The 221757-nt window shown below is 64.2% G+C and carries 227 protein-coding genes, 5 tRNA genes, 1 pseudogene and 1 other annotated feature (1 of these 234 only partly in view); of the genes and pseudogenes, 110 read left to right on the top strand and 123 right to left on the bottom strand.

Annotated elements, in window-relative coordinates; translation table 11 throughout:
- Nucleotides 1-2053: the 3' portion of a caspase family protein gene (locus WOC76_RS13120; protein ID WP_341106297.1), read on the top strand. 614 nt of this gene lie to the left of the window's left edge; only the last 2053 of its 2667 coding nucleotides appear in the window; the start codon falls outside the window, past its left edge; its stop codon occupies nt 2051-2053.
- A 21-nt stretch (nt 2054-2074) separates the two neighbouring features.
- Here the strand turns inward: WOC76_RS13120 and WOC76_RS13115 are convergent, their stop codons facing one another.
- The 4 genes from WOC76_RS13115 to WOC76_RS13100 all read right to left on the bottom strand — a co-directional run bounded on the left by WOC76_RS13115 (nt 2075) and on the right by WOC76_RS13100 (nt 7474).
- The gene (locus WOC76_RS13115; RefSeq protein WP_341106299.1) at nt 2075-4183 is read right to left on the bottom strand and encodes a GumC family protein; all 2109 of its coding nucleotides are present in this window, start codon (nt 4181-4183) and stop codon (nt 2075-2077) included.
- Complete coding sequence (locus tag WOC76_RS13110; protein WP_341106301.1) at nt 4180-5172, bottom strand: glycoside hydrolase family 5 protein; 993 nt, start codon at nt 5170-5172, stop codon at nt 4180-4182. The genes WOC76_RS13115 and WOC76_RS13110 overlap by 4 nt, the downstream gene beginning before the upstream one ends.
- Nucleotides 5172-6533: an O-antigen ligase family protein gene (locus WOC76_RS13105; RefSeq protein ID WP_341106303.1), complete on the bottom strand. Its 1362-nt coding sequence runs from the start codon at nt 6531-6533 to the stop codon at nt 5172-5174. Before WOC76_RS13105 ends, WOC76_RS13110 begins: the two co-directional genes overlap by 1 nt.
- Before the next feature lie 128 nt (nt 6534-6661).
- Nucleotides 6662-7474 carry a tetratricopeptide repeat protein gene (locus WOC76_RS13100; protein ID WP_341431441.1) on the bottom strand — a complete coding sequence of 271 codons (813 nt, stop codon included), beginning with the start codon at nt 7472-7474 and terminating at the stop codon, nt 6662-6664.
- 90 nt (nt 7475-7564) lie between these two features.
- On the opposite strand from WOC76_RS13100, the gene WOC76_RS13095 reads away from it, so the two are divergent.
- Genes WOC76_RS13095 through WOC76_RS13085 form a run of 3 tightly spaced genes read left to right on the top strand, consistent with a single transcriptional unit; the run spans nt 7565 to nt 10302 of the window.
- Entirely contained in the window at nt 7565-8959 is a 1395-nt protein-coding gene (locus WOC76_RS13095; protein WP_341106306.1) for a leucyl aminopeptidase family protein, read from the top strand.
- Complete coding sequence (locus WOC76_RS13090; protein WP_341106309.1) at nt 8956-9807, top strand: C40 family peptidase; 852 nt, start codon at nt 8956-8958, stop codon at nt 9805-9807. Before WOC76_RS13095 ends, WOC76_RS13090 begins: the two co-directional genes overlap by 4 nt.
- A 6-nt stretch (nt 9808-9813) precedes the next feature.
- Nucleotides 9814-10302 (top strand): MaoC/PaaZ C-terminal domain-containing protein, encoded by a 489-nt coding sequence (locus WOC76_RS13085; protein ID WP_341106310.1) that lies wholly within the window; start codon nt 9814-9816, stop codon nt 10300-10302.
- On the opposite strand, the gene WOC76_RS13080 is transcribed toward WOC76_RS13085, so the two are convergent.
- From WOC76_RS13080 to WOC76_RS13060, 5 genes are all read right to left on the bottom strand, one after another.
- Entirely contained in the window at nt 10286-11071 is a 786-nt protein-coding gene (locus WOC76_RS13080) for a phosphorylase family protein (protein WP_341106312.1), read from the bottom strand. The genes WOC76_RS13085 and WOC76_RS13080 overlap by 17 nt on opposite strands.
- Nucleotides 11072-11146: 75 nt before the next feature.
- A complete protein-coding gene (locus WOC76_RS13075; RefSeq protein ID WP_341106313.1) occupies nt 11147-12784 on the bottom strand; it encodes an ABC transporter ATP-binding protein in 1638 nt (545 codons plus the stop codon).
- On the bottom strand, nt 12781-13947 hold the full coding sequence (locus WOC76_RS13070) for an ABC transporter permease (protein WP_341106315.1): 1167 nt from the start codon (nt 13945-13947) through the stop codon (nt 12781-12783). Before WOC76_RS13070 ends, WOC76_RS13075 begins: the two co-directional genes overlap by 4 nt.
- A 2-nt stretch (nt 13948-13949) precedes the next feature.
- Complete coding sequence (locus WOC76_RS13065; RefSeq protein WP_341106317.1) at nt 13950-15062, bottom strand: microcin C ABC transporter permease YejB; 1113 nt, start codon at nt 15060-15062, stop codon at nt 13950-13952.
- A 3-nt stretch (nt 15063-15065) separates the two neighbouring features.
- On the bottom strand, nt 15066-16964 hold the full coding sequence (locus WOC76_RS13060) for an extracellular solute-binding protein (protein ID WP_341106318.1): 1899 nt from the start codon (nt 16962-16964) through the stop codon (nt 15066-15068).
- Between the two features lie 370 nt (nt 16965-17334).
- Here WOC76_RS13060 and WOC76_RS13055 point away from each other — a divergent pair, with 370 nt between their 5' ends.
- Nucleotides 17335-18714, top strand: a complete 1380-nt coding sequence (locus WOC76_RS13055; protein WP_341106320.1) for an oligosaccharide flippase family protein — start codon at nt 17335-17337, stop codon at nt 18712-18714.
- A gap of 3 nt (nt 18715-18717) precedes the next feature.
- Here the strand turns inward: WOC76_RS13055 and WOC76_RS13050 are convergent, their stop codons facing one another.
- Complete coding sequence (locus WOC76_RS13050; RefSeq protein ID WP_341106322.1) at nt 18718-20247, bottom strand: glucosamine inositolphosphorylceramide transferase family protein; 1530 nt, start codon at nt 20245-20247, stop codon at nt 18718-18720.
- Nucleotides 20244-21269 (bottom strand): glycosyltransferase family 4 protein, encoded by a 1026-nt coding sequence (locus tag WOC76_RS13045; protein WP_341106323.1) that lies wholly within the window; start codon nt 21267-21269, stop codon nt 20244-20246. The genes WOC76_RS13050 and WOC76_RS13045 overlap by 4 nt, the downstream gene beginning before the upstream one ends.
- Nucleotides 21270-21405: 136 nt before the next feature.
- Here WOC76_RS13045 and WOC76_RS13040 point away from each other — a divergent pair, with 136 nt between their 5' ends.
- A complete protein-coding gene (locus WOC76_RS13040) occupies nt 21406-22854 on the top strand; it encodes an NAD-dependent succinate-semialdehyde dehydrogenase (RefSeq protein ID WP_341106325.1) in 1449 nt (482 codons plus the stop codon).
- Between the two features lie 16 nt (nt 22855-22870).
- Here the strand turns inward: WOC76_RS13040 and WOC76_RS13035 are convergent, their stop codons facing one another.
- The 5 genes from WOC76_RS13035 to WOC76_RS13015 form a co-directional block, all read right to left on the bottom strand.
- Nucleotides 22871-23176 (bottom strand): hypothetical protein, encoded by a 306-nt coding sequence (locus tag WOC76_RS13035; RefSeq protein WP_341431440.1) that lies wholly within the window; start codon nt 23174-23176, stop codon nt 22871-22873.
- A gap of 298 nt (nt 23177-23474) precedes the next feature.
- On the bottom strand, nt 23475-24239 hold the full coding sequence (locus WOC76_RS13030; protein ID WP_341106329.1) for a DUF2076 domain-containing protein: 765 nt from the start codon (nt 24237-24239) through the stop codon (nt 23475-23477).
- A 170-nt stretch (nt 24240-24409) separates the two neighbouring features.
- A complete protein-coding gene (proB, locus tag WOC76_RS13025; RefSeq protein ID WP_341106330.1) occupies nt 24410-25540 on the bottom strand; it encodes a glutamate 5-kinase in 1131 nt (376 codons plus the stop codon).
- A gap of 586 nt (nt 25541-26126) precedes the next feature.
- On the bottom strand, nt 26127-26348 hold the full coding sequence (locus tag WOC76_RS13020; RefSeq protein WP_341106333.1) for a hypothetical protein: 222 nt from the start codon (nt 26346-26348) through the stop codon (nt 26127-26129).
- A 180-nt stretch (nt 26349-26528) separates the two neighbouring features.
- Complete coding sequence (locus WOC76_RS13015) at nt 26529-26996, bottom strand: hypothetical protein (protein WP_341106335.1); 468 nt, start codon at nt 26994-26996, stop codon at nt 26529-26531.
- 445 nt (nt 26997-27441) lie between these two features.
- Here WOC76_RS13015 and WOC76_RS13010 point away from each other — a divergent pair, with 445 nt between their 5' ends.
- Together WOC76_RS13010 and WOC76_RS13005 are read left to right on the top strand one after the other, a co-directional pair.
- The gene (locus WOC76_RS13010; RefSeq protein WP_341106336.1) at nt 27442-27696 is read left to right on the top strand and encodes a hypothetical protein; all 255 of its coding nucleotides are present in this window, start codon (nt 27442-27444) and stop codon (nt 27694-27696) included.
- 108 nt (nt 27697-27804) lie between these two features.
- Nucleotides 27805-28257, top strand: a complete 453-nt coding sequence (locus tag WOC76_RS13005) for a hypothetical protein (RefSeq protein ID WP_341106337.1) — start codon at nt 27805-27807, stop codon at nt 28255-28257.
- Between the two features lie 208 nt (nt 28258-28465).
- Here WOC76_RS13005 and WOC76_RS13000 read toward each other — a convergent pair whose 3' ends face one another.
- The 5 genes from WOC76_RS13000 to pal all read right to left on the bottom strand — a co-directional run bounded on the left by WOC76_RS13000 (nt 28466) and on the right by pal (nt 31680).
- The gene (locus WOC76_RS13000) at nt 28466-29125 is read right to left on the bottom strand and encodes a sensor histidine kinase (protein ID WP_341106338.1); all 660 of its coding nucleotides are present in this window, start codon (nt 29123-29125) and stop codon (nt 28466-28468) included.
- A gap of 376 nt (nt 29126-29501) precedes the next feature.
- Entirely contained in the window at nt 29502-29711 is a 210-nt protein-coding gene (locus WOC76_RS12995; RefSeq protein ID WP_341106339.1) for a TOBE domain-containing protein, read from the bottom strand.
- 648 nt (nt 29712-30359) lie between these two features.
- A complete protein-coding gene (locus WOC76_RS12990; protein ID WP_341106340.1) occupies nt 30360-30488 on the bottom strand; it encodes a hypothetical protein in 129 nt (42 codons plus the stop codon).
- 496 nt (nt 30489-30984) lie between these two features.
- Nucleotides 30985-31060, bottom strand: a tRNA-Trp gene (locus tag WOC76_RS12985).
- Nucleotides 31061-31134: 74 nt separating this feature from the next.
- Entirely contained in the window at nt 31135-31680 is a 546-nt protein-coding gene (pal, locus tag WOC76_RS12980) for a peptidoglycan-associated lipoprotein Pal (RefSeq protein ID WP_341106342.1), read from the bottom strand.
- Between the two features lie 271 nt (nt 31681-31951).
- Between pal and WOC76_RS12975 the strand changes: the two genes are divergently transcribed.
- Entirely contained in the window at nt 31952-32401 is a 450-nt protein-coding gene (locus WOC76_RS12975; protein WP_341106344.1) for a hypothetical protein, read from the top strand.
- Here the strand turns inward: WOC76_RS12975 and xseA are convergent, their stop codons facing one another.
- On the bottom strand, nt 32402-33949 hold the full coding sequence (xseA, locus tag WOC76_RS12970) for an exodeoxyribonuclease VII large subunit (protein ID WP_341106345.1): 1548 nt from the start codon (nt 33947-33949) through the stop codon (nt 32402-32404). It lies immediately after the preceding gene.
- A 230-nt stretch (nt 33950-34179) separates the two neighbouring features.
- Between xseA and infA the strand changes: the two genes are divergently transcribed.
- A complete protein-coding gene (gene infA / locus WOC76_RS12965) occupies nt 34180-34398 on the top strand; it encodes a translation initiation factor IF-1 (protein ID WP_016920926.1) in 219 nt (72 codons plus the stop codon).
- A gap of 24 nt (nt 34399-34422) precedes the next feature.
- The gene (locus WOC76_RS12960; protein ID WP_341106362.1) at nt 34423-35061 is read left to right on the top strand and encodes a Maf-like protein; all 639 of its coding nucleotides are present in this window, start codon (nt 34423-34425) and stop codon (nt 35059-35061) included.
- A gap of 27 nt (nt 35062-35088) precedes the next feature.
- Here WOC76_RS12960 and alr read toward each other — a convergent pair whose 3' ends face one another.
- Complete coding sequence (alr, locus tag WOC76_RS12955) at nt 35089-36237, bottom strand: alanine racemase (RefSeq protein ID WP_341388606.1); 1149 nt, start codon at nt 36235-36237, stop codon at nt 35089-35091.
- 64 nt (nt 36238-36301) lie between these two features.
- Nucleotides 36302-37558 carry an FAD-dependent monooxygenase gene (locus tag WOC76_RS12950; protein WP_341106368.1) on the bottom strand — a complete coding sequence of 419 codons (1257 nt, stop codon included), beginning with the start codon at nt 37556-37558 and terminating at the stop codon, nt 36302-36304.
- A gap of 164 nt (nt 37559-37722) precedes the next feature.
- On the opposite strand from WOC76_RS12950, the gene WOC76_RS12945 reads away from it, so the two are divergent.
- From WOC76_RS12945 to rlmH, 3 genes are all read left to right on the top strand, one after another.
- Nucleotides 37723-38694: a quinone oxidoreductase family protein gene (locus WOC76_RS12945; protein ID WP_341388604.1), complete on the top strand. Its 972-nt coding sequence runs from the start codon at nt 37723-37725 to the stop codon at nt 38692-38694.
- A gap of 435 nt (nt 38695-39129) precedes the next feature.
- The gene (gene rsfS / locus WOC76_RS12940) at nt 39130-39552 is read left to right on the top strand and encodes a ribosome silencing factor (RefSeq protein WP_341106369.1); all 423 of its coding nucleotides are present in this window, start codon (nt 39130-39132) and stop codon (nt 39550-39552) included.
- A gap of 30 nt (nt 39553-39582) precedes the next feature.
- The gene (gene rlmH / locus WOC76_RS12935; RefSeq protein ID WP_341106371.1) at nt 39583-40062 is read left to right on the top strand and encodes a 23S rRNA (pseudouridine(1915)-N(3))-methyltransferase RlmH; all 480 of its coding nucleotides are present in this window, start codon (nt 39583-39585) and stop codon (nt 40060-40062) included.
- Here the strand turns inward: rlmH and WOC76_RS12930 are convergent.
- Nucleotides 40050-40691 (bottom strand): SH3 domain-containing protein, encoded by a 642-nt coding sequence (locus WOC76_RS12930; RefSeq protein ID WP_341388601.1) that lies wholly within the window; start codon nt 40689-40691, stop codon nt 40050-40052. The genes rlmH and WOC76_RS12930 overlap by 13 nt on opposite strands.
- Nucleotides 40692-40838: 147 nt before the next feature.
- The gene (locus WOC76_RS12925) at nt 40839-41306 is read right to left on the bottom strand and encodes a hypothetical protein (protein ID WP_341106376.1); all 468 of its coding nucleotides are present in this window, start codon (nt 41304-41306) and stop codon (nt 40839-40841) included.
- 210 nt (nt 41307-41516) lie between these two features.
- On the opposite strand from WOC76_RS12925, the gene WOC76_RS12920 reads away from it, so the two are divergent.
- Complete coding sequence (locus tag WOC76_RS12920) at nt 41517-42812, top strand: adenylosuccinate synthase (RefSeq protein ID WP_341431439.1); 1296 nt, start codon at nt 41517-41519, stop codon at nt 42810-42812.
- 56 nt (nt 42813-42868) lie between these two features.
- Nucleotides 42869-43060, top strand: a complete 192-nt coding sequence (locus tag WOC76_RS12915) for a DUF6494 family protein (RefSeq protein ID WP_341106378.1) — start codon at nt 42869-42871, stop codon at nt 43058-43060.
- A gap of 8 nt (nt 43061-43068) precedes the next feature.
- On the opposite strand, the gene WOC76_RS12910 is transcribed toward WOC76_RS12915, so the two are convergent.
- On the bottom strand, nt 43069-43530 hold the full coding sequence (locus WOC76_RS12910) for a VOC family protein (RefSeq protein ID WP_341106380.1): 462 nt from the start codon (nt 43528-43530) through the stop codon (nt 43069-43071).
- Between the two features lie 58 nt (nt 43531-43588).
- Between WOC76_RS12910 and WOC76_RS12905 the strand changes: the two genes are divergently transcribed.
- The 6 genes from WOC76_RS12905 to WOC76_RS12880 all read left to right on the top strand — a co-directional run bounded on the left by WOC76_RS12905 (nt 43589) and on the right by WOC76_RS12880 (nt 47538).
- Complete coding sequence (locus tag WOC76_RS12905; RefSeq protein WP_341106382.1) at nt 43589-44029, top strand: MarR family winged helix-turn-helix transcriptional regulator; 441 nt, start codon at nt 43589-43591, stop codon at nt 44027-44029.
- A 20-nt stretch (nt 44030-44049) separates the two neighbouring features.
- A complete protein-coding gene (locus WOC76_RS12900; protein WP_341106383.1) occupies nt 44050-44544 on the top strand; it encodes a VOC family protein in 495 nt (164 codons plus the stop codon).
- Between the two features lie 105 nt (nt 44545-44649).
- The gene (locus WOC76_RS12895) at nt 44650-45135 is read left to right on the top strand and encodes a DUF2948 family protein (RefSeq protein ID WP_341106384.1); all 486 of its coding nucleotides are present in this window, start codon (nt 44650-44652) and stop codon (nt 45133-45135) included.
- Nucleotides 45136-45239: 104 nt separating this feature from the next.
- Entirely contained in the window at nt 45240-46541 is a 1302-nt protein-coding gene (gene hisD / locus WOC76_RS12890) for a histidinol dehydrogenase (RefSeq protein ID WP_341106385.1), read from the top strand.
- Nucleotides 46498-47022: a UPF0262 family protein gene (locus WOC76_RS12885; RefSeq protein WP_341106387.1), complete on the top strand. Its 525-nt coding sequence runs from the start codon at nt 46498-46500 to the stop codon at nt 47020-47022. The genes hisD and WOC76_RS12885 overlap by 44 nt, the downstream gene beginning before the upstream one ends.
- A gap of 75 nt (nt 47023-47097) precedes the next feature.
- Entirely contained in the window at nt 47098-47538 is a 441-nt protein-coding gene (locus WOC76_RS12880) for an arsenate-mycothiol transferase ArsC (RefSeq protein WP_341106390.1), read from the top strand.
- 3 nt (nt 47539-47541) lie between these two features.
- Here WOC76_RS12880 and WOC76_RS12875 read toward each other — a convergent pair whose 3' ends face one another.
- From WOC76_RS12875 to WOC76_RS12855, 5 genes are all read right to left on the bottom strand, one after another.
- Nucleotides 47542-48708 (bottom strand): amidase, encoded by a 1167-nt coding sequence (locus WOC76_RS12875; RefSeq protein ID WP_341106391.1) that lies wholly within the window; start codon nt 48706-48708, stop codon nt 47542-47544.
- A 124-nt stretch (nt 48709-48832) separates the two neighbouring features.
- Nucleotides 48833-49069, bottom strand: coding sequence for a GCG_CRPN prefix-to-repeats domain-containing protein (locus tag WOC76_RS12870; RefSeq protein WP_341106392.1), 237 nt, complete (start codon nt 49067-49069; stop codon nt 48833-48835).
- Nucleotides 49070-49238: 169 nt separating this feature from the next.
- Nucleotides 49239-49315, bottom strand: a tRNA-Pro gene (locus WOC76_RS12865).
- Nucleotides 49316-49416: 101 nt separating this feature from the next.
- The gene (locus tag WOC76_RS12860) at nt 49417-49941 is read right to left on the bottom strand and encodes a dihydrofolate reductase (protein ID WP_341106394.1); all 525 of its coding nucleotides are present in this window, start codon (nt 49939-49941) and stop codon (nt 49417-49419) included.
- A gap of 9 nt (nt 49942-49950) precedes the next feature.
- A complete protein-coding gene (locus WOC76_RS12855) occupies nt 49951-50757 on the bottom strand; it encodes a thymidylate synthase (RefSeq protein WP_341106396.1) in 807 nt (268 codons plus the stop codon).
- Nucleotides 50758-50932: 175 nt separating this feature from the next.
- On the opposite strand from WOC76_RS12855, the gene WOC76_RS12850 reads away from it, so the two are divergent.
- From WOC76_RS12850 to WOC76_RS12840, 3 genes are all read left to right on the top strand, one after another.
- Nucleotides 50933-51949: a Tim44 domain-containing protein gene (locus WOC76_RS12850; RefSeq protein WP_341106398.1), complete on the top strand. Its 1017-nt coding sequence runs from the start codon at nt 50933-50935 to the stop codon at nt 51947-51949.
- A 71-nt stretch (nt 51950-52020) separates the two neighbouring features.
- Nucleotides 52021-54495 (top strand): ATP-dependent helicase HrpB, encoded by a 2475-nt coding sequence (gene hrpB / locus WOC76_RS12845; protein WP_341106400.1) that lies wholly within the window; start codon nt 52021-52023, stop codon nt 54493-54495.
- Nucleotides 54496-54792: 297 nt separating this feature from the next.
- Entirely contained in the window at nt 54793-56292 is a 1500-nt protein-coding gene (locus tag WOC76_RS12840) for a phosphomannomutase/phosphoglucomutase (protein ID WP_341106402.1), read from the top strand.
- Nucleotides 56293-56322: 30 nt separating this feature from the next.
- Here WOC76_RS12840 and WOC76_RS12835 read toward each other — a convergent pair whose 3' ends face one another.
- The 3 genes from WOC76_RS12835 to WOC76_RS12825 form a co-directional block, all read right to left on the bottom strand.
- Nucleotides 56323-56976, bottom strand: a complete 654-nt coding sequence (locus WOC76_RS12835) for a TadE/TadG family type IV pilus assembly protein (RefSeq protein ID WP_341388591.1) — start codon at nt 56974-56976, stop codon at nt 56323-56325.
- Nucleotides 56977-57053: 77 nt separating this feature from the next.
- Nucleotides 57054-57671, bottom strand: coding sequence for a TadE/TadG family type IV pilus assembly protein (locus WOC76_RS12830; protein WP_341388589.1), 618 nt, complete (start codon nt 57669-57671; stop codon nt 57054-57056).
- 141 nt (nt 57672-57812) lie between these two features.
- Nucleotides 57813-58580: a pilus assembly protein N-terminal domain-containing protein gene (locus tag WOC76_RS12825; protein ID WP_341106408.1), complete on the bottom strand. Its 768-nt coding sequence runs from the start codon at nt 58578-58580 to the stop codon at nt 57813-57815.
- Between the two features lie 78 nt (nt 58581-58658).
- Between WOC76_RS12825 and WOC76_RS12820 the strand changes: the two genes are divergently transcribed.
- The 10 genes from WOC76_RS12820 to cobS all read left to right on the top strand — a co-directional run bounded on the left by WOC76_RS12820 (nt 58659) and on the right by cobS (nt 68332).
- Nucleotides 58659-58823: a Flp family type IVb pilin gene (locus WOC76_RS12820; protein ID WP_341106409.1), complete on the top strand. Its 165-nt coding sequence runs from the start codon at nt 58659-58661 to the stop codon at nt 58821-58823.
- A gap of 167 nt (nt 58824-58990) precedes the next feature.
- Nucleotides 58991-59497, top strand: a complete 507-nt coding sequence (locus tag WOC76_RS12815) for an A24 family peptidase (protein WP_341388586.1) — start codon at nt 58991-58993, stop codon at nt 59495-59497.
- 210 nt (nt 59498-59707) lie between these two features.
- A complete protein-coding gene (gene cpaB, locus WOC76_RS12810) occupies nt 59708-60514 on the top strand; it encodes a Flp pilus assembly protein CpaB (protein WP_341106413.1) in 807 nt (268 codons plus the stop codon).
- A gap of 9 nt (nt 60515-60523) precedes the next feature.
- Nucleotides 60524-62026, top strand: a complete 1503-nt coding sequence (locus WOC76_RS12805) for a type II and III secretion system protein family protein (RefSeq protein ID WP_341431438.1) — start codon at nt 60524-60526, stop codon at nt 62024-62026.
- Nucleotides 62027-62053: 27 nt separating this feature from the next.
- Nucleotides 62054-62791, top strand: a complete 738-nt coding sequence (locus tag WOC76_RS12800) for a CpaD family pilus assembly protein (RefSeq protein ID WP_341106418.1) — start codon at nt 62054-62056, stop codon at nt 62789-62791.
- Between the two features lie 70 nt (nt 62792-62861).
- Nucleotides 62862-64049 (top strand): AAA family ATPase, encoded by a 1188-nt coding sequence (locus WOC76_RS12795; protein WP_341388581.1) that lies wholly within the window; start codon nt 62862-62864, stop codon nt 64047-64049.
- Between the two features lie 42 nt (nt 64050-64091).
- Nucleotides 64092-65528 (top strand): CpaF family protein, encoded by a 1437-nt coding sequence (locus WOC76_RS12790; RefSeq protein WP_341431437.1) that lies wholly within the window; start codon nt 64092-64094, stop codon nt 65526-65528.
- Nucleotides 65529-65549: 21 nt separating this feature from the next.
- Nucleotides 65550-66521, top strand: coding sequence for a type II secretion system F family protein (locus WOC76_RS12785; RefSeq protein ID WP_341388579.1), 972 nt, complete (start codon nt 65550-65552; stop codon nt 66519-66521).
- 22 nt (nt 66522-66543) lie between these two features.
- On the top strand, nt 66544-67512 hold the full coding sequence (locus tag WOC76_RS12780; RefSeq protein WP_341106421.1) for a type II secretion system F family protein: 969 nt from the start codon (nt 66544-66546) through the stop codon (nt 67510-67512).
- Nucleotides 67513-67558: 46 nt separating this feature from the next.
- A complete protein-coding gene (gene cobS / locus WOC76_RS12775; RefSeq protein ID WP_341106423.1) occupies nt 67559-68332 on the top strand; it encodes an adenosylcobinamide-GDP ribazoletransferase in 774 nt (257 codons plus the stop codon).
- 7 nt (nt 68333-68339) lie between these two features.
- On the opposite strand, the gene dusA is transcribed toward cobS, so the two are convergent.
- Nucleotides 68340-69353, bottom strand: coding sequence for a tRNA dihydrouridine(20/20a) synthase DusA (gene dusA, locus WOC76_RS12770; protein ID WP_341106425.1), 1014 nt, complete (start codon nt 69351-69353; stop codon nt 68340-68342).
- The gene (locus WOC76_RS12765; RefSeq protein ID WP_341106426.1) at nt 69346-70536 is read right to left on the bottom strand and encodes a glycosyltransferase family 2 protein; all 1191 of its coding nucleotides are present in this window, start codon (nt 70534-70536) and stop codon (nt 69346-69348) included. The genes dusA and WOC76_RS12765 overlap by 8 nt, the downstream gene beginning before the upstream one ends.
- Nucleotides 70537-70730: 194 nt before the next feature.
- On the opposite strand from WOC76_RS12765, the gene WOC76_RS12760 reads away from it, so the two are divergent.
- The gene (locus WOC76_RS12760) at nt 70731-72083 is read left to right on the top strand and encodes a glycosyltransferase family 4 protein (RefSeq protein WP_341106427.1); all 1353 of its coding nucleotides are present in this window, start codon (nt 70731-70733) and stop codon (nt 72081-72083) included.
- Between the two features lie 17 nt (nt 72084-72100).
- Here the strand turns inward: WOC76_RS12760 and WOC76_RS12755 are convergent, their stop codons facing one another.
- The 3 genes from WOC76_RS12755 to ssb all read right to left on the bottom strand — a co-directional run bounded on the left by WOC76_RS12755 (nt 72101) and on the right by ssb (nt 74688).
- Nucleotides 72101-73690, bottom strand: a complete 1590-nt coding sequence (locus WOC76_RS12755; protein ID WP_341106429.1) for a glucan biosynthesis protein — start codon at nt 73688-73690, stop codon at nt 72101-72103.
- A gap of 104 nt (nt 73691-73794) precedes the next feature.
- On the bottom strand, nt 73795-74028 hold the full coding sequence (locus WOC76_RS12750; protein WP_341106431.1) for a hypothetical protein: 234 nt from the start codon (nt 74026-74028) through the stop codon (nt 73795-73797).
- A gap of 132 nt (nt 74029-74160) precedes the next feature.
- Complete coding sequence (gene ssb, locus WOC76_RS12745) at nt 74161-74688, bottom strand: single-stranded DNA-binding protein (RefSeq protein WP_341106432.1); 528 nt, start codon at nt 74686-74688, stop codon at nt 74161-74163.
- A 252-nt stretch (nt 74689-74940) separates the two neighbouring features.
- Between ssb and WOC76_RS12740 the strand changes: the two genes are divergently transcribed.
- Nucleotides 74941-75168 carry a hypothetical protein gene (locus tag WOC76_RS12740; protein ID WP_341106434.1) on the top strand — a complete coding sequence of 76 codons (228 nt, stop codon included), beginning with the start codon at nt 74941-74943 and terminating at the stop codon, nt 75166-75168.
- Here WOC76_RS12740 and WOC76_RS12735 read toward each other — a convergent pair.
- Nucleotides 75165-76022 (bottom strand): sterol desaturase family protein, encoded by an 858-nt coding sequence (locus tag WOC76_RS12735; RefSeq protein ID WP_341106436.1) that lies wholly within the window; start codon nt 76020-76022, stop codon nt 75165-75167. The genes WOC76_RS12740 and WOC76_RS12735 overlap by 4 nt on opposite strands.
- 179 nt (nt 76023-76201) lie before the next feature.
- Between WOC76_RS12735 and WOC76_RS12730 the strand changes: the two genes are divergently transcribed.
- On the top strand, nt 76202-77398 hold the full coding sequence (locus WOC76_RS12730) for an ATP-binding protein (RefSeq protein ID WP_341106438.1): 1197 nt from the start codon (nt 76202-76204) through the stop codon (nt 77396-77398).
- Nucleotides 77399-77410: 12 nt separating this feature from the next.
- On the opposite strand, the gene nagA is transcribed toward WOC76_RS12730, so the two are convergent.
- Both nagA and WOC76_RS12720 read right to left on the bottom strand, forming a co-directional pair.
- Entirely contained in the window at nt 77411-78577 is a 1167-nt protein-coding gene (nagA, locus tag WOC76_RS12725; RefSeq protein ID WP_341106440.1) for an N-acetylglucosamine-6-phosphate deacetylase, read from the bottom strand.
- Nucleotides 78574-79605, bottom strand: coding sequence for an SIS domain-containing protein (locus WOC76_RS12720; protein WP_341106441.1), 1032 nt, complete (start codon nt 79603-79605; stop codon nt 78574-78576). The genes nagA and WOC76_RS12720 overlap by 4 nt, the downstream gene beginning before the upstream one ends.
- A gap of 148 nt (nt 79606-79753) precedes the next feature.
- Here WOC76_RS12720 and WOC76_RS12715 point away from each other — a divergent pair, with 148 nt between their 5' ends.
- Complete coding sequence (locus WOC76_RS12715) at nt 79754-80071, top strand: hypothetical protein (RefSeq protein ID WP_341106442.1); 318 nt, start codon at nt 79754-79756, stop codon at nt 80069-80071.
- 160 nt (nt 80072-80231) lie between these two features.
- Here the strand turns inward: WOC76_RS12715 and WOC76_RS12710 are convergent, their stop codons facing one another.
- The 4 genes from WOC76_RS12710 to WOC76_RS12695 all read right to left on the bottom strand — a co-directional run bounded on the left by WOC76_RS12710 (nt 80232) and on the right by WOC76_RS12695 (nt 81942).
- A complete protein-coding gene (locus WOC76_RS12710) occupies nt 80232-80576 on the bottom strand; it encodes a hypothetical protein (protein WP_341106444.1) in 345 nt (114 codons plus the stop codon).
- A 108-nt stretch (nt 80577-80684) separates the two neighbouring features.
- Nucleotides 80685-80993, bottom strand: a complete 309-nt coding sequence (locus WOC76_RS12705; protein ID WP_341106445.1) for a hypothetical protein — start codon at nt 80991-80993, stop codon at nt 80685-80687.
- Nucleotides 80994-81119: 126 nt separating this feature from the next.
- Nucleotides 81120-81518: a hypothetical protein gene (locus WOC76_RS12700; protein WP_341106446.1), complete on the bottom strand. Its 399-nt coding sequence runs from the start codon at nt 81516-81518 to the stop codon at nt 81120-81122.
- Between the two features lie 124 nt (nt 81519-81642).
- Complete coding sequence (locus tag WOC76_RS12695) at nt 81643-81942, bottom strand: hypothetical protein (protein WP_341106447.1); 300 nt, start codon at nt 81940-81942, stop codon at nt 81643-81645.
- A 410-nt stretch (nt 81943-82352) separates the two neighbouring features.
- Here WOC76_RS12695 and WOC76_RS12690 point away from each other — a divergent pair, with 410 nt between their 5' ends.
- The 9 genes from WOC76_RS12690 to WOC76_RS12650 all read left to right on the top strand — a co-directional run bounded on the left by WOC76_RS12690 (nt 82353) and on the right by WOC76_RS12650 (nt 91151).
- Nucleotides 82353-83306, top strand: coding sequence for an N-acetylmuramic acid 6-phosphate etherase (locus tag WOC76_RS12690; protein WP_341388563.1), 954 nt, complete (start codon nt 82353-82355; stop codon nt 83304-83306).
- A 412-nt stretch (nt 83307-83718) separates the two neighbouring features.
- Nucleotides 83719-84960, top strand: a complete 1242-nt coding sequence (locus tag WOC76_RS12685; protein WP_341431436.1) for a tyrosine-type recombinase/integrase — start codon at nt 83719-83721, stop codon at nt 84958-84960.
- Between the two features lie 36 nt (nt 84961-84996).
- Complete coding sequence (locus WOC76_RS12680) at nt 84997-85566, top strand: hypothetical protein (protein ID WP_341388560.1); 570 nt, start codon at nt 84997-84999, stop codon at nt 85564-85566.
- Nucleotides 85567-85662: 96 nt separating this feature from the next.
- The gene (locus WOC76_RS12675) at nt 85663-85869 is read left to right on the top strand and encodes a helix-turn-helix transcriptional regulator (protein ID WP_341106454.1); all 207 of its coding nucleotides are present in this window, start codon (nt 85663-85665) and stop codon (nt 85867-85869) included.
- Nucleotides 85870-85871: 2 nt separating this feature from the next.
- The gene (locus WOC76_RS12670) at nt 85872-86222 is read left to right on the top strand and encodes a hypothetical protein (protein ID WP_341388558.1); all 351 of its coding nucleotides are present in this window, start codon (nt 85872-85874) and stop codon (nt 86220-86222) included.
- Nucleotides 86219-86629 (top strand): hypothetical protein, encoded by a 411-nt coding sequence (locus tag WOC76_RS12665; protein ID WP_341106456.1) that lies wholly within the window; start codon nt 86219-86221, stop codon nt 86627-86629. Before WOC76_RS12670 ends, WOC76_RS12665 begins: the two co-directional genes overlap by 4 nt.
- Complete coding sequence (locus WOC76_RS12660; protein WP_341106457.1) at nt 86626-88164, top strand: DEAD/DEAH box helicase; 1539 nt, start codon at nt 86626-86628, stop codon at nt 88162-88164. Before WOC76_RS12665 ends, WOC76_RS12660 begins: the two co-directional genes overlap by 4 nt.
- Entirely contained in the window at nt 88157-89014 is an 858-nt protein-coding gene (locus WOC76_RS12655; RefSeq protein ID WP_341431435.1) for a hypothetical protein, read from the top strand. The genes WOC76_RS12660 and WOC76_RS12655 overlap by 8 nt, the downstream gene beginning before the upstream one ends.
- 1561 nt (nt 89015-90575) lie before the next feature.
- A complete protein-coding gene (locus WOC76_RS12650; RefSeq protein WP_341106462.1) occupies nt 90576-91151 on the top strand; it encodes a recombinase family protein in 576 nt (191 codons plus the stop codon).
- On the opposite strand, the gene WOC76_RS12645 is transcribed toward WOC76_RS12650, so the two are convergent.
- Nucleotides 91085-91510, bottom strand: a complete 426-nt coding sequence (locus tag WOC76_RS12645; RefSeq protein WP_341108776.1) for a Rha family transcriptional regulator — start codon at nt 91508-91510, stop codon at nt 91085-91087. The genes WOC76_RS12650 and WOC76_RS12645 overlap by 67 nt on opposite strands.
- Nucleotides 91511-91545: 35 nt before the next feature.
- Between WOC76_RS12645 and WOC76_RS12640 the strand changes: the two genes are divergently transcribed.
- From WOC76_RS12640 to WOC76_RS12615, 6 genes are all read left to right on the top strand, one after another.
- Entirely contained in the window at nt 91546-92070 is a 525-nt protein-coding gene (locus WOC76_RS12640) for a hypothetical protein (RefSeq protein ID WP_341106464.1), read from the top strand.
- Nucleotides 92067-93479: a hypothetical protein gene (locus WOC76_RS12635; RefSeq protein ID WP_341106466.1), complete on the top strand. Its 1413-nt coding sequence runs from the start codon at nt 92067-92069 to the stop codon at nt 93477-93479. The genes WOC76_RS12640 and WOC76_RS12635 overlap by 4 nt, the downstream gene beginning before the upstream one ends.
- Before the next feature lie 9 nt (nt 93480-93488).
- Nucleotides 93489-94112, top strand: coding sequence for a hypothetical protein (locus WOC76_RS12630; RefSeq protein WP_341106468.1), 624 nt, complete (start codon nt 93489-93491; stop codon nt 94110-94112).
- 11 nt (nt 94113-94123) lie between these two features.
- Entirely contained in the window at nt 94124-94414 is a 291-nt protein-coding gene (locus tag WOC76_RS12625) for a hypothetical protein (RefSeq protein WP_341106470.1), read from the top strand.
- A 374-nt stretch (nt 94415-94788) separates the two neighbouring features.
- Entirely contained in the window at nt 94789-95325 is a 537-nt protein-coding gene (locus WOC76_RS12620; RefSeq protein ID WP_341106471.1) for an HK97-gp10 family putative phage morphogenesis protein, read from the top strand.
- Nucleotides 95326-95330: 5 nt separating this feature from the next.
- Nucleotides 95331-95561, top strand: coding sequence for a hypothetical protein (locus WOC76_RS12615; RefSeq protein WP_341106473.1), 231 nt, complete (start codon nt 95331-95333; stop codon nt 95559-95561).
- A 43-nt stretch (nt 95562-95604) separates the two neighbouring features.
- Here WOC76_RS12615 and WOC76_RS12610 read toward each other — a convergent pair whose 3' ends face one another.
- Nucleotides 95605-96096 (bottom strand): hypothetical protein, encoded by a 492-nt coding sequence (locus WOC76_RS12610; protein WP_341106476.1) that lies wholly within the window; start codon nt 96094-96096, stop codon nt 95605-95607.
- A 101-nt stretch (nt 96097-96197) separates the two neighbouring features.
- Entirely contained in the window at nt 96198-96362 is a 165-nt protein-coding gene (locus tag WOC76_RS12605) for a hypothetical protein (RefSeq protein WP_341106477.1), read from the bottom strand.
- A 99-nt stretch (nt 96363-96461) separates the two neighbouring features.
- Here WOC76_RS12605 and WOC76_RS12600 point away from each other — a divergent pair, with 99 nt between their 5' ends.
- Together WOC76_RS12600 and WOC76_RS12595 are read left to right on the top strand one after the other, a co-directional pair.
- The gene (locus WOC76_RS12600) at nt 96462-96746 is read left to right on the top strand and encodes a hypothetical protein (RefSeq protein ID WP_341106479.1); all 285 of its coding nucleotides are present in this window, start codon (nt 96462-96464) and stop codon (nt 96744-96746) included.
- 166 nt (nt 96747-96912) lie between these two features.
- Complete coding sequence (locus WOC76_RS12595; protein WP_341106480.1) at nt 96913-97386, top strand: hypothetical protein; 474 nt, start codon at nt 96913-96915, stop codon at nt 97384-97386.
- A 126-nt stretch (nt 97387-97512) separates the two neighbouring features.
- Here the strand turns inward: WOC76_RS12595 and WOC76_RS24335 are convergent, their stop codons facing one another.
- The 9 genes from WOC76_RS24335 to ubiG form a co-directional block, all read right to left on the bottom strand.
- Nucleotides 97513-97704 (bottom strand): ImmA/IrrE family metallo-endopeptidase, encoded by a 192-nt coding sequence (locus WOC76_RS24335; protein ID WP_445730624.1) that lies wholly within the window; start codon nt 97702-97704, stop codon nt 97513-97515.
- Nucleotides 97705-97830: 126 nt separating this feature from the next.
- Nucleotides 97831-98163: a hypothetical protein gene (locus WOC76_RS12590; RefSeq protein ID WP_341106481.1), complete on the bottom strand. Its 333-nt coding sequence runs from the start codon at nt 98161-98163 to the stop codon at nt 97831-97833.
- A gap of 183 nt (nt 98164-98346) precedes the next feature.
- Nucleotides 98347-98422: transfer RNA gene (locus WOC76_RS12585), tRNA-Thr, on the bottom strand.
- A 42-nt stretch (nt 98423-98464) separates the two neighbouring features.
- Nucleotides 98465-99328, bottom strand: coding sequence for a 23S rRNA (guanosine(2251)-2'-O)-methyltransferase RlmB (rlmB, locus tag WOC76_RS12580; protein ID WP_341388550.1), 864 nt, complete (start codon nt 99326-99328; stop codon nt 98465-98467).
- The gene (locus WOC76_RS12575; protein WP_341431434.1) at nt 99325-100191 is read right to left on the bottom strand and encodes a 4-(cytidine 5'-diphospho)-2-C-methyl-D-erythritol kinase; all 867 of its coding nucleotides are present in this window, start codon (nt 100189-100191) and stop codon (nt 99325-99327) included. Before WOC76_RS12575 ends, rlmB begins: the two co-directional genes overlap by 4 nt.
- A 42-nt stretch (nt 100192-100233) precedes the next feature.
- A tRNA-Gly gene (locus WOC76_RS12570) sits at nt 100234-100308 on the bottom strand.
- Between the two features lie 156 nt (nt 100309-100464).
- The gene (locus WOC76_RS12565) at nt 100465-100632 is read right to left on the bottom strand and encodes a hypothetical protein (RefSeq protein WP_341106483.1); all 168 of its coding nucleotides are present in this window, start codon (nt 100630-100632) and stop codon (nt 100465-100467) included.
- Between the two features lie 529 nt (nt 100633-101161).
- Nucleotides 101162-101911 carry an invasion associated locus B family protein gene (locus tag WOC76_RS12560; RefSeq protein WP_341106484.1) on the bottom strand — a complete coding sequence of 250 codons (750 nt, stop codon included), beginning with the start codon at nt 101909-101911 and terminating at the stop codon, nt 101162-101164.
- Nucleotides 101912-101960: 49 nt separating this feature from the next.
- Nucleotides 101961-102734: a bifunctional 2-polyprenyl-6-hydroxyphenol methylase/3-demethylubiquinol 3-O-methyltransferase UbiG gene (gene ubiG / locus WOC76_RS12555; protein ID WP_341388545.1), complete on the bottom strand. Its 774-nt coding sequence runs from the start codon at nt 102732-102734 to the stop codon at nt 101961-101963.
- Between the two features lie 166 nt (nt 102735-102900).
- On the opposite strand from ubiG, the gene WOC76_RS12550 reads away from it, so the two are divergent.
- Both WOC76_RS12550 and WOC76_RS12545 read left to right on the top strand, forming a co-directional pair.
- The gene (locus WOC76_RS12550; protein WP_341106485.1) at nt 102901-104133 is read left to right on the top strand and encodes an aspartate kinase; all 1233 of its coding nucleotides are present in this window, start codon (nt 102901-102903) and stop codon (nt 104131-104133) included.
- A gap of 64 nt (nt 104134-104197) precedes the next feature.
- A complete protein-coding gene (locus WOC76_RS12545) occupies nt 104198-104650 on the top strand; it encodes a hypothetical protein (protein WP_341106487.1) in 453 nt (150 codons plus the stop codon).
- Between the two features lie 40 nt (nt 104651-104690).
- On the opposite strand, the gene WOC76_RS12540 is transcribed toward WOC76_RS12545, so the two are convergent.
- Nucleotides 104691-105686, bottom strand: coding sequence for a DUF4424 family protein (locus WOC76_RS12540; RefSeq protein ID WP_341106489.1), 996 nt, complete (start codon nt 105684-105686; stop codon nt 104691-104693).
- Nucleotides 105687-105806: 120 nt separating this feature from the next.
- Here WOC76_RS12540 and WOC76_RS12535 point away from each other — a divergent pair, with 120 nt between their 5' ends.
- Entirely contained in the window at nt 105807-106193 is a 387-nt protein-coding gene (locus WOC76_RS12535; protein WP_341106490.1) for a DUF2267 domain-containing protein, read from the top strand.
- A gap of 94 nt (nt 106194-106287) precedes the next feature.
- On the opposite strand, the gene murJ is transcribed toward WOC76_RS12535, so the two are convergent.
- Both murJ and WOC76_RS12525 read right to left on the bottom strand, forming a co-directional pair.
- Nucleotides 106288-107841 carry a murein biosynthesis integral membrane protein MurJ gene (gene murJ / locus WOC76_RS12530; RefSeq protein ID WP_341106492.1) on the bottom strand — a complete coding sequence of 518 codons (1554 nt, stop codon included), beginning with the start codon at nt 107839-107841 and terminating at the stop codon, nt 106288-106290.
- Nucleotides 107842-107941: 100 nt separating this feature from the next.
- Nucleotides 107942-108064, bottom strand: coding sequence for a hypothetical protein (locus WOC76_RS12525; protein WP_341106493.1), 123 nt, complete (start codon nt 108062-108064; stop codon nt 107942-107944).
- Between the two features lie 441 nt (nt 108065-108505).
- Between WOC76_RS12525 and WOC76_RS12520 the strand changes: the two genes are divergently transcribed.
- Nucleotides 108506-108582: transfer RNA gene (locus WOC76_RS12520), tRNA-Arg, on the top strand.
- Between the two features lie 86 nt (nt 108583-108668).
- Here the strand turns inward: WOC76_RS12520 and WOC76_RS12515 are convergent.
- From WOC76_RS12515 to WOC76_RS12500, 4 genes are all read right to left on the bottom strand, one after another.
- A complete protein-coding gene (locus tag WOC76_RS12515; protein WP_341106495.1) occupies nt 108669-109706 on the bottom strand; it encodes a tyrosine-type recombinase/integrase in 1038 nt (345 codons plus the stop codon).
- Between the two features lie 644 nt (nt 109707-110350).
- Nucleotides 110351-110602, bottom strand: a complete 252-nt coding sequence (locus WOC76_RS12510) for a hypothetical protein (RefSeq protein ID WP_341106497.1) — start codon at nt 110600-110602, stop codon at nt 110351-110353.
- A gap of 218 nt (nt 110603-110820) precedes the next feature.
- Nucleotides 110821-111060, bottom strand: a complete 240-nt coding sequence (locus WOC76_RS12505) for a hypothetical protein (RefSeq protein WP_341106498.1) — start codon at nt 111058-111060, stop codon at nt 110821-110823.
- A gap of 801 nt (nt 111061-111861) precedes the next feature.
- Complete coding sequence (locus WOC76_RS12500; protein WP_341106499.1) at nt 111862-112089, bottom strand: hypothetical protein; 228 nt, start codon at nt 112087-112089, stop codon at nt 111862-111864.
- A 264-nt stretch (nt 112090-112353) separates the two neighbouring features.
- Between WOC76_RS12500 and WOC76_RS12495 the strand changes: the two genes are divergently transcribed.
- A complete protein-coding gene (locus WOC76_RS12495; protein ID WP_341106500.1) occupies nt 112354-112608 on the top strand; it encodes a transcriptional regulator in 255 nt (84 codons plus the stop codon).
- Nucleotides 112598-113008 carry a hypothetical protein gene (locus WOC76_RS12490; protein ID WP_341106501.1) on the top strand — a complete coding sequence of 137 codons (411 nt, stop codon included), beginning with the start codon at nt 112598-112600 and terminating at the stop codon, nt 113006-113008. Before WOC76_RS12495 ends, WOC76_RS12490 begins: the two co-directional genes overlap by 11 nt.
- Nucleotides 113009-113539: 531 nt before the next feature.
- Here WOC76_RS12490 and WOC76_RS12485 read toward each other — a convergent pair.
- The 8 genes and pseudogenes from WOC76_RS12485 to WOC76_RS12450 form a co-directional block, all read right to left on the bottom strand.
- Nucleotides 113540-114784, bottom strand: a complete 1245-nt coding sequence (locus WOC76_RS12485; protein ID WP_341389843.1) for a phage major capsid protein — start codon at nt 114782-114784, stop codon at nt 113540-113542.
- A 46-nt stretch (nt 114785-114830) separates the two neighbouring features.
- Entirely contained in the window at nt 114831-115235 is a 405-nt protein-coding gene (locus WOC76_RS12480) for a hypothetical protein (protein ID WP_341106504.1), read from the bottom strand.
- A gap of 110 nt (nt 115236-115345) precedes the next feature.
- Nucleotides 115346-115741 carry a hypothetical protein gene (locus WOC76_RS12475; RefSeq protein WP_341106505.1) on the bottom strand — a complete coding sequence of 132 codons (396 nt, stop codon included), beginning with the start codon at nt 115739-115741 and terminating at the stop codon, nt 115346-115348.
- A 3-nt stretch (nt 115742-115744) separates the two neighbouring features.
- Nucleotides 115745-115987: a hypothetical protein gene (locus WOC76_RS12470; protein ID WP_341431433.1), complete on the bottom strand. Its 243-nt coding sequence runs from the start codon at nt 115985-115987 to the stop codon at nt 115745-115747.
- Nucleotides 115988-116352: 365 nt separating this feature from the next.
- On the bottom strand, nt 116353-116568 hold the full coding sequence (locus WOC76_RS12465) for a hypothetical protein (protein ID WP_341106506.1): 216 nt from the start codon (nt 116566-116568) through the stop codon (nt 116353-116355).
- Nucleotides 116565-116762, bottom strand: coding sequence for a hypothetical protein (locus WOC76_RS12460; protein ID WP_341106507.1), 198 nt, complete (start codon nt 116760-116762; stop codon nt 116565-116567). The genes WOC76_RS12465 and WOC76_RS12460 overlap by 4 nt, the downstream gene beginning before the upstream one ends.
- A gap of 1199 nt (nt 116763-117961) precedes the next feature.
- Nucleotides 117962-119195: pseudogene (locus tag WOC76_RS12455) on the bottom strand (IS3 family transposase).
- Nucleotides 118789-118905, bottom strand: a sequence feature (AL1L pseudoknot). Its footprint overlaps the pseudogene before it by 117 nt.
- Before the next feature lie 558 nt (nt 119196-119753).
- Nucleotides 119754-119942: a hypothetical protein gene (locus tag WOC76_RS12450; RefSeq protein WP_341106509.1), complete on the bottom strand. Its 189-nt coding sequence runs from the start codon at nt 119940-119942 to the stop codon at nt 119754-119756.
- A gap of 259 nt (nt 119943-120201) precedes the next feature.
- Here WOC76_RS12450 and WOC76_RS12445 point away from each other — a divergent pair, with 259 nt between their 5' ends.
- Nucleotides 120202-120471: a hypothetical protein gene (locus WOC76_RS12445; RefSeq protein WP_341431432.1), complete on the top strand. Its 270-nt coding sequence runs from the start codon at nt 120202-120204 to the stop codon at nt 120469-120471.
- Nucleotides 120472-120510: 39 nt separating this feature from the next.
- On the opposite strand, the gene WOC76_RS12440 is transcribed toward WOC76_RS12445, so the two are convergent.
- Nucleotides 120511-120834, bottom strand: coding sequence for a PepSY domain-containing protein (locus WOC76_RS12440; protein WP_341106513.1), 324 nt, complete (start codon nt 120832-120834; stop codon nt 120511-120513).
- 82 nt (nt 120835-120916) lie between these two features.
- Nucleotides 120917-121885 (bottom strand): glycosyltransferase family 2 protein, encoded by a 969-nt coding sequence (locus tag WOC76_RS12435; RefSeq protein WP_341388536.1) that lies wholly within the window; start codon nt 121883-121885, stop codon nt 120917-120919.
- 59 nt (nt 121886-121944) lie between these two features.
- Here WOC76_RS12435 and WOC76_RS12430 point away from each other — a divergent pair, with 59 nt between their 5' ends.
- On the top strand, nt 121945-122799 hold the full coding sequence (locus WOC76_RS12430; protein WP_341388534.1) for a ChbG/HpnK family deacetylase: 855 nt from the start codon (nt 121945-121947) through the stop codon (nt 122797-122799).
- 13 nt (nt 122800-122812) lie between these two features.
- Here the strand turns inward: WOC76_RS12430 and WOC76_RS12425 are convergent, their stop codons facing one another.
- From WOC76_RS12425 to nadA, 5 genes are all read right to left on the bottom strand, one after another.
- The gene (locus WOC76_RS12425) at nt 122813-125170 is read right to left on the bottom strand and encodes a fatty acid cis/trans isomerase (protein ID WP_341388532.1); all 2358 of its coding nucleotides are present in this window, start codon (nt 125168-125170) and stop codon (nt 122813-122815) included.
- A 159-nt stretch (nt 125171-125329) separates the two neighbouring features.
- Nucleotides 125330-126181, bottom strand: a complete 852-nt coding sequence (gene nadC, locus WOC76_RS12420; RefSeq protein ID WP_341388530.1) for a carboxylating nicotinate-nucleotide diphosphorylase — start codon at nt 126179-126181, stop codon at nt 125330-125332.
- A gap of 183 nt (nt 126182-126364) precedes the next feature.
- Nucleotides 126365-127909: an L-aspartate oxidase gene (locus WOC76_RS12415; protein WP_341106521.1), complete on the bottom strand. Its 1545-nt coding sequence runs from the start codon at nt 127907-127909 to the stop codon at nt 126365-126367.
- A 3-nt stretch (nt 127910-127912) separates the two neighbouring features.
- A complete protein-coding gene (locus WOC76_RS12410) occupies nt 127913-128533 on the bottom strand; it encodes a DUF4202 domain-containing protein (RefSeq protein WP_341431431.1) in 621 nt (206 codons plus the stop codon).
- A 128-nt stretch (nt 128534-128661) separates the two neighbouring features.
- A complete protein-coding gene (nadA, locus tag WOC76_RS12405; RefSeq protein WP_341106522.1) occupies nt 128662-129735 on the bottom strand; it encodes a quinolinate synthase NadA in 1074 nt (357 codons plus the stop codon).
- Nucleotides 129736-130061: 326 nt separating this feature from the next.
- Between nadA and WOC76_RS12400 the strand changes: the two genes are divergently transcribed.
- A complete protein-coding gene (locus tag WOC76_RS12400; RefSeq protein ID WP_341106524.1) occupies nt 130062-131006 on the top strand; it encodes an aspartate carbamoyltransferase catalytic subunit in 945 nt (314 codons plus the stop codon).
- Between the two features lie 45 nt (nt 131007-131051).
- Nucleotides 131052-131399, top strand: coding sequence for a hypothetical protein (locus WOC76_RS12395; RefSeq protein ID WP_341106526.1), 348 nt, complete (start codon nt 131052-131054; stop codon nt 131397-131399).
- A 61-nt stretch (nt 131400-131460) separates the two neighbouring features.
- Here WOC76_RS12395 and cysK read toward each other — a convergent pair whose 3' ends face one another.
- Both cysK and WOC76_RS12385 read right to left on the bottom strand, forming a co-directional pair.
- Nucleotides 131461-132441, bottom strand: coding sequence for a cysteine synthase A (gene cysK, locus WOC76_RS12390; RefSeq protein ID WP_341388525.1), 981 nt, complete (start codon nt 132439-132441; stop codon nt 131461-131463).
- A 20-nt stretch (nt 132442-132461) separates the two neighbouring features.
- Entirely contained in the window at nt 132462-133265 is an 804-nt protein-coding gene (locus WOC76_RS12385; RefSeq protein ID WP_341106528.1) for a sulfite exporter TauE/SafE family protein, read from the bottom strand.
- Between the two features lie 267 nt (nt 133266-133532).
- On the opposite strand from WOC76_RS12385, the gene WOC76_RS12380 reads away from it, so the two are divergent.
- The 5 genes from WOC76_RS12380 (at nt 133533) to WOC76_RS12360 (ending at nt 137588) form a co-directional block, all read left to right on the top strand.
- Nucleotides 133533-134018 carry an RrF2 family transcriptional regulator gene (locus tag WOC76_RS12380; protein WP_341106530.1) on the top strand — a complete coding sequence of 162 codons (486 nt, stop codon included), beginning with the start codon at nt 133533-133535 and terminating at the stop codon, nt 134016-134018.
- Between the two features lie 79 nt (nt 134019-134097).
- Complete coding sequence (locus WOC76_RS12375; RefSeq protein ID WP_341106533.1) at nt 134098-134814, top strand: protein-L-isoaspartate O-methyltransferase family protein; 717 nt, start codon at nt 134098-134100, stop codon at nt 134812-134814.
- A gap of 131 nt (nt 134815-134945) precedes the next feature.
- A complete protein-coding gene (locus WOC76_RS12370; protein ID WP_341106535.1) occupies nt 134946-136394 on the top strand; it encodes a TolC family outer membrane protein in 1449 nt (482 codons plus the stop codon).
- Between the two features lie 135 nt (nt 136395-136529).
- On the top strand, nt 136530-137201 hold the full coding sequence (locus tag WOC76_RS12365; protein ID WP_341106536.1) for a PopZ family protein: 672 nt from the start codon (nt 136530-136532) through the stop codon (nt 137199-137201).
- A gap of 126 nt (nt 137202-137327) precedes the next feature.
- A complete protein-coding gene (locus WOC76_RS12360; RefSeq protein WP_341106537.1) occupies nt 137328-137588 on the top strand; it encodes an FtsB family cell division protein in 261 nt (86 codons plus the stop codon).
- Nucleotides 137589-137705: 117 nt separating this feature from the next.
- Here WOC76_RS12360 and WOC76_RS12355 read toward each other — a convergent pair whose 3' ends face one another.
- From WOC76_RS12355 to WOC76_RS12335, 5 genes are all read right to left on the bottom strand, one after another.
- Nucleotides 137706-138587: an MBL fold metallo-hydrolase gene (locus WOC76_RS12355; RefSeq protein ID WP_341106539.1), complete on the bottom strand. Its 882-nt coding sequence runs from the start codon at nt 138585-138587 to the stop codon at nt 137706-137708.
- Nucleotides 138588-138679: 92 nt separating this feature from the next.
- Nucleotides 138680-139162 (bottom strand): SH3 domain-containing protein, encoded by a 483-nt coding sequence (locus WOC76_RS12350; RefSeq protein ID WP_341106540.1) that lies wholly within the window; start codon nt 139160-139162, stop codon nt 138680-138682.
- A 124-nt stretch (nt 139163-139286) separates the two neighbouring features.
- Nucleotides 139287-142643 (bottom strand): error-prone DNA polymerase, encoded by a 3357-nt coding sequence (locus WOC76_RS12345; protein ID WP_341431430.1) that lies wholly within the window; start codon nt 142641-142643, stop codon nt 139287-139289.
- 125 nt (nt 142644-142768) lie between these two features.
- Nucleotides 142769-143284: a hypothetical protein gene (locus WOC76_RS12340; RefSeq protein ID WP_341106542.1), complete on the bottom strand. Its 516-nt coding sequence runs from the start codon at nt 143282-143284 to the stop codon at nt 142769-142771.
- A 174-nt stretch (nt 143285-143458) separates the two neighbouring features.
- Complete coding sequence (locus WOC76_RS12335) at nt 143459-143866, bottom strand: DUF1622 domain-containing protein (protein WP_341106543.1); 408 nt, start codon at nt 143864-143866, stop codon at nt 143459-143461.
- A gap of 126 nt (nt 143867-143992) precedes the next feature.
- On the opposite strand from WOC76_RS12335, the gene WOC76_RS12330 reads away from it, so the two are divergent.
- The 11 genes from WOC76_RS12330 to WOC76_RS12280 all read left to right on the top strand — a co-directional run bounded on the left by WOC76_RS12330 (nt 143993) and on the right by WOC76_RS12280 (nt 152797).
- Nucleotides 143993-144247 carry an EF-hand domain-containing protein gene (locus tag WOC76_RS12330; RefSeq protein WP_341106545.1) on the top strand — a complete coding sequence of 85 codons (255 nt, stop codon included), beginning with the start codon at nt 143993-143995 and terminating at the stop codon, nt 144245-144247.
- Between the two features lie 190 nt (nt 144248-144437).
- Nucleotides 144438-145247 carry a segregation and condensation protein A gene (locus tag WOC76_RS12325; RefSeq protein ID WP_341106547.1) on the top strand — a complete coding sequence of 270 codons (810 nt, stop codon included), beginning with the start codon at nt 144438-144440 and terminating at the stop codon, nt 145245-145247.
- Between the two features lie 18 nt (nt 145248-145265).
- Nucleotides 145266-146021 carry an SMC-Scp complex subunit ScpB gene (scpB, locus tag WOC76_RS12320; RefSeq protein WP_341106549.1) on the top strand — a complete coding sequence of 252 codons (756 nt, stop codon included), beginning with the start codon at nt 145266-145268 and terminating at the stop codon, nt 146019-146021.
- 130 nt (nt 146022-146151) lie between these two features.
- Entirely contained in the window at nt 146152-146379 is a 228-nt protein-coding gene (locus tag WOC76_RS12315; RefSeq protein WP_341106550.1) for a twin-arginine translocase TatA/TatE family subunit, read from the top strand.
- Nucleotides 146380-146465: 86 nt separating this feature from the next.
- On the top strand, nt 146466-146897 hold the full coding sequence (locus WOC76_RS12310; protein ID WP_341106551.1) for a Sec-independent protein translocase subunit TatA/TatB: 432 nt from the start codon (nt 146466-146468) through the stop codon (nt 146895-146897).
- On the top strand, nt 146894-147682 hold the full coding sequence (gene tatC / locus WOC76_RS12305) for a twin-arginine translocase subunit TatC (protein WP_341106553.1): 789 nt from the start codon (nt 146894-146896) through the stop codon (nt 147680-147682). Before WOC76_RS12310 ends, tatC begins: the two co-directional genes overlap by 4 nt.
- 138 nt (nt 147683-147820) lie before the next feature.
- Nucleotides 147821-149155, top strand: a complete 1335-nt coding sequence (gene serS, locus WOC76_RS12300; protein ID WP_341388515.1) for a serine--tRNA ligase — start codon at nt 147821-147823, stop codon at nt 149153-149155.
- An 18-nt stretch (nt 149156-149173) separates the two neighbouring features.
- Complete coding sequence (gene surE / locus WOC76_RS12295) at nt 149174-149947, top strand: 5'/3'-nucleotidase SurE (RefSeq protein ID WP_341106556.1); 774 nt, start codon at nt 149174-149176, stop codon at nt 149945-149947.
- Nucleotides 149944-150615 (top strand): protein-L-isoaspartate O-methyltransferase family protein, encoded by a 672-nt coding sequence (locus tag WOC76_RS12290; protein ID WP_341106558.1) that lies wholly within the window; start codon nt 149944-149946, stop codon nt 150613-150615. The genes surE and WOC76_RS12290 overlap by 4 nt, the downstream gene beginning before the upstream one ends.
- A gap of 126 nt (nt 150616-150741) precedes the next feature.
- A complete protein-coding gene (locus WOC76_RS12285; RefSeq protein WP_341106561.1) occupies nt 150742-152355 on the top strand; it encodes a LysM peptidoglycan-binding domain-containing M23 family metallopeptidase in 1614 nt (537 codons plus the stop codon).
- Nucleotides 152356-152503: 148 nt separating this feature from the next.
- A complete protein-coding gene (locus WOC76_RS12280; protein WP_341106562.1) occupies nt 152504-152797 on the top strand; it encodes a hypothetical protein in 294 nt (97 codons plus the stop codon).
- A 28-nt stretch (nt 152798-152825) separates the two neighbouring features.
- Here the strand turns inward: WOC76_RS12280 and zapE are convergent, their stop codons facing one another.
- Nucleotides 152826-153959, bottom strand: a complete 1134-nt coding sequence (gene zapE, locus WOC76_RS12275; protein ID WP_341106564.1) for a cell division protein ZapE — start codon at nt 153957-153959, stop codon at nt 152826-152828.
- A 1-nt stretch (nt 153960) separates the two neighbouring features.
- On the bottom strand, nt 153961-154458 hold the full coding sequence (locus tag WOC76_RS12270; protein ID WP_341106566.1) for a GNAT family N-acetyltransferase: 498 nt from the start codon (nt 154456-154458) through the stop codon (nt 153961-153963).
- 104 nt (nt 154459-154562) lie between these two features.
- Here WOC76_RS12270 and WOC76_RS12265 point away from each other — a divergent pair, with 104 nt between their 5' ends.
- On the top strand, nt 154563-155120 hold the full coding sequence (locus WOC76_RS12265; RefSeq protein WP_341106567.1) for a GNAT family N-acetyltransferase: 558 nt from the start codon (nt 154563-154565) through the stop codon (nt 155118-155120).
- On the opposite strand, the gene WOC76_RS12260 is transcribed toward WOC76_RS12265, so the two are convergent.
- Complete coding sequence (locus tag WOC76_RS12260) at nt 155101-155595, bottom strand: hypothetical protein (RefSeq protein WP_341106569.1); 495 nt, start codon at nt 155593-155595, stop codon at nt 155101-155103. The genes WOC76_RS12265 and WOC76_RS12260 overlap by 20 nt on opposite strands.
- A 28-nt stretch (nt 155596-155623) precedes the next feature.
- Nucleotides 155624-156025, bottom strand: a complete 402-nt coding sequence (locus tag WOC76_RS12255) for an NUDIX domain-containing protein (RefSeq protein WP_341108779.1) — start codon at nt 156023-156025, stop codon at nt 155624-155626.
- Between the two features lie 180 nt (nt 156026-156205).
- Here WOC76_RS12255 and WOC76_RS12250 point away from each other — a divergent pair, with 180 nt between their 5' ends.
- Entirely contained in the window at nt 156206-157102 is an 897-nt protein-coding gene (locus WOC76_RS12250; RefSeq protein WP_341106570.1) for a metallophosphoesterase family protein, read from the top strand.
- Here WOC76_RS12250 and WOC76_RS12245 read toward each other — a convergent pair.
- Nucleotides 157087-157821: a hypothetical protein gene (locus tag WOC76_RS12245; RefSeq protein ID WP_341108780.1), complete on the bottom strand. Its 735-nt coding sequence runs from the start codon at nt 157819-157821 to the stop codon at nt 157087-157089. The genes WOC76_RS12250 and WOC76_RS12245 overlap by 16 nt on opposite strands.
- Nucleotides 157822-158060: 239 nt before the next feature.
- Here WOC76_RS12245 and WOC76_RS12240 point away from each other — a divergent pair, with 239 nt between their 5' ends.
- A complete protein-coding gene (locus tag WOC76_RS12240; RefSeq protein ID WP_341106571.1) occupies nt 158061-163529 on the top strand; it encodes a GH36-type glycosyl hydrolase domain-containing protein in 5469 nt (1822 codons plus the stop codon).
- Nucleotides 163530-163664: 135 nt separating this feature from the next.
- Here the strand turns inward: WOC76_RS12240 and pqqE are convergent, their stop codons facing one another.
- The 3 genes from pqqE to pqqB form a co-directional block, all read right to left on the bottom strand.
- Nucleotides 163665-165122: a pyrroloquinoline quinone biosynthesis protein PqqE gene (gene pqqE, locus WOC76_RS12235; protein ID WP_341106573.1), complete on the bottom strand. Its 1458-nt coding sequence runs from the start codon at nt 165120-165122 to the stop codon at nt 163665-163667.
- A gap of 65 nt (nt 165123-165187) precedes the next feature.
- Nucleotides 165188-165943, bottom strand: a complete 756-nt coding sequence (gene pqqC / locus WOC76_RS12230; protein WP_341106574.1) for a pyrroloquinoline-quinone synthase PqqC — start codon at nt 165941-165943, stop codon at nt 165188-165190.
- Nucleotides 165940-166869 carry a pyrroloquinoline quinone biosynthesis protein PqqB gene (pqqB, locus tag WOC76_RS12225; RefSeq protein ID WP_341106576.1) on the bottom strand — a complete coding sequence of 310 codons (930 nt, stop codon included), beginning with the start codon at nt 166867-166869 and terminating at the stop codon, nt 165940-165942. Before pqqB ends, pqqC begins: the two co-directional genes overlap by 4 nt.
- A 242-nt stretch (nt 166870-167111) precedes the next feature.
- Here pqqB and WOC76_RS12220 point away from each other — a divergent pair, with 242 nt between their 5' ends.
- Nucleotides 167112-168293: an alpha/beta hydrolase gene (locus tag WOC76_RS12220; protein ID WP_341106577.1), complete on the top strand. Its 1182-nt coding sequence runs from the start codon at nt 167112-167114 to the stop codon at nt 168291-168293.
- Between the two features lie 427 nt (nt 168294-168720).
- Entirely contained in the window at nt 168721-169431 is a 711-nt protein-coding gene (locus WOC76_RS12215; RefSeq protein ID WP_341431555.1) for a L,D-transpeptidase family protein, read from the top strand.
- 53 nt (nt 169432-169484) lie between these two features.
- Here WOC76_RS12215 and pssA read toward each other — a convergent pair whose 3' ends face one another.
- The 9 genes from pssA to ldtR form a co-directional block, all read right to left on the bottom strand.
- Nucleotides 169485-170312, bottom strand: a complete 828-nt coding sequence (gene pssA / locus WOC76_RS12210; RefSeq protein ID WP_341388505.1) for a CDP-diacylglycerol--serine O-phosphatidyltransferase — start codon at nt 170310-170312, stop codon at nt 169485-169487.
- 13 nt (nt 170313-170325) lie between these two features.
- The gene (locus WOC76_RS12205; protein ID WP_341106579.1) at nt 170326-171024 is read right to left on the bottom strand and encodes a phosphatidylserine decarboxylase; all 699 of its coding nucleotides are present in this window, start codon (nt 171022-171024) and stop codon (nt 170326-170328) included.
- A gap of 123 nt (nt 171025-171147) precedes the next feature.
- A complete protein-coding gene (locus WOC76_RS12200) occupies nt 171148-172365 on the bottom strand; it encodes a molybdopterin molybdotransferase MoeA (RefSeq protein WP_341106580.1) in 1218 nt (405 codons plus the stop codon).
- A gap of 44 nt (nt 172366-172409) precedes the next feature.
- The gene (gene moaC / locus WOC76_RS12195) at nt 172410-172892 is read right to left on the bottom strand and encodes a cyclic pyranopterin monophosphate synthase MoaC (protein WP_341106582.1); all 483 of its coding nucleotides are present in this window, start codon (nt 172890-172892) and stop codon (nt 172410-172412) included.
- Nucleotides 172893-172910: 18 nt separating this feature from the next.
- The gene (gene trpC, locus WOC76_RS12190) at nt 172911-173702 is read right to left on the bottom strand and encodes an indole-3-glycerol phosphate synthase TrpC (protein WP_341388504.1); all 792 of its coding nucleotides are present in this window, start codon (nt 173700-173702) and stop codon (nt 172911-172913) included.
- A gap of 107 nt (nt 173703-173809) precedes the next feature.
- A complete protein-coding gene (gene trpD / locus WOC76_RS12185) occupies nt 173810-174823 on the bottom strand; it encodes an anthranilate phosphoribosyltransferase (protein WP_341106584.1) in 1014 nt (337 codons plus the stop codon).
- A gap of 120 nt (nt 174824-174943) precedes the next feature.
- Complete coding sequence (locus WOC76_RS12180) at nt 174944-175558, bottom strand: anthranilate synthase component II (RefSeq protein ID WP_341106586.1); 615 nt, start codon at nt 175556-175558, stop codon at nt 174944-174946.
- Nucleotides 175559-175645: 87 nt separating this feature from the next.
- Entirely contained in the window at nt 175646-176749 is a 1104-nt protein-coding gene (locus WOC76_RS12175; RefSeq protein WP_341106588.1) for a site-2 protease family protein, read from the bottom strand.
- Between the two features lie 156 nt (nt 176750-176905).
- Nucleotides 176906-177412, bottom strand: a complete 507-nt coding sequence (gene ldtR, locus WOC76_RS12170) for a transcriptional regulator LdtR (protein WP_341108781.1) — start codon at nt 177410-177412, stop codon at nt 176906-176908.
- A 288-nt stretch (nt 177413-177700) separates the two neighbouring features.
- Here ldtR and WOC76_RS12165 point away from each other — a divergent pair, with 288 nt between their 5' ends.
- Entirely contained in the window at nt 177701-178708 is a 1008-nt protein-coding gene (locus tag WOC76_RS12165) for a bifunctional nicotinamide-nucleotide adenylyltransferase/Nudix hydroxylase (RefSeq protein WP_341106589.1), read from the top strand.
- A gap of 15 nt (nt 178709-178723) precedes the next feature.
- Here WOC76_RS12165 and WOC76_RS12160 read toward each other — a convergent pair whose 3' ends face one another.
- Genes WOC76_RS12160 through WOC76_RS12150 form a run of 3 tightly spaced genes read right to left on the bottom strand, consistent with a single transcriptional unit; the run spans nt 178724 to nt 182706 of the window.
- Nucleotides 178724-179233 (bottom strand): DUF6163 family protein, encoded by a 510-nt coding sequence (locus tag WOC76_RS12160; RefSeq protein WP_341106590.1) that lies wholly within the window; start codon nt 179231-179233, stop codon nt 178724-178726.
- A gap of 36 nt (nt 179234-179269) precedes the next feature.
- Nucleotides 179270-180805 carry an anthranilate synthase component I gene (gene trpE, locus WOC76_RS12155; RefSeq protein WP_341431429.1) on the bottom strand — a complete coding sequence of 512 codons (1536 nt, stop codon included), beginning with the start codon at nt 180803-180805 and terminating at the stop codon, nt 179270-179272.
- The gene (locus WOC76_RS12150) at nt 180802-182706 is read right to left on the bottom strand and encodes a SurA N-terminal domain-containing protein (protein WP_341106592.1); all 1905 of its coding nucleotides are present in this window, start codon (nt 182704-182706) and stop codon (nt 180802-180804) included. The genes trpE and WOC76_RS12150 overlap by 4 nt, the downstream gene beginning before the upstream one ends.
- 215 nt (nt 182707-182921) lie before the next feature.
- Here WOC76_RS12150 and ppk2 point away from each other — a divergent pair, with 215 nt between their 5' ends.
- Both ppk2 and WOC76_RS12140 read left to right on the top strand, forming a co-directional pair.
- Nucleotides 182922-183938 (top strand): polyphosphate kinase 2, encoded by a 1017-nt coding sequence (gene ppk2 / locus WOC76_RS12145; protein ID WP_341431428.1) that lies wholly within the window; start codon nt 182922-182924, stop codon nt 183936-183938.
- Between the two features lie 289 nt (nt 183939-184227).
- A complete protein-coding gene (locus WOC76_RS12140; RefSeq protein ID WP_341106593.1) occupies nt 184228-184671 on the top strand; it encodes a hypothetical protein in 444 nt (147 codons plus the stop codon).
- Here the strand turns inward: WOC76_RS12140 and arsB are convergent.
- Genes arsB through WOC76_RS12125 form a run of 3 tightly spaced genes read right to left on the bottom strand, consistent with a single transcriptional unit; the run spans nt 184665 to nt 186609 of the window.
- On the bottom strand, nt 184665-185741 hold the full coding sequence (gene arsB, locus WOC76_RS12135) for an ACR3 family arsenite efflux transporter (RefSeq protein WP_341106595.1): 1077 nt from the start codon (nt 185739-185741) through the stop codon (nt 184665-184667). The genes WOC76_RS12140 and arsB overlap by 7 nt on opposite strands.
- A 5-nt stretch (nt 185742-185746) precedes the next feature.
- Entirely contained in the window at nt 185747-186274 is a 528-nt protein-coding gene (locus WOC76_RS12130) for an arsenate reductase ArsC (RefSeq protein WP_341106596.1), read from the bottom strand.
- On the bottom strand, nt 186271-186609 hold the full coding sequence (locus tag WOC76_RS12125; RefSeq protein WP_341106597.1) for an ArsR/SmtB family transcription factor: 339 nt from the start codon (nt 186607-186609) through the stop codon (nt 186271-186273). The genes WOC76_RS12130 and WOC76_RS12125 overlap by 4 nt, the downstream gene beginning before the upstream one ends.
- Nucleotides 186610-186719: 110 nt before the next feature.
- Between WOC76_RS12125 and tpiA the strand changes: the two genes are divergently transcribed.
- On the top strand, nt 186720-187472 hold the full coding sequence (tpiA, locus tag WOC76_RS12120; RefSeq protein WP_341106599.1) for a triose-phosphate isomerase: 753 nt from the start codon (nt 186720-186722) through the stop codon (nt 187470-187472).
- A 108-nt stretch (nt 187473-187580) separates the two neighbouring features.
- The gene (gene ndk / locus WOC76_RS12115) at nt 187581-188003 is read left to right on the top strand and encodes a nucleoside-diphosphate kinase (RefSeq protein WP_341106602.1); all 423 of its coding nucleotides are present in this window, start codon (nt 187581-187583) and stop codon (nt 188001-188003) included.
- A gap of 70 nt (nt 188004-188073) precedes the next feature.
- Here the strand turns inward: ndk and WOC76_RS12110 are convergent, their stop codons facing one another.
- Genes WOC76_RS12110 through purM form a run of 3 tightly spaced genes read right to left on the bottom strand, consistent with a single transcriptional unit; the run spans nt 188074 to nt 190516 of the window.
- Nucleotides 188074-188781 (bottom strand): glutathione S-transferase family protein, encoded by a 708-nt coding sequence (locus tag WOC76_RS12110; RefSeq protein WP_341106604.1) that lies wholly within the window; start codon nt 188779-188781, stop codon nt 188074-188076.
- On the bottom strand, nt 188774-189433 hold the full coding sequence (purN, locus tag WOC76_RS12105; RefSeq protein ID WP_341106605.1) for a phosphoribosylglycinamide formyltransferase: 660 nt from the start codon (nt 189431-189433) through the stop codon (nt 188774-188776). Before purN ends, WOC76_RS12110 begins: the two co-directional genes overlap by 8 nt.
- Before the next feature lie 18 nt (nt 189434-189451).
- Nucleotides 189452-190516: a phosphoribosylformylglycinamidine cyclo-ligase gene (gene purM, locus WOC76_RS12100; RefSeq protein WP_341106606.1), complete on the bottom strand. Its 1065-nt coding sequence runs from the start codon at nt 190514-190516 to the stop codon at nt 189452-189454.
- A gap of 154 nt (nt 190517-190670) precedes the next feature.
- Here purM and WOC76_RS12095 point away from each other — a divergent pair, with 154 nt between their 5' ends.
- The 3 genes from WOC76_RS12095 to WOC76_RS12085 all read left to right on the top strand — a co-directional run bounded on the left by WOC76_RS12095 (nt 190671) and on the right by WOC76_RS12085 (nt 194407).
- Nucleotides 190671-191747: a hypothetical protein gene (locus tag WOC76_RS12095; RefSeq protein WP_341106607.1), complete on the top strand. Its 1077-nt coding sequence runs from the start codon at nt 190671-190673 to the stop codon at nt 191745-191747.
- 187 nt (nt 191748-191934) lie between these two features.
- A complete protein-coding gene (locus WOC76_RS12090) occupies nt 191935-192651 on the top strand; it encodes a DUF1013 domain-containing protein (RefSeq protein ID WP_341106608.1) in 717 nt (238 codons plus the stop codon).
- Between the two features lie 97 nt (nt 192652-192748).
- On the top strand, nt 192749-194407 hold the full coding sequence (locus WOC76_RS12085) for an acyl-CoA synthetase (RefSeq protein WP_341431427.1): 1659 nt from the start codon (nt 192749-192751) through the stop codon (nt 194405-194407).
- A 168-nt stretch (nt 194408-194575) separates the two neighbouring features.
- On the opposite strand, the gene WOC76_RS12080 is transcribed toward WOC76_RS12085, so the two are convergent.
- Nucleotides 194576-194743 (bottom strand): hypothetical protein, encoded by a 168-nt coding sequence (locus WOC76_RS12080; RefSeq protein WP_341106612.1) that lies wholly within the window; start codon nt 194741-194743, stop codon nt 194576-194578.
- A gap of 351 nt (nt 194744-195094) precedes the next feature.
- On the opposite strand from WOC76_RS12080, the gene WOC76_RS12075 reads away from it, so the two are divergent.
- Complete coding sequence (locus tag WOC76_RS12075; protein ID WP_341106613.1) at nt 195095-196918, top strand: ABC transporter transmembrane domain-containing protein; 1824 nt, start codon at nt 195095-195097, stop codon at nt 196916-196918.
- A 690-nt stretch (nt 196919-197608) separates the two neighbouring features.
- Here WOC76_RS12075 and WOC76_RS12070 read toward each other — a convergent pair.
- The 3 genes from WOC76_RS12070 to WOC76_RS12060 are packed head-to-tail and all read right to left on the bottom strand — an operon-like array spanning nt 197609 to nt 201712.
- Nucleotides 197609-200227 (bottom strand): DEAD/DEAH box helicase, encoded by a 2619-nt coding sequence (locus WOC76_RS12070; protein WP_341106615.1) that lies wholly within the window; start codon nt 200225-200227, stop codon nt 197609-197611.
- Nucleotides 200224-201021: a site-specific DNA-methyltransferase gene (locus WOC76_RS12065; RefSeq protein WP_341106617.1), complete on the bottom strand. Its 798-nt coding sequence runs from the start codon at nt 201019-201021 to the stop codon at nt 200224-200226. The genes WOC76_RS12070 and WOC76_RS12065 overlap by 4 nt, the downstream gene beginning before the upstream one ends.
- A gap of 22 nt (nt 201022-201043) precedes the next feature.
- Nucleotides 201044-201712: a site-specific DNA-methyltransferase gene (locus tag WOC76_RS12060; protein WP_341431426.1), complete on the bottom strand. Its 669-nt coding sequence runs from the start codon at nt 201710-201712 to the stop codon at nt 201044-201046.
- Between the two features lie 369 nt (nt 201713-202081).
- Here WOC76_RS12060 and guaB point away from each other — a divergent pair, with 369 nt between their 5' ends.
- Nucleotides 202082-203569 carry an IMP dehydrogenase gene (guaB, locus tag WOC76_RS12055; RefSeq protein ID WP_341106619.1) on the top strand — a complete coding sequence of 496 codons (1488 nt, stop codon included), beginning with the start codon at nt 202082-202084 and terminating at the stop codon, nt 203567-203569.
- A gap of 39 nt (nt 203570-203608) precedes the next feature.
- Here the strand turns inward: guaB and WOC76_RS12050 are convergent, their stop codons facing one another.
- Complete coding sequence (locus tag WOC76_RS12050; RefSeq protein ID WP_341106620.1) at nt 203609-204892, bottom strand: TadE/TadG family type IV pilus assembly protein; 1284 nt, start codon at nt 204890-204892, stop codon at nt 203609-203611.
- 240 nt (nt 204893-205132) lie between these two features.
- On the opposite strand from WOC76_RS12050, the gene WOC76_RS12045 reads away from it, so the two are divergent.
- The 9 genes from WOC76_RS12045 (at nt 205133) to WOC76_RS12005 (ending at nt 215774) form a co-directional block, all read left to right on the top strand.
- Nucleotides 205133-206170: a cytochrome-c peroxidase gene (locus WOC76_RS12045; protein WP_341106621.1), complete on the top strand. Its 1038-nt coding sequence runs from the start codon at nt 205133-205135 to the stop codon at nt 206168-206170.
- A gap of 101 nt (nt 206171-206271) precedes the next feature.
- Complete coding sequence (gene acpA, locus WOC76_RS12040) at nt 206272-207660, top strand: acid phosphatase (protein WP_341108783.1); 1389 nt, start codon at nt 206272-206274, stop codon at nt 207658-207660.
- Between the two features lie 579 nt (nt 207661-208239).
- Nucleotides 208240-209007 (top strand): bacterial ammonia monooxygenase, subunit AmoC, encoded by a 768-nt coding sequence (gene amoC, locus WOC76_RS12035; protein ID WP_341103640.1) that lies wholly within the window; start codon nt 208240-208242, stop codon nt 209005-209007.
- A 323-nt stretch (nt 209008-209330) separates the two neighbouring features.
- Complete coding sequence (gene amoA, locus WOC76_RS12030; protein WP_341431281.1) at nt 209331-210089, top strand: bacterial ammonia monooxygenase, subunit AmoA; 759 nt, start codon at nt 209331-209333, stop codon at nt 210087-210089.
- A gap of 162 nt (nt 210090-210251) precedes the next feature.
- Nucleotides 210252-211511, top strand: a complete 1260-nt coding sequence (gene amoB / locus WOC76_RS12025) for a bacterial ammonia monooxygenase, subunit AmoB (RefSeq protein WP_341103638.1) — start codon at nt 210252-210254, stop codon at nt 211509-211511.
- A gap of 433 nt (nt 211512-211944) precedes the next feature.
- Nucleotides 211945-212562: a hypothetical protein gene (locus tag WOC76_RS12020; RefSeq protein WP_341106624.1), complete on the top strand. Its 618-nt coding sequence runs from the start codon at nt 211945-211947 to the stop codon at nt 212560-212562.
- 76 nt (nt 212563-212638) lie between these two features.
- Nucleotides 212639-213028 carry a copper resistance CopC family protein gene (locus tag WOC76_RS12015; RefSeq protein ID WP_341106627.1) on the top strand — a complete coding sequence of 130 codons (390 nt, stop codon included), beginning with the start codon at nt 212639-212641 and terminating at the stop codon, nt 213026-213028.
- A 153-nt stretch (nt 213029-213181) separates the two neighbouring features.
- Nucleotides 213182-215110, top strand: a complete 1929-nt coding sequence (locus WOC76_RS12010) for a CopD family protein (protein WP_341106629.1) — start codon at nt 213182-213184, stop codon at nt 215108-215110.
- Between the two features lie 52 nt (nt 215111-215162).
- Nucleotides 215163-215774: a copper chaperone PCu(A)C gene (locus tag WOC76_RS12005; protein ID WP_341106630.1), complete on the top strand. Its 612-nt coding sequence runs from the start codon at nt 215163-215165 to the stop codon at nt 215772-215774.
- 92 nt (nt 215775-215866) lie between these two features.
- On the opposite strand, the gene WOC76_RS12000 is transcribed toward WOC76_RS12005, so the two are convergent.
- Together WOC76_RS12000 and WOC76_RS11995 are read right to left on the bottom strand one after the other, a co-directional pair.
- Nucleotides 215867-216094, bottom strand: coding sequence for a hypothetical protein (locus WOC76_RS12000; RefSeq protein ID WP_341388483.1), 228 nt, complete (start codon nt 216092-216094; stop codon nt 215867-215869).
- Between the two features lie 461 nt (nt 216095-216555).
- The gene (locus WOC76_RS11995) at nt 216556-217509 is read right to left on the bottom strand and encodes a phosphatase PAP2 family protein (protein WP_341106633.1); all 954 of its coding nucleotides are present in this window, start codon (nt 217507-217509) and stop codon (nt 216556-216558) included.
- Between the two features lie 257 nt (nt 217510-217766).
- On the opposite strand from WOC76_RS11995, the gene WOC76_RS11990 reads away from it, so the two are divergent.
- From WOC76_RS11990 to WOC76_RS11975, 4 genes are all read left to right on the top strand, one after another.
- Nucleotides 217767-218972 carry a pyridoxal phosphate-dependent aminotransferase gene (locus WOC76_RS11990; protein ID WP_341106634.1) on the top strand — a complete coding sequence of 402 codons (1206 nt, stop codon included), beginning with the start codon at nt 217767-217769 and terminating at the stop codon, nt 218970-218972.
- 32 nt (nt 218973-219004) lie between these two features.
- Nucleotides 219005-219199 (top strand): hypothetical protein, encoded by a 195-nt coding sequence (locus WOC76_RS11985; protein ID WP_341106635.1) that lies wholly within the window; start codon nt 219005-219007, stop codon nt 219197-219199.
- Nucleotides 219200-219368: 169 nt separating this feature from the next.
- Nucleotides 219369-219908 carry an SRPBCC family protein gene (locus tag WOC76_RS11980; protein ID WP_341106636.1) on the top strand — a complete coding sequence of 180 codons (540 nt, stop codon included), beginning with the start codon at nt 219369-219371 and terminating at the stop codon, nt 219906-219908.
- A gap of 47 nt (nt 219909-219955) precedes the next feature.
- Nucleotides 219956-220174, top strand: coding sequence for a hypothetical protein (locus WOC76_RS11975; RefSeq protein ID WP_341106637.1), 219 nt, complete (start codon nt 219956-219958; stop codon nt 220172-220174).
- A gap of 61 nt (nt 220175-220235) precedes the next feature.
- Here WOC76_RS11975 and WOC76_RS11970 read toward each other — a convergent pair whose 3' ends face one another.
- Both WOC76_RS11970 and WOC76_RS11965 read right to left on the bottom strand, forming a co-directional pair.
- Nucleotides 220236-220832 carry a superoxide dismutase gene (locus WOC76_RS11970; protein ID WP_341106638.1) on the bottom strand — a complete coding sequence of 199 codons (597 nt, stop codon included), beginning with the start codon at nt 220830-220832 and terminating at the stop codon, nt 220236-220238.
- Nucleotides 220833-221029: 197 nt separating this feature from the next.
- On the bottom strand, nt 221030-221644 hold the full coding sequence (locus tag WOC76_RS11965) for a hypothetical protein (RefSeq protein ID WP_341106640.1): 615 nt from the start codon (nt 221642-221644) through the stop codon (nt 221030-221032).
- Nucleotides 221645-221757 lie beyond the last annotated feature (113 nt).

Genomic DNA, 221757 nt, shown 5'->3' with positions numbered 1-221757 from the left:
CCATGCGCTCGCGGAGATGATGCGCGATGGCGGGCGGCCGCTGATGGAGGTCTTCGAGAACACGCGTCTGCGCGTTTCCGAGATGACCAAGGGCGCGCAAGTCCCGTGGAATTCGCAGCGCGTCGAGACCGATTTCATCTTCTTCGAGCGCGAGGCGGGCGCGCCACTGCGCAAGGAGGACGTGGCGCGTCTGTCGCAGCCCATTGGCGCGCTCGGTCCCGAGGACGGCTATTCGGCCGCGCTGCGGCGCGACACCTTGCAGGGCTATCAGGACTACGTCGCGAGCTATCCGTCGTCGCCCTATGCGAAACGCGCGCGGGCCATGCTGGCGGCCCGGCGTGAGGCCATGACCTGGCGGCGCTCCCGCATGATCGACACGCCCGACGCCTATTGGTCCTATCTGCGCCGCTATCCCACGGGGCCGCATGCCTGGGACGCCCGCCGCCGCCTCGCCGAGCTGCGTTATGAATTCGAGCCCCCGCCGGACTTCGCCATGGTGGATTACGGCTATCCGCCGCCGCCGCCGGATGAGCTTGTCTTCGTCGATCAGCCGGGGATGTTCTTCGGCGATCCGGTCTGGGGCTTCCCGCCGCCTCCGCCGCCGCCGATCTGGTTCCTTCCGCCGCCGCCGCCGGACTTCATCGTGCTGCCGCCGCCGATCATCGTGGTCGAGCCCTATGTGCTGCCGGCGCCGCCCTATGTGCCGATTCCCGTCTGGCAGCGCCCGCCGGCCTATATCGCGCCGCCGCCGCCCAATCTCATCTACGCCAACGTCCACAACGCCGTGGCGCTGAATCCTGTTGAGAATCAGGTCATCATCCGCAACCCCGCAGGGAGCGTGATTTCCACCGAGGCTCTCACCGCCGCCGGCGCGGGCGCCGCCGCCGTGGGAATTGGCGCGGCGCTTCCGCATTTCATCGCCAAGCGCAGTATCGTTCCCGCAGATGCGCAAGGTTTGGCGCCGGGAGGTTTGGCGCCAGGGATGCCGACGACGCCAGCCGCGACTCCACCCGGCGGAGCCTTCTCCGGCGCAGCGCGTCCAGCCGCGCCGCTGACGCCGCCGTTGGGCGCTCAGGGGCCTGTCGCCGCTCCCGCACAGCTTTTGCCGCATCCGCCCCTCGGGACGCCGCCGGGGGCCGCGCCCGCCGCTCTTGCGCCTGGAACGCCGCTTCCGGCGGCCCTTCCGGGGAAGGACCACGCCCTGCCGACGCCGCCCGCTGGCGCGGGCGGGCTTCTCCCGCCACGCCCCGGCTCTGCGCCTGTGGCCGCGCCGCCGGGCCTCCCGCCCGCGGTGAAGGATCGAGCCCAAAGGGACCGCGCCCTGCCGTCTCCTGCGGGCTTGCCATCGCCGGCGGGCGCCGGGCAGGAGCCTGCTCAGGCGGGCAGGCGGATGGTTCCGTTGCGCGACCGATTGAGGCCGCCGGCGCAGCCCGACCGCATGGCGCCCGGCCTGGGCCGCGGCGACCTCGCGAGCCCCTACAGGGGCGGCGGATATGGGCCGGCGCCGAATCCCATGCGCCCGCCGCGTCCCATTCCCCCGGCGGGTCCCATGCCCCCGGCGGATCTTGGAGGCGGCCCCGCCGGACTCGCGCCGGGCGGCATGGGGGGCCCACGGCTGCCGAGGCAGGTTCGCGAGCCGCCGCCCGGCGCGCCGTTCATGCCGGCCATGCGCGGCATGCCCGATGCTCCGCCCGCCCGCGCCTATCCGCGGCCAGATATGCCGCGAGGGATGGGCGCGCCGCGCGACATCGCGCCGCCTCGTCCGAACGCCATGCCGGAAGCCCGCTATCCCGGACTGCCGCCACAAATGCGCGAGATACAGCCGCGCATGCCCGACATGCCGCCGCCCATGCGGGCGCTGGCGCCGCCCGATATGCGCGGACCCGCCATGAATCGCCCGCCACCTGTCTCCATGCCGACCATGCGCCCGCCGCCGCCTGCGCAGCCGGCCATGCAGGCGCCGCAGCAGGCCCCGCGTCTGGATCAGTGGCCGCGGCCGCGCAGGAGCGGCGCCGAGCCCGGCGTTCCGTCCGGCTTCCCAGGCCTGCGCTGACGCCCTTGCGCGCCGTCGCCATCAGGCGGCGCGCGTCCGGCGTTCGAGTCGGCGGGCCTGATCGGGATCATAGAGGCGCAGGCCCGCGGCGTCGGTCTTGTTGAAGATGACGCCGGCCGGAGCCACGTCGAGACGATCCAGCGCCATCGCGGCGTCGTCGCGATGCGTCTTGTTCCACTCGACGATGAAAAGGAGCCTGTCGGCCTGTGCGGCGAGGAAGGGCGCATGAGGCCCTTCGAGCGCCGGCGGCCCGTCGATGACGACGACATCGAACCACCGGCGCGCGACTTTCAGCAGCGCGCGCAGGGTCGCGCCGCTCATCAGCGCGCCGATATCGGTCCGCTCCGCCGCGCGGGGCCCGCCGTAAGGCAGGAGCGTGTAGCCGTAGGCTGATTGCGGGGTCAGGACGGATTTGAGGTTTTCCTTCGCCGCCAGAATGTCGAGGAGGCCACGGGCCGGCTTTTTCATCTGGTCGGCGTGGTCGGCCTCGATCAGCAGGACGCGGTAGCCGCCGCGCGACAGAAACGCCGCGAGATTGATGGCGACGGTGGAGCGTCCCTCGCCTCGGAGCGATGAGGAAACCAGAATGACCATGCCCTCCTTGCTGGCGCTGGGCGAGGCGAGGCCACGGCAGATTTCTGGCAGCCACGGGGTCAGATCGGGCGCCTCGGCGTCGCCGGGATCGTCCTTCGACGGCGTGGACGCCACCGGGAGATAGGCGAGCGCCTCGACGCCGCCCAGTCTTTCCGCCTGCGCGCCTGTCCTCAGCGTCGGCAGTCGCCACTCTCGAAAAGCCGCTGAAGCGAGGCCGATGGAAAGGCCGATCCCCAGGCTGACGAGCATGAGGACGATCTTGCCGGGCGAAGGGCTCGCCGGCGGTTCGGCGAGGGAGACAATGCGCACGTCGCTCGGTTCAAGGCCGTTGATCTGGGCCAATTCTCTCTGCCGGCTGAGCAGCTCCTCGAAAACCGCACGCTCCGCCTTGGCTTCACGCTCGAGCGCCGTGAGTTTGACCATTTGCGGCCCCAGCTCGCCGCTTTCCGCCTGTGTCGCCTCGAGCTGGCGCCTCAGCTCGGATTCTCGCGCCTCGGCTTCGAGGAAACCACTCTTCGCACCGGAAATCATGCGGCTGACTTCGCTGCTGATCTGCCGCCGCATATTTGCGATCTGGGCGTTCAGGCTGCTGACGTCCGGATGGCGCGGTCCAAGAACCGTCGCCTGATCCGCGGATTGCCGGTAAAGGCGCGCAAATTCGGCGCGCAGCGCCGTGAGGACGCTCGACTGGATTTCCTGCGGCAGGCTTTCGCCGGCATTGGCGCCCGCCTTGCGCAGCAATTCGTAGCGCGCCCGCGCCTCGGCCGTGCGCGCGGCTGCAAGCACCAATTGCTGGTTGAGTTCTGCGAGACGCCGTTCGAGCAGCGTATTGCCCTGTCCGGCGTCGGTTATCCGGATCTTCGTCTTGAATTCCGCGACGGCGCGCTCGGCGTCGTTGACTCTTACGCGCAACTCGGTCAGCCGCTTCTCGATCTCGCGGGCGGTCGTGGCGCTGAGGCCCGAGCGCAGGGTCGCCTGATCGTCGAGAATCCTCTGGGCGACCCCATTGGCCACTCTGGCGCTTTCGGCGGCCGAGGGCGACTTGACGGTAACGTCGATGACATAGGTCGTGCCGCGGCGCGCGACGCTCAGGCGCGACGCAAGTTTCTTGATCGTGGATTGCCGCAGAAGCTCTTCCGTCGCGCCTTTGCCGGCGAAAACGGGATTATGGGTGAGTTCGAGCTGGTCGACGGCGGCGCCGACGAACCCGTCGGATTTCGCGACCTGCACGATGCTTTCGATCGCGTTGAGGTCCGCGCCTATATTGGCGAGCACGCCGGCCTTCTCCGTCACGCGCGCGGCGCGCGGATCGATCATCACCACGGCCGTCGCCGAATATTCCCTCAAGAAGAAGACGGATAATCCGAAGGCGAGGGCGGCGATCGGAAGTCCGGTCGCGATAATCCGGCGGATGTTGCGGCCAGCGAAAAGGAGAAGCGCGCGCGCCAGAGCGCGGGGCGTCGGCGGCCCGGCCGCCCGGCCCGCCCGCGTGTCCGGCCATCCTGTCGAAAATTCCTGCTCTGTCACGGGTTTCACTTGATCAATGCATCGAGGAGAGGCTTGTTCCATTCGCGCGTTACGGCTTCCGTCAAGGAGAAGTCATGGTCGAATTGCCAATAGGCCCAGCCCCATCCCAGGCTTTCGGCGGTGCGGGCCACATGGCGCGTCCAGTCCGCTCTCGAGAGAGGCGGCGCCGTTTCCATCGCGCCGAACTCGCCCAGATAGACCGGTCGGTTTTCCGCCTTGCTCCAGCGCGCGACCACGGCGAAATCGTCTGCAATCTTCTGGCGTGACGCGTCGGCGCCCCAGGCGACGTTGCGCACCTTGGAAAACTCCTCGCTCCAGCTCGCTCCCTGAAAAGTGAAGCGATACGGATCGTAATAATGCACCGTCACGATCAGCCGCCTGTCTCCGGCGGGGAGTGCGAGCTTTCCGACAGCCGCCATATCGCTCGTATTGAGAGCTCCGACGATGACCAGCCGCTCCGGCTCTTTTGCCCGAATAGTGGCGAGCGCCTCGGCGAGGGCGTCATTCCATTGCGCATGGCTCATGGCGCCGCCAGGCTCGTTGAGAATCTCATAGACCAAGCCCGGCCTCTTGCCTTTGTATCGCGCCGAGATTTGTCTCCAGAAGGAGGCGAGACGAGTCTTGCAGCCCTCGGGCTCGATCTGGCAGCCTTCATTGTCATGCTGGTCGAGCACGACCCAGAGACCTTCGGCGTTCGCGTGGTCGAACACGCTGTCCAATATGCCGAGCACGCGCTCGTCGAGCGCGCCTTTCTTGTCGAAGTAGCGGAAGCCGAAGAAATTAACCCGAACGTGGTCGAAGCCCGCCTGACGTATGCGCTTGAAATCCGACATGCGAAACGGATTGTCGGCGCCGCCCTCCCATATGCCGTCGTAACCCAGAATGTTCACGCCTCTTCTCAAATGGGTCACGTCTGGCGAGGGGTCGGAGGCGAGCGCCCAGGCGCCGGCTGCGAAGAGCGAAGGCAGGACGGCGACTGACTTGTAAATCCGGCGCATCAGCCCATCCCTCCGAGCGCCCCCGCGCGCGTGGCCTGGCGGCGTCTCTGGGCGCCGAGGCAGATCGTGGCGTCCGGCGCGGAGGCCTGCGAAGCGGTCGTGGGCCGTGCAAATACAAAGGCCATGACCATGATGATTTGCGTCGCCGCGATGTTCGTCGAGCGCAGGAAATATGTTTCCGTGAAGTCGATGACGAAAACCAGGAACAGGTAGCCGACGCAAAATGAAATCTCGCTCATCGAAACGCGAGGCTTTCGGCTCAGCTCTTCAACGCGGAAAGCAAAGGAAAGATTGGCAAGCAGAAAGAGTGCATAGCCGACGACCCCTGTCTCCATGATGATGGCTATGTAGCCGCTATGATAATTGTCGAGGAACCACTTGTAGCGTTCCGTGAACAGATCTCTGACGACGTCTTGCGTCCAAAAGCCGTTGACGCCGGCTCCAAACCACGGAAAGCGCCCTAAAAAGCTCAATGCGTGATGCCAGATGAACGTTCGTTCGGTGATGTCGAGATTCGAGCCGAAAACCACCAGATAGCGGTTCTGCGTATAAAGCAGATAGGCGATGACGCCAGTTGCCGCGACTCCCATGACGAAAGGCGCAAAAGCCAGGGCGCGCGCGAAGGAGCGCCATTTGCTCATGAGATAGATTGCTGCGATCGCTGTGACGGCCACGACGCCGCCGCCTCGCGAACCCGAGGCGAGCAGGCAGAGAACCGAGACTGCGACGGAAATCCAGCCGTATGGAGCAAATCGCGCCGCGTGCATGAGCTGGAATCCCGAGAAAAAGAGCAGCATTGCGGCGCAAATTCCCAAAGTCTGCTTGGAGGAAAAAAGACCGCTCCACTGCCCGCCATGCATGTAATCGCTCAGCACGCCGATGCTCGGGACGAAGATCGCCGTCGCCGCCGAGAGGGCGCAGATTGCGAAGAGTCCGAGCTGTATGCAGTTCGTGATCTCAGGCCACGGAAATGTGAGTACGAGACGCCACGCGCCGATGAGGATGATGAGTTGCGCGACGGACTTGAGCAAGCTGGTCTGCACCTCTTCCGCCCAAAAGGCCGAGGCCATCGCCAGTCCGAAAAAGGCAAAAACGACGTAAAGCCCGGCGCTCCACTCGATTTCGAGAATCGGCGTCAGGAAGAAGCTGCACGCAAGGATCACGAGCCAAAAGGCGAGGCCCATTGTTTGCTGCGAATTCGGGTCATGGCCGGCGGGGATGAGGTTGGGATGGAAATCGCCGTTGAGGAGAAAAGCGATAAGGACCAGCGACAGCCGCATGAGGAGCGTTGCGCGCGCTTCCATGCGCGCCCGCGAGGACCCGGCGATCAGCATGCGTCTCGAAGACATGGCGTCATTCACGGAAACGCCCTCCACAGCGACTGAAGCGTAGCAATAAGGTGCTATGGCTAACGATCGGTAAAGAAGGGGCGCCGGGGAGCGCGGTCGCTGCTGAACGGAGAGGCGGATTGCAGGAAAGACGGCCCGGCCTATCTTGCCGCGCCGTACTTCTTCCCGGCTCCAGCCTGGATCTCGCGCCAGGCGTCCGATTGCGAGATCATCTCGCGGATGGCGGCGACGTTGCGCGCCGCGTCGGCGGGCGACAGGTCGCGTTGCGACCATTCCTCCGCCTCGGAGAATTTCCCCTGAAGCGCGAGCACCAACGCAAGATTTTGGCGCACGCGCGCATCCGCGGCAGGCTGGCTCACGGCGAGACGCAGCGTCTCTTCGGCGCGCGGCAAGTTCTTCGACAAGGCGTAGGAGAGCCCGAGATTTGACAGGACATGAGGATCGTTCGGGCGAATTTTCAGCGCGGCTTCGTAATATCTTCGGGCGCCGTCGTGGTCGCCGAGTTGATCGGATATCGAGCCCTGGACCGACAGAATGGACCAGTCGGGCCGCTCTGGCGTATGCGCCTTCTCCAGCACTTCGGCCGCCTGGGTCAGCCGGCCTGCATCCGCAAGCGCCTTGCCATAGGCGCCAAGCACCTTCATATCCTCGGGATAGGCGATCGCCAGCCCCTGCATCACGGCGACGGCCTGCGCGTTCTGGTCCAGAGCGTGCAGCGCCCTGGCGTAAGTCATCGCGGTGGTCTTGTCCCGAGGGTTTCTGTCATAGCGACGCCCCCATTCCTCCGCGAAGCGTCGCAGCGCCGTTTCGTCCTGTGGAAGAGTGGCGGAATCTCGGCTGATGGAGCCGGTAATGTCGCCAAGTGAGGGTCTGTTGCAGGCTGAAAGGCAAAGCGATGCGGCGAGCGCCAGAGCGCAGACGACGCGGGACGGGGCGGGGGGCGCCTTTGTCACGGGCGGGGCTGCTCCATAAAAGATACGATGCGTAAGCTCGGCAATAAAGCGTTAACCCTAACGGAAGCTTAACGGAGGCTGTAAACGCCGATGACGACGAAGCTCGAGGACTGGTCCGCCGACGCGATTCCAGTCGATTTCGTGGACAAGGCCCGCTGGCCGGAGGTGAGTGTCGGACTGCCGGCGGCCGTTTTGGCGATGGCCGAGGCCGCGCGCTTCGACGGCAAGCCGGGCAGCCTCCTTCTTGCACCCGCATTCGACGGCGCCGCCGCCCGCGCCTTCTTCGGCGTCGAGGACGCAGAGGCGAAAAAGCGCGACGCCTTTCTGGCCGGCAAGCTCGCGGCGGCGCTGCCGCCGGGGCTCTACCGGCTGGGGGAGGGCGTCGCCGATCCCGAACAGGCGGCGCTCGCCTTTCTTCTCGCAAGCTACGCCTTCACCCGCTATGTCACGCCCAAGGGCGACGCGCCGCGCCTTTGCGCGCCCGAGGGAGTGGACCGCGCGCGTGTGGAACGCATCGCCGCCGCCGCCGCGCTCGGCCGTGATCTCGTGAATACGCCGGCGAACGACATGGGGCCCGAGGCGCTGGCGGAGGCTGCGCTGACGCTCGCCGCGAAACACGGCGCGCAGGCGCGCGCGATCGTCGGCGACGCCCTGCTTGCCGAAAATTTCCCGCTCATCCACGCGGTCGGCCGCGCGGCCGCGCAAGCGCCGCGCCTGGTCGAATTCACGCATGGACCCGAAGACGGGCTGAAGGTGACGCTCGTCGGCAAGGGCGTGTGTTTCGACTCGGGCGGCCTCGACATCAAGCCGTCGTCCGCCATGGCGCTCATGAAGAAGGACATGGGCGGCGCGGCAACGGCGCTGGCGCTGGCCGCAATGCTCATGGACGCCGCCATTCCCGTGCGGCTGCGCGTGCTGCTGCCCATCGTCGAGAATTCGATCTCGTCGAACGCTTTCCGCACGAGCGACATCTACCGCAGCCGCAAGGGGCTCACCGTCGAGATCGGCAACACCGACGCGGAGGGGCGTCTCATTCTCGCCGACGCGCTCGCCTATGCGAGCGAGGATCAGCCAGACCTCCTCTTCGACTTCGCGACGCTCACCGGCGCCGCGCGCGTGGCGCTCGGACCGGAATTGCCGCCCTTCTATACGGGCGACGACGCGCTCGCCGAGGCGATTTCCGCGCACGGCCGCGCGACGAATGATCCCGTCTGGCGCATGCCGCTCTGGGAGAATTACGACAGCGGCCTCGACGGCAAGATCTCCGATGTCGTGAGCGTGACGAGCGGAGGATTCTCGGGCTCCATCGTCGCGGCGCTGTTCCTGCGCCGCTTCGTCGCCGATCCGGCGCGCTGGGCGCATTTCGACGTCTATTGCTGGAACCCCTCGACGAAGCCGGGCCGTCCGGAGGGAGGCGAGGTGCAGAGCGCACGGCTGCTCTATGACCTCATCGAGAAGCGCGCGAAGGAAAGGGCGACGGCATGACGGATGTTTTCGACCGGCGCCTGACCCCCGCCCGCGCCGACCTGGCCGCCGCCTATCTGAAGGGCCGCGTCGCCGCCGACCGCTATGTCGAAGGCGTCGTTATGGAGGTGAAGGAGGGCGTCGTGGACATGCGGCGCGAGCCGCGGCCGGACTCGCCCATCGACACGCAGGCGCTTTATGGGGAGCGCGTGACCGTCTATGACGAGGAGGAGGGCTGGGCCTGGGCCCAGCTTGCGGGCGACGGCTATGTCGGCTGGATCGCCGCCAACGCTTTATGGAGCGAAGTGAGCGCGCCGACGCATCGCGTCTGCGTGCCGCGCACTTTCGTCTATCCTGCCGCCAGCATCAAACAGCCGCCGCTGTTGGCGCTGCCGCTCGCCGCCGAAGTCTCGATCGTCGAGGAGCGCGACTCGTTCCTCGTGACGCGCGACAGGGGCTTTGTCTGGCGCACGCATCTCGCGCCGCTCGACGCCCCGGCCGACGATTTCGTCGCGGTCGCGGAAGGGCTGATCGGCGCGCCCTATCTCTGGGGCGGCAAGTCCTCGATCGGCGTCGATTGCTCGGGGCTCGTGCAGATCGCGCTCGCCGCCGCGGGCCAGAACGCGCCGCGCGACAGCGACATGCAGGAGGCGCAGCTCGGCGCGCCCATTGCGCTCGGCGCGCCCTTGATGCGCGGCGATCTCGTCTTCTGGAAAGGTCACGTCGGCGTCATGCGCGATGAGGCGACGCTCCTTCACGCCAATGGAACCCATATGCTCGTGTCGAGCGAGCCGCTCGAGCGGGTGCGCGCGCGCAATCTCGAGGTCGGCGCCGGCGACATCACCGGCGTTCGGCGACTGTCCCGGTAACGACCCATGAGCAAGACCATCTATTTCGAGGATCTCCACGTGGGGATGCGTTTCGTCTCCGAGCCCGAGGAGATCGGCGAGACGGAAATCATCGCCTTCGCGCGCGAGAACGATCCGCAATATTTTCACACCGATCCGCAGGCCGCGCGCGACAGCATGTTCGGCGGGCTCATCGCGAGCGGCTGGCAAACGGCGGCGTCGACCGTGCGTCACCTGCTTTACCGCTGCGGGGTGACATTCGCGGGCGGCGCCGTCGGCGTGGATACGCGCATTTCGTGGAAGCGGCCCGTGCGGCCTGGAGACCGTCTGCACATCGAGGGCGAGATCACGCATCTGCGCGTGTCGCGCTCGCTGCCCGATCGCGGCCTCGTGTCGTTCGAGGGCCGCACCTGCGACTCCGCCGGGCGGGTGGTGCAGATCATGGAAGCGACGATGCTGGTCTGGCGTGATCCTCGTCGCGCCGGGTCGCCCGAGGCCGTCAGCCACGCATCCTGAGAAAGGCGCGCGCGAGTCGCTTCGCCGCAACGACGCCGGCCGCGGGCGGACCATTGCCGACACAGGCGGGCGGCGGCTCGGTGAGAACTGCGACTGCCGCATAGGCAAGGCCGTAGCGGCGCGCGAGAATAGCCTCCGGCGCGATTGTCCAGCCGACGAGATCGGCCCCGAACTGCCGCGCGACTTTCATTTCTGACGGTGTTTCGAAGCTCGGTCCGGAAAACCACATGAAGACGCCTTCCAGAAGCGAGACGCCGGCGGCGGCGGCGGCCATCTTCATGCGGCGAAGCTGCCGCCGGTCGTAGGCCTCGCTCATGTCGATCATCGCCTTGCCGCCGGCGGCCGCGCCAATCAACGGGTTGAGGCCGGTGAAATTGATATGGTCGGTCACGGCCACGATGCTGCTTACGGGGAGATGGCTATGCGCCGAGCGCGCGAGTCCCGCGCAGAGCACGCTATGCGTCCCGAGAATAGACAGAGTCTCGATAGGCGTCGCCATGAGGCTGGGGTCGCCGGTCTCATAAAAAGTCGTGCAGCCCTTCAGGATCGCCGTCGGCGCGCCATCGACGAGCGAGACGATCAGCTCCCCGTCTTCGACGCCTTCGCAGACCGGAAAGCCGGGGAGGCGCGCATAGGGGATCGCTGCGACGCGATCGCCGATCTCGCTTATGCCGTAAAAGGCGCTGCCGAGGATCAGCGCGTTTTCGATGGGGCCGGAGGCGCCGAGCGAGCGGATCGCGGCGGCTGCCTCCTCGGCGGGCGCTGTCATGTGCTGCTCTTGAACCGCGAAGATCTTGCAGTTGGGGTTTGATGCAGATCGTAGCCGGGCAGCTTTACAATTTGCTTAACCTGCGCCGTTCACAGGCTCGGCCTGATTGCGGAAGGCGGCGGCGAACAGCGCCCGCGTATATTCGTTCTGGGGATGAGCAAACACTTCCTCGGCGGGCCCGGCCTCCACCACTTTTCCGTGCCGCATGACGATGAGCTGGCCTGCGAGCGCCTTCACGACGCGCAGATCGTGACTGATGAAGAGATAAGCGAGCGAGCGGCGCCGTTGCAGGTCGCGCAGCAGGTCGATGATCTGCGCCTGCACGGACATGTCGAGCGCCGAAGTCGGCTCGTCCAGCACGACGAATTTGGGCTCCAGCACCATGGCGCGGGCGATGGCGATGCGCTGGCGCTGACCGCCCGAGAATTCATGCGGATAGCGATCCATCGTCGCCGGATCGAGGCCCGTTTCCTTGAGCGCGCGGGCGACGATCTCGCGCCGTTCGTCGAGCGACAGCTCGGGCCGTTGCACGGTGAGGCCCTCGGCGACGATCTCGGCGACCGACATGCGCGGGGAGAGGGAGCCGTAGGGGTCCTGAAACACGATCTGCATGTCGCGTCGCAGCGGACGCATCTCGGCGACGCTCTTGCCGTCGATGCGCGAGCCGAGGAAGACGATCGGCCCCTCCGAGCGAATGAGCCGCAGCATGGCGAGTGCGAGCGTCGTCTTGCCCGAGCCGGATTCGCCCACGACGCCGACCGTGCCGCCTGAGCGGACCTTCAAAGTCACGCCGTCCACGGCCTTGATGTAATCCACCGTCCGGCGCATGAAGCCGCGCTTGATGGGAAACCAGATGCGCAAATCGTCGGCGGAGATGACGACAGGCGCATTCTCGTCCTCGACGATGGGGTCGCCCTTGGGCTCGGCGGTCAGCAGCGCCCTGGTGTAGGGATGCTGCGGGGCGTTGAAGACCTCGCCCACCTCGCCGCTCTCGACGATGCGGCCCTTTTGCATGACGCAAACCGTATCGGCGAAGCGGCGCACGAGGTTGAGATCGTGCGTGATGAAGAGGATCGCCATGCCGTAGGTCTGTTGCAGGCGCTCCAGCAAGGCGATGATCTGCGCCTGCACCGTCACGTCCAGCGCCGTCGTCGGCTCGTCGGCGATGAGCAGATCGGGCTTGTTGGCGAGCGCCATGGCGATCATCACGCGCTGGCGCTGCCCGCCGGAAAGCTGATGCGGATAGGCGCCGAGCCGCGCCTCGGGATCGGGAATGCCCACCTCGCCGAGAAGCTCGATCACGCGCGGGCGCGTCGCCTCACGGCCGCGCATCCCATGAAGTTCGAGTATCTCGGCGATCTGCTGCTCGATGGTTTGCAGCGGATTGAGCGAAGTCATCGGCTCCTGAAAGACCATGGTGATGCGCGCGCCGCGGATCGCGCGCAACTGCCGCTCGTTGATCGTAAGCATGTCCGCGCCCGCAAAGAGCGCCTTGCCCGTGGCGAGAGCGCCCGGCGGCAGGAGCCGAACGATGGAAAGCGCACTGATCGACTTGCCGGAGCCCGATTCGCCGACGAGCGCGAGCGTCTTCCCGCGTTGGAGCGAGAAGGAGACATTGTCGACCGCAACGGTTTCCGTGCCTCCCTGCAGGAAGGAGACGGAGAGATTTTGTACGTCCAGGAGGGGCGTGGCGTGGGTCTTGTCGTCCGTCACCGGAAATTCTTTCTCGGATCGAAAGCGTCGCGAACGGCCTCGCCGACGAAGACGAGAAGCGACAGCATCAGCGCAATGATGGCGAAGCCTGTCAGCCCCAGCCAGGGCGCCTGGAGGTTGGACTTGCCCTGAAGCAGCAACTCGCCGAGCGATGGCGAGCCCGGCGGCAGACCAAAGCCGAGAAAGTCGAGCGCGGTCAGCGTCGTGATCGACGAGTTGAGGATGAAGGGCAGGAAGGTGAGCGTCGCCACCGTGGCGTTGGGCAGCAGGTGCTTGAGGATGATGCGGAAATTCGTCAGGCCCAGCGCCCGCGCGGCGTTCACATATTCGAAATTGCGGGCGCGCAGGAATTCCGCTCGAACGACGTGAACGAGAGACACCCAGGAAAAGAGCAGCAGAATGCCGAGCAGCACGAAAAAGCCCGGCGTCAGGAAAGATGAAATGATGATGAGCAGATAGAGCTGCGGCAGCGAGGACCACACCTCGATGAAACGCTGGAACACGAGGTCGACGCGCCCGCCGAAATATCCCTGCACCGCGCCTGCCGCGACGCCGACGACCGACGAAATGCTCGCGAGAATGAGGCCGAAAAGGACGGAGATGCGGAAGCCATAAAGAAGGCGCGCGACCACGTCGCGGCCCTGATCGTCCGTGCCGAGCCAGTTCCATTCAATGTCCGCGCAGCCCCGGTTTGGCTCACCGGGCTTGATGAGCTTGGCCGCCGCCGCCTCGCATTGCGCCTTCGTCAGCAGCCATGTCGGCGGCGACGGCGCGGGCGTGGGGAGGTCGAGATTATGCGTGTCGTAAGAGTAGCGGATCGGCGGCCACAGCATCCAGCCATGGGCTCTGATCTCGTTCTCGATCGTCGGATCGCGGTAATCCGTGCGCGCCAGGAAGCCGCCGAACTTCTCCTCCGGATAGGAGACGAAAGCAGGGAAGAGCAGCTCGCCCTTGTACCAGGCGAGAATGGGACGGTCATTGGCGAGGATATTGGACAGAAGCGACATGACGAAGAGCGTCATGAAGATCCAGAAGGACCAGTAGCCGCGCCGGTTGGCCTTGAAATTGGCGAGGCGGCGCTGATCGAGCGGCGACAGGCGCAGGAGCCCGCTGCGGACGATTGGAGGCGCGAGCCGCGCGCCCGCGTCGGTTACGGCGTCCATCTCTAGACCTCGCGCGTTTCGAAATCGATCCGCGGATCGATCCAGGTATAGGTCAGGTCGGACAGAAGATTCACCACCAGGCCCACGAGGGCGAAAATATAGAGATTGGCGAAGACCACCGGATAATCGCGATTGACGATGCTCTCGAATGAGAGATAGCCGAGGCCATCGAGCGAGAAGATGGTTTCGATCAGCACCGAGCCGGTCAGGAAGGCGTGAACGAAGGCGCCCGGAAAGCCCGCGATGACGATGAGCATCGCGTTGCGGAAGACGTGGCCGTAGAGAACCTGATTCTCGGTCAGGCCCTTCATGCGCGCCGTCTGCACATATTGCTTGCGGATCTCATCGAGGAAGGAATTCTTGGTCAGAAAGGTCTGCGTCGCGAAGGCGCCGAGCGTCAGGGCGCTGACGGGCAGAACGATGTGCCAGAGATAATCCTTCACCTTGCCAAACAGCGTGAGCTGGTCGAAATCATCGGAGGTCAGGCCGCGCAGGGGGAAAATCTGCCAGAATGAGCCCCCCGCGAAGAGCACGATCAGCAGCATGGCGAAAAGAAAGCTCGGAATGGCGTAGCCGACGATCACGACATTCGATGTCCACATATCGAAGCGGCTGCCGTCGCGCACGGCCTTGGCGATGCCGAGCGGGATCGAGATCAGATAGGAAAACAGCGTCATCCAAAGGCCGAGCGACATGGAGACGGGAAGCTTCTCTCCGATCAGCTTGATCACGCTCTCGTCACGAAAATAGCTGCGGCCGAAATCGAACATGGCGTAGTTCTTGACCATCAGCAGAAACCGCTCCCAGGCCGGCTTGTCGAAGCCGAACTGCTTTTCGAGTTCTGCGATGAATTTCGGGTCGAGCCCCTGCGCGCCACGATATTTGGAGGCGCTTTCCGCCGCCATGGGCCCGGTCTGCGACGCCGCACCCTGGCCGACGTCGCCACCGCCGCCGGAAAACCGCCCCGTCGCGCCAACGTCGAAGCCCTGAAGCTGCGCGATGATGCGCTCGACCGGTCCACCGGGCGCGAACTGGATGATGACGAAGGAAATGAGCATGATGCCGAGGATCGTCGGGATCATCAGCAGCACCCGGCGGGCAATATAGGCTCCCATGCGTCAGCGCCCCGTGAAGTTGATCTTGCGGGCCTTTTCCTCGTCCCACCACCAGGTCCAGAGCACGCCCGTGTCGAATTTGGGCGGCCGCTCCGGCTGGCCGAAGAGATCCCAATAGGCGTAGCGGTGCACCGGATTGTACCAATGCGGCACCCAGTAACGCTGCGAGCGCAGCGCCCGGTCGAGCGCGCGGCAGCAGGTCACGAGCTCCTCGCGCGAATTCGCCTGTAGCGCCTTGTCCACGAGCGCGTCCACCGCCGGATGCGAAATCCCCGCGAGATTGCGCGAACCGTTCACATTGGCGGTCTGCGAGCTGAAATAGGCGCGAAGCTCCTCGCCGGGATTCCACGCCATCATCATAACGTCGTGAACCACGTCGAAATCGAAATCCTCGAGCCGCTTCTTGTATTGCGCGGCGTCGACGATGCGGATGCGGGCGGTCACGCCGAGAAGCTTGAGGTTCTTGATGAAGGGCTGCGTGTGGCGCTCGAAGACGTTCGAATTGTCGAGGAACTCGAACTCGAGCGGCGTCCCGTCCGGCAGGCGCAGAACGCCATCCTTGCGGGTGCAGCCGGCGGCGATGAAGAGATCGTTCGCCTTTTTGAGCATGGCGCGATCCTGCCCCGAGCCGTCCGAGACGGGCGACGTGAAGGGCTCGCCGAAGACCTCGGCCGGCAGTTGGTCCCGCCAGGGCTCGAGCAGCGCCTTTTCGGCCTCGCTCGGCAGGCCCCGCGCCGCGAGTTCCGAATTCTCGAAATAGGACGAGATGCGCTTGTAGGCGTCATACATCAGATTGCGGCTCGTCCATTCGTAATCGAAGGCGTAGCCAATCGCCTCGCGCACGCGCGGGTCCCTGAAGATTTTCTTGCGCGTGTTGAACATCCAGCCCTGGATGTTGGGGATGTTGTTGTTGGGCATGGTCGCGCGCTTGACGCGTCCGTCCTTGAAGGCCGGAAAATCATAGCCCGTCGACCAGACGCGGGCGATGTTCTCCTCGCGCTCGGTGAAGGCGCCGGCCTTGAACGCCTCGAATGCGACCTGCGAGTCGCCGAAATATTCGAAGCGGACGACATCGAAATTGCCCTGTCCCTTCGCGATCGGCAGGTCCTTCGCCCAATAGTCGGGCACGCGCTGGAAGGCGACGTAGCGGCCCTGTTCGAACTGCCCGACCTTGTAGGGACCGGAGCCGAGCGGCGGCTCGAGCGTCGTCGTCTCGAAGTCCCGGTCCTTGTAATAGGCGCGGGAGAAGATGGGCTGGCTCACGACATTGAGCGGCAAATCGCGCGTGCGGCCGGGCGCGAATTTCACGACGAGGACGTCGTCGGCCTCCGCCGTCGCGCTCTCGAGATCGCGCAGCATCTGGCTGATGACCGGATGCCCCTTGGACTTGAGAATATTGAGCGAGAAGGCCGCGTCATGCGCCGTAAGCGGCGAGCCGTCGTGAAAACGCGCCTCCTTGCGGAGCAGAAACGTGTAGGTGAGCTTGTCGGGGGATATGCGCACCTTCTTCGCGACGAGGCCGTAATAGGCGTCGCGCTCGTCGAGGCTCTGGTTCATCAGCGTGTCGAAGACGAGCGACATGCCTGTCGCGGGATTGCCGCGCAGCACATAGGCGTTGAACGTATCGAAGGTCGGGCTCGCCGGCGAGAGCGCAAGCGTGCCGCCCTTGGGCGCGTTCGGGTTCACATAGCCGAAAAATTTGAAATTCTCCGGCTCGGCCAGATCGCCGAAAGTCGAGAGGCCGTGGCTCTCGGTCTCGCCGGGCGCGGGGGCGACGGCGGTCGCCGCCTTTGCGCCATCCTTGGCCCAGGAGGGCCGTACGAAAGCAGCCGCGGCGCCGAGCGCCCCGACGCGAATCAGGCGGCGGCGGGAGAGCGGATAGACGAAGGGATGTTCAGCCAAAAAAACGACCTCGAGGCAGGGGAGGGCGGCGGTCGCCGCGCAGCCTATGGTTCCCTTAAGATTATGTCGGTTTTTGGCGACTTGCCAGTGGGTTTGCGCAAGGTTCCTAGAGGGCGCTCAGGCTGCGACGCGTCTGGCTGCTCGTCGCTTCCAAGATGCGTCGGGTCAGTTCGCGGGCGGCGCAAGCAATCGTGAGCGGCGACAAGCCGCTCGCGTAAGAGCTGTTCTCGACGAGACGGGCTCGATCGACGCCCGGGTCATGCGCGCCTTGTTGGAGGTCGCTCTCCCCACCGGCTAACCACATTCGCGAATTGCCGTTGCGCGGCACAATGGCGCAGCTTAAGTCTCGCGGACTGGTAGGGATCATCCGATGCACGAGCGCCTCTCGACTTTGACAGGCTGGCTGAAATCACGACCGGCTGCGGCGGCTGTCGGCGGCATGGCGATCAGGGCCGGCGGCGCGCTGATGACGCTCGCTCTTTTCACTCTTGCGGCGCGCGCGATGACCGCCGACGAGTTCGGCCGCCTTGCCATCTGGTTCAACGCCATCGGATTTCTTGCAGTCGCCGCTGTCTTTGGACAAGACACGCTCATCGCGCGCTCATTCGGCGAATATGCTGGCGGAAACGATTATGCGCGGGCGTGGGGCGCCTACCGCTTCGGATGGTTGCTGACGCTGCTCTCGGGCGCCGTTTTCGTCGCAGGCATGATCGTTTTGACCCCGCTTCTTTTTACCGGCGTGTCGCAGACCGCGGTGCTGGCTGGCGCATTTTTCCTGCTCACACAAACGATCCTGCATTATTCGTCTCATTCGACCCGACCCATCGCTGGCTTCGTGGCCTCCGAGATCTCACGCGAGCTGATCTGGCGCGGTCTGCTGCTTCTCGTGATGGTCTGGTCGGTCTTCCATCACGATCTCACGCTCGCCGGGTTTTTCGGCGCCGCCGCCGTGGGTCAAGTTTTCTCCCTGGCTTTCGCGTTGATTTTTGTGCGGCGTGTCTATCGCATGCATGCAGTTCCGGCGACGAGCTGCTCTGACTGGCGCAAATGGCTCGCTCGCAGCTTTCCGATGTGGCAGTCGGCGGTGCTCGAAGCCGCGAGCATGTATTTCGACGTCATGCTGATCGGCTATGTCGCGTCGTCGGCCGCGGCAGGAGACTATTTCGCGGCGGCCCGCATCGCCAATGTCTTCCTCATGGCGATGTCGGGGCTCAACACCGTCACGATGGCGCGAAGCGCCAATCTCTATTTTTCCGGCCAGACATCCAGGCTCCAGGAAATGCTGCGGTCGATCGCGCTGCTGTCGATTGCGATGCTCGCTCCGCTTTGGCTCCTCATTCTCTTTTTTGGCGGAAGTCTGTTGACCGTTTTCGGGGGACGCTATGCGGCCGATTATGTGACTCTCATCATCCTTGCGACCGGGTGCTTCCTGATGTCCGCCTGCGGTTCGGCGCCGGTGGTGTTGCTGACGACAGGCCAGGAAAAGCTCTATTCGCGGGTCATGGGCGTTGCGACCATCGCGCGGGTCGCGCTGACCGCGCTTCTCGCCTGGCTTTTCGGGGCGCCTGGCGCCGCCTTGGGCTGGGCGCTGATCAATGTGCCGCTCTTCGTACTGCTTTCGGTGGTCTGCCGTCGCGAGACCGGCGTCGATCCCTCGATCCTCAGCCTCATCGCGCCCCTGCGCATAAGTTTGCGTGCGGGTTTGCATGGCGTGGCCGGGCCTGCAGGGAGCAATCGCACGCCCGGCTGATCTTCACTTACCCGCCAGCCCGACGCTCGGCACGCGATCGTCAATGCGCCGTCTCACGAGCCGGCGCAGGGGCAGGCTTTTCGGCGCCAGTATCGCGCCATCGATACATTCGAGTCGACCAAAACGGTTGAGCGTATGCAGGCGCCCGCCGGGCCATGGCGCGCCAGGCGCCATTCGGCTTACCGGGGACTGCTGGAAAGTCTCGGGATCGAGACGGTCGATGCGCATGATCGACAGCGCCTTGCCATATCCTTTGGCGCAATCCTGCGCCGGGCGGTAGAGTCCGTGCGGCGTTGTGACGACGGCGCCGGCGGGCCGCGCGAAGCAGGAATCTATGAGAACCGGCGAGAGCGCATGCGGTCGCCACGGACCGAAAAGGCTGCTGGCATGGTGAATGGCCAGCGTATCGGAATAACCGCCATAGCCGTCGCGCACGACCGAGGTCATCCAGTAGCGCCCGCCATGTTGAAAGATCGTGGCGTCCGCGGCCTCGATCGTGTCGAGGAGCCTTGCGACGGGCTCCCAGCGATCCGGGAAACTCACGCAGCGATAGAGCGTGACGGCGCCCGACGCCGAGGCTTCCGGGACCATGTAGAGGACGCCGCCCTCCTCGATGAGAAAGGGGTAGGAAAGATGCCACGGCTCCGACAGTGCGGTTACGGCCTCCCCGGTCGGGCCGTTCGGACCGAAGGGCTGAAAACGGATCGACCCTTTTCCGCTGCGATAGTCCATCGACTCGAAAAAGACGCCCATACTCCCGCGCCAATCGATGGGAAAGGGATCGGCGGCGAAGCCCATGCCACTGTCGTAGAGAGGCGTCCAGGCGGGTCCCGCGAGCGTTCCCGTCTCGAGCGCGCCTGGACCGTCGTTGTAGCGCCACCCGACGCGCCAGTGGGGCGAATGGCAGCACAGGTGAAAAACTGCGCTCGCGGCGTGACGCGCAATCGACTTTGCGAAATAGCGGAACTGCGTCGGCGGACGACGCTGGATCGACGAATGACGCGGCGTCGAGGGGCCAGGATGCGCGATCGCCTGTTCGATCAGGAAGGAGATCCGCGAATAGACGGCGTCCAGACAATTGGTCAGGAAGGGCTCGCATTCGAAGGAGGGGAGGCCTTCCGCGACGATGCCGCCGGCGACCGCGTCCTCGACGGCAAGCGTCGGCGCGGCGCCTGAGAGGATCGCATCGACAGCCGCCTGATCGGTGTCGAATCCATCATAGAGCGGACGCAACGCTCTTGCGGCGCGGGTCACATCCGTCTTGCCTGTCAGGTCGAGGATGATGTCGGCGTCGCCATCGTCGCCTGGATGCGGAGGCGCCGGGAGCCGATCACAAAGAGCCAGTCGGTCGCGCCGCAGAATCAGGCGCTCCAGCGTGAGAAGCTGTGTGATCGAGGCGGGCCCGTCGTCCGCCTGCAGGTCGAACCGGAAAGCGATTTCCGCCTCGGGCCAGCGTTTCGCTAGCCTTTCCCGTAGTCGTTGCTGCCAGCGCATGAATCGCGCCGGCGAGACGACGATGAGAATGCGCGTCATGCCGATTCCATCAGTGCGAGATACTGGTCGATCATTCGATCGAGCGGAAACCGCTGGCAGAGCCGCCGCCCGGCCCCCGTGAGAGAGGCGCTCAAAGCGCCGTCTTTCAGAACGCGCTCGACCGCGTGGGCAAAAGCCCTTGTGTCCCTCGCATCGACGAAGAGTGCGCAACTGGCGTCGTCGATGGAAAGCACGTCGCGCAGAACAGGGAGATCATTGGCGACGACGGGGAGGCCCGCCTGGGCGGCTTCGACCGGCGCGAGGCCGAAGCTCTCGGCGGCGCTCGGAAAAACGAAACAATCAAGCGCTGCGAGGAAAGCGCCCATCCGGCTGGCGTCGAGCTCGCCGAGAAAATGCACGCGGTCGGAGACGCCAAGAGAAAGCGCCACGCCGCGCAGCCGCTCGAGATCGGCGCCCTGACCGGCGAGAGCGAGATGCTGGCCGGCGTTTTCCGCGAGCAGGCCGATGGCGAGATCGAGCTGTTTGAGCGGGTGGAGCCGCGCGGCGCAGCCGAGCAGAACCGCGTCCTGCGGCAGGCCGAGACGGCCGCGCGCCTCGGCCTTGGAGAGGTTCGAGGATTTGTCCAGAAAGCCGTGGTCGATATGCGCCAGGCGCCTGGCGATGCGGGCGACGGCGCGCGGGATGACCTCGGGTGCGGAAAGCTGATTGGCGATGACGGTTTGCACGCCCGATAGTTTTGCGACCGGCGCGGCGATGATGTTCCCGTAATGCTGAAGGGTGACGACGACGGCCGGGTCGGCGCGGCGCAGCTCCGAGTAGAGCGCCGAGAGCAGCTTCAGCACACTGACGGGCGAAGCGGGGCGTTCGCGCGCGCAGAAGAAGACGTTGCTCTCGTCGTCGAAACTGTCGGTGCGGCGGTAGAAGAAAATCTGCCGCGTGCGCCAGCCCCGCTTTTCGAAGCCCGTGGCGAGTTGCCGCGCGATCTCCTGCGCGCCTGCGTTCTCCGCCTGCGTTTGGACGATGGCGACGGTTCTTTCTTTTCTTTCTTTTTTGGACGTCAATCGCCGCTCTTCTATCTGACATGAGGCGGGGCGCCTGGGTTGAACTTGACCGTAAGGCGGAGAGATAAATTCTTCCTGAAACGGCGTAAGGTGAGCTTGCCAGGGCCCTCGGCCGGAAGACCGGATCGCAAACACCATGACCGACGCGCAGCCTTCCTTCATCGAACGCGCCTTCATTGGCGGCGCCTGGGTCGCGGCCGACAACGGCGCAACTTTTCCGGTCCACAATCCCGCGACGGGCGTGACGCTCGGCTTCGCGCCGGACATGGGCGTCGCCGAGACGCGGCGGGCGATCGACGCCGCCAGCAAGGCGTTGCCGTCGTGGTGCGACCGCTCCGCCAGGGAGCGCGCGCAGATCATGCGGCGCTGGTTCGAGCTCGTCATGGCCGATCAGGAGCGCCTCGCGCGGATCATTACGGCCGAGCAGGGGAAACCCCTCGCGGAAGCGCGCGGCGAAATCGCCTATGGCGCCGCCTTCATCGACTGGTTCGCCGAGGAGGGGAGGCGCGTCTATGGCGACGTCATTCCCGGCGCGGTGGATCGCCGGCTGCTGGTGTTCAAGCAGGCGATCGGCGTCGCGGCGGCGATCACGCCGTGGAACTTCCCCTCCGCCATGCTCGCTCGCAAGGCCGCCGCGGCGCTCGGCGCGGGCTGCGCCATCGTCATCAAGCCGGCGGAGCTGACGCCCTTCTCGGCGCTGGCGCTCGCCGAACTCGCCGAGCGCGCGGGCGTGCCGGCCGGCGTCCTCAATGTGGTGACGGCCCTCGATCCGGCTCCCGTCGGGCAGGAGCTGACCCGCAATCCGATCGTGCGCAAGCTCACCTTCACCGGCTCGACCGAAGTCGGCCGCATCCTCCTGCGTCAGGCCGCCGACAATATTCAGAAATGCTCGATGGAACTCGGCGGCAATGCGCCGCTGATCGTCTTCGACGACGCCGATCTCGACCGCGCGGTCGCAGGAGCCGTCGCCACGAAGTATCGCAATTCCGGGCAGACCTGCATCTCCGCCAACCGCTTCCTCGTGCAGCGGAGCATCGCCGAGGCTTTCGCCCGGCGCCTGGCGGAGGCGGCCAGCGCCCTGAAGGTTGGCGAGGGATTGGAGGAGGGCGTCGCCGTCGGCCCGCTCATCGAGGCGGCGGCTCTGGACAAGGTGGAGCGCCATATTTCGGACGCCGTCGCCCATGGCGCGACCATCCTGACAGGAGGCGCGCGGCACCGGCTCGGCGGGCTGTTCTTCGAGCCAACCGTCCTGGCCGACGTGCCCTCGGATGCGCTGATCTTCAAAGAGGAAACATTCGGCCCGGTGGCGCCCGTCTTTCCCTTCGATACGGAGGAGGACGCCATCCGCCTCGCCAATGCGACGCCCTACGGTCTCGCCGCCTATTTCTACAGTCGAGACGTGGGGCGCATCTTCCGCGTGGCCGAAAGGCTGGAATTCGGCATGGTCGGCGTCAACGAGAGCCTCATCTCCACGGAGGTCGCGCCGTTTGGCGGGGTGAAACAATCCGGTCTTGGCCGGGAGGGCTCGCGTTACGGCCTCGACGACTATCTCGAACTCAAATACGTCTGCCTCGGCGGCATGTGATCCACGCCGGCGCGGATCACAGGACATTGCGGCAGACCGTGCGAATCACCGTCCCGCGCACGCCATAGCCTTCGTCCGTCTCGACCGCGACCTCGCGGCAGTCCTGCCGGGCGGCCTCGGCTTTCGTCTCCGGCGCGGAGTCGAGCGCGAGAATGAAGGGCTTCACGCTGGAGACGCTCGTGGCGACCGACGCGGCGTCCGGCTTCGACAGGAGGGCCTTGGCCGCCGCAGCGCCGACATCCGCGCCGAGCCCGACCACGCCGACAATCGCCGCGACGCGCAGGAAGCGGATGGCGGATTTGCTGGAGAAGATGCGGTTCATGGTCGGGCCCCTTCTTTCTGGTCGCGTTCGTCTTGCGAACAAGAAGGGATTTACGCCTCGCGTAGCCGGGAGTTTGTGCGCCGGCGCACAGGAGGCGCGTCGGGACGGAAAGGCGTGGGTGGCCGGGACCAGATCGGCCATGACGGGTTGGAGGCGCCGGTGGCTCTCACACCATCTGCGTGCTCGCCGGCATCCGCCCACTCTCCCGCCGCCGTCATGCCCGCGCTCGTAGCGGGCGCCCACGCCCAAAACAAAACCCGCCGGTTTCCCGGCGGGTCTCTGTCGTCATGGCGTGGCGTCAGACGTCGAAACCGCCGTCACCGCCATCGTCGAAGCCGCCGCCGTCATCGAAACCGCCTCCATCGTCGAAGCCGGGGTCGGTGCTGTAGTCGGCGTCGCTCACGCGCGACTGGTCGTCATAGCCCTGGTCGTAGCCGGCCTCCTGGCCGCCGGCGCCGGGGTCGTCGCCGTAATAGTTGTTCACCACGACCGTCTCGCTCGTCGGGGTGAAGCCCGAGCCGATGCCAAGATTGGACATGCCCCCATAGCCCGAGCCATGGGAGAACAGGCTGCGGATGCCGTCCGCGAGCAGCACGCCGCCCGCGACGCCCGCGGCCGCGCCGAGCGCGCCCTTCAGGAAGCCGCCGCTATCAGGCCCGGCGGGAGCCTGCTGCTGGCCCCAGCCCTGGGGCGCATAGCCGCCCGCGACCGGATTACGGCCGCCCTGCGGCGCGCCGCCCCAGGGGCCTGACGGCGCCGCGGGAGCGGGACGCTGCGGGGGCGGGGCCTGGCGCTGGCCGGCGAACAGCCCCCCGAGAAAACCGCCAGCGGGCTTGGACTGCAAATTCTTCACCTGCGCTTCGAGCTCTTCGATGCGGGCGTTGGCGCCCTGCAAGGCCTGATCCTGCACGATGACGGTCTGCGCCAGAAGGTAAGGCGCGGCCGGCTGCTGCCTGATCTGCTCGTTGATGAAAGTTTCCGCCTCCTGGTCGCGCGGACCGTTGGCGGCGCTCTTCGTGCGCTCGAACAGCCCGACGAGCAGTTGACGTTCTTCCGGTGACATCAGTCTCTCCCCATAGGAACCGGCCCATAAGGCGCGGCGACTGGAAATATGGGGGATATGCGGAATGGCGCCAAGACGGGGCGAAGGCTGCGCCGAGGTTAAAGTTTGGAAATCTGGCGGCAAGGGCGGGCGCGCCGGGCGGGCTGTATCGCGGGCCTCCAGCGACGCGCTTACTCTCCGGCGAGCGCCATGTCGTCCCGGTGGATGACTTCGTCCGGCCCCTTGAAGCCCAGAAGGCTCTCGATGTCCTTGGTCGAGCGGCCGAGGATCTTCGCCGCGTCCACGGCGTCGTAAGTCACGAGGCCCCGGCCGATCTCGCCGCCCCGATGGTCGCGGATCACGATGCAGTCGCCCCGCGCGAAGGCGCCTTCGACGCGGGTGACGCCCGCCGGCAGCAGGCTCGCGCCGGAGGCGAGCGCGCGGGCCGCGCCCTCGTCGATATGCACCGCGCCCTTGGGCTCCAGCGAGCCGGCGATCCATTTCTTGCGCGCCGTCACAGGGTTCGAGGGCGTCAGAAACCAGGTGCAGCGCTCGCCCTTGGCGATGCGCTCGATCGGCGCCTCGGCGCGGCCGTCGGCGATGACCATATGGGCGCCGCCGGTCGTCGCAATCTTCGCCGCCTCGATCTTGGTGCGCATTCCGCCGCGTGAATATTGTGAGGCCGCGCCCCCCGCCATCGCCTCGATCTCCGCCGTGATGCGCGGCACGACGGGGATGTGCCTGGCGCTTGGATCGGAGGCGGGCGGCGCGGTGTAGAGGCCGTCCACATCCGAGAGCAGCACCAGCAGATCGGCGCTCGCCATGGTTGCGACGCGGGCGGCGAGGCGGTCATTGTCGCCATAGCGAATTTCGGCCGTGGCGACCGTGTCGTTTTCGTTGATGACGGGCACGGCGCGCAGCGCGAGAAGGCGGGTGAGGCATTCGCGCGCATAGAGGTAACGGCGCCGCTCCTCCGTATCGCCGAAGGTCACGAGCACCTGGCCGGCGACGAGCCCCCGCGTATGCAGCGCCTCGGCCCAGAGCCGGGCGAGGGCGATCTGGCCGACGGCGGCGGCGGCCTGGCTGTCCTCGAGCTTCAGGGCGCCGTGCGGAAAGCCCAGAACGCTGCGGCCGAGCGCCACGGCGCCCGACGAGACGACGAGCACATCCGCCCCGCCGCGATGAAGCGCCGCAATGTCATCCGCCAGCCTCGTGAGCCAGCTCCGCTTCGCCGACGCTTCCTGCGGATCGACGAGGAGCGAGGAGCCGACCTTGACGACGATGCGGCGGAAAGAGGCGATGGCGGGCGCAGGATGGGTCATGCGGTGTCGGGGGAGCCTGAAAGGTTGCAGGAGGGCGCGGGAGAGTTATCCCAGCGAAGGGGCGACTGCAAATCGCCCGGCGCCGCTTGCGCAAGAGGTGCGCGCGTCGCTTGCCTTCCGGCCCGCCCGCGTCAGCTATCCGTTCTCGAAGAGAAAGGATGAGCCGATGCATCCGCAGGGAGAGATATTGCTCAAGGCCATGGCGGCGGCTTCAGTGACATTTTTCGTCGTAAAAATCGGCGCCGCGCTGCCCGCCCTGATGGCGGCTTTCGCCGGCAATTAGCGCGATTTGCGCGAGGGCGGCGCGCTTTCATGGACCGGGAAGAATGAGGTTCGCATTTTCAGCCCTGGCGGCGGCCCTCGCCGCGTCGTCCACGATCCTGGCCGCAGGCCGGCTCGGCTACCCTGCATGCAAAGACAAAGCCGCCATGTCTCGGGCGCTGGAACTCTCGGACGAGGCTGATCCTCAGGCCGCGAGCGCGCTGATCCAGCGAGGCATGAGGAGCAGAGACTATCAGTTCATACCGGCCGACCAGATCGTCATAGCGCCGGGCCGCCCCGGAGCGGTTTCGCGCCGATCACGCCTTCAGCATTCCCAGACCCAGTCGCCGGTGTAGCTGTTGAAATACCAGCATACGCCGGGGTTCGCCGGATGGCCCGGCCGGCTCCAGTCCCTGTGCTGATAACGCCAGTGGGCGCCATAGGCCTGGATGTCCCCGTCATACGGAAAACGCCCCGAGGTCTGGGCCTGCGCGGATGCGGCCGCCATCAAAAGCGCCACGATCATCGTCGCCTTGATCTTCGACATGTTTCGCCTCCCTGGAGGTTGTTCATATCGGGCGAGCGAGGACAGCTTCCAGACGGGCCGGAAAAAGAAGCGTGGGAGCAAAGGCGGGAGTCGAGGGGCCTAACTCCCACCCCCGGTTTTGGAGATCTGTTGCGCGTGACGGAAAACGCCGGCGAGAGCCGACAGGCCGAGCGTGAGTTTTCAGGCGGGTTTCGCTGCACGCACCATTTTGATTTCGCGGTTGATTTCGTTCATGGACCAAAAGAACGCATATTTTGCATCCCTGTCGGGGAAATAGACAATCGCCTTGTCGCCTCGAAAGGTTGTGATCGCGCATTTTTGAATGCTGGAACTGTCATAAGAATAAATCACATAAATATCCGCGAGATCGAGAGTCCTGCGCAAAGGAACGGGAAGCGGGAAGGATTTGAATAGCCGATAGGGAAAGGTAACGCTTCGAGCTGCAAGGGCTACGCCTCGCACCTCACTGAGAACGCACAAGACGAAGTAAGAAGAAAGCACGAGTACAAGGGTCCTGGCTTCGTGCGAGCGCATGAAAAGCGCCGCAACGATCAGGGCCAGAGCGACACTGGCCGACAGCATGACCCAGGGCCAAATGCAGCTTCGCCGGTAGAAGGTCGCGGTATCCGAGCGGTTAACGGTTGACATTGGGCGGTTCCCGTTGGGGCCATGCAAAGCCTGTTCAAGCGAGGCCCGTATGTCTTGAAAATGCTCGCAATCTTCGCTGTGAAGGCAAGGCCTGGCCGTTTCGAAGACGTTGCGATACGTTAGATTATGTTACTGCCCTAGACGTACTGAAAGGTCAAGGCGCTGAATGAGAGAGTTGGCTGCGGCGCTGTGTCTCGTCGGCCGTCATCCACGCTATGGAACACGCTACAATCCGAGGCTCACACGACCGAATCGAAAAGCCAAGCTCAGAGAAGGGACGGGGGCGGGACCGCGTTCTCAACGATCCGGAGCTTCGCCGTGTTTGGCTGGCCAGCGAAAGCTTGGGATTTCCTTTTGGTCCGATGCTCAAGCTTCTGATTTTGACGGGCGCGCGCCGGGCTGAAGTGCCACCCACGTTTCAAAACATGATTTTGAGGCTCTCGACATGAAACCCTTCGATCAAATGCAGCCAGCCGACCGTATTGCGTCGGCAAAATCTACAATGGAAAAAGTGGTCGACCATTTCCTTTATTCTGTGGAACTCCGCGAGAACAACGCGATTATTGTCTATTCGCCCACACTTACCGATCAAATCCCCGCCTCCCACGCTGCAAGCGCGTTCGCTGTTTTTCAACGTGGATTGCGGCGGATGCGACCGGGATCGGGACGGGCCGCGCCATGCGGGGCGAATGGCATATAGCGATACGAGCAAGCGTTACCCGTTCGCACAGTCAAGCAAGACTGGAAAATGCGTAGTGAAAACTACTTACGCTGGAAAGGAGAATCTCGCAGGCGGGCGGAGTGGAAAATGACTACAATGGATGCGCTTCGCCTAGAAGAACAGGCGCAGGATGAGCGGATGATCCAGAGCCAGCTAGGGAAAGCCATTCATCACTCGCTCAAAACGATCATCCAAGAACCGCTCCCTAACCGGATGGCGCTGCTGCTGCTGCGACTGGCGTTAGCTGAGTCGGCATACCCGGCGGATGGCGAAGAATGGAGGGGCCGTCTCTCAACGTTAATGGACGCACCCGAGACAGAACTCGACAAGGCCACTCGGCATGTCGCCAAGGCGAGGCTAATAGTTAGTCGTCAGCGGGAGCGCATCGCCGAGCTTCAAGCAGAGCATCGCCCGACCGAAGATGCTCTGCGCCTGATGGATACTTTCAGCAAAACGCTTGCGAACCTCGAATACCATCTACGCCTCTTGCGTGAAGAGGCCGAAGGCAAAGGCAAAATTCCCGAATGGATGCGCGCTTAGAGGCCCGCTTTCCACTCGCCTAGGAATCGAACGAGCGCGAAGAATTACATCGCTTACGCCTGCTGCATGCACACAACCACGCGGTGCGGTGCCGCTGAACTGCTGCGCCCTTTCGAGGAAATCCAAGAACTGCATGTCACCGACCGGGACTGGCTTCAGAAGGAGTTGAATGAGCTTAAAGAGTAGCCCCGCCAGTGGCCCATGAAACTCACTGCCCCATCGGAATCAGAATTTCCACCTGTAAGCCTTCTGGTTCGAACCGCAGATCCGCTTCCCCTCCGCAGTTTTTCGCGCTGCTTTCAATGAGGGTCATGCCAAACCCGCGGTGATTGGGTGGCGACACAACGGGGCCTCTCTCTTCCCGCCAATCAATCTGAAGGTTCTGGGGCTTGTCTTCGCCTATGGCGCGCCATCCCAAATGCACAAGTCCTTCTGGGCGCGACAACGCACCATACTTGATCGCGTTGGTCGTCAATTCGTGGAGGATCATGCGAATAGGTCGAACGTGTGCAGAGTCAAGCGGAATCGAGGGGCTGGGTTCCACTACGATCTGACGAGTGTTGGCGGCATGTAGTGCATCGTCCACAACAGCAGATAGGCTAACTTGGGCCTCGGCGGACTGCGCAAAAAGGTCTTTCGCGCTGATGAACGCCTCCAATCGACCTAGAAATGCGTCGCGGTATTCTTTCGCCGATTTCCCTTCAACTCCCGTCTGGATGGCGAGCGCGTGCACGACGGTCAGCACGTTTTTTATTCGATGTTTGGCCTCGGCAAGTAGAAGGTCGTTATCGACGGCGCGCTTACGCGCACTCGTTACGTCGGCGAAAGCAATGACCAAGTTTGGGCTGTTATTATCTTCGCGGACCATGCGACGCGCATGGGAACTTAGGCGGGACGCTTTCAAGCGCAGTAGCGAAACGTCTGGATGAACTTGGCATACGCTACCTTATAGTCTCAGGAGCGCACCTCGCTTCAGACGCCCGCCTTTCTGCCGCGCCGCGATTGGCCAAGCCATTCACGCCAGAGACCTTGAGAGCCGCAGTCGCCCAACATCTTTGCTGAGCGGGCCGATCAGCAAAAGCCAAAGCTAGACTGTCTTGCGCATCTCCGCCGAAGGCGAGCGCCGGGGCATGAGCGACGATGGTTTTTCGGACCGATGGCCAAAACGGAAGCGGCCCCCTATGACAAGCTTCCGCATCCAGCGCCGGGGAAACACCCCGACGCCTGATACATGCGTGGGAGTTTTAATCGACAGCGATCATCACTTCGGAAGATTTGATCACTGCGTAAGCTTTCTTTCCAACCTGAAGGCCAAGCTCCTCCACGGATTCATTGGTAATCGACGCTGTGATGGTGGCACCCTTCACGTCGAGCAGAACGTGCGAAGTGGTCGCGCCTTTTTTAATTTCCTTGATTGTGCCTTCGAGCACGTTGCGGGCTGAAATTTTCTTCATATGCGCCTCCGTTGGAACCCGAAGCGGTTGTGACTTTGGAACGACCCTGAGCTAATCCCCCGAGGAAGAACAGAAAAGGGACAACGGCTGGCGGTTCTGGCGTGGTGGATGATCCAGCGCCATGGCACACTTGCCCATGGACCCGGGCCCCTGCACCATCATCCGGGCGGGTGGTCGAGGCCCCCAACAAGCCCCCCGACGCGCCCATTGCGGAGGGGCCATGGATATGCCTCGCGGGTTGCTCGCGGCGATCCATGGGGCTCGGGCGAGGGATACGGGGCAGTCCGAACGGGGTAAGTTGCTCGCGAATCACGTTTTCCGTCATGCCGGGGAGCCCCGCGAGGATCGCAGATTCGAACAATTCGCGAGCCCCAATCCCTTGGGCTAAGTCTTGACAATCAGTCTTTGCAGGTGCCGGATTTCCGGCGCCTACTGCAAATCGTTGTTTTGCATAGAACTTCAAGGCGCTGGCCACGCTTCCCGCCTGAGATGTGCCCATGCGGGATTTCCCGCATCACGAGCCCTTGCCCAGCTTCCGCCAAAGGTGCAGGAAATCCTACACCTTCGAACCCCCCAGCCCTCGCCCCTCACCTTACCGCCGAGAGCGGGGAGGCGGGGGATGATCCGGGCAGATTAGCTAGGCCCTTTTCAGGCTTCATCCGCGCCGTTGGCAGCGCCGTCCCTGTCACTCGCGCTGTCGAACTCGGCCAGAATTGTGCGCGCCTCATTAATGGCTTCCCGAGTGGTTTCGCAGCTAATGAGCGCGTCGAACAGCACGACAAGAGCGTCCGCGGTAAGTGGCGCACTGTGCGTAAAATTTGCTCTTTGCGACACGGCCTGACCCTTCCGATAGATAGGAAAAGACGGCCCGCCCGGAGGCGTTCTAGGGGGCCGTCAACTCCCATTTGAAAAAAGGCCCTTTCAAACAAGAGGACGGTAGCCGTGCCCGCCATGCTGGCAAAGCGTGGCCGAGCGGCATGAACAATGTCGGGCGAAAACGTCAGGCGGTAGTTGCAAAAGAGCCACAGGCGCACGCGGGCGGCGATCGGAAAACAGCAGAATGATTCGGGGGCGGGGAATCGCGGCTGCTTGGCTGCTGCCTGAGCTTTGCATTTGCTCCGGTAGCCCAGCCCTCTCTGCTTCAACTTACCGCCGCGCACAGCGAGGCGGGGGGGGCGGTCAAATTCGCGCCCAAGAGCCTCAACCGCATACCTTGGCGCTTACCTCGGCCGGGGAGCGATTCTTGGGCTGTTGTGTAACTTCTTGATTTCAATGGCAGGAGTGGAGGGGCTCGAACCCCCAACCCCCGGTTTTGGAGACCGGTGCTCTACCAGTTGAGCTACACTCCTGCGGGCGCCAAACGGCGCGCGCTTCTCATGCCGCAACAGCGCCGCCGACGCAAGGGGCGTTTGTCGATTTCGGGTCAGGAATTTCCGCCGGGCAGCAGAGTGACGGCGCGGCGGTTCTGCGACCAGCAGGAAATATCGTCGCAAACGGCGACCGGGCGCTCCTTGCCGTAGCTCACGGTCCGGATGCGCGAAGCGGCGACGCCGCGCGAAATCAGGTAATTCTTCGTCACCTCGGCGCGGCGGGCGCCCAGCGCGAAATTATATTCGCGCGTGCCGCGCTCGTCGGCGTGCCCCTCGATGGCGAAGCTGTAACGCGCGTAGCGATTCAGCCATTCGGCCTGTTTGTCGAGCGTCGACTGGGCCGCCGCCGTCAAGTCCGTCGAATCGGTCTCGAAGAAAATGCGGTCGCCGACATTGCTGGCGAAGTCCTGCGGGCTGCCGGGCGCGCCGATTCCGCCGCGGGCGATTCCGCCCCGGCCGCCGGGGCCGCCGGGACCGCCCACGCCGCCCGCGAGGTCGGCCGCCTCGTCCGCCGGATTCTTCGCGCAGCCCGCCATGGCCAGTACGGCCGTGAAAGCGAGGGCGAATCTGGCGCAACGGGCGCTCGCGGAAGACAGCATGGGGGAAAACTCCTGTCACGACTCCAAGACTGGGACAGTCCTAGCCGCGGGAAGGTTAAACGAAGGTTCCGTCAACCTTGACGAAGGGTGTGTGGAACCAGTCACATGCGAACGAAATTCGCTTGTCCTTAATAAAAGGTTAAACGGTTAACGAAAGATGAACGGCGACGCCCGCGGCGGCAGGCAGGCGCGGGCCGAGCGTATGGCCAAGCCTTGCGCGCCGCGCGTTCGCCACTATCATTAGGAGGCGGCGCGGGTTTGGAGAAACAAAATGAACGAAGGCATTGCGCCGTTTTTGTCGCCGATCACGCTCTTTCTCGGCGGCGGCCTTCTGGCGATCGGCCTGCTTTCGCTGCTCGATCTTCACTTCTTCAAGACCAAGACGCAGGGCAAGGTGGCGCTGGCCTTGGGCCTCGTCTTCATCGTCGCGACCGAAGCCATGTTCGTCACGAGCGGCGCGAGCGGCCGCTATTTCGAAGGCATGAAGATGGACGTGACGGATTGCGAATATCAGGTCGAGCGCGACTTCCCCGCGGAGCGCCGGGACAATCCGAAGGTGATCGAGCAAAAGATCAGGGCTTGCATGGACACGCTCGGCTACGACTGGTCCGAGACGCATGAACATTGCCAGGAGGCGCGGCTCTCGACCAATGTCTTCTGCTACATTCCCCGCGCGGCCATGCAGCGCAGCATCGTCGCCTTCCAGATGCGCTTCGAATAATCAGAACAGGGAGCCTTGGTTGGTTCCGCCCGCCTTTCGCGGCTTGCGCTTCGGCGCGGAGGGCGAGGAGGGCGGCTGTGGGACCGGCTCGGTCTCGCCAGCCCTCGCGGCGATGAGCCCGTCGGCGAATTCGATGGTGAGCGCCGTCCCGGCGGGCGCCTGCGAGACGCTGCGCAGCAGGTGGCGCTTCTCGTCTCGCACCAGCGCAAACCCCCGCGCCAGCACGGCCTTGTGGCTGAGCGAGTCCTGAAGCCGGGCAAGCCGCGCCAGCTTGTCCTTGCGCTGGCCGATCGAGGTCTCCATGGCGCGGGACATACGCGCGGCAATGGCCTCCAGGCGCTGGCGGTCCCCCCGCATCTGCTGGCGGGCGAGCGCCAGGCGGGCCACGAGCCCCTGTTGCAGCCTTTGGCCGAGCCCCCTGAGGCGCTCGGTCTTGCCCCGCAGCTCCGCCTGCGGGGAATGGCCGGCGAGCGCGTGGGCGAGACGCGACAGCCTAAGCCTGCGCCCGTCCTGTGCGCCCCGCAGGGCGGCGCGCAGCCGCTCGGCCCCGCGGTCGATCCGCTGGCGCGGCGTCTGAAGCAATTGCTCCGGCGTCGGCAGAAGGCGGGCGAAGGTCGCGAGCGTCGCCCGGCGCTGTTCGAGGGCGCGGGATTTCGCCAGAGCGAGGCGCCGCGCGCGCCCCGCGAGATGCTCCAAGAGCTCGGCGCGCACCGGCACGGCCTTTTCGGCGGCGCCGGTCGGCGTCGGCGCACGCAGGTCGGCGACATGGTCGAGCAGCGTGACATCCGTCTCGTGGCCGATCGCCGAGATGAGCGGAATGGCGCTTTCCGCCGCGGCGCGAACGACGACTTCCTCGTTGAAGCTCCACAAATCCTCGAGCGAGCCGCCGCCGCGCGCGACGATCAGCACGTCGGGGCGCGGGATCGGCCCGCCGGGCGGCAGGGCGTTGAACCCCGCGATCGCCGCCGCGACCTCGGCCGCCGAGGTTTCGCCCTGCACGCGCACCGGCCAGAGCAGCACGCGGCGCGGGAAGCGGTCGTTCAGGCGATGCAGAATGTCGCGGATGACCGCGCCCGTGGGCGAGGTCACGACGCCCACCACCTTCGGAAGGAAGGGCAGGGGCCGCTTGCGCGATTCGTCGAACAGCCCCTCGGCGGCGAGTTTCTTGCGCCTCTCGTCGAGCAGCGCCATCAGCGCGCCGACGCCGGCGGGCTCCATCGCCTCGATGACAATCTGGTAGGAGGATTTGCCGGGGAAGGTCGTGATGCGGCCGGTGGCGACGACCTCGAGGCCTTCCTGCGGGCGGGTGCGCAGGCGCAGGAAGGTTCCCTTCCAGATCACGGCGTCGAGCCGCGCGCCCTGATCCTTGAGGCAGAAATAGGCGTGGCCGGAAGCGTGCGGGCCGCGATAATTCGAGATTTCGCCGCGCACGCGCACGCGGCCGAAACGGTCCTCGACCGTGCGCTTGAGCGCATTGGCGAGTTCCGTGACGCTGAGCTCGGGGGCGTTGGTTCCTTGCGGAATTGTGAGGTCGTCTTCGGCCTGCATGGGGCGGACTATGGCGCCTTTCGGCCGGGCGGGCGACTCCGCTTGGCGCCCCTGTCGAGAACCGGCGAGCTTGGCCTTCCGGGCAGGCCGCGCAAACTCTTTGGTTCACAAATGCGACTTTCTCGATTACGTTCCGCGCCGACTCCGCCGCCCGACCGGGCGAGCGGGCTTTTTGCTTTCCCGCGCTATGTGACCCTTTCGGCAGGGCCAGGGCGCTCAAAAGGAACCACATGGCGAAGGAAGAACTGCTCGAATTTCCCGGAATCGTCACTGAACTCTTGCCCAGCGCGATGTTTCGGGTAAAGCTCGAAAACGATCATGAGATCATCGCCCACACGGCGGGCAAGATGCGCAAGAACCGCATTCGCGTGCTCGAGGGCGACAAGGTGCTGGTCGAGATGACGCCCTACGACCTTACCAAAGGCCGAATCACCTATCGTTTCCGGTAACTCCTTTTCGAGGCGGAGACTTTCGTGACTGCCGACCCCGCCGCTCCCAAGACCAAGCTCGTTCTGGCCTCGGCCTCGCCGCGTCGCCTTGCGCTTTTGCAGCAGGCGGGGCTAGAGGCCGACGCTTTGCTTCCCGCCGATATCGACGAAACGCCGCAAAGAGGCGAATCGCCCCGCGCGCTGGCTATCCGCCTTGCGAGCGAGAAGGCCGCCGCCGCCGCCAAGGTGCGCACGGTCCATCCGGATCTGAAGCATTCCTATCTCATCGCCGCCGACACGGTCGTCGCCGTCGGCCGCCGCAGCTTGCCCAAGCCGGACACGACAGAGGAAGCGGAGGAATGCCTCCAGCTTCTCTCCGGCCGCCAGCATCGCGTCTATACGGCGGTGAGCCTTATCAACCCGCGCGGCTACGAGCGCAAACGGCTCGTCGAGGCGCGTCTGCGCTTCAAGCGTCTGAGTTCGCTCGAGGTCGACGCCTATCTCGCCTCGGGGGAATGGCGCGGCAAGGCGGGCGGCTATGCGATTCAGGGTCTCGCGGGAGCCTTTGTCGTGAAGCTCGTCGGCTCCTACTCGGCTGTTGTCGGCCTGCCGCTCTACGAGACCGTTTCCCTGCTGGCGGGCGAGGGCTATCCCGTCCTTCAGCCCTGGTTCGCCAAGGCGTAACGGCGCGCCTTCAAGGATCGTTGGCGGCTAATCGCCGACATACCGACGGGCATAGCGCCGCCCCAGACGCGTGAGCGCCTCATAACCGATGGTGCGGGCGCGGGACGCCAGCTCGTCCACGTCGATCGTATCGCCGAGCAGCTCCACCCAGGCGCCGCGGTGTGCGGCTTGCGCCGGTGCGTCGGTGACGTCGAGCACAATATAGTCCATCGACACCCGGCCAACGAACGGGCAACGCCGGCCGCCGACCACGGCCTCGCCGGCCGCCTTGCCGGGCGCGGCGGTTGCGGAAACCGGCAGGCCGTCGGCATAGCCGGCCCCGATGGTCGCGACCCTGGTCGGGCGCTGCGCCATGAAGACCCCGTCATAGCCGACGGTTTCCCCGGCGGCGAGTTCGCGAACGGAGAGGATTCGAGCGATGAGACTCGCCACGCGTCGCATCGGATTGGCTGCGCCGGGGGTGGGATTGCCGCCGTAGAGCGCATAGCCGGGGCGCACCAGATCGAGATGCGGCCGCTGCGGCAGAAACACGCCGGAGGAGGCGGCGAGGGAGGCGGGAACGCCCGGGAAATACGCCCGCGCCGTCTCGAAGGCGCTGATCTGCTTCGCGTTGACAGGCGCGTCCGGCAATTGCGCGCTGAGGAAATGGCTCATCACCAGCGTGGGCGCAATTCCGGTTGACCGCGCCGCCGCCTCGGCGGCGTCCGACGGCGCAAAGCCAAGCCGGTTCATGCCGGTGTCAAAGTGGATCGCGGCCTCCAGCCTGCGGCCAAGGAGGACGCTCGTCGCAGACCATTCCTCCAGTTCGGCGAAAGAGCCGATACAGGGCCTGAGCGCGGCGGCGGCGAGCCGCGGCGCGCAGCCCGGCGCAACGCCGTCCAGGACATAAATATTCGCGTGGGGCGCGAGCGCCCGCGCGGTCTCGCCCTCTGCGAGATTGGCGACGAAGAAGGTCCTGCACCCCGCCGAGGCGAGCGCGCGCATCACCGCGGCCTGGCCGAGCCCATAGCCATCGGCCTTGACCACGGCGCCGCACTCGGCGCCTCGTGCGGCGGACGAGAGCTGGCGCCAGTTGGCGGCGAGCGCGCCGAGGTCGACGGTCAGCACGCCCGTCTCGATCGGCTCAGATGGATCGATGGCCGCGACAGGGCGCTCGGCGGGCGAAAGGATTCCCATAGACGGACACCATAGGCCGAAAAATCGGCGAGCGCATGGCGGCGCATGTGGGCGCCGCGGCAGGTCAGCCTGCGCGCGCCTCCCGCACGGCGCGGCGCATCAGACGCGGCAGCACGAGATGCGGCAGCACGCCCTCGCGGATCACGGCGCGGCGCAGCGGACCCAGCGCCGCCACGGCGATGAAGCTGGCGCCGCGGAAGAGATCGACCGGCAGATAGGGGATGATCAGCGAGCGGTTGAGCACGTCGACGCCGTGGGTGCGGAATCCGATGTCGGCGCGACGGTGCCGGTCGTAGCGGGCGAGGGCGCGCGAGAGTTCGCGCTCGTTGCGCAGATCGACGCTGGCCAGACAATCTTCGAGATCGGCCACGTCGCGCAGGCTCAGATTGAGGCCCTGCGCGCCGATCGGCGGGAAGATGTGGCAGGTCTCGCCGACCAGCGCCATGCGGCCGGCGGCGTGTTTCGACACCTGCATGCCGCCCATGCGGAACTGGCCGATGTCGCTCTCGATCCGCATCGTCCCGAATTCAGACTTGGCGTAGTCCTCGATCTCATATTCGAGTTCCTCGCGCGGCTTGGCGAGGCGGCGGCGGGCGTCGGCGACGCTCATCAGCCAGACGAGGCTGGAGCGGTGCGGCGCGTCCTCGCGCGGCGGCAGCGGCACGAGCGTGAACGGGCCGGAGCGCGTGTGCCACTCGGTCGACATGTTGTCGTGGGGGAATTCGTGTCGCAGCATCATCGTGAGGGCGACCTGGGGATAGGTCCATTCCTTCACGTCGATGCCCGCGACGGCGCGCGCGCGGCTGTTGCGCCCATCGGCGGCGACGAGGAAATCCGCCTCGAGCCGGCGTCCGTCCGAAAGGATCGCGGCCGCGCTCGCGCCGCTATACTCGTAATCAGTGATGTCCGCGTCGATCAGCTCGATCTCGGGACGCCCGCGGACGAGGTCGAGCAGCACGCCGACGAGGTCGTCGTTCGCGATGTTGACGCCCAGCGCCGGCAGATCGACCTCACTGGCGCGCAGCGTCAGCTCCGGCACCGGAAAGAGCTGATCAGTGTCGTCGATCATGCGGATCGCCTCGACCGGGCAGCCCAGCTCCTTCACGCGCTCGAGCGCGCCCAGGGCGTCGAGAAAGCGGATCGATGCCTCGAAGAGCGCCACGGTGCGGCCCGGCAGCGGCGGCGGAATGCGGCCGACGAGCGCGACCTTCAGCCCCGAGCGGGCGAAGGCCAGCGCGGCGGCGAGGCCCGTGGAGCCCGCCCCGGCAACGAGAATGTCGGTCTTCGTCGTCGCGCCCGTCCGCGCGGAACCCTCGGTCATCACAAAACTCCTGATCCTCACCCCGTTATAGCGGCCCCTGCGGCCGAGGGCGAGACTCTGGCCGCGATGCGGACAGGTTTCAGGCTCATAGCGCGGTTTCCGGCTGTCTTGTCGCAATCCCGTGCTATCTGAACCGTATTGGCGGTTTATTTCTGGAGGTTTTGATGGTCAAGGCGATCCGCGTTCACCGGCCGGGCGGCCCCGAGGCGCTTCTGCTGGAGGAGGTCGACCTCGCGCCGCCGGCGCCGGGCGAGGTGCAGATTCGCCACAAGGCCATCGGGGTGAACTACATCGACATCTACCGCCGCACCGGGGCCTATCCCGCCGAGCATCCCTACGTGCCGGGCCACGAGGGCGCCGGGCAGGTGGTCGCGGTCGGCGAGGGGGTCGAGGATTTCGAGGTCGGCGACCGGGTCGCCTATGTCGGCGCGCTCGGCGGCTATAGCGAGGCGCGCAACATTTCCGCCGATTCGGTCATTCATCTGCCGAAGTCGATCAGCTACGAGCAGGGCGCCGTCATGATGCTCAAGGGCCTGACCGCGCAATATCTGCTGCGCCGGACCTTCCGGGTGAAAAAGGGCCATCGCGTGCTGATTCACGCCGGGGCGGGCGGCGTCGGCCAGTTGCTCTGCGAGTGGGCGCGCGCGCTCGGCGCCAAGGTCATCGCCACCGTCGGCTCGCCGGAGAAGGCGGCCATCGCCGAGAAGGCTGGGGCGCAGCATACGATCCTCTATCGTGAGGAGAATTTCCCCGAGCGGGTGCGCGAGATCACGCGCGGCCGGCTTTGCGACGTGGTCTATGACGGGGTCGGGCGGGCGACCTTCCCGGCCTCGCTCGACTGCCTCGCGCCCCTGGGCATGTTCGTGAGCTTCGGATCGGCTTCCGGTCCGATCGACGCGTTCGACATCAATCTTCTCGCGCAGAAGGGCTCGCTCTATGCGACGCGGCCGTCGCTTTTCACCTATATCGCCAGGCGCAAGGATTACGAGGACATGGCCGAGGACATGCTGCGCGCCATCAAGCGCGGCCATCTGACCATCGAGGAGCCGAAGTCTTTTCCGCTCGCGGACGCCGCAAGCGTTCACGCCGCGCTCGAATCACGCCAAACGGCGGGGTCCATGGTGCTGATCCCCTGAATTCGGCCTCTGGCGGGCGGTGAGCCTGCCATGCCGCGCAATTCGCTCGCGCCTGTGGCTTTCGAGACACGGGCTGCGGGCCGGCTGCGCCTAGCCGTCTGCTAAGTTGCTGAATCGGTGCATGTTTCAAAATCGGACAGCGAGGCGGCCGACGTCCATGAGGACCTGTTTTTGATTGTTATCATATCCGATTCGTCCCTCTGACGGTCCTCGTGACGAAAAAGAAACGAGCAATTCGTCGCAAACTGATCTATATTTCAGTTGTTCCGGCTTTGAGGTTCCTCCCGCCTCTCGATTAGCCCGAACTGCCTAGAGACCCGGCAAACGCGCCGGGTTTTTTTCTGCCTTCGGCGGGTCCAGCGGACCGCTTTCATATTGCAATCGGGACGAAAGGGTTCCATCCTCTGGATGCGGTCAGGCAAGAGGCCGCGAAGTATGAGGATTGCAACGCTGTCGACGAGTGTTCAACCGGGAGCGGGACGCCCCTCCCAGCCGAGGATCGGCGCCAAAGCGCCGCCAGGCGGCTCGATCGTGCAAAATGTTCTCAAGGCTCTGGACGAAACAAAGGCCGAGGACGTCATCTCCATCGATCTGCGCGGAAAGACCGCCCTCGCCGATGAAATGATCATCGCGACCGGGCGCTCGACCGTGCATGTCGGAGCCATCGCCGACAAGGCGGTCCGGGCTCTCAAGGATGCGGGCGTCGTCGCGCGCATCGAGGGCCTGCCCCAGTGCGACTGGGTGCTGATCGACGCCGGCGACGTCATCGTCCACATTTTCCGTCCCGAGGTGCGCCAGTTCTACAACCTCGAGAAGATGTGGGGCGGCGACCGGCCTGTCGAGATTCGGCTCGTTTGACGCCTTAGACCGCGTCGGGCAGGCCGTTTCGTGCGATTGGGGCTCATTTGCGTGGGTCGGCTGAAGGCTGGTCCCGAGCGAGAGATTTACGCGCGCTACGCCGAGCGCATCGCCGCACTGCGGCGCATCGGCCTGGAAGGGCTCGACCTCAGGGAACTGGACGAAAGCAAGGCCAGGAACGCCGCCGAGCGCATGGCGCGGGAGGCGGAAGACATGCTGGCGGTCCTCCCGGCCGACGCCGGGCTCGTCGTCTTCGACGAGCGGGGCAGGGCGGCGGATAGCGCGGCCTTCGCGAACTTCATCGGCCGCGAGCGAGACGCCGGCCGCAAGGCGCTCTGGTTTGCCGTGGGTGGTTCGGAAGGGCTAGACGCCAGTATCCGCGCGCGGGCGACAACGGTCTTTTCGTTCGGGGCGATGACGCTGCCGCATCAACTCGTGCGCATTCTGGCGGCCGAGCAGATTTACCGGGCCATGACAATCCTGTCGGGCCATCCCTATCACCGGGCCTGACCATCGGGCCCTGGCCCCTCCCGCAGATAGCGCCCGTTCACCCAGCCGGCCTGTTTGCGGGCGTCTTCCACGCGGCACCAGCGCTGGCCACCCGTGTTGCGGCAACCAAGATTCCTGAGCGCCGCCCCATTCGGCGCGTCCGCGGCGAGCCTTGCCTTCGGCGAGGGCGTCGCCCGAATCTTGAGCGCGTCCCCGGCCGGAACACCCGTCACCTGCCAGTAATCCGGGCCGCCCGTGAGCCCATCGGCGAAATCAGGGCCTTTTTCCGCCGCTGCTTTCTTTTGTCCGACTTCGATCGCGAGTGTGTAGGGGGAGACCGTGCCCCGGCGCGCCTCATTGCGCATGAGATAGACGCGGGCGGTGTAATCGCCGCTGATGGCCGCCTCGCCTGTGAAGATCGAGCCCGCGATAGAGCCATTGAAGAGCGCCTCCTCCGAGCCCGGCGGGTTCACGTTGAAGAAGGCTTTGCGGCTCGTGAGTCTGATCTTGATCGACTCGCCTGCGCCAGCGGGGAAGACGTAGTCATGCGTGTCGTAGCCCTTCACGGCGCCCCTGACGACGGCGCGTCCGTCCTTGAAAGAGACCCGAAGAACTTGCGACGCGTCCTGCGCTTGGGCGCAGGGCGACAAGGCGCCGAGGGCAAGCGCCGCAGCGAGGGTTAAAAACTGGCGCCTAGGACTTATCCATGGATCAAACCACGGCACTATGCGCCCGTCCCCCGCCGAGGGCCAGAGCATAAAGCGCCGCAGGCGGAGCAGCGCGCCAGTGCGCCGCTTTTACTGCGGCAGATGCTCTTCGCGCGCCGGCCTTTCCGCCCGAACCGCTTGCAGGCGCTCCATGGCGTCCTCCACCTGCCGGAAATCGCCGCGCAAGGCTTTCAGCGCGTAGCGTTCGCGGTCGATTTCGCGCTGGGTGCGGAAGCCCAGGCGCCGGAGAACCGGGAGCGGCGGACACCAGCCCTGAAGGGCGTGTTGCAGCAGGAAGCCCGCGACGAGGACGGGCAGGGCGAGCCACCGGCGATCGACGGCGAAGCCGAGGGTGAGCCCGGCGAGGGCGAAGGTCGAGGCGTTGGCCTCGAGCGCCCGCTCGATGTCCCATTCCCGGTCGAGATGATGGAGCCTTTCCTCGATCCGTTCAGGATGCAGGGCAAAATAGACGAGCCGCTCCAGCATTTGCGCGTGGATCGTGCGGTTGACGGCCTCGTCGGTATGGCGCTGGACCCGGTCCGCGGCGACGGTAGCCATTGTCGTGACCCTCTTGGTCGTGACCCCCTTGAACGCCCCGCGTTTCGGGGCGATCCAACGCCAACCGCGCAGCGGCCGGGATGTTCCTGAAGGGCTGAATCTTGCGCGGTCTTTACGATCCGGCCATCCTGCGGTAAACCCCGCCCGTAACGAGCCCTTCGCGTTACCGCGCGGGGCTTTTTGTCGTTTCGGACAGCGCGAAGAAGCATCATGGCGAATGTAGCGGTGGTCGGCGCCCAGTGGGGCGACGAGGGCAAGGGCAAGATCGTCGACTGGCTCTCGCTGGAGGCGGATGTCGTCGTGCGCTTCCAGGGCGGCCACAACGCGGGCCATACGCTCGTCATCGACAGCACGACCTACAAGCTCGCGCTGCTGCCTTCCGGCATCGTGCGGCCGGGCAAGCTCTCCGTTATCGGCAATGGCGTCGTGGTCGATCCGCATTTTCTCGTCGGCGAGATCGACCGGCTGCGGGGGCAGGGCGTCGAAATTACGCCGCAGAATTTCAAGGTCGCCGAGAACGCGCCGCTGATCCTCTCGCTTCATCGCGAGCTCGACGCCCATCGCGAGGACGCGGCCGGGGGCGGCGCCAAGATCGGCACCACCAAGCGCGGCATCGGTCCGGCTTACGAGGACAAGGTCGGCCGCCGCTCGATCCGCCTGATGGACCTCGCCGAGCCCGATACGCTCGACGACAAGATCGCCCGGGCGCTCGCTCATCACGACCCGCTGCGCCGCGGGCTCGGCCTGCCGCCGGTCGATCCGGCGGCGCTCCGCGAGGAGCTTCTGTCCATCGCGCCGAAAATCCTGCCCTTCATGGACGCGGTCTGGGATCTGCTGGACGAACAGCGTCGCGCCGGCAAGCGCATCCTTTTCGAGGGCGCGCAGGGCGTTCTGCTCGATGTTGACCACGGCACTTATCCCTATGTGACATCCTCCAACACGGTCGCCGCCTCGGCGGCGAGCGGCTCGGGCCTCGGGCCGGGCGCCATCGGCTATGTTCTCGGGATCGCCAAGGCTTACACGACCCGCGTCGGCGGCGGGCCGTTTCCGACGGAACTCCACGACGCCATCGGCGAACTGATCGGCGACAGGGGCCATGAGTTCGGCACCAATACGGGGCGCCGGCGCCGCTGCGGCTGGTTCGACGCCGTGCTCACGCGGCAGGCGGTGAAGACCTCCGGCATCAATGGCATTGCGCTGACGAAGCTCGACATTCTCGACGGCTTCGACGAGATCAAGATCTGCACCCATTACATGCTGGATGGAAAACAGATCGACCGGCTGCCGGCGTCGCAATCCGCGCAGGCGCGGGTGACGCCCGTTTACGAGAGCTTCCCCGGCTGGCAGGAGACAACGAGCGGCGCCCGCAGCTGGGCGGAACTGCCGGCGCAGGCGATCAAATATGTCCGCCGCATCGAGGAGCTGATCGGCGCGCCGGTGGCGCTGCTCTCGACGAGCCCCGAGCGCGACGACACGATCCTGGTTCACAACCCCTTCCAGGACTGACTGTCGCTCTCGCCCTCGCGCGCTAGCTACCCATTCGTGAGAGTGGGAGACGGGCGATGGACGAAGACGCGTTCAACATGGCGGTTCGCAAGTTCCTCAAGGAGGTGGGCGTCACCTCCCAGCGGGAGATCGAGCGCGTCGTGCGCGAGCACAAGGTCAACGGCGGCAAGTTGAAATTGCGCATGACGCTGACCGCCGAGGGAACGCCGCTCGAACATGTGATTGATACGGAAATCGACGTGTCCTGACGCCGCCTTCATCCCTTGAAGGCGGCTTCCAGCCCGGCGATGTCGAGCTTGACCATGCCGAGCATCGCCTGCATTGCGCGCCCGGCGGCGGCGCGGTCCTCCGCCGTCAGCAGGCGCGGCAGGACTTCGGGCACGATCTGCCAGGAGAGGCCGAAACGGTCTTTCAGCCAGCCGCATCGATTCTCGGCGCCGCCGTCAGCGAGCAGCGCCGCCCAAAGCCGGTCGGTTTCTTCCTGATCCTTGGTCATCACCGAGATCGAGACGGCGTCGTTCAGCGTGACGTAATCGCCCATGTTCAGCGCCTGATAGGGCGTACCTGCGAGGGTGAAGAGGGCCGTCAGCGCCGGCTCGCCGGGGTTCGGCCGAAAGACGGTCTCGAGTTCCGAACCGGGCAGGAGCGAGACGTAAAAGCGGGCCGCTTCCTCGGCCTGATCGCGAAAAGCCAGGCAGGTCCGCACTTTTGCATGCATCGGCCGTTTCCTTCCTCTGGACGAAATCCATAAATGTTGATATCAACCTATATACGCCATGTCAAAGTCGCTTCCCCTCGAGGTCGTCCATGAGATTCGAGACGCTTGCCTCTGCCTCGCGACGCAAAGGGCGGCGCGTCAGCTTGCGCGGCGCTTCGACTGGGCCTTTGCGCCGGTCGGACTCACCAATGGGCAGTTTTCGCTGATGATGGCGCTGAACGCCCCGCAGGCGCCGACCGTCGGCAGGCTTGCCGACTTTCTCGCCATGGACCGCACGACGCTGACGGCCGCGCTCAAATCGCTGGAGAGGCGCGGGCTCGTGCGGGTCGCCATCCATGAGAAGGACAAGCGCGCGCGGCGCGTGTCGCTCACCGACGACGGGCGCGCCGCCCTCGAGCAGGCGGTCCCGATCTGGCGCGCGACTCATGCGGCTCTGGAGCAGGAGCTCGCACAAATGGATAGCGACGCGCTTCGCGAATCGCTTCGTAAAATCCGCTGACTTCTACGAAGGAGGACAACATGGGCGAGAAGGTGAAGCCGGTCCCGGAGGGCGCGCATACGCTGACGCCTCACATTGTCTGCGCCGGCGCCGCCGAGGCGATCGAATTCTACAAGAAGGCCTTCGGCGCGACGGAGCTGATGCGTCTGCCGGGGCCGGACGGCCGGCTGATGCACGCGAGCGTCAGGATCGGCGACTCGATGCTCATGTTGGTCGATGAAATGCCGGAGTGGGGCGCGCTCGGCCCCAGGGCGCTCAAGGGGACGCCCGTGACGATCCACGTCGCCGTGCCGAATGTCGATGAGGTTTTCGCGCAGGCTGTGGCGGCTGGCGCCACGGTGAAGATGCCCGTCGCCGACATGTTCTGGGGCGATCGATATGGAATCGTCGTCGATCCCTTCGGCCATGAGTGGTCCATCGCCACGCATGTCCGCGACATGACTCCGGAGGAGATCGCCGCAGCCGGCCGCGAGGCGATGAGCAAAGGCTGCGCGGAGGCGCAGAAGACCGCATGAAGCGCCGGTGAGGCGGCCGTCGTCCCGGCGTGTCTGGCGCCGCGAGACGATGCGCACTTGCGTCGCCTCGCGTCCCTCGCCATATCCGGCGCAGGGAGGATCAGCATGGCCGCCACACCGCTCGATAACAGCGCCTCGACGCCGGCGCTGCGCTTGCATGCGCTCGACAGCGAAGACCTCGCGCTCCTTTCCGCTCATGTGCAGGACGCGCTGGTGCGCGTCGGCGACATCGCCTATTTGCCGGGCAAGCGCCGCTTTGCGCTCGTGGGCTCGCGCTTCGATTGGGCGGCCGAAATGGAAGGGCGGCTCGAACGCTGCCGGGCCGGGCTGCATTTCGAGGGCGTGCAGCGGGTGCGATGCGCGCGCGTCTCCCGCGACGAGCCCGACGCCATTCTCGAGCTTCTCGCCGTCACCTTCGAGCCGGGTCCAGAGGCTCCGGGAGGCGTTGTTCGCCTGACCTTCGCAGGCGGCGCCGCGATCTGCCTCGATGTCGAATGCGTCGAGGCTCAGCTGTGCGACATCGGGCCACGCTGGAAAACGGCGGCCCGACCCACCCACGAACTCAACGTCCGCGAGGCGGGCGCGCCCTGAAGACAGGCTTCCCGCGGGGAGGTCGGACCCCCGGGCTTCATCAAACTTGACGAAGGCGCTTCGGCAAGGTCATGACAACCGGGAAAACCCGGTTGGAGATGGAAATGACCCTGCGTTTGGACGCCGCCGCCCCTGACTTCGAGCAGCAGTTCGTGGCTCTGCTCGCCATGAAGCGGGAGTCGTCCCAGGATGTCGACGCGACCGTTCGCGCCATCATCGAGGATGTTGTCGCGCGCGGCGACGAGGCGCTGATCGATTATTCCAAGCGGTTCGACCGGATCGACCTCGCGCAGACCGGCATCGCCGTCAGCGCAGCCGAGGTGACGTCGGCGGAATCCAAGTGCTCGAAGGAGCAGGTCGCGGCGCTCGATCTCGCGCTCGAGCGCATCACCGCCTTCCACGAGAAGCAGAAGCCGCAGGATCTGCGCTACCGCGACGCGGCGGGCGTCGAACTCGGCTGGCGCTGGTCGCCGCTCGACTCCGTCGGTCTCTACGTGCCGGGCGGCACGGCGGCCTATCCGTCCTCCGTGCTGATGAATGTCGTGCCGGCGAAGGTCGCGGGCGTGAAGCGCATCGTGATGGTCGTGCCGACGCCCGGCGGCCATGTCGAGCCGCTGGTGCTCGCCGCCGCGCGGCGTTCCGGCATCGATGAGATCTACCGCGTCGGCGGGGCGCAGGCCGTGGCGGCTCTGGCCTATGGAACGAAGACGATCGCGCCTGTCGCCAAGATCGTCGGCCCCGGCAACGCCTGGGTCGCGGCCGCCAAGCGCCGCGTCTTCGGCCAGGTCGGCATCGACATGATCGCCGGCCCTTCCGAGGTGCTGGTGCTCGCCGACAAGACCGCGAACCCCGACTGGATCGCCGCCGATCTTCTCGCGCAGGCGGAGCACGACGAGTCGGCGCAATCCATCCTGATCACTGACAGCGCCGAGATCGCCGACGCCACCGTCGCGGCGGTCGAGCGTCACCTTTCGACCCTCTCGCGCCACGAGATCGCCGGCGCCTCCTGGCGTGACTATGGCGCGGTGATTCTCGTCGAGAAACTCTCGGACTCCCTGCCGCTCGCCAATCGCATCGCGGCCGAGCATCTCGAAATCATCAGCGAGGACGCCGAGGAGCTCGCGGCGCGCGTCTCCAACGCCGGCGCGATCTTCATCGGCGCCTATACGCCGGAGGCCGTCGGCGATTATGTCGGCGGCAGCAATCACGTGCTGCCGACCGCGCGCTCGGCGCGCTTCTCCTCCGGCCTGAGCGTACTCGATTTCGTGAAGCGCACCTCCATCCTAAAATGCGACGCCGACTCGCTGCGCGCCATCGGCGCCGCGGCGGTGACGCTGGGCGACGCCGAGGGCCTCCAGGCGCATGCGCGCTCCGTTTCGATCCGGCTCAATTCGCTCGGGGCCTAGGGTGGACGCAGCCGCGCAGAATCGCCTGATTTCGGTCACGCTCGACGAGAATTCGATCGGGCGTGGCTCGGCCGACCAGGAACATGAGCGCGCCATCGCGGTCTACGACCTCATCGAGGACAACAGCTTCGCCCTCGTCGGCCATGAAGCCGGTCCTTACGCGCTGCATATTTCGCTTGTCGACGCGCGGCTCGTCTTCGAGATCAAGGACAGCGCCGGCGTCGTCATCATCACGCATATTTTGTCGCTGACCCCCTTCAGGCGCATTCTGAAGGATTATTTTCTGATCTGCGAAAGCTACTACGCCGCGATACGAACGGCGACGCCGAGCCGCATCGAGGCGATCGACATGGGCCGGCGCGGCCTTCACAACGAGGGGGCCCTGCTTCTTGCCGAGCGTCTCAAGGGCAAGATCGAGACGGACGCCGACACGGCGCGGCGCCTGTTCACACTGATCACGGCGCTGCACTGGAAGGGCTGACCGGCCTTTGTATTTGCGAACTCATGGCCATCTTGACAGCGGGCCAGCCCCCTCGGCGCCAGACAAGCCTCGGCGATGACGCGACCGCAATCAATACTCTTCGCCTGCACGATGAATACGGTGCGCTCGCCCATGGCGGAAGCGATCGCGCGGCATTACTTCGGGCGCGAAATCTACTTTGCTTCCGCCGGGCTGAAACGCGGCGAGCCCGATCCCTTCGCTGTCGCGGCCATGGAGGAGATCGGCGTCGACATGAGCCGGCACCGGCCGCAGACCTTCGAGGATCTCGAAGACTCGAATTTCGACCTCATCATCACGCTGTCGCCAGAAGCGCATCACAAGACGCTCGAATTCACCCGCGCCATGGCCGTCGATGTCGTCTATTGGCCGACGCCCGACGCGACTGTCGCGCAAGGGTCGCGGGACGCCATTCTTTCCGCCTATCGGGACGTGCGGGACAGGCTGACCGCGCGCATCAGAGAGCTTCTCGGGCGCGCGCCCGTCGCCGGCGGCTGAGCCTTACTTTTTCATCCGCGCGCAAAACCGCTGGGCCAACGCGATCAATTGGCGGTCGGTTCCCTTTCGGCCGACGAAGGAGAGGGCGACAGGGGCCTCGCTCGATGGCAATGGCAGGCTGATCTGCGGCAGACCGAAATAGCTCGCAATCAGGAACAGCCGGAACATCTGGTAGCGCCTTGCGTCGAGCTGCTCTTCGCTCTCGGTGAGCAGCGGCGCGCGGAACGGCGTCGTCGGCATCACGAGGAAGCCCGTCTCTCCAAGCAGGGCGTCGATACGGCCGCGCGTCTCCTCACGAAAGGCGAGGGCGGCTTTCTTCTGATCTGCCGTCACCTTGGAGGCGATGGCGAAACGCTCTTCCACGCCCTTGCCGAAGGTCGGATGTTGCGCCGTGATCCAGCCGCCGTGCGAGGCCCAGGCCTCATGCGCCTGGAGATTGCGAAAATGCGCGAGCGCCGTCTTGAAGAACTCCTCGTCGAGGCGCCCCTCGCGCCAGCGCCCGCCCTTGAGCATGTCGACCGCCGGGGCGGCGGTCGTGGCGAAGGCCGTCTCGACGCCGTGGAACGCGTCACTGAGCAGGACGGCTTCGTCATAGCCGCGATCGTCCGCGTCCGGCGGCAGCAGCGCGTCGCCGACGTTTCTCATGCGGTCGAGGTCGCGCGCGAACCAGCCGATCACGTCCAGAGAGGGCGCCAGCGGGATGACGCCCTCCATCGGAATGGCGCCATGGGACGAGCGGAATCCGAAAACGCCGCAAAACGCGGCGGGCGCGCGGCAGGAGCCCGCCGTATCGGTGCCAATGGCGAAATTCACGAGGGCGGCGGCGACAGCCACGGCGGAGCCGGAGGACGAGCCGCCGGGGTGACGGTCCGGGTCCGCCGGATTGATCGGCGTGCCGTAATGTGGATTGGCGCCCATCAGGCTGTAGGCCATCTCGTCCATATGCGCCTTGCCGACGAGGCGCGCGCCGGCGCCGAGCAGCCTGTCGACGACGACGGCGTTGGCGCGCGCTGGCGGATGCGTCGCCGCCCATTGCGGATGGCCGTTCGTCGAGACCTGGCCCGCGACGTCGATATTCTCCTTGACGACAAAGGTCGCCCCCGAGAGGGAGCCGGAGCCGTCCGCGCCTTCGTTCAAAACGACCGAGATCGCGCCCACATCGGCTTTCATCGCGCCAACCTTTGCAGCTCGAGGGCAATTAAGTTGGACGGCCGCCGCGAGTCCCGCGCGGCGCCGTCCGTTCACTATACATAGATTTGCTACGAAGGCGCGAAATCGGCGGGCGGGCGCGAGATTACCAGCGGCGCCAATACGGCCTGCGCCAGCCCCAGCCGCCCCATTGTCCTCCACGCCGGCAGCCGCCCCATGGGCCGCGATGTCCATAAGGGCCGCAGCCGCCCCAAACCTTCTCGATGGGCGCGTCCACGCCGGCGATCTTCTGGAGCGGCATCGCCCGAGCGGCCCCTGGCGCCAAGGCAAGAACGAGCCCGGCGCTCAAAACAGCCGAGGCGACAAGCGTTCTGAAATTCATCTGCACCTCCCAATCGCAGACAGCCGGCCCATTGGGGCCAGGAAGCTGTCGCATAGGGAAATCTACAGCCGGAGCAGGTGGATGCTACGCGAATCGCGAGGCACGGTAAAAAAGCGGGAGGGATCGCGCCGATAAATCTCTCTCGGAGAAGGCGGCTGATCGAAAACTTTGGTCGGAGTGAGAGGATTCGAACCTCCGACCCCCTCGTCCCGAACGAGGTGCGCTACCAGGCTGCGCTACACTCCGAACCGGCGGCCGTGTCGGCCGCTGTTGAGGGGCCTTATAGCCATTGAGAGGCGTCCCCGCAACTGGTCTCTGGTCGATATTTTTATGCCTTGCGCGAGATTTTACGCCTTGCGCAAGTCTCGCCTGAGCAGGGTCACGAACGCAAAGTCGGCTTCGTCTTTTTCCCCGCGCGGCGGGGCGTCGCGGGCGATTTCCTCCCATTCCGCGGGGTGCAGGGCGGGAAAATGGGCGTCGCCGGGAAGGTCGAGGTCGACCTCGGTCAGTTCAATTATCGCGGTCTGGTCGAGTAGCGCCCGGTAAATTTCCGCCCCGCCAGCCACAATGATCTCGTCCGATCCCATCTCCCGAGCGATTCGGCGGGCGAGTTCGAGCGATTCGTCGATGCTGCGCGCCACGTGGGCGCCGGGCGCGGCGAAGTCCGGCCGACGCGTGACGACCACGCTCTCGCGGCCGGGGAGGGGCCGGCCAATCGAGTCCCATGTGCGCCGACCCATGATCATGGGTCGGCCCCAAGTGCGCGCCTTGTAGCGTTTCAGATCGGTCGAGAGCCGCCACGGCAGGCCATTGCCGACCCCGATTACTCCATTCTGCGCGCGCGCCACGACCACCACGAGCTTCGGTTTCATGTGTCTCCTTCAGACAGAGATGGGAGCGGAGATCGCTGGCCAGGGGTCGTAACCCTCGACCGAGATGTCCTCGTAGCGGAAGTCGAAAAGCGAGTTGACGGCCGGGTTTAGCCTCAGTCGGGGCAGGGGCCTCGGCGCGCGGGTCAGTTGCAGCCGCGCCTGCTCCAGGTGATTCAGGTAAAGATGCGCGTCGCCGAAACTGTGGATGAAATCCCCCGCGACGCAGCCTGTCGCCTGCGCCACCATATGGGTGAGGAGGGCGTAGCTTGCGATGTTGAAGGGAACCCCGAGGAAGACATCGGCCGAGCGCTGATAAAGCTGGCAGGACAGGCGTTTTTTTCCATCGACTTCGGCGACGTGGAATTGAAACAGGCAGTGGCACGGCGGGAGCGCCATTCTGTCGATCTCCGCCGGGTTCCAGGCGGTGACGATCAGCCGGCGTGAGAAGGGGTTGCGTCTGATCTCGTCCACGAGCCAGGCGATCTGGTCGATGACCTCGCCGGACGGCGCCGGCCAGGCGCGCCACTGGGCGCCATAGACTGGCCCGAGGTCGCCGTTTCCGTCGGCCCATTCGTCCCAGATCGTGACGCCGTTTTCCCGAAGGTAGGCGATATTTGTTTCGCCCTTGAGAAACCACAGTAATTCGTGGATGACCGATTTTACATGTACCCGCTTTGTCGTCACGAGCGGAAAGCCCGAAGCGAGATCGAAGCGCATCTGATGCCCGAAGATGGAGAGGGCGCCCGTGCCCGTGCGGTCCTCCTTTCGGACGCCCTCGCGCAGAATTTTGTCGAGCAGGTCGAGATAGGGACGCATGGCTTTAGCGGGGCGCCTCTTACGCTGATCAGGAGCGGGTTTCCTAACATCTGGCGAGCGCCCGCGCCAAATCCTCGCCGCTTCCGTCGCGACCCGGTCTTTGCAGCCGGGTCGGGGCGTCCCTATATTCTTTCCTCGATGGGGAGCCTCGCTCCCCGTAAAAGAGGATGTGCAGATGTTGCGGTTTCTTGCGCAAAAGCGCGGATCGCTGATTTCATTGTGTCTTGCGGCTCTGCTCGCGCTGGCGCCGGCCATTGCCGAGGCGCGTATGGGCGGGGGCGGCAGCTTCGGCAGCCGGGGCTCGCGGACGTGGTCCGCGCCGCCGTCGACCCGCACCGCGCCGGGAACGGCCTCGCCCTTCGAACGTAGCGACACGGCGCGGCCGGGCTACGGCATGGGCCAGCAGCAGCCGGGCTGGAACAGCCCCGCCTATGGCGGCTCCTCCTTCGGACGCGGCCTGCTCGGCGGTCTCGCGGGCGGTCTGCTCGGCGCCGGCCTGTTCGGCATGCTGACCGGCAACGGCTTTTTCGGCGGCATCGGCGGCTTCATGTCCGTCATCGGCTTCCTGATGCAGATCGCCCTGATCGTCTTCCTGGCGCGCATGGCCTTCGCCTGGTGGCAGCGGCGCAATGCGCCGGCGGGCGTCGGTCCGCAGGGCTCGACCTTCTCCTTCACGGGCGGCGCGCCCTTTGGCGGCCGCGCGGGCGGGGGCGGCCTCGGCGGAGCGCCGTTCGGCTTCGGCGGCGGCGGTCCGGGCCGGCAGCGCCCGGCGACGACGCCGATCCGCGTCGCGCCCGAGGACTTCAACGCCTTCGAGCGCCTGCTTAGCGAGTCGCAGGCCGCCTACAGCCGCGAGGACATGGGCGCGCTGCGCGCCGTGGCGACGCCGGAGATGGTGCGGCATTTCGATGAGGAGCTGGACGCCAACCGCCGCAAGGGCCTGGTCAACCGAGTCACGGATGTGAAGCTCCTGCAAGGCGATCTCTCGGAGGCCTGGCGCGAGGGCTCGGACGAATACGCCACCGTCGCCATGCGCTTCGCGCTCAACGACGAGATGGTGGACCGCTCGACGGGCAAGCCCGCGCCGGGCTCTCAGGGCCCGTCGGAGGCGACCGAGGTCTGGACCTTCCGCCGCCCGGCGGGCGCCGGCCCTCAGGGCTGGAAGCTCTCGGGGATCCAGCAGGCGGCGTAACGGCTCAAAGGCTGATAATGAGAGGCGCTCCCTCCCCGGAGGGGGCGCCTTTTGCTGTGAAGAGCCCTGAGTTGACACGCCCGCAAGACGCTTTGCCCATCGACGCCGTGCTGCCGGACATTGTGGCGGCGCTGGCGGAATCGCCCAATCTCGTGATCGTCGCGCCGCCCGGCGCCGGCAAGACCACGCGCGCGCCGCTCGCGCTTCTCGACGCGGCCTGGACCAGGGGCCGCAAGCTCATTCTGCTGGAGCCCCGCCGGCTCGCCGCGCGCGCCGCCGCCAGTCGCATGGCGGCGACGCTCGGCGAACAGCTGGGCGAAACCATCGGCCTGCGCATGCGGCTCGAATCCAGGGTCTCGGCGCGCACGCGCATCGAGGTCGTGACCGAGGGCGTCTTCGCCCGCATGATTCTCGACGATCCGGCGCTGGAGGGCGTCGCGGCGGTTCTCTTCGACGAATATCACGAGCGCTCGCTCGACGCCGATCTCGGCCTTGCGCTGGCGCTCGACGCTCAGTCCGGCCTGAGAGACGATCTGCGGCTCGTCGCCATGTCGGCGACGCTCGACGGCGCGCGGGTCGCGGCGCTGATGGGAGGCGCCCGGATGATCGTCAGCGAGGGCCGCGCCTTCGATGTGGAGACCCGCTATCTGGGCCGCGACGCCCATGAGCGCATAGAGGACGCCGTGACCCGCGCCGTCCTGCGCGCGCTGCGCGAGGAGAAAGGCTCGATTCTCGCGTTCCTGCCGGGGCAGGGGGAAATCACGCGCGTCGCCGCGCGCCTCGCCGACGCGCGGCTCGATGGCGTCGACATCGCGCCGCTTTATGGCGCCCTCGAGCGCGGGGAACAGGATCGCGCCATCTCTCCCGCGCCGGCGGGGCGCCGCAAGGTCGTCCTCGCCACCTCCATCGCCGAAACCTCGCTCACCATCGAGGGCGTGCGCATCGTGATCGACTCGGGTCTGTCGCGCGTGCAGCTCTACGAGCCGGACCTCGGCCTCTCCCGGCTGGAGACCGTCCGCGCCGCCCGCGCCAGCGTCGATCAGCGCCGCGGCCGCGCCGGCCGCACCGAGCCCGGCGTCTGCTACCGGCTATGGGACGAGCCCCAGACCGCCGCGCTCCCCGCCTTCGCGGCGCCCGAAATCCTTGCCGCCGACCTTGCCGGCCTCGCGCTCGATCTCGCGGCCTGGGGCGTGAATGATCCCGGCCAGCTCGGATGGCTCGATCCGCCGCCCGCGCCGGCCTGGAAGGAGGCCGTGGCGCTCGACCGCGATCTCGGCGCGCTTGATGCCGACGGACGCCTTACCGATCAGGGCAAGGCGTTGCGCGCCTTGCCGCTGCCGCCGCGTCTCGCCCGCATGATCCTCGAAGCCGCGCGCCACGGCGAGGCCGAGCGGGCCGCGGAACTCGCGATGCTGCTCTCGGAGCGGGGGCTCGCGGGCAATGACGCCGATCTTTCGCACAGGCTCGCGCGCCTGCAAGGCGACGGCTCGAAGCGCGGCCGCGACGCGCGGCGCCTTGCGGGCAATTGGGCGCGGCTGGCCAGATCGGCTGCGCCGTCGACTCAAGGAGGGTCGGAGCTCTCCGACGGCGCGCTCATCGCGCTGGCGTTCCCGGACCGTATCGCCAAGTCGCGCGGCGCCAAAGGCGATTTTCTCATGGCCAACGGCCGCGCCGCGAGCCTGCCGGTCGAGGATCCGCTGTCGCGCGCACCCTTCCTCGCGGTCGCCGAACTCACCGGCCGCGCCGCACAGGCCCGCATTCTCGCCGCCTGCGCGCTTGGCGCCGAGGAGGTGGAGGAGGTCGGCGCCGGCCGGATCGAGACGCGCGACGAGACGGTTTTCGATCCCGGAAGCGCCAGCTTGAGGCGTCGGCGATTTCGCCGCCTCGGCGCGATCCGTCTCGGCGAGCAGAACCTTCCGGTCGAGCCGGACGAGGAGAGCGCGCGGGCGCTGGCGCGCGGAATCGCGCAGCTCGGAATCGCGCGCCTGCCCTGGACGAAGGGGCAGGCGCAGCTGCGTGATCGCGTCGCCTTCCTGCGCCGCGCCGAGGGCGAGGAATGGCCGGACCTCTCCGATGCGGCTTTGGCCTCGGCGGCCGAGGAATGGCTCGCGCCTTTCATCATCGGCCGCGCATCCCTCGACAGCCTAACGCCCGGCGATCTCGACGCCGCGCTCGCCGGCCTCTTGCCCTACGAGCTGACGCGCCGCCTCGACGTCGAGGCGCCTTCGCATTTCGAAACGCCCGCGGGTTCCCGTCACGCGCTCGATTACGCCGCGCCCAATGGCCCGCTCCTCTCGGTGCGCGTGCAGGAGCTTTACGGCCTCGCTCAACATCCGACGCTCGCGCGCGGGCGGGCGCCCTTGACGCTCGAACTTCTCTCGCCCGCGCATCGCCCCATCCAGACGACCCGCGATCTGCCGAGCTTCTGGGCGGGGTCCTGGAACGAGGTGAAAAAGGAGATGAAGGGCCGCTATCCGCGTCACCTCTGGCCGGACGATCCCGCGCGCGCGGCGCCGACCACGCGCGCAAAGCCGCGCTCAGCCTGAGCGCAGTCAACGCAGGGTAGCTTCGCCGTCTTTCGCGCACTTGTACGACATTTGACGACAAGCGTAGGAATTGGACTCACTTCATTAACGGCCACGAAATCATTTGCGCAGAATATCCCTTTGTCTCTGGAGACAGGGGGCGGCGTCGAGGGCAGCGGCGTCGCCCCTTATCCGTCTGCGGCAGTCCTTGGAACAACCAGCGCTTCCCCGTGTTGCCACAACCAGGGATGGCCGTTTTGCCGTGTCCGCCGCGACGGTGTAGATGACAGGCGCCGTTTCGAGCGCCAAGGACATTCCATGCTGCCCAAGCCTGTCTCCGCCCTCACTCCGAATACATTCGAATATGAGCAGAAGCCCCTGGTGAAGCCCACAGGCTTTCGCGAATATGACGCGCGTTGGCTGTTCGGCCCAGAGCTCAATCTGATGGGCGTGCAGGCGCTCGGCATGGGTCTCGGCACGCTGATTCACGAGATGGGCGTCGCGCCCGACCTCGTGACCGGCCACGATTATCGCTCCTATTCCGCCTCCATCAAGCTCGCGCTGATCGCGGGCCTGATGGCCTCCGGCGTGCGCGTGCGGGACATCGGGCTCGCGCTGTCGCCCATGGCCTATTTTGCGCAGTTCGAACTCGACGCGGCCGCCGTGGCGATGGTGACCGCCTCGCACAACGACAATGGCTGGACCGGCGTGAAGATGGGCGCACAGCGCCCGGTGACGTTCGGGCCGGAAGAGATGGGCCGGCTCAAGGAGATTGTGCTCTCCGGCAAGTTCCGGGCCGCAGGCGGCGGCTCCTATCGCTATATCGAGAACTTCAGCGCGCGTTATCTCGATGATCTGACGCGCCGGCCGAACTTCTCACGAAAGCTGAAGGTGGTCGCCGCCTGTGGCAACGGCACCGCGGGCGCCTTCGCGCCGCAGATGCTCGAGCGACTGGGCTGCGAAGTGATCCCGCTCGACGCCGAGCCTGACTACACTTTCCCGCGCTATAATCCCAATCCCGAAGATCTGCACATGCTGCACGCGATTGCGCACAAGGTGCGGGAGACGGGCGCGGATGTGGGCCTTGGATTCGATGGCGACGGCGACCGCTGCGGAGTCGTCGACAATCATGGCGAGGAGATTTTCGCCGACAAGATCGGCGTGATGCTCGCGCGCGACCTCTCGAAAGTCTATCCCGGCGCAAAATTCGTCGTCGATGTGAAATCCACTGGTCTTTTCGCGACAGACCCGGAGCTCATTGGAAGACATGTGCATACGGAATATTGGAAGACCGGCCATTCCTACATCAAGCGACGCGTCAACGATCTCGGCGCCCTCGCGGGATTCGAGAAATCAGGACATTTCTTTTTCAACGCCCCGATCGGTCGCGGATACGACGACGGTCTTCTGACAGCTGTTCATATCCTCGAGATGCTCGACCGCAACCCTGGAAAGAGCATGGCGGATCTTTACGCCGCACTCCCGAAGACCTGGGGATCGCCGACAATGTCGCCGCATTGCGACGACGAGAAGAAATACCAGGTAGTGAAGAGGGTTGTCGCTCACATCGAGGGTATGAAGGCCCGCGGCGAAACGCTCATCGGCCAACCCATACGCAGCGTTGTGACGGTCAACGGAGTACGCGTCACCGTCGAAGACGGAACATGGGGACTGGTGCGAGCCTCGTCGAACAAGCCCGAGCTGGTTGTCGTTGTCGAAAGCCCGGCGTCTCAGGCGCGTATGCGCGAGATGTTCGCCGCGCTGGACGCCATCCTGCGCGAGAATCCTGAGGTGGGCGCTTATAATCAGACCATCTGAGCGATCCGCGGCGCCTTTTCGGCGCCGCGGTCAGAGAAGGGGGAAGATGCAGTTGTTCTGGGTCGTCTGCACGCCGAAATGCTGAATATGCGGCGGATCGTAAGTGTTACGGATCGGCGAATAGAAGGTGCGCCTGAAAGTCCAGGTCGGCGCATTGCGCCACTTGAACATCTCGAAATTGATCCCTGGAGAATATGTGTACGTCACGTCCGCGATGATGATGTAAGTCGGTGGATTGGTCCCGTTCAGATAGGCCGGTTCGATATTGTTTGGGGAAAGGATGGTCGACGGCGTCAGAGCGACGTCGCAGGGACGATGGAGGCCCCTGACCGTTTCTGTCCACTGAACCATCGCCTTGTAGCCGCCGCCCGCTTTCGGCGAAATCTTTACCTCTGAAATCGTCATTCCGAGTTGCCAGAAGGACAGCGGCGCGATCAGCGCATTCCCGGCGCTGAAAAGTTGTCGCCACTCCCATTCCAGTATGGCAGCTTGTCCCGGATTCTGCCCGCCACCGATTTTCTGGGCTGCGAGATCCCCGAGCGTACGAACAATCTGGTCGAGCTTCTGGCTCACGCGCATGCCACGCGACACTTCGACCAGTCCCAGATAGAACATCAGAAAGAGCGGCAGGATCAGTGCAAATTCGACCGCCGCAATGCCGTTCTCATCGCGCGTGAAGCGCATGGCGCGGATCCCGCGCTTGTTTCTCCGCCAGATCGATCGACGGATAAACGGAAGCCGCTGCGTGGGGCGACCTCGTCTCATAGGTCCGGCTCCACGCGGAACGCCGTTACGGCGGTCAACACATAGACATTCTGGCTGCCGAGAAACGCCTGCAATTTGGGTGTGATCTTCTTGATGTCGCCCGCAGCGGTCAAACCAAGCATGCTGATCATCGGGCGAACCGGGTAAAACACTTTCACGACCGCGATTTCGCCAGCGTCAGGCAAGGTCAGGGGTATGGACTGGTTCGGAACCGTCGAATCGTTGATATCGTTCGGGTCCCACCAGTCCGGCGCATCGATGGAGACATAGACCTTGTCGCAGTCGAACATACGACCAAGGGTGCCGGGCTCCACTTTCCCGGTGGACTTCCAGGTGCAGAGTTTCTGTTTAACGAAATTAGAGGGACTGATAGTCCCAACGAGCCTGTTTGTGAGAATGCTGCGACTCGCGGTTTCGACGGCAACCTGCAATTGTGCTGTACGAAAATAGGCCATCCCCATTTCGATTGTTCCGCCGATGAGGCCAAAAAACGGAACCATGATCATTGCGAATTCGACCGCAGTAGCGCCATCCTTGTCGCTAGTGAAGGCTCGGGCTCGCGCCGAAAGCCTTTGAGACAGGGAGAAACGAGCGGGGGGAAGTCTTGAGAGCATTCTATGCGAGTCCCGATCCACACAACCACAAATGCGAGAGCCTGACGCAAGACGTTCAATTATAGTAGGCGGACGAGTGGTTTCAGTCCCGTTATCGTCGTCCTTCAAAACGTTATGACTACGCGTTTACGCGCCACGTCGCTATTTGCGCGTGGATGTTGCACCCTCATAGGCTTTGGCGCCCTCGATTGCATTCCGCATATATTGAACGTCATCGGCAAGATCGATGGCGCGAGCACAGTTCGGTTGACACGAGAGCGACTCGCGATGCGCGCCACGCTGCACGACAACCTTGTCTTCCGCCGGAACGACCGTAATGATTGACTCGCCCACCTGCGAGCCGCTTCGATCGAGGACGACGAGATTGGTCGACCCGAAGCCCTTACCTGTCACCACCATCAGGTGATTGGCTTTCAGCATGGTGACATCCGCGATGAGAGGATTGCCGACCACGAGCGTCTGCGCCCCTTCCGGCACTTTTACGATACGAGCATGGTCCACCTCGACTCGGATTGTTCGCTCGTCGGCGCGAACTGTTGCAACAGAGGACACGAGAAGCGCCGCGAGTGGCGCGACGCGTGTGAAATACGAACGAAAAGACATGCAGGTCACCATGTCGCGCCAACGGGCGCCCGTTTCCCGGAACACGAACAGATGCGCATTGCTCCCACGCATCATTCGCGACGAAAATCCAGCGGACTGAAACAATGAAAGGTGAAAGAAGACTGAAACGAAACTCCAACGCTTGGAGAAAACTAAAATCGCGTTCCCCGGTAATATCTTCCAGGATGTATGCAGATATTTGAGCGGTAATGCGTCTAGAAATTCAATCCTTGATTGCGAAGGAGTTTCGGCTGGCGCGAAAAAGATTCGGAGTCCTGTTTTTATAAACGAGTTTGAAAGATTCAAGGCCTAGCTTTCGCTTGTTCGCGGAACCAAGACCCGCGGAATCGGTTCGGCGAATGTCAACTTATTCGGAGCACAACCATGAAGCACTTCTTTTCCCGTTTCCTGAAGAACGAGTCGGGCGCGACGGCGATCGAGTATGGCCTTATTGCCTCTTTGATCGGCATCGCGATTGTCGCTGCATCCAGGGCTCTCGGGACCAAGCTCTCGTCGACCTTCGCCAATGTGACGGGCAACCTTTCCTGACGCCTTCGAACAGCGTGTGCATTGCGGCCCCGGGAACGGGGCCGCTCGTATTTGTGGAGCCCATAGAGCGGCGCCTGCGCGTTTAATGATAGTGAATGACCAACGGACAGACTGGAATAAGACGCCGGCGCTCATCTGGCCGCTTCAACCTCGAGGATCGACTCGTCATGGAAAATATCGCGCTCGTGCTTTTCCCTGCTCTGATGGTCTTTGCAGCATTTTCCGATCTTCTGACGTTGACGATCCCAAATATGATTTCACTCGTTCTTATCTTGCTTTATTTCGCGCTGTCCGCCTGGATCGGGACACCCTTGTTCGTCATCACGCTTCATGTGTGCTGTGGCCTCGTCGTGCTGGCGATTTCGTTCGTCCTCTTTGAAATGGGGATTATTGGCGGGGGGGATGCGAAGCTCGCCTCCGCGACAGCCCTGTGGCTCGGGTTCGAGAATTTGATGGACTACGCCGTTGCGTTTTCATTCATCGGTGGTGGTCTCGCGATGGCGATCATCTCGCTTCGCTGGCACACTCATGCCGATCAAGGCCAATCCGTAAGCCTGCTCGGACGCCTTGCGGACAAGGCGGTAAATCGAATGCCTTACGGCGTCGCGCTGGGAATCGCAGGGATGCTTCTCTACCCCCACAGCACAATTTGGCATGGTCTTGCGGGCGTCTGAGTTCACTCGAAAATTCCCGCTCTAATTGTGTAGCGATGGGCTCCTCGCGGCGTCAGATAGGTTGCAAAAGAGTCGTCCAAGGCAAAATTCCTATATCAGAAAACAACTTGTTTCTTATCTAAGAGAAGAAAGGAGTAATTAACTGTAATTTGACACATCAATGGTCAAATCCTCTGCAGTTCTCGTTTGCAGAGTGCGGAACGATTCCCGATGAACAGGGCGCAAATTACAATTATCAGCGTCGCCGTTGCTTCAGGCGGCGTCGCATTCATGATGATGAGCGGCGATACGCCATCGGCTCCGGTCGTAACGCCTGCGCCATCTGCGCCAGCTTTGCCGCTTGATCAGGTGCTGGTGGTGACGCGCGACTTGTCCTATGGCGCGGAAGTGAACGCACAGGATATCGCTTGGATCGATTGGCCCAAGGCGTCGGTTCCCGCCGGCGCTATGACGAAAAGCGCCAACCCTGACGCAGAACAGGACGTAAAGTCGTCGTATGTCCGCATACCCCTCTCTGCTGGCGACCCATTGCGCAGAGAGCGTCTCGTCAAGGGAGTAACCGCAGGGGTGATGTCGACGATGCTTCCTGCCGGAAAGCGTGCAGTCGCCATCGACGTGACGTTGAACAGCACTGCGGGTGGCTTCATCCTTCCCAACGACCGTGTTGACGTGATGCGGACCTTCCGGGACGTAGAAGCATCCAAGGAAAGCGGTCATGATGTTTACGGGTCGGAAGTCCTCCTCACCAATGTGCGCGTTCTCGCGATAGGGCAGACCGTGGAAAAGAAGAGCGGGGACGCGGTTGCAGCAGGTCCAACGGCGACGCTCGAACTCGATCCGCGTCAGGCTGAGTTCATCTTGTTGTCTCAGCGTAGCGGCCAGCTGACGCTCATTTTGCGCCCGATCTCGGACGCGCTGCCGCAAGCCAGCGAAGATCCGACGGCTGAGGACGATTTCCAGGATGGGACGATGACGATCGTGAAGAGAGGGGCCGCTGCTAGCCTCCGGATGAAATGAGACGCTGAAATGATTTTCCGCCAGGGAACGCCTCTGATGAGACGTATGCATAAGATAATCACCGGGTTTGCGCTGAGCGCCATGTGCGTGAGCAACGCGTGGTCGGAGGTGGCGGATCGACCGGGTGTGGAATCTGAAAGCAGCGCGATGCTGTCGAAGCGGATTTCGATGGGGGTCGGAAAGTCGATGATCATCGATCTCCCGAGAAATGTTTCCGAGGTGGTTGTCGGTAATCCAAAGGTGGCGGATGCAGTTGTTCGCACGCCGCGCAAAATTTACATCATCGGTGGTGAAACGGGCCAAACAACGATCATCGGCCTGGATTCCGCTGGTCGGCAAGTCGCCAATCTGGAAATAAGCGTGGGGCGGGATGTCGGGGAATTGGCGCCGCTGCTGAAAGCGGCGTTGCCTCGGTCGAACATCGCCGCTCGGACCGTGAACGACATTATTATTCTCACAGGTACGGTGGCGTCGGCCGGAGAGGCTCAACGCGCCGTCGACATCGCGAAGGGCTTTGCTTCTCGTTCGGCGGCGGCGACCGGAGGCGTCGTCTCGGTAGCGCAAGGAGGCGCCCCCGGCGATACGAACAACAGTGGCGTCATCAACGCGCTTGTGATCCGCGGCGAAGATCAGGTCATGCTGAAGGTGACCGTGGCGGAGATCGAGCGAAAGGTTGTCAAGCAGCTCGGCTTCTCGGCGCAGGCCGGCGGAGACACGCTGCTCAACGGGGGGTGGGGAAAATTCACCTCCGAGAACCCATTTGCTGTTAATCCTATTGTTTCGAATACCGCGCTCTCGATCAACGGTCAGAACGACACGAGGGCGACGCTAAAGGCGTTCGAGAGATATGGCGTTACGCGCATCCTTGCGGAACCGACAGTGACGGCGATCTCGGGAGAACAGGCGAAAATGCTCGTCGGCGGGGAAATTGCAGTTCCTTCGTCTGGAACCTGTACGTTTTCCTCAGGTGGGGCGATGCCGGTCTGTACCCCCGGCATCGCGTTCAAATCCTATGGCGTTTCGTTGAATTTCATTCCAACGGTCCTGTCTGAGGGGCGTATTTCTCTTCATCTGGCGACGGAGGTTACGGAAGTAGACGTGCAGGGCAGCTTCACCTACGCCAACGTCACTGTGCCGGGTTTCAAGTCTCGAAAAAGTGAAACGACCGTGGAACTGCCGTCTGGAGCGTCGATCGCGACAGCGGGGCTGCTCCGCCAGACAAGCGCCCAGGCCATCTCGGGGCTTCCTGGACTTTTGAACCTGCCGGTCCTCGGCGCGCTGTTCAGATCCCGCGATTATCAGCGTAACGAGACGGAGCTGCTTGTGGTTGTCACGCCATACATCGCGCGGTCGCTTTCCCCACAGGAGGTTGCCCGTCCGGATGATGGATTTGCTGATGCTTCCGATCCGCAGGGTTGGTTACTTGGTCGCGTCAACCGCATCTATTCGACCCGCAGCAATCCGCAGATGATGCAAAAATTCAGGGGCCGCGTCGGCTTCATTCACGACTAGCAGGCTCCGGCGCGAGGATTCATGCGAATGTGGTTCACACTTGATACGAAGACGCTAGGCGCACGTCGACTCCCTATCCTTGCAGCGATCGGAGCGGTAGCCCTGGGCGGGTGCGCCGCGCCGCGCGCGCTCCCGCCACTGGTGACTCCATATGATTACCGTGACCGTCATCCGGTGGTGCTTACTGATGCGCCCTTTGTGCTCGATCTCTTCCCTTCCGTCGAAAGGGGTCGAGTGGACTCGGAGACGATGGGGCGAATCCGGGAGTTTGCTGCTCATTACAGAGAATTCGGTCATGGTCCGATCAGCCTCTTGACTCCGTCTGGAGGATCGGCGGGAAAGGTCTGGGCAAGTGGAGCCGACGCTGTCCGGCGCGCGCTTGCATCGGTCGGGCTCGGGGGTGAGATCGCGATGGGCTCTTATCCATTGGTCGATGACAAGCTCGCAGCGCCCATTCGCCTGTCATTCCAGGCATTGAAGGCCAAGGTCGCAAATCGCTGTGGCGAGTGGCCTCAGGATCTTGCCTCCGGGAGTAGCGTCAACGGTTGGCAAAACGAAACGTATTGGAATTTCGGTTGTGCGAACCAGGCGACGTTGGCGGCCCAGGTCGCCGATCCACGCGATCTGGCGAACCCCAGGGGCGAGACGGCGTCGTACGTCGAGATGCGGATGCGGGCAATCACCAAATTACGCATGGGCGAAGATCCAAGCACGAATTGGCGTATGAAGCCCAGCTCAATCAGCAGTGTCGGCGGCGGGTCTTAAGGGCGGGTGCGCAGTGCCAAAAACTCGGAACGATTCGAAGACTCATATTGCGCCTATACCTAGAATCTCGGTGCAGGGCTTTCTTGAGTCGAATGACGTCGTGGCGGTGGTCGAAAGCGCTGCGAACGACCGTCGAATGATCAAGGCGCATGTGAAGGTTCATATAGGCGGCGTTCCCGCGGCCGTAGAAGCCTATCGCAATTCGCCAACTCCGAACCTGATTGTCCTTGAATCGTCCGCGGATCGCAGTGTGCTCTTCGAGCAGCTTGCGCTTCTGGCCGAGTGTTGCGACTCTGGCACCAAGGTGATGGTCATCGGTCATGAAAATGACATCCTGCTATATCGGGAGCTAATATATCGTGGCGTGAGCGATTACATCGTCGCGCCGATGAATATCCTGGACTTCATCGGTCATATATCGGCTCTTTACAATGGTGAGAGCAGCGAAACGCTGGGGCGCGTTATCGCAGTCGTGGGCGCTAAGGGCGGGGTAGGGGCGTCGACAGTGTGCCATAACCTCGCATGGTCCATCTCTCGCCAGCTTGCGCTTCAGACGGTGCTCGTCGATCTGGACCTGGCCTTCGGGACCGTAGGTCTCGATTTCAATCAAGATCCGCCCCAGGGGATCGCTGAAGCAATTTTCTCTCCCGAACGGTTGGACGCCAATTTTATCGACAGACTTGCATCGAGATGTAGCGATACGCTGAGCATCCTGCCTGCGCCCGCCACGCTCGATCGATCTTATGATCTTTCTGAACATGCCGTCGACGCAACGCTCGATATTCTCCGCGCGACGACCCCCTGCGTCATTCTGGACGTTCCGCACCAATGGTGCGCGTGGACGCGGCGGGTCTTGGTGGGATGTGACGACGTCGTGATCGTAGCGTCGCCTGACCTGGCGAATCTTCGAAACACGAAAACCTTGATCGATTCTCTCAACGCATCGCGGCTCAACGACCATCCGCCTCGATTGATCCTCAATATGGTTGGGCTGCCGCGCCGCCCCGAGATATCTCTCGGCGAGTTCGCGAAGGCAATGGAAATGGAACCGTTGGGCGTAATCCCTTTTGAGGCCAGATTGTTCGGCGCGGCGGCGAACAATGGCCAGATGCTCGCCGAAGTCGATCCGAGGTCCAAGATCATCGAGACAATTGACGACGCTGGGCAGTTGCTGATGGGGCGCGCCATTGTCCGGCGCGGGAAAAAACCCTTGCTCGCGCCCTTCATCGAGCGACTGAGTCGAATGAAAGCAAGTTGAATTATCCCGCGACAGGCCCGATGGGCGGGGGAATATCCTTAGATGTTTGGAAAGCGTACCAACGTCAACGATACAGGCGCTCGGGGGCAGAAATCCATCGCCTCGGTAAACGGGGTGAGAAGCGCGGGCCCAATGCAAGCGGCTGAGCCGAGAGAGCAGGTCGCAGCTGCGAAGCCGGCAGAACCGGTTAAGTCCGACGAATATTTCGTTACAAAGGGCATAATATTCAACGCTTTGATCGAAGCGATCGATCTGGCTCAACTTTCCAAGCTGGACGTGGAAAATGCGCGGGAGGAAATCCGCGACATCGTCAACGAAATCATATCCATTAAAAATGTGGTGATGTCGATAGCCGAGCAGGAAGATTTGCTCGACGACATATGCAATGACGTTCTCGGTTACGGCCCGCTGGAGCCCTTGTTGGCGCGTGACGACATCGCCGACATAATGGTGAATGGCGCCTATAAAACCTATATCGAAGTGGGTGGGAAAATACAGCTGACGAATGTCCGGTTTAGAGACAATGCGCAGCTGATGAATATCTGTCAAAGAATCGTTTCGCAGGTTGGTCGTCGCGTAGACGATGCCTCTCCAATCTGCGACGCGCGTCTGTTCGATGGTTCGCGCGTCAATGTCATCGCGCCGCCGCTGGCGATTGATGGACCTGCGCTGACAATACGAAAATTCAAAAAAGACAAGCTTACACTAGACCAACTGATCCGTTTCGGGGCCATCTCGATCGAAGGGGGCGAGGTCTTAAAAATAATCGGACGCGTGCGATGCAATGTGCTGATTTCTGGCGGCACGGGGTCGGGAAAGACGACTCTGCTGAACTGTCTCACGAATTACATAGACACTGACGAACGCGTTATTACTTGCGAGGATGCCGCAGAACTTCAGCTCCAACAGCCGCACGTGGTGCGCCTGGAAACGCGCCCGCCAAATCTGGAAGGGCAGGGGGCGATCACCATGCGTGAACTCGTCAAGAACTGCCTTCGCATGCGCCCCGAGCGCATCATCGTAGGCGAGGTGCGTGGCCCGGAAGCTTTCGATCTCTTGCAGGCCATGAACACCGGCCACGATGGGTCGATGGGGACTCTCCATGCAAATTCGCCGCGAGAAGCGCTTGCCCGTCTGGAGTCGATGATCACAATGGGGGGCTTCACCTTACCGGCGAAAACCATTCGTGACATGATCGTATCCTCGGTCGACATCATCATCCAAGCCATGCGTTTGCGCGACGGATCTCGCCGCATCACACATATCACCGAGGTCGTGGGAACGGAGGGGGAGGTGGTCACGATGCAGGACTTATTTGTCTACGATATCCTGGGCGAGGACGCCAACGGCAAGCTGATGGGCCGCCAGCGTTCGACCGGAGTCACGCGCCCGAGGTTTCTCGAGCGCGCGCGTTATTACGGAGAGGAAGATCGGCTCGTCGCGGCATTGGAGGCCGCCCATGTAACCGAAGATATATAAGGCCGAACAGGGGCGCCCGTGATGGATCAAAAGCTCATCGTCGCCATGCTGTTCTCGGTCAGTATCGGAACAGCGCTTTATGGCCTGTTTTATTCGTATGTCGGTGGGGGAGGAACGGCGAAGAGGCGTCAAGCCGCACTGATGACCGGGGTGGTGGATCACAAGGGGGGAGCGGCGGCCGAACAGGTGAGGCGCCGCAAGGTAATTGCCGACAGCCTCAATGAAGTCGGTGGAAAAAACAGGTCTCGATCTCTTCGTCTCGAGGAGAAGCTCGCACAGGCCGGCGTGACGTGGTCGCCGGCGGCATTTTATGCCGGGTCGGCTGGCGCTGGCCTGCTTCTTTCTGTCCTCGGTTATATGGTTGGCGGCGATTTGCTGCTGGCGCTCTGCTTCATTCCGGTCGGCGCTTGGGCTATTCCCCGCTGGGCGATTTCTTTCATGGTGACGCGCCGGGTCAACCAGTTTGTTGACTCATTTCCCGAGGCGCTTGATGTCATCATACGTGGCGTGAGAGCGGGTCTGCCTGTCAGCGATTGCCTGCGCGTCATTGCGAATGAAGGTCAGGAGCCCGTACGATCCGAGTTCAAGGTCATCGTTGACGCCCTGACAATCGGGATGACGGTCGGCGAGGCCGTCGAGCGTTTGGCGGAGAGGGTTCCTGTCGCTGAGGCGTCTTTCTTCGCGATTGTGATCAATATCCAGCAAAAGGCCGGCGGCAACCTCTCCGAGGCTCTTGCAAATCTGTCTCGTGTTCTTCGCGACAGGAAGAAGATGAAAGGCAAGGTAAAGTCCATATCGGCAGAAGCGAAGGCGTCGGCCGGGATCATCGGCTCTCTGCCATTTCTTGTCGGAGCCGCAGTGTCGGTTCTCAATCCGGGCTACATGGCGGTGCTCTACACAACGACCATTGGCGAGATATGCCTCGCTGGCGGCCTGCTATGGATGGGAATTGGCGTTCTCATCATGCGTAAGATGATCCAGTTCGACTTTTGACGGAAAGATGTCCGAGGGCTCAATGCTGGAAGGGATCACGATGAAATTTGGCAATCAGAGTGCGCTGGCCGGCGTGATCGCCTCCCTTTCCATCGTCGTAACTATGGTGACGATCGGGTTTTCGCTGATAGAGAACGGCGGCTTTGCCAAGCGCGTGAAAAGCGTTTCGAACGAGCGCGAGAGAATGAGGCAGCGCGAGCGAGCCAAAAATGCGTCGCCAAGAGGACTGCGGCAAGAGTCAAACGCCTATATGAGAGATATTGTGGAGCGTTACTCGCTCGCCACTTGGCTGAATACCGCGAATGTGAAAGACAGGCTGGCCTGCGCGGGCTATCGTGGCCCGCAAGCGGAAATTGCGTTTCTGTTCTTCAGGGCAGCGTCGCCGATTGTTTTTCTGTTATGCGCGCTCCTATATTTCAACCTGCTCGGGGATTCGGAAACGGATTTGGTGATGGAAGGCGGGATTTCCATTAGCGTCTTATATGCCGGAGTAAAGGCTCCGGAAGTTTTTTTGAGGAATGCGACCGTCAAGCGCCAGCAATCGATGCGGCGGGCTTTCCCCGACGCCCTGGATCTATTGCTCATTTGCGTGGAGTCGGGGATGTCCATCGAAATGGCGTTCCGAAAAGTCGGGCAGGAAATCGGCGTGCAGTCGAGGGCGCTTGCCGAGGAGTTCGCGCTTGCGACGGCTGAGCTCAATTATCTGCCGGATCGGCGGACGGCGTATAATAATCTCGCAACGCGAACGGGCCTTCCGGCCGTGAAACAGGTCGCCACTGTGCTCGTTCAGGCGGAAAAATATGGCACGCCGCTCGGCCAGGCGCTGCGCGTCACCGCACAGGAAAGCCGTGATGCGCGGATGATCGAGGCGGAAAGAATTGCTGCGTCGCTGCCGCCCAAACTCACCGTGCCGATGATTGTGTTCTTTCTGCCTGTGCTGATGCTTGTCGTGATGGCGCCGGCTGGCATTCAGATTTTTCTGATGAACTGAGCGACCGGCGCTCGACAAGGGGGACGCGGTCGATCATGAAGAGGGCATGATTCCAACGATTGGCGACGATATCCGCGCCTGCCTGCGTTTCTATTCGCGCTTGCCCGTTCGGGCGGGTGTGGACGGGCACGCGATGCCCGATTTCTCTCGTGTGAGTTGGGCGACGCCCGTGGCTGGGGCAGCGATTGGAGCGCTGGGCTCCGCTGTCTTGCTCTTGTCGGCGATTGTTCACCTGCCGCCGATTGTCGCGGCGGCAACTGCTGTCGCCGTTCTCTCGCTTTCGACCGGCGCGCTTCATGAAGACGGTCTGGCTGATGTCGCGGATGGCTTCGGCGGCGGGGCTACGCGCGAACAGAAGCTGGCGATCATGCGCGACAGTCGTCTCGGGACCTATGGCACGCTGGCGCTCTGCCTATCGACTCTCGTTCGGGTCGGAGCCATTGGCGCGCTGTGCGAGCGTGGTGCGCTTTCCGCAGCTATCGCCATCGTTGCGGCCTCGGCCCTGTCACGCGCCGTCGGTCTGATCCCTCTCGTGATTTCGTTGCCCGCGCGGGGAGATGGGGCCGGCTCCTCGGCGGCGACGCCGTCTGCGCCGGCCTTGCGGGTCGCACTCTACCTCGGCTGCGCAATCGCTCTGACGCCGGCTCTTGGCCCCGCCTCGCTGGCGCAGACCGTCGTCGCGGTGATGGCGGCTTTCGGCGGGGCGATCGCAATTACGAAAATGGCGCAGCTTCAGATCGGCGGCTATACCGGGGATGTTCTGGGAGCGGCCCAGCAGGTCTCGGAAGTCGCGATGCTCGTAGCTCTATCGGCTGGCTGAACGTTACTTACGCCGCAGCGTCGCGCAGACGTGACATGGCCTCGGTCACTTCGCGCGTTGCGCCGGCGAGAACTTCGACGCCGGCGCCGGATCGCACCGCTTCCAGCGCCAGCCGCCGGCGGAAGCTGCGCGCGCCCGGCAGTCCGGCGAACAGGCCGAGCATATGGCGGGTGATATTGGAAAGCTTTTCACCCTTACTCAGTTCACGCTCAATATAGGGCAGAAACGCCTCGATGGCGGCGAAGCCATCGGCGACAGGCGCCGGCGCGTCGAAGAGTTCAGGATCGACGGAAAGCAGCAGTCCGGGATCGTGGTAGGCGGCGCGACCAACCATGACGCCGTCCATGTTCTCGAGTTGCTCGCGCATCTGCGCGATCGTCGAGATGCCGCCATTGATGGCGATCGGCGTGTCGGGATAGGCGCGCTTGAGCCGATGCACGAGCGGATAGTCGAGCGGGGGAATATCGCGGTTTTCCTTGGGCGAAAGTCCCTTTAGCCACGCCTTGCGCGCGTGGACGAAGAGAGCGTCGGCGCCGGCGTCGATGCATTGCGCCGCCATGTCGAACAGCGCCTGCTCGGGGTCCTGTTCGTCCACGCCGATCCGGCATTTGACTGTTACAGGGAGAGCGACGGCGTCCTTCATCGCTTTGACGCAATCGGCGACGAGCGCTGGCCGCTGCATGAGACAGGCGCCGAAGGCGCCATTTTGAACGCGATCGGACGGGCAACCGACGTTGAGATTGACTTCACAATAGCCGAAGTCTTCCACGACTTTTGCCGCGCGCGCGAGGTCGCCGGGGTCGGAGCCGCCGAGCTGAAAGGCGACCGGCTGCTCGAAGGCTTCGAAGCCCATCAGCCTGTCGCGCTGCCCGTGAATGACGGCGCCTGTCGTCAGCATCTCCGTGTAAAGCCGCGCGCGCCGGGTGAGCATGCGATGGAAGAAGCGGCAATGCCGATCCGTCCAGTCCATCATCGGCGCGACTGAGAAGCGGATGTCGGCTGGCGAGACGAGGCTAGCCATTCGGCGCCTCCGCCAGCGTGAGGGATTCGTCGCGCAGCGTCAGTTCGGGCGGATAGTAAGGATCGTCGATCAGGGCGCGGCCCCAGCGACGCATGAACAGGCTGCGGTCGAGAACCTCGCGCTCGCGCAAGGGACGGGCCTGCCGGGTCGAGCCTTCCTTGTGGACGAGGGTCGGCTCGGCGGCGCAGATTACGGCATAGCCCGCCGCGCCGGCGCGCAGGCAATAATCCACATCGTTGAACTCGACGACGAACTCCTCGTCGAATCCGCCGAGCGCGTCGAAGACGTCGCGACGGGTCAGGAGGCAGGCGCCCGTGACGGCGGAGACGCGCCGCGTCGTCGTCAGCATGGCGTAGGGGCCTGGATCGTCGGCGGCGCGGCCGCACCCCGCGTGAGCGACAAGCCCGCGAATGCCGAGCGCAATGCCCGCGTGCTGCACGGTTCCGTCTTCATGAAGGAGCTTCGCGCCGACAGCGCCGACGCGCGGATCGACGGCAAGCGCCACCAGCGACGCGAGCCAGTCGGGGTTGTCGGTTTCGACGTCATTGTTCAGGAGCGCAAGCACTTCGCCGCGCGATGCGCGAACGCCCTCGTTCACCAGACGCGCGAAGTTGAAGGGTTCGTCCCGGCGCAGGATCGTGACATTGGGCAGGCGCCGGAGCCTGTCGAACAGGGCGAAAGTCTCCGCTTCGACCGATCCGTTGTCGACGACCACCAGCTCCTTGTTCGGCCAGCGCGCCGTTTCAAAAAGCGTTTCCGCGGCGCGCGCGAGCAGGCTGGCGCGGTCGCGCGTCGGGATGACGATGCTGACGAGCGGCGTGGCCGATGACGTGGCTACGCTCTCGGCTTCAAAGGGAACGATTCGCGCCGGATCGGGCCTCGGGGGCGCGGGCTTTCTGCGGAAATTGTCGAGGAAGTGGGAGAGCTTGCGCCTGAGCCGGTATGTCTCGTCGCAGGGCCTCACGCGCACCGAAATGCGCGCGTCGGGCTCGCCGGGGTCGATCTCCACCGAGAGGCGCGGGTCCATCATCACTTCATTGAAATGGGTGACGCGATTCTGTAGCCGGTAGGGGAAGGCCAGGACGCAGGCGCCCTCGGCGTCGAAAAATCGAAAAAACGCCGTGACAGGCCGCTTCGGCGCGTGGCGGATCATCTCGATCTGGCAGGGGATTTCATTCGCCATTCGGTCTGCTTCGGCGGTTGGGGAGGGCGGGCCGGCAAGGCCGTGTTTATGCCTGCGCCGGACGCAAGATAGCCTTTTCGGGCGCAGAGCGGCAAGGCGTGGTTCGGCGCCCGCGGCGACGTTTTCGCTTTCCATCCCGGCGAGGGTTCAATAGTGATGCGGGGATATTGGGCGCCCGGGGAACACGTCGCATCGTGGCCGAAAATCACTCTGCACAGGATAATGGCGACGTTATCCGCGCCTATCTCGACAGGCTTGCGGCGCGCGAGGCTGCCGCGCTGGAGACGAAGGGGCTCGAGAAATTCGTCAGGCTGAAGGCGCAGGAGCTCTACTGGACGGTCTCCCGTCTGTTGCGCACTCTCCGGGTCAAGCTCTTTCCCAGCTCTGTCGCGCGTGGGGGGCCGCCGAAATGGGCGCGCGTCGCGTCACAGGCCGTTCCGGACGTGTTCACAAAGCGTCCGCGCCTGCTTTTCGACATGACGAGTGCGTTGCGGTCCGGCAAGAACACCGGCATTCAGCGCGTCGTGCGCGAAATCGCGCGTCATGGCTGGGAGATGGGTCTTTGCATCCCGGTGGCGATCCACGAGGGCGCCTTGCATCTCTATTACAGCAATCCGGGCGTCGCGGAGACGATCGCCATCGAGGCGGGCGATATGTTCATCATGCTCGACGCGAGCTGGAACCATCTCTACGAATATCCTCCGATCATCGAGGAGGTGAAGGCCAAGGGAGGCGCCACGATCCTGTGCCTCCACGACATTCTGCCGATCCTCTACCCTGCCGCTTTCAGCCCTCCCATTGCCCAGCGGTTTCAGGAATGGATGCCGAAGGTGGTTCTGACGAGCGACGGCGTCATCGCCAATTCCCGCGCCACCGCTGAGAGCCTGCGCGACTATCTCGTCGCGAGCGGGCAGGGGAAGGAGGGCTTCCCGATTGGCTGGTGGCGGCTGGGCGATGATTTTTCGGGCTCGGGAACGGGCGAAGCTTCCGCGCAGGCGCAGCGGATCGCCCATGGCCGACCCTACTTCCTGAGCGTCGGCACCATCGAGCCGCGCAAGGGCCATCCCATCGTTCTGGACGCCATGGAAAAGCTCTGGGCCGAGGGTCTCGACGCCGCCTATGTGATCGTGGGCGGCAAGGGCTGGGGGATGCGACATTTCGAGCGTCGCCTGTCGCGGCATCCGGAATTTGGCAAGAGGCTGTTCTGGCTCGCCAATGCCGGGGACGCCGATTTGGCGTTGCTCTATCGCCATGCGCGCGCGCTGGCGCTCGCCTCGGTGGCCGAAGGCTTCGGCCTCCCAATCGTCGAAGCGGCGCGCTCCGGAACGCCGGTCATTGCGACGGATATTCCCGTGTTCCGGGAGGCGGCGGGGGAAACCGCGACCTATTTCCCGCTTCTGGACAGCGACGCGCTCGCCGCGCGGATGCGGGAGGCGCTGATTGCGCGCCCGCACCCTACGACTGTCGCGCCGATGAGCTGGCGAGACTCGGCGGCGCAGCTTCTTACCATGGCGCGCGACGGCTCCTACCAGATGAGGCTCGGCTAGGGCCTCGGGCGGCGCGGTCAGAACGGATGATACTGGTAGAGCCAGTTCTCGGACAGGATCGTGTCGCCGTTCTTGAGATAGAGCCGCATTTCCACAGGCTCCTTGCCGTCGACGGTGAGGTCGAACTGGGCGCGCCAATGTCCCGGCACGCCATCGAAGACGGCCTCGGTGAAAATATATGAGAAGCTGCCGCGAGAGGCCCAGAGCACTGGCTCGGGTTTCACGCCGAAGGGCAGCTTGGCGAGCGGTTCCCCCAGAAACTCCACCATGAATTTGCGCACGCCCTTGGGGCGCGGCCTTCCCGGCTGACCGCCATTGCCGAGGCGCGTCGCCACGCAGCGGGCGAGCGGCGACGGGAAGGGCTCGTCGGCAAGCCAGTACAGGCGGTAGGAAAGCTCGAAACTGGCGCCGGGCATGGCCGGTTTTTCGGGCACCCACATGGCGACGATGTTGTCGTGAATCTCGTCATCTGTGGGAATCTCGATGAGATGGATGGCCCCGCCGCCCCAATCGCCCTTCGGCTCGACCCACACGCTCGGGCGGCGGTCGTAGAAGACGCCGTCGAGATAGTGGTCGAAATTGCGGTCCCGCTGCATCAGGCCGAAGCCCTTGGGATTTTTATCGCCGAACGCTGAGGCGATCACACGCGGAGGGTTATTCAGCGGCCGCCAGAGCCGCTCGCCTGTTCCCGTCCACATGCTGAGTCCGTCCGAATCGTGGACCTCGGGGCGCCAGTCGACGCCCGTGGGCTTCACCGTCTCGGAGAACCAGTACATCGAGGTCAGCGGGGCGATGCCGAAACGGGTGAATTTGCCCCGCAGATACAGCGAACAGTCGATGTCCATCACGACGCCCTTGCCGCGCGTCATGAGGAACTTATAGGCGCCGACGATGGACGGACCCTCGAGGAGCGCATGCAGAACGACGCCGTCCTGCGTCTCCGGCCCGACGTAGATATGTGTGAAGTCTGGGAATTCCTCCGGCGCGCCGGCCTGCCAGGTGTCGAGCGCGACGCCGCGCGCGGAGAGGCCGTACTGGCGGAGTTCACCGATCGCGCGGAAATAGGAGGCCCCGAGAAAAGCGACCCAGTCGTTCTTCTTCCAGTCGAGCGGGCCGTCCTTGGACTCCTGGATGCGGAAGCCCGCGAAGCCAGCGCCAGGCGGCAGCTGCCGCGCGATGGAATCGTCGGGCATGTTGAAATAGCTGGTATCGTAGAGCACCTCGCGCGCCTCGCCGTTCTCCACGACGTGGATGCGAACGGCCTTTCGAAAGAACATGCCGAGGTGGAAGAACTCGATCGGAAAACGATCTTTGGTGTCGGCGAAGAGCGCGTGATCCGTGTTGTAGGTGATGTGTCCCCACTTCTCGTAGTCGATCTGCGAGGTGATCTCCGGCGAGGGGATGTTGGGATTGCGATAGGGCTCCTTGACGAGCCGCTGCGCCTCCTGCTTCAGCGCCTCGAAGGAGAAGGGCTCGGCTTGGCCGAGCTTCACATTCGTGATTTGGGATGGCCCCGCCGCATTCGCCGGTGGGGCCCCAACGGCGCCGAGCGCGCTCGTGGCGGCCGCTGTCTTGAGGAAGGAACGGCGGTCTTGCTTGTCGATCATTCCCGAATCACCTGCGAAAATGCTTTTGTTACTATAGCCGTGCAATAGGGCGCCCTCGGGGCGGCGCCCCAGGCGTTCCAGACTTCAAGATCGGGTTTCAGCCCTCAACCGCGGACAGGCTCATTGCGGATGGCGGTCTTCATGAAGAAGTAAAGGCCCACAAAGCCCAGAAGCGAGAAGATGACTTCGATCGCGCGGCTGACCATAGGGTCGAGCTGGAAGAGGCCGCCGAGCGCCCAGCCCGCCGCCCATGAAGCGCCCACAAGCTCCGTTCCAACGAGGATCGCCACCGCGATCAACGTGGAGAGATGGACAAGGTTGATCGGCTTCTGGCTCATGGAGCTTTCCCGGCGCTGTGGCGCGCAGTCCTCTGGATCGCGCGGCCGGCCGCGCCTCTGTTTCTGCTATAACAACGGGCGTCCCGAGGCAATACCGGCCCGCATTCGCACCCAGCTCGAGCCGGGTCGTGCTCAGAACGGAATGTCGTCGTCCAGCTGCTCGGACAGGCGCCCGCCGCCGCCACCGGCCGTCGGAGCAGGGCGGCGCTCCGCGGGCGCGCGCTCCATCGGGGAGGAGCGACCGAAAGAGCCCCCGCCGCTTTGGCCATAGCCGCCGCCCTCGAAATCGCCTTCGCCGCGCCCGCCACCCTTGCTGTCGAGAAGGGTCATCTCGCCGCGGAAGCGGGGCACGACGACCTCGGTCACCTTGCGCTGATTGCCGTCCTTGTCGGTATATTCACGGGTTTGAAGCTGGCCCTCGATATAGATGTTTGAGCCTTTCTTGACGTATTGCTCGGCGACTTTCCCGATACGCTCATTGTGGATTTGAATGGAATGCCACTCGACGCGCTCTTTGCGCTCGCCCGAGTTGCGATCCTTCCAAATCTCACTTGTCGCCAGCGAGAAACTCACCACGCGGTCCCCGCTCTGGAATGTGCGCGTCTCAGGATCGCGCCCGACGCGGCCGATCAAAATCACTTTGTTGACGCTACCCGCCATGTCTCTCTCCACGTGGTGACGCGCCGCACTTTAGTGCAACGAGGGTCCCAACTGGCGCACCCGGCCCGCTTGTCCACAGATCTCCGTGGCCGGCTCGCGTTCGATTTTTGTTCTAGCATTCGCAAAATCACGCGGCAAGACCCCCATCGCGATATGGCTGCGCCCGCGCCTCTGCCTTGCAGAGGGGGACTCGCGCCCAACATAAAGGCGAGCATATCGCGAAAGAGGCCGGACGCCGCCGGGGCCTTGCGCATGACTTTCACATTTGACGAGGACATGATCATCCAAGCGCTCGAGGCGAATGGGTGGCGCAATGTGTGGGACATCTACTGGGTGCAGGGCAAAGAGGCTGGCTTCTGCGGCTTGACGACAGAAGACGCGTTCCTCGTCCTGCTTCGAGAAAAGACTCTCCTGCCATCGCTCTGCGCCCCGTCAGAGCGAGAAGATCATTCGAACGAGCGCCCGTTTCCAAGCTCCTAGCTGCGCCGCTCGCGTCGAATAGGCAAGGCGATCGGCGCGGGCCGCAGTTCGTGGCGCCGGTCGGGCCTGGGTAGGAGATGCATCACGCGTGCGAAGTAATGTTCGGTAACGAAAGCCAGGCTGAAAAGCTGGAGGATGTTTCGCGCTTCGACGTTTTCAAGTCCGAATTCCTGCGGCGCAAGAACTTTGCGAGTGCCGAAAAGAATGTCCCAGCAGGCGAGGACGATGCCGTAATTGCTATCGTGTTCGATCCGGCGCGTGGAATGATGCGCGCGGTGCAGGCTGGGCGTGATGACCAGATAGGAGAGCCAGCGCTCGCCCGGCACGGCGACATTGGCGTGGTGGAAGAAAACGAAGAACATGCGGATAATTTCGCAGACGACGACAACATGCGCGGCCACGCCGACGATCATCACCGCGATGCATTTCACGCCGACCTCCAGGAGTTGGTCGAGGACATGAAAGCGCAAGCCAGTCGAAACATGGATGATCTTGTCGCTGTGATGAACCTTGTGGAGACGCCAGAGACGCTCGGAATGATGTCCAAGGAAGTGCCAGCAATAGACGACAAAATCGAAGAACACGAAGCTGAGCGCCAGTTTCATCGGGCCATCGTCGAGGCCGTGCAGCAGCCCGTGCGAACCGTAGCGTTGCGCGACGACGAAAAGGCTCGAGAGCGACAGCGCGTTCATCACGAGATTGTTGAACAAAAAGGCTGACGCGTTCGTCGTGAGGGACTGCCTCAGACTGGACGTTGGCGTCGGCCGGTATGGCCGTCGCTTCTCGGCAATCAGCAGAAGCAGGAACAGCCCGACTGCAAGGACAAGAAGACCGCCTTCGACGCCCGCGCTCATAGTCTTGTCTCTCCGTAGAACCCGCCACAGGCTCTCGAAGCGAAACGTCGTTCGTTTTCGAGAGAAATCAAGTGGCCGATGGGACTGGAACAGAAGCGGGAGACTGGTTCATAGTTGAATATGAGGCGGCCTGTCACCAACTTTCGTTTCAGGCTGGTTGCTTTCCAGGAGGCCCTGCAATGCTCACCTCCAGATCGGCGCGAGTGATTGGCGGCGCCGCATCGATCGTGGTTCATCGCCCGCTCTGCGCGGTATTCGATTTTGCGGGACACGGGTTTTTCACGAACTACACGCGTTGGTCTCCGCAAGTGGTCGAGTTCGAGCCGTTTGCGAAAGGCTCCGCAAAGACAGGGATGAAGGCTCGGCAGACGACGCTCGATCGCGGCATTCGCACGGTGTCGACTTTTGAAATCCAATCTTTTGCGCCGCCGAACGCAATTTGCCTGAAGGGCCTGACGGAACCCTTCACTGCACATTACGAATTCCGCAGGCAGACGGACGAGTCGACGCTTGTCAAATTCGATATAGAAGTGGAGGAGCGTCGGCTGTTCATGCGCCCGTTCCGGCAGATCCTGCGCGAGTCGCTCGACGAAGGCGCAAGGCGGACGGTGGAAAATCTCAAGCAGGCGCTCGAAAGCGACTATGCCGCCGCGACGACCTCGGAGCCGCTTGCCCGCTTCATTTATGTCACCTCGCTCGATCTCCAGGAGCCATTACGCAAGATAGAGGCGTTCTCCGAGCTGCTCGAAAACGCTCTGGCGTCCTCCAACAAGGCGGACATGGCCTACGCACAGGAGTCCGTCCGCGGCTACGCTGCAACCGCGCGAAAGCTCGTCGATGATTTATTGACCTATTCCGGCGCGGTCATGGGCGGCCAACGTCTCGAAATTCTCGACATGCGAGAAGAAATAGACGGGCTGCTTCTTGAACTCGAGGGCACGCACGAGGGACTAGAAATTTGCGTGAAAGTCCCCGCGCTGAGGTTTCAGGCGGACCGGTCCCAGTTCGCTTGTCTCATTCGGAACATTCTCGGCAACGCGGTGAAATATCGAAAAGCGGGCGAGTCTGCGAAAATTCGCATCAGCTCCGAGGCGGTGGAAAATGGCGCCATCCGACTCGAAATTGCCGATAGCGGCGTGGGCTTCAAGGAGGAGTTCGCCCAGGCTGTATTCGAGCCGCTGAAACATATTCCCAACAAGACGGAATATCCCGGAACGGGGATCGAGCTCGCGATTTGCAAGTCGATCGCCGACCGCCATGGTTGGGGCATTGGCGTAAAAGCGAAGCCGGGGGAGGGCGCGGCGTTCTATTTCACCATCCCTGCGCTTCGTGACGATGTTCGGATGACCGAACGGGAAAAATCGGCGGCCGAATGACTCCATAGTCGCCTATGGAGCGCCGAGGCGGTAATCCGATCTTTCCCCCGCGACCCAGGCTGCAAAGACCGAAATGTCTTTGGGGTCGAACGCCGCCATATCGGCGCGGTAGCCCGGCGCAAGACGACCGAGCGACTGGCCGAGACCGAGAAACTCGGCCGGGTTGAGCGAGGCGAACCGCAGTGCTTCCTCCAGTGGAAGGCTAAGAAGCCGGATGCAGTTGCGGATCGCGCTGGCCATTTCGATCAACGATCCCGCGAGCGCGTCGTCCTGTGTGCGGCAACTGCCATCGCGCACCGCGATGCGCCTGCCCATAAGATCGAAATTGTCGCGCATGCCGCCGACGGGCGGCATGGCGTCGCTCACGAGCATGGGGCGCCCGACGCCGCGCAAAGCCAGCCTGAGCATGGCCGGCGCTACATGCTCGCCATCCACGATGAGTCCGTAAGAAGCCTGCGGGGATTCCAGCGCCGCCGCGACAGGACCGGGCTCGCGGGCGGCAAGCGGACGCATGGCGTTGAAGAGATGCGTGAATCCGGTGAGCCCTTCGGCCATCGCGGCGCGCGTTTGTTCATAGGTCGCCATCGAATGGCCGAGCGCGACCTTCGCGCCCAAAGCGACAAGTTCGGCGACGAAGCCGTCGGGCGTTTCCTCGGGCGCAAGCGTCACCAGGAGGACCCCCTTGCGAAACGCGCCAAGCATTTGGCCATGATGCCGCTGCGGGCGGCGGATGAAGTCGCGCCGGTGAACGCCCGGTTTTTCTGGCGATAAAAACGGCCCTTCGAGATGGATGCCGAGAACGCCGGGCTCGCGCGCCATGACGTCGCCCACGGCCTCGAGCGCCGCAGTCATGACCTCGTCGCTGTCGGTGATGATCGTCGGCAGCAGCGCCGTCACGCCGAACTTGCGATGCGCTTCGACAATCTTGACAAGCGCAGCTGGGGTGGGATCGGCGTTGAAAAGAACATCGCCGCCGCCGTTGACCTGAATGTCGATGAAGCCCGGCGCGAGCCATGCGCCGGGGGGCGCGTGATAAACCTCGATCGTGGAGGGAAGGTCCGACCGCCGCGTCAGCGCAGCAATTCGAGACCCCTCGATCACAACGGCGAAATCGTCGCGCCGGCTTTCGCCGTCGAAAACGACATCGGCAGCCACTGCATGTCGGGACATATCGCTCATCGAGTCCGCGTGATCTTGCGCAGATGGCGCGGTTTATCGACATTCGTCCCGCGCATCGCCGCCAGGCGAACAACCATGGCGTAGAAGCTCTGAATGAGGCAGATTGCGTCGGTCTCCGGATGATCATCGGGTAGCGCGGGGAGCCGGTCCGGCGCCGACGCGAGCGTGGACGTGATGAAGGCCGCCGCCCCCTTGGCCCTGAGGTCGGCGGCAAGTTCTGTCATGCCCACGGCGGCGGCGTCCGTCGGCGCGAACATGAGCACGGGATAAGACGGCGCGACCAGCGCAATGGGGCCATGGAGGAATTCGGCAGCGGAAAACGCTTCCGCATGGAGATCGGACGTTTCCTTCAGCTTGAGCGCTGCTTCCCGCGCGATGGCAAGCGTCGGCCCGCGCCCAATCGTTACGAGGCTTTCGGCTGCGGTGAAGCTGTCCAGGAGGCGGCTCCAGTCGAGTTCGCCGGCGGCGGCGAGGCGATCCGGCAATCGTCGCAACGCCTCCGCGAGAGCCTCGTCCTCTGCCCAAGAGGCGACCAATCGTGCGAGCGCCGCGACCGACGCGATGAATGTCTTGGTTGCGGGGATGCTGAGCTCAGGCCCTGCCGCCATCGGCGCCACGAATTCGCAGGCCCGCGCCAGCGCGCTCGCCGGGTCGTTCGTAATGCAGGCGGTCACGGCGCCGCCGGCGCGGGCCGACGCGGCCTGCTCGACGATGTCGCTGCTCTCGCCGGACTGCGAAATTGCGAGGAAGAGCTGATCAGCAAGGCGCAGAGGCTGATGGTAAATCGTCGTCACGCTCGGCGCGGCGGCGGCGACCACAGTGCCGAGATATCGCTCGATCAGGTGCTTCCCGAAGGTCGCCGCATGGGCGGAACTGCCGCGCGCGCAGGTGACGACGAGTTGCGGCGGCTTGCGCCGCAACCGTTCCGCCAGAGCCTGGAAAACTTCTGCGAGAGCCGCCTCCTGCCGCCTCACGGCCTCGGGCGCCGCTCGCATGTCCGAAATCATCTGTGCGTCGGGGAGGGGCATGATGTTTGTCGTTTCGGCTAGCGGTCGATCAATAAAAATTGAGCCGGTTGCGCGGGAAGGCAAGTTGGCCACAAAAACACCAGGTCACGCTGCTATTGCAAGAGGTGAGCGATCTGTCGACTCGAAGCAACGACGAAGGGAGCGGAGGGTGAAGAGGTCCAAAGAGGCGGCGCCATGGCGACAGGAGATGGCCGAGTTCCCGGTCGCCTTCACTTCCGATGAATGGGAGTCGTTGAAGGCGGCCGGGCAAAACTCGACGGCGAGGATGCAGCATGTCCTTCGCGAGGCGCTGTGTTTCTATCTCGCGACCAGCAAGGAGGACTTCGCCAATCTTCCGATCCTGATGCTCGAAAAGACCCTCATGAGCCTCACCGCCCTGCAAAATCAGGCCGAAAACCTGACCGCCCTCAGAAGTGAGGTCGAAAAAGCGATTATCGACAAGGAGCGGCTCAAGCGCCTGGGCTGATGCGATCACCGTCAGAGACATGCGCCCGCGCACTTACGCTCCGAGCGCCTTTGGCTACCGTTGGATAATCGAAAGGATCGAAGAGAACCAAGCAGAGCTGACCATGACGAAGTTGACCAGCCGCCGCGGAAGGTTTCAATAACTTCGATACCCGGGCCTGCTACTGCTTGGATCCATGAATGCTGGAAAAGCGGGGAACGGAGTGCAAATTTTGGAACGGCCTCAGCTTCATGGGCGCGCCGAAATAAGCCCGAACTTCAGGGGGGACGCCCGCAAGCTTCTTGTTGACAAGCGCGACCAGGAACGCGACCCCATCCTGAATGCTCAGCTCAGAGAGATCCAGCCAGCCTGCTCCAAGGCAGCTTGAGAGCAGGTCGAATTCGTCGCGATCGGTTGAATGGTTCGACAATTGGTTCAAAATATCATCCGGCGCAACGTCCAGAGCGCGCGCGAGAGCATCCAGCGGCGACTCTCCTTTGTGCCAGCCTCCGACGTAATAAGCCAAAATCGCATGTTTCGAGGCGCGCCACTGACGGTCGATGCCGGGGGTCTTGTCTGGTCGATCCGCGTATAAAAATGTCATAGCGCTAGACCCGTCCTCGGGAAAATATCTTTATCGGAACAGTCCCAGTTCCTTGGCGTGATTTTGCTGCCATGCTCTGAGAGCGTTCACCTGAGGAGACTGCAATGGCAGCAGGCCGAAGCCATTTATTATTCTGATCGTCGTCCCGTTTTGGCTGTAAGGCAGCGTTACCGGAACGCCATTGACCATGGCGGTCGCGAGACCATTCGTATTGGTCACGCTGAGTGACTGCGTTCCGCCGTTGGAATTGACGCTCGACACGATCAGGGCGTCGGCAAGGGCGGCGCCGGATGAGAGGAGGATGACTAAAACGGGAAGGGTGACGCCGCGCGTTTTCATCGCAAACTCCTTGCAGTCGAGTCGCCCAGGCGGTCGCGCTCAGTGGAAGGCGACTAAGCGCGGCCTAGCCTGGCCAGGCAGACATTGCTTCATTTCTGCGCCCTTTTATCTGGAGCGCCGAAGCGATCAGGGGCCGCCCATTGGCATGAGAGGCGCGGACTGGATATGCTGGCCGAGACCTACATAATTCACCACCCCTTTTTGTTTGACGGTTGTATTGTTGCTGGGGTTTCCGCCCGGCGCGCCGTTGGAGATGGCGATGTTTTGGCCGGCGTAGGCGTTTGCAAATCCTTTTTGGGTGACATTCGTATTGTTACTGGGGCTATTGCCGCCGACGGCGAGGTTTTGAACAGCGTACGCATTGACGAAGCTGTTCTGGTTGGCGGTGTCGCTGTTGGATGGCCCCACCGACACCCCGCCTTTAACGCTCACAATCGGGTTGTTGATGTTGGCGCCGATGAAACTACCCGCGTGGGCCTGGGCGGCTCCAACGCAGACAAGCACAGGAATAAGCCAATATCTCATTTTGCTGCTCCTCGTTTTGCGGCGGGCTCGCCGACGACGATAGGCAGGGACGCAATCGCGTCCGAAGCGAAGTCGCGGCCGATCTCGGCCGCGACCTGTTTCAACTCAACAAGTCTGGTAGATCTTACCAAACGAAGCCGCCGATCGGGACCTGCGCCTGAATAACCGTCGCCCGGTTGATGGCCCTGCTGCCGCCCGTGGTGGTGCCAATCGACTGGTCGACGGTCGCGGTCTGCGAAAGGTCGCCATGCCGCTGGCCAATCGGAACTTGCGCCTGCAAAACGAAAGCGCGGTTCAGGGCGAAGCTGCCGGCCGAGGTGGTGCCGATCGACTGGGTGACGTGAGATGTCTGGCTCAGGTCGAGCGCGAACGCCAGGCTCGTTGAAAAAATGAGAGCGGCAGGAATGAGAAGGAGCTTCTTCATGAGTATTCCTCCATACTACGGGCGAAGCCGCCTTTTTGGCGCTTCGAGTAAGGAAATATGGCCACACAAAGGCACTGACAGGCGCCTTTTAGGATAGGTGTCCGAAGGGGTTAAGTATCTTTACTGACATGCAGTTTCAGTCATGGCGTCGGCTCCGCTCACATCCATTGCCTGCATCGTTGAGGAAGGCGCGCGCGTTTGATTGCTTGGTGTGAACGAGATCGTTTGAGCTGGCGCCTCGCTCACACAGCAATGGAAGTCTGAGCTGCAATGAGGCGGATGAATGCGTCGCATGAGCGCGTTGGCTGACCCTCCGCGCGACTTCCGCACATGCGATACGCCTGGTTTCAAGCTTCGCTTGAACTTCCCCTCACGCTGGCCATATCCGGGTTGTCAGCTGGAATTTCGCCATGTGTCCTATGGAGACTGAACGCCAAAGCCCGCGCTACGCCAAGATCGACCTCTGGGAGCCTGGCGAGATCCTCGAGTCGATCATCGAGGGGCAATTTTCCGCCGTTGCGGCGGTGCGGGCCGCACGGCCTGCGATAGAGCGGGCGGGGCTGGCGATTGAGCGGAGGCTGCGAGGGTCGGGGCGGCTCGTTTATGTGGGGGCCGGCACGTCGGGCCGTCTGGCGGCGCAGGACGGGGCGGAGCTGATGCCGACTTTCGGCTGGCCGTCTGACCGGCTTCTGCTGCTGATCGCGGGCGGACACAAGGCGCTTCTGCACGCTGTTGAAGGCGCCGAGGACGAAGACCAGCAGGCGATTGAACTCGTGGCTCGCCATGAGATCGGCCAGGCTGATGTGGTAATTGCGCTGGCCGCGAGCGGCACGACGCCCTTCACGCTCGCCTGCTTGCGCGAGGCGAAAAGAAGGGGCGCGCTGACGATTGGCGTCGCCAATAACCGGGGTACGCCGCTTCTTCACGAGGCCGATCATCCGATCTTTCTCGAGACGGGCCCGGAGCCGATCGCGGGCTCGACGCGCATGAAGGCGGGCGCCGCCCAGCGGATCACGCTTATCCTGCTTTCGTCCCTCGTGATGATCTTGCTCGGTCGGGTTTATGACGGCCTGATGGTTGACGTGCAGGCCTCGAACAAGAAGCTCGTCCGGCGAAGCGAAAAAATTCTGTCCCGACTAACGGGCCGCAGCGGCGGAGAGATCCATGCGGCTCTGCAACACGCGGGCGGAAGCGTAAAGCTGGCTTTTCTGCTGCTCCAGGGGTACGGGCTCCGCGAGTCGGAGGCGGCGCTGGATGAGGCCGAGGGCCATTTGCGGTGCGCCATGAGCCTGATCGTCGAGCGACGAGACACGGGGGACGCGCGAGAGGTCGCGTCCTTCCGCGAGGATGCGACGCATGACTAGCGCGCCAGCGACCCATTGAGACAGCGGAACGTCGACCGCGCGATCGCATGGTCCGTAAAATCGCGGGCAATTCGGGCAACCAGAAAAACGATCGCACGATTTGGTGCCGGTTGAGGGATTCGAACCCCCGACCTACTGATTACAAATCAGGATTTTTGCCTAGAAAGGCGCGGACAAATCAGGAAGCCGTGCGGTCGCCTCAGCTAAGAAACGCTTGATTTTCCCTCGCATGTCCTGCATTGTCTAGGACACAGGGTAACACTCTAAGAAGCAGGGTAACCGATACCCGGTCGTTACCCGGAACGCAAGCGTTACTGTTTTCGCAGTGTTTTGATTCCATTCAATCGGGCAATCAGTGGCCCGTCGGTGGCCCGTCAGTGGCTCCGGCGAGGGGGCGAGCATGGCGAAAGATTTGACCGTCACCGCAATTGAGAAGCTGAAGCCGGGGCTGGAGCGTCGGGAGGTCCCGGACGGGTTTCTTCGGGGCCTATATTTCGTTCTCCAGCCATCGGGCACCGGAAGCTGGGCATACCGCTACCGCGTCGCCGGCAAGCCTAAAAAACTCACCCTGGGGGCCTATCCTGCCATCGGCCTCAAGGCCGCGCGCGAGCTCGCCAGCGACGCGGCGACGGTCATAGCGAAGGGCGGAGACCCGGCTGCTGAGAAGCAGTCCAAGAAGGCTGCTGCCAGGGCTGAGGAGCGGAAGGAGAGCGACGCCATCGAGCGGGTGGTCGAGACCTTCCTTGAACGCTACGCCCGCCGGAACACACGGGAAGCCACATGGCGCGAGACCGAACGCTTGTTGCGCCGTGAGATCGCCGAGCCATGGAAGGGCAGGGGCCTTTGCGAAATCACCCGCGCGGATCTTCACGCCCGACTGGACGAGATCGCCGACCGCGCGCCGATCGTCGCCAACCGAACGCTTGCAGCCTTCCGTCGCCTTTGCGGGTGGGCGGTCGAGCGCGGGATAATCGGCGAGTCGCCGTGCGAGAAGGTGAGGGCGCCGGCGGCAGAGCAATCCCGCGACCGGGTGCTGTCGGAGGACGAAATCCGCGTTGCGTGGCAGGCCTTCGAGGCCTCCGGCTGGCCATTTGGGCCGCTGGCGAAGCTGCTTTTATTGACCGGGGCCAGGCGAGATGAAGTAGGTGAGATGGCCTGGAGCGAGGTCGACCTCGCCGCGCGCAGTTGGACGGTTCCTAAAGAGCGCTGCAAGAATGGCGTTACGCATGAGATACCCCTCAGCTACGCCGCCGTGCGGATTCTGGAGAGCCTGCCAAGGATCGCGGGCAGCGGGCTCGTTTTCACGACGAACGGCCGCACGCCGGTTTCTGGATTCTCAAGATTCAAGGCCCAAGTCGACCGCGCGATGGCCGCCGGGACAGGGCAAGGGACGGCAATCGAGCCGTGGAAAATTCACGACCTCCGGCGCACCGCTGCGAGTGGAATGGCGGCGATCGGCATCGCCCCGCACATAGTCGAATCCGCTCTCAATCATAAAAGCGGAACGATTAAGGGGGTTGCTGCCGTCTACAATCGGTATAGCTACAGCTCTGAGAAGCGGGCCGCCCTTGACGCGTGGGCCCGTCGCCTCGACGAAATTGTTATCGGCGCCCCGGCGCGGAACGTCGTCAACCTCGCCAGCGCGAGGGTATGATCTATGGCCCCGTCCTTGGACATAGCAGCTCAGGACGTGGCGGACATGCTTGCGGAGGCGGGGGCACCCCGTAAGCCGGAACTCGACGAGCTCACCGCGCTCGTTCACTTCATCCGCGATATTCCTTCGCTTATCGACGATCGTCTATGGCTAGCCGAGCAACTAAAAAAGGAGAACATTTACGAGCGAGCGCAGCAGGCGGCTAATGATCTACGGCGCTATTCGATGATGATCGCTGTGCATGAGGAAGAGACAGCGCGGTTTGTCCACGATGCTGAATCAACCGCAGATGCCGAAGCTCTCGCCGATTGGCTGGCAACAATTCCGGATTTTACAAAGCGACCGATGGCCCCGAAATTCCGTGAAACCTATGATGATCCCTCCTTTTTTTCCCCTTCTAAAATGTGGCAGGGACAAGCTGCTTATTTGTTTGAACTTTATCAGGAAGCGGTAGGGCCAAGCGGCCTGACGAAGCAAGGGCCAGCGGTTCGATTTATAAAATCCGTGTTCGAGCATTGCGACGTTCACGCGCACACTACGCTTGAATCGATTGAAAAGGCAGTCGGAAAAATTCGGAAAAGAATTGCTGCCAATGGCGACACCTGACCACGCCATTTTCAAGGGTAACGGTTTTGGCGTGAGACGACGCGCCAATCGCTGAGCAGTCTTGCCTTTGCTGTTCAATTACAGACAGAGGCGCTCATGCAGTCCGAAAAGAAGCTGAAGCCGAAGCCCGCGGTTGCCCGCGACTTCAACGTAACCCCGCGCTCTATCGACCGCTGGGTTCGTGACCCGCAGCTCGGGTTTCCTCAGCCGGTCAAAATCCACACTCGTTGCTACTTCGACGTCGACGCTTTGGAGGCTTGGAAGGCCTCTCGCATCCGCGCTTCGGTCGGGGAGGCGGCCTGAGAATGAAGGCCCCCAAAACGGACGGGGCCGCCGGCCCGCGCGCTGGCGCGGAAGGCGACCCCGAAGAGATTTCCCTGCCCGGCAATCTCGGCGAGAAAAATACTACGAACGACAACCGCAAGCAAGCTGAGTGGAGCGACGAAGACGACCTTCGGGCGCGCTTCATCATCAGCAAGATGAAATCCGCGGTGGACGCCCTGATCTGCGCACAGATTACATTCCACCTCGACGACGTGGACGAAACCCACGCAGCCATGAAGGCAATCGCGAGCGACATGGATCTGCTCGTCCCAGCGTGGAAAGCCCACCGCCGGCGGGCGATCGCTCGGGCGAAGGACGGGGGTCGGGCATGACGCCGTTCCTGAAAGCCAGACTCGGTAAGCTGATCCCGCTACTCGGCAGCGACAAGGACGGCGAGGTGCTCGCGACCGCGCGCGCGATTGTCACTGCCCTTGCGTCGGAAGGGGCTGACCTTCACGACCTCGCCGCTTCGGTCAACCCGAATGCAAGTTCCAGAATTAAACCGACGCGCAGGGCTTTTTCCGTCCCGCCCGCGTTTGACAGCCTTACGCACTTCGAGCGCCGCGCCTGGCTCGATGTGTTGATTGACGCCGAATGGCTGACTCCTTTCGAACGCGACACTGTTGAGGAGGTCCGTAACCGCGTTCGTCTCGGACAATGCTACGACCCCCATTGGAGAAAGAAGCGTCGGATTGACGAGCTTCTGGCGCGCGCCGCAGCAAAGGGGGTAAGGGCATGAACCTTCCCCTCTTTGCTTCTCACAATCGCCTGCGCGAGCTCTTCCCCGACCAGAAGGAGGCGCTCCGCAAACTTGATGCGGCGCGCCTCGACGGTCACCGGCGGATCATGTTCGAAGCCGCCACCGGCTTCGGGAAGACCTTGACGGCAGCGCACCTGATCGCCGCCTACGTCGCTGCGGGACTGACCGTTTGCTTCACGGTCCCTCGGCTTAGCCTGATAGATAAGACCGTCGTGGATTTCGGCCGGGAAGGTTTGCAGTTCGGGGTCGTTCAAGGCGACCATTTTCTGACCGACCATACCCAGCCGCTCCAGATCGCCAGCGTCCAAACATTGGAGCGCAGAAAGGGCCTCCCTCGCTTCGACGTCTACGTCTTCGATGAAGCGCACATTGTGCATAAGGTCATGATCCGCCTGATGCGCGAAAACCCGAAGGCGCTGTTTCTGGGGTTGAGCGCGACGCCCTGGTCGAAGGGGCTCGGAAAGCTCTATCCGAAGCTCGTCGTCGCCTGCCGCACGGCAGAGCTGATCGCTATGGGCCGGCTGTCCAAGTTCGTGGTCTACGCGCCGACGCCGGAGCCGAACCTGGAGGGCGTTAAGACAACGGCGGGCGATTACAACCAGGCCCAGCTCGCCGAGGCGGTCAATACGAAGCAGCTCGTCGGCGACATCGTTTCAACATGGTTGAAGCTCGGCGAGAACCTGCAGACCATTGCGTTCTGTGTCGACCGCGCGCACGCCAAGCATGTGCAGGAACGTTTCGTCGAGGCGGGCATCGCGTGCGAATACCTGGACTGCTTCACGAGCGATCTTGACCGCCGGGCGATCATCGATCGCTTTCACCGAGGCGAGACGAAGATTATCGCCAATGTCGGCGTTTTGGTTGTCGGCTTCGACTCCGACGTTCGCTGCATTATCGACGCGCATCCGACCCGCAGCGAAATGGTCTACTGCCAATCGATCGGCAGGGGCCTTCGGACGGCGCCCGGAAAAGAGAACTGCATCATTCTCGACCATGCCGGCAACGCCCTGCGCCTCGGGCTCGCGACCGATATTTGGTATGACGAGCTCGACGACGGCGAAAAAGACAACCGCGCGAAGAAGGCAAGGGAGAAGCGCGAGCCGCTCCCCAGACTTTGCACGGAATGCGCCGCAGTCATTCCCCAGCACGTCGACGTGTGCCCTCAATGCGGCGCCCGGAAGCACGCCAAAACCGAGGTCATCGCGCGCGACGGCGAGCTCGTGCGGTTCGGCAGCGGCGAGTCTGGCAGGCCGATCGTTACGATCGACGAAAAGGCCAAGTTCTACGCCGAGGTCAAAGGCTATTGGGCCGAGGAAAACGCCAAGCGCATGGCGCGCGGAAAAGAGCCGCTGAAGCCCGGATGGCCCGCGACTCAATTCAAAAACAAATACGGCCACTGGCCCAACGCCGATCGCCTCGCAACCGCAATGCCGAAGCCGTCGTCCTTACAGACAAGGAACTGGCTTCGCTCGCGCGCGATCGCCTTCGCCAAGGCGCGGCAGGCATATGGCTAAGCTCTGCGGCCTCCCTCCTAAAAGCCTTGCGACCGTCCGGCTCGATGAGCTGGCCCGGGTCGCAGAGGTCATGCGCGCCGGCGGGGAAATCCTGCCGGCTGGACCATGGTTGAAGACGCTCGCCAATATCCTCTCCGCCCTCCCGCCAAAAGCGCAGGAGTCGCGGCGGGGGAGGCGGCCGCCTTCCGTCTATCTCGATTTCAGCGCCGCTACGCTCGCCCACCATGCGTGCCGATGCGGCCTCGAATGCACGCCCGCGCAGATCCGTGCACAGATCGCCGAGACGACGGCCTGGCGCCGCCGCATGTCCGACCGCGCCCGCCGATCTCACCGGCTCATGATCAGTATGGACGCGATCGGCCGCGAGCTCGGAATAACCGAGGCCGTCCGCACCGAGGCAAAGGCGTGGAACCTCGGGACCTATGACGGCTCGCCTGAGGCGCGGGAACGGGCCCGGAGCGAGCGGAAGAAACAGCACAGGACGATCAAGCGCCGCGCGGAAGGGGCGACTCCCCGCGCGGATTATGAGCGCCACAGCCTCTCGCGGACGAAGCCCTGGGAGTCAGAAGGGATCTCGCGACGGACCTGGTATTCGCGGCGCAAGAAGGCGAAGGACAGCGACATGGGCATCGTGATCGACTTTGCGGAGCACCTTGAAAAAAAGCGCACCGAGGCGTCGAGAGACGGGCGGGAAAGAAGCCGCCTCCGGAAGGAGCAGAAGAGCCGGGCCGCAGGCTGCAACCCCCGCGAGAACTACGAGGCTCAGTCGCTCTCGAGGACACGGCCATGGGAGGCCGAGGGCATATCTCGCCGGACATGGGAGAGGCGTCGGAAGCTGTCCCAAGTCTGACCGCGTGACGCTGCACAAGTATGGTCCCGCACAAGTGCGGCCCCACCAATATACTGACGCTGCACAAGTGCGGCCCCACCAATAGACGGATCAGGCTCCGCCGTTCCCGTCGGCACATGCGACAGAGACGCAAGCCACGGTCGCTCGTCTGGACGGGACGGAAAGGGGGAGAGAAGGGCCCCTGAGACTTTCGCCTTCGCGACGCTTTTTTGTCGGGCCTCGGCCTTGGCCATATACCGGCAGCGTTCGCGCTTCGGCGAGGCCTTGGGCATTCGGGCGGACCAAGCCGAGGCGTCGCCCTTCTCCGGCGGGGCTCGGCCGGGCGGGGTGGGCGGTCTCGGGGCGTCACCCACAGAATGCCCTGCTATCTCTCCACAGATAGGGCGCGCCGGGCAGGGAGGAGCGGCATGGCATGGCTTCTCGACGGGCGTGATCGGTATGACCGATCGAAGATCATGCGCTACGCTCACGAACTTCACCAGGACGGCAAACGGCGCCGGCTCAATTATGATCGAACCTTTGGCGAATACCTCAAGATGGTGTGGCGAGAAGCGTGGCTCCAACGGCAGGGGTTAGTGCGGCCACGCCAAGAGTTTGAGCGCTGTCTGTTCGATGTCCAATAACTTTTCCGCGCCTCTGCCTCGGCCATTCGCATGCGGGATGGTGGGGGTGTAGGGGCGGCCCGCCCCATGGCGAAAGCGAGCCGCCCGGCGGCCGAGAGAGGTTGCCACACGCGCCTCGACCGTCGTTCCGAAGATAGAGCGGCGGGTGGTAGCGGCGAGAAGCCGCCGGAGGCTCTGGGAGCTTCGGCAGCTTCTCTTTCCGCCGTGTGGCCACGAGCGGAACCGGACGCATAATTGCCGGGCGGAATCTTTGTCAGTGCGCTGGCGCATTGCGCTCGCCGAAATCGGACCGAGCGATACTGTCGCAACTTGCGACAGTTTCCGCGCCTCGGGCGCGATTCGCTTATCGGCAGCCGCCGTGCGACAGTGCAACGCGAGAGGTCCGTTTGGTGACGATGGGCCGCTCACGCGCGAGTCCGGCCTCAAAGAAGCTTAGCGTTAGAAACTGCCCGCCCGCAGGCGGGCTTTTTCGCGTCAGTGCCTCTCACAGGAAGGAAGGACTTTCGTCGCAAGTTGCGACAAAAGGTCGGTGTAGGGCGCTCCGGCCTTCTTCTGCGTGCTTTTGTAGAGTGCGGAGACCGGCGGCGGCGGATGTGCCGGTTGGGCGCGGCTTCTCCTCAACGTTTATATTATCAACGTTGAGGGGGCGACCCTCCTCATTCTCCTTCGGTAACAACCTTCCGGTCTCAGGGTCGCGGTTAGGGTTATTCGCGCCGCCCGCCCCTCTCTTCGTCGCTTCCTGCCAGAGCGCCTGAATGTCGGACGCCAAAACCGGCGCAAGTTGCGCCAGTATCGAAAAACCCTATCGCTTCGAGCCCCTGTGCCAAACCGATCGTTTGCGCACAGGTAGAAAGCGACCATGTGCGAAAGTAGCTATTGCGCATTTCGCTCATATGTGCGTTAATATCGGGCAGTTTAGCACATATGGGGAAGCAGCTATGAGCAGAACCTTTGCCTATTGCAGGGTCTCGACCGCCGATCAGACCCCCGAAAACCAGATTCGTGAGATCGAGGCGGCCGGCTTCAAGATCGAGCCCTCGCGCGTCATCGCCGAAACCGTCTCCGGCGGCCTCCAGGCGTCGGCGCGCCCCGGCTTCGCGAAGCTGCTCGATCGCCTTGAGGCTGGCGACGTCCTGATTTGCACGAAATTGGACCGACTCGGCAGGAACGTGATCGACGTGCGCCAGACGGTCGATCAGCTCGCCGAGCGCGGCGTCTGCGTTCATTGCCTCGCCCTCGGGGGAGTCGATCTAACATCGGCCGCCGGAAAGATGACCATGGGCGTCATTGCGGCCGTCGCCGAATTTGAACGCGATCTCCTGCGCGAACGGACGGCCGCGGGGATCGAGCGCGCGAAGGCCGAAGGCAAGCAGCCGGGCCGCCCGTCTCGGCTCACCGAAGAGCAACAGGCCGAGATCCGCGCGCGCCTCGCGAAGGGCGAGACCGTCTACTCGCTCGCGAAGGCATTCGACGTCGATCGCCGCTTGATCCAGAGGGCTCGCGACGCCGCCTGAGTCTCCCGCCCGCCGATCCAGCCCGCCGCGCGTATCCTGCGCGAGCGCGGCGCCGCCGCTGTTGCGGAGCTCCGCCTCCAGCGGTTGAAGGCGTCGATATATTTCAGCTTCCAGCGCAGCGCCTTCTCACCGGTGAAGCCCATCGCGAGCAGCGTAAAGCCGTCGCGGGTCATCTCGAAAGAGCGGACGATGCGCTGCGCGCCTTCGTGAAAGGCGCGGACATCACGAAACAGAGCCGCCGAATTTTCGGCAGCTAAAGATTTCAACAAGTTATCGACGGCTTCGAGCACATGCCGGTGTTCTTTCCCGAACGCCTCCGCCACGGTGCGGCTGCTCGTCGGGCTTTCTTTATCTCGAATATGTGGTAATTAGATACCACATAGCGAGGCAAGGCGTGAGCGAGAGCAGACAGCTAGACAATTTGAAGCCGCGAGGGCGCTCGCGCGTCACCAACGCCCGCATTTCCGGCAAGATCAATTCAAGGTCGCTCTTCGCGGGCGAGGTCGACGGGCGGTCGCTCTGGGCGCGCCGCTATCGCGACTTGGTCGCCGGCTATGTCGACGACGCGGGCGGCGTCGGCGCCCTGTCTGAGCTGCGCCTGTCCCTAATCCGACGCGTGGCGGCCCTCACTTGCGAGGCCGAGCGGCTAGAGGTCGATCTGGCCAGCGGCAAGACGATCGACGTCGACCTTCTCGCGCGCCTTTCGAGCCACATTCGCCGCATTGCCGAGACGATCGGGCTCGACCGGAAGGTAAAGACGATCGAGCCGACGCTCGCCGAGATCATCGCGCGACATGCCGAGAAGCCGGCCGCGAAGCCCGCCAAAGCGCGACAGGTTATCGCAGGCACGATCCTGCAGGCGGAGGGCGATCTGCCCGCCGGCGACCGCCCTGGCCGGCATAGCGAGGGCGCAGAATGAAGCCGCTCGTCTCTTTGCGCCGCGCCTTCGAAGATCCGTTGCTCCTGGGCGGGGTCATGGGCGGCGAGTCTCGCGCGCCGATGCGGTCGATCCTCATGGCCAGCCAGGGCGAAGAGCTGACCGACTCGGAGCTTGCCCATTTTCGTCGCCTCACGGGCCGCGAGACGCCGCCTGCGGGGCGCGTGGAAGAGGCGCACGTCATCGGCGGCCGTAGGTCCGGCAAATCCTCGGGAATTGCGGCCCTCGCCGTTTATCAGGCGGCTCTCTGCGACCATTCAGATTGTCTTAGTCCTGGCGAGCGCGGGGTGCTGCTGATCCTCGCCGAAAACCGAGCGCAAGCCAGGGTGATATTGCGCTACATCGACGGCGCATTCCAGCAATCGCCGGCCCTGTCGAAGCTGATCGACGGCCGGACGCAATGGTCACTCACCCTGGCCAACGGCGTCGAAATCGAGGTCCGCGCCGCTGATTTCCGTGGCGTTCGCGGGCTCACCTTGATTGCCGCGCTCTGCGACGAAATCGCGTTCTGGCACAGCGACGACTCCAGCAATCCGGCGGAAGAAATCATCGCGGCCGTCAAGCCGGGGCTGATCACGACGCGCGGGCAACTTATCACGATCGGCTCGCCCTACGCGAAGCGCGGCTTTCAATATACGACGTTTCGACAGCATTTCGGGGAGCAGGGCGACCCCCGCATCCTGGTCGCGAAGGGCGGGACGACGGCTTACAACCCGACGATCGACGAAGAGTTTATCGCTAGGCAGATTGAGCGCGACCCGGCGGCGGCGCGTTCTGAATGGTTGGGCGAGTTCCGAAACGACATCGAAACCTTTGTCTCCCGCGAGGCTGTCGAAGCGTGTATTGCCGTTGACGTCTTCGAGCGCGGCCCGCTCTGGCAGTATAACTACACGGCCTTTGTGGACCCGTCCGGCGGCTCCGTAGACGAAATGACGCTGGCGATTGCGCATCGTGAGGGCGATGTCGGCGTTCTAGATGCGCTGCGCGTGGTGAAGCCTCCATTCTCGCCGTCGGACGTGGTTGCGGACTTTTGCAATCTGCTCCGCTCTTATCGGATCAGCCGCGTTCGTGGCGACCGTTACGCTGGCGAGTGGCCGCGGGAGCAATTTCGCAAGCATGGCGTCGAGTATCTGCCGAGCGAGAAGCCGAAGAGCGACATCTTCCGCGATTTTTTGCCGTTGATAAATGGGCGCCGCGTCGAGTTGCTCGATGACAAAAAGCTTGTTGCGCAGCTCTGCGGCCTTGAGCGTCGGACGGCGCGTTCTGGCAGAGACAGTATCGACCATGCGCCTGGCTCGCATGACGACGCTGCGAATTGTGTAGCTGGCGTTCTTGTGTCGACGATCGGGCAAGCCGGCGCGACGATGAAAGTAACCCCTCTCCGAATTTAGGAAAGCAACATGCCTGCACTGAAACTTTCTCGCTTCCTCGAGCGCCTTCCGAAAAACGCCCCGGCGCATATTTCCGGGGATCTCGCGACCGCCTTCGAGATCGTCGGCAAATTCACCGTGAGGGCGAAGGAAATTCGCTCGGACCCGACGCTGAGCCGCGCAGGCGTTGCGATTGCGATTGAGAAAGTTCTCACGAGTGGAGCGCTCGGCCATATGAAACAGCTCCAGAATCAAGCGCAAAATCGGCTGCTCGATATGAAGGCGCAGCGCGGAGTTCTGCGCGAGCGGGCGCTTAAACACGACCATGCGCCGGAGCTGATGGCTGAGATTCGCGGCTACCTTCGCGGCCTTCCGCAGGCCGATCGCATGAAGGCAGTCGCGTCTGGGGACCCGATGATTAAGGTCGCGGCGCTTTCTGCTCCGGCCTTCCTCAGCGGCCTGCCTGATGACTTTTGGGCAGCGACGGCCGACGCCGTGACGCAGGAGAAATTCGGCCAGGCGCTCGAGGAAATCGACGTGATCGAACGCAGCTATGCCGAGATGCACAGCGCCATTTCACTGGCGACGGATGACCTTCGCCGCGAGAGCGGCATTGAGCCGGGCGATTTCGCAAAAGTCGCCGAAGCGGCGTAAAGGGGGAAATTATGGCTATGACACCGGAAGATCTGAAAAACGCTCGCGCTGCCGCTCGCGCCGAATATGCGGCTGCTCTCGATCGTCTGCGCCAGGCGTATGTCTCACTCAGCGCGATCGATCAGGCCGCGCAGAATGGAAACGTGAGATACTGCGAGTTCATTCGGACGTTCTTTTCGCCTCCGCGCGCCGAGGAGCGCAAGTATTTCACTCACCCTGATTTCGCGCCTGATCCGCTCCACGATTGGGCCGACGAAATCAATGTGCGCCGCGAGGAATTGCTGCGCGCGCTTGGCGCTTAGTGTAAAATAGGATTCCGCGTTGCGGATGAGGGGACGGGGTCGCGTTATTGTCCATGCGCGGCCTCGCCTGTTTCATGGGGGCGATATGTCGATCGAGGTTTTCTCGTCAACTCCCGAGCTTCGCGAGTCCTATCGCGGAATTTACCGGCACGTCGCCGGGACGATCCGGCCGGAGCTGCTCGCCGCGCTTTGCGAGCCTCTCGTCTTCGCGCCGGAAGAGCGCAAGCTCGCCGACATAGCTGCGCAGTCAATCGTCTTGAGAACGAGCTCCTCGCCGCCGGGGCCTCGAAGGCCGCGGCTTTCGCGAAGGCGATCATTTTCGGCGATCTCATCCTCGACACTGTGACCGCGCTCGAGAACAAGCGAGGCGCGTCATGCCGATCACACTGAGCGAGTTCGCCGCGCGGCTTCTCAGCGCCGAAAACGATATTCGCGAGGCGTCGGAAAAGGCCGTCGAGGTCGGCGCCAAGATGGTCGCGAAGAAGGCGAAGCAGCTTATAGGGCATGAGCAGCCGGAGTGGCCGGCGTTGAAGCCTGAGACGATCGAGGAAAAGCGTCGTCTCGGTTATCCGACCCCGGCGCCGTTGCTGCGCGACGGGACGATGCGCGACTCGATTTCAAGCTCTCGGGCCGAGTGGGAAGACGCGCATACCGTCTCCGCTTATGCCGGCTCTACCGATCCGAAATCGGTTTTTCACGAATTGGGGACGTCGAAAATTCCGCCGCGCCCGTTCATTTCGCTCGCGGCGCGCGGGCAGGAGCGTCTCATTGTCGAGAAGATGGGTGCCACCTTCATGAGCCAGATGGCGACAGGCGGAAGCTCCTGTCACTTGTGGAAACACGTGATGCACGATCTTCACAAGGCCTATGAGATCGGCAAGGATATGCTCGAGACGGATGAGGAGGATTGATCCGGATGCGCTTCCCGCTCGCCGTCTTACTGCTCCTGATCGCAGCGCCCGCGGCCGCTGGCGTGTGCCGGAACCAAAACGCCGGCGGCGAGAGCATAACCGTTTGCGACAACGGCTTTGTCGAGATCCGCGATCAGCGCGGCTCGCGGAGCTACGGGATCCGGAACGGCGGCTTTGACCGCTATCCCCGCCGGCCGGTCCCGCCGTATGCGATCGAGCGGCGGGACAGGGACTAACTATGTCCGCCTCGGATGAACAGCACGAAGACTGACTTCCTACTCACATCCACAAAGCAATGAATTGTAAGGCGAAGCCAAGAACCAAAAGAAAAATGCCTCGCTGCCAGTAATAGTATTGTGTCATGTCGGGAGAGGTTTCGCCACTTTCATCGTCAAAATACAAAAAGGCGTCTGGGCTTTCAAAAGCGAACCAGTCTCTGGTTACGTAAGAGGGTGGGCCGTAAGGGTATTTCTCAGTATCTGAGTAAGGCTCAAGCAATCTTTCCCATTCCTCTCTCAGGAACAAGATAAGAGCCCCCACTATGTCGAAGCATAGTCCGGCCGAATTAACTAACTTCGAGCTCCATAAAAGAAATCCCAAAGAAACAAAAATCACTTCTGCCACCATACAAAAAGATGCGACCTGTCGCAGCCTGCGGACAAATCCTAGTTTGTGCTGAAAGAACTTACTGAAGATGATGCCGAAGACTAAATGGTTGGCGATCCTGGGGAGATCATAATAAATTTCTTCCACCTTACTCCACCAAGGCACGCCATCCTCCTATCGCATTTTTGGCCGTATCAGCGCGGCCTTCTTCAAGCACATCCCTGCCTGCCGCCGGCTATTTCAACCGAGCACCTCGTCGAGGGGCGCTACTTGAGCCAGCCGTTCTCTTTCGCCCAATCCGAAAGGACTTTCATGACGAGCGAAGACAGGCTGCGCTGATCGGCCTTGGCCGCTTTTTCGAGAGCCGCTTTTAGTGTCGGATCGAAGCGCATCGTCGTGATAATTGGCTCTTTTTTCTGCTCTTTCGCCATTCTGCCCAGCTTATTGACATACAAATTATATACGAATTACATTCGTTCGCCTCTCGATAACATACACTTGAAATCAAACCAATGAGGACAAGCCACAAAATGAATATCGCCGACGACGCTTGCTTGCCCGAACGCATCACCCTCGCCGACGCGCTCGAGGAGCTCTCCTCCATAAAACGGCACGCGAAAGCCGTAGAAATCTCGATCAATGGCGCCGCGCTCTGCGTTGACGAGCGAAACGCTCTCTGCACGCTCGCGGCCGATGTCCACCGTCGGATCGATAGGCTCGAGGGCCTGATCGACAAGCAGGAGCTTTCCGACATGGCCGACGCTGAAGACCTCGCCGAGCCGGCCGCCATTGCACAGCCTGAAATCGTGAATTAATATGGGAAAGCCTGAGCTACGAGCCGGGCACTCAAAACGCCCCGACCGTGGATGTAACGGCGGGGCGTTTGTCATGCCCTAAATGAAGAATGGCTTGGTAATGCAAGGCTGCCTCGCCAGCGGGATGCCCCGCTAACGGTAGGCCGGGAGTTCGCGGGGGCTTCAGATGGATTACTCCTTCTCGAAAAAATATCACGCCATGATGCGCGTTTATGAAAAGCTGAAAACCATCAGCACAGACAACGGGCCTCATATCGACAACGCTGAGGTAGGTGACCTTGCGGAGGCGTTTTTCAATCAGTGTTATCACCTCAAAGACTGGGTCAAAAAAGACCCGGCGACCGCTTTTATTGATGTGGAGGCCTATATTAACAAGACAGGCCCGTTGCGGATTGTCGCCGACTACTGCAATTCGTTAAAGCACGCCGGGCTCGATAAAAAACCTCGGTCTGAAGGCCAAATCGACAACCTCAATACTCATTTAAAGATCGACTTGACGCCGAAAGGTGTTGTTACTTCGGGGCAGCAAGAAATCACCCTTGGAGGTAAACGCTATAACGCCTACAAGCTCGCTACCGATAGCGTCGCCGCTTGGAAGAGTTTCTTCGCGCTTAACTCAATCAGCACTGATCCGCCGTAACCTGTTTAGGCTACGGCTTGCTCAGGGCCGTGCCCGGCACCCTTCAGGTATTGCCGCCGTAGAGGCTCCTGGCCGCGGTGCTTCCTGTGGAAAATCGCGGTCTTATGGCGCGGCACCACGACGGCATTAAACCTTGCGAGACAACCCGAGGCGGATTCTCATCGCATCCTCTGACACATTGAAGCGCCTAGCCTGTTCCCTAGGATCGGTAATCCCAGCCGCACGCAGGCGCACAATTTGGTTTTGCGGCATTAGCGCGTTTGCAGCGAAGCTGTTTGCTTGGCGCTCGTGCTGTTGGGTTATTGCTGCATTCGGCAAAGGGGGTTTCTTTGCTGAACCTCAACCACAAAAAATACATCATCCGTCTGACAAGCAACCATGCTGGACCCAAGGAACGGCCGCAGGGATGCCCCTTGAGCCGCTAATTGACTTCCCAAGTCTATGCTATGAAGCCGCAGTAAACAACGTGTTTTGGAACGCTATATGCAGTCTCCCTTCCATCCCAGATTCGATGGAGTTGCAAGAAATGGTTACTATTACAAGGCGTCCATAGCCGTAGTATGGAAGCTCCCCTGTCCACATGTTTTCGATGATATCATGCGAGTTATCAGCGCGCACAATCTCGATCCTGATACTTATTTCTGCGCCATCTGGCTTGTCGTAGCCTCTCTTTATTCTTAAATAGACATCTTGCGGAAGATCTATAAGCTCGCGCGTAATCTGATAATTACGAATGCCGGTGTTCGGTATGCTGAAAATCCATTCGATTTGATCCACGTCCGTTCTCCCTAAACAATAGCCGTTAGTTAACTCTGGTCGCATGCCTCCTTTCCGTCCGCAGCTTTGCCCGGAAAATTTTCCGCCGCGCAAAAATCCGCCTGATCGTTACCCTGAACGATACCCGAGAGGGCCGTCGCCTCAATGGCTTGGGGTATGTTCGTCTCAAGTCTTTGATTTCATTGGTGCCGGTTGAGGGATTCGAACCCCCGACCTACTGATTACAAATCAGTTGCTCTACCAGCTGAGCTAAACCGGCATAAGCCTCAATATTACTCTAATCACCCAAGCGGGCTCGAGGTCAATCCTGCGGCGGCCGCAGGTGCATATGGATTGCCGTGAGAGCCGCTGCGCAGGCGTTGGAGACGTTCAGACTCTTGATGGGACCGGGCAGATCGAGCCGAGCGATGGCGTCGCAGCGTTCGCGCGTCAGCCGGCGCAGGCCCTTGCCTTCGGCTCCGAGGATGAGCGCCAGAGGCGCGGCCAGACGTATCGATTCGATCGGCTCCGACCCTTCCGAATCGAGGCCGATCACGCTGTAGCCCCGCTCGCGCAGATCGTCGAGGGCGCGGGAGAGATTGACGACTGTAACGATTGTCACATGCTCCAGCGCCCCGGAGGCCGCCTTGGCCAGCACGCCCGTAAATTCCGGGCTGTGTCGTTCGGTGACAATCAGCGCGTCGACTCCGAAGGCGCAGGCGGTGCGCAGGATTGCGCCGACATTATGGGGGTCGGTGATCTGGTCGAGCGCAAGGACCACCCCGCTCTTCGTCTCGATGTCGGAGAGATCGGCCTCGGGAAGAGGGCGCGCCTCCAGCAGAAGCCCCTGATGCACGGCCTCTTCACCGAGATGGCGCGTCAGCGCGTGCGAATCGGTCGGGCGGGGTTCGAGACCGGCGGCTCTCGCGAGATCCGCGATTCGGGGCAGGGCGCTTTCCGTTGCGTAGAGCGAGAGAAGCTTTCGTCGCCTGCTTGTGAGGGCTTCCCGGACCGCATGCGCGCCATAGAGCGTCACCACCTCAGGCGAGGCGGCTCGGAATGGGCCGCGCACGGCGTCCGCGGGCCGCTCCTGCGCGCGCGGTGGGCGGGAGCTGCGATCGGGGCGCTCGCCTCTCGGCCGTTCCCCGCGGCTGGGGGGCGCTTTTTGCGGAGGTCGCCTTTTCATCGCAGGGCGGCCGTCTTCACCCACCATTCGGGGCGCCGCGTCTTGATGGCGCGCGCCGTCGTGGCGGCGGCTTGGGGGGTGGCGAAAATTGCAAAGCAGGTGGCTCCCGAACCCGACATGCGCGCCAGCTTGCAACCGCGCGCCGCGCGCAGCACAGCCAGCACGTCGACGATGACAGGCGCCTGAAGGCAGGCCGGGTCCTCGAGATCGTTGCGGCCGCGCGCGAGCAGGGCGAGGAGCTCGGCCGCCGACGCCGCCGGCCCGATCTCGGGATGGCTCGCGCCGCCGACGCGTTCCCCGGGCTGCAAGCCGAGCCGCTCGAAAACAGGCCGCGTTTCGACCGGCACGCCGGGATTGATCAGCACCGCCGGCAGAAGCGGCAGGCGCAGGAGCGGCCCCAGCGATTCGCCCGCGCCGCGCATCATCCGCGCCCGGCCGGCAAGACAGACCGGCACGTCGGCGCCCGTAACGCGCGCGGCCTCCTGTAGCCGGGAATCCTGCAAGTCGAGCCCATTGGCGTGAGCCAGCAAGCGAAGCGCCGCCGCCGCGTCGGACGAACCGCCGCCGATTCCCGCCGCGACGGGCAGGCGCTTGGCAAGGCGAAAGGCGCCGAGCTTCAGCCCCTCGATTCGCGCGGCGAGATTGCGGGCGGCGCGCAGCACGAGATTGTCGTCGCCCGCGCCCGCGGCCGCGCCTGTCGGGCCGGCGATCTCCAGCGAGAGGGCAGGGCCGGGCGCAAAAGCGAGCGTATCGCCCGCGCCACTGAAGGCGACGAGGCTCTCGAGTTCGTGATAGCCATCGGCCCGTCGGCCGAGAATGTGAAGCGTGAGATTGATCTTCGCGGGGGCGCGCGTTGAGAGCATCTACCCCGACCTCCGCTTTAGGGTTTTCGCGGAGAGTTTCTTTGGAGCGGGCGAAGGGATTCGAACCCTCGACCCCAACCTTGGCAAGGTTGTGCTCTACCCCTGAGCTACACCCGCATCCGTTTCGCCGGTTTGGCTGGCCACCAGCCGCCGACGAGGCGTCTTATGCATCAATCGATCTGGCATTGCAACAGGCTCGAGCAGGAAAATTTCGAGCGCCGCCAGATCATGGCGTTCCGGGCCAGCAGGAGCCCGGAACGCCGTTCGCTTCTCTTACTGGATCATGCGCGCAGTCGAGCCGGTGTTGCCGGTGATGTTGGCGCTGTCCGGAGAAATCAGCTCCGGAACCCACGTCAGGGCGATAACGACGAAGACGACGAAGCCGCCGATGTAGAGCAGGATTTTTCCGACCTCGGCGCCGCCGTGAACGTTAACAGACATGTTTCCCTCCCATTGTTTTCGTTGAGACGAGGCCTTGTTTCTATCCGATCAAATTGAAGAAGGCAAGATAAAACGCGACAAAAGGACGCATTAATGAAGTAATAAAATTACTGGATATAGTATAGACGTAAAAAATCGCAGAACTGGTCTAATGAGCCAGTTCTGGTCTTGCATGTTGACGGCCGTGTGGGCGCAAAGCCCGGCCACCGCGCAGGCGGCCGGGCTCACAGCATCGACAAGAGAGAGCGATGGCCCAAAACACCCATGGCCTCTAGGCGATCCAGCCATCGCTCGCCAACAAGGCAACAGGGGGAAGCCGTCGTTGACTGGCTCAAAATGACCGACAACGGCTTGGCTAGAAAGGACCACAGGCCGTGGAGTCATTGGTAACTATACTTGGACCTACGAGATTTTGTCTGACTGGACCAAATCTATTCTGTAAATCTGCAGCCCAGGCCAGAAATGAGAACGCCCGCGGCGTGGCCGCGGGCGTTCTCAATCGGCGGATCAGGGAAAAAGGCGGGAAAGGCTATTTGCACTCCTGAGCGACGCGCGCGAGCGCGTCCGAGAGCCCTTTCAGCGCATAGGTGTCGATGGTCGTCGTGCCCTTGGAAGAGGCCGCCTTGACGATCAGCTTGCCGCCGCCGCGCAGGGCCCCGACAAACTCTTTCTCTTTCCCCTGATCCTTCACCCAGGCGTTCGTGCCCTTGGTGATCAGCTCCCAATCCTCGCCATCGATCTGGGCGGTGGCGGCGGAGCCGTCCTTGGTTGCATAACCGAGGTTGATCGCGACCTCGTTGCGAACGCCCTCGCCAGGACGCGAGGAAATGAAGACATATCCGGGCGTGTCCTTCAGCTTGGTCTTTGGCTGGCGGTCTTTCGGCTGGCCAAGAGCGTAGCAGGTCTTGTCACGGCCGCTGACCGCCAGATAGGCACCCCATTCGCCATAGGTTCCCAGTTGTTCCGGTTTGCCGGAGCCGCCGCTGTCGCCCCTATCGCCCGCTTTGTCGGTCTTGTCCGCTTTATCGGGCTTGGCCGATTTGTCCGCCTTGTCGTTCTTGCCGGCTTTCTTGTCCTTCTTGCCGGCGTCCTGGGCGGAGTCTTCTGTCGACTTGGCGTCCTTTTTGTCCTTGGCGTCTTTCGCGGGCGCCGGCTTGTCCCTGGCGAGCGCCGGGATGGGCGCGGCGGCGAAGGCGACCGAAAGGGCGGTCGCGAGCGACAGTCCGACAAGGCGATTCGCGCGCCGGGGGAAGAAGGGGAGCGTTGATTCGTTCAACATCGGCAAAATTCTACTTTCCGCTTCTGGCCCGAACAAGGCGGCGGGCCCGTCAGGGCTCTTTTTTGGCCGCCATCAGATAATTTACATCCGTGTCGTGGCTCTTTCGCCAGCTGCGCGTGAAGGGCTGGAAGCTCATGCCGGCGCGGTCGATTTCGCGCATGCCGGCGCGGCGCAGCCAGGCGGAAAGCTCGTCGGGGCGGATGAATTTGTCGTGGTCGTGCGTTCCCTTGGGCACCCAGCCGAGGACATATTCCGCGCCGAGAATCGCAAAAACATAGCTTTTCATCGTCCGGTCGATGGTGGCGAGAAAGATGAGGCCGCCCGGCTTCACGAGCCGCGAGAGCATGGCGATGAATTCGCGGGGACCCTCGACATGCTCGATGACCTCCAGCGCCGCGACGGCGTCGAATTGCTCGCCGGTCTCGGCCAGGGTCTCTGCGGTGATGTTCCGGTAGTCGATCTCGAGCCCCATTTTCTCGGCGTGGCGGCTGGCGACGGCGATATTGTTGGGGGCCGGGTCGATCCCCGTGACGCTCGCGCCGAGTTCGGCGAGCGATTCGCTCAGGATGCCGCCGCCGCAGCCGATGTCGGCGATTCGCACGCCTTGGAGCGGCCGCTCGGGCGCTTCGTTCAGCGCGCTGTGATCGCCGAGGAGGAAGCGGCGGACGTGGTCGCGGATATAGGTGACGCGGATGGGATTGATGTCGTGCAAAATCCCCATCTTGCCCTTCTTGTCCCACCACAGCTCGCCGAGGCGGTTGAAGCGCGCGACATCCTCGGGGTTGACGCTGGCGGAACGGGGGGTGGTCGCCTCTTCGGACACTTGGAGAACCTCTTCTGGGCCGGGTCTTCGCCGCAATGAATTGGGCGGCCTACGCCGTTGACAGGGGGGCGGGCGCGGTCACATATACGCCCGCTTTGCCGGATTGGCGAATAGGGTCTCTTCGGTCGCTCGCCGCACAGCGGCGCCCGGTTTCGAACGCGGTTCCATGTCACGTCTTGTCATGAAATTCGGCGGCACCTCGGTCGCCAATGTCGAGCGCATACGCAATGTCGCGCGCCATGTGAAACGCGAGGTCGACGCCGGCCACGAGGTTGCGGTGGTGGTCTCCGCCATGTCGGGCAAAACCAATGAGCTCGTCGCCTGGTGCAAGGAGGCCGCGCCTCTCTACGATCTCAAGGAATATGACGCCGTCGTCGCCTCCGGCGAGCAGGTGACGGCCGGCCTTCTCGCCATTGCGCTTCAGGAACTCGGGATCTCGGCCCGCTCCTGGCTCGGCTGGCAGGCGCCGATCTGCACCAATGACGCCCATGGGTCCGCCCGTATCGAGGCGATCGACGGCGAGGGAATCGTGGAGGGTTTCGGACGCGGCGAGGTCGCCGTGGTCGCCGGCTTCCAGGGCGTCCACAAGGAAACCGGCCGCATTACGACGCTCGGCCGCGGCGGCTCGGACACGAGCGCCGTGGCGCTCGCGGCGGCGATTCACGCCGACCGCTGCGACATTTATACGGACGTCGACGGCGTCTATACGACCGATCCGCGCGTCGTTCCCAAGGCGCGCCGCATGCCGCGCGTCGCATTCGAGGAAATGCTGGAGATGGCGTCGCTCGGCGCCAAGGTTTTGCAGGTTCGCTCGGTCGAGGTGGCGATGGTGCACAAGGTGCCGACCTATGTGCGCTCCTCCTTCGACGATCCGGCCAATCCCGGCGAGGGGACACTCATCTGCAACGAGGAGGATATTGTGGAAGCCCAGGTCGTCACAGGCATCGCCTTCTCGCGCGACGAAGCGCAGATCACGCTCCGCCGCGTCGCCGACAAGCCGGGCGTGGCCGCCGCCGTGTTCATGCCGCTGGCCGAAGCGGGCATCAATGTGGACATGATCGTGCAGGTCGTCTCCGAGGATGGCATGACGGACATGACCTTCACCGTCGGCTCCGCGGATTACGAACGCGCCCATGCGTTGCTCTCCAAGATCAAGGATGAGATCGGCTTCGCCAGCATGGCGGGCGAGAAGGACGTGGCCAAGGTTTCGGCGATCGGCATCGGCATGAGGAGTCACGCCGGTGTCGCGGCGCGCGCTTTTCGTGCGCTGTCCGAGCGCGGCGTGAACATTCGCGCGATCACGACCTCGGAAATCAAATTCTCGGTGCTGATCGACGAGGCCTATACGGAGCTCGCGGTCCGTACGCTGCATTCGCTCTACGGTCTCGACGCCGCCTGAAGGGCTTGACGGCCGACGGAGCCGCGACATTTCGCTTCCTGTAATCCCTTAAGGGAGGGATGTCATGGAAGAGTTGTCCAGACGCGTGGTCGAGAAGACCGCGCTCGATCCGGCGATCGCAAAAGCCGCGATCGGTCATGTGCTGATGTTTCTGCGGGACGAAGTTCCCGATGGGCTCGTCGGGGAATTCATCGACAAGATGAAAGGCGCTCGCGAGGCTGTCGCGGCCGCACAGGCCAGAGGCGACGGCGGCGTGACGCAGGCGATCGAGGGCCTGACCAGCCTCATGGGACATGGTCGCGCCGATCTCAACATTCTTATCGGCAAGCTCGCCAATCTCGGGTTGAGCGAGGCGCAAAGCCGGTCGCTGCTCGAAGAAATCCTGGCGCGCGCCGAAATACTGATCGGCTCCGAGGGCGTCGCCAGAATCCGGGCCATGCTGCCGGCCATCGCCGAGCGTTCCGGCATGGCCTCGCCGCCTCAAGCAGAAAAGAGCGAGGCGCGCCCGCGTGCGTGATGGAACGCAGGAGTGACGCGGCGGCGTCGCGTCACATCCTTTACTTGTCCGCTGATCGCAGCCACTCGACGATCAATATTTCCAGATCTTTCCTGGGCGTGAAATTCTTCTGTCTCACCTCGAACTGCGTATCCGAAATTTTCTTTACGCCGTCCGCGCAGAAACTCACGAGCCTGTCGGCGTTGCCCTTGTCGACGACGAGGCGAAATTCACCGATGGGGCCTTTCCAGTTCGCGCCGGTGGTCAGCACATAACCCAGCCAGATTTCCCCATAAGCATCGCCCGCTTCCGTCTTTCCTGCGCGCCGGTCGAAGCTCGCGAGCCAATCCCTTTCGATGCAGTATTTGCGCTGCTTTCCCTTGAACTCGCTTGTTTTCCGCTGGCTTGCGGAAAGATAGCCGGCGAGGCTGCCGCCTGCGAGCGGGGCATATTCATGTTCGACGGAGACAGTCGTCTTCGGCGGGAATGTCTGTCTGCGCGTCACGATCGTGCGCAGCGACCATTGCGGCTCGTAAGAGTGTTGGCCTCCGACGCCTTCATCCTTGAGAAGCCCCTCAGTGATCAGCTTCTTGCGCTCAGCCTGCGGGGCCTCGTTGAGCGCCGCTTCAAATGCCGGATCCCTGTAATTCAAGCGAACCTTCAGCGTCTGGAGGCGGGCCGTGACATCCTTGCCCTTGAAGATTGCTTGCTGGACGATATCGAATGAAACCGGCTTGCCGTCGATGGTCGTACGAAATTTCAGATCGGCCGGATTCGCCCAGTAGGTCTTGTTTTCTTCTGAATAAGGGGGAATGTCGGGCAGCGGAAACGCGACGACGGTCTCGACGACTTCATCCGTGATATTGGTGAAGCGATATTTCACGCGGACGCGTTCGGGCGAAACATAGAGATCCTCGCTATCCATCGAGATGGAATCGGATTGTTTGAGCGCCAGCCCGCCCAGCGCCGTTTCGGCGGCCGTGTCATTGGCGCGGGATGACGACGTCGCCGCAAGTTCGAGGGTCAGCGCCAGAACGGTCGCGAAAAATCGAAACATGCGCCCCTCCGGAAACCAGCGAAGCTTATATTGAGGACGTGGGACGCTCAATGGCGTCCGCAGCTTGCAATCCGAGCCGCGGGCGGCAAGACTTCAGAAAGCCAAAGCGGAGGATTCTCGATGGATGAATTGATTGCGCGCGTTTCGGCTGCGCTCGGGGTCGAGGCCGGGGTCGCGAGAACCGCCATCGGCCACGTGCTCTCCTTCCTCAATAAGGAGCTTCCCGACGGCGCCATGGGCGAGTTTTTCGACAAGGTCGCCGGCGCGCGCGAAGCGGCGGATGAAGCATCGGCGGCGGGAGACGCAAAAGGCATGGGTGGGTTGCTCGGCGGCCTCCTTGGCTCCGGCCTGATGGGCCTCGGCGCCAGGCTCAACGGTCTCGGCCTCGATATGAGCCAGATTCACAAGCTCGGCCATGAAATCTTCGGTTATGCGGAGGGCGTCGTGGGCAAGGAGAAGATGCAGCAGGTCGCCAATGCGATTCCGGGCCTGTCGCAGTTCCTGTAACGCCGCGAAGGTGACGTCGCCAGGCCGGCCATGCCGCGCGGCGCGCAGGGCGGCGGCGCGGCGGCGTGGAGCTCTGCCGATTTTCTCGCGGGCGTCAGGGTTTCCCGCGCCCGCGCAACGTGGCGAGCCTGACGCCGGCGGCGTGGAGTACGCCGGCAAGAAGGGCCGCGTATATCACCGCGCCCACGGCGCCGAGCGTCATCAGGGCGACGAGATTGGCGAACGCTCCGAAGTGGAGGCCGAAGGCGAGGGCGGGCGCCCGCCCGACGATCGCGATGAGCGTGAGGATCGCTGAGGCGATGAAGGTTGCGCCGAGCGCCTTGGCGAAAACGCCATCGAACGCCATAAAGTCCTCGGCGAGGGCGAGCGCGACCAGCGCGGCGAGATTGATCCACAGCCCGACCGAGGTCGCCGTCGCGAGCCCCACCGCGCCGAGCGGGCGGAAAAGGGCCACTTTGAGCGCGACATTCACAGCGAGCGCCGCGAGCGCGATTTTCATCGGCGTTGAGGTGTCTCCGCGCGACTGGAAGCTTGCGCGCGCCGAGGCGATCAGCACCAGCGCCATCAGCCCCGCGCCATAGGCGGCGAGCACGTCTCCGGCGGCGATGGCGTCGCCCGCGGTGAACTTGCCGCGCATGAAGAGCCCCGCCACGATCAATTCCGGCATCGTGTCGAAGGCGACGAAAAAGGGCGCCGCCAGCGCGATGGTGAGCGCCATGGTGCGGCTCTGCGCCTGATGCGCGCCGACCACGTCGCCGGAGGCGATGCGGCGGCTCATCTCGGGGAGCAGCACAGTGCCGGCGGCAATGCCAATGACGCCCACGGGGAGTTGATAGAGGCGCTCGGCGTAGGAGATCGACGACACGCCGCCGTCGGCCAGCATGGAGGACAGGATCGTATCGGCGAAAACGGCGATCTGCGGGCTCGCAGAGCCGATGACCGCCGGTCCGAGCTTGATGAAGAACTCCCGCACCCGCGCCCAATGCGGCCGGCGCAGGCCGCGCAAAACGCCGATTTGCCGCGCGCCCCACATCAGCAGGCCCAATTCCAGCGCGCCCGAGATCGTCACTCCCCAGCTTGCTGCATAGCCGGGATTTGGGAACAGCCGCGGCGCGACGAGCGTGAGCGCCAGCGCCGCCATCACGGTGAGATTCATCAGATTGGGCGCGAAGGCTGGGAGGGCGAAGCGGCCATGGGCGTTGAGCGTGCCCATGTGCTGGGCGAAAAGCGTCATGAACAGGAGATAGGGGAAGGTGATGCGCGTCAGGCTGACGGCGAGGGCGAATTTCTCCGGCCGGTCGTCGAGGCCCGGCGCCAGCAGGCCGACGAATTGCGGCGCGAAAAGCCAGACCAGCATCAGGATGGCGATCTGCGAGACGAGGAGCAGCGTGTAGACCTCGCCGGCGAATTCCTCTGCCGAGTCGTCGCCCTCCTGCTCGAGCGCCTTGGCGTAAGAGGGGATATAGGCGGCGTTGAAGGCGCCCTCGCCGAAAATGGCGCGGAAACTGTTGGGCAGGCGCTGCGCAATGAAAAAGGCGTCCGACACGGCGCCGGCGCCCATGATCGCCGACTGCATCGCAAGCGACATGAACCCCGTCACGCGCGAGAGCAGGGTGAAGCCGCCGACGGAAAGAAGACTGCGAATCATACGGTAGTCCCGAATTATCAATGTGCTATGAGCAAGGCGAGGCGTAAGGACGGCCCAAGCGACTCTGGCGGCGATGGTAGCGCGGCCGGGCAGGGCGGCGCTACTCCGCCCGCACGCCGCGCCGTCTCTTCGCTTCCGGAACCTCTGGCTCGTCACGCAGGGCAGGGCGCGGCTCCCGCGGGCGCCGATCGTCGGCGCGCTCCTCCATGGCGATCTTGATCACGAACTCGGGCGCCGGCTCTCGAGGCCCTGAGCGGCGATCGCAAGGGCCAACATAGCATTCGGCACAGGTCGAAATCGTCGACTATCTCTGACAGGAACCCGCCCATGCCCCGCATCGCCACTCGGGAAATGTCGGGGCGCTTTTGCGCCGACGCATCCGGGTCCAAGACAAGCCAGTCCCGGGCGCGCTGATCGTCTCGCGGACGCCGCGGCTTCCGATATTGCTCGGCGAGCCGATCGTGCGCGAAAGGTTACGCGTGGCGCGACGATAGCGGACAAATTGCGTGGACGGCCTTTCCATTCGGGGGCCGCTCTGTGCGGCCCGGCGGCTATCCGCTTTCATCAAGATAAAGCACAAATTCCCTTCTCTCTCGGCGTGGGGATGAAAATCCCCGGAGTGGCTACGGCCGCGGGGATGAATCGGTTAAAAGGAGTTTCGCTCGGCTCCGTAGCTCAACTGGATAGAGCAACTGCCTTCGAAGCAGAAGGTTGCAGGTTCGAGTCCTGCCGGGGCCGCCATCCACTAAACCAGCGCCTTTGTTTTCAAAGCCTTGCAAAGCCAAACTGTCAAAACTTTCCTGTGTTTGACAATTTTTGTTCATTTTTCACCCCTTTCCGAAGGTTTTTTCTATCTTCGCCATTGCCGCCTCTCCGGCCTTCTCCCGGTTGAAGGCGTCGATGTAACGCTGTGCCTCTTTCAGGCTCTTGTGGCCTAGGATGGCCATAACCTGGGGCGCGGTGCATTCGGCCTCCGCCAAGCGCCGCCCGGCGGCCTTGCGGAAGCCGTGGAGCGTCAAAGGACGCTCAATGCCTGCTTCCCTCACCCAGTCGTGAAAGTCGTTGCCGAGGCCCGCTGCGCTGCGCGACGCGCCCTTCTCTGTCTGTAGGAAAGGGCCGAAGTCCCGGCACGGCGGGGAGGCGAGCGCGGCCATCAGGTCGCCATTGATGGGGATGTGGACGGCGGTTCCCGTCTTCGCCTGTGTGATGTGTATTTTACCGTCGCGGATGTTCTGGCGCCCCATGCGCACGAGGTCGCCGCGCCGTTGTCCTGTGTTCAGCGCTATTTCAAGGACGAGACGGGGAAGGGTGCCGAGCTCCCAATGGGCGCGGAACTGCGCAATCTCTTCCTCGGTCCAAGACAAGAAGCCTTCGCTCTTTGGAAGTTCAACCTCAATGTCGCGCGCCGGGTTGTCTTCACGAAGGCCGGTTCTGATCGCGTGCTTCATGAGAAGCGAAAGAAGGTTGAGCAGGCGCTTGCGCGCGTGCGGCCTCTTCACGCCGTCCACGAGGGCGTTGACATGCTTCGGCTGCATCCCCGCGACTGTCTTGTGGCCGTGCTCCGCTCGGAACCTTTCGAGGATGTTGCGATAGGTCGCAGCCGTTATCGGGCGAAGGGCTTGAAACTTGGCGGACGCGTAGAAGGACGCGATGAGCGCCGACATGCTTCCTGGCGGCGAGCGCGTGGCGCCAACCGCCTTGGGCGCGCCGGCCATCGCAAGGTCATATGCGTGCTTGAAGTCGTCCCCGCCATAAGGGGCGGGCAGGGGAACGCGAGGGAAGCCGGGGCGACGGAAAAAGTAATAGCGCCGCCCGGTCTTCTTATCTGTCCACTCTTGGACGTAGGGAAACCGCTTTCTTGGCATGTTCAATCCCAGTCGGCGGGGGGGGACCGGGTTTGCGGAGCCGCCTTGCCTTCGCCATCGAACGGAAGCGCGCGGAGCGCGGCGTCGAGTTCCTCGCGCAACCAAATGTTGCGGTTTCCATACTTGCGCGGCTTAGGCATCAGGCCGCGCCTCACCATGTCTTGAAAGCTATTCGGAGACACGCTCACATAAGCTGCGGACGTATGCAGCGCGAGACCGGCGGGCATAAGCCTATGCGGGAGAAAGTCTGTTTTTGATGGCATTTGCTCGCTCACACAGATAACGGCCGCTCTTGGGAACGGCCTTTTTTCTGTGACAGTTGCACGAGCAGTTAATCGCTCCGATGGCGCCCTAGTCGCATCGTCCACCCGGCAAGTTTTTATGCCAGCTAACGACGAGGGCCCGCTTCATTAAGCGGCTGTTTGGCCGAACCCGTCGCCAACGTCTAGGTCGGCCGGTCCAAGGCTTGTCACTCCCGGACAAGATAACGCCGCTTATCATCGGGGCGCAAGGGGAGCTAAATGAAAAACGCCCCGCGCGTACATCCGGCGTCGGGGCGTTCCTTGGGGGGCCCCGCAGGAGCGAGGGCTATAGGAAAAATAGCCTAAATCTGGATTTGGCTCAAGTTGAGCAAAATGCGCCACCTATCCCCCGACCTGAGCGCCGAGCGCGGCTGTGATCGCCGCCGCCGTCTCGTCATAGAAGCGCGCTTGCCGGCCAGAATAGCTATCGTCGTCTCGGTCAATCTTCGAAGAGGCCCGAATGTTTGTCGCGCTGCCGGCGAGCCTCCCGGCGAGAGCCGTTAAGGCGTCCGTCTCCCGAAGGTCGAGCATGAGCGAAACGGGCGGATGAGCTTCCAATGACCGCAGCACGTCCTCAAGATAGCGGATTGTCATAGCGCCCGGGCTCTTTCTGGATCTGTCCCGCAAGGCGCGTCTCATGACGGCCCTATGCTCGATGGTTTGCCGAACCGTCTCTGCAAGCCATCCGGCTTCGTCTTCTGAAAGATTGCGTTTGATCTGCTTCATGGTCTGTCCTCAATAGTTGGCTGGCGCGCGTTCGCCATTCATCGGGCCCCGCCGGATCCGGCCGGAGCCGCTCGGCGCAACGGCCCCTAACCCCGCTTTGTCGTGATCGCGTCCATGAAGCGCTCGAACAAATCCCACGCTCTACTGGCGAGCGGAATGTCGACATCGAAGTCCTCGATGCGCGCTATTGCCCGATCGGCAATCGGGATGATTGCTTTTGCTAAGCCGTTCAGCAACCACCAGACGACTAGCGCCAGCGCGACCGAGCCTTGAATAAATCCGATCAGGAGACCGGTGCTTAACCCGTTATGCGAAAAAGGTCTCATTTTCACATCCCATGCTCAAACCGGCGATTTCTACCGCTTTTCACGCTGGCGGCAAGCGGCTCGGAAACCGCCAGCCGTTCCTTCGATCGATAGGCGGCCCACGGCGCCCGTGGGCGCGCCAGTAGGTGGCCCATGCGGCCCATTCCGCCGTTCCTGCCTCGATCCATACGGAGGGCGCTTGCCGCGCGTCCTGAGCCTCCTGTGACGCGGAAAAGGCGCGTGCCGCCTCCACTATCGCCCTAACGGACCGCTTCTCCCCAGCCATGGCCTCAATCATAGCGAGAAGCTCGGCCAAGGCGTCTCCGCGTGTGCGCGCATGATGCGCACGCGTCGCGCACGCGTGTTTTTCTGAAAATTGGGGTTTTGGGAGGTCTAGCTGCATGGTTGGTGCTCGGTTGGTGAGTGCCGAGAGAGGTCATAGGTCGCCAGCCCCCGCCGGAGCGGGGCTGGCCTATGACCCCCGCGTATGTGCTCGGTCGGAGCCGTGCGTCGCGTCGGTCCCGATCGGTGCGAACGGCGCCCGATCGGTCAGCGGCTACTTGCGGCGCGTGCCGTCGCGCCGGTCTCCGAGGTTCCGCCTTTCGGTCTCCTCCGGCCCATGGGAGACGCCCCGCAGTTGGGCCGATGCTTCCCCGCCGCTGCCGTCTACCGTCCAGCGGGGAATTCTCCCAAGTGTGGGGAGAATTTGCTTGTCAGCCGGTCAAGCCGGCAGCGGCTCCGGCTAGTCGGGCTTAGGATCCGGCCCCAACTGGTCCGCGAGCGCGCCCAGCGCCGCGGCGAGGCGCCAGAAAGCGAGCGCGTTCATGGCGTCGCCCTCTTCGCCAGCTCGGCGTCGCCCTGTGCTTCCAGCCGGTCATGCAGCCTCGCAAGTCCCGCCTCGAGCATGTGGGCTGCGTGGGTGAGCCCTTGCTTTTCCTCGCGGCCTATTGAGGTCGCGCCGTCAATGGCCATGGAAAGGACCCGGGCGAGCGCGGTCAGCTCAAAAAGCCGATCTATCGTGTCGATTTGGTCTAAGGGCTCAGCGGCCATGGCGGCGGCCTCCGGCGCGGACAGCGGCAAGGGCGATTGCGGCCTCATAGACCGCAAACGCGGTCCAAAGCCCCGCAAAAGGCGCGAGAAAGCAAAGGGTCGAAACGGTTTTCCAGTCCATCGGGCAAGCCTCCGGCGTGCGCCGGGATTTGCTATTCCCGGCGTCCGAATTGTGGTATGGCAACTAAATTAGATGTGGTGAGCCTAAATGGCTTCCTTGGTCAACGTCAACCAAAAAGTTTGTATCCGTCCAAAAGGTCTGCAATGAGCCTCACGCCCGCCCAATGCCGCGCCGCTCGCGGCCTTCTCGATTGGCCGCAATCCCAACTAGCTGAGAGCGCGAAGGTCGGGCTCAGCACGGTCAAGGGATTTGAGGGCGGGCGCTCTGTCCCCGTCCATCACAACCTCGCCGCCATCCGCGCCGCGCTCGAAGCCGCCGGCGTGATCTTCGTCGATGAGAACGGCGAGGGGCCGGGCGTGCGATTAAGGAAGAAAGGGACTGCGAAACATGGTTCGTGAGCAAACCCCTGCGCACGGCAATACCGTGAAATTAATTTGGCACGCTCTTTTGCTGGCGCTAACGATTTTGCCTAATGCAGAAGCGCGAGCAGACCCCACGACCCTCGCTTGTCGTGGCACCGTTGAAATGATCCAAGAGGGTAAGCAAATCAATCCGAAAGACGAACAAATATCCGTTTCCTTATTGGTCAATCTTGCCCAGAAAATCTTCAGAATAGATGACCGCGAGCCATGGCCCATCGTCGGCGATACGTCGCGAAACGCGATCGTTTCCATGAAGGACAAAGCGGGCTCCGCAACGCTTAATCGAACGACTGGTGCCGTCTCGATCCATTTAATAGAATTAGATGCGTTGATGAAATTCAGCGGCCACTGCCAATCTGCGACGAAACTATTTTGATGCGCCTCGTGGAAATCGAAGCCGCCGGCGTCGAGTTTATCGGCGAGAACGGCGGCGGGCCGGGCGTCAGGCTAAGGAAGGCGAGGCCGTGAGGCCGCTAATCTGCCTCCTGTTACTCGCGGCCCTCGCAAGCTGTGCGTCAACGTCCGCACCTGAGCCTAATGAGCGGGTGGTGGAAGTTCACGGCTTATTCGTGGGCGGAGCCGGCGCAATCAGGCGTTAGGAACCAGTCCGCCCGCCCTGCCGGTTCCAATGCTCGCGCATGTCTTTTTGGCGCTCATCGCAGATGGGCTTTTTCTCTCTCGCTCCCGGCGCTTCTGTGAGCGCCAAACGGATCTGAAAGCCGGAGAATAATAGGGCGGCGGGACGTGAAGTCTGAGGCGCCCCGCCGATCACGCGCGCCCGGGTGAGGCCCGCACGATTTCCGCTGTTTTCTCGACCACCGGCGGCTGGGTCGGCGCAAAGGGGTGAAGACAATCCCCGGCAGCGCGGCCATAGAGCGGCGCGCATGAAGCGCGCCGATCGATCGCATTAGGGCTTGATGCCCACAATCTTGGTGAAGCTCTCAGGATGCGTCAGCACAACGTCGGCACGAAGGTAGGCGAGCAACCCAAGCTGCAAGTTATCCGCAAATCTCTCGCGCAGGACCTGAATTTGAAGCTGCGTGCGCATGCCGATAAGCAATTGCGAAAAGTCGCCCATGATGATGGACGAGCAGTCCGTGCTGATCCCTTGCGTCTGGTTGACGGGGACGCTCGTCGTGACGAGAAACGGAAGGTTGGCGATCGCGGGCGGGCGGACCAGCGTCTCGCCGTCGCCGTCCTTCATTTTATTGATCGTTTTTTCCGTTCGCGGCGCCATGATGGCGGCAGTCGGATCGCCGGCGTTATCGACGTGCATCTCATAGATGCCATCGAGGAAATTGTCGAAGCCGGAAAGGGCCGCGCCGTCCGTCCCGAGCGAGACAGTGTTGATGCCCGTCCAATTCACCACGCCAAGAGGTTCGGCGACGCCATTGCCAAAAAGCGCCGCGCGATCCAATTCGAGCGCAAAAGCCTTCGCCAGCGCATTGCGAAGGGTCGCGTCGAGATTGGCGCTATCCTCAGCAAGCTCGCGAGACAATTTTATCACCGTCGCGAGCGAGCGGGCCGAGAGCGTGACGCGCGCGAAGGCTGGGGAGCTTTCGGAAATCGTCGCGTTCTCCCCGCGCCAAGAAGCGGTCGGGTCGCCATCGAGCTTCGCTAGATAGACAGTTGGGGCGTCCATCGGAACCGTGATCGCGCCCGCGCGGGTGCAAACCGCCTCCGCGCGCAACTTGTCGATAATCTGTGAGCTAAGCGTCTCAGGAACCGTGAAGCCGCCGGCCGTGTCGATCCCCTCGGACAGCGCGGCGCGCACGTCCGGCGTGGCGGTGCCGGGCGCCAACATGGCCCGCACACAATCTCCAAGGGTCACATTCGGATGCGCCGCGCCCTGATACCTAGCGGCAAGGCTTTCGCCCTTCTTTAGCGCGCGGATTTCGTCGCCCGTCTTCGTATCGCGCCAAATTGTGTCCGGGTCGGAACTGCCTTCGGCCCCGCCGCGAGTGCGCAAGTTAGCCTTCTGCGAAAGCTCGCCGTCGAGCTCGTCCACGCGAGCAACGTTTCCGATGCGGGCGCCCAACTCGTCCGCCTCAGCCATGAGGCGATCGAACTCTTTTTGGTCACTCGCGCTCATAGCTCCCTTTTCGGTAAGGGCGCGGGCCTCGTCTAAGATTTCGCCGCGACGGCGGCGCATCTGCTTTGCGTTTGCATTCATGGCGATCATTTGAACGTTTCCTTGCTCAGAAGTGCTCAGCGATTTCGCGAGCGACATGCTCGCGAACCGCCTTAACGTCGATTGTGATGCTGATGCGCGGCGGCGCAGTCGGATCGTCGCCCTCAGAGACGATTGCGCCCTTGCCGTCGTTCTCGAGGGGGAAGGCGTATTTGCCGCCGAAGCCCGGCGCGGCTTCGAGCAGTTCGCGCAACTCGCACGCCATGGGGCCGGCGAAGCGCGGAAGAATTCCAACGCCGAGCAGATCGCCAAAGACCACCAGCGCGACGACGTCGTTTTCCTCGAACAAGCGCGCCGAGCCTTCCGTGGTTTCCGGCGCGCACTCGTAGAAACCGCTGTGGACAATCAAATTGAACTTGATGCGATCAAGCCCCGCGACCCGCAGCGCGATTGAAGTTTTTACCGGAAACATGGGCAGCCCCGATTTGATTTCAAATCGGAAGTTAATCCAGCCGATTAAAATGTCAATCGGTTTGAGACGGGGCTCCGCAACGCGCCCCGCCTATGTGGCGGGGCTTTGTGTTATCTGTCCGCCAGCGCCGCCAGTTCGGATCGGAACGGCTCCGGCCTCCGCGCCGCCCGCTCTGGGGTTTGATCGCAAAGGGAGCAGTAGGCGCCCGGATCGTGCCACCCAAAATCGTCCAATCCGGCGGCTTGCGCCTCTATCTCAACCCTTGAGAACGGCATCCGTCGGCGGCCCTGCTCGGCATCGTCCGCCCATTCCAAGAGCCGGCGGCTGGCGAGCAGCCGGGCTTCTGGCGCGTGCGCTGCGCTCCCGGCGAACTGGAAAAGCGCTGCCGGATCTTCCATCTCGAAAACTTTGTCGATTTCAACCATGACGACGGAACGAATTCGCTGCTCGTCTTGGTAGGCGTGAATTTCACAGCCGCGATAGGTCGCGATGCTCTCAATGCGCATGGGTCACTGCCTCTTTCGCCAGACCAGAATTTTTTCGTCACTCGCCTCTGGCGATGCCACAGGTTCTTCCTTTCGAGCCGCCGCCTTCGCCAGCGCTGCGTTGTGGCGGAGCAAGGCGCGGGCGGCGCTCACGCGCGCCGCCGCCGGAGCCGTCGCGTCGCCGGCGATAGTCTCGAGGACAGCCACAGGGTCGACCGGCTTTTTTCCCGTCCGGCGGCGTTTGGGCTCAGGTGTGGACGTGGTCATGGGTCGGTCCTCCGAAGATAAATCACATATGCGGGCGCGGTGTTGTGCGCGTGGCACTTCGTTCGGTGGCCGCCCTCTAGAGCCTATGGGTCTGCAATCCACCCCTCCCCGGCATGCGTTTGCCGAGCCTGCGGCTTTCGCTGGCGCGTTTTGATCCCTCTCCGCTGTACGCGCGGCTTCCGATCGATCTTCGCGCACGGGCGGGCTTCCTTGTGGGCGCTGCGCCGGAGTTGGCATGAGCCAGCGCGGAAGCGGGTCCATCGACGTTGCCAATACGCTCTGCTCTGGCGTCTCTGGCGTCTCGGGCTCCGGCCGGCGCTCGGGGCGCGGCCGGCGCGTCTTGTGCCGGTATCGTCTTGGGTCTCTCATTTCGTCACAGTCCGGGCTTCGCGCCGCGCGAGGCGGGCGCTGAGCGCCGCCTCGTCGCGCTGCATTTCCTCCGCCTCGTCTTCATAGGTCGCCCTCAATCTTATGGTCACGGTCTGGTCGCTAGCGAGGTTGTGGATTGTGAGCGTCTCCGGCCAGCCGGGAACCGGCGCGGTCCACCATTCCATCAAGTTTCTCGGGGCGTTGTCGTTCATGCGGCAAGCCGCTCTTGCTGGCGCGCGATGCGGGCGAAACGCGCCCGGTCGGCACATTCCTCGGCGCTGAGCCGTTGCACGTCGTCCATCGCTCGGTAAATGTCGTCATCGCTGAAACCAAGGGGCCGAAGTAGCTCGAGCGTCTTGTTCATGCTCACGCCGCACTCCCGGTTGAGCGCCTCGAGGTCGTTCAAATAGGCGTGACACCGGCCGGCGGACTGGAAGGCGATCACGCGGCACAGATGGGCAACTTGGACAGGGAGCCACGCCAAGAGCGCCGAGCGGCCGTTTTCAATTGTGGCGCATGTCGCAGGTGTGACTGTCGCGTGTGTGACAGGATCGGGTGTGGCTGTCGCGTGTGTGACATGCGCGGCGCTTGGGAGCGCCGCTGTCGCGTGCGTGACATTTTCAGGCTGTCGCTGGCGCTGTCTCTCGCGCTGTAGCCGCTTCCGAAGAGCAGCCGGCGAAATGCCAATGTTTCTCGCCTGTTCTGCTAGGGTGTCACGCTTTGTCGCGGGTCTGTCCGCACCACAAGTATTATATATATTGGCTGCGGACACACTCGCGACATCAGGTGTGACATGCGCGGCGCGCCTTACGCGCGCCCGCAGCGTGTCGGGCTTCACACCCAACTTTCGCGCCTGTGACGCCAGACTGTTCGCCTCGTAGTCCTTTCGCTCGGCCATTCCATTTGCCCTTCGCTGTTGCTGCTTCCGTATCCTGTCTTTCGCCCGGCGCTCGGCGGCGCGCGCTATACGGCGCGCGGCTAGGTCGTCCGAGTTCCAGCCTGCCGGCCATATGAGCCACACCCGCAACTTTTCTCGCGTCTCTGGCGTCATGCCGATCGCGCGACCGAGCGAGGATCCATCCGTGAGAAGGTGCGCGCCTACAGCCAGCGCCTCGGCGGCGCCGGCCTCAGCCTCGGAGAGAATGTGCTGAGGAACCTCTGCTAGCGTCGCGAACGGCGCGTTTCTGCCCCAGCACAGCGCCGTTGCTGCATTAGCTCTCGGCCATGTGTGACGGTCGCCGGCGACGAAATGCACGCCATTGGGAATGGCCATCGTCTCGTTTGTGACTGCCCTTGCGAATTTTCGCCAAGGGAAGCTCGGATCGTCGCGCGTGTGGCGCGCGATCTTCTGCAATTGCGCCCGACGAAGGCGCGCGACGGGAAGCCATGTCGCCTGTGCTTCGGATAGGGGCACACTCATCGCGCACCCCCTTGCGCGTCTCCGTCCGCAGCGTTACGTTCCGTCTTGGCGAAGCAAGCCTTTTTTCTATTGGCGCCGTCCCGGTTTCCACCCGGGGCGGCGTTTCTGCGTCCGGGGTCTGGCGGCGGCTTCGTCCCGTTCCCGCGTGAACCGCCCCGGGTTTGCCGGAGGCCGTTTCGTTTGAGTCACGCCGCCATGGCGTGCTCCTCGATTTGCGCATAGTAGCGCGCTTCTGCCTCGGCCGGCGGAATGTTTCCGATCGGCTCCAGCAATCTCTTGTTGTTGAACCAGTCCACCCATTCAAGCGTGGCGAACTCCACCTGCTCGAGGCCGCGCCACGGTCCGCGCCGCCAGATCACCTCGGCCTTGTAGAGCCCGTTGATCGTCTCGGCGAGCGCGTTGTCGTAAGAGTCGCCGACGCTGCCGACTGAGGGTTCGACACCGGCGTCCGCAAGTCGCTCCGTGTATTTGATCGAGACATATTGCACGCCGCGGTCGCTGTGATGAACGAGACCGCCGCGAAGAGGCTGTCGATCGCACAACGCCTGTTCCAGCGCGTCGAGCACGAAGGGCGTCTGCGCCGAACGCGAGACTCGCCACCCGACAATCCGCCGGGCGAAGACGTCGATAACGAAAGCGACATAGACGAAGCCCTGCCAGGTCGCGACATAGGTAAAGTCGGCTACCCACAGCCGGTTTGGCCGATCCGCCGCGAACTGTCGGTTCACCTTGTCTCTCGGACAGGGCGCCTTGCTGTCGCTCACAGTGGTTTTTGCCGGCCGACCGCGCACGACGCCCTGCAAGCCCAGGCGCCGCATGAGCCGCTCCACCGTGCAGCGCGCGACATCCTCCCCTCGCGCCGCAGCTGCCGCCACACTTTTCGAGCGCCGTAGACGGAGAAGTTCTCCGCGAACACGCGGCGGATCTTCTCGCCGAGCGCCCGGTCCCGACGCCCCCGCGTCGACAGCTTCGTCTCATCGCGCCGCTGCGCTGCATGCGAGCGATACGTCGACGGGGCGATCGGCAAAACCTTGCAGATCGGCTCGACCCCGTAGCTCTCCCGGTGCGCGTCGATGAAGGCGATCATGGTTTCGACCGGCGGTCGAGCTCCGCCTGAGCAAAATACGCCGAAGCCTTCCGCAAAATGTCATTGGCCTGCCGGAGTTCGCGGTTCTCCCGCTCCAGCGCCTTCAGCCGCGCCCGTTCGTCCGACGTGACGCCGGCGCGCGAGCCGGCGTCTCGCTCCGCCTGTCGGACCCAGCCGCGAAGCGTCTCGCCCGTGCAGCCGATCTTCCCGGCAATCGAGGCGATCGTCGCCCATTGCGAGGCGTGGTCCCCCTGGTGCTCCAGCACCATCCGAACCGCCCGCTCCCGAACTTCAGGTGAAAATCTGTTCGATGTCTTCTTCTTCGCTTCCATAGCCCCAGTCTCTCAAGAGTTGGGGCCTCCGGCAAACCCGGGGCAGTTCAGCGTTTTGACACTCGCTGGAAAAGCCCTTGCGTTTCAATGCGGGCTGTTTCGATGTTTGACGCTGCAAGCCGCTGATTTTCTTGCTGGCGTGCAACCCTGCCGGGGCCGCCAATGCCTAACTTCCAAGCGATTCTGTGTCGCTCTAAGCGCGGGAAATCGTGATCAGGAGGTAGCACGCGAACAGAAAGAAGAGCAGGGAAGCCCACCCCAGAAGATGCGATAGAATGAGGGTCGCCCGGGTGCGCTTGTTCGCCTCCGTGGCGGATTTGGCCAAGTGGTCTCTCTCGGCTTCGACTCTTCCCTTAAGCTCTTCGTTTCGCGCCGTCTCAGGATGGGTCAGGCGAATGTCTCCGATCTCTCGCGAGCAATCGAAGTTTGCGTTCTTGGCTATTGCGTCGAAATTGTAATAAGTCGCCAAAGCGCACATGAAGGCCGAGAAAAGGCCGGTGGCGAAGGCAAGCCCCGGGCCAAGGATTATTGGGAATTTCTGAGACCACGGCATGTCTCCTATGCCAAAAAGGCCGCGGTCACGGGAAGGGATCCAAGCCCAGCCGCGTTGATCCAGATGAGGTTCGTCAGGATGAGCTTGGAGAAATCGACGGCGCTACGCTGCGCATCGCTGAATTGCTTATGGTAGAGTTCTCTGACCCTCAACTCCAGTTCCTGCCACCGAATGGGGTCGCCAAGATTGGTCATCGCGCCTGGAAAGCTACGCTGGCCGAACTGTTATAGTCAAGCTATCGGCGAGAGATTGCAGTTCGCGTCCGCGCTCGCGGTTACAAGATCGCCTGCGGTCGCCATGCCCTGGCGCGCCGCATTACCGGCGGACTCATCTCCAGCACATCCAGTTGACTGCCTTGGACACAACCATTAAGCTCAAGCACAACTTTAAAGGCCAGAGCTCTGTGGATTTTTAGCAGCCGGCCGATTTATTACTTTGGTTATAGGTTGCGGTATGAGTGACAAGCTCAATGAATTGATCGCCGATCATTTGCTTGCTGTGCGCGCGTTCCGCCATGCCTGTGATCAGCAGCTTGGTCCGAAAATCGAGGATGAAGCCTTCGAGGCTGAGGAACTCGCCATGATGGCGCTGTGCAGCTATCCGCCTGGAAACATCGAGGAGGCCCGTCGCAGGGCTTGTTACCTCCTGCTAACGAGATTCGCCGCTGATCTGACGATGGAGGGCCTGGCTCTCCTGCAATCGTTCACCGCGACGGGCCCGTGATTTGTTCGTTAATTTGGGCGTGGGTCTTTTCAGTCGGAATCAATCTTCCTTTTCCGGCTTGTATTTTTTGACCTCGCGGGAAAGTTCAGCGCCGGTTCGGGCGTCATATTCGATCTCGACCTTCCGATTGTCGGGGGTCAGGATGATAACTTCGTAGATGAGCCTGCCGTGCTCCTGCTCCAGTTCGATCTCCTTGACCGTTCCGGCGACAGAGGCGCGCGCCTGGTCGAGAACGCGCTCCATCGGGAGAACGCCATTGACGTCTGGCGGATAAAATATGTCCTCGAGAGGGCCGGCGGAGGCCGGGGCGATCCCGGGAAGGGCGAGCAGCGCGCACGCCATGAGCAATTTGAGGCTGTTCATGTCTTTTTCCCCGCAAGGCTGAAAACGTGCTCAAGCTTATGCGCGTCGGACCGGGAAAGAAAGAAGAAACGCGGCAACCCCGTCACGCTCGCCCGCCGCCTTCCTTTCCGCCTTCGATCCGTTCAGCCACGAGATAGAGCGGCCGGCCTTTCACTTCGTTGAAAATGCGCGCGATATATTCGCCGAGTACGCCGAGCGAAATGAGTTGCACCCCGGAGAAGAAGGCGATCGACACGACGAGCGTCGGAAAGCCCGGCGTATCCACGCCGAAAAGCATCGTCCGCGCCCAGTAATAGGCGGCCATGGCCAGCGCGAAAAAGGAGATGCCGAGGCCGACATAGGTCCAGACCTTCAGCGGGATGGAGGAAAAGGACATGATTCCGTCGAGCGCGAATCGGATGAGGCGCGGCAGATTGAACTTCGAGGCGCCGCTTGCCCGGCTTTCGACCTCAAAGGGCACGCCGATGGATTTGAAGCCGATCCAGGCGAAAAGGCCCTTGTTGAACCGCGCCCGCTCGCGCATCGACAGCAGCGCGTCCACCGCCTGCCGGTCGAGAAGCCGGAAATCGCCAGCGCCGGGCGGCAGTGAGACATCGCCGAAATGATCGATGAGTCGGTAGAAGAGCCGCGTGAGAACCGCCCGGAGTTTCGGATCCGTAGCGCGGTCCGTGCGCTGGCCATAGACGTTCTTGTAGCCTTCGCGCCAGCGCGCGACGAAGCGCGGGATGACTTCCGGCGGGTGCTGGAGGTCCGAATCCATGATGACCACGGCGCGGCCGCGCGCGTCGTCGAGACCGGCGGCGATGGCGACCTCTTTGCCGAAATTGCGCGAGAAAGAGAGTGCGCGGAAGCGCGGTTCGGCGGCGCAAAGGGCGCGCAGCTCGGGAAGACTGTCGTCGTGCGAGCCGTCGTCGATGAATATGGCTTCGAACGCGAGGCCAGTTCCTTCGAGGGCCGGCACGAGCCGCGCCGCGAGCGGGCGCAAATTCGCGCGCTCGTTGAACACAGGGATGACGACCGATATATCGGGAGTCTGGGGTCTGTCGCTCATGGCGCCGTTTCAAGCAGAAATTCGGGGCGGGGCATAGGCGCAAACGGGAGCTTGAGGCAATGGCGCGGGACCGGATCATCGCCCTGTGCGCGGACGACTACGCCCTGTCCTACGCTGTCAGCGTCGGCATTCTGGAGGCGCTCGACGCCGGACGCTTGACGGCAGTCTCGGCGCTGGTCAATGGGCCGCGCTGGCCCGCCATGGGCCGCGAGTTGCTTCGCCGCTCGGAAAACGCGGATGTCGGCCTGCATTTCAACCTCACGCTCGGCCGTCCGCTCGGCCCAATGCCCAAATTCGCCCCCACGGGAGCCTTCCCACCGATCGCGACGGTGGTGCGGATGGCCATGCGCGGCAAGCTGCCTCTCGACGAGATTCGCGCCGAGATCGACCGGCAATTCGACCGCTTCGAGGCGGTCATGGGGCGCCGGCCCGATTTCGTGGACGGCCACCAGCACGTGCACGGCCTGCCGGGGATTCGCGACGCGCTGATCGAAGCCATGGCGGTTCGAAAGCTCGCCGGCCGCGCCTGGATCAGATACCCCGGCGACGGGCTTCATCGCATTCTGATGCGGCGGGCGCATGTGGGCAAGGCGCTCGCCGTGCGGGGCTTGTCCTCGGGGTTGCGGCGTACGGCAAGACGGCATGGCTTCGCGACAAACGAGGGTTTTTCCGGCTTTTCGGATTTCCACCCCGGGAAGGATTACGCCAAGGCTTTCGAGACCTATCTGCGCGCGCCGGGGCGACGCCATCTGGTCATGTGCCACCCTGGCCATGTCGATGAGGAGCTCGCGGCTCAGGATCCGGTGACGATTACCCGCGAGCAGGAACTCGCCTTCCTGCTGTCGCCGCGCTTGCCCGAGATGCTGGAAAAGCGCCGGCTGAAACTCGCGCGCCTCAGCGCCGTGATGACTTGAGGTCTCGCTCCAGTCAGTAGACCGTATCGAGCAGATCGTAATAGGAAAGGTCGAGATACCCCGCGTCCTCGCCGCGTCGCCTGAAGTTCCAGTCGTTGAACCAGTCGAGCGTAGGCCAGAAATGCGCGCTGTTGCGCAGAACGCCATAGCGGTTCCGAAGCGCCTTCCAGTCGTCGAGGGTCTGGACCGAACGCAACTCTTTCAGGAAGGCGGGCGCCTGGGCGAGATCCAGCTCCATGAAGAGGTTGGGGAATCCCCCGATGATCGTCGGATAGACGCTCATCGTGTATTCGTCGGGCAATGCCTCGCCATTCTGGAAGAAGAGATCGAACTGCGTCTTGTAGACGCGATTGGCGATCAGCGAATAGACGCGGGATTCTCGTCCGTGGTTCAAACGCAGTAATACGACGCTCGGAAGAAAGCGCGGGAACTTATAAGCGGTGGTCTCGGTCAGCAGCGAGACCGCCTTGATCCAGCGCCCGTAGCCGTCAATCGGCTGGTCAAGCGAAATCTTTGGTTTGACGAGGGGATTGAACGCATCGACCGGCCCGCTGATCGCCGGACCCAGGCGCGCCTGAATGCGCGCGACCACGTCGAGCAAGGGGCTCGGCGCGGCTCCTGCGATTCCTCCGGGCAGATTGCTGTCGGGGAAGGGCACGAGAAAGCGCCCGACAGCGCCGAACGCGCCCTGCGACCAATTCCGGCGGATCGGTTCGCGATCTTTCTCGGGGAGCAGGAGCAGAAAATTGTCTTCCATTTCCTGTCGTAGGAAATTGAAGAAGACCAGCGTCTCGAGCTTCCCGAGATCGCCCTCCCAATATTTGTAGCTCGCCACCGTATCGTAATAGAGACGCTCGAAGCCGCTGTAGCCGATCAGCCATTGGCTGCGCGGAACGCCGCCCTGACGGCCCTTCATCACAGAGACATTGGTTTCGTGCCGCAGGACGGTGAGCCAGGCGTTCGGATTCTTTCCGTCGCCGTTCCAGATGGCGTCAATGGTCATGCCCTCGGGCGTCAGCTTCTTCTGCGCCTTCGCATAAGCCTCGACATATTCGGCGTCGCCGATGGGAAAGCGGTCCATCATGGTGGACCAGGTTTCGAGCCCGAGTTCCGGGTCCTGCACGGACGGGTCGTGACGCGGGTCGAGGAAATTGACCCAGAAATGATCCTTGACGGCATAGGTCGCCGTCTGTCCCAGGCACACGGGTCCATAGGTGATCCCGCCGACGATCATTTCCGAATTTTCGAGCAGGAACAGGGAGCGCGCCTCCGCCGGAATCGCCCGGTAGATTCGGAACGGATTGCCGACGCCCCAGGGCGGGTTCATGTCCTGCGTTTTGTCCCAGTCGCGCGCGAAGAAAAGCTGTCCGAGATGCGCGAGCGATCCTTTGTTCAGGCGCCAGACGAAATGGTTTTTCTGTACTCTCGGCGTCGAGACCTTCTGAAGGCGATACCAGAACTGGTCCACCCCCGCGTAAGTGTAAGGATTGTCATAGGGGAGAGGGGTGTCGATGACCTCGACCGGAAGATCGACCGCCGCCTTTCCCTCGGCGTCTGCGCGGCGCGCGGGGGTCTTGGACCGTACGAGACGGAAGAAGTCCCCCGGGCTCTCCTCGAGGACGATGCTGGCCTGATAGACGTGATCGAAGATGTAACGGGCGACCAGCCGATGGCGCGGGTCCGGGTCGTTGAGGAACGCCTCCCAGTCGCCGACAGCCGCCCGGCCGTTGACCGCCCCGGCCCGTTGCAGCGACTCCGGCGTGGGTGCCGGCGAGCCGTTGGCCACCCAGGCCGCGAGTTTTTCGATCTCCGCGCTCGAGAGGGCCGGCAAGCCGAAGGGCATTCCAGCTGCGGGATAGGAGTCGAGATGAGCGTTCAGCGCCTCGGGGGTCGCCGGGCATCGGTGGCTGTAGCGCCTGGCGTAGAGCGGCATGACCGCCGCGCGCGAGAAGCCCGGCTGATTATGCCGAGCGCCGGCGGAAACCATCTTGTAGAGCAGGGACCGGTCGAGCCGGTCCGCGGACGACCCCTCGCGTTCGAGGATCGGATAGAACCCGCGCTGGCGCCACTCCTGCGTCGTCTGCGCGAAGTCCATATCGACGCGCGGGCTGGCCTCGACGTGGCTGCTATAGGGATTGACGCCGAATCCGCCGCGATCGACGCCGCGGAAGGAGTCGAGTTTCACGTTGCAGGGCGAGCCGAGACAGCCGTGACAGGCGATGCAGCGGCGATTGAAGATCGGCTGGATGTCCGTCGTGTAATCGGGCGACGCCGAAGGAGCCGGACCCGTCTGCGCCGCCGCAGGACTCATCCCGTCGCATCCTGACAGGAACAGCAGCACCGCGACGACAGCCTTCAGAAGCCAGGCCAAGCGAAGGGAGGGTCTCGTCGGGTCCATGAAACGTCGCTGTCGCTTTGGGGCGGCAGCAATCGCCCTCGCGCATGCTGTCCGCCGCTCCTGTGGTCAGCGGAGATTAACAAATCAGAACTTGGCCGCAATCGACGCCGGGGGCGTGTCCACCGGAAGATCTCAAGTGATGTCGATATCGAGCCCCAGGTCGAGCACGCGCGCGGAGTGGGTGAGAGCGCCGACCGAGATGAGATCGACGCCGGTTTCGGCAATGGCCGCCACCGTCTCCAGCGTCACGCCGCCCGAGGCTTCGCAGATCATGCGCCCACCGACGAGCGCCACGGCGGCGCGCAGGATTTCGGGCGGCATGTTGTCGAGCAGCACCGCGTCGGCCCCTTCCGCAACGACCTCTCCGAGCTGATCGAGCGTATCCACTTCGATCTCGATCTTCGTCAGATGGCCGACGAAGGCCTTGGCGGCGCGCAGGGCAGGGACGACGCCGCCGGCGACGGCGATGTGATTGTCCTTGATGAGCACGGCGTCATCGAGGCCAAAGCGGTGATTGGCGCCGCCCCCGCAGCGCACGGCGTATTTCTCCAGAGCGCGCATCAGCGGCGTGGTCTTGCGCGTGTCGCAGACGCGCGCCCTCGTGTCGGCGATGCGCGCGGCGTAAAGCGCCGTGAGCGAGGCGACCCCCGACAATCGGCCGAGATAGTTCAGCGCCACGCGCTCCGCCGAAAGAATCGCGCGCGCCGGGCCTTCGATGCGCGCGACGATTGCGCCGGGCTCGATGGCGTCGCCATCCGCCTTCCAGGCTTCGAAGCCGACGGTCGAATCGATCTGCGCGAAAGCCGCCCGGGCGAGCGGCAGGCCGGCGACGACGCCCGCCTCGCGCGCGGCGATCACCGCGCGCGCCGTGACGCTCCTGGGGATGATCGCCTGGGTGGTGACATCCCCGGCGCGGCCGAGGTCCTCCGCCAGCGCGGCGCGAACGGCGTCCTCGACGAGGAAGGGAGGAAGATCAAAATCCATGAGCCTGAGCCCTTGCAATGATGACGGCCTGATTTCCCGCCCCCTTGCGGGCAGGGGCCAGCGGTAGGGAGCGGCGATCTCGATTGAGGATCCAGGGCGCCCCACCCGACCCCGCTTCGCGGGGCCACCCTCCGCGTGAAGGGGAGGGATGGGCGTCGCGCCCGCGGGTTCGCCCCTCCGCGCTCATGCGCCGGCCTCTTCGGCGATCCGCAGGGCCTCAGCCAGCGTCATGCGCGTGCGATGCGCCAAAGCGGGATCGGCGTTGGGAAAATCCGAGCGGAACTGCGCGCCTCTGCTCTCGCGGCGGGCGAAGGCGGAAGCCGCGATCAGCAGCGCGGTGGTCAGCATGTTGGAAATCTCGATGTCGCTCGTGCGCGAGGAAAGGCGTCGGATCGCCTTGAGCGCCCCCGCGAGACCGGCGGCGTCGCGAATGACGCCGACATTCGCCGACATCAGGTCGCGCAACTCCTCCACAATGGCGAAGTCGCGGTCATGGGCGAGCGGCTCGGCGCGATCCGCCATGACGCGCGGGTCGATTTCCGGCAATTCGGCGGCCGCGATGTCGGCGGCGGCCCGCGCGCCGAAGACAACCGCCTCCAGCAGCGAATTTGAGGCGAGCCGGTTGGCGCCATGCACGCCGGTCGAGGCGACCTCGCCGATGGCCCAGAGGCCCGATAGGCTCGTGCGGCCCCGCCTGTCTGTCCAGACGCCGCCCATGTGATAATGCGCGGCTGGCGCGACGGGGATCGGCTGCGTTACCGGGTCGATGCCGGCCGCCGTGCAGCTTGCGTAGACGTTCGGAAAGCGACGCGGGAACTCGGCACCGACGGCGGCCCGCGCGTCCAGAAAGGCGCCGCGCCCGGCCCGAATGCTGGCGAAGACGCCGCGCGCGACGACGTCGCGCGGCGCGAGCTCCCCCGCCGGATCGACGTCGAGCAGGAAGCGCCCGCCGTCGCGGTCTACGATGGTCGCGCCTTCGCCGCGCAGCGCCTCCGTCGCGAGCGGGGCCGGATCGGCGTCAATGTCGATGGCCGTCGGGTGGAATTGCACGAATTCCGCGTCGGCGATGGCGACCCCGGCGCGCGCCGCCATGGCGACGCCGACCCCGCGCGCCTCCACCGGATTGGTCGTGAGACGGTACAAATGGCCGACGCCGCCAGTCGCCAGCACCAGGGCCGAGCAGGGAATGTCGCAGATGCGGCCCGAATCGTGGCGCGCGCGCACGCCGACGATGCGGCCTCCGTGCGTGATGATCTCCTGAGCGGAATAGCCGGCGACAACTGTGACGGAAGGCGTCCGCGCGACCTCTCTCTCCAGCGTCTCCATGATGGCGCGCCCGGCGGCGTCGCCCATCACGCGCACCACGCGGCGATGCGAATGGGCCGCCTCGCGCGAAGGCGCAAAGGCGCCCCCGTCGCGTCTGTCGAAAGGCGCGCCCATTGCGGCGAGATCCTCGACCCGGTCGCGCGCCTCGCGCGCCATGCCGAGCGCAATCTCACGGTCCACGATGCCGGCGCCGGCCGCCACCGTGTCGTCGGCGTGCCGCTCCGGCGTATCGCCTTCCTCGACCGCAGCGGCGATGCCGCCTTGCGCCCAATAAGAGGAGCCGCTCGACCCGACCGGCGTGGGCGCGAGGATGGCCACCGGGTGCGGCGCGAGCTTCAGCGCGCAGAAGACGCCCGCAAGGCCGCCGCCGACGATGACGATGGGAGGGAGCTTGCCCGGCATCGGCTAATCGAGCGAGACGGCGGCGAGCCGTTCGAGCGCCGCCGCCTCTCGCGCCACGGCGGCGGAGACGAGCGCGCGGGCGCGGTCGGGCAGGGGCAGAGCAAGCGCCGCGCCGTGGCCCTTGGGCGACATTTTGCACAGCGTCTTGCCGAGAATGTCGACGATCTTTTCGTCCTCGTAACCTTGGTATTTGGCGAGGAAATCCTCGAAATAATATTCGAGGAAGACGATGGCGGCGACATTCTCCAGTGCCTGCGATTCCGGGTCTTTCTTGAGCTGCTCCTTGCGAATCAAAGCGCCGACATGGGCGATGGCCGCTTCGTCATAGCCGTGGGCGCACATGATGCCGCCGGCGAGACGGGCATGATGATCCCGGCAGGCGCGTCGCCAGTCGTTGTAGCCGCGGCGTCCCTCCGGATAATCGGCGCGTGGGATTTCCCATCGGCGCAGATGCTGGGCGCGGGCGGCGATCTTCAGAAGGTCGGACGCTTCCGGATAGAGGGCCGAAAGGCGGGCGCTCATGCGCTCGGCGTAGAGGCTTTCGTAGGCCCGGCCGTCCGCCTTGCGGGGATCTTCCGCGTTGGCGGCGTCGATGGCGGCGAGTGTCGCTTCGAGGGACGGCATGTCGTCTTTCTACCCCCTCCCCAACCCTCCACCGCTTTCGCGGGAGAGGGAGCAGAGCGTGAATTTTATCGGCGCTGCCGATCGGGAGCGTCCCCTCTCTCGCCCTATGGGACAGGGAGGGGACGTGCTCACCCCAGGTCGATCATCCTCTGCACGCTGCGGCGCGCGCGTGCGGCCGTCGCCGGATCCACGACGACTTCCTCACGAATCTCCAGCAGTGCGTCGAGAATCCTGGGCAGCGTGATGCGCTTCATGTGCGGGCAGAAATTGCAGGGCCGCACGAACTGCGTTCCCGTCGTCTCCGCCGCGATATTGTCAGCCATGGAGCATTCCGTCACGAGCATGACGCGCGCCGGCTTGTTGTTGCGCACATAGTCGATCATCGCCGCGGTGGAGCCGGAAAAGTCCGAGACCTCCACGACTTCGCGCGGGCATTCCGGATGGGCGATCACCTTCAGGCCCGGATGGTCAGCCTTGAAACCGAGAATTTCCTCAGCCGTGAAAAGCTCGTGCACCTCACAGGCGCCGTGCCAGGCGATGATCTTCACCTTGGTCTGCGCGGCGACGTTCTGCGCCAGGAATCGGTCCGGGACCATGATGACGCGGTCGACGCCGAGGCTCTCGACGACCTTCACCGCGTTGGAGGAGGTGCAGCAGATATCTACCTCCGCCTTCACCTCGGCCGAGGTGTTGACATAAGCGACGATCGGCACGCCCGGATATTCGCGGCGCAGCCCGCGAATGTCGGCGGCCGTGATCGAGGCCGCCAGCGAGCAGCCGGCTTCCGCGTCCGGAATCAGCACGGTCTTGTCGGGATTAAGGATCTTCGACGTCTCGGCCATGAAATAGACGCCGCCCTGCACGATGACGTCGGCGTTCGACTGCGCGGCCAGCTTGGCGAGCTGGAGGCTGTCGCCAATGTAGTCGGAAACGCAGTGATAGATTTCTGGCGTCTGGTAATTATGCGCCAGGATCACGGCGTTGCGCGCCGCCTTGAGGTCGTTGATCGCCTTCACATAAGGCGCGTGAAACGGCCATTCGACCGGCGGAATGACCTTGGAGACGCGCTCGTAGAGATGCGCGGTCGCAGCCTCGACCTCAGGCGTCCATTCCAGATTCGGACGTGGCAGCCTGGGGAAACGCCCCTTGGGCTCCAGGCGGGGCGCGGGCGCAAAATCGAGTTCGGCGGTGGGGAAGGTCATGGCTCCCGTGCCCTTCTATCCTGCTCTGTCGTCTTATGCTCAATATGAGTATAAGAGGGTCCTACAAAAACCCCGTAGCGGCAGCCGCCCGGAGCTCCAGTCAGCCGGAACTTAATGACAGGCGACCGCGCCTGCAACCCCAGCCGTGGCGCGCACATATGCTCGGATAGAGTATAAATCAAGGCGGATGAGGATGGGCCGGAGCGATGCAACGCGCCGTGTGCCGGGGATCCTATGGGGAGGGTGGCTTTTTCGCCGCGAGAGTCGTTCTTTTCTCCCCTCTTCACGGGTCGCGGCCCGCACGAAAGCTGCTATAGACCTTCGCCATGCAGGCCGACGCCAGAATTTTTCCGCACCGCCACCTTCTCGGCATCGAGGGGCTCAAGCGCCCGGACATAGAGACGCTGCTCGACATGGCCGAGCAGGCTGTTGAAGTCTCCCGGCAGGTCGAGAAGAAACGCTCGATTCTGCGCGGGCGCACACAGATCAATCTTTTTTACGAGCCCTCCACCCGCACCCAGGCGTCTTTCGAGATCGCGGGCAAGCGGCTCGGCGCCGATGTGATGAACATGTCGGTGGCGCGATCTTCGGAATCGAAGGGCGAAACGCTGCTCGACACGGCGATGACGCTCAACGCCATGCGGCCCGACATCATCGTCGTGCGTCACGCGCAGGCGGGCGCGGCCCATCTGCTCGCGCGCAAGGTCGACTGCTCTGTCGTGAACGCCGGCGACGGCGCGCATGAACATCCGACTCAGGCGCTGCTGGACGCCCTGACCATCCGCCGCAACAAGGGGCGAATCGAGGGGCTCGTCATCGCCATCTGCGGCGATATTCTGCATTCCCGCGTGGCGCGCTCGAACATTGTGCTGCTCTCGGCGCTGGGCGCGCGGCTGCGCGTGGTGGGACCGTCGACGCTCGCGCCCGACAGTATTTCCCGGCTCGGGGTCGAGGTGCATCATGACATGCGCGGCGGCCTCTCGGGCGCGGACATCGTGATGATGCTGCGGTTGCAGCGCGAGCGCATGTCTGGCGCGTTGACGCCGAGCGCGCGGGAATATTTCCACTTCTATGGGCTCGACGAGGAAAAGCTGTCCTATGCCGCGCCGGGCGCTCTCGTGATGCATCCGGGTCCGATGAACCGGGGCGTGGAGATCGACTCCTCCGTGGCCGACAGCGGCCGCTCGCTGATCCGCGAGCAGGTCGAGATGGGCGTCGCCGTCAGAATGGCCGTGCTGGAGGCCCTCGCGCAGCATCTCCCGAATGTGTAAGATCGCCTCAAAACCGGTCCATACGGACCTTCAAAGGGGTGCGAAATGCTCAAACTGCTCCGTTTCATCGGGCTCGTGTCGCAGTCGATCTTCATCCAGTTCGTCCACCTGTTCGGCCTCGTCGCCTTCGCGGCGTCGGCGGCGATCGGCTGGTTCCGCCTGCCCTCGTGGCTGGTGCCCGTCGTGGCGGTGGTCTGCGGCGTGGTCTCGGACAAATTCCTGGATCAAAGCGCGGTGACGACGATCCTCGAAAAGGCGCACAACGCCAATCAGCGCGGCGGCTTCTTGATCGTCGTCTATTTCATCATCTGCGCGGTCGGCTATGTGGCCGGCGCCTATGGCCGCCACTATCTGCGCGACAGGAGCTTCGCGCCGGCGGCGTCCAAGGAGTAATCCTGAGCGCAGGCGGATTAAAGAGAGCTGGGCGGTCGAACCGCCCGGCTCTTTTCTTTTGTCAGAGGCCCTCGAACAGCGCCGTCGACAGATAGCGTTCGGCGAAGGAGGGGATGATCAGCACAATGTTCTTGCCCTCCGCCTCGGGACGGCTCGCGATCTCCAGCGCGGCCGCCACGGCGGCGCCGGACGAGATGCCGACGGGAATCCCCTCGATGCGCGCCAGCAGCCGCGCGGTCTCGAAGGCGGTCTGGTTGCCGATCGTCACGATCTCGTCGATGATCCCCCGGTCGAGAATTGGCGGCACGAAGCCGGCGCCGATTCCCTGAATCTTGTGCGGTCCCGGCGGGCGTCCGGAGAGAACGGCAGAGTCCTCGGGCTCGACAGCCACGACGCGCAAAGACGGATTGCGCTGTTTCAGGACTTGGCCCACGCCCGTGATGGTGCCACCCGTGCCCACGCCCGAGACGAAGTAATCGACGTGGCCGTCGGCGTCGTTCCAGATTTCCTCGGCGGTGGTGACGCGGTGGATTTCCGGATTGGCCGGATTTTCGAACTGCTGCGGAATGACGGATCCGGCCGTCTCCGCTTGAAGCTCGGCAGCCTTGGCGAGCGCGCCCTTCATGCCCTGCGCGGCGGGGGTCAGCACGAGTTCGGCGCCCAGAAGCGCGAGCATCTTGCGCCGCTCGATCGACATGGATTCGGGCATGACGAGAATGAGCCGGTAGCCGCGCGCCGCCGCGACGAAGGCGAGCGCGATACCGGTGTTGCCGGAGGTCGGCTCGATCAGCACCGACTGGCCGGGCGTGATCTTGCCGGCCTTTTCGAGCGCGTCGATCATGGCGACGCCGATGCGGTCCTTGACGCTCGCGATGGGATTGAAGAATTCGAGCTTGGCGAGGAGATTGGCCTTCACGCCTTTTTCCTTGGCCAGCCGGTCCAGCCGGACGAGAGGCGTGTCGCCGATCGTTTGGGTGATCGAGTCGTAAATCCGGCCCCGGCCCGGCTTGGCGGGGGGCGTGAAAGGCTTGTCCTTCGACATGTCCTGCTCCGAGAAAGAAATCAGATCGACAGCTTGACGCCGACCGCCGCCATCATCGTCGCCAGCGCCGGCCTCAGATAATGGTCTGGCACGCGGGCGGCGAGATGGCTCCCGATGGCGATGCCGGGCAGGGAGCCGACGAGCAGCGAAAACAGCAACAGCCAGTCCACGCCGCCCATAAGCCAATGCCCGAAGCCGGCGACGAAGGTCAATGGCACGGCATGGGCAATGTCGGAGCCGACGAGACGCACGGTCGGCGCGCGCGGATAGAGCGCGAGAAGGATCGTCATGCCGAGGGCGCCGGCGCCGACGGAGGAAACCGACACCAGCACGCCGAGAAAGGCGCCCAGCGCCATCGTCAGGCAGGCGACCCGACGGTCTGAGAGATTGTCGAGATGATGGGCGATGTAGTCGAGAATCCAGCGCCGGAAGAGAATGGCGGCGGCCGTCAGCAGCAGCGCGAAGCCCAGCGCCGAGGTGATGAGCCCGTTCGCCGCGTGGCCAGCCGCCTTGCCCAGCCAGGAGAGGGTGAGCAGGGTGATGATGGTCGCGGGGATGGAGCCGCAGGCGAGGCGTCGCGTGATCCGCCAGTCGACGGTCCCGTTGAGCGAATGGACGAGCGTGCCGTTGCTCTTGGTGATGGCGGCGTAGAGCAGATCGGTGCCGACCGCGGTCGTCGGCGCGACGCCGAACAGCAGCACCAGGATCGGCGTCATGAGAGACCCGCCGCCTACGCCCGTGAAGCCGACAAGCGTCCCGACGATGAAGCCGGACACGGAATGGAGCGGGTTGAACGCGTGGAGCGCATCGGCGAAAGCGAACATGGGCGGGCGGCTCCTGCCTATTTACTCAATAATTATGTGCAATTTTCCGAGGCACATAATTCGTTCGTCGAATAAGTGGCGCAAAAGCGGGTCGGCGTCAATCTCTTAGTCTAGTAAAAGAATAAAGAATATCGGCGTCAAGCTCCGGGCGTATATTAAAAAATTCGAATATGTGATTAAGTCACGAAAATACGCTCCTGATCCGGAGTAACGTCCAGGTCGTCCGGCGGTTCGCGCGCGGCGGCCGAATCTGTGGTAAGTTTGGGAATGCTGACGAAAAAAGCGAAATACGGGCTGAAGGCGATGGTTTATCTTGCCGGAGTCGAGCCCGGCCAGACCGCCCTCGTCGCCGATATCGCGTCGGAGAATCAGATCCCGAAGAAGTTTCTCGACGCCATTTTGAGCGAATTGCGCAACGCCGGTTTCGTCCACTCCAAAAAAGGCAAGGGCGGCGGCTATATGCTGGCGAAGGCGCCGGAGGAGATCGCCGTCGGCAACCTGGTGCGCACGCTCGACGGGCCGCTCGCGCCGATCCAGTGCGCGAGCCGGCGTCTCTATCGGAAATGCGACGACTGCGTCGACGAGGCGCATTGTGCGGTGCGGCTTGTGATGCTTGAAGCGCGCGACGCCATTGCACGCGTGCTCGATAACACGACGCTCGATCAGATGCGGGCGCTCGGCGAGGCCGGGCTGAAGCTTCTGGAGAGAAAGCGCAAGAAGGCCGCCGGACCGGCGGCCATGGACATGGCCTGAGCCTGAACCTATAAAGCCCGCGCCGGCGTCAGGCCGGAGAATCTGCGGGAAACAGAGGCCGGCGAACGCCGGGAAGCGAATGTCGGAAGCAGCGGTGGCGACGATTCGTCGGAATGCGGAGCAGGGACAGGCGGCGGCGGAGCTGCGCCGCACCATGGTCGAACGCCAGCTGCGACCCTTCGATGTGACGGACGTGCCGCTGCTCGAGCGTTTCCTCAATGTGCCGCGGGAATTATTCCTGCCCTCCAGCCAGTCGTCCGTGGCCTACTCGGACCTCGCCGTGACGGTGACGGGCGCCGCTGGGCGCCGCCGCACGCTGCTGCCGCCGCTGGTGCTCTCGCGCATGCTGCAGGGCGGAGAGCCGCGACCGTCCGAGAAGGTTCTGGCGATCGGCGGGGCCGGCTATTCCGCGGCGATCCTGTCTGGACTCGTCGGCGACGTCGTGGCGCTCGAGAGCGACCCGGAACTCGCGGATCGCGCCAAGGACGGCCTTGCTGCCATTGGCGCCGGCAATGCGCGCGTCGAGATCGGGCCGATGGAGATGGGCTTCGCCGCGGCTGGCCCCTATGACCTTATCTACGTCGAGGGCCGCGTCGAGAGCGGGCTCGATACGCTTTTCGGCCAGCTCACGCCGAACGGCCGGCTTCTGGCGATCGTGACTCCGGAGCCCGGCGCCGGCCAGCATGTCGTGCGCTACGAGCGCCAGGCTGGCCAGCTCGCGGGGCGCGTGTCGCTGTTCAGCGCCAACGCCCCTGTTCTGGAGGGGTTCGCGAAGGCGCCAGGGTTCACCTTCTGAGCGCCGCCGTTTCGCCCCATTCGCGTTCCTAGCGTTTCCTGTGCCGCGTGTCGCCGCGAATCGGCATGCGCGGAGCGTGCGACCTGTCGTGTCTTCGGCGTTCTGCCGGAAAGTTGAGGGGGAAGGCAGAGATGGACAGTGCGGCGATGAGCCGGCCGCAGGCGGACCTCCGCGGGTTTCTCGCGCGCAGCGCGGCCGCCGCCCTGGCGCTGCTGTCCGTCTGTTCCAGCGAGGCGCGCGCCGAGTCGCTTCTCTCCGCCCTCGCGCGGGCCTATTCCGGCAATCCCGATCTGAACCAGAGCCGCGCGGCCGTCCGGGTGCGCGACGAGGATGCGCCCAAGGCGCTCGCCGGCGCCCGCCCCAAGGCGAACATCCAGGCTTCGGCCGGTCCGCTCTACGGCAATCTGCGCTTTCCTGGCGGCAGAAGCCCGACCACCGGGCAGCGGCAGTTTCTGCTCGAGGAATATACCGGCTATCCGCGCGGCGCGACGCTGAACATGTCGCAGACGGTCTTCGACGCGGGCCGCACCGACAATTCCGTCAAACAGGCCGACTCGAACATCTTCGCGGCGCGGGCGACCATGCGGCTCACCGAGCAGGCGATCCTTCAGAACGGCGCGACCGCCTATATGAACGTGCTGCGCGACACGGCGGTTGTGAACCTGCGCAAGAACAACATCTCGGTGCTCGAGCAGCAGCTCAAGCAGACGCAGGACCGCTTTCAGGTGGGCGAGGTGACGCGCACCGACGTCGCGCAGGCGGAGGCGTCCGTGGCGCAGGCGCGTTCGGAGCTCTACGCCGCGCAGGCGCAGCTCAAGAACAGCATCGCCAACTACCGCCAGATCATTGGCGACGAGCCGAAGAATCTCGAACCGGGCCGCTCCCTCGAGCCTTTGCTGCCGAGTTCGTTGAACGAGGCGATAGAGGTCGCGCTCGTCGAACATCCGGGCGTCGTGGCGGCGCTGCATCAGGTCGACGCCGCGGAACTCGCCGTGAAGGTGGCGGAGAGCGCGCTGGCGCCGACGGTTTCGGTGAATGCGCAGGTGTCGCAGCAATGGGACTCCTTCCTCGGCATTCCGGGATCGCGGCAGTTCTCGGCAGCAGCCTCCGGCCAACTGAACGTGCCCCTCTATCAGGGCGGCGCCGAATACGCCTCGATTCGTCAGGCGAAGGAGCAGTTGGGGCAGGCGCGTCTCAACGCCGATTTGCAGCGCGACAGCGTGCGCGCCAGCGTGGTCTCAAGCTACGGACTGCTCGAGACCGCAAAGGCGTCGATCGTTTCCGGCCAGGCGGCGGTGAAGGCGGCGGAGACGGCGCTCGCGGGCGTGCGGGAGGAGGCGAAGGTTGGCCAGCGCACAACGCTCGACGTGCTGAACGCGCAACAGGCGCTGCTCAACGCGCGCGTCGGCCTTGTCATCTCGCAGCGCGACCGCGTCGTGGCTTCCTATGCGGTTCTCGGCTCGATCGGCCGTCTCTCCGCTCAGGAATTGCGGCTCGACGTGGCCCTTTACGACCCGAGCATCCATTATGATCAGGTCAAGACGAAGTGGTTCGGCGTCGAAACGCCGGATGGGCGGTGAGCCTCGGGTGGTGACAGCGCGCCGCGAAAGGTGTGGAATTCCCTTTCGTCGAGTTGATTCGCGCTGGCCGTGAGGTCACACATCCTGGAGCTTGTCGCGTCGCGGCAAGACGCCAACCACTTCAGAAAGCACTCCATGAGCGCAGCGAACGCGTCCGCCCCGTCGTCGCCTTCTCTTCAGGAAGAGATGCGCGCGCATGAGCCGTCGATGGAGGAGATCCTCGCCTCCATCCGGCGCATCATCGCGGACGATCAGGCGACGCCGCCGAGCCGTCGCGACCGCGAGACGCGCCTTCTTCGGCCCGATGTCGAGCTCCGAGCTGGAGAGACGGCGTCCGCCGCGCAGAGGGCCTATCCCGCTCCGGCGCTCGAGGCCGCCCCGTCGGTAGAAGTCGAGGATTCCGAACCCGCGCCGGAGCCGGAAGAGGTCACGCCGCCGCCGGCCCCCGTGGTCGAAATTCGCCAGCTCCGTCTCCATCGCGCCGCGCCGCCGCCGCTCACGACCGCGGAAGCGCCCAAGGCTGAAGAGCCAATGGAGGACGCGCCCGAAACGCCTTTCGAGCCGGCTGTGAAGGAAGAGATCGTCGAGGAGGCGCTGGTTTCCGCCGACACGGCGTCCTCGGTCGCCTCGCATTTTCAGGCGCTGACGGCGAGCATGTTCCTCAATGACAGCGGCCTGCTCCAGAAATATGCGCAGGACATGATGCGCCCCATGCTCAGGGAGTGGCTGGACGACAATTTGCCCGTGATCGTCGAGCGGCTGGTGCGCGCAGAAATCGAACGGGTCGCGCGCGGCGGCCGCCGGTAAGAGACGACTTCACGGCTCGTTAACGCTCGCTACAGAAGTTGGCGTTAACCTGCGCATATGTTCAGATGGCTCGTTTTCCTCCGTTCCCTCGTGCTTCCCGTCCTGCTGTATTGCGTGGCGGGGACGGTGGCTTCCTATTTCGTCTGGCACGGGGTCCATGGTCAGCGCGGACTGAAGACGGGCGAGGAATATGAGCAAAAGCTCGCGCAACTGAGGCGGGAGCGAGACCTGCTGCGATTCGATCGCATGCAGTGGGAGGCGCGCATCGCCCTGATCAAGGGCGAGAAGATCGACGCCGACGTTCTCGAGGAAGAGACCCGCAAGCGCCTCGGCCGCGTTCACAAGAACGAGGTGGTGATCCTGCTGCCGCAGGAAGGCGAGCGTTAGCGCGCTTTCCGCCGAAGTGGGAACCGGTTCCGCGACAGAAAGCGCGACGGACAAGAAGCTCGAGCCTCGATCCGATTCCATCGGATCGGAAAAGGCTCCAGCGCGTCTCCTGGAGGCTTACTTTCGCGCGTAACGCGCGGTGAGCGTCGGCGGGCCGTCGCTGTGCACGAGCCCGCGCAGAACCAGATCTTCCAGATGAGCGAAGACCGTCATGGCCGCGGCGCCGTGCAGGCGTCTGTCGACGCTTTCGTAGATGCGCGCGACGATGGCGGCGATCGTGTCGTCGCCAGCCGCCAGCCGCTGGAGGATCGCCGCCTCCCGCGCGCGGCGGTGATGCAGCAGCGCGCGCAGATAGCGTCGCGGCTCCTGCACCGGCGCGCCATGGCCGGGCCAATAGATTGCGTCGTCGCGCTGGCGCAGGCGTTCTATCGAGGTCATGTAGTCGGTCATCGAGCCGTCCGGCGGCGCGATCACCGTGGTCGACCAGCCCATGATGTGATCGCCGGTAAAAAGCGCCTTTTCCTCGTGGAGCGCGAAACAGAGATGGTTGGCCGTATGGCCGGGCGTTTCCAGCGCCTCGATCGTCGCGCCGCCGAGATCGAGACGAGCGCCTTCCCCGAGGGTCACATCGGGCGCATAAGCCGTGTCATGCGCGGCGTCGAGGCCGGGGCCAGTCAGCTCGATATCGGGAGGGGCCGCATAGGGGGCGCAGCCGGCGATGGTCGCGCCGGTCGCCTCCTTCAGCGCGCGCGCGGCGGGCGAATGATCCCGATGCGTATGGGTGACGAGAATGTAGCGCAGCCGCTCCCCGCCAATGGCCGCGAGCAAAGCCGCGATGTGACGCGGATCGTCGGGGCCGGGGTCGACGATGGCGACGTCGCCCGCGCCGAGAATGTAGCTGCACGTGCCTTTATAGGTGAAAGGCCCGGCGTTGGGCGCGACGACGCGGCGCACCAGAGGCGAGACGCGCTCCGTGTTGTCCAGACCCGGCGCCGCCATTCACTTCCTCCGCCCCGCGAAAAGGCGAAGATAGAAAATCCGCACGGCCGTTTCAAAGAGGCGCGGGCGAAAGCCGCCCGCGCCGCCGTCCTTTACATGGGGAAAAGCGCGCCCTCGCGCTGGAGAAGGTTCTCCATCATGTAGCCGATGCGTCCGTCGTAATTGACCTGACACCAGCGGGTCTGCCAGCCGCCGACGCAGCCGCCCTGATTCACCCTGGAGCCGCCGGGGACAGCGACGATCACAGGATATCTGGCTCCCGGTCCCTTGTAGAGATTGGCGAGTTCCGTCGTCACGACCGGCGCGACGACGACATTATTGCCGGAGGGCGCGAGCACGCCGGCGGCCACATAGCCCGAAACCTGCCCATAGGAGACCTTGCACCAGTCGCGCTTCCAGCCGCCGCCGCAGTTCAGGACCTGCACATCGGCGCCGGCGGGAATGGTCGCGATGACCGGCCATTTTGCGCTGGGGCCGGAGCGGACGTTCGCGGGGCTCGAGACGGGCGCGGCAAGCGCCCCGGCGGCCATAAGAACGGCCGGGACAAAGGCGAGGTGGAAAAGAGATTTGCGCATGCATTTGCTCCCGTTCAATTTTTTCTGTTTGCGACAAGCCGCAGGTTAACGGCGGGCGACGTCGAATGGTTCCGCCCGTGCGTTGGCAAAGCCGCGTTAGTGCAATCCTCAATGGAAATTGCCCTCAATGGAAATTGCGGGCCTTGGGCATGGCCTCGCCTTTGGCGACCCGCATGGTTTCGAGCAGCTGAAGATCGGCGGAGAGATCGTCGACGCGCTCGGCCACGACATGGATGACTCCCGCCTCCTTCTGCAGCCGGCCGGCGATCGCGACGAAGCGGGCGCCGATGATCTCCGCGCGCTGTCGTTCGAGGAGCTTCGGCCAGACGATGATATTGGCCTGCCCGGTTTCGTCCTCGATCGTCATGAAAACGACGCCCTTGGCTGTGCCGGGCCTTTGCCGGAGCAGGACGAGTCCGGCGACCGTCAGGCGGCGCCCGGCGCCGTCGGGGAATCGCTCCAGCGCCGCGCAGGGCAGGGCGCCGCGCGCCTCGAGCCGGGCGCGCAGAAAGGCGACCGGATGACCCTTCAAAGACAGAGAGAGAAACCGATAGTCTTCGACGATCTCCTCGCCGGGCGGCATGGGCGGCAGATGGGCGTCCGGTTCCAGCGGCGCGAAGGAGAGGCTGCGCAGAAGCGGCAGATCGTCCCTGTCGCCGGCGCGGTTGAGCCCCGCCGCCGCCCAGAGCGCGTCACGGCGAGTCAGGCCCAGAGAGGCGAAAACATCCGCCTCGGCGAGGCGCATGAGCGTCGCCGGCGATAGTTCCGCGCGCAGCCAGACGTCGCGAACGGAATCATAGCCCTTGCCGCGCCGCGCGACGAGGCGGCGCATGTCTTCCTCGCAGACGCCCTTGATCTGGCGGAAACCCAGGCGAATGGCGTGATTGCCGCAAATGTCGCCGGCCATTTCGGTATGGCGGAGGTGGAGCGGCGGGGCGCTCCTGTGCTGACCCCCCCCGACCCCGCTTCGCGGGCCCACCCTCCCCGTGAAGGGGAGGGTGGGGCCTCGCGCCGCAGGTTCCGCGTTTTCGGGAGAAGGGCAATCTGATTCCCCTCCCCCTTGCGGAGAGGGGTCAGGGGTGGGGGGCGACGCTTCCAGATGAGCCTGCGACTCCAGCGTCGCATCCCAGTCCGAGGCGTTGATATCGACCTCGCGCACCTCGATTCCATGTTCGCGGGCGTCGCGCACGATCTGGGCGGGCGCGTAGAAGCCCATGGGCTGGGCGTTCAAAAGCGCGCAGGCGAAAACGTCTGGGTAGCGGCATTTCAGCCAGGAGGAGGCGTAGACGAGAAGCGCGAAGGACGCGGCATGGCTTTCAGGAAAGCCATAGGTGCCGAAGCCCTCGATCTGGCTGAAGCAGCGTTCGGCGAAGTCGCGGGCGTAGCCCTTGCGGGTCATGCCCGTGATCATCTTGTCGCGAAAGCCGCCGATGAGGCCCGCGCGCTTGAAGGTCGCCATGGCGCGACGAAGCTGATCGGCCTCCGAGGGCGTGAAGCCCGCCGCGACGATGGCGATGCGCATGGCCTGCTCCTGAAACAGAGGCACGCCATAGGTTTTTCCCAGCACCTGCTCCAGCTCCTTGGACGGATAGGACACCGGCTCCTTGCCCATGCGGCGGCGCAGATAGGGGTGCACCATGTCTCCCTGGATCGGGCCCGGGCGCACGATCGCCACTTCGATGACCAGGTCGTAGAAGCATTTTGGCTTCAGCCGCGGCAGCATCGACATTTGTGCGCGGCTCTCGATCTGGAAGACGCCCACCGTGTCGGCCCGCGAGATCATGGCGTAGACGCGGGAGTCTTCGGCGGGAATCGTCGAGAGGCGATGCGCGATCCCGTAATGCGCCGCCAGAAGATCGAGGCCCTTGCGCAGGCAGGTGAGCATGCCGAGCGCGAGCACGTCGATCTTGAGCAGGCCGAGCGCGTCGAGGTCGTCCTTGTCCCATTCGATCGTGCTGCGGCCCTCCATCGCGGCCGGCGCGACGGGAACCACTTCGTCGAGCCTGTCGCGAGTGATGACGAAGCCGCCGGAATGCTGGGTCAGATGACGTGGAAAACCCTCGATTTCCTCGGCGAGCGCCAGCGCCATGGCGAAGCGCGGCTCGCTCGCGTCGAGGCCGAGACGCGCAATGTCGCCCGCCCGCGAGCCGCCTTCGCTCCCGCGTCCGAAGGCCGAGGAAGAGAGTCGCCCGAGAAGATCGGCCGAGAGGCCGAACGCCTTGCCGATTTCGCGGATGGCGCTCTTGCCGCGATAGGTCGTGACGGCGGCGGCGAGCCCCGCGCGCGCGCGGCCGAAACGCGCGTAAATATACTGGATCACCTCCTCGCGCCGCTCATGCTCGAAATCGACGTCGATGTCGGGCGGCTCGTTGCGCGCGGCCGAAACGAACCGCTCGAACAGCAGATCGTGTTTCGTCGGATCGACCTCGGTGACGCCGAGACAAAAACAGATGACCGAATTGGCCGCCGAGCCGCGCCCCTGCGCGAGAATCCCCTTGCTGCGCGCGAAGCGCATGATGTCGTGGACGGTGAGAAAATAAGCGGCGTAGCCGAGTTCGCCGACGAGCGTCAGCTCGCGTTCGAGCGTCGCGGAAACGGAGTGGGGAACGCCGTGCGGATAGCGCCGCGCCGCGCCCTCCCGCGAGAGCGCCTCCAACGCCGCCTGCTCGCTCGCGAAGCCCTCGCGCAATTCGCTCGGATATTCATAGGCGAGATCGGTCAGGCGGAAATCGAGCGCCTCGATGAAGCGCGCGCTTTCCTCCACCGCCTGCGGCGCATCCCCGAAGAGCCGGGCCATTTCCCGCCCGCTTTTGAGATGACGCTCGGCGTTGGCGGCAAGCAGAAAGCCCGCCTCGTTCAGCGTCGTCTTTTCGCGGATGCAGGCCAGCGCGTCGGCGAGCGGGCGACGCTCGGGCGCATGCATATGCGCGTCATTGACGGCGACAAGCGGCAGGCCGAGCCTCTCCGAAAGAGCGATGCGCGCCAGAAGGCGTGCGCGCGGGCGCGGGCCGTAAAGGGCCGTCGCGGCGAGCCAGACCCGGCCGACGAGCGCCTCGAGAAGGACCGGGGGCGGCGCTCCATTCTCCATGAGAATGACGTGCTGGCCCGCGCCGAAGTCGATGAGATCCTGGAGAAAGAGCGCGCAGTCGCCCTTCTGCGCGCGCATATTGCCTCGCGTCAGCAACCGGCACAGGCGGCCATAGGCGGCGCGATCCTTCGGGTAGCAGAGAATGTCGGGCGTCTCGTCCCGAAACACGAGACGCGCCCCGACCGCGAGACGGAAATCCCCCGCGCTCTCGCGGTGCGCACGCAGATAGGAGAAGGCGCGCACGACGCCCGCGAGCGAATTGCGATCCGCGATCCCGAGGCCACAATGGCCGAGTTCGAGCGCCGCCGCCGTCATTTCCTCCGGATGCGACGCTCCCTTGAGAAATGAAAAATTGGTGGTCGCCGCAAGTTCGGCGTAGCAGGGCGAGGACATGGACGCTGGCGCGGGTAGGGCGTTCTTCTATTGTTCTGTTTTTCGCGCTCGCGTCAAGCGCCATGAAAAAGAACAGCCGGCGCTCGCAAAAGCGCCGGCTGCGGGAAACGATAGCGGTATGCCGCTTACTGAGCCGCGGGCTCCTCGGCCGGGGCGTCGACGGGCGCCGCCTTGGGCTTGGGCTTGGGCTTCGGCTTGGCCTTCGGCTTTGCCTTGGGCTTGGGAGCCTCGGCTGCGGCGGGTTCAGCCGCAGGAGCGGGCGTTTCCGCAGCCGCCGGAGCCGGAGCCGGAGCCTCCGCCGCAGGAGCGGGGGTCTCGGTCGCCGCGGGGGCGGGGGCGGGAGCCGGAGCGGCAGGCGCCTCGGTGGCCGTAGGCATTTCGGCGGCGGGCGCCTCGGGCGCAGGCGGGGTCTCGGCCTGCGGCGCAGCGGAGACGTCCGGCTCCTTCGGCGCTTCGGATTCAGCCGGGACAGCGGCGGGCTCGGCGGACGTGGCGGGCTCTTCGGTCTTCGGTCCTGTCAGCTTGCCGATCGCCGCCCGAAGGGAGGCGACGCCCTCGCTCGGCGCGACATAGACGCCAACGCCGAAGCCGATCACGCCTGCGACGAGTGCCGTCACAACGGTCGATAAAATACGCGCCATCCGATGCGTTCCTCCAGGATGTTTCTGCTCATGCCCCGGCTGTTCAGCCTGCAATCCAAATACGGATAATCTTGGATCATAGCAATTCTGAGACGAATTGATTGGGCGGCTCGTTTCTAACCCGCGTCGCGCGGAAAGCGCAAGCCGTGCCTCGCGCCCGTGATTTCGAGACAACTACAGCTGCGTTCGCGCATCCGGCCGCGTCGCCTCATCCCGCCGCCAGGGCCAGCGCCCCTCGATTTCGACTTCCAGCGAGAAGCTCAGGAATGTTCGAATCGCGACGATCAGCCCGAGCACGGCGAGGTTCTCCAGCGAGGGTGTCACCGCCACTGTCCCGATGATATCCGCCGCGACGAGGAGTTCGAGCCCGAGCAGAATGCCCCGGCCGAGGTTTGCGCGGTAGCGGCGCAGCGCGCCCTGCCAATCGGCCGAGACCAGGCCGCCATGCAGGAAGGCGATGGTCGCGACGAGCGCGGCGATGACGATCACCGTCACGCCCGCCGCCTCGATCAGAGTCGAGAAATGGGTGAGCGCGGGGTTGATGTCCGCGCGGCTCGGTAGATGAATGGCGAGGAGATCCACGGGCTTAGGACAAGTCCCTTTGACGCATGGCCAAGATTGCGCGAGAGTAGGAAAGCAACCCCAAGGCGCAGGTCGCCCGCGATCTTACAGCAATTCCATCGTGGGTGCGAACAACAGGACAAGGGAATGAAACGACAGATCGGCGCCGCGGCGCTTGTGACCGCCATGGCCATTTTCGGCGCCAGCATGGCGCAGGCGCAATCCGTCGCCCAGATGGAGAGCCGTTTCGCGGCGGCCGACAAGGACGGCGACGGCAAGCTCACGCGGGAAGAAGCCAAGGCGGGAATGCCGCGCGTCTATGCGAACTTCTCCAAGATCGACCGCGACGGCAAGGGCTATGTCACGATCGACGACATCAAGGCCGCCATGGCCGCGATGTAACGGCGCTGCGGGTCGGCGCGCGCAAGGGCGCCGGCCATTCCTTTCGGTCGGCCTGCGATCGGCGCCATTGGTGGGCCTTGCGCTTATCCACCCCTCTATCTTGTGGATGGACCGCGCAAACCCCGCGCCATGCTTGCGGGCGTCCTGCAAAGGGAACAATCTGCCCCGGTAAAAGCGTGGCGGAGAATCGATGGCGCAGGACCTTTCTTTCGATCTCGACGGCGAAGAGCGCGGGGAGGGCGAAGCCTTCCTTGTGGACGTTGACGGATTCGAGGGGCCGCTGGACCTACTGCTGGAGCTGGCCCGGCGCCAGAAGGTCGATCTCGCCCGCATTTCCATCCTCGCACTGGCCGAGCAATATCTCGCCTTCATCGAGGCCGCCCGGCGCGTGCGGCTGGAACTTGCCGCCGATTATCTGGTGATGGCCGCCTGGCTCGCCTTTCTGAAATCGCGCCTGCTGCTGCCGGAGCAGCCCAAGACCAGCGACGAGCCGTCGGCGGCCGAACTCGCGGCGGCGCTCGCGGAGCGCCTGCGGCGGCTCGAGCTGATTCGTCTCGCGGCCGACCGGCTCACCCAACGCGCCCAGCTCGGCCGGGACACGTTTCTGCGCGGCGGGCCGGAGGGGCTCCAGACGGTCTCGCAGGCCAATTATCGGGCGAGCCTCTTCGATCTGCTGTCGGCCTATGCACGGCAACGTCAGAAAACGGCGATCTCCCGCGTCGTGCTGAAGCAGCGCACGGTGTGGTCGCTCGCCGAGGCGCGCGAGGCGCTGGAGCGGCTCGCGGGCGTGGCGGCGGAATGGACCGTACTCGACGATTTCCTGCTGCAATATTGCGTCGATATGCAAACGGCGCGGACAGTTCGCGCTTCTTCTTTCTCCGCCTCTCTGGAAATGGTCCGGGAGGGGCATTTCGACATTCGTCAGGACCGGCCCTTCGCGCCGCTGTGGCTGCGCCGGCGCCCGCCACGGACCGCGCCGTCGGCGGGCGGTCCGATCTAAATCTCAGGAGGACGCGCATTGGCGCAGCCCGCGGAAAAAGTTGAACTCTTCGATATCAACAGCGACGAGGCTCTGGCGCGCAACGAGGTTGCGCTGCGCGAAGCCGAGCGCGTGGTGGAGGCAATGCTCTTCGCCGCCGCAGAGCCCCTGGACGAGTCGGAAATGGCGCGCCGCATCGACGAGGGGGTAAGCCTCGATCAGACGCTCGAGCGGCTGCGCGCCCATTACGCAAACCGTGGGGTGAACCTCACCCGCGTCGGCAGGAAATGGTTCCTTCGCACGGCGCCGGACCTCAACTGGATTCTCGCCCGTGAACAGACGGAGGAGCGCAAGCTCTCCCGCGCGGCGCTGGAGACGCTCGCCATCATCGCCTATCACCAGCCGACGACCCGCGCGGAAATCGAGGAGATTCGCGGCGTCGCCATCTCCAAGGGCACGCTCGACACGCTGCTGGAGACCGGCTGGATTCGCCTGCGCGGCCGCCGCAAGGCGCCGGGGCGGCCGATCACCTATGGCACGACCGACGCCTTTCTGATGCATTTCGGGCTGGAGCAGATCGGCGATTTGCCCGGCCTCGACGAGCTCAAGGCGGCGGGCCTGTTCGACGGCCGCCTTCCCAAGGGCTTCGGCGTGCCCCAGCCCTCGGACGACGTGGGGCTGCGTGAGGACGAGGAGCCGCTCGAAGACGCAGCGCCGCAGTTGCTGGAAATGGAGTTTCCCGAGGAACCGGAAGCGCCCGAACCACCGGAACCGCTCGACGGCGACGATGTCTGAGCGCTTGCAGGGGCGGATCGTTCGAAAACTTCTTCGGTTCGCCCGCCGCCTTGTTTTTGAGAACCGGGCCGCATAGGTTCCCGTCAGTTCAGGGGCCTCACGCCCCTCATCGCATTCGGAGGTTTCCGCCATGGGCGGTCTGTCGATCTGGCACTGGATCATCGTCGGCGGCGTGGTGTTCATCCTGTTCGGCGGCAAATTCAAAATTTCCGACGTGATGGGCGACGTGGCCAAGGGCATAAAGGCGTTCAAGAAAGGCATGGCCGAGGACGACTCGGCCGAGGCCTCGAAGCCTGTCGATCAGACAGTCGAGCGGCGCGCCATCGAGGCGGACAAATCGGCGGATAAACAGGTCTAGCCGAACGGCAGGCTTTCTGTTCCGCTCCAGGATGAAGGCCCCGCCTGCTCCAGGCGGGCCTGATTCGCGTTTTTTCGGATTGGCGCATGTTCGATTTCGACGCCGGCAAACTCATCGTCATCGGCATTGTCGCGCTGATCGCGATTCCGTCGAAAGACCTGCCGCGCGTGCTCCGCACGCTCGGGCAGGCGGCGGGGCGCATGCGGCGCATGGCCGCCGAGTTTCAGGGCCAACTGATGGAGGCCCTGCGCGAGGCCGAGATCGCTGATCTCAAGAAAGAATTCGACGAGACCAATCGCAAGATCATGAACAGCGTGAAGCTCGACGGCGCCTTCGATCCGCTGGCCGAGGCGCGCAAGCAGATCGTGCAAGCGGTGGACGAAGCCGGTAAGCCCCAGCCCAGTGAGGCGCAGAGCGGGGCGCTGCATCAGTCCGAAGGGCCGCAGAGCGCCGCCTCGGAGGACGAGGCGGGTCGCGCCGAAGACTCGGGCGAAGCCGAAACGAAGGGCGCGCCATGAACGAGGCGGACGAAGCGGACATCGAAGCCAGCAAGGCGCCGCTACTCGAACATCTTATGGAACTGCGCGAGCGCCTCATCAAGGCGCTGGTCGCCTTCCTTGTGATGTTCGTCGTCTCCTTTTTCTTCGCCAAGGACATCTACAACATACTGGTGATTCCCTACACGCAGGTGGCGGGGCCGGAAGCGCGGCTGATTTACACCGCGCCGCAGGAATATTTCTTCACCCAGATCAAGGTGGCTCTGTTCGCGGCGGCTTTCCTGTCTTGCCCCGTCGTTTTTTCTCAGATTTACGCGTTCGTCGCGCCGGGACTCTATCGACACGAGCGCGCGGCCTTCCGGCCCTATCTTTTCGCCACGCCGATCTTCTTCGCGATCGGGGCGCTGGTCGTCTATTTCCTCGTCATGCCCAATCTGCTGCATTTCTTCATCGGGATGCAGCAGGCGAACGAGCCGGGGAAGGCGCAGATCGAACTGCTACCGCGCGTCTCGGAATATCTCTCGCTCATCATGACGCTGGTCCTGGCCTTCGGCGTCGTCTTCCAGATGCCGGTGATTCTCACCTTGCTCGGGCAGGTGGGAATTGTGTCGTCGCAGTTTCTGGCCGAGAAGCGCCGTTATGCGATCGTGATCGTCTTCGTCGTCGCCGCGGTACTCACGCCCCCGGATGTTTTCTCCCAGCTCGCGCTCGCCTTGCCGGGGATGCTGCTCTACGAGGCGTCCATCTACTCGGTGAGGCTGGTCGAGAAGAAGCGGGCCCAGGCAGAGGCGGCGGCGCAGGAGTGAGCGTCAACGCGCCGGCTTGACCTGTCCTATCGCAGGCGGGATTTTTCCAGCCATCCGCGCGCGGATGTCAGGCACAAGACCCGACGCCACGCGTTTTACTCGATTTCGTTTCTACTCCCATCGTCCTGGTAGCCCGACATGTACGACATCAAATGGATTCGCGAAAACGCCGAGACCTTCGACAGGGGCCGCGCGCGGCGCGGGCTCGACCCGCTCTCGGCGCAGGTCCTGGCTTTCGACGACGCCCGGCGCGCGGCGATCGCCGAATTGCAGAAGGCGCAGGAGCGCCGCAACGCCGCCTCGAAGGAAATCGGCGCGGCGATGAAGGCGGGCGACAGCGCGACAGCCGAGGCGTTGAAGGCCGAGGTCGCACAGATCAAGGAGAAATGGCCGCAGCTCGAGGAGGCGGAGCGTTACGCCATCGCCGAGCTCGATGCGGCGCTCGCCAGCATTCCCAACACGCCGCTCGACAGCGTGCCCGACGGCAAGGACGAGAACGACAATATCGAGGTTCTGCGCTGGGGAACGCCGCGCGAATTCGACTTCACGCCGAAGGAGCATTTCGAGATCGGCGAGGGCTTGGGCCTCATGGATTTCGAGACCGCCGCCAAGCTCTCCGGCGCGCGTTTCGTCGTCAACAAGGGTCCGCTGGCGCGGCTCGAACGCGCGCTCGCGCAATTCATGCTCGATCTGCATACGACCGATCACGGCTATGTGGAGGTCGCGCCGCCGCTGCTCGTGCGCGACGACGCGATGTTCGGCACGGCGCAACTGCCGAAGTTTCGGGAAGACCAGTTTTCGGTGACCGCCGGCCGGCAGGTTGCGACGGGGCAGGCGGATGCGACCGAGGCGCTCGTGCCGACGGCCGACTACTGGCTCATTCCCACGGCGGAAGTGCCGCTCACCAATCTGGTGCGCGAGTCGATTCTCGATGAAGCGCAGCTTCCCCTGCGCATGACCGCCGGCACCTATTGCTTCCGCGCCGAGGCCGGCGCCGCCGGCAAGGACACGCGCGGGATGATCCGCCAGCATCAGTTCTACAAGGTGGAGCTCGTCTCGATCACGACGCCCGAGCAGTCGCTCGCTGAGCATGAGCGCATGACGGGGTGCGCCGAGAAGGTGCTTCAGGCGCTGGAATTGCCGTATCGGAAGGTCACGCTCTGCACGGGCGACATGGGTTTCGCCTCGCAGAAGACCTATGATCTCGAAGTCTGGTTGCCGGGGCAGGGGAAATATCGCGAAATCTCGTCCTGCTCTGTCTGCGGCGACTTCCAGGCGCGGCGCATGAGCGCGCGCTATCGCGACGCCGACGGCAAGCCGCGTCATGTGCATACGCTCAACGGGTCGGGCGTCGCGGTCGGCCGCGCTTTGGTCGCGGTGCTGGAGAATTATCAGGAGGCCGACGGTTCGGTGACCGTGCCGCTGGCCCTGCGGCCCTACATGAGCGGATTGACGCACATTGCGCGCCGCTGATCGGGAGACACTCGCCTGATGCGCATTCTCCTCACCAATGACGACGGCATCCACGCCGAAGGGCTCGCCGTGGCGGAGAGGATCGCGCGCGCGATTTCGGACGATATCTTCGTCATCGCCCCCGAGTTCGAGCAGTCGGGGGTCGCGCATTCGCTCTCGCTCAACGATCCCTTGCGTCTACGCGAAATCTCGCCACGGCATTTCGCTCTGAAAGGCACGCCCACGGACTGCGTCATCATGGGCGTGCGCAAGCTCATGCTCGATCATCCGCCGGACCTCGTCATCTCCGGCGTCAACAGCGGCCAGAACATCGCGGAGGACGTCACCTATTCAGGGACCGTCGCGGGGGCGATCGAGGCGACCATCCTCGGCATTCCCGCGATTGCGCTGTCGCAGGTCTATGACTTCTTCGCTGGCCGCCGCGTGGTGCGCTGGGAATGTGCCGAGGCCCATGGCGCGGCCGTCGTGCGCCGTCTGCTCGCTGCGGGCATCCCGCGCAATGTGCTGATGAACGTGAATTTCCCCAATTGCGCGCCCCAGGATGTCGAAGGCGTCACCATCACCATGCAGGGCAGGCGCAGCAACGATCTCATGAAGATCGAGGACCGGAAGGACGGGCGCGGCAATCCCTATCACTGGATTTCCTTCCAGCGCGGCAGTTTCACGCCCGGACCGGGGACCGATTTGCAGGCCGTGGACGATCAAAAGATCTCCATCACGCCGCTTCAACTCGACATGACCGATCATCCGACAGTCACGCGGCTCGCGGCGGCGTTCGAGGAGAAGGCATGAGCGCCGCCGCCGGCGCCTTCGAGGAGCGCGCGGCCATGCTTCTCGCGGTGCGCCGCGCCGGCGTGCGGGACATTTCCGTCATGCGGGCGTTCGAGTCCGTACCACGCGAGGAATTCGTTCCCTATCGCTATCGCGATCTCGCCAATCGAAACATCTCCCTGCCGCTCGGCTGCGGGCAGACCATGTCCCGCCCCTCGGAACTCGCCCGGCGGATCGAGGCGCTGCGGGTGGGGCGGGGCCATCGCGTGCTCGAGGTCGGCGCCGGCTCGGGCTATGGGACGGCGATCCTTGCCCGCCTTGCGCGGGAGGTCGTGTCTCTCGAGCGTTTCGCGACGCTCGCCATCGAGGCCGGGCGGCGGCTCGAGGGGCTCGGCGTCGACAATGTGAAAGTGATCCACGCGGACGGCCTCTCGCCCGATCCCGAACTGGGCTCCTTCGACCGCATTCTGTTGCAGGCGGCGTTGACCGCACCGCCCGTGGATCTCCTGCGCCGGCTCGCGCCCGGCGGGGCGCTTGTTTACGTTTTGAGCGAAAAAAAGGCGGGCGAGAAGCGTCCGCGGCAACGGTTGATTAAGGTTGATCTCGCCGAGGACGGCGAATGTCGCGAGACGATTTTGGGCGCGCACAGCCTTGGCGTTGCAGCGTTTGGCGCTGCTAGGGCGCTTTGAACGCGCCGGTGCGCGAATGCCGAAAATGCAAGGAAAAACGCAAGCGTCCGATTCATCTTAAACGCTCCCTTAACCCGCCTGCGCGTAGATGGTCCGTGTTGAAATTGCGTGCGAGTGGGTCGCGTCATGCTTATCGAACGTCATATTGCTTTTTCGCGGGTCGCAGTGCGGCTCATGATGGCCGCCGGAGCGGCCGCGTTGATGGCGGGATGTTCGGACGCCTCGCGCTTTTCCGATCCGTTTTCTGATCCGTTTTCCTCTGGCTCGGCTCCCAAGATCAGCCGCGGCGTCGATCGCGCGCCGACGGGCTCGATCGCTTCCACGGCTCCAGCCCCGGCGCCGGACGCCTCCAACTTGCCGGGCCGCGTCGAGGCCCGCCCGCTGCCGGGAACGACCGCGCCGGTGAATGTGGCGCAGGCCGCGCCGCGCGCCCCGGCTCCGGCCCCTGCGCCCGTCGCCTCGGCCCCCGCCGCCTCGACGGGCGGCGCGGGCGCCTCGCACTGGACCGCCGACGGCGGCACGCCGGTCACTGTCGCCGCGGGCGAGACGCCCGCGGTCCTCGCGACGCGCTATGGCGTGCCCACCGACGCCCTGCTGCGCGCCAATGGCTACAGCAACGCCGCCCAGGTGCAGCCGGGTTCGCGCCTGATCATCCCGGTCTATCGCGCGGGCGCCGTGGCCTCGTCGGCGCCGTCGCCGGCGGCCGCCCCTGTTCGAATGGCCGAGGCGAAAACCGTCGAGGGCAAGGTCGTCGCCACGGCCAAGCCCGCCGCCAAGCCCGATCCGAAGGCCGAGGCCGCCGAGAAGGCGAAGGCCGAGCGCGAAGCGAAGCTCGCCCGCGAGGAGGCCGCCAAGGCGAAGAAGGCCGAGACGCTCACCAGGGAGCAGGAGGCCAAGCGCGCCAGGAAGGCCGAGGCCGACAAGGCCGCCGCCGATAAGGCGGCGGACGCGAAGAATCTCGCCGAGACGAAGCAGGCGGAGGCCAGGAAGGCGGCGGAAGCCAAGGCGGCCGAGGCGAAACTCGCCGCCGAGAAGGCCAAGCTCGCCAAGGTCGAAGCCGCCAAATCGAAGGCCGACGCCACGGCGAAGGCCGAAGCCGCCAAGGCCGTGAAGGAGGCCAAACTCGCCGAGGCCGAGGCCGCCAAGGCGGCCAAGGCCGAGCGTCAGGCCAAGGCTGAGGAAGCCGCCGCCGCTGCGCAGGCTGAAAAGCAGGCCAAGGCGGCCGCTGCGGCCGAGAAGTCCGCGAAGGTCGCCGCCGCCGAGAAGCCGGCCGAGCCCGCCCCCGCCGCGCGCGCCATCGACAAGACAACGACCACGGCCTCCGTGCCGCAGGCCGAGGAGGCGACCAAAGTGTCGACCTCGGACCCGGATCGTCCGGAATTCCGTTGGCCGGCCCGCGGCCGCATCATTCAGGGCTTCTCGACGGGCGGCAACGACGGCATCAACATCGCCGTGCCCGAAGGCACGCCGGTGAAGGCCGCCGAGGGCGGGCAGGTCGCCTATGCCGGCAGCGAGCTGAAGGGCTATGGCAATCTCGTGCTGATCCGCCACCCGAACGGCTATGTCACGGCCTACGCCCACAACGGCGAGCTGGAGGTGAAGCGCGGCGACACGGTCAAGCGCGGCCAGACCATCGCCAAATCGGGCCAGAGCGGCAATGTCGGCTCGCCGCAGCTGCATTTCGAACTGCGCAAGGGCGCGACCCCGGTCGATCCGACGAGCTATCTCGCGGGTCTCTGAGCGGGAAAGGCATTCTCCGGCGTTCGCGAGACACTGACTCCGGAGAAACAAAGGGCGGCGGGTCCCAGGAAAGGCCCGCCGCCTCTTTTTTTGTCCGCGGATGCGCTATAGGAGCCGGCGGGGAAAGAACCAAAAGGGAAAAACGCCCGTGAAGCTCCGTCTCGCCTGCCTTTTCGTCCTTGCCGCCACGCCCGCCTTTGCGGTCGATCCCACCGGCATCCCGCAATGCGACGCGCTGCTGAAACGCTACGAAGCCTGCTCCTCGCTTCTGCCGCCCAAGCAGGTTCATGCGGCGCAGAAGGAGTTGCTCGACGGCTCCATGGGCATGCGCGCCGCCGCCGACGATCCGAAGCTGCGGCCCGATCTCGAACGCTATTGCACGGACACGTTCGAGCGCATGAAAAAGGAAGGCGACATCAAGGAGTGCATGGCGAAGCCGTGATGGGCTTCGCCAGGAGGCGCGGCGCGAGTCACGTCGCCAGGGCTTTTCCTGCGGCGCAGCGTTCGAGATAATAGCGCGAGCGCATTTCCGTGAGGCGCGAGGCGGCGCGCTGGAATTCCCGCGCCTCGGCGCCGTCGGGCGCCTTGTAGAGCCCTTCGGGCTCCGCCGCCGCCGACATGGCGAGCAGCGCGTGCGCTTCGTACAGCACATCGACGAGCATGATGAGGCGGCGCGCCTCGTTGCGCTGCTCGGGGACGAGGACAGGCACGTCGTCGACCACGAAGGCGTCGAAACGATGCGCCAGCGTGAGATAATCGCGCGCAGAGAGCGGCCGGCCGCAGAGGTCGGAAAAGCCCATGCGGGCGACTCGGCCCACCGCCTGCGGGACGAAAATCGTGCGCCGGTTCAGTTCGATCGTCGCGGGCGCGCCATGTTTCATGCCTGTGAGCGAGAGAAACAGCGCGTCCAGATAGGCATAAGCGCGGTCGTCGACGGGCGTGAAATAGACCTCGCCCGCGCAATCCTGCCGCCCGCGATAATCGATGGGCGCGGCGAGGCGCAGCACATCCATGCGCTCCTGCAAGAGCGCGATGAAGGGCAAGAAGAGATCGCGATTGCGCCCGCCGTCATAGAGCCGGGCCGGTTCGACATTTGAGGTCGCGACGACGACGACGCCCTCTGCGAAGAGCGTCGTGAACAGGCGGGCCAGAATGCTGGCGTCGGCGATGTCCGTCACCGCGAATTCATCGAAGCAGAGGAGGCGCGTGTCCTCGGCGATCTCCTTTGCGACGCGCGTCACCGGATCGGCGAGGCCGGAAGCCGCGTGCTTGCGCATCCGGTGCAATCTTTCGTGCACATCGGCCATGAAGCCGTGGAAATGCGCGCGGCGTTTCTTTTCGACGGGGGCCATGTCGAAGAAGAGATTCATCAGCATCGTCTTGCCGCGGCCGACGGGACCCCAGAGATAAAGACCGCGCGGCCGTTCCTCCTGCCAGAAAAAGGCGCGCAACACACGGGGCAGGGGCGCGCTCGGGGGACGGCCCTTGGCCAGCGCGTCGACGAGCGCCTGAAGCTTCTTCACCGCCGCGCGCTGCGAGGCGTCGGGATAGAGGCCGCGTTCGAGCACCAGGGCGTCGTAACGCTCGACGAGAGGACGCTTCATGTCAGGCGCGTCGCATCTGGCCGCTCGCGGCGGCGAAGGCGCCGGGCTGCAATTCGCAGTAAAGGATGCGGTCGGGATCGACCGGGCCCGGCATGGAGATCTTGCCTCGCGGAACGCGGGCGAAGCCGAGGCGCGAATAATAATCGAGATCGCCCACGAGCAGCACTAGCCCATGGCCCGCCGCGCGGGCGGCGTCGAGCGAATGGTTGACGAGCCTCTCGCCCACGCCCTGCGACCGGAAGGCGGGCTCGACGGTGAGCGGCCCGAGCAGCATCGCCGGGGTCGAGCCGACGAGAATGCCGGTCATGCGATTGGCGCCGACGAGCAGCGTGCCGACGCGGGCGACGAAGGAGAGCGACAGATCGGGCGCGACGCCCTCGCGCAGCCGATAGGCCGTGCGGGCGTAGCGGCCCGGACCGAAGGCGCGCTCATCGAGTTTCTCGATTTGCGCCTCGTCCGTGGCCGTCATGGGGAAGAATTTGATAACCAGGTCGATCATGAGCCTGAGCGAGCCCATAACACGCGCCGCGCCGAGGGCAAAACATCGGCGTCGGCGAAGGGCGAGCCATTGACTTCGCCCTGCCGCGCGCCGAGCTTTCGCCCATGACGATCGGCATAAGACGGGCAGGGGTCGAGGACGCGCGGCGGATTGCGGACGTCCATATCGCGAGCTGGCGGGAGACCTATCCGGCCATGATGCCCGCCGACACTCTGGCGGCGCTCGACCTTTCGGAATGGGCGGAACGCTGGCGCGGCTACCTCGGCGAAGACGATCCGGCCTCGGCGACCTTTCTCGCGCTCGATGAAACGGGCGCGGCGGCGGGCTTCGGCTATTGCCGGCGGCAGCGTTCCGAGAAGCTGCTGGAGCTGGGCTTTTCCGGCGAGATCACTTCGCTCTATCTGCTCCGGCGCATCCAGCGGCGCGGCTTGGGGCGCCGGCTCATCGGCGCCATGGCCGGGCATCTTCTCGCGCAGGGCTGCGACAACGCCGGGCTCTGGGTCTTCCGCGACGCGGCCCACGCGAGGCGCTTCTACGAGGCCCATGGCGCAGCGCCGGCGGGCGTCGAGGGCGTGTGGGAAATTTACGGGATGACCCTGGCCGACATGGCCTATGGCTGGCGGGATTTGCGGCCGCTCGCCATCAGTGCAGGCTTTTCATGATCCGCCTCACGAAGGGCGCACGCTTGAACGCCGCGAGGTCCAGCCTCATCGCCTCGCCCGTCCGGCCCTCGCCCGACCGGCCTGCCGCGAGCCCCTTGCGCGCGTCGCCCAGCACGCCGGCGCGGTAGTCGTCGAGGGTCAAGGCGCCCGCGCCGCGGCGATCCCAGCGTTTGAAGATCTCGTATTTGGCGCGGTCATAGGCGTCCGAGCGGCCTTGCGCGGCAGCGAGATCGGCGAGGCCGAAGCTGAATCGCATCCAGTCCTCGGGCTTGATCTCGCCGGTCTTCCTGCCGTCCATTTCGGCGAAGGTTCTCTCGATCACGCGATTGGCCTCGGCCGTCGTGATGAAGCCGTCATGGTCCTCGTCGAAAAGCTGGAAAATGGCGTCGAGCTCGTGCTGGGCGTCGCTTTGCGCCCATGCCGGGCCGCCGGCCAGCGCGAAGGCGAGACCGAGCGCGGCGAGAAAAAGCCTCATAAGTGAACCTCGAAAGACGTTGGCCCCGTCACCAATAAGGCGAGACCGGCTCCCCATCCAGAACCTCGGCGATTCTCGCGCGGGTCGCGGGCGTCGCGTCATGGGGCAGGTCGTCGAGCGGGAAAAAGCCGGCCTCGGCGATTTCGTGGTCCGGCTCGCGCTGGCCGTCGTATCGGAAATGCCGCACGACATACAGCGCCACATGGTCGCGCGGCGAGGCGCGGCGGTTGAGATAGACGCCCTGAAGCGCCGGGGCACTCAGGAGATGGACGCCGCCTTCCTCCTGAAGCTCGCGGGCGAGCGCCTGCATCATGGTCTCGCCGCGCTCGACCCCGCCGCCCGGCAGATAGAAGCCCGGCACATAGGTGTGGCGCACCAGCAGCACGCGGTCCTCCGAGTCGAGCACGAGGCCGCGCACGCCGAGCGTCATGGCGCGGTTGAAGAGGGCGCCGAATGTGATGATTCGGGAGACGATCCTGCCCCGGACGGAATGCGCCGCGCGCGGTTTGTGCAGCGTCGTCGTCACAGAGGGCTCCTCTCTCATGCCCGCGACTATGGCAAATGGCGCGCGAAGGCTCTAGGACTATCTGCACGCAACGAAGGACGATCCTTGAGCTTCCTCCTCGCCCATCTCTCCGACGCCCACATCGGCCCCATTCCGAGGCCCAATCTCGCCGAACTGCTCGGCAAGCGCGTTACCGGCTATGTGAACTGGCTCTACAAGCGGGCAGGGCAACATGACATGGGCGTGCTGGCGCGGCTCGTCTCGGACATGCAGGCGCAGCGGCCCGACCATGTGCTGATGACAGGCGACATCGTCAACATCGGCCTGCCGGCCGAGATCGCGCTCGCCAGGGACTGGCTCGCCACGCTTGGCGGCCCCGAGGCGGTGAGCTTCACCCCCGGCAATCACGACGCCTATGTCGCCGACGCCACGAAACTCGTGCACGAGATCTTCGAGCCCTGGACGACGAGCGAGACGGAGGCGGCGGGCTTTCCCTTCCTGCGCAGGCGCGCCGGAGTGGCGCTGATCGGCCTCGATTCGGGCGTGCCCACGGCGCCGTTCGTCGCCTCCGGCCAGCTCGGCGACGCGCAGCTCGTGGCGCTCGGCAGGATTCTCGATCAGGCCGGCGCCGAGGGGCTGGCGCGGGTCATCTTCCTGCACCACCCGCCGCATGTCGGCGGCGCGCGGGCGCTGCGCGGGCTCGACGACGCCGCCGCCTTCGAGGAGGTCGTCGCCCGACATGGCGCGGAGCTCGTCGTGCATGGCCACAATCACAAGCCAAGCGTCGCCTATATCAAGAGGCCGCAGGGCGAGACGCCGGTCGTCGGCGTGGCCTCCGCCTCGGCGCGTCCCGGTGGGCATTATCCCGCCGCCGAATATAATCTTTACGCCATAGAGCGGGCGGGCGAGAGCCTCCGCATCACGCTACGCCGCCGCGTTCTCGACGAGGCGGGGGAGGTTGTCGAGGCAGGCGCCGAGGAGCTGCTTCAGGCCGGCAGGTAAGTTCGGTAGGCCCACATGGCGATGACCGCCAGCAGCCCGAAGAAGGCGGCCGACCCCACAAATTCAATGAAGAACAAAAAAGCCGCATAGGCCCTTTCCCAGGAAGGGGCGGGTTTTTTCTCAACGCCCGCCTCGCGCACGATCCTGGCGGCGCCGCCGCTGGCGTAGTCGATCGCGAGCGCCTTCTCCCGCTCGATCAGCCGATGCGCGACATAATTGGTCGCGGCGTCGACGATCTCGTCCATGTCGGCGCTCTCGCACAGGGTGATTCTCCCGTGCCGCGTGTCCTGCAGGAAACGATAGGTGCGCCGGTCCCGGTCCATCTCGACGAAGCCGATCTGATCCAGGAAGAGGCGGGGCCTCTCGCCATGGGCGATGGCCACGTCGAAAATATCGACATCCTCGGGCACCTGCGCGAGCACAGGCGCGAGTGCGTCGGCGAGCAGCTCCAGCCTGACGATCTCGGCCGCGCGCAGATCGGCGAGGGCGGCGGAATGTTCGGCGTTCTCGACCCGCGCGCGGCGCAGCGCCACGGCGAGCGTGGCCGTGCGGTGCTCCGGCCGATGCTCCGTCGCCCCCTTGCCCGAATCGATCCGGCCCGAATCGATCCGGCCGGAGACGTCCTCCGCCGCGGCGGCGACGGAAAGCCGCTCGGTCGTGGGCTTCCTGAGCAGGGAGGGGCGGGGGCCATCGGTCTGGGCGGGCAAAGGATCTTCCATGTCGCTCACTCGCTTCGCCCTCGAACGGCGCGCGGACTTAACGCTTTCGATACTATACCGGTACAGGCCCCGGATGCGAAGCTCGGCGGGGAAGAAGGCGGCACGAAGGCGGGCCGGCGTTCGTCGGGGGTCGACTTTTCCCACGCGCCAAGGCTAGGGAATCAGCTAGGCTGCCGGCGATTCCGGCAAATGAACTAAAAATTGGCGCCTGTGGAACGGACGCCCGGAGGACATCAGCCATGGCTGCCAAAGCCGAATCGGACACCGGCGGCGCGCTTTTCGAGCGCATCCTCTTTGGCTTCGTCTTTGCGGCGGTCGCGGCGCTGGAGGCGTCCGGCGGTCCTGAACATATCCTCGTTGCGGGCTTTTTCGCCGGCGCCGCGCTCTATCTGCTGCGCCCGTCGAGCGAGGGCGGCCGGCAGTCCGTCAATTTCGCGGTCGATTTTCTCGCGGTCGGGGCCTTTGCGGCGCTCTGCGACCGGTCATGGATTCTCTGGCGTGCGCCCGAGACCATGGACCAGCTTTTCCGCTTCTCCCCCGTCGGGGCGGGAACGGCGACGCTTCTTTATGTTTTCGGCGTGCTCGTGCTCACGGCGCGCTCGCGGCTGCCCTTGCGCATCGCGCTTTTCCTCATGCCCTTCCTGTTCAGCCTGCTCGTCGCGCTTGGCTCTCCGCCGATCACGCAGATCGGCGCCGCCCTGTTCCTGGGCTTCGAGGTTCCGGTGTTCGTCGCCCAGATCGTCGGGCGCACGCTGGTCCTGTTCCTGCTCAACGAGGCCATCGTCATCGGCGTGCCGCTGGCGCTCGGGCGTTTTCTGCCGCGGCAATGGCGGCCGCACGGCATGCTCTTCTTCTCGGCCTTCGCCGCGACGCTCACGCCCTTCGTCGCCTCCGCCGTCCCGGTCTTCGTCACGCCCTATCTGCCGGGGCCTGTCGCGGCTGTCGTCGCCGCCTTGCTCGCGGCGGTTGCGCAGGCGGGCCTGTGGGGTCAGACCTATCTCGTGACGCAGGCCATTGCCGGCCTCTTCAGGGCGACTCCCTCGCTCTCCGTCGTGGTCTATCACGACTGGAAGTCGGGCGCCGAGAAGGGGGCCGTCTATGGCTTCGTCTTCATGGCGTTGGTGCTGGCGGTCGGCCTCGTGGTCTCCACGCCCTGGGCCGTGTCGTTCATTACGATCTCGTCGCCGCTCAGCGCGGCCATCATCGGGGCGCTCGCCTATCCGCTGGCGCGCAGCATCGTCGAGAGCACGGACTCGACGCCGCCTTTCCGCGGACGCGTCGAGGAAGCCTATGTGCGCCCCGCGAATTATGCGCGCGGCGCGGTCGCGGGCGTCGCGGTCGCCATCGCGCTGATGATCGACCTTCCGGCGGCGACCGGGACGCATCGCTTCGTCTTCGGCGCAATCGCGGGCGCGCTCGCTTACGCGGGCGTCGACCTCGCCTTCGATTTCCATGCGCTGATGCGCGTGCGCCGACAGCATTTCAGGAGCTGGCGCGTCTATACGCTCGGAGCGGTTCTCGGCGCGCTCGTCGCCGGCGCCATCGCCTGGTATTTCGATGCGGACCAGCTCGGCACCGTGGTTCGGAAATTCTTCGCCTATATTTCGCTCGACTATGCCGCCGACGGCAGGCCGATCAGCAACTACATTGTGCGCCCGCTGTTCTCGAAGTGGGGCGCGACCGACCTCGGCGCCGTCGACGGCGGCGTGCGCCTTCTCTACGACGAGTCCTTCTCCGGCGTGATCCAGTGGGTCTTCGCCGCGCCGCTGTTCTCGATCAACCTCTTCTTCCTCACCGCGCTGATCAAGCGCAGCCTCCAGCCGCTGCGCCAGCTCGCGAGCTGGCAAGGGTTGGACATGCTCATCGAGAATGCGGTGCGCGTGCTGCGCTGGGGCCTGTGGATGGCGCCGGTCATCTACTCCTTCCTCAAGGCGACCCCGGACCCGACCTGGTACAACCAGGATGGCCTGATCCGCACCGGCGTCGCGACCTGGATGAGCTACATCCTGCCGGACAACGACTTCCGCGCCTGGAGCCTCGATATTTTCACGGCGCTGCTCGCCTATGACGCGCTGCGGGTCCTGATCTGGTTCGATCACATGGGCCTGCGCGTCGCGACGCTCGTCAATCTTTCCTTCGTCGGCGGCGACGCGGCGGACGAGTCGGCCGCGCGCTTCCTCGGCAAGGAGCAGGTGAGCCGCGCCATTCCCGAGGGCATCCGCCGCTTCGGCACCTGGGCGCCGCTGCTTCTGCCCTTCTACATTCCGCGCGACGCCGAATGGGACAAGGCGTGGAGCGCCGCCGAGCAATTGAGCGTCACGCGGCCCCCGTCCTACACCTATCTCGTCGGCGGCTATCTCGCCTATGCGGGCCTCGTCGCGCTCGGACTCGTGCTCTTCCTGCTCGGCCGTCTGGCGCAGGCGCAGAAAATTCCGATCGAGGGCATCACCGGCGCGGGCGGCGTGCCGGGCTCGCGCCCGCTCAAGCTCACCAACGGCCTCATGACCAGCGAATGGTTTGAGGACGGGCAGGGCGCCATCCGCATCGAGGGCGTGGCGCGCGGCGGACCGGCGATCGATCTCACGCGCCAGCCGCTGGATCACGCCCATCCGCGCGGGCGCTTCCTGTTCCTCTCCGAGGAGGGCGGCGGGCTGTGGTCGGTGGGCGACGCGCCGACCCGCTGCGGCGTCTCCTGCGCCGAGCTGGTCGATGCGGGCGAAAACTGCCTCTTCTACATGGCCGAGCAGAACGGCTTCGCCGTGGAGTCGCGCATCTCCCTCGCGCCGGACGAGGCGGTCGAGATCAAGCATCTGCGGATCGTCAATCTGGAGCCCCGCGCCCGCAAGCTCACGCTCGCCTCGCTGCGCGAGTGGGTGCTCAACGAAACCAGCGTCGAGCTGCGCGATCCGCCCTACAATGCGATCCACGTCGGCACCTGGTATGTGAAGTCGCTCAACGCCATCTTCGCCCAGAACCGCCTGCTCAAGGGCGGCGCGCGCCGGCCCATCGACCGGCGGCTCTCGCCCGAGGTCGGCTTTCACGCCATCGGCGCCGGCGCCGACACCAAAATGACGATCGTCGGCTATGAGGACGTGAAGTCGCGCTTCTACGGGATGGGGCCGACCAATGCGCCGGACAGTCTCAACGGCCTGGGCGAACCGCCGCGCAGCCCGGACGACGAAGGGCTTCTCTACGGCTTCCAACCCTGCGCGAGCCTGCGCGTCGAGGTCGAATTGCCGCCGGACGGCAGCGCGGAGCTCATCATCATCGACGGCTGGGCGCGCGACATGGGGCGCGCCACCGACTCGGTCGCGCGCCACCTCGGCATTCCGCCGGTCGCGCCGGAACTCCTCGACCGCGCCCTGTCACGACGCCGCGCGCTCGTCATGCCGCCCACGCCGAAGGAGCATCGCTACGCCTTCTCGCCCGACGGCCGCAGCCTGACGCTCGCGCCGGGCACGCCGCGGCCTTTCGCCCATGTGATCGCCAATGAGTTGGGCCACGGCTGCGTTCTCACCAATGACGGCGATATTTTCTCTTTCTCCGTCAATTCGCGGCTGAACAGCTTCACGCCCTTCCGGCTGGGGGAAGGCCGCATGGCGCCGGCCGGGCAGATGATCTACGTCTATGATCTCGCCCGCACCGACGCCCACAGCCCGACCTTCGTGCCGCTGCGCCGTCGGGACGCGCGCTACGACGTGACCTATGCGCCGGGCTCGGCGATCTTCCGGGCCGAGCGCGATCACCTCGAACTGGAGATGACGGTCTTCGTCAGCCCGACGGAGCCGATCGAGTTCCGCCTGCTCAAAATTCGCAACAAGACCGTGCACGAGCGTCTGTTGCAGATCGTGCCGGCGATGGAGGTCGTGCTCGCCGAGACGCCGACGGAGAGCCTGGGCGACATACAGTCGGTTATCGACGACGATTTGCAGTCGATCTACTTCCGCAATCCTCGCAACAATTTCGTCAACGGCTGGGCCTTCGTGACGACCTCGATCCATGCGGAGTTCGCGGAGACCTCGCGGCGCCGGTTCCTCGGCCACGAGAGCCGCAATCCCTATCTGCCTTATATGGTCGAGCACGGCCATCCCGACGCCGGGGCGCCTGAGCATCAGCGGAAGGTCGCGGCCTTCTGCGGCTCGATCGACGTGCCGGCGGGCGAGGAGGCGGTGGTGGTCGTCGCGCTCGGCCAGACGACCACGATGGAGGAGGCGAAGCGCCTCGCCAAAATGGCGCGCGACCCCGCTTATGCGCGGCGCCAGCTCGAGGCGAGCGTCGAGGCCTGGAACGAGCAGCTCTCGGTGCTGCGCATCCGGACCAACCGGCCGGACGTCGATCGTCTGGTCAACGACTGGCTGCCGTATCAATTGCTGGCCTCGCGCCTTTGGGGCCGCACCGGCCCGGCGCAGCGCTCCGGCGCCACGGGCTATCGCGACCAGCTTCAGGACGTGATCCCGCTCATTCATCTGGCGCCGGAACGCGCCCGCGCGCAGATCCTGCTCCATGCGCGGCATCAATATCTCGAGGGTGACGCCGCCAAATGGTGGCACCGCTCGGCGAGTGGCGGGACGGGTCTCGCGGACCGGACCCATTCCTCCGATCCGCACCTCTGGCTGCCCTATGTGACGATCCGCTACGTGAAGGGGACGGGCGACGCCGGCATTCTCGACTCGGTCGAAACCTTCCTCGAAGCCAATCCGGTTCCGAAGGATCAGGAGGGCGACGTGACCGTGCCGCTCAAATCGCGCGACAAGGATACGCTGCTCGGTCATTGCGCCCGCGCCATCGATTTCTCGCTCGACCGCTTCGGCGCGCATGGGCTGCCGCTCGTCGGCTCCGGCGACTGGGACGACGGCATGCATCTCGTCGGCGTCGAGGGGCGCGGCGAAAGCGTGTGGCTCGGCTTCTTCCTGCACGGAATCCTCGTTGACATCGCGCCGATCTTCGAGGCGAAGGGCGACAAGGCGCGCGCTGACCGCTATCGCGAGCGGGCGGCCGAGTTGCGCGCGGCGCTCGCCAAATGCTGGCGCGGAGATCGCTATGTGCGCGACTTTGCCGACGACGGCCGCGAGCTGGCGCCGATGAGCGCCATGACCGCGCATTGGCCGACGCTCTCCAATGCGGTGGACCCGGCGCGGGGCCGCGAGGCGATCGAAAAGGCCCTGGACCTGCTCGGCCGCCCCAACCGTGTTCTGCTGGTCACGCCCCCCTTCAACGAGCATTCCGACCCCTATCCCGGCCGCAGCGCCGAATATCCGCCGGGCGTGCGCGAGAATGGCGGGCAATATTCGCACGGCGTGTCCTGGTTCGTGGACGCGCTGGCGAAACTCGGCGCGCAGGCGCAGGCCGAAGGCGACGATCGAGCCGCCGCAGACCTCTTCCGGGAGGCCTTCGAGGTCTGGATCGCCATTTCGCCGATCTCGAAGCTCAGAACGCCCGCGGAGGCGGACATCTACGGCCTGCCGCCGCACCAGCAGCCCGCCGACGTTTACGAAGGCGAAGGCTATGAGGGCCGGGGCGGCTGGGACTGGTACACGGGCGCCGCCGCGCGCATGCTCTCGGCCGCCTACGCCATGCTCGGTCTCGAATTCGAGAACGGCGAACTCAAGCCGCGTCCCGACGCTTTCGATCCCAAGGGCGACCTGCGGCTCGAATGCGTGACTTACCGTGGCAAGAGCTTCACGGCCCAGAACAGGAAGAGAACCTGAGGGGAACAGACGCGAACGGCGTGTTTACAGTCACATGCGGCGATGGAGATGGGTGGCCGGGTCCAGCCCGGCCATGACGCGCCGAAAGGCGCAAACACAGCCGTCCTGCCCGCGCCTGTCGCGGGCGTCGAGCCGTCAGGCCGGCTCTTTCTCCGCGGCGCTTTGCGGCGCGCCGCCGTAACGCCGGTAGATGAATTCCGGCGCTGGCGCCTGCGACTCCGTCTCGGCGTAGGCCGCGAAACGGGCGTGGTCGGGGGAGAGATGGCAGGCGGGGTCGGTCGCCTCGGCGTCGCCCGTCACCGCGAAGGCCTGACAGCGGCAGCCGCCGTAATCGATTTCCTTGCGGTCGCAGGAGCGGCAGGGCTCCTTCATCCAGTCCGTGCCGCGATAGGCGTTGAAGGCCGAGCCGTTGCGCCAGATATCGCCGAGCGGCCGCGTCCGCACGTCGTCGAAGGTCAGGTTCGGCAGCGTCTGCGCCGCGTGGCAGGGCAGGGCTTTGCCCGAGGGCGTCACCGCCATGATCGAGCGGCCCCAGCCGCCCGTGCACTGCTTGGGTCGCGTCGCGTAATGGTCGTGGATGACGAAGTCGAAATTCAGCACGCCGAGCAGCCGCTTCTTCGCCGCCTCGACGACGTCGACCGTCTCCATGAAGGTCTCGCGCGTCGGGATCAGCGCCGCGCGATTGATCTGCGCCCAGGCGTAATACTGAATATGGGCGATCTCGATGCGCTGGGCGTCGACCTCCACCGCGAAATCGATGATCTGCGGCAGATGAGCGATGTTCTGCCGGTGCATGGGCGCGTTGATCGTGAGCCCCATGCCGAGTTCGCGGGTCCAGCGCGCCACGTCGCGCTTTTTGGGCACGCCGCCCTCATAGGCCGAAATGCGGTCGGCGCTCTCGGGGACGATGTCCTGAATTGACACCTGCACGTGATCGAGCCCGATCTCGGCGAGACGCTCGAGCCGCTCGCGGGTCAGCAGCACGGCCGAGGTGACGAGATTGGTGTAGAGGCCGGCCTCGACGGCGGCGGCGAGGATCTCCTCGAGATCGCGCCGCGCGGTCGGCTCGCCGCCGGAAAGATGCAATTGCAAAGCGCCAATCGACGCCGCCTGACGGAAGGTCTCGCCCCATTCGTCGGCAGTCATTTCGACGTTGGATTTCTCCAGCTCCAGCGGATTGGAGCAATAGGGACATTGCAGCGGGCAGCGATGCGTGAGCTCCGCGAGGAGCCCGGCCGGTCCACCCGCGAAGGGCTGGATCGACGAGGCGAAGGCGGAGAGCTTCGGCGCCGTGAAGGGATCGACTCCGTCCCGCAGCAGACGCTTGTCGGCAAGGCCCTGCAGAAGGTTGATGACGTCGCGCGTGATGATTTCCAGCGGCGCCTTGTATTGCTCCGCGAGCCACGCGCAAAGGTCGGCGATGCGCGTTTTGCCGTCGATGGCGGACAGCACGATCAGGCCGATGGCGTCGAGCTCATAGGCGCGTTCAGGGGCGAGAATGACGGTTCGGCCCCGCGCGCGATCCTCGTGCAGGCGGGAATAGCGCGTGAAGCCGGGGCGGGAGTCCGGGCCGATGATGAAGCGTGTGGTCATTTCCTGCCGCTTGGTCTGCAACGCAATCCTTTCGGCCGTCGCTTCGCGCCTCGCACTGGAGGCGGCTACTCCGGTCGCCAGGCGCCGGGCGGGATGAGCCCCGGCGTGACATAGGCGTGATGCAAGGCGTCGAGCTGCGCCCAGAGGACATCGCATTTGAAGCGCACCGCGCCGACGCAGGCCTCCTGCTCCTCGCGCGTCTTGGCGTTGTCGAGGACATAGTTGAGCGCGAATTCCGAATCGCGCGGCGCCTGGCTGAGGCGGCGCTTGAAATAGGCCATCACATGGTCGTCGACGAAGTCGTAGCTCTCGAGCATGCCGACGATGCGCTCGCGATGGATGGACGGCGCGAAGAGCTCGGTGAGCGACGACGCCACCGCCACGACGAGCGGCTCCTCGACGACGAAGCGCACATAGGCCTCCACGGCGAATTTGGTCGCGGGCAGGGCGCCGCGGCGCGAGGCGACATAGTCGCGGGGGAAGCCCAGCGCGTCGGTCAATACGAGCCAGCGCTCGATCCCGCCCGCCTCCTCGCCGAGGCCATCGTGATCGTGGATGCGATGAATCCATTCGCGGCGCAGTTCGCGGTCGTGCACCCGACTCATGAAGGCGGCGTCCTTGCGCGGCACGGCCTCCTGATAGCAATAGCGATTGAGCGCCCAGGCGGCGACCTGATGCTTTTGCAGCTTGCCGCCATGCAGAAGCTTATGGAAGGCGTGCTTGTCGTGATAGCGCTCGGCGCCGACGTTGCGGATCGCCGCTTCGAAATCGGTCCTGGACAGCGGCGCGGCGTCGCGCCAGTCGGTCACGATCTGATTCATAGCGTCACCTCCATGCCGTCCGCGCCGATCTCCCAGCCCGCGGCGCGCACGGCCGCAGTCTGGCTCGAGGCAGCGTCGAGGACCGGATTTGAATTGTTGATGTGCACGTAGATCTTGCGCGCGACGTTGAGCGGCGCGAAAGCCGCCATGGAGCCGTCCTCGCCGCTCATGTTGATGTGACCCATGCGCGAGCCGGTCTTGCCCATGAGGCCCTGCTCGATCATCTCGTTCTCGTGGAAGAGCGTGCCGTCGAAAAAGACGAGGGCCGCATTTTTCAGACGCGCCGCGAGAGGCGCATCCACTTTCGCGCAGCCGGGGACATAGAAGAAGGATTTGCCCGTCTTCGTCTCGATGATTTCGAGTCCGAGCGTGTCGCCGGCGCTTGTGCCGAAATTGGGCGCGTTCCTGTCTTCGAGATAGAGCGCGATCTTGCCCGGCACGGGGAAAGCGCGGATGGCGAGACCGAGATCGACGCCCGCGCCCTTGAGAGGAATGGTCTCGTCCATCGGCAATTCGATGCGCGGCACGAGCGGGGTTTGCAGGATCGTGAAGATCGGATTGGCGCCGAGCGCCTGCAGGACGCGCCCGGCCGCATAGATGTTGAAGGGCTGCGCCTCGCGCAGATTGAGCAGGCCCGCCACATGGTCCACGTCGCCATTGGTCAGCGCGACGGCCTTGATCGGGCTCGCGCGCACCGGATCGCCCTCCGCGGGGGCGAGCTGGGGCGCGGCGGCGATCTGCTCGCGCAAATCGGGCGAGGCGTTGAGCAAAACCCAGTTGCGTCCGTCCGCGCTCACGGCGAGGGACGACTGGGTGCGCGCGCTGAAGCCCGGCGCGCCGGCGCGCACCGCGCGGCAATTGGCGCAATTGCAGTTCCACTGCGGGAAGCCGCCGCCGGCGCCCGAGCCCAAAATTCTGATCCGCATCGCGTTTCCGGCCGCTCGCGACGAGCGCCTTCTCCCCGTTTTTGTTCGGTTCTTGGCGCGCACTATGCACCCTCGGCGCGGCGGCGCAAGTGCGGCAAATTTGCTTGTCGTTAACCTCGGCGGACGACAATCCTGTTGGTCGGCTGGTCCGCGCGCCCCGCTTTCGTCGCTTTCTCGCGTAAGAACGAGTCCCGGCCGAAGCGCCTTCTCCCCAAACTCCTCGGCCGCGCTGGAACTGTTATTTGCGCAAGGTTTCGCTGATCAGGGCTTCGCTGGCGTCGACCGCCGTGCTCGCCGCAACGCTGCTTGCGGGCTGCGCCTCGGAGAGCATGCGCGCAATCGACGGACACATGAACAACGCCGTGTCTTTGGTCTCGGGGCCGCAGGGCGAACCGAGCCGCGTGCCGCTCTTCGTCGCCTCGACGCGGCGCGGGGACGGGGCCGCCGACGACGGCCGCGCGCATTTCTCCCTTACCGCCATCGGCGTGCCGCAGAATCATAGCGCCGGCGCCATCGAGAAACCGAGCTTCGGCGCGCCGGACAAGAACCGGCACTTCTCGGTCCTCTCCAAGCGCGGCATGGACGAAGAGGAATTCTACAGCCAGCTCGCCACCCATGTGTCCGGCCGCGTCGGCAGTTCCCGCGATGTTCTCCTCTATGTACACGGCTTCAATACGAGCCTCGACGAGGCGCGTTTCCGCCTCGCCCAGATTGTCGCCGACGGCGGCTTCTCCGGGGTGCCCGTGCTGTTCACCTGGAATTCGCGCGGCGGGCTCTTCAATTACGAATCCGACAAGGAGGCGGCGACCGTTTCCCGCGATGCGCTTCAAAAAGCGTTGCTCTCGCTCGCGAAAACGCCGGGTCTCGGGCGCGTGCATATTCTCGCCCACTCCATGGGCGCCTGGTTGACGATGGAGACGCTGCGCGACGCGGCCATCTCGGGCCACCCCGATCTCGATGGGCGCCTCGGCGAGGTGATGCTCGCCAATCCGGACATCGACCTCAATGTTTTCCGGCAGCAGCTCGGGCGGATCGATCCGGGGCATGTCTCGATTTTCGTCGCAAGCAACGACCGCGCGCTTTCGCTCTCGTCGCGCATTGCCGGCGCGCGGCCGAGGCTGGGCGCCATGGACCCCGAAAAGCCCGAGGACAAGGCCGAACTCGACCGGCTCGGCGTCGCCGTGCACGACATTTCGTCCTTTTCGACGGACTTCATCGGCCACGGCGCCTTCGCCGAAGCGCCGGACGTGGTGCGCAAGATCGGCGCCCATATCGCCGCGCCGCGCGCGCAGGACGCCGACCAGATGGCTATTCCGGATTTCCGCGGAGACGACGCGGGCGCCGCAACCGCGCCGCAGACGCCGCCGCCGGCCGTAAGCCAGAAGGTAGAGAGTTCGCCCCTGCCGCCAGTGGCGGGCCGGTGAGGCGAGGGAGCGGCAATTCGTCGGACTGGCGCGAAGCCGTGAGGGTATTCGTGGACGAAATTCGATTCTGAGCGCCGCTGACGCGCGTTCTCCATGGGCGTCGCCGGCCAGAATCGCCAGAATTGCCGGTCCGAGCGGGCGTTTGTTTACATTCCCGAAAGCATACCGTCGGTTCTCGGCGTCAGAGTGGCCGGCAACTGAGCCAGACGCCGGCCTGGCCAGCAATGTCTGTTTTTATTGTCGAAATCGGCGCGCAGCGAGGCTGCGGCCGCTTGGATGTCCCCGTCTTCTGCGCATGGCAGGCACGCGGGCCGCCAAGGTCCGAACTTGCCAATTAAGCCGCGTGACGGCAATCTTAGCTTAGCAGAGAGGTTCAGCGGATTTGCGCAAGACTTTTGTCTGGCCGCGCGACAGCAAAATGAGAAATTTGATCATGGACAATGGGATTGCCCATGCCGGCGAAAGAAGCGAGGGAGCTCTGCCAGGGCTCCGTTCGGGGTGTCTCAATCGCCGGTCGTTTTTGTCCGGCTCCGCCGCCAGTCTCGGCGCGCTGGGACTCGGCGGTTGCGTGACGTCTGACGACATGGGCCGCGCCGAGGCGGCGAAGTTTTACGCAGCCGTGCCCAGCGAGAAATTCCCGATTCCGGCGGTAGATATCGGCAAGCTCGATCCGAAATTTTTTCGCCGGACGGTGCGCTACGACACCAAGGAGGCGCCCGGCACGATCATCGTCGATCCCGGCAATTACTTCGTCTACCGCATCGAGGGCGATGGATACGCCACCCGCTATGGCGCGAATGTCAGCCGGCCAGGGTTCCTGTGGAGCGGCGAGGTTTATGTCGGACGCAAGGCCGAATGGCCGACCTGGACGCCCCCCAAGGAGATGATCCAGCGCCAGCCCGAGGCGCGCAAATACGCCAGCGGCATGCCAGGAGGGCTCGAAAATCCGCTCGGCGCGCGCACGCTCTATCTCTACAAGAACGGCGTCTACACGGTCTATACGATCTACAGCACCAGCGATCCCGAGACCATCGGGAGCGGCATCACGAGCGGCTGCACCGGCCTGCTCAGCCAGGACATGATCGACCTCTACTCGCGAACGCCGGTCAAGACGAAGGTGATCATGCTGCCGGCATAGCCAACGGGCCGCGCTGGCGCCGGAGGCGCGGGAGGGGTCCGCTTGGCTTCTCTCTACCCCTCCGCGTCAAATCCCGGCGTTTTCTCGGCCTCTGCCTTCGCCAGCGCGTTGTATCGTTTAACGCTCACCGGGATCGCGGCCAGGAAGGCGAGGCTCACCACGGCGAGCACTTCCATGGGATAGATAGCGAGAAGCAGCGCCGTCACGCCGACGCCGAAGAGCACGGGGATGACGAGATCGCGCGGGATTCTACCCATGCGCTTGCCGGAGAAATGCGGGATGCGGCTCGCCATGAGAAAGGCGATGGCGAGCACATAAACGATATAAAAGGGCGTCAGCGCCTTGGAGGCGGGCAACTCCAGCGCCGAGAAATGCAAATAGAGCGGCAGCAGCACCGTGACGGCGCCGGCGGGGGCGGGCATGCCGACGAAAAATTCCGCCTGCCATGCCGGCTTGCCGGGATCGTCGATCATCACATTGAAGCGGGCGAGACGCAGCGCGCCGGCGATGGCGAAGGCGAGCACGGCGAACCAGCCCAGTCCCTTGATCTCGTGCAGGCTCCACAAATAAAGCAGCAGGCCCGGCGCCACGCCGAAATCCACGAAGTCCGCAAGCGAATCCAGCTCCGCGCCAAAGCGCGATGTGCCCTTGAGGGCGCGCGCGAGGCGGCCGTCGAGGCCGTCGAGCACGGCCGCCGCCATGATGGCGGTGACGGCTTTGACGAAATCTTCCTCGATCGCATAGCGGATCGCGGTCAGGCCCATGCAGAGCGCGAGCAGCGTCACGAGATTGGGCAGAATGACGCGCAGCGGGATGTTGCGGAAGCGCAGTCGCCGCATTTCGGAAGCGGACAGCTCGGAACCCTGCAGATTGTCGCTCATCGCTCTTTTGCCTTTAGCCGGTCTTGAAAGTGAGCGCCGCCGTCTCCGCCGTCATGTCCGCAAGCACGGTCTCGCCGGCGATGGCGCGCGTCCCAACCGCCACCATGGGGCGGGCGGATGACGGCATGTAGACATCGACGCGCGAACCGAAGCGAATGAGGCCGAAGCGGTCGCCGACGCCGAGGCTCTCGCCTTCCTTCACGAAACAGACGATGCGGCGCGCGACGAGGCCCGCGATCTGCACGACGCCGAAGCGGCCGCGCGGCGTCTCGATCACGAGGCCGTTGCGCTCATTGTCCTCGCTGGCCTTGTCGAGATCGGCGTTGACGAAAAGGCCGGGCTTGTAGGCGATTTTCGTGACGCGGCCGGTGACGGGCATGCGGTTCACATGGCAGTCGAAGACGCTCATGAAGACCGAGATGCGCTGGAGCGGCTCGGCGCCCATGCCGAGCTCGGGCGGCGGCAGGAAGAAGCCGATGGAGCAGACGACGCCATCCGCCGGAGAGACGACGAGCCCCTCCCTCAGCGGCGTGACGCGCGGCGGATCACGGAAGAAATAGACGCACCAGGCGGTGGCGATGAAGCCGATCCAGCCGAGCGTCGGCGACACCCAGTCGAGCACGAAGGCCGCGACGGCGAATCCCGCGATGAAGACATAGCCCTCGGGGTGGATGGGCACGAGGACCTTGCGGACGGAATCGATGACGGACATTGCGGCGAAAGCTCCGTGGCGCTTCTGAATGATTCTGGGACAGCGCGTCGTCGGGCCTCTTTGCCATCTTGCGCCGCCAAAGTCACGGCCGGATGGCCCTCCCGGCAAAGGGGAGGGCCGAGATCACCCCGGCAGGCGCATGATCCTGCAGGGCGACCCGGCAGGCGCCGGCGGCTCGCCGGGCTCGCGGATGAGGAGCGCCTGCGACTGCGCAAGCTCAGTCAGGAGGGAGGAATCCTGCATGGGCTGCGGCGTCGCCACGAGACGGCCGGCGGCGTCGCGCGACAGACGCGCGCGCATGTAGTCGCGCCGGCCCTTGTTGGCGGGAAGGTCCGCGCCCGCGACGGCCGTCTCGGTCCGGTCGGCGGCGGCGTCGGGATCGCCCTGAAGCGCGCGCAGCAGCGGCGCCAGGAAGACGAGCGCGCAGACGATGGACGCCACGGGATTTCCGGGGAGACCCAGAATATGCGCCGCGCCGAGCCGGCCGGAGATCAGGGGCTTTCCGGGCCGCATGGCGATTTTCCAGAAATCGAGCGTCATGCCCTGACGCGCCAGCGCCGGGCGCAGCAGGTCGTGGTCGCCGACCGACGCGCCGCCGAGCGTCACGAGCACATCGGCCCGCGCCTCTCGGGCGAGCGCGATTCCCCGCTCGAGCTCGTCGAGATCGTCGCGGAAAATGCCGAGGTCGATCACTTCCGCGCCCGCCTCTTCGGCGATCGCGCCCACGGCGAAACTGTTGCAGGCGATGATCTGCGCGGGGCCGGGCTCCGCGCCCGGCGGCACGAGTTCGTCGCCCGAGGCGATGATCGCGACGCGCGGGCGGCGCGCGACGGGGAGGGCCGCATGGTTCATCGCGGCGGCGAGCGCCAGTTCGGCGGGGCCGAGCTTCGCGCCGGCGAAGAGCCCCGGCGCGCCCGCGCGAAAGTCGAGCCCGGCCGTGCGGATGTGCTGACCCGGCGTCGCGGCTTCCTTCGCCGTCACGAGGCCGTCCGCGACTTCGGCGTCCTCCTGCAACAGAATGGCGTCGGCGCCGTCCGGCGTCGGCGCGCCGGTGAAGATGCGCAGGGCCTCGCCGGGCTCGAGCGCGGCGTCATAGCCATGGCCGGCCGCGCTCTCGCCGACGACCCGCACCGGCCCGGCCGCCAGATCGGAAGAGCGGACGGCGTAGCCGTCCATGGCGGAGACATCGACCGGCGGCTGCGTCCGTTTCGCGACGAGATCGCGCGACAGCCTGCGCCCGCGCGCCCTGGCGAGCGCGACCTCTTCCTCGCCCAACCGCGCCGCGCCCGAAAGCACGCGCGCGAGGGCCTCGTCGACCGAGAGAAGCTTGTTGTCCGCCATTGAGTCTTCCGTTTGAACTGGACCAGCGAGGGGCTCCAGGGGCCTCAGTCGTCGTCTCTGCGCCAGTGGCCGCTCTTGCCGCCCTGTTTCTCGACCAGCTCCACGCCCTCGATGCGCATGGCGCGGTCGGCGGCTTTCAGCATGTCGTAGATCGTCAGGCAGGCCACGGAGACGGCAGTGAGCGCCTCCATCTCCACGCCGGTCTTGCCGGTGACGGCCGCTTCGACCTCCACCTGCAGGCCGGGGAGCGTTTCGTCCGCCGTGATCTCCACGGAGACGCTGGCGAGGGGCAGGGGATGGCAGAGCGGAACGAGGTCGCTCGTCTTTTTGGCCGCCATGATGCCGGCGATGCGCGCGACGCTGAAAACGTCGCCTTTCTTCGCCTGTCCCGAAAGGGCGAGCGCAAGCGTCTCGGGCGCCATCGCCACGCGCCCGCGCGCCCGCGCGACGCGTTTCGTGTCGGCCTTGGCCGAGACGTCGACCATATGTGCGTCGCCCGTCGCGGTGAGATGCGTCAGTTTGGTCATGGGACGGCCGCGCCGATCTCAGCCGTTCAGCAGCTTGCGCGCCGCCGCCTCGACATCGTCCTGCCGCATCAGGCTTTCGCCGACGAGGAAGGTGAAGATGTGGGACTTCTCCAGCCGCAGGCAATCGTCATGGGTCGCAATGCCGCTTTCGGCGACGACGATCTTGTCCCGGGGAATTTTTTCCGCGAGGCGCTCGCTCACCTCGAGAGACACCTTGAAATCGTGGAGATTGCGGTTGTTGACGCCGATGAGCCGCGTCTCGAGAGCGAGCGCGCGATCGAGTTCGCGCTCGTTGTGGATTTCCACCAGCACGTCCATCCGCAGATCATGGGCGGCGGTGTTTAGCGCCTTGGCCTCCTCGTCGCTCACGGCGGCCATGATGATGAGGATGCAGTCGGCGCCGAACGCGCGCGCCTCGAAGACCTGATAGGGATCAAAGAGGAAATCCTTGCGAATCGCGGGGAGATGCGTCGCCTTGCGCGCGGCCTCCAGATCTTCGAGCTTGCCCTTGAAGGACGGGCCGTCGGTCAGGACCGAGAGGCAGGCGGCGCCGGCCTTTTCATAGGCTTTCGCCAGTTTCGGCGGGTCGAAATCTTCGCGGATCAAGCCTTTCGACGGGCTCGCCTTCTTGATTTCAGCGATCAGGGCGATGCGCCGCTGATTGAGTTTCTCCTCGATCGCATGGACAAAGCCGCGCGGCGGATCGTGGTCGCGCACCTTGCGCTCGAGAGTCGCGCGCGGCATGCGCACCTTGGCCTCGGAAATCTCGGTGCGCTTGTAGGCTTCGATTCGGTCGAGAATATCAGTCATGTGTTCAGGCCTGAAGGAGGCGCGCTCGCGCCCGCCGCTGATTCATTACCTGCATAGCCGATCGCGGCCTGCAATCCTATCCCGGAGAAAGTCGCGTCCAGAGCCCTTCAGGCGTTCGAATGCTTGACGAGCGCCTCGAGCGTCGCCGCCGCCGCGCCCGAGTCCAGCGCCGTCGCGGCCAGGGCCGCGCCCTCACGCAGATCGGCGGCGCGCTCGGCGACGACGAGCGCAATGGCGGCGTTGAGGACGGCGATGTCGCGATAGGCGTTCTTCTCGCCGGCGAGGACGGCGCGCAGCGCCCGGGCGTTGTGGGCCGGATCGCCGCCGACCAACGCCTGCGCGGAGGCGCGGGGCAGGCCGGCGTCCTCGGGCGTGATGTCGAAGGCGCGGATGTCGCCATCCGTGAGCGACACGACGTGAGTCACGCCGGTCGTGGTGGCCTCGTCGAGCCCGTCGCAGCCGTGGAGCAACCAGACCCGGCGCGAGCCCAGCTCCCGCAGGACGCGGGCCAGCGGCTCCAGCCAGTCGCGGGAATAGACGCCAAGGGCCTGACGCTCGACCCGCGCCGGATTGCACAAGGGTCCCAACAGGTTGAAGATGGTGCGCACGCCGAGCTCCGCGCGCACGGGTCCCGCGTGGCGCAGCGCGGGGTGATGGGTCGGCCCCGCCATGAAGCAGAGGCCCGCCCTGTGCAGGCACTCGGTGGCGGCGGCGGGTGCAATGCCCACCTTGACGCCGAGCTCGCCGAGAACGTCGCTGGCGCCGGAGCGCGAGGACGACGCCTTTCCGCCATGCTTGGCGACGACGGCCCCGGCTGCGGCGGCGATGATCGCGGCCAGGGTCGAGATGTTGTAGGTGCCGGCGCCGTCGCCGCCCGTGCCGACGATGTCGATCGCGCCGGGCGGCGCCTCGACGGCGCTCATGACGGCGCGCATGGCCTGCGCCGCGCCGATGATCTCCTCGACCGTCTCGCCGCGCATCCGCAGGCCCATCAGAAAAGCGCCGAGCTGCGCCGGCGTCGCCGCGCCCTCGAGGATCAGCGCGAAGGCGGCCCGCGCTTCCTCGCGGGCGAGGGGCTCGCCTTCGGCAAGAGCGGCGATATAGGGTCTGAAATCCTGCATCTTACCCCCTCGCAAACCCTCCGCCGCGCGGGAGCGGGAGAAGGTGCGGATTTTCACCGCGACGTTGCTGTTCGTGAGCGTTCGCTCTCCCGCGAAGCGGGGACGGACGAGGGCGGGGCCTTACGCCACCTTCGCCCGGCCGCGCCGCGCCTCGTTCCACTCCTGCGCCAGATCGAGGAAGTTGCGCAGGATCTTGTGGCCGTGCTGAGAGGTGATGCTCTCGGGGTGGAACTGCACGCCATGGGTCGGCAGGCTGTTGTGCGACAGCGCCATGATCAGCCCGTCCGGCGTCTCGGCGGTAATGCGCAGGCAATCCGGCAGCGTCTCCCGCTTGACGACGAGCGAGTGGTAGCGCGTCGCCTGGAACGGGCCTTCTATGCCGCGAAAAACGGCGTCGCCGTGGTGGAGGATGGTGGCCATCTTGCCGTGAATCGGCATGGGCGCGCGGACGACCTCGCCGCCGAAGACCTCTCCGATCGACTGGTGGCCGAGGCAGACGCCGAAGATCGGGACGGTCTCGGCGGCGGCGGTGATGAGGTCCATGCAGATGCCCGCCTCGTGCGGCGTGCAGGGACCGGGAGACAGAACGATCGCGTCCGGCCCGCCCGCGAGAACCTCCGCGACCGAAACCGCATCGTTCCGATGCACCGTGACATTCGCCCCGAGCTGGCCGAAGTAATGGACCAGATTGAAGGTGAAGCTGTCGTAATTGTCGATCAGCGTGACATTGGACATGTTTCTTCCGGGCGCGTTCGCGGCGTTGCTTTGAAAATCCAATAGGCCGCGGGGCCGCGTTGCGCAACCTTCCGCGCTTCGGGACGGCTAGCGCGACGCCATCTGCCGGCGCGGAATGCGCCAGCCCGGCCGCGCCTCGCGGATCATCATGATCTCGCCCAGCGACTGACGCGTCAGCAGGCCCGCGAGCCGGCCTTCGGCGTCCACCACGCCGACGGGCGCGCCGGCGTTGAGCGAGGGCAGGGCGGCCTCGACATTCTCATGAACGCCGACGGTCGCGAGTTCCTTGCTGGCGAAGGGGGCGACCGGCGCGGCGGGATCGGAGGCGCGCAGGGCCTCGACGATTTCGGCGCGGGACAGCAGCCCGGCGGGCCGGCCGATGGCGTCGACGAGCGGAAAATCATCCTGGGAGGTCGCGAGCAGGATTTCCACGGCCTCGCTGACGGTGGCGCCCCGCCCGATGGCGGCGATGCGGGTCTCCATGGCGTCGACAGCAGGAATGTCGCGCGCAGCCTCCGCCATTGTCGTCATCTGCGCCTCGCCCGCCGCGGCGATATAGACGAAGATCGCGATGAAGAGCAGCATCGGGTTGCCGAAAAGACCCGCGAAACCAAGCAGGAAGGCGAACGCCTGCCCGATATTGGCGGCGATGGTGGTCGCCTTGGCCTGGCCGACCCACATGGCGAGCGCCGCCCGCAGCACCCGCCCGCCATCCATGGGGAAAGCGGGGATCAGGTTGAAAACGGCCAGGAAGATGTTGGTTGCGGCGAGCCGCTCCCAGATACTGACAGAAGGGTTGGCGATCTGCGCCGCCTCGCCGAGATCGAACACGCCGGAAACGGCGAGCAACACCCCCGCAATCACGATATTGACGGCGGGGCCGGCGATGGCGATCAGCAATTCCTGCCAGGGCTTCTGCGGCATGGAGTCCATATTGGCGACGCCGCCGATGGGCAGCAGCGTCACCTCGGTGGACACGATTCCAAACTGCCGTGCGGTCAGAATATGGCCGAACTCGTGCAACACCACGCAGAGGAAAACAGCGGAGATGAACAGCACGCTCTGGCCCGCCGCCTCGCCGCCGCCGCGTTGAAAGGCGGCCATGCCGATCCATGCCAGGAACAGCAGCAGAGTGATGTGAATTCGTACGGCCGTTCCCTTGAAGGCGCCGAGCGTAAAGGACCAGCTCATCAGGAACTCCGCAGCGTAAAGTATTCGTCAAGACATAGGGCGTGGCGAGCCATTACGCCAGCACGGCTGAAGCGGAGCCTTATTAAAGCAAAGGCGCCGGCGAAGCCAAAAGGCCGCGCCGGCGAAGTTTACGACAGGAAAAGGTAAAAGGTAACTTCAGAGACGATAACGGATCTGGTCGGTCCAGAAGCGCTCGAGGCGGGTGAGCGACTGGTTGAGGGTGCGGAACTCTTCGGTGGAGACGCCGCCGATCTGCTCGATCGTGGCGACGTGCTTGTCGTAGAGCTGCGAGACGATGTCGTGAACTTCCTTGCCCTTCGGCGTGAGGCTGATGCGCACCGAGCGGCGGTCGAGGCGCGAGCGGGCGTGATGCAGATAGCCCATGTCGACCAGCTTCTTGACGTTATAGGACACGTTCGAGCCCAGGTAGTAGCCGCGCGTGCGCAGTTCGCTGGCGGTCAACTCCCTGTCGCCGATATTATAGAGCAGCAGCGCCTGCACGGCGTTGACGTCGGTGCGGTCGCGGCGGTCAAACTCGTCCTTGACGACATCGAGGAGGCGGCGGTGAAGACGCTCGACGAGGGTCAGAGCCTCCAGATAGACCGGGCGCACCTCGCTCTCGTGATCCGCTGCGGCTTCGTTTCTGGCCGGCTGGGTCTTCATCACGGCGCTCATCCTCTTCTCCATCGTTATGATGCGTCGCGCATCTCTTGCTTGATAGGTTCAAATTATCTCCTCACGAATGAACTTGAGTTTAAACAACAGCCTGAATCCCGCGTTTACCCAGACTTGCCGGCTTTGGGTGAATGAAAGTTGAATTGAAAGCGAAAGGCGTTCGATCAAATCCGATTGATGAGAGGCGCCGGGGAAGGCTTTGCTAACGAATGGCGCAGGCGCGCCGGGAGGCGCCGCGGCTTTTGTTAAGAGTTGTGGAATTTGAAGGGAAGAAGGATGGCGACATATGATCTCGCGGTTCTCATCGCCCGCTTCGAACCTGTTCATCTCGGGCACTGCGCCGTTCTCGAGCAGGCGCTCAGCCATGCGCCGCGCGCGCTCGCGCTCATCGGCTCCTCCGAAAGGGCGCGCACGCCGCAGCATCCCTGGAGCTTCGAGGAACGCGCTGAGATGATCGCGGCCGCGCTCGGAGCCGACGCCGCGCGCGTAACAATTCTGCCGCTCCGTGATCATCTCTACAATGCGCACCGCTGGACGGCGGAGGCGCAGACGCAGGTCGCGCGCGCCGCAGGCGAGGGGCAATCCATTGCATTGTTCTGTGCGCGCGACGTGGCGCAGGTTTTTCCGCAATGGACGCGTATCGCCGTCGATGCGCCGCAGGCGCCTGCGGCGAAAGAGTTTCGGGATGCGCTTTTCTCCGACGCTCGGGACGCGCTGCGGTTCTTCGAGGAACATGCGCCGGCGCCCGTTTCAGACTTCATCGCGAGGTTTCGACAAACCGAAGCCTTTGCGCGTCTCCTCGAAGAATATCGCGTCACCGAGGCGGATCGCGCCGCATGGTCGTGCGCGCCATTTCCGCCGGTCTTCGTCACGGTCGACGCCGTCGTCGCGCATTCGGGCCATGTGCTGCTCGTCGAACGCAAGCATCATCCAGGGCGGGGGCTGTGGGCGCTGCCGGGCGGTTTTGTGGAGCAGGACGAAACGCTGCGCGACGCGGCCATTCGTGAGCTTCGCGAGGAAACGGCGATCGGGCTCCCGGATGCGACGCTGCTTGCGCATCTGCGCGGTTCCGTCGTGTTCGACGATCCGCAAAGATCTCTGCGCGGGCGCACCATCACCAACGCCTTTTTCTTCGATTTTTCCTCAGGGGAATTGCCGAAGATCCACGGCGGCGACGACGCGGCCCGCGCGCGTTGGGTTCCGTTGCGCGACATCGGCCCCATGCGGGCGCAGATGTTTGAGGATCATTTCTTTATTCTGGAATGTTTCCTCGCGGCGCCGTGAATAACCGCGCCGGAGTTACTTGCGCGGGGCAGGGCGCGCGCGCGCTTCCCGGCGACGGCGGCGCTCGCGCAGGCGCGGCGCGTCCGCATCGCGGCCGGCCTCGAACGTCAGGGCGAAATACATGAGGATCAAAAGCGCATTGACGCCGATCAGCCAATAACCTCCGACGAAAAAGCCCGGCATGCTGAGCGTGAGGAAAATCTGCGCGCTGGCGATGAGCAGCCAGAGCACGCCGCCCCAGGGCGTCGCGAGCCAGAGGCCAACAGCGGCGACGAGATCGAGCACGGCGAAGAAGATGACCGCAAAAGCCGCGTTCTGAGGCATTGTGTCGAAGATTGACTGCTTGGCCATGAGCACGATGCGCCAGTGCATCAGGCCCTGCATGAGCCAGAACAGCGCGACGATCCGCATGAAGCGCGACAGCAGCATGCCCCATTTGGCCGCATCGCCCGCAGGTCCGGGATCGCCGACGCGAATCGGCCGGTAAGGATCGTCGCCGTCATCGTAAATGCTGTGATCGGCCATCAGCGGTCCTTCGGGGGGCGCGTCAGCAACCCCGCGTCATTGTCCCCGGCGCGCGCGGGCGGCGAAGCGAACGGCTTCCTCGGCGGCGCGGAACAGCGCCTTCGCCTTGTTCACGCATTCGCGGTTTTCATATTCCGGCTCGCTGTCATAGACTACGCCGGCGCCCGCCTGCACATGCATTTTGCCGTCCTTGACGATCGCCGTGCGCAGCACGATGCAGGTGTCCATCTGCCCGGCCGAGCCGAAATAGCCGATGCAGCCGCCGTAGATGCCGCGCTTGTCGGTTTCGAGCTCGTCGATGATCTCCATCGCCCGCACCTTGGGCGCGCCCGAGACCGTTCCGGCGGGAAAGCCCGCGGCCAGCGCGTCGATGCAGTCGAAGCGCTCGCCATCCAGCTCGCCCTCGACGTTGGAGACGATGTGCATCACGTGGCTGTAGCGTTCGATCGTGAAGCTGTCGGTGACGCGCACGGTGCCGGTGCGCGCGACGCGGCCGACGTCGTTGCGGCCGAGGTCCAGCAGCATCAAATGCTCGGCGCGCTCCTTCTCGTCCGCGAGCAGTTCGGCGGCGAGACGCTCGTCCTCGGCCTTGTTCTCGCTGCGCCAGCGCGTGCCGGCGATAGGGCGAATCGTGACCTTGCCTTCCGCGACGCGCACGAGAATTTCCGGGCTCGAACAAACGATCTGGAACTGCCCGAAATCGAGGAAGCAGAGGAAGGGCGCCGGATTGACGCGACGCAGGGCGCGATAGAGCGCGAAGGCGGGCAGGGCGAAGGGCGCCGTGAACCGTTGCGACAACACGACCTGAAAAATGTCGCCGGCGCGGATGTATTCCTTGGCCCGCTCCACCATTTCGAGGAAGCGGGGCTTGGGCGTGTTGGAGACGGGCTCCTCCGCGAGAAGCGCCGGATCGCAGCCCGCGTCGCGATGTTCGAGCGGCGCCTCCAGCGTGGCGACCACCCTGTCGAGACGGGCGAGCGCCGCCTCATAGGCCGCTTTCGCCGTCACGCCCGCGTGCGGACGCACGGGCGTGACGATGGAAATTTCGTCCCGCACCGTGTCGAAGACGACCATCACGGTCGGGCGCAGCATCAGCGCGTCGGGCACGCCGATCCTGTCCTCCTTGGCGGGCGCCAGACGCTCCATCTGGCGCACCATGTCATAGCCGAGATAGCCGAAGACGCCCGCCGCCATGGGCGGCAATTGCAGCGTCGAAGCGGGGATGGCGGAGTCGGCGATGAGCTGGCGCAGCGCCAGCAGCGGCGCCGCGCCGCAGGGCACGAAGGCGTCGCGGTCGGCGAGTGCGTCCCGGTTGATCTCCGCCCGGTCGCGGATGACGCGAAAGATCACGTCCGGATCGAGGCCGATCATCGAATAGCGGCCGCGCGCCGCGCCGCCCTCTACCGATTCCAGGAGGAAGCTCGAGCCGGCGCGCTCGCGCGAGAGCTTCAGATAGGCGGAGACCGGAGTCTCCAGATCGCCGACGAGGCGCGTGACGACCAGCCTCGGACGCCCCGCGTCGTAATCGGCGGCGAAGACCCCGAACTCGGGCTCGAATATGGCGCCGGTCACTGTTCTTCCTTGCCCACCCCGACGGCCGCTTCGAGCGCCTTCTGGTTGATCTCGACATTGAGCGACTTTTCGAGGCCGCCGACATATTGCTCGAGCAGATCGTTCTGGACGGCCGGCTTGAGCTGCTCGGCGATGGTCTTCGACTCGATGGAGTTGGCGTCGAAGGGCGGGGTCTGGGCGTCCTTCACGACGAAGATCAGACGGCCCTCGTCCACGGTGGCGGAGCCGGCGCCGCCGGGCGCAACGTCGAAGAACTGCACGATCGTGTTGATGGTGAAATCCGGGCGCTGAGCGCGTTTCACGTCGGTCGCGCGCTTCACCCCGAGATTGAGGGCCTTGGCGGCGTCCTCGATCGGCTGCCCGCCCTTGATCTTGCCCACGATCTCCTCGGCCTTGGCCGAGAGCGCCTTCTGGGCGTTTTCGGCGCGCATGGCCTCGGCGACCTGGTCCTTCACTTCCTCGAAGGTCTTCTGCCGGGCGGGGTCTATTCCGTTCACCTCGAACCAGACATAACCGCCGTCGCGCGTGGCGACGGTCTCGTTGTCGACGCCGACATCGGAAGCGAAGGCGGCCTTGAGCAGATCCGCGCCGGCGGGAACCTCGATGGCCTTGCCGTCCTTGCCGCGTCCGGCGTCGTCCACCGCGTCTATGGCGCGGGTCTGGAGGCCCGCGGCGGCGGCCGCTTCGGCGAGCGGCTTGCCGGCCGCGCGCTGATCCTCGACCGCTTCATGCAGGCGGCGAACTTCCGGTCCCGCGCGCTGGGCCGCGACCTCGGCCTTGAGCTCCGTCTTGGCCTGGTCGAAGCTCTTGGTCGTCACCGCGGGGGAAATCTTCTTGACCACCGAGACGACCGTGCCGAAGGGCGTCGTCACGGGCTCGGCGACGCCCGGCTGGGGCAAAGCGAAGACCGCGTCGCCCACCTTGGCGTCGCCGAAATCACGCTTTTCGACGAGGCCGAGGTCCACGTCTTTCGGATTGCGCTTGAGCTCGGCGGCCAGGGCGTCGACGTCGGCGCCGCCCTTGAGCTTCGCGATGGCGTCCTGCGCCTCCTTCTCGGTCTTGAAGACGATCTGGCGAACCTCGCGCTTCTCGGGCGTCCCGTAGCGTTTCGCCTTGACCTCGTCATAGAGCTTGCGCGCGTCGTCGTCCGAGACGTCGGCGACCTTTGCGACGGTCGAGGGGCTGACTTCGAGCACGGTCAGCTTGCGATATTCCTTCGCGCGGAACGTCTGTTCGCGATCCTCAAAATATTTCTTGAGCTCTTCCTCGGTCGGCTTCGCGGCATCGCCGGCGGCGGAGACCGGGAGCACGAAATAATCGACCGAACGCGACTCGTTGCGGAAGCGGTGTATGGCCTCGATCATCAGCTTCGGCGGCTCGACGCCCGCAATGACGATGTCCGTCAGAGCCTTGCGCAGATAGGCGGCCTTCTGGTCGGCGAGGAGTCCGCGCTCGGTGAAGCCGGCGTCGCGGGCGATGGCCTTGAGCTTCTCGGGATCGAAGACGCCGTTGGTCTGGAACGCCTTCTCGCTGGCGATGATGCGCTGGGTCGTCTCGTCGCTGGAGGCGAGGCCGAGATTGCGCGCCTTCTGGTCGAGAGCCACGTCCGTGATAAGCCGCTCCAGCACCTGGAGGTCCATGCCGGCGCGATGCGCCTCCTCGGCGGTGACGGCGCGGCGCATCCGCTGCTGGATTCGGCGGAGATCGTTCTGGAAGGCGTTGCGGAACTGGTCGACGGTCACCTCGCCGGCGCCGACGCGGGCGAGGCGCTGCGCGGTAAAGCCGCGAAACACGTCTCCGACGCCCCAGATCGCGAAACTGATGACGATGACGCCCATGACGACCGCCATGATGGTGCGGCCGATCCAGTTCTGCGATGCGACGCGCAGGCCCTCGAGCATTTTTCCGGTTCCCTTATTCCAATTCTTGGGGGCGCGCGGCCCCGGTTTGGCGGCGGACTATAGGGAGGGGCGCGGGCTGTGGCAATGAGCCGCGCGAACAACCGCAATTCCGCGTCGATATGCGGCATTGCCAGGCTCGGCCGGGAGCGTCAGTCTCAGTCTTGATGACGACGAAGCGCCCTCTCCGCGCCGCCGCCTTTGCCTGTGGGAACGACATGGACGAGATAAGGAAAAACGAGATTGCCGAAGCCGCCGATGCGCTCCAGGACTATGCGGCCGGCGTGACCCGTGCGGCCGATGCGCAGGAAGCGGCGCCCGCCGTTAGCGCGGAGCCGGCGTCCCGGCACGAAGACATTCGCCGGCTGAGAGCCGATTCGGAGGCGATCCGCCACGCCTTCGAGACTGGCGAGTTCCCCTACAAGACCCGGCTCTCGGAGAAGGTCTATCTCGAGCATATGGCGTCGTTGCAGGTCGAACTGCTCAAGGCCCAGAACTGGGTCAAGGAGACCGGCCAGCGGATCGTGGTGCTGTTCGAGGGGCGCGACGCCGCCGGCAAGGGCGGCACGATCAAGCGATTCATGGAGCACATGAACCCGCGCGGCGCCCGCGTCGTGGCGCTGGAAAAGCCGACCGAGCGCGAACGCGGCCAATGGTATTTCCAGCGATATATCCATCATTTGCCGGCGGGCGGCGAAGTCGTCTTCTTCGACCGTAGCTGGTACAATCGCGCCGGCGTCGAGCGCGTGATGAACTTCTGCACGCCGAACGAATATCTCGACTTCATGCGCCAGTGCCCGGATCTCGAGCGCATGTTCGTCCATTCGGGGATCAGGCTCTACAAATACTGGTTCTCGGTGACGCGCGAAGAGCAGATGCGCCGGTTCAAGGCGCGCGAGACCGATCCGCTGAAACAGTGGAAGCTCTCGCCGATCGACCGCGCCTCAATGGACAAATGGGACGACTACACCGAGGCGAAGGAGGCGATGTTCTTCTTCACCGACACGGCGGACGCGCCCTGGGTCGTGATCAAGTCTGACGACAAGAAACGCGCGCGCCTGAACTGCATGCAGCATTTCCTCTCCAGCCTCAACTATCCCAACAAGGATCACGGCGTCGTGCGCGGACCCGATCCGTTGATCGTCGGCGCCAGCGCGCATGTCATCGGCCGCAGCGAGCATATCGTCGGCAGATCGCTGACCATGGATCTGGAGAAGAAGCGCAAGCGGGGATAGGCCCTTCTCAAGCCCGAGGCGCGCCACTCGCGCGCCTCATTTGAGCCGGGAGATGTGCACGATCTCGCCGCTTCAAGGCCCGCGTGCAAAATTATTTCGCCAAAACTACGTTCAAAATCAATAGCCTACTTGCCGCGCAGGCGCTGCTCGCGTAACAATCGAGACGCTGACGCTGACGGACTATGAGTTGACCGGCGGCAACGGCTCCGGGGCGAGCGCTTGGCCCGCGGAGCTTCAAGTAAAAATGCGGCGACGAACGCAACGCCAAGCGCCTCAAAAAGGAACCGCCATGCTGCGATCTTTCGGTCTTGCAGGAATGATTACGTTTGTACTCTTTTCTGCGCCGGCCAGTGCTTTCGACGTAGTGCATCACGACTACGGCGGGCGCGTCGAACCTTATGTCGCCCGTCTGCACGCGGCGGAATCTCGGGGTGAGCCTGTGCGCATCGGGCCAGTGGAGTGCGACTCCTCCTGCACCCTTTACCTCGGCGCGCGCCACTCCTGCGTTTCACCCGGCGCCGTCTTCGGCTTCCACGCCCCGTGGGTCGGCGGCCCCACCAGCGGCGTGGTCGATCCGCAGATGACGGCCGTCTTCGCCTCCGCCTACAAGCCGCCGCTGCGCCGCATCTTCCTCAACCACGTCCGCGCCACGCGCGGCATGGTGCCGGGGCCGCTGCTCAAGCTCTCCGGCGCGCAGCTTGCGAGCCTCGGCTACCGCCTCTGCGGCTACTGATCGGAAAGCTGAGGGTTGGTCGGCGGCGCGGTTTGGGTTTCTCGTAACGCGCCGGCCTCGTACCAGCCTTTGCTTCGGTTGACGATCCAGCACACGCTGAGCATCACCGGCACTTCGATCAGCACGCCAACGACGGTCGCGAGAGCCGCCCCGGAATCAAATCCGAAAAGGCTGATTGCGGCCGCGACTGCGAGTTCGAAGAAGTTGCTCGCGCCGATCAGGGCGGAGGGGCCCGCGACGCAATGCGCTTCGCCGGATAGACGGTTGAGTCCGTAGGCGAGCGCGGCGTTGAAATAAACCTGGATAAGGATCGGAACCGCGAGCATGGCGATGATCGTCGGCTGCGAGATGATCTGCTCGCCCTGAAGGCCGAACAGCAGAACGAGCGTCGCCAGCAGCGCGAGAAGCGAAAGCGGGCCGATCCTGGCGAGCGCCCATGCGAGGCGCGCGTCGCCGCCCGACGCAAGCAGACGCCTACGCGCGAGCTGCGCGACGATGACCGGCACGACGATATAGAGAACGACCGACAGGGCCAGCGTATCCCAGGGGACGGAGATAGCGGAAAGGCCCAGGAGCAGGCCCACGATCGGCGCGAAGGCTACAATCATGATGGCGTCATTCAGCGCCACCTGGCTCAAGGTGAAATGCGGCTCGCCTTTCGTCAGGCCGGACCAGACGAAGACCATGGCCGTGCAGGGAGCCGCCGCCAAAAGGATCAGACCCGCGATGTAGGAGTCGATCTGGTCGGCGGGGAGGTAGGGCCGGAAGAGATGGCCCACGAATATCCAGCCGAGCAGGGCCATGGAAAAGGGTTTCACGGCCCAGTTGACGAAAAGCGTCACGCCGATGCCGCGCCAGTGGCGGCCCACCTGTTTCAGCGCGGCGAAATCAATCCGCATGAGCATGGGCACGATCATGAGCCAGATCAGCGCGGCGACGGGCATGTTCACCTTGGCGATTTCCAGCGAAGCGACGGCATGAAAGGCTTGCGGAAAAGCATGGCCGAGAGCGACGCCTGCCACGATGCAGAGCGCGACCCACAGGGACAGGTAGCGTTCGAAAATGGTCATGGGCTTTACTCCCTTCCAGCCTGCGTGAGGGTCGTCCCTTCGATCTCGCCGATCTCGCGCAGCCTTGCGCCCAGCGTGAGTTTTTCCAGCCGGCCAATCGGTATGGCGAGGAACAGGTCGATGCGTTTTTTCATGTGGCGGAAGGCCGTCGCGAAAGCTCGCTGCTTCTCGATATCCGAGCCATCTCCGGCGGCCGGATCTTCGATGCCCCAATGCGCCGTCATCGGCTGGCCCGGCCAGACGGGGCAGGCTTCGCCCGCGGCATTGTCGCAGACAGTGAAAACGAAATCCATCCGGGGGGCGTCGGCTCCCGAGAAGACATCCCAACTCTTCGACGAAAGTCCCTGGTCCGGATAGCCGAACGCTTGCAATGTCGTCAGCGCGTAAGGGTTGACCGCGCCCTTGGGCTGGCTCCCTGCGGAGAAGGCGTTGAAGCGGCCCGCGCCGTCCCGCCGCAATATCCCCTCGCCGAGAATGGAGCGCGCGCTATTGCCCGTGCACAGGAAAAGGACGTTGTAAATTCTCTCTTTCATCGGTTTTGCTCGCAGGGGGAGATGTCGAGAACGTCCATCTGGGCGCATCCGGCGCCGCCGCAGCAGTCTTCGACGAGGAAGCGCAAAAGCGCGTCGAGCCGGGTCAGGTCCGCCCGATAGACAATGCTGCGGCCCTTGCGCGCGCTCGATACGAGCTTGGCGTGGGACAGCACGTTGAGATGCGCCGAAAGCGTGTTCTGCGGCACATTCAGGCGGCGCGCGAGCTCTCCCGCCGGGAGCCCCGTCGACTCGGCGCGGACGAGCTGCCGGAATGCGTCGAGACGCGTCTGCTGCGAGAGCGCGGCGAGACAGGCGAGAGCGGCTTCTGATTCCATATATCCAGATATATCGAAGCAACTGCGACGAGTCCATGACGCTGCGCCCGCCCGCCGCATTGCGAGTCGTCGATCTTCTGTTACCTAAAGGGTTCGGAGGATTCGCTCGCATGACCCGCCGTCCGCTCGTCGCCGGAAACTGGAAAATGAACGGACTGCTCGCGTCGCTCGCCGAAATCGCGGCGATGGGCGGGGCCTATGACGCGGCGCTGAAGGCGCTTGTGGAGCTCGCCGTCTGTCCGCCGGCGACGCTGGTCGCCATGGCCGTCGAGGTGGCGTCGCGCGCCGGCATCCGGCTCGGCGGGCAGGATTGCCACATCGACGCGAGCGGCGCCCATACGGGCGACATTTCCGCCGAGATGCTGAAGGACGCCGGCGCGGTTTATGTCATCGTCGGCCATAGCGAGCGGCGCGCCGGTCATGGCGAGACCGATGGCATTGTGCGGGCCAAGGCCGCGGCGGCGCTGCGCGCGGGGCTGACGCCGATCATCTGCGTGGGCGAGACGCGCGTCGAGCGGGAGGCGGGCGACGCGCTCGACGTGGTCGGCGCGCAAATCGACGGCTCGCTGCCAGCCGAGGCTCCCGAAACGATCGTCGTCGCCTATGAGCCGGTCTGGGCGATCGGCACGGGGCTGACGCCGACTCTCCAGGATGTCGCGCAGATGCACGCTTTCGCCCGCAAACGGATCGAGCAGAGGCTCGGAGGGGGCCGGGGCGCCGCCGTGCGCATTCTCTACGGCGGCTCTGTGAAGCCCGCGAACGCCCGCGACCTCATGAACGTCCGCAATGTGGACGGCGCGCTTGTCGGCGGGGCGAGCCTCGCCGCCAGGGACTTCATGGCCATCGCCGACGCCTATCGCTGAGGGTGGGGCAGGCGCGGAGAAGGCGAGGCTTGCCGCCTTGCGGCGCCGCCGGTATAAGCGCGGCGCTTACCTTTCCAGCACTCCAACAACACGAGGCGATGCGCTCTCATGGCGATCGAACGCACTTTTTCCATCATCAAGCCCGACGCGACCAAGCGCAACCTCACCGGCGCCGTCAATGCCATCATCGAGGGCGCTGGTCTTCGCATCGTCGCGCAGAAGCGTATCCGCATGACCCGCGAGCAGGCCGAAACCTTCTACGCGGTGCATAAGGAGCGTCCCTTCTTCGGCGAGCTCGTCGAGTTCATGATCTCCGAGCCGGTCGTGGTGCAGGTGCTGCAGGGCGAGAACGCCATCGCCCGCTATCGCGAAGTGATGGGCGCGACCAATCCCGCCAACGCCGCGCCGGGCACGATCCGCAAGGAGCATGCGCTCTCGGTGGGCGAGAACTCCGTGCATGGCTCGGACGCGCCCGAGACGGCCGCGATCGAGATCGCGCAGTTCTTCTCCGGCAACGAGATCGTGGGCTGATCGACTTAGGCCTGGATTGCTTCCCTGCGCTCGCAATGTTCGTCACTGCGGGCGCAGCCGCATTTTACGGTCAGGCCACATCCGGAAAGTATCGATTTCTCATCCTGTCGCGATAGGCGACGAGAGTGGGCGTCGAGAGCGCCACGTCGCGGGTCGGGGACTCTGTCGCCGGGTCCATGAGCAGCGTGAGCATGGCGAAGAAAGAGGCGTCGGCCGCGCAGGGGCGATCGCCGAACAGAAACGGCTTTCCGCCGATCAGCGTCGCAAGCGCCTCCACGTCCCGGCTGCCAAGGATGGCAAGCTCCGCCGCGTCGTAGCGGCCGACGCCCTGCTGCCAGAACCGCCACGACATGCCCCGCCGGATCGCCCACTTGCCCGGCGCGCGCGCCGGCGCAGGAAGCATTTTGTCGAAGACGGGGCCGAGGCCGCGTGCGAAATTCGCGTCATCGGTCCAGCGATGCAGCGCGACGATCCACATCAGGTGATCCTCGCAGAGCTTCTCGATCGCCCAGCCCTGCGCGCGTTCGAGCGGCGAGAGCCCGGCGTCGAAATCGACGCCCCGCGTCTTTTCGAGATGCAGCCGGATGAAGGTCGAATCCGCGACGATCACGCCCTCGTCGTCGATATAGGGAAGCTTGCCCTTGGGCGCCCGCCGGAACCCGGTCGTGTCCACCGTGTACTCGACGCCCGCCATCTTCAGGAGCGTCATCGCCTTGAGGACGAAGGGCGAGAGATCGGGCAGGCCGGGCGCTGCGCCGAAGCCGTAGATTTTAACCATCGGCGCGCTCGGGCGGCGCGACGAGGCGGGCGTCGCTTCCGGCCAGGGCGCCGAGCACGCGGTTGCCCTCGATGCGCACCGCGCCCGACGCGACGAGACGCAGCGCCAGCGGATAGATGACATGCTCCTGCTCGAGGACGCGCGCGCCGAGCGTCCCGGCGTCGTCGCCGTCGAGGACCGGCACGGCCGCCTGCGCGACAATGGGTCCTTCGTCCATTTCCGGCACGACGAAATGCACCGTGCAGCCGTGGATCTTCACGCCATCCGCAAGTGCGCGCTCATGGGTGTGCAGGCCACGATAGGCCGGCAGCAGGGCAGGATGGATATTGAGCATCCGCCCGCGCCACTGGCCGATGAACCAGGGCGTAAACAGGCGCATGAATCCCGCAAGGCAGATGAAGTCGATGCGATAGGTGTCGAGCACGATCTGAAGCGAGCGTTCGAACTCCTCGCGCCCGGCGTAAATCTTGTGATCCACCGCCGCCACGGCGATGCCCGCAGCCTTCGCCTTGGCGAGCCCCGGCGCATCCGGCCGGTTCGAGAGAACGAGCGCGATTTGCGCCGGAAACTCCGGCGCGCGCGCGGCCGCGATCAGCGCATCCATGTTGGAGCCGCGGCCGGAGACGAGGATGGCGGTGCGCAGGCGGGTCATGATTTCCTTCAGGGTCGCTTACAGCCCCAAGGCCCCCTTCATGATCACGCGCGCGCCCTCGCTCGCGTCGATCGCCTCGCCGATTCTCACCGGCCTCTCGCCGGAATCGCGCAGTGTCTTTTCCACTTCGTCCGCGCCGTCTCGCGACGCGAAGACCACCATGCCGACGCCGCAGTTGAAGGTGCGCAGCATCTCGCTTTCCTCGATCTCGCCCTCTTTGGCGAGCCATTTGAAAACGCGCGGAACCTCGAAGGCCGAGAGATCGAGCGAGACGCCGACGCCCTTGGGCAGGACACGGGGAAGATTTTCCGGAAAGCCGCCGCCGGTAACATGCGCCAGCGCGCGGATGTGGGGCGTGCGCTTCAGCGCGGCGAGCGCCGGCTTCACATAGATGCGCGTCGGCTCGAGCAAAGCGCGGGCGAGCGTCATTTCCGGCGCGAAAGGCGCCGTCGCATTCCAGGACAGGCCCATGTCCTTCACGACCCGGCGCACGAGCGAGAAGCCGTTGGAGTGCAGGCCGGAGGAGGGCAGGCCGATGGCGACGTCGCCCGGCAATACGGGACGCGGCAGCAGCGCCCGGCGATCGACCGCGCCGACCGCGAAGCCCGCGAGATCGTAATCGCTTCTCGCATAGAGGCCCGGCATCTCAGCCGTCTCGCCGCCGAGCAGGGCGCAGCCCGCCATGACGCAGCCGTCAGCAATGCCCTTGACGACCGCCGCGGCGACGGCGGGATCGAGCTTGCCCGTCGCGTAATAGTCGAGAAAGAACAGCGGCTCCGCGCCCTGCACCACGAGATCGTTGACGCACATGGCGACGAGGTCGACGCCGATGGTGCCATGCAGACCGGATTCGATCGCGATCTTGACCTTGGTGCCCACGCCGTCGTTGGCGGCGACCAGAAGCGGATCGGCGAAGCCGGCGGCCTTGAGGTCGAAAACGCCGCCAAATCCGCCGATCTCGCCATCGGCGCCAGCGCGTCGGGTGGCGCGCACGAAGGGCCGTATCATGTTGACGAGCCGATTGCCGGCGTCGATGTCGACGCCCGCGTCCGAATATGTGAGCCCTTTGGCTTTCTGATGCATGGCGCTGTCCCGTCGGGCCCTCCGCCCGTTTGGGGTTAATGGGCAATGCAAACCCTGCTGTCAAATGATCGGGCGATGAATTAGCCTCATGTGCGTTTGCACAAGGAATTGCTGCGCCGCCGCGCTCAACATGCCGTCCATGGAGGATCAGGACATGTCGGCACGCTCACCCATCGACGACCTCGCGGCCGCCCGCGACGCTGGCGTCATCGACGCCGAAACCTTCGAGCGCCTGACGCGCTTTCTCGCCGCCCGCCTTGCGACGGCGCCGCCGGCCGGGGCGGCGCCGCGCTATGATTTCGTTCACATGCTCTGGTACGCGGGCGCGCTCATCGTGCTCGGCGCGATGGGCATGTTCTCGACCATGGCTTTCGGACTCTGGGGCGATGGCGCGCTACTGGCCACGGCCGCCATCTACGCCGCCGTGTTTCTGGCCGCCGGCGCCGTGCTATGGCGTCGCGGCCTGCGCACGCCCGGCGGCCTGCTCGTCACCTGCGCGGTCGGCATGGCGCCGCTGGCCATTTACAGCCTGCAATCGCTCTTGGGTCACAGCCCAATCGACGCGCCCGGCGGCTATCGCGACTTCTACATCTGGATCAAGTCGAGCTGGCTGCCGATGGAGCTCGGGACGATCGCCGCCGCTTCGCTGGCGCTCATGGTCTTTCCTTTCCCCTTCCTCACCATGATCATCGCGTTCTGCCTGTGGTTCCTGTCGATGGACCTGACGCCCTGGCTCATGGGCGTCGATGACTTCACCTTCGATCAGCGCGCGACCGTCAGCATGTATTACGGGCTCGTCGTCATCGCGCTCGCCTGGCTGATCGACCTCAGGAAATGGAAGAACGGCGATTTCGCCTTCTGGCTCCACCTCGGCGGGCTCATGGCCTTCTGGGGCGGGCTGACGATGCAGCACAGCGGGAGCGAACTGGGGAAGGCGCTCTATTGCCTCGTGAACATTGGGCTCGTCTTTCTTTCGATTTTCCTGATGCGGCGCGCCTATGCCGTCTTCGGCGCCGTCGGCGTCACCATGTATCTGGGCTATCTCTCGAGCGAAGTCTTCAAGGATTCGATCCTTTTTCCCTTCGCGCTCTCGGGCGTCGGCGTGGCGCTGATCGCCTTTGGACTGGTTTTTCACAAATACGGTCCGGCGCTTGGCGTTGCCCTGAGGGAGCTTTTGCCCGAGCATTCGCAGAGGCTGCGTCCCGCCCATGCGCGGGGCGGCGACTCATAACGGGAGCGGGGAAGGCAGGGGCGGGCGTTCATACGCGCGGCGCATCAAATCATTGCGAATTGGGCGCTGAACGGCTATATACACGACATTCCCATCATGGACGGTCGAGCCTAATGGGGGCGCCGGCGCCGGCAAGGCGCGGCGCCGGACGCTCCCGCCATGCCCGCACCCAAGGAGATTCAGCAAGATGAGCAACGCCCCCTTGATGCCGAAGGCGACGGCAGTCTGGCTCGTCGAAAACACCTCCCTGACCTTCGACCAAATCGCTGAATTCTGCAAATTGCACCCTCTCGAGGTGAAGGGCATCGCCGATGGCGAGGTGGCCGCTGGCATTCGCGGTCACGATCCGATCACTTCGGGTCAGTTGACCCGCGAGGAAATCGCCCGTGGCGAACGCGACGCCAGGCATCAGCTGAGGCTTTCGGTTTCCAAGGTCGTTGTGCCGGAGGTCAAGAAGACGCGCGGTCCGCGCTATACGCCGCTCTCGCGGCGCCAGGACCGGCCGAACGCCATTCTGTGGCTCGTGCGCAACCATCCCGAGCTCAAGGACGCGCAAATTATGCGGCTCGTTGGCACCACCAAGGCGACCCTCAAGGCGATCCGCGAGCGGACGCACTGGAACTCCGCCTCGTTGACGCCGATGGACCCTGTGACGCTCGGCCTCTGCTCGCAGATCGATCTCGACTTCGAGGTCAACCGCGCCGCCAAGGACCGTCCGGCGGTCGTCGAGGATCACGGCCAGACTCTGGTGCCCGCCACAGTCACCACCAGCCTGCGCGAGCCGACCACGACCGAGGATGTCTTCGGCAAGCCGACAAAGCCGGCCGTTCCGGCGGAGGACGAGGACAATTTCGACGCCGAGCGCGTTTTCGGCCGACTCAAGGACGTCGATTTCGGCGAATAGCGGGGAAGGACGGCGGAAGGCGGCGGCAGACAAGCGGAAATTTGCATATATCCTGCAAGCGACGGCCCGCGCGCCTGCGCTTTTGGAGTCTCCCTTGATGCCAGCATCCGCCTACGACCGCGACCTCGACCGCAATGCGGCCAATTTCCAGCCTTTGACGCCGCTGACTTTTCTGGCGCGGGCGGCGGCGGTCTTTCCCGACCGGATCGCAATCGTCCACGGCGGCCTGCGGCGCACCTACCGTGACTTCTATGCGCGCAGCCGGCGCCTCGCCAGCGCGCTGGAGAAGGGCGGAATCGGGCGGGGCGACACGGTCTGCGTGATGCTCGCCAACACGCCCGCGATGCTCGAATGCCATTACGGCGTCCCCATGGTCGGGGCCGTGCTGAACACGCTCAATACCCGCCTCGATGCGCCGATCCTCGCCTTCACCCTGGATCACGCGGAAGCCAGGGCGCTGATCGTCGACCGGGAATTCTCGGGATTGATGCGCGAGGCGCTGGCGCTCACGAAGACGAAACCGCTCATCATCGACTACGACGACCCCGAATATGCGGGGCCTGGCGAGAGGCTCGGCTCGATCGACTACGAGGATTTCATCCTGGGCGGCGACCCCGCCTATGCTTGGCGTCCGCCGTGCGACGAGTGGGACGCGATCTCCCTGAATTACACCTCGGGCACGACGGGCGATCCTAAAGGCGTCGTCTATCACCATCGCGGGGCCTATCTGCTTGCGCTCGGCAATATTCTCACCGGAGACATGGGCCGCCACCCGGTCTATCTCTGGACCTTGCCGATGTTCCATTGCAACGGCTGGTGTTTCACCTGGTCCCTGTCGGTCGCCGCGGGCACGCATGTCTGCCTGCGGCAAGTGCGCCCGGGCCAAATGTACGAGCTCATGTCCGAGCATGGCGTCACGCATCTGTGCGGCGCGCCCATCGTCATGTCCACGCTGCTCGGCGCCACCGAGGCCGAGAAGAAGCCGTTGAAGCAGACCGTGCGGTTCTTCACGGCCGCCGCGCCGCCGCCGCAGGCGGTTCTCGCTGCGATGAAGGCGGCGGGTTTCGAGGTCACCCATCTTTACGGCCTGACCGAAACCTACGGTCCCGCGGCCGTGAACGAATGGCAGTCGCATTGGGACGATCTCGACGACGTGGCGCAGGCGCAGATGAAGGCCCGGCAGGGCGTTCGTTACAATGTGCTCGAAGACCTCGACGTCATCGATCCGGAAACGATGCAGCCCGTGCCCCGCGACGGCGCCACCATGGGCGAGGTGATGTTTCGCGGCAACATCGTCATGAAGGGCTACCTGAAGAACAAGGCCGCTTCGGAGAAAGCCTTCGACGGCGGCTGGTTCCACTCCGGCGATCTCGGCGTGATGCATCCCGACGGCTACATCCAGCTCAAGGACCGGTCAAAGGACGTCATCATTTCAGGCGGCGAGAACATCTCTTCGATCGAAGTGGAAGATATTCTCTTCAAGCATCCGAAGGTGAGTTCGGCCGCGGTGGTCGCCGCGCCGGACGACAAATGGGGCGAGACTCCTTGCGCCTTCGTCGAACTGAGGGAAGGGGAGAGCGCCACGGCGGAGGAGATCATCGCCTGGTCGCGCACGCATCTGGCCCATTTCAAATGCCCGCGCCATGTCGTCTTCGGGCCTCTGCCGAAGACCTCCACCGGCAAGATACAGAAATATGTTCTGCGGAATCGCGCGCGCGAGATGTGGCCCGGCGGCCTTTCGACGGCCAGCCTGTAATGATCGAAACACGCGCTTTCCTGACCGGAAAGCGCGCTTCAATGAAAAACAGCTCATCTGGAAAGTGTTTTTTGAAACAGCACAGCCAGCAACCGCGGTCGCGATTGCTGGCTGGTGTCGACTGACGTTACGCTGGCGGCCAGACCAGCGCTGCGCCAAATACGTCGATTAGAAGAACAGGCCGAGGCAGCCGCCCGCGAGCGCGCCGACGACGCCAGCCGCGATCGTGTTCGGCAGGCCGCCGAGAGCAGCAGCCGCGAGGCCGCCAAGGAGAACGGCGCCGACGCCGGCGAAGATATAGGTGTTGGTCGTGACTTCGAGTTCTTTATCAGCCATGATCTTCACTCCTCTTTCGTTCCCAGAGCCGCGCCTTGCTTTTTGTTTTTCTGGCGCTTTGCCCCCCACCTTTTGGCGGACGCGTCATTTCGACGCAGGGGAAAGGTATCATATGTTTTGCCCCTGTCCAGCCATGGCCGAATTTTTCCGCGACAACATGTCGCACGCTATAACTCTATGAAAAACATGGCGTTATTGTCGCGATGAGCCGGGGTTTCGTCTGTCGGGGCAAAATATTTTTTGATTCCGCACCGCACAACATTCCCCGGCGCGGACGCCTGAAAAGGGGCTGGCAAGGGGAAAGGCTTCGGAGTCGTCTTCCTTCACGTCGGGCGCTATAGGGTCGGGGGCATGACAAGGATCAACGACATCGCCACTCCGCCCTCCGTCCGTGATTCGAAGCGGGGCGTCGGCGCAACGCTTGCGCCGCTGCGCCCGCTTTTGCCCTACGCCCTGCGCTACAAGCGCACGATCGCGCTGGCCTTCACGGCGCTGATTGTCGCGGCGGGAGCGACGCTGACGCTGCCCGCCGCCGTGCGCGGCATGATCGACCATGGATTTTCGGCTGACAGCGCGGGGGCGGTGAACGCCTATTTCGGCGCGATGATCGCGGTCGCCGCGACTCTCGCTCTGGCGTCCGCCACCCGCTATTACTTTGTCATGACGCTCGGCGAGCGCGTGGTCGCCGATCTGCGCGCCGATCTCTTCAGGCACCTCACCGCGCTGGACGCCGCCTTTTTCGACACGGCCAAGACCGGCGAATTGCTGTCGCGTCTCACCGCCGACACGACGCTTCTCAAATCCGCCTTTGGCTCCTCGGCTTCCGTCGCGCTGCGCAACATCTTCATGTTCGTCGGCGCGGTGGTGATGATGTTCGCGACGAGCCCGAAGCTCGCGGGGCTCGCGCTTGCGGCGATTCCGGTCATCGTGCTGCCGCTGATCGCCTCGGGGCGCAGCGTGCGCGGCCGCTCGAAACATGCGCAGGACATGCTCGCCCAGGCGGCCGCCTATGCGGGCGAGAATCTCTCCGCCGTGCGCGCCATGCAGGCCAATGGCGCGCAGGCGTCGACCGTCGCGCGCTTCCGCCGCGCGGTCGAGACGGCTTACGACGCCGCGCAGGCGGCGACGCTGATGCGCGCCTTCGTGACGGCGGGCGTGATTCTCGTCGTCTTCACCAGCATCGTCGCCGTGCTCTGGCTCGGGGCGCAGGACGTGCTCACGGGGCGGATGAGCGCCGGCGTCCTCTCCCAGTTCGTGCTCTACGCCGTGCTCGGGGCGAGTTCGCTCGGCGAGCTTTCGTCGGTCTGGAGCGAGGTCGTCGCCGCCGCCGGGGCCGCGTCGCGCATCGCGGAAATCCTTGCCGTGAAGCCGCGGATCGTCGCGCCGCCGCATCCCACGAAGCCGCCCGCGCGCTGGCGGGGACGCATCGCCTTCGACCATGTCGTCTTCGCCTATCCGACCGCGCCCGATCGCGCGGCGCTCGACGGTCTGTCGCTCGTCGTCGAGCCCGGCGAGCGAATCGCGCTGGTCGGCCCGTCCGGCGCCGGCAAGTCGACGCTCTTTTCGCTGCTGCTGCGCTTCTACGACGTGGATAGCGGCGCGATTTCCCTCGACGGCGTCGATGTGCGCGCGCTCGATCCGCTCGATCTGCGCGCGGCCATCGCGCTGGCGCCGCAGGACCCGGTGATCTTCGGCCTGAGCGTCGCGGAGAACATCGCCTATGGGCGGGAGAGCGCGACGCGGGAGGCGATCGTCGCGGCGGCGAAGCGGGCGCAGGCGCATGAGTTCATCGAGACCTTGCCGCAGGGCTACGACACGCTGCTCGGCGAGCGCGGGGTCACGCTGTCGGGCGGCCAGCGCCAGCGCCTCGCCATCGCGCGCGCCATCCTCGCCGACGCGCCGGTTCTGCTGCTCGACGAAGCGACCTCCGCGCTCGACGCCGAGAACGAGGCCGCCGTGCAGGCGGCGCTTCACGACGTGATGGCGGGACGCACCAGCATCGTCATCGCCCATCGCCTCGCCACCGTGCTCGAGGCCGACCGCATCCTCGTGCTCGACGAGGGCGGCATCGTGGAGGAGGGCACGCATGCGAGCCTCTCCGCCGCCGGCGGCCTCTATGCGCGGCTCGCGAGGCTCCAGTTCGACACGGAGCGGGCAGGGGCGGCGGCGTCCTGAGCGGGCGGCGCCGTAATCGCGGCGCGGCCCCCACCCTTTATCCCTCCCCGCGAGGGGGAGGGAGGTCAATCGCGCCCGAGCGCGTCGATCTGGCTCGAGCCAACGCCCATCGTCCCGCCGCCGGTTTCGACGCGGGCTGTTCAGGTCGCCGGGACGCCCCGGCCCCGTTCGGCCGGTAGCGTGAAAGAAATGCGCGTCGGAACCAGAGCGTCCCGGCTGCGGCTATTCTTCGCGACGCACCTTTCCGGCCGGGATTTGCGCCATCCTGTGGCGTTTCCCCCTATCCGGCGCTCCGCCTGACGGCGGCGCTTCTTTCGCGCCCCGTCCGATGACGAAGCGCGCGCGTCGCAAGGGCCTCCCATGCGCCGCCGCCAATCGCGGGCGCTGTCCCTTTCGGTACTGGCGCCCCGTTTCGCGACCGGCTCATTACGCCCAGCTTTGAGCCTCCGCACGATGGAGAAGCCCAGCTGGCGACGCCGGGGCCCGCACGGAACGAGGGTCGCCGTCCCGCACTTGACCGACCCCGCCGGCGCCGCCGACCCGACGACGCCCCTGCAAGTTGGCGAGGCGGGACCAAGGTAGGAGAGGCTTTGGGGGGTGGGGAAAAGATTTTTGGATTTTTTTTTGCCGGAAACCCTCCCCGTAAAGGGGAGGAATTGACGCGGCGAGGCTGCGCGCGTCATGCCGCGCTTACGCGATCACAGCGTCGATCTGCTCATAGAGGCCGGTCCTGCCCGCTTCGATCACCGTCATGAGAAACAGTCCCTTGCCGCCGCTCTTTGCCTGCCAAAGGTCGCCGACGCTGCTTTTTTCCTTGCTGTCGTCATTCGTCGCATAGACCTCGCCCTTGTGTTCGACGAGGAGCAGCCGGCCGTCGTCGAGTTGCGCGACGAAATCGGGATAGAACCTGTTGCGCGCCAGCGGCAGCCAGAACCCGCGCCGGTCCAGATTGCGCACCCAGTGCCGCACCTTCGGATGCATGTCGAGCGCCTTCGCGCACTCGAACTCCTCGCCCTTGTTCTTCAATTCGCCGACGAGCGGATAAAAATGCTTCTGGAAGAGGTAAGGCCGGCCCTCATAGGTCCAATGCGGCGCATAGCCGTCGGGCGTGAAATCGAAGGCGTAATCGAATGTCGCCTCGACGGCGGCCTGCGTGCCAAAAAGCAGCCGCTGATAATTTGATCGCCCGGCCGCGTCGCGATGCGTCGCGATCTTCTGGCCCAGTATTCTTGCAAGGATATATTTCCAGCGTGCGAGCACGGGCAAGGGAGTCGCCCGCCGCTCCATCAGATCCGCCACCGCGCGGCGCACGAACTCCAGCATCACCGGCTGAACGACATCCTGCTGGCGAAGCTTCTTCTCCAGCCATTGCACAAGCTGGCCCTGAGTCCATCCCGTATCAACGAAGTCGAGGTTTTGCTGTTCAGCGAAAGCGACCGTCTTGTGCGTCAGATGGCCGTCTCGAAGATCTACCTCCCATTGCGCGCCGCTTTCGGTAAGATTGAACTCCTGCGGCGAAACCGCCGAAGAATAATCCGTCAGCGTCCAGCTGCTGGCGTCGAGAAAACTCTCCGGCTCCGCAAGCTCCTTCTCTCCCTGAAAGATGAAAGCGAGTTGCGGGAGACGAAAGATTTCGCCGCGCGCGGCCGGGGTCATGCGCGCCCGCCACTGGCTGTTGTGCCGGCGCGTCTCGCGCTCGACCGTCGCGCGCGCCTCGGGCGAGCGGATCGCCGCCGTGATCCGGTCGCGGGTTTCGTCGGAAATCGCGCGCAGCAGCACGAGCCGCGCGCCGGTCGCGGTCTTCTCCACCTTGACCGCCTCGCGGTCCTCGGGCGTCAGGTCGAAAACGGCCGGGCTTTCGTTCACTTCCAGAACTGTCGAAGGCGGCGGCGCGCCGAAGAGGCCGCCAGTCGCGCCGCCGGCAAGATCGAGCGGCGGCTGCGACTCGATGAAGCTTTCGGCCTCCGCCTGCTCGAAGCCCATGTCCACGAGCCGGTCATGCAGCTCGTTCACGGCGTTGGGCCAGGAGGCGCGCGAGACATGCGCATAGGCGCGATTGAGGTCGGGCTCGATGCGCCGCTTCGCATAGGGCATCCTCAGCACGCGACCGAGAAGCTGCTCGACCGAGGTGCGCGATTCGACCTTCGCCACGGAGCAGAAGACATAGGCGAAGGAGCAGTCCCATCCCTCCTTCAGCGCCTCGACCGTCACGACATAATCGATCGGACACTCACGCGCGAAGAGATCGACCTTGTCGAGTTCCCGCTGATCGCCAGTTGCGACGGCGATTTTTTCGCGCGGGATGTTCTCCTGCTCGACAAGATGCGCGACCAGAATGTCCTTGGTGACGTCCTGCCCCTTGTCCTCGGCCTGAAACAGAACGATCGGGCGGATATGATCGGCGTCCTTTTCCGCGAGCGCGTGGAGCCGCTTGCGCTCGCGGATGGCGTTGGCGACGGCGTCCTCCCAGCTCTTGTGTTCGGTCAGGCGGATCGGGAGTTTGATCATCTCCTCCGCCTTCAGCTCCGTCGCCGAGACATTGTGGAGAATGTTGCTGTCGGCTGCGGGCGTCGCCGTGAATTCGACGACACAGCCGGCATTGATCCGCTGCAACACCTCGACGCTGAGCTTCGACTTGTTGTTGTGCGCCTCGTCCACGAGGACGAGCGGGCGGTTCAGCGCCAGAAGATTGCGGAAGGAGAATTTTATTTGTCCCTTGTCCTCGCCCTCCTCGATGCGCTCCAGTCCCGGCGTCGTGTCGGGAACGGCCGAAAAATGCGGTTCGAGATTTTCGTTGTGCGCATAGACCTTGCGGCCTTCCGTGTTGCTGACCCGCAGCGTCTGCGTCGTGCCGACGAAAATGCAGGCGTAAGCTTTGAGATCGGCTGGGGTGAGCAACGCGAAATCCGCAATGTCGAAGACGCGGAAGCGCCCGCCGAAGGCGTCGTTCAGCGCCTCGTAATTGGCGTGGCCGGGTTTTTTCAGCGTCTCCAGCGTCTGGGCGCGGATGGTGTTGGTCGGCGTCAGCCACAGGACGAGCGGAAACGCGCGTTCGAGCCATTCATCGGCGGCGATCTCCACCGCATGGGCCGAGAGCAGCGTCTTGCCGCCGCCAGTCGGCAGGCGCAGGCAGACATAAGGAACCGTCTCCAGCCCCGCGAGCGGCTGATAGGGGCGTGGCGTCCGCACGCCCGGCTTCTCGGTCTGGTCGAAGGCCGGGCCGGCGCCGACGATGCGGGCGCGCGCGAGATAGGCGCGCAGAACGTCGAGGCTCTGGCGCTGGTAGTTCTTGAGGGAGAAGGCGCTCATCGCGCGGTCACGTCGTAGGGGGTCTGCTTGAAGGCGACGCCGAGCTGCTTCAGCCGCGCCGGGCCGATGCGGCAGGCCTCGCCGTAAATGACTTTTGGCCCGTCATGGGCGGGAAGCTCTTTCAGCACCGGGCCGGTCAGCACATTGCCGCCGTCGGGGCGTTTGTCGCCGAGCACGCCATTGTAGAGGAGATAATAGGCGACGCCCTTGTGGCGGCCGAGCAGGGGGCCGCGCTTCTTGCCGTGAAGCGCCGTGCGGGTTTCGCAGAACCAGACATGGGCGGCGAGCTGGGCGAAGCGGATGTCGGGATTGATGCGGCCTTCGGCGTCGAAGATCGGCGGGCCGAGACGATAAAAGCGAAAGCCGCCGCCGCCCTGCCAGCCGACGGCCTGCGATATGCCGCCCTGTTCGCCCTCGATGACTTTTTGCAGGCGCGGCGCGCAATGGGTGACGGCATGCGCGCCCATTTCGATGCCGATATAGCGGCGGCCCATCTTGTGGGCGACGGCGGCAGTGGTGCCGGAGCCGAGGAAGGAGTCGAGGACGAGGTCGCCGGGGTTGGTGGCGATGTGGAGGATGCGCTCGATCAGGCGTTCGGGTTTGGGGGTGCTGAAAGGGTCTGCGTTGTTAAAAACTAAACATTCCCGCTTGGCGTCTTGGTTGTGGCCCACGTCTGCATAAAGCCAGATCGTCTCGGGCACTCGTCCATCGTAACGAAGCTCTGTCAGAAATCTTTTGAAGCGCGGAACCTTGTTTTGGCCATTCGCTCCCCAGTAAACCTGATTATTCTGCACATTTTTTTCATGAGCTTCACGATTATAACGCCAAACTCCCGTTTTTTTTGGCCATACTTCGTCGCCCGTGGGCGTTTTTATTGCAAGTGTAATTATCTGACATCCACGGACCGCGTGGATCTTCGTCCGGGTTCTTGTAACCTTTGTTCGATCCCTCTGTTCTAGAAAGTTTGTTCGGCCGCCATGATATTTTGTTATTTGCATACAACATCAGATGGTCGTGGTTGTCGCTCAGCCAAATTGCGTCGTTCGCAATCGTGTACTTCTTCTGCCAAACGCAATTCGCCACAAAATTCTTCCGCCCGAAAATCTCGTCCATCATCACCTTGAGATAATGGGCCTCATTGTCGTCGATCGTCACCCAGATGCTGCCGTCCTCGGCCAGCAACTCGCGCAGCAGCACGAGGCGCGGATACATCATCGCCAGCCATTGGCTGTGCTCCAGATTGTCGTCGTAATGTTCGAAGGCGCTCTTTGTGTTGTAGGGCGGGTCGATGAAGACGCATTTCACCTGGCCGGCGTAATAGGGCAGGAGCGCCTTCAGCGCGTCGAGATTGTCGCCCTGCACGAGCATGTTGGGCGTTTCGGGGTCCCCGGCCGAGAGTGAATCGTCCGCCGTCAGCAGCCGGTAGGGGGCGCCCTCCGCCGCGACCACATGTTTCTCCTTGTGCAGCCAGTGCAGCAGCGGCACGCGCGTTTCCCCTCTTGCGGCCATGCAGCAGCCGGAGGCGAAATTGGACCGATTCTATTGTCAAGCTCAAGGTGTTTGTCGACACGGCTCCCACCCTTCATCCCTCCCCGCGAGGGGGAGGGAGATCGATCGCGCCCGAGAGCGTCAGCTGGCCTGTTATTCCGGATGACGCCGCTTTTTCCCTCCCTCCGCGAAGCGGCGGGGAGGGGCAGGGGTGGGGGGCGCTGCGATTTTTGACGATCTCGCGCGCCCGGCGCCGGACGCGCGGCCATTTGCCTTTACGCGGAATGATGCTATGAGCACCCGCCAACCCCGAACGGCGGCGCGCCAGCGTCCGCCGTTGTTCCGCTTACACCCAGGAGTTGGCCCATGGCCCATTTGCCCGCCGCGTTGACCGAAGCCCTCACTTTCGACGACGTGTTGCTGCGGCCCGGCCATTCCCGCGTGATGCCCTCCGGCGTGGACATCTCCACCCGCCTCACCCGCGAGATCACGCTCAATCTGCCGATCGTCTCCGCCGCCATGGATACGGTGACGGAAGCGCGCCTCGCCATCGCCATGGCGCAGGCGGGCGGCATCGGGGTGATCCACCAGAATCTCTCGCCCAGCGATCAGGCCGCCGAGGTGCGCAAGGTCAAGCGCTACGAAAGCGGCATGGTGGTCGATCCGATCACCATCTTCCCCGACGCGACACTCGCCGACGCGCTGCATCTGATGGCGGCCAACGGCATTTCCGGCATTCCCGTCGTCGAGCGCTCGGCTACCGGCGGCAAGGGCAAGCTCGTCGGCATTCTCACCAATCGCGACGTGCGCTTCGCCCAGGACAGGCGCGAGCCCATCGCCGAGCTGATGACCAAGAAGCTCGTGACCATCCGCGAGGGCGTGGGGCAGGAGGAGGCCCGCCGCCTGCTGCACGAGCATCGCATCGAGAAGCTGCTCGTCGTCGATGAGGAATACCGCTGCGTCGGCCTCGTGACGGTAAAGGACATCGAGAAGGCGACGCAGCACCCGAACGCCTGCAAGGACCCGGAGGGCCGCCTGCGCGTCGCCGCCGCCTCGACCGTGGGCGACCACGGCTTCGACCGCGCGCTCCAGCTCATCGACGCGGGCGTGGACTGCATCGTCATCGACACGGCGCACGGCCATTCTCAGGCGGTGATCGACCAGGTGGCGCGCGTGAAGCGCGAGACCAACAAGGTGCAGATCATCGCCGGCAACATCGCCACCGCCGAGGCCGCCAAGGCGCTGATCGACGCGGGCGCCGACGCGATCAAGGTCGGCATCGGGCCGGGCTCCATCTGCACGACGCGCATCGTCGCCGGCGTCGGCGTGCCGCAGCTCACCGCGATCATGGAGGCCTCGGCCGAGGCCCGCAAGGCCGACGTGCCGGTGATCGGCGACGGCGGCGTGAAATATTCGGGCGATCTCGCCAAGGCCGTCGCGGCCGGCGCGGAAGTCGTGATGATCGGCTCGCTCTTCGCGGGCACGGAGGAAGCGCCCGGCGACGTGTTCCTCTATCAGGGCCGCTCCTTCAAGGCCTATCGCGGCATGGGCTCGGTCGGCGCCATGACGGCGGGCTCCGCCACGCGCTACTTCCAGGGCGACGTGAAGGATCAGCTCAAGCTCGTGCCCGAGGGCATCGAGGGGCAGGTGCCCTATCGCGGCCCCATCGCGCCCATCCTCTACCAGCTTGCGGGTGGCCTGCGCGCCGCCATGGGCTATGTCGGCGCGCCCACGATCCGCGAGTTCCAGGACCGCGCGCAATTCGTGCGCATCACCAACGCCGGCCTGCGCGAGAGCCATGTGCACGACGTGGCGATCACCCGCGAGAGCCCGAATTATCCGACCGGCGTGTGAGCCTCCCGCGCATCGAGGCCAGCGGGCGCGCCCGCGAGCCTAGCGCGAGAGCGCGAGCGTGCCGCCCACCGCTTTCTTGAACAATTCCGCCACCTTTTGCTCGATCTCCGGACCGTCTTGCGCCTCGAAGTAGTACCCCGTCGAGGCGCAGCTTTCGAGGTTGGGCTGCACCTGGCCGATGATGGGCTTCACCAGATCATTATAGGCTTGATCGTGTGCGGTTCTCTGATCGATCGGGAAATAGGTCGTGTAGATGACGCCGACAGTGACGCCCTTGTTCTTCAAGGCGGCGCACCAGGAGTCGTCGAAAGCCGAGACGGCGTGACCCCAAGGGACGGTTGCGTTGTAAACGTCTCTCACCCCGTCGGTCATGATGAAGACGAAGTTCTGCGGATTGGCGGCGCTCTTACCGTCTCCGGACGCGGGCACGATATTTGTGAGAGACGCCAGCGGGGCGGCAAGATCCGAATCGCCCGGCCCGCCCGGGTCTGAAGGCCCGAGGTCGATCTTGCCTGCCGCTGTCGCCAAAGCGTTCGTGTAATCGGACGACAGGGACGCGAGCCGGGTGAGATCATCGAATTGCATCGTATAAATCGCAAACTTGATGTTCTTGTCGGTCGCAATGCTATTGGCGGAGGCGATCATGTTCTGCGTGGCTTTTTTGACCACGTCGATCCTCAGCGTTACGTTTTTGAGGCGCGCCAGTTGGGAATACGCCATCTCGTCTCCTTCCCGGGCGGTGTGGCATCCGAAGATGCAACTATCCGGCGTTAGGGACGCGAGTTTGTCCATGTCGGTTTCGGTGGCGCCGATGCCCATGGATTGGGAGATGTCGATCGCGACATAAACGTTTCTGTATCTCGGAAGCGTGATGGACGCCTTGACGCTTCCAGAGAGGTCGATGTCCGGGAATCCAAGGATTTTGGTGAAATAGGTCGGCGACGAGCCTGAATAATACGCCGTGGACGTCACGGTGAGGTTGCTCACGGTCGTGGCGATGGAGACGCTGGCGCCCGCGATGACCTGGGTTGCGTTGGTGCTGAACAGTAACTGGCCTTTTGCGTTCGCCTTGGCTTTCGCCGCCAGGACCGCCGCCGTGTCCGTCGCGTCGTCGGGAGCCTCGTCCACATAGGCTCTGGCGGCCGCCAGGACCGCCGCATCGGCGGCCGACCGCAGGCCTGCTCTCACGCGCGCGGTGGCCGAGTAGTCGATCGCCGCGCCGACCATGCCGAGCATCGGCAACAGGCTAAGTCCGAAAATGACGCCCACGACGCCGCGGTTGTCCCTTTTGAAGGACAGGAGCCGTTTCGAGAGCGCCGACATTCACTTCCCCCCTGTTCGAACCTGTAGCGTCGCAATTATGTCGGGCATTCTTTAAGCGGGCGTTTCCGCGCGCAATTGCACGCGGGCGGCCCGTTGCGATCAGCAGCGCGCGGGAGCCTCGCGGCCTCGGGCGAGGGCTTCCGCCCGGTGAGGGGTTGTGGTAGCGCAGGTCCCAAGCTTCGGCGCCTCCCGGCGGCGGGGCGCCCAGCTACAAGAAGAGAGCTGTAGGGGAGAGAAGAAATGTCCGGACTTCGGATCGCCGCCACCGGCGCAATGCTGCTGTTTCCCGTTCTGGCTCAGGCCGGCGACCTGCGCGCCGACGCCAGCGCCGTCTTCAAGCCGATCGATCCGGCGAGCATAAATTCGGTCGTCAAGAACAATGCGATCACGCCGACGAAAGTCGAGCTCGGCCACAAGCTCTTCTTCGATCCGCGCCTGTCCCGCAGCCAGATCATCAGCTGCAACAGCTGTCATAACCTCGGCACGGGCGGCGTGGACGCCGGGCCGACCTCCATCGGCCATGGTTGGGCCAAGGGTCCGCGCCGCGCGCCGACCGTGCTCAACGCCGTCTTCAACGTCGCCCAGTTCTGGGACGGCCGCGCCACCGATCTGAAGGCCCAGGCCAAGGGTCCGGTTCAGGCCGATGTCGAAATGAACAACACGCCGGCGGCGGTCGAGGCGACCCTCAAGAGCATGCCGGCCTATGTCGCCGAGTTCCGCGCCGCCTTCCCGAGCGACGCCAACCCGGTCACCTTCGACAATATGGCCAACGCCATCGAGGCCTTCGAAGCCACCTTGACCACGCCCAATTCGAAGCTCGACAAGTTCCTCGCCGGCGACGCCAGCGCGATGAACGACACGGAGAAGAAGGGCCTGCGCCTGTTCATGGACAAGGGCTGCTCCGGTTGCCACAGCGGCGTGAACGTCGGCGGCAACGGCTATTTCCCGTTCGGCGTGGCGCAGAAGCCCGACGCGACGATCATGCCGGTCGCCGATCGTGGCCGCGCCAAGGTCACGAACAACGACGCCGACGCCTTCGTCTTCCGCTCCGCCCCGCTGCGCAATGTCGCGCTGCGCGCGCCCTATTTCCACAGCGGCGCCGTCTGGACGCTCGAGGAAGCCGTGGACGTGATGGCGAAGGACCAGCTCGGCGCGACGCTGTCTCCGGATGAGAACGCGGCGATCGTCGCCTTCCTCGGCGCCCTGACGGGCGACCAGCCGAAGGTGACCTATCCGGTCCTGCCGGCCCGCACGAAGGACACGCCGCGGCCGCAGTAAAGTGAAGGAAGGGGCGGGCCCGCCGGGCTCGCCCCCTTTTCTGTCGTAAAGTCGCAGTGTTCGCCTGCTAACGTCACGCCTCAGTCTCGAGTGGGAACGTGATGAGAGCGACACGGTTTATTTTTCTGGCGGCCGCCCTTTTGAGCGCCGCGTCGGCGGCTGCGCAGGACAGTGCGGGAGCAGGCCCCAACCCCTTCGCCAAGATCGGGCACATTGTCGTCATCGTTACCGAGAACCGCAGTTTCGACCACGTCTTTGGCCTCTTTCCTGGCGCTGAGGGCTTGGAGGCGGCCGCGCGCGCCCATCCGCAGATCGACCGTGACGGCCATGCGCTGCCCTATCTCCCGATTCCGGGACAGGAATTCCGGCCGCCCAATGCGCCCTTCCTCCTAAAGGGCGCGCTTGCGGGGCCCGAAAAGATCGATCCGGTTCATCAATTTTATGTCGAGCAGGAGCAGATCAACGGCGGCCGCATGGACCAGTTCGTGGAGGCCTCGAACGCGGGCGGGCTGGTCATGGGCTATCGTGACGCCCGCAGCTCTCAACAGTGGCGCCTGGCACAGCAATTCACCCTGGCTGACCACTTCTTTCATCCCGCCTTCGGCGGCTCGATGCTCAATCACGTCTTTCTGGTGTGCGGCTGCGCGCCCGTCTATCCGGACGCCCCGAAAGAACTGGTGTCGGAACTAGATGGCAAGGGGCGCCTCGCCCGGGCGGACTCGTCGCCCGAGAGCGCTCTCCGTGGAGCTCCCCGTTGGCGAAATGTCGGGAAGGTCACGCCCGACGGCTTTGCAGTCGGGACATTTCTGCCTTTCGCGCCGCTCGGGCCCGTTCCCTCGGACGGCGACCGACTTCCCGCCCAGACTGCCCCAACCATCGGCGATCGTTTGAGCGAGAAGGATATTCGCTGGGCCTGGTACGCTGGCGGCTGGGCGGATGTCGCCTCGGGACGAAGCCGGCCCTATGAGGGGGCGGATAAATTCCAAAGCCATCACCAGCCCTTCGCCTATTTCAAGAATTATGGGCCGGGAACGTCCGCGCACGCGGAGCATCTGAAAGACGGGGCCGATTTTATCGAAGACGCGCGCAAGGGGACGCTTCCGCCTGTGTCCTTCTACAAGCCGGTTGGCCGGTATAACGAGCACCCGGCCTACGCGGATTTCGACGCCGGCGACGCACATCTGGGCGCCATCGTCGACCAGCTCCAAGCCAGCCCGAACTGGTCCGACATGCTCATCGTCGTCGTCGCCGACGAGAATGGGGGCTTCTGGGACCATGTCTCCCCTCCAAAAATCGATCGATTCGGGCCGGGGACGCGGATACCGGCGCTCGTCATTTCACCCTTCGCGCGCAAGGGCTTCATCGATACGACCGTCTATGACGGCTCCTCGATTCTGCGCACCATCGAAGTTCGTTTCGGCCTGGAGCCGCTCACCGCCCGGGACGCCGCCGCCACGGATCTGCGCAGCGCCCTCAAACCGCCACGGTAAGAGAAAAATTGACAGATCGCCGCAGTCCTGTTGGCGGGGGTGGGGCAGATGGCGCCACATATTTGACGCCCGCTCGCCCATTTTGGGTCAAACGCGATGAAAATAGAGTTAAATCATTCTCTTAAGAAGTAGGGGCTCGGTCCTGTGTCTGGCCTATCGACAGCTCATAAGGGTTGTATGCAGCCCACCCACTGGGGCTGTTATTACTATTCGATAGACAGTGTTTTGCTATACCAAGGGATATTGTCATTATGTTGGTGAGGGGGAATGGTTGGGCCACGCTAAACGGGGTCTTCTGGTTTGGTCCGGGAGGGCTGGGTTGGAGGCTTTGTTTAGGCGGCGACGTCGGTGTTCGTCCGATAACAACAAGCGGCAGGATTGAATGTTCGGTCTTTCGGGAATTTTTTCTGGAGACGGTTCGTTCGAAGGCCGCGTCAAGAAAGGGCGGTATGGCGTGTGGCGACCTTACGGGGGCCCTGCCTAACGTTTACGACAAACGAGGACGAAGCAGTTCCGTTCTGGGAGGCGGAGCGATACCGGTCACGCGCATATCCCTGGGAGCACATAGGAGGAGTTAATATGGCTTCGACGACGAGCGCAGCTGCTGGCGCAGCTGCTGAGGTACAAGTAGTCGATCTGCGTGGCATGTGGATTGGCCTTGCGGTCCTGAACATCTTCTATCTGATCGTCCGCATTTACGAGCAGATCTACGGCTGGCGCGCTGGCCTGGACTCTTTTGCTCCTGAGTTCCAGACGTATTGGATGTCGATCCTGTGGACGGAGATTCCGCTGGAGCTCGTCTCCGGTCTGGGCCTTGCCGGCTATCTGTGGAAGACCCGCGACCGCAACGTTGACGCGGTTTCGCCGCGTGAAGAGATGCGCCGCCTGGTTGTTCTGGTTCAGTGGCTTGTCGTTTACGGCATCGCCATTTACTGGGGCGCTTCGTTCTTCACGGAGCAGGACGGCACGTGGCACATGACGGTGATTCGCGACACGGACTTCACGCCGTCGCACATCATCGAGTTCTACATGAGCTATCCGATCTATTCGGTGATCGCGGTTGGCGCGTTCTTCTATGCGAAGACCCGCATTCCGTATTTTGCTCATGGCTACTCGCTGGCGTTCCTGATCGTCGCCATCGGCCCGTTCATGATCATCCCGAACGTTGGCCTGAATGAGTGGGGCCACACCTTCTGGTTCATGGAAGAGCTGTTCGTTGCTCCGCTTCACTGGGGCTTCGTGTTCTTCGGCTGGATGGCCCTGGGCGTCTTCGGCGTCGTGCTGCAGATCCTGATGCGCATCCATGCGCTGATCGGCAAGGAAGGCGTCGCCCTCCTCACCGAGTAATCGGGACCAAGACCGCCCGCGTCGGTGAGGCGCGGGCGGATTGCCCTGGCGGGATTTTCGCTACACCACTGACATGAGCGGTATTTGAACTTGCTGCTGAGCGGCGGGGGAAGGCTTCTTGTGTCGCGATCCGGGGTTGAGCCGGGTCGGTAAGGGGAAGGTTTCGCGGCGCTTCGTTTTCAGGCGTTGCGCAAGAGAAAACCGGACGCGGGGCGCTTACGGGCGCATTGGGTTCGGGCGCGGGTTCGGGGCGCGAGTTCCGATCTCGCGACAAAAAGAAAGCTCGGATGCGACGCTTCCGAGAAACACCAAGGAGAAGAGTGATGTCACAATCGAAAAGCGGGGGGGCGGTTGGTCCGTTCAACTCCGTCGCCGAGGCGGCGGGTTGCGTTCAGGCGACGGACTGGATGCTTCTTGTGTTGCTGTTTTTCGCCGTTCTGGGCGGCTACCACGTCCACTTCATGCTGACGGCGGGCGACTGGGACTTCTGGGTCGACTGGAAGGATCGTCGTATGTGGCCGACGGTCGTGCCGATTCTGGGCGTGACCTTCTGCGCGGCGTCGCAGGCGTTCTGGTGGGTTAACTTCCGCCTTCCGTTCGGCGCTGTTTTCGCGGCTCTGGGCCTCCTGATTGGCGAGTGGATCAACCGCTACGTCAACTTCTGGGGCTGGACCTACTTCCCGATCAGCCTCGTGTTCCCGTCTGCTCTGATCGTTCCGGCGATCTGGCTTGACGTGATCCTGCTGCTGTCGGGCTCCTATGTGATCACGGCGGTTGTCGGTTCGCTGGGCTGGGGTCTGCTGTTCTATCCGAACAACTGGCCGGCGATTGCCGCTTTCCACCAGGCGACCGAGCAGCATGGTCAGCTGATGACGCTTGCTGACCTGATCGGCCTCCACTACGTCCGCACGTCGATGCCGGAATACATCCGCATGGTCGAGCGCGGCACGCTGCGCACGTTCGGTAAGGACGTTGTGCCGGTTGCGGCGTTCTTCTCGGGCTTCGTCTCGATGATGGTGTATTTCCTGTGGTGGTTCATGGGTCGCTGGTATTCCACGACCAAGGTGATCGACACCATCTGATGCGGGCTGGGCCGCGGTTACTTGTGGGTCGCGGCCTGTCTCGAAACGGAAAAACGCAGTTTTGTTTGGGTTGGATCGGCGATTTGGCCTGACGGACTGCGATGAAAAAAATCGGCTGGCGCGCGAGGCGCCGGCCGGAAGAGGAACCTGGGAGGTTTGTTCATGAAAAAGCTAGTCAAGCTCGCCGCCATTGGCGCGGCGGCTGCTGTGGCGGCGACGCTCGGGGCGGTCGCTCCGGCTTCGGCGCACGGCGAGAAGTCGCAGCAGGCGTTCCTTCGCATGCGCACGCTGAACTGGTATGACGTTGCGTGGTCGAAGACGACGGTCAACGTCAACGAGGACATGGTTCTGTCGGGCAAGGTTCACGTCTTCTCGGCGTGGCCGCAGGCGGTCGCCAACCCGCGCGTTTCGTTCCTGAACGCCGGCGAGCCCGGCCCGGTTCTGGTTCGCACGGCGCAGTTCATCGGCGAGCAGTTCGCTCCGCGTTCGGTTTCGCTCGAGATCGGCAAGGACTATGCCTTCTCGATCAACCTGCGCGGCCGTCGCGCTGGCCGTTGGCACGTCCATGCCCAGATCAACGTTGAAGGCGGCGGCCCGATCATCGGACCCGGCCAGTGGATTGAGATCAAGGGCGACATGAAGGACTTCACCGACCCGGTGACGCTCCTCGACGGTTCGACCGTTGACCTCGAGCACTACGGCATCAGCCGCGTTTATGCGTGGCATCTGCCGTGGATGGCGGTTGGCGCCGCCTGGATCCTGTTCTGGTTCATCCGCAAGGGCATCATCGCGTCCTACATCAAGGTCGCGGAAGGCCGTCCGGATGACGTGATCGGCGATGACGACCGTCGCATTGGCGCGATTGTTCTCGCTCTGACGATCCTGGCGACCATCGTCGGCTACGCCGTGACGAACTCGACCTTCCCGCGCACGATCCCGCTTCAGGCCGGCTTGCAGAAGCCTCTGACGCCGATCGAGACGGAAGGCACGGCTGGCGTCGGCAAGGAGCAGGTGACGACCGAGCTGAACGGCGGCGTCTACAAGGTTCCGGGCCGTGAGCTGACGATCAACGTGAAGGTGAAGAACGGCACGTCTCAGCCGGTGCGCCTCGGCGAATATACCGCCGCTGGCCTGCGCTTCCTGAACCCGTCGGTGTTCACCTCGAAGCCTGACTTCCCGGACTACCTGCTTGCTGACCGCGGCCTGTCGAACGACGACACGATCGCGCCCGGCGAGTCGAAGGAGATCGTTGTGAAGATCCAGGACGCGCGTTGGGACATCGAGCGTCTGTCTGACCTGGCTTACGACACCGACAGCCAGATCGGCGGCCTGCTGTTCTTCTTCACGCCGGATGGCAAGCGCTTTGCGGCTGAAATCGGCGGCCCGGTGATTCCGAAGTTCGTCGCCGGCGACATGCCCTAAGCGAACTGCGATCGCTGAATAAAAAGCCGGCCGGATCGAAAGATCCGGCCGGTTTTCTTTTGATCGGCGGCATGTCGGGAAAAGTCGTCAGAAACATATTGCCGAGCCCACGCGCGTCGCTCGCTCTCCCGGCAAGACCGCCTTTCACAGCAAAGGGTTTCGGCTTGCTCAATATCAAATGGTGCGTCCTTTAGACGCAAATCGAGCTACGGCTTTTCTCTCGCGCCAGCGCCTGTTTTGGATGCAAAGTAACGGCCAAATTCGGTCGTGGTTGAAGGGTATTAAGCCCTCGCTCAAGGAAGAAGCTTCGGCTAAGGGAGTATCGCGGCGAATGTCGCTGATCGGTCGGCGGGCAACCGGGGAGGCCCGATCCGTCGTCCGGGACAGAAACCGCGCCGGCAAAAGGCGCGGGGAACAAAATCGAGGGATGGAAATGATGAATTGGCGTAGCCTTGCCGCCGCCATGTTTGGCGCCGTTCTCTCGCTCAGCGTTGGCCAGCCGGCGCGGGCCGAGGGCGGCGCGGGGCCGGAAGCCATGTCGATGGGCAACATGTGCATGGTCATGTTCGGTTACGATATGATCCACATCACCATGTTCCAGCCTGACAAGTCGCGTAGCGAATATTGCAGCGAAATTCCCGCGAGCGGCCGCACGATCATGGTCTTCGACATCGAGACCCCGGCGTTCCGCGATCTTCCGTTGGAATTGCGTGTGATCCGTGATCCGCTGACGCCGATCACCAAGGACACCGATCTCGAGGCGCTGACCGAACTGCACCTGCCGGCGAAGAAATATACGAAGGGCACATTCAGTCTCGAGCATGATTTCAAGAGCAACGGTCACTACATCGGCCTCGTCACGCTGACGCGGGAGAATGGTCAGCAGGAAACCGAGCAGTTCAAATTCATGGTTGGCGAGACACTCTGGGCCTGGGTGCCGCAGATTGCCGGGACGGTGCTGATCGCGGGCATGGTGTTCGTCTATTGGAAACACACCCATCCGTCTTCGAAGAAGAAAGAGAAAGAGCCGACCGAAACGGCCGCATCTTGAAGCGGCGGACAGGCGAACGCATCTCAAACCCGAAACGACACCATCAAGTGAGGCCGGGCGCCTCGGGGGAAATGTCATGAAAGGAATGGTCACCGTCTCGCGCCGCGTTTCGCGCTTTCTCGCGGGAGGCCTGTTCGCCGCGCTCGTCGCGGCGACGCCGGTTCTTGCGCATTCGTTCCTGGTGGAAGCGACGCCTTCTTCGAAAGATCACGTCGCAACCTCGCCCAAGACGATCAAGCTTCGCTTTGGCGGCGGCGTCGAGCCGAAATACTCCAAGCTCACTGTCGAAAACGCCGAGGGCAAGGTCCTCGGGGAGGGGTCGATCGGCACGCCCGAAAAGCCCCGCGAACTAGCGATGGAGTCGCCCGAGCTGACGCCGGGGAAATATATCGTGCGCTACCGGGTTCTCTCGACAGACGGCCATGTGGTTGAGGGTAATTACGAGTTCACAGTCGATCCGAAGTAAAACGGCCGATCTTCGATGGCGGCGGATTGCGCCGGCTCCTTTCGCAAGGGGGAGCGCGCGCCGCCATCGGTCTGCGCCACAAGGCGCCGTGCGATCCGATCAGACGCCCTCCTGCCTTCCTAGCGGAACGGGTCACGAGCGAGAACCGTAACGATGTATCTTTCTCTCGCATTCATACGCTTCCTCGAAAGCCTCCCGTCGGCGCTGGCGGTCGGCCTGCTGCTCATGCCGCGTCTCGTCGGCGAAGATGGCGCACGGTTCAAAATCCCCGTGGCCGCGGCGGCGGTCTTCCGGGCGCTGCTCGGTTTCGCGCTTCTTTATCTGATCGCGCGCGCGATCGTTCCGGCTGAACGGCCAATCGATGCAAACCTCCTGTGGGAGTTCACCTTCGGTACGAGCGTCGGCAAGGCGTGGGTATTCACACAGCTCGTCGCCTTTGCCTTCGCGGGACTGGCGGTCGCCCGGCTCTTCGTTACTTCGAGTCTTCTGGATCGGGTGACCCTCTGGACGGGCGTCGGCGTCCTCGCTGTGGTGTCCGTAACTGGTCACGCAATCGATGACGGCCTGCCGATCTGGACGCAGGCGAGCTTCCTTCTGCATACGGCGGCGGGCTTGACGTGGCTCGGCGGCCTTCTCGGGCTCGTCTGGTGGATGTTCACGGCGCACAAGAAGCCGCCGGAAGTCGCCGCGCAGCTTGCCGAACGCTGGTCGATGGTGGCCAAGATCGCCGTGGGGCTCGTCGCCGTAACGGGCGTCGCCATGGCTTACGAAAACGTCGGCAGCGTTCCGAACATGCTCGCCACGCCCTACGGGCGGCTGTTGACGTTGAAGCTCGTCCTGCTCTGCGCGGTGCTGCTCTGCGCCCTCGCCATCGTACGATACATGCACCGGCGCCCTGCCGGCGACGGGTTCAATGTCGATTGGGTAGGGAAGGTCGGCAGCCTGGAGGCGTTCTTCGGCCTTGGGCTGCTGGCGATCGCCGGCTATATCGCGGTCATCACGCCGGCCTCGCACGAAACGAATATTTACTGGCCGCTGCCCTTCCGTCTTTCCTATATCGCGACCTGGGGCCAGAAGCCGACTTTCCCCGCGCCGATCTGGTGGTGGGGTATCGCAGGGGCTGTGCTCACGGTTGTCGCGGCCATGATCTGGTGGACGCCGGCGACGCGCGAAAAGCGGCTTTACGCCACGCCGGCGGCGACCATCGCGGCGCTGTTCTGTCTCGCCGTGTCCTTCTCGACCGAAGCCTACGAGGACACTTACAACGATCCGACACAGGATTTCACCGCCGAGTCGGTCGCGCGCGGCATGGCGGCGTTTCAGGAAAACTGCGTCGGCTGCCATGGCGCCATGGGCGAGGGCAACGGCCCGATGTCCAAAGACCTAAAAAATGCTCAAGGTCTGAAGATCGAGCCGGCTGATCTTACGGCCCCCCATGTCGGCACCCATACGATCGGCGATATTTTCCACTGGCTGACCTTCGGCGGCCAGAGTGGGGTCATGCCAAGTTTCAGCCATGTCCTCGACGTCGATGATCGCTGGGACATGATCAACTACCTGCTGATGCTGTCGAGCACGAACCGGTCGCGCTTCATCGCGCCGCAGGCGATGATCCAGTGGCTTATCGCGCCGGATTTCGCTCTCGTCGATCCGAAGGAGGAGGTGACGACCTTCTTCAAGCTGCGCGGCAAGCCGGCGCTCCTTTCCTTCGCGCGCTGCACGGCGGCTGGCGAAGAGAAGAAGGAGCTGGACGCGAGCCTTCTCAAGGCGGCCGAGGCGGCGAAAGCCGCCGGTGTGAGCCATGTGACGGTCTATACGGGCGATTGCCCTCAGGCCGCCAAGGGGCGTGAGGCGCTGCATCCGGCGGCGGTGGAGAAAGCCTATTCGATTATCAACCGCTTTCCGAACGTGCCCTACACGAGCGAGATCGGGCAGGCCCATTTCCTGATCGACCGGTCGGGTTATGTACGTGCGCGCTTCAAGCAATTTGGCGAGGACGATGGCAGCGCCACCCAGTTCGCCGCTCAGGCCGGAATGATGGCGCAGGAGCCCATCGTCGAGATCAACCTGCACTCGCACTAAAGGCGCGGCGTTTTCAAAGCCGGCGGCAGCCGGCGATTTCAAGGAGAGAAACATGATGATCAGGCGGCGTGATCTTTTGGCGTCAGGCGGCTCCTTGCTTGCTGGCGCCACTCTAGGCGTTTTTGCGCCGGCGACCTCCGCGCTCGCGCATGAATATGATGTGGGCAAGCTGAAGGTCGAGCACCCCTGGCTAAGGTCGCCGGCGGATGGCGAAAAGAACGGAAGCTTTTACGCCTTCTTGCACAACAACGGCGACACGCCTGACAAGCTCGTTGCGGTAAAGGTCGAGAAATTCGGCAAGGCCGTAATCCATGGCGACCCGAAGAATCTCGAGCTCGAGACGCCGGTTGTGCTGCCGCCGAAATCCAAGGTCACGCTGGCGCCCGGCGGCGTCTATGTCGCGCTGCTCGACGCCAAGAAGCATCTCGAAGTGGGCTGGGGCCTCGAGATGACTCTCGTCTTCGAGAAGGCTGGCGAGGTCGTTATCGACGCCGCGATCGAGGCGCCCGACGCCAAGCACGCCCATGACGCCGAAGCGCAGGAGCGCTGGGAGAAGGCGCATAACAAGGACACGTCCGGCCCGAAGGACAGTGGCGGCCATGAAGGGCATCACGGCCACGACGACCATCACCACATGGAAAAACAGCCCGCCGACGGAAAGTAATCCGGCAGGGCGCGGCTCGGCCGCGCCCTCTTGCGGGGGTCAAAAAAAAGCGCGCCTGTCGGGCGCGCAAGAACTCATAGGATTCGTCCCTGTCAGCGGTCGACGCTGACCAGACGGCCCGCGAACTGGCTATTTCCTGCGGTCTGTGACGTGTTCTGGGCCGAGTTTATGGGAAGAGCAAAGCCGAGAACGAAGGCGGCGAAAGCCATGGCCGCCACGAGAAGTATTGAAACACGGAATTGACGACGGGCCGACTCGCGGTCGAAGCTGCGCGCGAAACCGGGTTCAAGCTGGTCGTCGAACTTATCAACGAGCGACATTGTCAGTCTTCCTTTTGGCTCAAACGCCCTTTTCCCTTTATCTCCGCTTATGGCCTCCCTCTTGCCGCAGCGGATTGGCTGGACCTCGTTGGTCTTCGCCTTTGCAGGGGTAACTATCAACAAGCGAAAAAGTTGCATGGGCGCTGGCCGATTTTCATAAAAAATTAACTTTTCTCGGAAGCAGGGTTAACCGACGGCTACGCAAATGGGTCGATTTGGAGCCATCCCCGATCGGCTCGAGTCCAAGCGGCGAGCCAAACAGCTCTTTTTTCTTGGGCTCGCATGCCTGCGAGGAGCGAGGCGACCGCAAGAGCGCCCAGTCGCGCGGGCGCAGGGTTGCAGACGGGCGACCGGAGAGGGGCGCGACATTGGCGAAGCAAGCGCCAGCTTCCCGTAAAGGGCGGAAGCCAGTTCCGACCGGCCGCTGGCGGCCAGAGGGCCGAACCGTACACGGCTCGCGGCTAGCCACCCGTTCCCGCTTTTTCTTGCGCGCAACGGTCTCCGCTGTGCTGGCCGTGGCGGACGAGGCGTAGGGTTGTAAAGCGCGGCGCAGGGGCTTTGCTCGCCCGCCGCAAGGCCGCGTCGGCCAGCGCAAGGCTTGTGAAGGTGACAATCACCCCGGCGGCGATATCGACGAAATGGTGCCCCCCGTCGGCCGGAACGGAAGCCAGCACGATCATATTCCACACCGCCGCGACTGGCCCGATGTAGGGCGTTCCCCATAGGGCGTAGACCGATAAGATCGCGAGGGACGTATGGAACGACGGACAGCCAATGAGTCCCGTCAGTCCGTCGAGATTGAGGGTCGGCGTCGGGCCCGCGTGCAGCGACAGGAGCGTCAAGGCTTCATCCCTGGTCATCGCGAGGTGGAAGGCCGGCTCAGCGAAACCCTGTGCATAGCGCAACGGCAGGGCGCCAAAACTCGGAAAGGCCGTCCAAATGGCGATCGTCAGCGCCGAGGAAACCATGAAGGCGATTGTGAAGCGGTCGAGCCGATCGAAGCGCCTGAAGAAGCCTAGCACAATGACGGCAATCGCCACTTGGGGGAGAGAACTGAGATAGGCCAGGGTGAGCAGCCTGCCAACGAACGGGTTCGATTTCACCCAGGAAACATATGCCCACCAATCGACGCCCATTGCGCTGTCGAGGCTTGCCAGAAATGCGTCGTTCAGCGGCCGGCGCAGCTCCAGTCCGAGATAGTTGTCCAGCACCGCGACGTTTGTGTAAACGATGAGCTGAGCCGCCACGAAGAGCGCCGCGCCTATGCCTTCATCGCGACCCCGCAGGCGATAGGCCGCCCCGAAACCAGCCAATACGGTTCCGGTCACATAGATCGGCAGGAGGCTCTCCCAGTCGATCCGCACCGACGTGAAGGGCGCTACGAGGCCGAAGAGCGCAGAGGCCGCGAGGATCATTCCAAGCCGCCAAATATCTGCGTAAGTCAGTAATCCGCGAGTCATGGTCCGCCATCTTGATCTTGACCATATCAGGCGAACGTCAATGAAAATTCGGTTAATTTGGTTGGTAGACGCGTTTGCGGCGCTGCAACACGGCAAACGCGCCCCTTAAGCTACGGCTTTTCGATTGATCCGGACCAAGCGACCGTTTATCTTTGCAAATCCTTATGTGCGGCGCACCAAGCCGTCCCCAATCCAAGAAGGCAAGTCGAACGATGTCCCCCTTCCTCGCCCACGCTCTCTCGCGCGTTAAGCCCTCCGCCACGATCGCCGTGACGCAGAAGGCGCGCGATCTGAAAGCGCAGGGCAGGGAGGTGATCAGCCTCTCAGTCGGCGAGCCGGACTTCGATACGCCCGAGCATATTCGCAACGCCGCCAAGGCGGCGATCGACCGCGGCGAGACGCGCTATACGCCCGTGCTCGGCATTCCGCAGCTGCGCGAGGCCGTGGCGCGCAAGTTCAAGCGCGAGAACGGGCTGGACTACAAGGCGTCGGACACGATCGTCGCGACCGGCGGCAAGCACATTCTGTTCAACGCCTTTCTCGCCACCATCAACCACGGCGACGAGGTCATCGTCACGGCCCCTTATTGGGTGAGCTATCCCGAGATGGTCGCCATTTGCGGCGGCAAGACCGTCTTCGTCGATACGAAGATGGAGGATGGCTTCAAGCTTCAGCCGGAGGCGCTCGAGGCGGCGATCACGCCGAAGACGAAATGGCTCGTGCTGAATTCGCCGTCCAATCCGTCGGGCGCCGCCTATAGCCGCGACGAGATGAAGAAGGTCACGGATGTGCTGATGCGCCATCCGCAGGTGCATGTGCTCACCGACGACATTTATGAGCATCTCGTCTACGGCGACTTCAAATTCGTGACGCCCGCGCAGGTCGAGCCCAATCTCATGGAGCGGACGCTCACGATGAACGGCGTCTCCAAGGCCTACGCCATGACAGGCTGGCGCATCGGTTATGCGGCGGGGCCGAGCCATCTCATCAAGGCCATGGACCTTCTGCAGGGCCAGCAGACCTCCGGCGCCTGCTCGATTGCGCAATGGGCGGCCGTCGAGGCTCTCGATGGGCCGCAGGAGCATCTCGCCATCTTCCGCAAGGCGTTTCAGGAGCGGCGCGACCTTGTCGTCTCCATGCTCAATCAGGCGAAATATCTCCAGTGCCCGACGCCCGAGGGCGCCTTTTACGTCTTCCCCTCCTGCGCCGAAGCGATTGGCCGCAAGACGCCGGCCGGCAAGGTGATCGAAAGCGACGAGGATTTCGTCACCGAGCTTCTCGAGGCCGAGGGCGTCGCCGTGGTGCATGGCTCGGCCTTCGGGACAGGCCCGAACTTCCGCGTCTCTTACGCGGCGTCCGCCCTCACGCTGGAAAAAGCCTGCGCCAAAATCCAGTCGTTCTGCGCTAGTCTGAGGTAGCGGCGCAAAGACTGTTGCGAACGAGGGAAGTCATGCCCGGTATGAAAATCGTCACGCTCATCACGTTGGTTCTGATGTTGAGCGTCGCCCTGCTGCACAACATCAGCTTCTTGACCAAGGTGATCATCGACCTCCTGCTTTTTGCCGGCTGGCTCCTGTTCGCGATCGTCAGGGTGGCCGCCGAGAGGCGGAGAATCCGCCGCGAGCGCGCGGATACGGCCGCCTGACGCCGGCGCCGACGCCTGGGGCCGCGCCCGCCTTCGAGCGGCGGCGGCGCCGTGCGTGTCCTGGACGATCCTCCCGAGCCTGGGACACGAAGCTTTACCCGCTTCCTTTCCCCACCTTAGAATAAAGAAAAAGCGCAGGAATCACGCCCGCGCGCCGGAGGTGCGTCCGATGACTCTCTTTCTTCTTTTCGTGCTCGCGGGCCTGAGCGCGCTGATCGCTTATGTCTCGCTTCAGCCTGATACGTTCCGCATTGCGCGTTCCGCCGTCGTCGATGCGCCGCCGGAACGCATCTATCCGCTCATCAACGATCTGCACAATTGGGAACGCTGGTCGCCCTGGTCCAAGCTCGATCCGGCGCAGGTCGTGACCTATGACGGCTCGCCGCTCGGCGCCGGCGCGATCATGTCCTGGTCCGGCGACAAGAAAGTCGGCGCGGGCAAGATGAAGATCGCCGAGAGCAGCCAGAACGAGCGCATTCGCATCAAGATTCAGTTCCTCAAGCCGATGAAGGCGATCCACGACGTTCAGTTCGACCTCAAGCCCATCAGCGAGACGAGAACGGAAGTCGTCTGGACCATGTCCGGCAAGAACGAGTTCATCGGCAAGGCCATGCACGCCTTCATGAACATGGACAAGATGGTCGGCGCGCAGTTCGAGCGGGGCCTCGCCGATCTCAAGGCGCTTGTGGAAGCGCCGGCAGAGGCGTAGCTCTCTGGCGTGCGGGACGCAGTCCCAAAGTCAAGGGAGCGATCTGAATGAAGAATTTGTTGCTGGGCGGGCTCGCCGCCATCACCTTCGCCGCGGCGCTGACGATGGAATCGGGCGAGGCGAACGCCGTCGTCTGTGCGGCGGGCCCCTATCGCGCGGGATGCGCCGGCTATCGTGGCGCGGCGGTCGTGCGCCGGCCCGTGGCGCCGGGGCGGGTTTGCCGCACGGTCTGGACCGGGGGCGTGCGCCGGACGGTCTGCTACTGATAAATGAAGGTTTGGCGCGCGGCAGGTCGGCCCGCCGCGCGCATATGACGATTCGCCCGCCTTACTTGGCGGCGTCCAGCATTTCCTCGACATGCTCCCAATTGACCATGTGCTCGAGGAACGCCTTCAGATAGTCGGCGCGGCGGTTGCGGTAATCGATGTAATAGGAGTGCTCCCACACGTCGGCCACGAGCAGCGGCTGCGCGCCGTGAACCAGCGGGTTCTCCGCATTCGGGGTCTTGCGGATCGCAGCCTTGCCGTCCTTGAACTCCAGCCACACCCAGCCCGAGCCGAACTGGCCGAGGCCTTCCTTCTGGAACTCTTCCTTGAATTTGTCGAAGGAGCCGAAGGAATCGACGAGAAGCTTCTCGATTTTCGCAGGCGCCGCGCCGCCGCCATTCGGCTTCATCCACTTCCAGTAATGGTGGTGGTTGTAGTGCTGGGCGACATTGTTGAAGATCGGCGTGTTCTTGCCGAAGGACCCGACGATCACGTCCTCGATCGGCTTGCCCTCGAATTCCGTGCCCTTGATCAGATTATTGGCGTTCGTGACATAGGTCGCATGGTGCTTGTCGTGGTGATACTCGAAGGACTCGCGCGACAGGTAGGGCTGAAGGGCGTCGTAAGCGTAAGGGAGATCTTCAAGCGTAAAGGACATCAATCGTCTCCTGAACAGAAACGGGACTCTCTGGCCCCGCGTTTAACTAGACCCGGCGCCATTGCGCGGCAATAAGCATGACGGCCAGCGGCCGACGGTGAGGCACAGAAAATGGCCCGGCCGGGCCTTGCCAACGACAATGAAAAAGGCCCGGCGCGGGCCGGGCCATGAAAGCGTTTTTCGGTTTCTCTCTCGGATCAGGCCGTGGCGCCCGCCGTCTCGACCGCCTTGTTGGCCTTGTTCGCCTTGGCGCGCAGCGCCAGCCACATGACGCCCACGAGCGCGAAGAAGCCCACGGCGTAGAGGATGTATTCGAGCATCCCCCAGAAGGTGTAGAGCCCCACAGTGAACGGGAACTGCGACACCCATTCGTTGCCGAGATCGTCGCGCACCGTCACGATTGCGACGTAGCGGCCCGAGTCCTTGAAGTCGTGTTCGAAGGTCATGGTGCCGTTGCGATAGACCTTGGGTTCATGGAAGGCGACGGTCAGCGAGTCGAGACCGTCCTTTGAGACAGGCGCGCCCGTGTCCTTGATGATCCGCGCGCCAATGGCCATGTCGCGCAATTCCGGCGAAACGGCGGTCAGAGCGATAACGGTCGGACCCGTCTGCGCAATGTCCTGACAGAATTCCTGCTCCTCGCCCGTCCGCTGATAGCCGATGAAATGCATCGTGCTGGGGCCGATGCGCAGCACGCATTCATCCTGCTCCAGCTTCACGCCGCCATGCGCCTGCGCCCCTGTTGGCGCAAGGCCGAAAGCGGCGACAAGACCAAACGCCGCCCACAGGCCGCGCTTAAACAAACCCTTCATGCTCGTCTCCTCATCAAGACATGACTATGGCCGTGTGGTCCGGCGGCTCCCACGCCGCCGCCCGCCGCTCTACCAGCCGTTGACAAGAGCTTTGTATTGGGTGTGGTTTTTAC

Origin of the sequence: Methylocystis sp. IM3, from assembly GCF_038070105.1 — a bacterium.
Lineage (GTDB): Bacteria > Pseudomonadota > Alphaproteobacteria > Rhizobiales > Beijerinckiaceae > Methylocystis.
Note: the sequence above shows the minus strand (reverse complement) of the source record. Positions and strands in the feature narration are given on the sequence as shown.

Bases quoted from the DNA above. Each gene is read 5' to 3' on its own strand.
- WOC76_RS13110 (WP_341106301.1), bottom strand. From the start codon at position 5,172: ATGCGCCGGATTTACAAGTCAGTCGCCGTCCTGCCTTCGCTCTTCGCA.
- WOC76_RS13095 (WP_341106306.1), top strand. From the start codon at position 7,565: ATGACGACGAAGCTCGAGGACTGGTCCGCCGACGCGATTCCAGTCGAT.
- WOC76_RS13090 (WP_341106309.1), top strand. From the start codon at position 8,956: ATGACGGATGTTTTCGACCGGCGCCTGACCCCCGCCCGCGCCGACCTG.
- WOC76_RS13085 (WP_341106310.1), top strand. From the start codon at position 9,814: ATGAGCAAGACCATCTATTTCGAGGATCTCCACGTGGGGATGCGTTTC.
- WOC76_RS13080 (WP_341106312.1), bottom strand. From the start codon at position 11,071: ATGACAGCGCCCGCCGAGGAGGCAGCCGCCGCGATCCGCTCGCTCGGC.
- WOC76_RS13070 (WP_341106315.1), bottom strand. From the start codon at position 13,947: ATGGACGCCGTAACCGACGCGGGCGCGCGGCTCGCGCCTCCAATCGTC.
- WOC76_RS13065 (WP_341106317.1), bottom strand. From the start codon at position 15,062: ATGGGAGCCTATATTGCCCGCCGGGTGCTGCTGATGATCCCGACGATC.
- WOC76_RS13055 (WP_341106320.1), top strand. From the start codon at position 17,335: ATGCACGAGCGCCTCTCGACTTTGACAGGCTGGCTGAAATCACGACCG.
- WOC76_RS13050 (WP_341106322.1), bottom strand. From the start codon at position 20,247: ATGACGCGCATTCTCATCGTCGTCTCGCCGGCGCGATTCATGCGCTGG.
- WOC76_RS13040 (WP_341106325.1), top strand. From the start codon at position 21,406: ATGACCGACGCGCAGCCTTCCTTCATCGAACGCGCCTTCATTGGCGGC.
- WOC76_RS13035 (WP_341431440.1), bottom strand. From the start codon at position 23,176: ATGAACCGCATCTTCTCCAGCAAATCCGCCATCCGCTTCCTGCGCGTC.
- WOC76_RS13030 (WP_341106329.1), bottom strand. From the start codon at position 24,239: ATGTCACCGGAAGAACGTCAACTGCTCGTCGGGCTGTTCGAGCGCACG.
- proB (WP_341106330.1), bottom strand. From the start codon at position 25,540: ATGACCCATCCTGCGCCCGCCATCGCCTCTTTCCGCCGCATCGTCGTC.
- WOC76_RS13020 (WP_341106333.1), bottom strand. From the start codon at position 26,348: ATGTCGAAGATCAAGGCGACGATGATCGTGGCGCTTTTGATGGCGGCC.
- WOC76_RS13015 (WP_341106335.1), bottom strand. From the start codon at position 26,996: ATGTCAACCGTTAACCGCTCGGATACCGCGACCTTCTACCGGCGAAGC.
- WOC76_RS13010 (WP_341106336.1), top strand. From the start codon at position 27,442: ATGAAACCCTTCGATCAAATGCAGCCAGCCGACCGTATTGCGTCGGCA.
- WOC76_RS13005 (WP_341106337.1), top strand. From the start codon at position 27,805: ATGACTACAATGGATGCGCTTCGCCTAGAAGAACAGGCGCAGGATGAG.
- WOC76_RS13000 (WP_341106338.1), bottom strand. From the start codon at position 29,125: ATGGTCCGCGAAGATAATAACAGCCCAAACTTGGTCATTGCTTTCGCC.
- WOC76_RS12995 (WP_341106339.1), bottom strand. From the start codon at position 29,711: ATGAAGAAAATTTCAGCCCGCAACGTGCTCGAAGGCACAATCAAGGAA.
- pal (WP_341106342.1), bottom strand. From the start codon at position 31,680: ATGCTGTCTTCCGCGAGCGCCCGTTGCGCCAGATTCGCCCTCGCTTTC.
- WOC76_RS12975 (WP_341106344.1), top strand. From the start codon at position 31,952: ATGAACGAAGGCATTGCGCCGTTTTTGTCGCCGATCACGCTCTTTCTC.
- xseA (WP_341106345.1), bottom strand. From the start codon at position 33,949: ATGCAGGCCGAAGACGACCTCACAATTCCGCAAGGAACCAACGCCCCC.
- infA (WP_016920926.1), top strand. From the start codon at position 34,180: ATGGCGAAGGAAGAACTGCTCGAATTTCCCGGAATCGTCACTGAACTC.
- alr (WP_341388606.1), bottom strand. From the start codon at position 36,237: ATGGGAATCCTTTCGCCCGCCGAGCGCCCTGTCGCGGCCATCGATCCA.
- WOC76_RS12950 (WP_341106368.1), bottom strand. From the start codon at position 37,558: ATGACCGAGGGTTCCGCGCGGACGGGCGCGACGACGAAGACCGACATT.
- WOC76_RS12945 (WP_341388604.1), top strand. From the start codon at position 37,723: ATGGTCAAGGCGATCCGCGTTCACCGGCCGGGCGGCCCCGAGGCGCTT.
- rsfS (WP_341106369.1), top strand. From the start codon at position 39,130: ATGAGGATTGCAACGCTGTCGACGAGTGTTCAACCGGGAGCGGGACGC.
- WOC76_RS12925 (WP_341106376.1), bottom strand. From the start codon at position 41,306: ATGGCTACCGTCGCCGCGGACCGGGTCCAGCGCCATACCGACGAGGCC.
- WOC76_RS12920 (WP_341431439.1), top strand. From the start codon at position 41,517: ATGGCGAATGTAGCGGTGGTCGGCGCCCAGTGGGGCGACGAGGGCAAG.
- WOC76_RS12915 (WP_341106378.1), top strand. From the start codon at position 42,869: ATGGACGAAGACGCGTTCAACATGGCGGTTCGCAAGTTCCTCAAGGAG.
- WOC76_RS12910 (WP_341106380.1), bottom strand. From the start codon at position 43,530: ATGCATGCAAAAGTGCGGACCTGCCTGGCTTTTCGCGATCAGGCCGAG.
- WOC76_RS12905 (WP_341106382.1), top strand. From the start codon at position 43,589: ATGTCAAAGTCGCTTCCCCTCGAGGTCGTCCATGAGATTCGAGACGCT.
- WOC76_RS12900 (WP_341106383.1), top strand. From the start codon at position 44,050: ATGGGCGAGAAGGTGAAGCCGGTCCCGGAGGGCGCGCATACGCTGACG.
- WOC76_RS12895 (WP_341106384.1), top strand. From the start codon at position 44,650: ATGGCCGCCACACCGCTCGATAACAGCGCCTCGACGCCGGCGCTGCGC.
- hisD (WP_341106385.1), top strand. From the start codon at position 45,240: ATGACCCTGCGTTTGGACGCCGCCGCCCCTGACTTCGAGCAGCAGTTC.
- WOC76_RS12885 (WP_341106387.1), top strand. From the start codon at position 46,498: ATGCGCGCTCCGTTTCGATCCGGCTCAATTCGCTCGGGGCCTAGGGTG.
- WOC76_RS12880 (WP_341106390.1), top strand. From the start codon at position 47,098: ATGACGCGACCGCAATCAATACTCTTCGCCTGCACGATGAATACGGTG.
- WOC76_RS12875 (WP_341106391.1), bottom strand. From the start codon at position 48,708: ATGAAAGCCGATGTGGGCGCGATCTCGGTCGTTTTGAACGAAGGCGCG.
- WOC76_RS12870 (WP_341106392.1), bottom strand. From the start codon at position 49,069: ATGAATTTCAGAACGCTTGTCGCCTCGGCTGTTTTGAGCGCCGGGCTC.
- WOC76_RS12860 (WP_341106394.1), bottom strand. From the start codon at position 49,941: ATGAAACCGAAGCTCGTGGTGGTCGTGGCGCGCGCGCAGAATGGAGTA.
- WOC76_RS12855 (WP_341106396.1), bottom strand. From the start codon at position 50,757: ATGCGTCCCTATCTCGACCTGCTCGACAAAATTCTGCGCGAGGGCGTC.
- WOC76_RS12850 (WP_341106398.1), top strand. From the start codon at position 50,933: ATGTTGCGGTTTCTTGCGCAAAAGCGCGGATCGCTGATTTCATTGTGT.
- WOC76_RS12840 (WP_341106402.1), top strand. From the start codon at position 54,793: ATGCTGCCCAAGCCTGTCTCCGCCCTCACTCCGAATACATTCGAATAT.
- WOC76_RS12835 (WP_341388591.1), bottom strand. From the start codon at position 56,976: ATGCGCTTCACGCGCGATGAGAACGGCATTGCGGCGGTCGAATTTGCA.
- WOC76_RS12830 (WP_341388589.1), bottom strand. From the start codon at position 57,671: ATGCTCTCAAGACTTCCCCCCGCTCGTTTCTCCCTGTCTCAAAGGCTT.
- WOC76_RS12820 (WP_341106409.1), top strand. From the start codon at position 58,659: ATGAAGCACTTCTTTTCCCGTTTCCTGAAGAACGAGTCGGGCGCGACG.
- WOC76_RS12815 (WP_341388586.1), top strand. From the start codon at position 58,991: ATGGAAAATATCGCGCTCGTGCTTTTCCCTGCTCTGATGGTCTTTGCA.
- cpaB (WP_341106413.1), top strand. From the start codon at position 59,708: ATGAACAGGGCGCAAATTACAATTATCAGCGTCGCCGTTGCTTCAGGC.
- WOC76_RS12805 (WP_341431438.1), top strand. From the start codon at position 60,524: ATGATTTTCCGCCAGGGAACGCCTCTGATGAGACGTATGCATAAGATA.
- WOC76_RS12800 (WP_341106418.1), top strand. From the start codon at position 62,054: ATGTGGTTCACACTTGATACGAAGACGCTAGGCGCACGTCGACTCCCT.
- WOC76_RS12790 (WP_341431437.1), top strand. From the start codon at position 64,092: ATGTTTGGAAAGCGTACCAACGTCAACGATACAGGCGCTCGGGGGCAG.
- WOC76_RS12785 (WP_341388579.1), top strand. From the start codon at position 65,550: ATGGATCAAAAGCTCATCGTCGCCATGCTGTTCTCGGTCAGTATCGGA.
- WOC76_RS12780 (WP_341106421.1), top strand. From the start codon at position 66,544: ATGCTGGAAGGGATCACGATGAAATTTGGCAATCAGAGTGCGCTGGCC.
- cobS (WP_341106423.1), top strand. From the start codon at position 67,559: ATGATTCCAACGATTGGCGACGATATCCGCGCCTGCCTGCGTTTCTAT.
- dusA (WP_341106425.1), bottom strand. From the start codon at position 69,353: ATGGCTAGCCTCGTCTCGCCAGCCGACATCCGCTTCTCAGTCGCGCCG.
- WOC76_RS12765 (WP_341106426.1), bottom strand. From the start codon at position 70,536: ATGGCGAATGAAATCCCCTGCCAGATCGAGATGATCCGCCACGCGCCG.
- WOC76_RS12755 (WP_341106429.1), bottom strand. From the start codon at position 73,690: ATGATCGACAAGCAAGACCGCCGTTCCTTCCTCAAGACAGCGGCCGCC.
- WOC76_RS12750 (WP_341106431.1), bottom strand. From the start codon at position 74,028: ATGAGCCAGAAGCCGATCAACCTTGTCCATCTCTCCACGTTGATCGCG.
- ssb (WP_341106432.1), bottom strand. From the start codon at position 74,688: ATGGCGGGTAGCGTCAACAAAGTGATTTTGATCGGCCGCGTCGGGCGC.
- WOC76_RS12740 (WP_341106434.1), top strand. From the start codon at position 74,941: ATGACTTTCACATTTGACGAGGACATGATCATCCAAGCGCTCGAGGCG.
- WOC76_RS12735 (WP_341106436.1), bottom strand. From the start codon at position 76,022: ATGAGCGCGGGCGTCGAAGGCGGTCTTCTTGTCCTTGCAGTCGGGCTG.
- WOC76_RS12730 (WP_341106438.1), top strand. From the start codon at position 76,202: ATGCTCACCTCCAGATCGGCGCGAGTGATTGGCGGCGCCGCATCGATC.
- nagA (WP_341106440.1), bottom strand. From the start codon at position 78,577: ATGAGCGATATGTCCCGACATGCAGTGGCTGCCGATGTCGTTTTCGAC.
- WOC76_RS12720 (WP_341106441.1), bottom strand. From the start codon at position 79,605: ATGCCCCTCCCCGACGCACAGATGATTTCGGACATGCGAGCGGCGCCC.
- WOC76_RS12705 (WP_341106445.1), bottom strand. From the start codon at position 80,993: ATGAAAACGCGCGGCGTCACCCTTCCCGTTTTAGTCATCCTCCTCTCA.
- WOC76_RS12700 (WP_341106446.1), bottom strand. From the start codon at position 81,518: ATGAGATATTGGCTTATTCCTGTGCTTGTCTGCGTTGGAGCCGCCCAG.
- WOC76_RS12695 (WP_341106447.1), bottom strand. From the start codon at position 81,942: ATGAAGAAGCTCCTTCTCATTCCTGCCGCTCTCATTTTTTCAACGAGC.
- WOC76_RS12690 (WP_341388563.1), top strand. From the start codon at position 82,353: ATGTGTCCTATGGAGACTGAACGCCAAAGCCCGCGCTACGCCAAGATC.
- WOC76_RS12675 (WP_341106454.1), top strand. From the start codon at position 85,663: ATGCAGTCCGAAAAGAAGCTGAAGCCGAAGCCCGCGGTTGCCCGCGAC.
- WOC76_RS12670 (WP_341388558.1), top strand. From the start codon at position 85,872: ATGAAGGCCCCCAAAACGGACGGGGCCGCCGGCCCGCGCGCTGGCGCG.
- WOC76_RS12665 (WP_341106456.1), top strand. From the start codon at position 86,219: ATGACGCCGTTCCTGAAAGCCAGACTCGGTAAGCTGATCCCGCTACTC.
- WOC76_RS12660 (WP_341106457.1), top strand. From the start codon at position 86,626: ATGAACCTTCCCCTCTTTGCTTCTCACAATCGCCTGCGCGAGCTCTTC.
- WOC76_RS12655 (WP_341431435.1), top strand. From the start codon at position 88,157: ATGGCTAAGCTCTGCGGCCTCCCTCCTAAAAGCCTTGCGACCGTCCGG.
- WOC76_RS12650 (WP_341106462.1), top strand. From the start codon at position 90,576: ATGAGCAGAACCTTTGCCTATTGCAGGGTCTCGACCGCCGATCAGACC.
- WOC76_RS12635 (WP_341106466.1), top strand. From the start codon at position 92,067: ATGAAGCCGCTCGTCTCTTTGCGCCGCGCCTTCGAAGATCCGTTGCTC.
- WOC76_RS12630 (WP_341106468.1), top strand. From the start codon at position 93,489: ATGCCTGCACTGAAACTTTCTCGCTTCCTCGAGCGCCTTCCGAAAAAC.
- WOC76_RS12625 (WP_341106470.1), top strand. From the start codon at position 94,124: ATGGCTATGACACCGGAAGATCTGAAAAACGCTCGCGCTGCCGCTCGC.
- WOC76_RS12620 (WP_341106471.1), top strand. From the start codon at position 94,789: ATGCCGATCACACTGAGCGAGTTCGCCGCGCGGCTTCTCAGCGCCGAA.
- WOC76_RS12615 (WP_341106473.1), top strand. From the start codon at position 95,331: ATGCGCTTCCCGCTCGCCGTCTTACTGCTCCTGATCGCAGCGCCCGCG.
- WOC76_RS12605 (WP_341106477.1), bottom strand. From the start codon at position 96,362: ATGGCGAAAGAGCAGAAAAAAGAGCCAATTATCACGACGATGCGCTTC.
- WOC76_RS12600 (WP_341106479.1), top strand. From the start codon at position 96,462: ATGAATATCGCCGACGACGCTTGCTTGCCCGAACGCATCACCCTCGCC.
- WOC76_RS12595 (WP_341106480.1), top strand. From the start codon at position 96,913: ATGGATTACTCCTTCTCGAAAAAATATCACGCCATGATGCGCGTTTAT.
- rlmB (WP_341388550.1), bottom strand. From the start codon at position 99,328: ATGAAAAGGCGACCTCCGCAAAAAGCGCCCCCCAGCCGCGGGGAACGG.
- WOC76_RS12575 (WP_341431434.1), bottom strand. From the start codon at position 100,191: ATGCTCTCAACGCGCGCCCCCGCGAAGATCAATCTCACGCTTCACATT.
- WOC76_RS12565 (WP_341106483.1), bottom strand. From the start codon at position 100,632: ATGTCTGTTAACGTTCACGGCGGCGCCGAGGTCGGAAAAATCCTGCTC.
- WOC76_RS12560 (WP_341106484.1), bottom strand. From the start codon at position 101,911: ATGTTGAACGAATCAACGCTCCCCTTCTTCCCCCGGCGCGCGAATCGC.
- WOC76_RS12550 (WP_341106485.1), top strand. From the start codon at position 102,901: ATGTCACGTCTTGTCATGAAATTCGGCGGCACCTCGGTCGCCAATGTC.
- WOC76_RS12545 (WP_341106487.1), top strand. From the start codon at position 104,198: ATGGAAGAGTTGTCCAGACGCGTGGTCGAGAAGACCGCGCTCGATCCG.
- WOC76_RS12540 (WP_341106489.1), bottom strand. From the start codon at position 105,686: ATGTTTCGATTTTTCGCGACCGTTCTGGCGCTGACCCTCGAACTTGCG.
- WOC76_RS12535 (WP_341106490.1), top strand. From the start codon at position 105,807: ATGGATGAATTGATTGCGCGCGTTTCGGCTGCGCTCGGGGTCGAGGCC.
- murJ (WP_341106492.1), bottom strand. From the start codon at position 107,841: ATGATTCGCAGTCTTCTTTCCGTCGGCGGCTTCACCCTGCTCTCGCGC.
- WOC76_RS12515 (WP_341106495.1), bottom strand. From the start codon at position 109,706: ATGCCAAGAAAGCGGTTTCCCTACGTCCAAGAGTGGACAGATAAGAAG.
- WOC76_RS12510 (WP_341106497.1), bottom strand. From the start codon at position 110,602: ATGACAATCCGCTATCTTGAGGACGTGCTGCGGTCATTGGAAGCTCAT.
- WOC76_RS12505 (WP_341106498.1), bottom strand. From the start codon at position 111,060: ATGAGACCTTTTTCGCATAACGGGTTAAGCACCGGTCTCCTGATCGGA.
- WOC76_RS12500 (WP_341106499.1), bottom strand. From the start codon at position 112,089: ATGGCCGCTGAGCCCTTAGACCAAATCGACACGATAGATCGGCTTTTT.
- WOC76_RS12495 (WP_341106500.1), top strand. From the start codon at position 112,354: ATGAGCCTCACGCCCGCCCAATGCCGCGCCGCTCGCGGCCTTCTCGAT.
- WOC76_RS12490 (WP_341106501.1), top strand. From the start codon at position 112,598: ATGGTTCGTGAGCAAACCCCTGCGCACGGCAATACCGTGAAATTAATT.
- WOC76_RS12485 (WP_341389843.1), bottom strand. From the start codon at position 114,784: ATGCGCCGCCGTCGCGGCGAAATCTTAGACGAGGCCCGCGCCCTTACC.
- WOC76_RS12480 (WP_341106504.1), bottom strand. From the start codon at position 115,235: ATGTTTCCGGTAAAAACTTCAATCGCGCTGCGGGTCGCGGGGCTTGAT.
- WOC76_RS12475 (WP_341106505.1), bottom strand. From the start codon at position 115,741: ATGCGCATTGAGAGCATCGCGACCTATCGCGGCTGTGAAATTCACGCC.
- WOC76_RS12470 (WP_341431433.1), bottom strand. From the start codon at position 115,987: ATGACCACGTCCACACCTGAGCCCAAACGCCGCCGGACGGGAAAAAAG.
- WOC76_RS12465 (WP_341106506.1), bottom strand. From the start codon at position 116,568: ATGAACGACAACGCCCCGAGAAACTTGATGGAATGGTGGACCGCGCCG.
- WOC76_RS12450 (WP_341106509.1), bottom strand. From the start codon at position 119,942: ATGACCAATCTTGGCGACCCCATTCGGTGGCAGGAACTGGAGTTGAGG.
- WOC76_RS12445 (WP_341431432.1), top strand. From the start codon at position 120,202: ATGAGTGACAAGCTCAATGAATTGATCGCCGATCATTTGCTTGCTGTG.
- WOC76_RS12440 (WP_341106513.1), bottom strand. From the start codon at position 120,834: ATGAACAGCCTCAAATTGCTCATGGCGTGCGCGCTGCTCGCCCTTCCC.
- WOC76_RS12435 (WP_341388536.1), bottom strand. From the start codon at position 121,885: ATGAGCGACAGACCCCAGACTCCCGATATATCGGTCGTCATCCCTGTG.
- WOC76_RS12430 (WP_341388534.1), top strand. From the start codon at position 121,945: ATGGCGCGGGACCGGATCATCGCCCTGTGCGCGGACGACTACGCCCTG.
- nadC (WP_341388530.1), bottom strand. From the start codon at position 126,181: ATGGATTTTGATCTTCCTCCCTTCCTCGTCGAGGACGCCGTTCGCGCC.
- WOC76_RS12415 (WP_341106521.1), bottom strand. From the start codon at position 127,909: ATGCCGGGCAAGCTCCCTCCCATCGTCATCGTCGGCGGCGGCCTTGCG.
- WOC76_RS12410 (WP_341431431.1), bottom strand. From the start codon at position 128,533: ATGCCGTCCCTCGAAGCGACACTCGCCGCCATCGACGCCGCCAACGCG.
- nadA (WP_341106522.1), bottom strand. From the start codon at position 129,735: ATGACCTTCCCCACCGCCGAACTCGATTTTGCGCCCGCGCCCCGCCTG.
- WOC76_RS12400 (WP_341106524.1), top strand. From the start codon at position 130,062: ATGCAGGCCGACGCCAGAATTTTTCCGCACCGCCACCTTCTCGGCATC.
- WOC76_RS12395 (WP_341106526.1), top strand. From the start codon at position 131,052: ATGCTCAAACTGCTCCGTTTCATCGGGCTCGTGTCGCAGTCGATCTTC.
- cysK (WP_341388525.1), bottom strand. From the start codon at position 132,441: ATGTCGAAGGACAAGCCTTTCACGCCCCCCGCCAAGCCGGGCCGGGGC.
- WOC76_RS12385 (WP_341106528.1), bottom strand. From the start codon at position 133,265: ATGTTCGCTTTCGCCGATGCGCTCCACGCGTTCAACCCGCTCCATTCC.
- WOC76_RS12380 (WP_341106530.1), top strand. From the start codon at position 133,533: ATGCTGACGAAAAAAGCGAAATACGGGCTGAAGGCGATGGTTTATCTT.
- WOC76_RS12375 (WP_341106533.1), top strand. From the start codon at position 134,098: ATGTCGGAAGCAGCGGTGGCGACGATTCGTCGGAATGCGGAGCAGGGA.
- WOC76_RS12370 (WP_341106535.1), top strand. From the start codon at position 134,946: ATGGACAGTGCGGCGATGAGCCGGCCGCAGGCGGACCTCCGCGGGTTT.
- WOC76_RS12365 (WP_341106536.1), top strand. From the start codon at position 136,530: ATGAGCGCAGCGAACGCGTCCGCCCCGTCGTCGCCTTCTCTTCAGGAA.
- WOC76_RS12355 (WP_341106539.1), bottom strand. From the start codon at position 138,587: ATGGCGGCGCCGGGTCTGGACAACACGGAGCGCGTCTCGCCTCTGGTG.
- WOC76_RS12350 (WP_341106540.1), bottom strand. From the start codon at position 139,162: ATGCGCAAATCTCTTTTCCACCTCGCCTTTGTCCCGGCCGTTCTTATG.
- WOC76_RS12345 (WP_341431430.1), bottom strand. From the start codon at position 142,643: ATGTCCTCGCCCTGCTACGCCGAACTTGCGGCGACCACCAATTTTTCA.
- WOC76_RS12340 (WP_341106542.1), bottom strand. From the start codon at position 143,284: ATGGCGCGTATTTTATCGACCGTTGTGACGGCACTCGTCGCAGGCGTG.
- WOC76_RS12330 (WP_341106545.1), top strand. From the start codon at position 143,993: ATGAAACGACAGATCGGCGCCGCGGCGCTTGTGACCGCCATGGCCATT.
- WOC76_RS12325 (WP_341106547.1), top strand. From the start codon at position 144,438: ATGGCGCAGGACCTTTCTTTCGATCTCGACGGCGAAGAGCGCGGGGAG.
- WOC76_RS12315 (WP_341106550.1), top strand. From the start codon at position 146,152: ATGGGCGGTCTGTCGATCTGGCACTGGATCATCGTCGGCGGCGTGGTG.
- WOC76_RS12310 (WP_341106551.1), top strand. From the start codon at position 146,466: ATGTTCGATTTCGACGCCGGCAAACTCATCGTCATCGGCATTGTCGCG.
- tatC (WP_341106553.1), top strand. From the start codon at position 146,894: ATGAACGAGGCGGACGAAGCGGACATCGAAGCCAGCAAGGCGCCGCTA.
- serS (WP_341388515.1), top strand. From the start codon at position 147,821: ATGTACGACATCAAATGGATTCGCGAAAACGCCGAGACCTTCGACAGG.
- surE (WP_341106556.1), top strand. From the start codon at position 149,174: ATGCGCATTCTCCTCACCAATGACGACGGCATCCACGCCGAAGGGCTC.
- WOC76_RS12290 (WP_341106558.1), top strand. From the start codon at position 149,944: ATGAGCGCCGCCGCCGGCGCCTTCGAGGAGCGCGCGGCCATGCTTCTC.
- WOC76_RS12285 (WP_341106561.1), top strand. From the start codon at position 150,742: ATGCTTATCGAACGTCATATTGCTTTTTCGCGGGTCGCAGTGCGGCTC.
- zapE (WP_341106564.1), bottom strand. From the start codon at position 153,959: ATGAAGCGTCCTCTCGTCGAGCGTTACGACGCCCTGGTGCTCGAACGC.
- WOC76_RS12270 (WP_341106566.1), bottom strand. From the start codon at position 154,458: ATGATCGACCTGGTTATCAAATTCTTCCCCATGACGGCCACGGACGAG.
- WOC76_RS12265 (WP_341106567.1), top strand. From the start codon at position 154,563: ATGACGATCGGCATAAGACGGGCAGGGGTCGAGGACGCGCGGCGGATT.
- WOC76_RS12260 (WP_341106569.1), bottom strand. From the start codon at position 155,595: ATGAGGCTTTTTCTCGCCGCGCTCGGTCTCGCCTTCGCGCTGGCCGGC.
- WOC76_RS12255 (WP_341108779.1), bottom strand. From the start codon at position 156,025: ATGACGCTCGGCGTGCGCGGCCTCGTGCTCGACTCGGAGGACCGCGTG.
- WOC76_RS12245 (WP_341108780.1), bottom strand. From the start codon at position 157,821: ATGGAAGATCCTTTGCCCGCCCAGACCGATGGCCCCCGCCCCTCCCTG.
- WOC76_RS12240 (WP_341106571.1), top strand. From the start codon at position 158,061: ATGGCTGCCAAAGCCGAATCGGACACCGGCGGCGCGCTTTTCGAGCGC.
- pqqE (WP_341106573.1), bottom strand. From the start codon at position 165,122: ATGACCACACGCTTCATCATCGGCCCGGACTCCCGCCCCGGCTTCACG.
- pqqC (WP_341106574.1), bottom strand. From the start codon at position 165,943: ATGAATCAGATCGTGACCGACTGGCGCGACGCCGCGCCGCTGTCCAGG.
- pqqB (WP_341106576.1), bottom strand. From the start codon at position 166,869: ATGCGGATCAGAATTTTGGGCTCGGGCGCCGGCGGCGGCTTCCCGCAG.
- pssA (WP_341388505.1), bottom strand. From the start codon at position 170,312: ATGAGCGACAATCTGCAGGGTTCCGAGCTGTCCGCTTCCGAAATGCGG.
- WOC76_RS12205 (WP_341106579.1), bottom strand. From the start codon at position 171,024: ATGTCCGTCATCGATTCCGTCCGCAAGGTCCTCGTGCCCATCCACCCC.
- WOC76_RS12200 (WP_341106580.1), bottom strand. From the start codon at position 172,365: ATGGCGGACAACAAGCTTCTCTCGGTCGACGAGGCCCTCGCGCGCGTG.
- moaC (WP_341106582.1), bottom strand. From the start codon at position 172,892: ATGACCAAACTGACGCATCTCACCGCGACGGGCGACGCACATATGGTC.
- trpC (WP_341388504.1), bottom strand. From the start codon at position 173,702: ATGACTGATATTCTCGACCGAATCGAAGCCTACAAGCGCACCGAGATT.
- trpD (WP_341106584.1), bottom strand. From the start codon at position 174,823: ATGCAGGATTTCAGACCCTATATCGCCGCTCTTGCCGAAGGCGAGCCC.
- WOC76_RS12180 (WP_341106586.1), bottom strand. From the start codon at position 175,558: ATGTCCAATGTCACGCTGATCGACAATTACGACAGCTTCACCTTCAAT.
- WOC76_RS12175 (WP_341106588.1), bottom strand. From the start codon at position 176,749: ATGAGCTGGTCCTTTACGCTCGGCGCCTTCAAGGGAACGGCCGTACGA.
- ldtR (WP_341108781.1), bottom strand. From the start codon at position 177,412: ATGAAGACCCAGCCGGCCAGAAACGAAGCCGCAGCGGATCACGAGAGC.
- WOC76_RS12165 (WP_341106589.1), top strand. From the start codon at position 177,701: ATGGCGACATATGATCTCGCGGTTCTCATCGCCCGCTTCGAACCTGTT.
- WOC76_RS12160 (WP_341106590.1), bottom strand. From the start codon at position 179,233: ATGGCCGATCACAGCATTTACGATGACGGCGACGATCCTTACCGGCCG.
- WOC76_RS12150 (WP_341106592.1), bottom strand. From the start codon at position 182,706: ATGCTCGAGGGCCTGCGCGTCGCATCGCAGAACTGGATCGGCCGCACC.
- ppk2 (WP_341431428.1), top strand. From the start codon at position 182,922: ATGGACGAGATAAGGAAAAACGAGATTGCCGAAGCCGCCGATGCGCTC.
- WOC76_RS12140 (WP_341106593.1), top strand. From the start codon at position 184,228: ATGCTGCGATCTTTCGGTCTTGCAGGAATGATTACGTTTGTACTCTTT.
- arsB (WP_341106595.1), bottom strand. From the start codon at position 185,741: ATGACCATTTTCGAACGCTACCTGTCCCTGTGGGTCGCGCTCTGCATC.
- WOC76_RS12130 (WP_341106596.1), bottom strand. From the start codon at position 186,274: ATGAAAGAGAGAATTTACAACGTCCTTTTCCTGTGCACGGGCAATAGC.
- WOC76_RS12125 (WP_341106597.1), bottom strand. From the start codon at position 186,609: ATGGAATCAGAAGCCGCTCTCGCCTGTCTCGCCGCGCTCTCGCAGCAG.
- tpiA (WP_341106599.1), top strand. From the start codon at position 186,720: ATGACCCGCCGTCCGCTCGTCGCCGGAAACTGGAAAATGAACGGACTG.
- ndk (WP_341106602.1), top strand. From the start codon at position 187,581: ATGGCGATCGAACGCACTTTTTCCATCATCAAGCCCGACGCGACCAAG.
- WOC76_RS12110 (WP_341106604.1), bottom strand. From the start codon at position 188,781: ATGGTTAAAATCTACGGCTTCGGCGCAGCGCCCGGCCTGCCCGATCTC.
- purN (WP_341106605.1), bottom strand. From the start codon at position 189,433: ATGACCCGCCTGCGCACCGCCATCCTCGTCTCCGGCCGCGGCTCCAAC.
- purM (WP_341106606.1), bottom strand. From the start codon at position 190,516: ATGCATCAGAAAGCCAAAGGGCTCACATATTCGGACGCGGGCGTCGAC.
- WOC76_RS12095 (WP_341106607.1), top strand. From the start codon at position 190,671: ATGTCGGCACGCTCACCCATCGACGACCTCGCGGCCGCCCGCGACGCT.
- WOC76_RS12090 (WP_341106608.1), top strand. From the start codon at position 191,935: ATGAGCAACGCCCCCTTGATGCCGAAGGCGACGGCAGTCTGGCTCGTC.
- WOC76_RS12085 (WP_341431427.1), top strand. From the start codon at position 192,749: ATGCCAGCATCCGCCTACGACCGCGACCTCGACCGCAATGCGGCCAAT.
- WOC76_RS12080 (WP_341106612.1), bottom strand. From the start codon at position 194,743: ATGGCTGATAAAGAACTCGAAGTCACGACCAACACCTATATCTTCGCC.
- WOC76_RS12075 (WP_341106613.1), top strand. From the start codon at position 195,095: ATGACAAGGATCAACGACATCGCCACTCCGCCCTCCGTCCGTGATTCG.
- WOC76_RS12070 (WP_341106615.1), bottom strand. From the start codon at position 200,227: ATGAGCGCCTTCTCCCTCAAGAACTACCAGCGCCAGAGCCTCGACGTT.
- guaB (WP_341106619.1), top strand. From the start codon at position 202,082: ATGGCCCATTTGCCCGCCGCGTTGACCGAAGCCCTCACTTTCGACGAC.
- WOC76_RS12050 (WP_341106620.1), bottom strand. From the start codon at position 204,892: ATGTCGGCGCTCTCGAAACGGCTCCTGTCCTTCAAAAGGGACAACCGC.
- WOC76_RS12045 (WP_341106621.1), top strand. From the start codon at position 205,133: ATGTCCGGACTTCGGATCGCCGCCACCGGCGCAATGCTGCTGTTTCCC.
- acpA (WP_341108783.1), top strand. From the start codon at position 206,272: ATGAGAGCGACACGGTTTATTTTTCTGGCGGCCGCCCTTTTGAGCGCC.
- amoC (WP_341103640.1), top strand. From the start codon at position 208,240: ATGGCTTCGACGACGAGCGCAGCTGCTGGCGCAGCTGCTGAGGTACAA.
- amoA (WP_341431281.1), top strand. From the start codon at position 209,331: ATGTCACAATCGAAAAGCGGGGGGGCGGTTGGTCCGTTCAACTCCGTC.
- amoB (WP_341103638.1), top strand. From the start codon at position 210,252: ATGAAAAAGCTAGTCAAGCTCGCCGCCATTGGCGCGGCGGCTGCTGTG.
- WOC76_RS12020 (WP_341106624.1), top strand. From the start codon at position 211,945: ATGATGAATTGGCGTAGCCTTGCCGCCGCCATGTTTGGCGCCGTTCTC.
- WOC76_RS12015 (WP_341106627.1), top strand. From the start codon at position 212,639: ATGAAAGGAATGGTCACCGTCTCGCGCCGCGTTTCGCGCTTTCTCGCG.
- WOC76_RS12010 (WP_341106629.1), top strand. From the start codon at position 213,182: ATGTATCTTTCTCTCGCATTCATACGCTTCCTCGAAAGCCTCCCGTCG.
- WOC76_RS12005 (WP_341106630.1), top strand. From the start codon at position 215,163: ATGATGATCAGGCGGCGTGATCTTTTGGCGTCAGGCGGCTCCTTGCTT.
- WOC76_RS12000 (WP_341388483.1), bottom strand. From the start codon at position 216,094: ATGTCGCTCGTTGATAAGTTCGACGACCAGCTTGAACCCGGTTTCGCG.
- WOC76_RS11995 (WP_341106633.1), bottom strand. From the start codon at position 217,509: ATGATCCTCGCGGCCTCTGCGCTCTTCGGCCTCGTAGCGCCCTTCACG.
- WOC76_RS11990 (WP_341106634.1), top strand. From the start codon at position 217,767: ATGTCCCCCTTCCTCGCCCACGCTCTCTCGCGCGTTAAGCCCTCCGCC.
- WOC76_RS11985 (WP_341106635.1), top strand. From the start codon at position 219,005: ATGCCCGGTATGAAAATCGTCACGCTCATCACGTTGGTTCTGATGTTG.
- WOC76_RS11980 (WP_341106636.1), top strand. From the start codon at position 219,369: ATGACTCTCTTTCTTCTTTTCGTGCTCGCGGGCCTGAGCGCGCTGATC.
- WOC76_RS11975 (WP_341106637.1), top strand. From the start codon at position 219,956: ATGAAGAATTTGTTGCTGGGCGGGCTCGCCGCCATCACCTTCGCCGCG.
- WOC76_RS11970 (WP_341106638.1), bottom strand. From the start codon at position 220,832: ATGTCCTTTACGCTTGAAGATCTCCCTTACGCTTACGACGCCCTTCAG.
- WOC76_RS11965 (WP_341106640.1), bottom strand. From the start codon at position 221,644: ATGAAGGGTTTGTTTAAGCGCGGCCTGTGGGCGGCGTTTGGTCTTGTC.